Raw genomic sequence first — 181,355 nt, 5'->3', positions numbered from 1 at the left:
TGTGTCTGTTGTTTGAGAACTCAATAGTGTGCCAAGTTTGTTGATACCAATTTATTGTATTGAATTGGTTGAATTGACTGGATCCGCCACCCCGTGGTGTGGTCTGGTTTTTACAGCTGGTTTCAAATTTTGTGCAGCCATTTTATCCTGTTATTTCCGGGGTTGGTGGTTGTGTCTGTTTTACTTCAACGGAGAGTTTGATCCTGGCTCAGGATGAACGCTGGCGGCGTGCTTAACACATGCAAGTCGAACGATGAAGGGAGCTTGCTCCTGGATTAGTGGCGAACGGGTGAGTAACACGTGAGTAACCTGCCCTTAACTCTGGGATAAGCCTGGGAAACTGGGTCTAATACCGGATATGACTCCTCATCGCATGGTGGGGGGTGGAAAGCTTTATTGTGGTTTTGGATGGACTCGCGGCCTATCAGCTTGTTGGTGAGGTAATGGCTCACCAAGGCGACGACGGGTAGCCGGCCTGAGAGGGTGACCGGCCACACTGGGACTGAGACACGGCCCAGACTCCTACGGGAGGCAGCAGTGGGGAATATTGCACAATGGGCGAAAGCCTGATGCAGCGACGCCGCGTGAGGGATGACGGCCTTCGGGTTGTAAACCTCTTTCAGTAGGGAAGAAGCGAAAGTGACGGTACCTGCAGAAGAAGCGCCGGCTAACTACGTGCCAGCAGCCGCGGTAATACGTAGGGCGCAAGCGTTATCCGGAATTATTGGGCGTAAAGAGCTCGTAGGCGGTTTGTCGCGTCTGCCGTGAAAGTCCGGGGCTCAACTCCGGATCTGCGGTGGGTACGGGCAGACTAGAGTGATGTAGGGGAGACTGGAATTCCTGGTGTAGCGGTGAAATGCGCAGATATCAGGAGGAACACCGATGGCGAAGGCAGGTCTCTGGGCATTAACTGACGCTGAGGAGCGAAAGCATGGGGAGCGAACAGGATTAGATACCCTGGTAGTCCATGCCGTAAACGTTGGGCACTAGGTGTGGGGGACATTCCACGTTTTCCGCGCCGTAGCTAACGCATTAAGTGCCCCGCCTGGGGAGTACGGCCGCAAGGCTAAAACTCAAAGGAATTGACGGGGGCCCGCACAAGCGGCGGAGCATGCGGATTAATTCGATGCAACGCGAAGAACCTTACCAAGGCTTGACATGAACCGGAAATACCTGGAAACAGGTGCCCCGCTTGCGGTCGGTTTACAGGTGGTGCATGGTTGTCGTCAGCTCGTGTCGTGAGATGTTGGGTTAAGTCCCGCAACGAGCGCAACCCTCGTTCTATGTTGCCAGCGCGTTATGGCGGGGACTCATAGGAGACTGCCGGGGTCAACTCGGAGGAAGGTGGGGACGACGTCAAATCATCATGCCCCTTATGTCTTGGGCTTCACGCATGCTACAATGGCCGGTACAAAGGGTTGCGATACTGTGAGGTGGAGCTAATCCCAAAAAGCCGGTCTCAGTTCGGATTGRGGTCTGCAACTCGACCCCATGAAGTCGGAGTCGCTAGTAATCGCAGATCAGCAACGCTGCGGTGAATACGTTCCCGGGCCTTGTACACACCGCCCGTCAAGTCACGAAAGTTGGTAACACCCGAAGCCGGTGGCCTAACCCCTTGTGGGAGGGAGCTGTCGAAGGTGGGACTGGCGATTGGGACTAAGTCGTAACAAGGTAGCCGTACCGGAAGGTGCGGCTGGATCACCTCCTTTCTAAGGAGCACCTACAGACTGTTGTTCACTACGTATGTGGTGGGCGGGGTTTGTCAGGAGTATATGCCCGTTGCGCAGACGTTTGTTCTGCGGCGGGTGCTCAAGGGTGGAATATCAATGAATAGCGGCCGCTTGTTTTGCGCCTCGCCTAGTACGGTGGTTGGTTTTCCTTCGGGATTGCTGCTGCTTGGAATGGTGTGGGTGTGGGTATGGGTGGTTTAGTGTTTGGCACACTGTTGGGTCCTGAGGCAACAGGGCCGGGGTTTCCCGGTGCTTGTTTGTTTCTGGTTTCCTGGCTGCATCGATCATGCGCGTTTGGTTCTCCTTTGTGGGGGCTGGTGTGTGGGGTGTGTGGTTTGGGGTTGTTGTTTGAGAACTACATAGTGGACGCGAGCATCTTTTATAAGAAGCAATTTCCAAGAATTATGAACCTGGATCTGTCCGGGCGTCTGTTGCTGTGGCCTTTTGGGGTTGTGGTGGTGGTGTCCGGGTGGTTTCTGTGGTTCTCTCGAAAATTAGCGTTTTTGATCTTTTGTGGTCAAGTTTTTAAGAGCACACGGTGGATGCCTTGGCATTAGGAGCCGAAGAAGGACGTAGGAATCTGCGATAAGCCTGGGGGAGTCGATAACCGGACTTTGATCCCAGGGTCTCCGAATGGGGAAACCCCGCCAGGGGCGCGAGCTGCCTGGTGACCCGCATCTGAACACATAGGGTGCGTGGAGGGAACGCGGGGAAGTGAAACATCTCAGTACCCGCAGGAAGAGAAAACAATAGTGATTCCGTCAGTAGTGGCGAGCGAACGCGGATCAGGCTAAACCGTTCCATGTGTGATAGCCGGCGGGCGTTGCATGGTCGGGGTTGTGGGACTTTCCATACCAGTTCTGCCGGACTGGTGAGGTGTGATGTGCAGGCATAGGTGAACGGTCTTGAAAGGCCGGCCAGAGAGGGTGTGAGCCCCGTAACCGAAATGTTTTGTGCCGCCTGGAGAGTATCCCAAGTAGCACGGGGCCCGAGAAATCCCGTGTGAATCTGTCAGGACCACCTGATAAGCCTAAATACTCCCTAATGACCGATAGCGGACCAGTACCGTGAGGGAAAGGTGAAAAGTACCCCGGGAGGGGAGTGAAACAGTACCTGAAACCGTGTGCTTACAATCCGTCGGAGCAGCCTTGTAGTTGTGACGGCGTGCCTTTTGAAGAATGAGCCTGCGAGTTAGTGTTACGTCGCGAGGTTAACCCGTGTGGGGAAGCCGTAGCGAAAGCGAGTCTGAATAGGGCGTTGCAGTGGCGTGATCTAGACCCGAAGCGAAGTGATCTACCCATGGCCAGGTTGAAGCGACGGTAAGACGTCGTGGAGGACCGAACCCACTTCAGTTGAAAATGGAGGGGATGAGCTGTGGGTAGGGGTGAAAGGCCAATCAAACTTCGTGATAGCTGGTTCTCCCCGAAATGCATTTAGGTGCAGCGTTGCGTGTTTCTTGCTGGAGGTAGAGCTACTGGATGGCTAATGGGCCCTACAAGGTTACTGACGTCAGCCAAACTCCGAATGCCGGTAAGTGAGAGCGCAGCAGTGAGACTGTGGGGGATAAGCTTCATAGTCGAGAGGGAAACAGCCCAGACCACCAACTAAGGCCCCTAAGCGTGTGCTAAGTGGGAAAGGATGTGGAGTTGCGAAGACAACCAGGAGGTTGGCTTAGAAGCAGCCATCCTTAAAAGAGTGCGTAATAGCTCACTGGTCAAGTGATTCCGCGCCGACAATGTAGCGGGGCTCAAGTACACCGCCGAAGTTGTGGATTTCAGATATTAGCTAAGCCGCCCCTTGTGGGTTGGTTCAGGCGTCTGGAGTGGTAGGGGAGCGTCGTGTGGGCAGTGAAGTCGCGGTGTAAACCAGCGGTGGAGCCTACACGAGTGAGAATGCAGGCATGAGTAGCGAAAGACGGGTGAGAAACCCGTCCGCCGAATGATCAAGGGTTCCAGGGTCAAGCTAATCTGCCCTGGGTAAGTCGGGACCTAAGGCGAGGCCGACAGGCGTAGTCGATGGACAACGGGTTGATATTCCCGTACCGGCGAAAAACCGTCCATGTTGAACAGGGGATACTAACCGCCCGATACCTGCCCGCCCACCCTTCGGGGTGATGTGGGTTTTGGTGGAGCGCGGGACCTGATCCTGGGAGGCAAGCGTATTAACAGGTGTGACGCAGGAAGGTAGCCAAGCCGGGCGATGGTTGTCCCGGTCTAAGGATGTAGGGCGAACGGTAGGCAAATCCGCCGTTCATGATGCCTGAGATCTGATGGGACCCCCTCACGGGGGGATTTGGTGATCCTATGCTGCCGAGAAAAGCATCGACGCGAGGTTTTAGCCGCCCGTACCCCAAACCGACACAGGTGATCAGGTAGAGAATACTAAGGCGATCGAGAGAATTATGGTTAAGGAACTCGGCAAAATGCCCCCGTAACTTCGGGAGAAGGGGGGCCCCAACCTTGAACACYACTTGCTGGTGGGAGGGGATCGGGGCCGCAGAGACCAGGGGGAAGCGACTGTTTACTAAAAACACAGGTCCGTGCGAAGTCGCAAGACGATGTATACGGACTGACTCCTGCCCGGTGCTGGAAGGTTAAGAGGACCGGTTAGCCGTAAGGCGAAGCTGAGAATTCAAGCCCCAGTAAACGGCGGTGGTAACTATAACCATCCTAAGGTAGCGAAATTCCTTGTCGGGTAAGTTCCGACCTGCACGAATGGAGTAACGACTTCCCCGCTGTCTCAACCATAAACTCGGCGAAATTGCAGTACGAGTAAAGATGCTCGTTACGCGCAGCAGGACGGAAAGACCCCGAGACCTTTACTATAGTTTGGTATTGGTGTTCGGAGTGGCTTGTGTAGGATAGGTGGGAGACGTTGAAGCCCGGACGCCAGTTCGGGTGGAGTCATCGTTGAAATACCACTCTGGTCACTTTGGACATCTAACTTCGGCCCGTAATCCGGGTCAGGGACAGTGCCTGATGGGTAGTTTAACTGGGGCGGTTGCCTCCTAAAAAGTAACGGAGGCGCCCAAAGGTTCCCTCAGCCTGGTTGGCAATCAGGTGTCGAGTGTAAGTGCACAAGGGAGCTTGACTGTGAGAGAGACATCTCGAGCAGGGACGAAAGTCGGGACTAGTGATCCGGCGGTACATTGTGGAATGGCCGTCGCTCAACGGATAAAAGGTACCTCGGGGATAACAGGCTGATCTTGCCCAAGAGTCCATATCGACGGCATGGTTTGGCACCTCGATGTCGGCTCGTCGCATCCTGGGGCTGGAGTAGGTCCCAAGGGTTGGGCTGTTCGCCCATTAAAGCGGTACGCGAGCTGGGTTTAGAACGTCGTGAGACAGTTCGGTCCCTATCCGCTGCGCGCGCAGGAAATTTGAGAAGGGCTGTCCTTAGTACGAGAGGACCGGGACGGACGAACCTCTGGTGTGTCAGTTGTACTGCCAAGTGCACCGCTGATTAGCTACGTTCGGATGGGATAACCGCTGAAAGCATCTAAGCGGGAAGCTCGCTTCGAGATGAGATTTCCATACACCTTGTGTGTGAGAGGCCCCCAGCCAGACCACTGGGTTGATAGGCCGGATGTGGAAGCGAGGACTAACGACTCGTGAAGCTGACCGGTACTAATAGGCCGATAACTTACACCACACACCACCCCTGTAAACGGTTCAAAAGCGTTTACAACCAACGGGTGGTAAAAAGAAAACAAGACTGCTTGCGTCCACTATGTGGTTCCCAAACAACAAACCATTTGTTGCAGGGAACACCAACTAAATAAACAACACCACACCTGCAACCAAAAAATTGCAGGAAGCATGTTGTAACCAGATTTCCCACCCCCAGCCACACAGCCGGCGGGACGGGTAAAAGGGTTACGGCGGTCATAGCGTGGGGGAAACGCCCGGTCCCATTCCGAACCCGGAAGCTAAGACCCACAGCGCCGATGGTACTGCACCCGGGAGGGTGTGGGAGAGTAGGTCACCGCCGGAACATCATTACGGTCGAGAGCCCCCCAACCACCAGGTTGGGGGGCTCTCCCACTTTAACCACCACACCACAAACACCCCCNTGGGAGAGTAGGTCACCGCCGGAACATCATTACGGTCGAGAGCCCCCCAACCACCAGGTTGGGGGGCTCTCCCACTTTAACCACCACACCACAAACACCCCAGCCCGGCACAGACAACCAGGCCCGGCACCCAACCTAAGACGCAGCACCCAACACACCCGCCGCCGTCGCACCCACCACACGCTCCGCCGTCGTGCACCACACAACCCGGCACCCGAAGTGACAGAGCGTCCGGCTGAACGTCGCACGAACTGAGAGAGCATCCGGCGGAACACTGCAGGAACTGCGAGAGCGTCCGCTGAGGGCGCAATTCCCCCGCAATTCCCCGGAAAACCGGTGATTTTAGTCAAAAAACGGCGGAAACACGCGGAATTTGCGGACCTCGCGGGCCCAAGCTGGTAAGTTTTCGAAGAGTGGCTTGCACGCATGCCGCGTTCAGGCTCCAGAAATCGTGACCGTCCAGGAGGACATCAATGGCTAAGAACCGTAGTGAACTTGTTTCAGAGGTAGCAGGCAAGGCCGGCACCAGCCAGGCAGCCGTCAACTCCGTCCTCGATGCACTGTTCGAGGTATTCGAGACTTCCGTCGCCGCCGGCGAGAAGATCACCATCCCGGGCTGGCTCGCAGTTGAGCGCACCGACCGTGCAGCACGCACTGGCCGCAACCCGCAGACCGGCGAGACCATCCAGATCGCGGCAGGCCACAGCGTCAAGCTGACCGCCGGCTCCAAGCTGAAGGCTGCAGTCGCCAAGAAGAAGTAGTCTTCTTCAGCAACAGCAGCAAAGGAGCGGCAACCTCAGGGTTGCCGCTCCTTTGCTTTAAGCCGATTCTGCTTTAATCCGATTCGCCGCGCGGGCACCCGTAGCGGACAATGAATAGGTGCCTTCTGCAGCAAAATCCCGTCCCGCAGCACCCCAACCAGGCCCCGACAGGGGCGCCTCAGCCAGGGCTGGCGGCGTCGTGGGGATTTCCCGGCCGTGGCAGCTCGCGGGCCTTGCAGCCCTCGTCTTGGGACTGACAGCGGCACTCCTTTTCTCCGGTGCCGCCGCGGCCCGTGAGGTCTCTGACCCCGGAGCCCTGGTCCGCTGGGGGCTTCCCGTCAGCAAGGCCATCCACAACGTGGCATTGGCGACGGTGATCGGCGGACTGATCTTCGCCGTCGGCATCCTCCCCAGAACTGCGGGTCCCCGGGCACGGACCCACACCGGCGACGCTCGAGAACATCCGGCGTTCGCCCGGGCCCTGGCCATTGCTGCCGCTGCGGGTGCTGCCTGGACGTTGTCGGCGGTGGCCGTACTGGTCCTCACCTACTCAGACGTTGCGGGCCAGGCCGTTGGCGGGGACGCGGAGTTCACCCGCGCCCTGGTGTACTTCATGACGGACATCGAGACCGGCCGGGCATGGCTGAGCGTGACCATCATCGCGGCCGTGGTGACCACCGCACTGTTCGGCGTCAGATCCCTGGGCGGCCTTGCCCTCACGCTGATCCTGGCGCTGGCCGGACTGGTCCCCGCCGCGCTGATCGGCCACTCCTCAAGCTCGTCGGACCACGAAGGCGCCATCAACTCCCTGGGCCTGCACCTCGTGGGCGTCAGCGCCTGGGTTGGCGGGATCGTCGTCCTGGCGCTGCTGTCCGGAATCCTGACCGGCTCGAAGCCCGGGGCCGCCGCTGACATCACCGAACCGACGCTGCGGCGTTTCTCCTCCCTGGCCGGCTTTGCGTTTGTGCTCGTCTTTGCCTCCGGCGTCATCAATGCCAGCATCCGCATCACCAACTGGGGTGACCTTTTTGGTTCCCCCTACGGACAGCTGATCCTTGCGAAATCTGCTGCCACCCTGGTCCTGGGCGGCATCGGCCTGATGCACCGGCAATGGGTGATCCCCCAGCTCGGCCGCAAGGGCTCGGCAATGTCCTCACGCCGCGTGCTGTGGCAGCTGGTGCTCGTGGAACTCCTGGTTATGGGAGCCACCTCCGGCGTCGCCGTGGCCCTGAGCCGGTCGGCACCGCCGCAGCCCACCACGTTTGCACCGGACGCGTCGCCGGCCTTCATTCTCACGGGCTATGAGCTGCCGCCTGAACTGACGCCGGAACGCTGGCTGACGGAGTGGCGCTTTGACTGGCTCTGGGTGGCCGTGGTGCTCTTCGGGCTGGTGTCCTACTTCCTGGGCGTCGCCAAGGTGGTCCGACGCGGCGACAAGTGGCAGTGGTTCCGCGCCGTGAACTGGGTGATCGGCCTCCTGGTGCTGACGTACATCACGTCAGGGCCGCCGTCGGTCTATGGCAGGATCCTCTTCTCCGCGCACATGGTGGACCACATGGCGCTGACCATGGTGGCCCCCATCTTCCTGGTGCTCGGCGCCCCGGTGACGCTGGCCCTGCGGGCGTTGCCGGCCCGCGGCGACGGCACCCGGGGGGCGCGCGAGTGGCTGCTCGTGTTTATCCACTCCAAGTTCTCCCAACTGGTCACGCACCCCATCTTCGCGGCGGCCAACTTCGCGGGCTCCATCGTGCTGTTCTACTACTCGGACGCGTTCGGCTTCGCCATGCGGGACCACGTGGGCCACGAGCTCATGATCCTGCACTTCTCGCTCACGGGTTACATCTTCATCCTGAGCATGATCGGCACGGACCCGTTGCCCCGCCGCGCACCGTACCCCATGCGCCTGCTCCTGCTGCTGGCCACCATGGGCTTCCACGCGTTCTTCGGCGTCGCCATCATGGGCGGCACCAGCCTGCTGGCGGCCGACTACTTCGGCAACCTTGGCCGCGCCTGGGGGCCGTCCGCGCTCCTGGACCAGCAAATGGGCGGGGCCGTGGCCTGGGGCATCGGCGAAGTGCCCACGCTCCTGGTGGCCATCGGCGTCGCGATCATGTGGTCCCGCTCCGATGCCCGGGAGTCCAAGCGGACCGATCGGGCGGCGGACAGGAATAACGACGCCGATCTCACCGCTTACAACGATATGTTTGCCAAATTGGCTGAACGCGATGCCAGATTGGCTGAACGCAACTCAAAGCTGGAAGGACGCTGATGAGCGAAACCGTACGCACCCAACACCGGGTCCGCGCTTCCGAACTGGTGGGCCGCAACTGGCTCAACACCGGCGGCAAGTCGCTGGACCTCGAAGCCCTGCGCGGCAAGATCGTGCTGCTCGACTTCTGGACTTTCTGCTGCATCAACTGCCTGCACGTCCTCGATGAGCTGCGCCCGCTCGAGGAGCAGTACTCCGACGTCCTGGTCACCGTGGGTGTGCACTCGCCCAAGTTTGAGCACGAAGCAGATCCCGTGGCCCTGGCCGCCGCCGTGGAACGCTACGAGATCCACCACCCCGTCCTGGACGATCCCGAGCTGGAGACCTGGAAGGCCTACACGGCCCGCGCCTGGCCCACGCTGGTGGTCATCGACCCCGAGGGCTACATCGTGGCGCACCTGTCCGGTGAAGGCCACGCTGACGGCCTGGCCGTGCTGATCCCCGAACTGATCGCCGAGCACGAGGCCAAGGGCACGCTGCACCGCGGCTCCGGGCCCTACGTGGCGCCGGAGGCCACCTCGGGCACGCTGCGCTTCCCCGGCAAGGCGCTGTTCCTGCCGACCGGTCGCGGTTCCGCAGGGCCCGGTTCCGGCGTCCAGGGTTCAGTCGCGCAGGGAGCGTCCGACGGCGGTACATCGGCTGCCGCGGATACCGCCACCGGGGGTTCCTGGCTGGTAACCGATACGGGCCACCACCGTCTCGTGGAGCTGGGCAACGACTTCCAGACGGTGCTGCGCACGTACGGCTCCGGTACCAGGGGCCACGCTGACGGCCCGGCCGCCGCCGTCGACTCCGTGGAGCCCACCGCACGGTTCAACGAGCCGCAGGGCCTCGTGCTGCTTCCGCAAGAGGTGGCCGCGAAGGCGGGCTACGACGTCGTCATTGCAGACTCCGTCAACCACCGCCTCCGGGGACTCTCACTCACGGACGGAACAGCCACGACGATTGTTGGCAACGGCGTGCAGCGCCTGCTGGAAACCGGCCCCGCGCGCGTGGACGAAGACGCGGCCGGTTTCACGGGCCAGCTCAGCGAGCACCCGCTGGAGGTGTCCCTTAGCTCGCCGTGGGACGTCGTCTGGTCCGCCAAGCTCAACGCCGTGGTGATCGCCATGGCCGGCACGCACCAGATCTTCAGCTTCGAGCCCCTCACCGGCGCGGTGGCAATTATTGCCGGCAACGGACTGGAAGGCCTGCTGGACGGCCCCGCCCACGAAGCCTGGTTCGCGCAGCCCTCCGGCCTGGCCGAGGACGCCGACGGCAACATCTGGGTGGCGGACTCCGAAACCTCCGCCCTCCGCAAGCTGGTCATTGATGACGGCGGCACGGTCACCGTGGAGACTGCCGTGGGCAAGGGCCTGTTCGACTTCGGCTTCCGAGACGGCCCCGCATCCGAGGCGCGCCTCCAGCACCCCCTCGGCGTCACCGTCCTGCCCGACGGCTCCATTGCCATCGCCGACACCTACAACGGTGCCGTGCGGCGCTACGACCCCGCCGCGGGGACCGTATCCACGCTGGCCCGCGGACTTTCGGAACCCTCCGACGTGATTGTGGACCACACCCACGCCGCCGGCTCCGAACCGCTGCTGGTAGTGGTGGAGGCCAACAAGCACCAGCTGGTCTACGTGCCCATCCCCAAGGAAGCCCAGCAGGTGGACGAGGGCGCCTCGCAGACCCACCGGCCCAAGAGCCCGGTAGCCCCCGGGCTGCTCGAGCTGACCGTGCGCTTCACCGCACCCACCGGACAGAAGCTCGACGACCGCTGGGGCGATCCCACGCAGCTGAAGATCTCCTCCACCCCGCCGGAGCTGCTTGTTGCCGGAGGAGGAACCTCCGTGGGGCTGCTCCGCACGCTGGAGCTGTCTTCCGGCATCCCGGAGGGCATCCTGCACATCACCGCCCGCGCCGCGGCCTGCGACGGCCCGGAAGATGCGGACGGCGAGATCCCGGACCACGCCGCCTGCCACCTGTACCAGCAGGACTGGGGCATCCCTGTTCTCCTGACGGACGACGGCGACACGGAGTTGGTCCTGGACCTGCGCGGAATGGACTGATCACCGCCGCCGCTACGGCTTTGCGGCGCCGGCTTGCTGAGCCGCTGTGAAGAGGCCGCCTTCTGTGACTTGATGTCACGGGAGGCAGTCTTTTGCGCGCCGCGGGCGGGGGATAGCCGAGGCGCTAGTAGCTCAGGAGCGGGGTGACCCTGATGGTGTCGCCGGCAACGTCCAGGCGGGTGGTGAAGCTGAAGTCCACCTCTTCGTTGAGCGGGGACCAGGCGCCTGTGAAGGAACTCTGCTGGACCGCCTCCACCTTGGCCTTCCCGTCGAGGGGAGCAACCACCCAGCGGCCGTCAAAGGGCTCGATGGATATCTCCGGGTACTCCGTGATGGTCCACTTGATGGTGCCGTCGTCCACGTTGTTGGTGCTGGCGAAGTAGAAGGGGCAGTCCGGCTGCAGCTTTTGCTGCTTCACGGCTTCGGCGGCGCAGGTGTCCAGGAACTCCTGTACCTTCGCGCCCACATCCTTCCGCAGCTGGTCGGTGGCCTCGGTCAGCAGGTTCAACGGAGCCGCCGGGACATCGCGGGATGTCACCGTGGCGCGTGTGGCGGGCGCGGCGAAGTATTCACCGTTCAGGGAGGCTTCGTATTCACCCGGATAGAACACGGCGAACGAATTTCTACCTTGGGGCATGTTCACGGGGACGCCGTTGAGATTGGCTTCGCTGGCGTTCACCACTGTCAGGCCCACCGTGGGCAGCCGCGACGGCACAAACGCCCACGTGTTAAAGAACAGCCATTCGGTGCCGGTCTTCTCCAGCAGGAACTCGGTGCGAAGCCTGCTGCCGTCGATCGTGTACTGCACGGGCACCATGACCTGGTTGCCTGAGCGTTCCTCGGCATCGCCGATGCTGACGTTCGCCAGCCGGGAAGAGGCCGTCTGCAGCGCTGTGCCGTCGAGCATGGCGGCGTTGCTGGGCGGCACAGTGGCCCGCAACAGACCCAGCGCCTTGCCGCCGTCGCCCTCGTGGAGGGCGTCCAGATACTCCCGGACAGGCTGCTGTGGACTCGCCACCGTACTGTTCACCACGTTGACCCCAACGACGGCCGCGGCCACGGCCAGCATGAGGCCAAGCAGCCACCCTGCTGCCATCCTCACCAACGCCTGACTCATCTGCACTTCACTTACGTTACCTGCAAGCCCGCTGAACACAGGTGTTGCCGTCGCCCCGTGTAGCAGGGTGCGGCGGCTTTCCTGACGCCCGACGGCGGGAAGTCCAGGGTGGGACATCGTCCGGTTTTGCCTACCGGCGGCGCCGGGACGAGGTGCCGAAGACGCCGCGGAGCAGCTCCCGGCCAAGCTGGGTGCCCAGGGAACGGACCATACTCTTCAGCCCGCCGCCCAGTGCCCCGCCGAGTGCACCGGCGATGTCGCCCACCATCCCGCCGCCGGCCGGGGCCGCCGGCTCCGGTGCACGCCGCGCGGCCGCATCAGTGCCGGCACCACGATCCGGCGCGGGACGGCTGCTGGGCCGGCCCAGGATTTCCTCTTCGATCCTGCGGGCCTCGGCGTCGATGTCGGCTTGGTCCGAACCTGCCTGCCCCGGACCTGGCTGCCCGGAAGTCCCCGGAACCGGGGGCTCGCCGGGCGCGGCTCCGCCGGTGGGCGCAGCGCCCCTGCCGGTGAGCTTCTCGTAGGCGGAGACGTTGTCCACGGCGGTCCCGTACTTGGCGAGCAATGCGGACCCGCCCACCGTGCTCTTGATGAGCTCCTCGGTGCTGGGGCCCATGACGGATTCCGGGGCGCGCAGCCGAGTGTGCGCGACCGGCGTCGGGGCGCCCTTCTCATTCATGACGGTAATGACGGCCTCGCCGATCCCCGCGGACGTGAGGGTCTCCTCGAGGTCATAGTCGCTGACCGGGAACGTGGACACGGTGGCTTTCAGGGCCTTGGCGTCCTCCGGGGTGAAGGCGCGGAGGGCGTGCTGGATGCGGTTGGCCAGCTGGCCCAGGACGTCGGCGGGGACGTCTTTGGGTGTCTGGGTGACGAAGAAGATCCCCACACCCTTGGAACGGATCAGCCGGACTGTGGTGGTGATGGCGTTCAGGAATGCCTTGGATGCGCCGTTGAACAGCAGGTGGGCCTCGTCGAGGAAGAACACCAGCTTGGGCTTGTCCAGGTCGCCGGCTTCGGGGAGGTCCTCGAACAGGTCCGCCAGCAGCCACATCAGAAAGGTGGAGAACAGCATCGGCTTGGTCTGCAGCGTGGGCAGTTCCAGGCAGGTGATAACGCCGCGCCCGTCCGGGGCCGTCCGGAGCAGCTCGGCCGTGTCGAACTCAGGCTCGCCGAAGAACCGTTCCAGGCCCTGCGCTTCGAGGTTCACCAGTTCGCGGAGGATGACGCCGGCGGTGGCCTTGGACAGGCCGCCCAGTTCCTCCAGCTCGACCTTGCCCTCGTCCGAGGTGAGGAACTGGATGACCGCGCGGAGGTCCTTGAGGTCGATCAGCTCAAGGTTGTTTTTGTCCGCAAAGTGGAAGACCAGCTGCAGGCTGGATTCCTGGGTGTCGTTGAGCTCCATTACGCGCGAGAGCAGGATGGGGCCAAACGACGTGATGGTGGCACGGACGGGAATGCCGTTGCCGTCGCCGCCCAGGGCCAGGAACTCCACCGGGAACGTCTTGCCGGCCCAGACCTGGCCGATGCTGTCGGTGCGCGCCTTCAGCTTCTCGCTGCCGGCGGCCGCCGTGGCCAGACCGGACAGGTCGCCCTTGATGTCCGCGAGGAACACGGGAACTCCGGCCGCGGACAGCTGCTCGGCCATCATGTGCAGCGTGACGGTCTTGCCGGTGCCGGTGGCGCCGGCTACCAGGCCGTGCCTGTTCATCATGGCCAGCGGCAGGCGGACCTGGGCTTCCTTGTGGAGTTCGCCGTCCACAATGGCGGCACCCAACTCGATGGTGGCACCTTCCAGGGTGTAGCCCTTCCGGATGGTGGCGAGCTTTTCTGCAGTGGTTTTGTTGGCCATGCCGCTAGCTTAGCGGGGCCGCCGGGAGATCCTTGGTGAACGCGAGCGACCTGATAATCTCCGGATCCTGGTCCAGGTCGAACTGCGGCTCATAACCCGAAGTGAGGTACAGGTGCTTGGCTTCGGGCTGGCGCGGACCGGTGGTCAGGAAGACTCGACGGTAGCCCCGGCGGGCCGCCAGCGCCTCCAGCTCCGCCAGGACGAAACGGGCGAGCCCGCGGCGGCGGTGCGCCGAGTGCGTCCAGATCCGTTTGAACTCCGCCGTCTCGTTGTTGTACCGGCGGAAAGCCCCGCCCGGCTATGGACTCGCCGTTTTCCTGGACCATCAGCAGCGCACCGCCCGGTCCCGTGAATTCCGACGCCGGGTAGCGGTTGAGTTCCTCGGCCGCGGCTCCGCGGCCAAAGAGGTCGCCGTAGCGGGAGTCGTATTCCACGGCCAGCTCATCGAGGAGCGGGCGGACCCGCGGATCGTGCATGGGTAAGTTGTGGACGGTCAGTGCGGACCGGTTGAGCGCGGACCTGTTCAGGGCTGCCGGGTTCGGCGGCGCTTGGTTCAGTGGCGCCTGCTGGCGGGCGTCCGGCCTCAGTGCCGCCGGGCTGGCGGGGATGCTGGTTTGCACGTTCATTCTTCAGGACCTTCCGACGGCGGCGGGTTCGGCAGATGCGTTCTGGCCGGCGGCGCGGGAGGAAGCAAGTTCCGCCGCGACGCCCAGGACAGGCCTGGCCAGGGCATCGTTCTCGCGGAACGGGGCGGCGTTGGTGCCCGGCCTGGCAAAGGCGTCGGCACCCCGGCCGGATGTTCCCGGCCCCACGCCGAAGAGCCGGCCGGCTGCCCTGCCGTGCCCGTCCAGCAGCTCGTGCCGGTCCGAGACGAGCAGCTTTCCGGTGGAGTGGATGCCGTCCGCCGTGAGCAGCTGCTGTTCGCTTCCCAGCCCGGACAGGTGCGGCGACGCCAGTACCGGATTGAGCGACCGGGCCACCGATGTTGCCGGCAGGCGCGCCTCGATGAACGCTGCGGCCCGGACGGCGAAACCTGCCTGCGGGGACGTAGCCACAAACTCGCCGGTGGACTCGTCCGCCGCGACGCTAAGGCCCGGGCCAAGGAATCGCAGCAGCCCGGTCCGGTGCAGGGCCAGCATCTCCCGGAGCCTGCGGGGTGGCGGCCCGGAGTCTACAAAGCTGAAGAATCCGTGCCACCAGTTGTGGACGGTCTGCTGGGACCGGGCGTTGAGCATCACCGCGAAATCGCGCCGCCCGGTCGCGGTGCGCCGATCGCAGCCGGCCAGCAAGCGCCGCAGTTCGGCAGGCTCCAGCCCTTTCGGCAAGCCTGACAGCCGCCAACCCGCCACCGACGGCGCCGCGGCGGCTAACGACACCGGAACCTGACCGGTGACATGCAACCAGCCCAGCAGCGACCGCAACGCGCACACGATCAGCTTCGCCGACCCGATCGCCCGGCCAGGACAAGCAGACCGCACGAACCCGGTGACATCAGCTCAGTAACGGTCAAGCACCTGCCCGCTCAGATCGCCAAGACCGACGCCCGCACCCTGCATCCAACGGTCCAGATGCGCGATGAAACAGACGTGCTGCTCGGCCGAAGCCCGCGAATACCCTTGTCGACGCAATTGCTCGGCGAACCCCGCAACGTGCGGCTCCAACGGTCCCCGAACAAACGACCGCAACACCTTGACCATGACGCTCTCCTCTCCAGATCGGAAAGGCAAGCACGGGCCAGCTCACTGGATTATGCCGACCTCGCCAGCGCCAAACCCCTGTCCGGAAAAGGATCCCGCGACCACATCGGCATAATCCGAAGGTCGGCATAATGGATATTATGCCGACGTCGGCATCAGATCCACCTGATCCGGAACACCTTCCGGCTGGCCTCGAAGAAGGACTGGGACGCGCTCAAACGGGACGTGAAGCCCATCTGCACCGCCGTGAATGCTGCCGCGGCCAGAGCGGCGTTCGAGGAGCTCACGGAGCGTTGGGGCAGGAAATACGGGGCGATCGTGCGGCTCTGGGAGAACGCGTGGAAGGAGTTCATCCCGTTCCTGGACTACGACGTGGAAATCCGGCGGGTGATCTGCTCGACCAACGCGATCGAATCCCTCAACGCCAGGTACCGGCGCGCCGTCAAGGCCCGGGGTCATTTCCCCGCCGAGCAGGCTGCGCTAAAGTGCCTTTATCTGGTCATCCGATCCCTCGATCCGACCGGTGCCGGCAAGACCCGATGGGCCGTGCGTTGGAAGCCCGCTTTGAACGCATTCGCCATCACTTTCAGCGACCGATTCCCGGCAGCTGAAAGCTACTAAAAGAAAACGCCGGATACACCGTTAAAGAGATAGTCCCGCTTCAGACAATGAGCGGGGCGGTTGGGGGAGTCCAATTTGCTTTGGGACGTTGTCAGCTCAGCTTTGATTGACTGGTCGCCGGTACACACGTAATCCATCGCTGTGCAGGAACAGTGCGCGGCCTTTTCCGTCGTCCTGCTGAAGCCAGAGGACGCTGCCGTCCATGGCGAGCATGTCGATGCGGCCGGACGTTAGTACTTGTCCGTGATTGTGGATTTCCACCTCGTCGGTGCGGGAGAGTGTGGACCAGTTGGGAATGGGTTCAGGCCTCGGGGATCCGGTGTGGGACTTGGCTATGCGAGAGCGGGTGTTCATCTCGGTTGTCCTTGGTCTAGGGCGGTTCGGGCGGATAGTTCTTCTGGGGTACTTGTGGGAGGAGGCAGGGTGACCGTTTTGGTCACCCTGCCTCCGTTTGCATGCTGCGCTGTCCTCGCGCCCGTCCGTCGGGCTACCTGTTGCGATGGAGTGCGGGACCGGCAGCACACGCGCCGGACGGTGGGTCCGGCAGTCAGTGGCGCCGGGTCAGAGTTTGTCGGCCCGGACTGCGAGTACGGGGCAGGTGGCGTCGAGCAGGATGCGCTGAACGGTGCTTCCCAAGATGAGCTTGCCCACCATGGAACGGTGCCTCAGTCCAATGACAATCACTTCCACGCCACGGTCCTGTGCGATTTGGATGACCGCGTCCCCCGGATCGGCCAGGATCGAGGATTCGATGGTCAGGGCCAGACCGGCCTCGGTCAGTTGGCCTTCCAACTCCTGCAGTTCCTGCGCGTCCAGGTCGTGGTGGCCACGTCCGATGTTCACGATGAGCAGGTCTGACTTCCGCCGATGGGCTTCCTTGATCCCCTCAGTTAGCGCTTCCCTGCCTTCGGGAGCGGATGCGTAGGCTACCAGTACCGTCATTTTTTGATTCTCCAATGGCTTTGGGTGTGCAGGGTGTCGGATGCTAGACGAGGGTGTTGAGCCAGCCCTGCGGCAGGTCAATCGGCAGCAGTGAGGGCAGTGCCAGGAGCGCGACGTACAGGACGCCGGTGTAGATGATGGCGACCTTGAGCCGGGCCCTTGCGACTATCAGGAGGAAGGCCGGGATGAAGATCGTGACTGCAATCAGGTATCCGAAGGCGGCCGTGAGAGCCAGGAAGCCTGTCATCCATAGGAAGGTCTTCAACGCGAACTTTGCGTCAAGGGTCCAACCTGCCTTCGCAGGCTGTGTGCCACGGATCCCATCTGCCTCCTCAGCAAGGGTCTCACCTGCCTTCGGGGTTCTGTCGCGAAGCCTTCTCCGGATCTCAATGAAGAGCAGGAAACCGGAGAAGATAAGGCCTCCGGTGCTCACCAGCTGGGGGACCAGCCTGGCTTCCGGCGAGAATGAAGCGGACGAGATTAAGGCGGCGGCGAAGGCGACGAAAAAGATGCCTGATGCTGTGAGGGACCAGGTTGAATTCTTCAGCGGAGCTTCGTCGTCCTCGGGCTGTTCGTCCCGGTGACCATCGTCAAGGTTGGTCTTGCGGCGGGTACGGATGAACTTGATGAACGCCCAGATCATCGGCAAGATCAGGATTGCCAGGAAGACCAGTACGCCGGGGCGGGCCATCCAGTCAAATCCTTCGTAGAGGCTGTCGGTGAGGAAGTAGTAGCGTTCCAGCGGGATGGCCAGGACGAAGCCGATGAGGAAGGGTGCCCTGGGGAAGCCAGTTGACTTCAACAGCCAGCCGAAGACGCCCAGGATGATCATGATCCAGAGGTCGCCGAGCTGGCCGCCTTCCTGGAAGGAGCCCAGGAGCATGACGGCGACGAGGCCTGCTGCGAGTATGGCGAAGGGGACCTTTGTCAGCTTGGCGAGCTGCTTGACACTCAGGAAGCAAAGCAGTGCGCCGAGAACGGACGCGATGGCGAAGGACCAGACGATGAGATACATCAGGTCAAGGTGTTCGGTGATGATTGACGGGCCTGGCTGGATGCCATAGGTGAGGAGCATTCCGAGGAGCATCGCGGAGGGGACTCCGCCGGGGATGCCGAACAGGAGGGTGGGGATCAGGTCGCCGGCTTCCACGGAGTTGTTGGCGCTTTCGGGGCCAACGATTCCGCGGGGGTCGCCTTTGCCGAATTGGCGCTTGTCCTTTGCGGTTGCGACGGCCTGCCCGTAGGCCATCCAGGTTCCGGCGGTGGCGCCGACGCCTGGCAGCACGCCTGCCCAGATGCCGATGAGCGCTCCACGGATGACGTGGGTCCAGTGGGTGAGCCATTCCCGGATGCCTTGTCCCCAGCCGCCGCCGAGGGTGATGATTTGCTTCTGTCCGCGGCGTTGGCTGGCGCGGGATGCGATTTCAGCCAGTCCGAAGATGCCGAGGGCAACGGCCACGAGTGAAAGGCCGTCGCCGAGGAACAGGCTGCCGAAGGTGAAGCGTTCCTCTGCGGTGGTCGGAGAGGTTCCGACCATGCCGAGGATCAGGCCGAGGAGGCCTGCCGAGACTCCCTTTATGATGTTTCCCCGTGACAGGACTGCGGCCAGAGATACACCGAGGACGGTCAGCATGAACAGTTCGGGACTCGCGAAGGAAAGGACCAAGGGCCGGGCGAGTGGGATCGCGAGGGTCAGGCCGACCGCGCCGATGATGCCGCCGGCCATGGAGGAGAGGAAGGCCAGGGTCAGGGCGCGGGCTGCCTGCCCCTTCTTGGCCATGGAGTAGCCGTCGAGCATGGTGACGCTGGCCGATGCGGAGCCGGGGGCTCCGAGCAGTACCGCGGAGACGGTGTCTGAGGTGTGGACGACAGCGAGGGCGCCGATGAGGAGTGCCAAGGCCTGGGGCGGTTCCATTCCGAAGGTGATGGGCAGGAGGATCGCGACGGCGCCTGTGCCGCCCAGACCGGGGATGAGGCCCATGATCAGACCGGCGACGGTGCCGATCAGGAGCATGATGAGGAGGGAGGGGTCAGCGAGGGATGCCAGCGCTGCCATTGCGGAGTCAAGCATGATGGTCCTTATTCAACGTGGATGTTGTATTTGCTCGCGAGCAGCCCTGTGACATAGGACCGGACGGAGCCGCTGACTTTGTAGGCGTCCCGGACGCGGTCGGCCATGCCGGTATCCGCGACGAGGGGGTAGCCGCCGAGTACTTTGGAGGCCTTTTCCTGGAAACCTGTGTCGGTGCCGAGTTTTTCGCTGGACTGGCGCAGCAGCTCGTAGGCGTTCTCCGGTGTCTCTTGTGGAACCCAGAGTCCTTTTTGGTAGGTATAAGTCAGGCCGAGCAGGGTTTTGTAGGCCTCGTACTTTTCGCCGGAGGGTTTCTTGCCGTGGAGAGTTTCGTACGCTTCTGCGACCGTGGGCACGTCGGGGAAGTTGGGGTCACGGATGACGTCCCCGGCTTCGTTCAGCTGGCCGAAGGACATGAGGACGACGGCTTTGCCTTCCTTGACGATGCCGGCGACGGCGGATCCGTAGGCGGAGGTCGTCTGGTAGTCCAGGTCGATTTCGCCGCGCTGCAGGGCCAAGTTGACCGGTCCTCGGCCTTCAAAGCCGAACGTGCTTGTCACGTCGGCCTCGAGCAGGTCGAAGGCGACCAGCGTGGTGATGTCCAGGCCTGTGGCGCTGATTCCGCCGAACTCCAGCGGGGTGTCCCGGTTAATCAGGTCCTGCACACCGGCTACCCCGGCTTCGGCCCGGGCGTAAATGACTCCGCCGGTGCCGTTGACGACGACGGGCCTGAGGTCCTCGAAGGAGTATTTAACGGCTGAGCGTCCCAAGACCCAGGGAACGACTGTCGATGCTGTCCCGACGAGGATTTCGGTGCCGTCGGTCTTGGCTGAGCGGGCGAACCTGTTGGTGCCCAGGATGCCTTCACCGCCTGCTTCGTTTACTGGTGCAAAACCGGGACGGCCGGGGACGTAGTTAGTCAGTTCGGTGCCGATGAACCGGGCCCAGGTATCTGTTCCACCGCCGGAAGCCAGGGGGATGAGAAATTCGAGGGTTTCGCCGCTGAAATTGCCGTCTTCGGTGCTGGAGGGCGGGTTCAGTAAGCTGCCACCCAGGACAGTGGTTGCAGCTCCCAGCAGTGCGAAGGCGCCTACAGCTGTAAGGATGGTGCGCCGGGAGTGTTTGGGCGGATCGGGCTGCTCGCTTGGCTCGATCTGCGGGTCGGTGCCAGCCGGGGAGAATCCGGGCGGCTCCAAGGATGACTTGTTGCTCGTCATTGAGGAATCCTTTGCTTGGGGCCTACCTCAATGCAACACCATTCAGGCGTCAATAAGAGGACAGGCTGTTAACTTGTGTTCCGCTTACCAGGACTCTGGAAGCAGCAGTTCGGCGTCCGCGATGCGGCGGACGCTTCGAATGGTTCCGACGACGGGCACGCCGTCTCGGTTTTCCGCCCACGTCTGGACGAGGCCGGCGGGGGTGCGCATGATCAGCCCGGACGAAGGATCAGTTGTGAGGAGGTCGCGGACTACTGTGCCTTCGTGCTGGGCCGCCATGGTCAGCGCTACGCTTCCCGTAATAGCCAGGGCCGGATGGAGCCTGCCCATGGACAGCATCCAGACCTTGAGGTCGGCTTCATCGTCCGGGCCCGCTCTGCCGACCAGTGCCAGCTTCGGTATCGCCCGCGCAGCTTCAGCGCGTGTGGCCACAAGGCCCATGCGCACGGCGGCAACTCTGCGAATGTCTTCCAAATGCACAAGGAGTGAAGCCTTGCGGTCGATGTCCGCGGCTGTCTCGTTTCCGTGGAGGCCGATGGACTCGGCGTCCAGAATGATCAGGGGAGCACCGGCATCAATGAGCGTGGCCGAGACCTCACGCCCGTCGAAGCTCACTTTCTCCACCGGTTCGCCGGTGGGGAAAAGTTTCCCGGTGGTCCTCCCTGCGGGATCCAGGAATCCCATGCCGACTGACAGTCCGGGGAACGGGACGCCGGGAATCATCTGGGTGCCCGGATCCTGAAGTTTGCCGCCCGGGGTCGGAACCTTCTGCAGAATGAGCTGATCGGTGTTGGTGTTCAGGGTCCGGACGGACGTGTTCTCCTGTCCGGGTGCCACCCAACCCCGTTGGATTGCATACGGGGCGACCACGGCTGAGCAGTTGCCGCAGTTACTGCCCCAGTCCACCCTCTGCTCGTCGATGGCGACCTGTGCAAACGTGTAGTCAACATCGGCCTCGTCACTGAGGGCGCGGGACAGGATGACGGCCTTGCTCGTGGTGGATGTTCCGCCTCCGACCCCGTCGATCTGACGGTTGTCGGGGCTGCCGAAGAGACGCAGAAGAACTTCGTCCACGCTCTTTCCGGGGACCTGCAGGTTGTCCCACTCGAACACCCAGCATTTGCTGGTTCCGCCCCGCATCCACGCTGCTGGGATCTTAAACATGATTGCTTTCACACCTTCCTGGGCCCTTCATCGGGCCTGCAAGCCTTGTCGGCTGGTCCAAGTGTGATCCGAACCTCAGATGAATTACAAACGCCAAATACTGCACCACCATGCATTTCTACTTCAATCAGGTAGGCCTTGAATACACTTACGTAGGGTCGGGCACCGTGGCCGAGGACACCAGCAGTGACTTTGAGTGCCAAATTCCGCTCTAGATGAAGCGTTGGCATAGTATTGTGCGGGGGGCTTAAGAAATACTTCAAAGGAGGTGCAGCTGTGCTGAACATTCGGAGGCTTGAATTGCTGCTGGATGTGGTCGAGCTTGGATCGATTACCGCTGCTGCAGAAAAGCATGTGTACTCCCCGTCCGGAGTTTCGCAGCAGCTGCGGCGCCTGGAAGCCGAAATCGGGCAGCCGCTTCTTCAGCGACAGACCCGTGGCATGGTCCCCACGGATGCCGGGCATGTTCTGGCAGCGCACACGCGACGTATCCTGCGTCAAATGGCTGCCGCTGAGGCGGATCTGGCTGAAATCGCAGGACTCCACCGGGGCAGCCTCACCATGGGAACCTTCCCGACCCTGGGTGGATCCTTTCTCCCGCTCGTGATCAGCCGGTTCAAGAAGGAGTACCCGGCGATTGAGCTGCACGTCCGCAGCAGCCGTTTCGAGGACTTGGTTGAAATGCTGGAAAACGGGCAGGTTGGAATGTCACTCCTCTGGGACTACGAATGGAACCGGATCAATCCGGGGGACTTTGCCCTCACCACCGTCTTCGAAGACGCAACCGCGCTCATTGTCGGCAAGGACCACCGACTAGCGCGCCGGAAGCAGGTGGACATGGCAGACCTGGCCACAGAAGAATGGATCGTTCGCGGTGAGGCCCACCCCGTGGTTGAAGTACTGCAAAGAAGCGCACGCGCGGCAGGGTTCACGCCACGGATCGCATTCCAGGCCAACGACTACCAGGAGGCCCAAGCAATGGTAAGTGTTGGCCTGGGCATAGCGCTTGCTCCGCGAACCGCCGTCGTCAATAAGCATCCCGGTGTCAGCATCGTTTCACTGGGTTCGAGTGCCCCGTCCCGAAGGGTGCTCCTCGCTCACCGCCACGACAGAGTACGCGCTGCCGCTGAAATGGCCTTCCAGGCAACGCTCCTGGAGGTTGCCAAAGATACGACCGCGGACTTCCGGTGAAGGACCGCGTCCGAGAAGTTCCGTGCCGGCAGTGAGGCACTTCGCATCCGCATCGTTTCGCTTGGCATCGACTGACCTGACGGAGCCAAAGGGGGAGTGGTGAGCGAGAGGAAGTCGAAACGGTGGTTATGGATGCTGATCGCATCCGCGGTGCTTTGCCAAATCGCTCTCAATCTGGCAAGGCCACTCATCTCATATAAGGTGTTGGCCCTGGGTGGCGACTCGGTCTCAGTCGGCTTAACCTCTGCCTCCTTCGCCCTCCTTCCGGTGGCAATCGCCCTATGGCTGGGTCGAATGTCAGACCGCCGAACGTCGATGAAGGGCATCACCCTGGCAGGGACGCTCCTGCTCGCGGCCGGCCCGTTCCTGCTCTCGGCCGCCCCATCTCTTCTGCTCGTCGGCGTCGCCAGCGCGGTACTGGGTATCGGACACCTGTGCTTCACGATTGCCGGACAGTCTGCCATCGCACGATTTGTTCCGCTCAGCCGGATGGACGCAGCCTTCGGCTGGTTCACTGCGGCATTCTCCCTTGGCCAGCTCGTTGGTCCACTAGTTGCAGGTCTGGCCATGGGATCTGCAGGAAACGCGCCCGCCGCCGCCCGGCTCATGGACGCCAACGCTGCATTGATACTCGCCGGGGCAATATCGGTGCTGGCCATTCCGGTCGCTCTCGGGGCATCGTCGAAGGAACGCGCAAGTGCCCGGGAAACCACAAAGGCAGCTCCAGTGAAGGCGCCGATATCGAAGTCTGTGGCCCACCTTCTTGGTATCCCCACCGTGAAGACCAATATGCTCGCCAGCCTTGCATTACTGGCCACGACCGACATCATCGTTGCGTTCCTCCCTCTACTGGGAGAGGAAAACGGGATCGCCCCCGTCGGAATCGGCGTCCTTCTGGCCATCCGGGCGGCCGCCTCGATCACGTCCCGTCTGCTCCTACCCGTGATGCTGTCCCGATGGAGCAGAACCGGACTCATCACTGCCAGCCTGGCGGGGGCAGGCACCACCCTGGCGATCCTGCCGTGGCTGTTCGGAAATCCTGTGGTGGGGGCGGTCATCTTAGCCATCGTTGGATTCTTCCTCGGACTAGGACAACCGATCACGATGACACTCATCACCCAGGCGGTTCCTCCAGACGCGCGAGGCGCTGCACTGGCACTAAGGCTGCTCGGCAACCGCCTCGGACAGGTTGCCCTGCCGATCGGGGCAGGGCTGCTGGCAGCCCCAGCCGGACCGGGGGGAGCTCTATGGATGTCGTCAGCAGTTCTCTGCGCCGCTTCCATAAGATGGTCAAGAAGGCCCTGAAACCGATCCAGCATCCGGAACGAAGTGCCATGGACAGCTTGATTGCTTAGGGACCGGTGACATCCAGCAAGTTGCGCTGCCTGGCGGTACCTTTGGACGCTGCGGCTGGAACTTGGTGACCCCGCCGGTGCACAAAAGGCGTTCCAAACTGCCAGGGACAGCGGCCACCACGAGTACGCACCAAGAGGTGCGGTCCTTGTCGGGATAAGACTCATGGAGGCGGGCGACTGGGAAGGAGCCAGCCGCGCGTATGAGCAGGCCATTCTCAGCCGGCATCAAGAGCATGCGCCTTCCGCCTGGATCACGATGGGGATGCTCCTGGAAAGACAAGGAAATCCAGTTGCTGCGAACGGAGCATACCGGGCAGCCGTTGACAGTGAACACTCAGAATATGCACCCTTGGCCGCGGTCGGACTCGGGTTACTCCTCCAAGGACAGGGTGACGCTATCAGCGCCCAAGTGGCCTACCAAACAGCAATTGACAGTGGACACCCCGACCACGCACCCTTCGCGATGCTGCTGATAGGCGAGCACTTCACCGGCGGAGACCTGCGGTCCCGTGAGCACTTCCGCGATCAGGCCGCGCGTTACGGAAACCCCGACGTACTCCTGAGTCTCGCTGAGCTTTACATCGCCGAACGGGAAGTGCTGAGAGCCCGTCTGCTGCTACAGCAGGCGGCGGTCCTGGGCAACAGTGTCGCCGCCCATTCGCTTCAGATTTTTGGTCCGGACACCGCCGGGGTAACCAGCGACGACGCATCTAAAGCAGTCTTGAAACGTGCCCAGGCAGGCGACACCGACAGTATGAACATACTCGGTCTTCTTGCGGCCCTTCGCGGAGCCGTCATCGAAGCACGTTTATGGTGGACTAAGTCAGCCGGCGAGAGGGACGTGATAGCCCCGCTGTTGATTTCGCGCCACCTGCGTTAGTGGACTTCGCATTATGAGGATGCCGAAAGGGCGCTTGGGCGGACCATCGGCTGACGGCAATCGAGCAGTCCCATATCGCCGAAAGCAGCCCGCCAATCAGATCTTCGGCCCAGGCAGCACAGCCCAACCGGGCCGCTTTTTCGCAAGGTGCGGAGAAACTGACCGCGTAAAAGGAATGCTGCATAAGTTCATCGACCGCGAACCTCACGACGCCGGAGAGCAACCATCCCTTGGTTTTAAGGAGCCAGCGCCACGGGAACCAAATACGTGGAGATCTGAGAGGGTGCGCTTCGGCGAGTTATGCCTTCAAGCTGTAAAAGCGTGCCCCGTTGTCGTAAAGGGCGAGACTCGCGTCGTCGGCAAGAATGTCCGCCACGAGTTCCAAGTCCGCTGGTTGAAACGGCACCCGGGCCCTCGTGCTGGGAAGATCGGTTCCAAACATTAGAGCTTCCGGGTTCTCTTTGTGGATCTCCCGGATAGTGGAAGCGACGTCGAGTTGGACCCGACCAAACCCCGTGGCCTTCACCCGTACGCCGTGGGACACGAGGCGGAGCAGCACGTCGCGATGCACCGAAGTCATGCCCAAGTGATCGATGCTCACCTTCGGAAGTGCTGTAATGACCGGTTCCAACTCCACCAGGTCATTCGCGTCGAGATAGAACTCGACGTGCATTCCTGCAACATCCCATGCTCGTCGCCCAAGTGACGAAACACTTTCCATTTCGGCCGAGCCGCCCCGATATAGATTGAACCGAACGCCGCGGACTCCCGTTTCAGCGAGACGAAGAAGTTCGTCATCGCTTGTCGTCTCGGCAATATTGGCAACGCCCACGAACATCGGGCCGAGCGTAGCCAGCGCATCGGTCAGATAGCTCTGGTCGAAGGCCTGGAATGAACCTGAAACCACGACACCGCCCGTAACTCCCAGATCTGAAACGGCGCGCAGATAATCCGGCACCGTGAACTCAGGCGGCAGGTACCCGTTGTTTCGCACGAGCGGGAAGCGGGAATCGATGATGTGGAAATGGCTGTCGAAGATCTGTCGAGTCATTGCTGTTTCCCTGATGAAGTGGGTTCGTGCTGTCGCGGTTGCGTGGCAATTGTCGACAGCCGACGGTGAAGGGTCGACGGCGGCACGGTGAGTGCCGTCGTCGACCTTTCCCTGGGGAACGTGCAGCTGCAGCTGACGGTCTGGGAACAGCGGCTCTAGGGTACTTTGGCGTCCGCCACGCCGCTTTCAGCCGATGTTAACTGCAGGTCGGAGCCCGACGACGGATGTGCTGCGACGGCCGCGGCGTGCTCGGCCAGCACGCCCGTTTGGTGCCGGATCTTCAGGCGGTACAGCAGGGCCCCGCCCACGGTGACGGCGGCAACGAACAGCACGCCGCCCCACTGCAGGTACCACTCGAACGGCGGCACCGAGTTGTAGATCTCCGGGCGCGGCCAGATCAGGTTCACCGTCATGGCGCCGCCCCACAGGACCGCGAGGATGTTCACCGGAAGCCCCCATTTGCCCATGCTGAATCCGGCGTCGGAATCATCACCCGGCCACCTGCCCAGGAGCCGGTTGCGCAGCATCGGAACGGTGACCAGCAGGTAGGACAGGTAGATCAGGACGATGCTGATGCTGGACAGGATGGTGAAAATGGCCGGCTGCATCACGTTGACCAGCAGCGGGATGACGGCCAGGACTCCGACCACCATGGCAGCGACCGCTGGGGTCCTGCGGACCGGGTCCACTTTGCTGAGCTGGCGGCTGAAGGGCAGGTTGTTGTCCCGGGCCATGGCGAACATCATCCGGATGGCGGCGGCGTGGACCGCCAGGGTGCAGACCACCACGGCAACTACGATGCAGGCGAGGAATGCTTTGCCGAAGGGGCCTCCGAGGACGGAGAGCACCAGATACTGCAGGCCGCCGTCGGCCGCCCCGAGCTTGGGGTCGGCCAGGTCCGGGGCTGCCAGGATGCTAAAGAGCAGGATAAGGCCGCCCAGCACGAAGGATGCCGTGATGGCGCGCAGGATGGCCTTGGGTGCCGTGCGCTTGGGATCCTTCGTTTCCTCGCCAAGGGAGCTGGCGGTGTCGAAGCCGTACATGACGTAGCCGGAGGCCATGGCGCCGATCAGGAACACACCGAAGAACCCCAGGTCATGGCCTTCGCCGTAACCGGCGGTGTCGAAGAAGACCTCAGGCCCGCGCACCACATGCCAGCCCAGCGCGAGGATCAGCAGGACGGCCGCGATCAGCTCCACGAAAACGCCGACGCTGTTGACCCTGGTCATCAGCTTCACGCCGAAGGCATTGATCATGGTGGAAATGCCGATCATGATGCTCGCCAGCAGCACGCCGTTGAGGGCGAAGTCGTAGGTGCCCGTTCCGTCTCCGATGACCTGGAAGCCGGACCAGAGCTGCGGCAGGGTGAGCTGCAAGGCCAGGGCCACGGCGCCGAGCGCCACGATGGACGAGATGAGCAGCAGCCAGCCCGCCAGCCAGGACCAGGTCCCGGAGGTAAGCCGCTTGGCCCAGTTGTACACCGATCCTGCAACTGGATAGCGGCCCGCCAGCTCGGCGAAACACAACGCCACCATCAGCTGGCCGGCGAAAACGAGGGGCCAGGACCATGCGTACGCCGGGCCGGCCATGGAAAAACCAAAGTAGAACAGTTGAAAAACACCGGTGAGGATGGAGATGTAGCTGACGCCTGCCGCGAAGCTGGCAAACTTGCCGATGCTCCGGTCCAGGGTCTGGGTATAGCCGAATTCGTCCATGCCGCTTGAATCAATACTCTTGCTGGGTTCCATCATTTGGACTCCTCAATCAGAAAAGCACGATAGTGGTGTGGCCTGATCCTCAGGCGAAGGATGCGCTGAGCTGCACCTCTTCCTCCGTCACGCTGCCGGACCGGCTGGCACGGATCAGGTCGGCGCAGCGCTCGCCGATCATCATGACGGTGATGTTGGGGTTGACGGTGACGTGTTCAGGCATGACTGAGGCGTCCGCGACGCGCAATCCGGTGACGCCCTTGACCCGCAGCTCGGGATCCAAAGGTGACATCCCGTCGTCGGTCGGGCCCATCCGCACTGTCCCCACCGGGTGGTACACGGTGTTGTGGGTCTTGCGAATGTAGTCCCGCAACTCCTCGTCCGTCTGCGCCTCGACGCCCGGCGAGAGCTCGCGGCCGGTCCATTCGGCCATGGCGGGCTGGGCGGCGATTTCGCGTGCCTTGCGGATGCCGGCCACCATGACCCGCATGTCGTGGCCGTCCGGGTCCGTGAAGTAGCGCGGGTCCACCATGGGCTTGTCGCGGAAGTCGCGGCTGCGCAGCCGGACGGTGCCGCGGGAGCGGGCGTGCGTGACGTTCGGGGTGAGGCTGAAGCCGTTCTCCGTGGTGGGGTAGCCGTGCCGCAGGGTGTTCATGTCGAACGGGACGGAGCCGTAGTGCATCATCAGGTCCGGGCGGTCCAGGCCTTCCTCCGTGGGGGTGAAGATGCCGATCTCCCACCACTGCGTGGACGTCTGGACCATCGGTTGTTTGGCCTCGAACTGCACCACGCCCTCGGGGTGGTCCTGCAGGTGCTCGCCTACGCCGGGGGAGTCCACCAGGACCTCGATCCCGTGCTGGGCGAGGTGCGCTGCCGGGCCGATGCCGGAGAGCATGAGCAGCTTGGGTGAGTCGATGGCGCCGGTGGAAAGTATGACCTCACGGTGGGCGGTGAGCAAGTGGGTCCGGCCAAATGCCGAGTCCACCACGTCCACGCCCGTGCAGCGCTTGTCCGCGTCGAACACCAGCTGGCGGGCGCGGAGGCCGGTCAGCAGGGTGAAGTTTTCGCGCTCCATGATGGGGTGGATGTAGGAGACGGAGCTGGAGGAGCGGGTGCCGTCCGCGCGGCGGTTGATTTGGAAGAAGTTGGCGCCGTTGACCACCGTGGTTCCGGTGTTGAACTTTGCCCGGGGGATGCCGGTCTGTTCGCAGGCGTCCAGGAGCGCGACGCCGGCCGGATCCACCGGGGGAACGTTCATCAGGTGCACGGGGCCTGAGTCACCGTGGTGCGGCGCGGCGGGGCCGGCGTCCTCGTTGGTCTCCAGCCGCTGGTAGAGCGGCCAGGCGGTTTCAGCGTTCCAACCCGTTGCGCCGAACTTGGATTCCCACTCGTCCAGGTCTTCGCGCGGGGCCCAGAACGCGATGCAGGAGTTGTGGCTGGAGCAGCCGCCCATGACCTTGGCGCGGGCGTGGCGCATAAATGAGTTGCCGTTCTCCTGCGGTTCCACCGGGTAGTCCCAGTCGTAGCCGGATTCCAGCAGCTCCATCCAGCGGTCCAGCTGCAGGATCTCGGGCAGGCCGCGGTCATCCGGGCCGGCCTCCACCAGCGCAACGGACACGTCCGGATCCTCGCTCAGCCGCGCGGCCACTGCCGCCCCGGCGGATCCGCCGCCGATGACGACGTAGTCGAACCCGCGGTCGGTGACGTCGTCGATGTTGTCGTAATGCACCTAGTTCTCCTTGCCGTGGTCAGCAAACCAGCCGGTCACCTGGGGGCTGGTGTTCTGGTAGATGTGCTTGGCTTCCTGGTATTCCGCCAGGCCGGTCGGCCCGAGTTCGCGGCCAACGCCGGACTGGCCGAAGCCGCCCCACTCGGCCTGGGGCAGGTAGGGGTGGTAGTCGTTGATCCAGACCGTCCCGTGCCGCAGCCGGGATGCCACGCGCTGCGCCTTGCCGGCGTCCTGGGTCCAGACCGCGCCGGCCAGCCCGTAGATGGTGTCGTTGGCAGTTTCCACGGCCTCGTCCTCGGTGCGGAAGGTCTCAACAGTCACCACCGGGCCGAAGGCTTCATCCACCACCACGGACATGCCCGTTTGGACGTGGTCCAGGACGGTCGGCTGGTAGTAGAAGCCGCCGTCGTACTTTTCTCCCTCAGGCGCAGCGCCGCCGCACCGCAGCCGCGCGCCCTCGGCGATGCCGCGCTGGACGTAGGCGTTGACCTTCTCCCGGTGGGCCGCGGAAATCAGCGGCCCCGTTTCGGCAGCATCATCAAACGGGCCACCGAGCCGGATCTCCTGTGCGCGGCGGACCAGCTCATCGACGAAGCGTTCGGCGATTGATTCCTCCACCACCAGCCGCGCCCCGGCGGAGCAGACCTGCCCGGAGTGGACGAAGGCCCCGTTCAGGGCATTGTCGACGGCGGCGTCGAAGTCCGCGTCGGCGAACACCACGTTGGGGTTCTTGCCGCCGAGCTCCAGCGCCACCTTTTTCACAGTGCCGGCTGCGGCCGCGGCGATGCGCTTGCCGGTTTCCAGTCCGCCGGTGAAGGAGACGAGGTCGACGTCGGGGTGTTCGGAGAGCGGTGCCCCCGCCTCCGCGCCGGCTCCCGTCACCAGGTTGGCGACACCGTCCGGCAGACCGAGGTCCTGCAGCAGCTGCATGGCCAGGATGGCGGTGGACGGGGTGAGCTCGGAGGGCTTCAGGACGAAGGTGCAGCCTGCGGCCAGCGCGGGTGCGATCTTCCAGGCGGCCTGGAGCAGGGGGTAGTTCCACGGCGTGATGAGGCCGCAGACGCCCACAGGCTCATAGACGATTTTGCTGACGACGGCGGGGTTCCCGGCGTCGACCATGCGGCCCGCCTGCTGTCCGGCCAGCCGTCCGAAATATTCGAAGCAGGCGGCGATGTCGTCCATGTCGATGCGGCTTTCGGCTATCCGCTTCCCGGTGTCCAGTGATTCAGCGCGGGCGAACTTTTCCCGGCGTTGGAGCAGTTCGGCGGCGACCTTGAGCAGGAAAGTGCCGCGCTCGGGTGCCGGTACCGAAGCCCAGACGCCGGAGTCGAAGGCTGCCCGGGCTGCAGCGATGGCCCGCCCGGCATCTTCCCGGCCGGCCTCTGACACTGTGGCGGCCAGCTCGCCGTCGGCGGGATTGTGGATGTGGCGCACCGCGCCGGAGACGGCCGGCTCCCACGAGCCGTTGATGAAGAGGGTGGATGCTGTCGCGTCATGGGACGTTGTGGCGTAAGTCATACGGAGGACAGTAATTGAAGTTGAACGAGTGTTCAATGCTTTCTTGAACACTCGTTCAAATGTGACGCGCGCTACTGCACTGCCGTGCGGCGTGTGATTTAGAGTTCCCTGAGTGCTGCGTCCCCGCTGGAACTCCCGCGGCTCGGGAGGAAGGCGATCTCCTCCGTGCGGGCGATGCTGCGCTGGATGGAGGCGTTGTCCACGCCTAGAAGCGACGTCAGCCACATGCCGTTCTGTATAACGACGATGTCCGCTGCCCGCTCCCGGCATTCCTCCCAGGAGAGTTCGGGTTTGGCGTTGGATACGAGCGCGGCAACGCCGTCGAGGTACCGGTCGAAGGCTGCGGCGTTGATCTCGGCATAGCCCTCGTCGGCCTGGGCGAGCGCCCACAGGTGCAGGCGCAGGGACAGGTACCGGGTGGTCAGCAGCTCGGCGCCGGCAACCCGCCGCAGGGCCTTGCGGAGCTGTTCGTCCGGCGTCAACGAGGGGTCCCGGGCCACCAGCTGGAGGTCCTGCTCGTCCACCCGGTGCAGGGCCGCCCGGATCAGGCTCGTTTTATCGTCGTAGTAGTAGTTCACCAGGCCCAGTGCGACGCCGGCTTCGCGGGCCACGGCACGCATGCTCACACCTGAGATGCCGTGGCGCGACAGCAGATCGAGCGCCGCTTCGAGAATGCGCGACTGCCTGTCAATCTGTTCGCCGGAGTTCACTGTATTTGTCCCCATCTGGCCAGACTATTGCCAAACCCGCCAGGAGCGCACTTTGCGGAAGAGGTGGACGTCGTCAACCACTACACACCTGTCCGATCCGTGGCAGAGGGTCTTTGCCGTTTGCCTAACTTTTCGCCGCCATATAGACGTCCACAGCGTCTTCCGACTCCACCTCAAAGCCATGGCGCTCATACAGCCGCCGGGCCACACTTCCCTGGAGGACGTTCAGACGGAAGGGCCGGTGGTCCTGGGACCCGTCCATGGCCTGCCGGAGCACGGCGCCGCCGAGGCCCTTTCCCTGATGCTCCGGGGCCAGGTAAAAGTGTTCGATCCACTGCGCGTCGGGCTCCGGGCGGACAGCGATCACGCCCGCATTCTGCCCAGCCACCTCGACGACGAAGGTGTGCCCCGGCTCGAACCCGTTGAGGAAACGCTCGCGGACACGGACCGGGTCAAAGCGGCCCAGCCGCTCAAGGTCCGGACGCATCACGACGGCGCGGAGCTCGGCGATCCACGAGCCGTCAGAGGCCTGGCTGGGACGAAGGGAAAATTCGGCACTCACCCGACCATTTAACCCACAAATTTAACCCACAAATGCATCGAGTGCTCCTCCCCACCGGCACCCTCGCCTCGCAAGCTCGGCCAGGGAACCCTGCCGGCGTGGGCCCACCGCCGTTTTGGAGGTGCAAAAGGGCATTTGCGGAGCAATCGATGCATTGGCGGCGGGCCTACTTCTTGGGCAGGCCTGGCGGGTTGAGTTCGGACTTCTTAATGGCCTCCGACGACAGGCCCCAACGGTCCAGAACCTCGGCGTAGGCGCCACTCTCGATCAGCTGGTTGAGCGCAGCCTGGGCGGCGACTGCCAGGCCATTGCCCTTCTGCGTGGTGAAGGCAATTTCGGCGGTCAGCGGCCACCCGCCGTTGAGCGTGCCCAATTCCTTCGTCTTGCCGTCCTTCGCTGCCTTGTAGGCCGCGCCGGCGTTCGGGCCGAACGTCAGGTCCGCCCGGCCGGACTGGAGGGCCAGCGTGGAGGCGGAGTCGTCGTCGTAATACTGGAACTCAACCGGCGCCAGCCCCTTCGCCTTGTTCTCTTCGTCCCAGCGCACCAGGATCGCTTCCTGGTTGGTGCCCGAGCCGACGATGATGCGCTTGCCGGCAACATCCTTGGCTTCCTTGATCTCGCCGATGGTGGAATCGGTCTTGGCGTAGAAGCCCAGGAGGTCGTTGCGGTGGCTGGCGAAGTCGAACTTCTCCTTGCGGGCCTCCGTAACGGTCACATTGGAAAGGACTGCCTCGTACTTGCCCGATTCAACGCCCAGCGGCCAGTCGGCCCAGGCCACCGGAAGCACCTCAACCGTCAGCCCAAGGTCTCGCCGACCGCATAGGCGATGTCCACCTCGCTGCCGATGAGCGTCCTGTTGTCGGTAGCGAAAAGACTCAGCGGGGCCGTGCCGCCGGTGCTCACCACAGTGAGCTTGCCGTCCGCCTTGATGGCGTCGGGGACCAGGGCGGCAGCTTTCGCATCCACGGTCACCTTGACGCGGTTCTGCTCGGGTGCCAGGTTGAACGTCTTGCCTGCTGCGCTCGCCGTAGAGCCCGACGACGGTGCTGTCGCCGCCGTCGCGCCCGGGTCCGAGCAGGCGGCAAGCGCCAGGAGGGTGACTGCTGCGAGTGCTGCGGCTGCAGCCCGTTTTGTCTTGATTTTCGCCATGATTTCCCCTTGCAAGTTGCTGATTTTCGGAACGGAACGGTGTTCTTGGCAGCAACTATCCGGGAGTACGCGCGCGGGATCAAAGGCCGCCGAAACGGTGCGATACCGGGAGTAACGGCAGTTCACCGGGCGACCGCGGCGGTCACAAATGAGGCTGTGGGCCACGCCACCGCAGGCCGCAGAAATAACCCGGGCGCCGCCGTCGTTGTCCACAATGTGCCCGCCGCGACCCGGCCGGCCACCCTACGCAACGCATTGAAAGGCCGGCACCGACGTGACGCTTCCCCTCTCCATCCTTGATCTGGCAACCATCGGCAAAGGCCAGACGGCGGCGGAGAGTTTCGCGGGGAGCGTGGCCATGGCGCAGCGGGCCGAGGAGCTGGGCTACCGGCGGATCTGGTACGCCGAGCACCACAACATGTCCGCCATCGCCTCCTCTGCCACCAGCGTGCTGATCGCCCACGTGGCAGCGCACACCAAGACCATCAGGCTGGGCGCCGGCGGCGTTATGCTGCCCAACCACTCGCCGCTGACCATCGCCGAGCAGTTCGGCACCCTGGAAACGCTGCACCCGGGCCGGATCGACCTCGGCCTGGGCCGTGCCCCGGGGAGCGACCAGAACACCATGCGCGCGCTGCGCCGGGACCCCATGTCCGCGGACACTTTCCCGCAGGACGTCCTGGAATTGCAGGGCTACCTGACCGGTCCCACGCGGATCCAGGGCGTGGAGGCCACCCCGGGCAAGGGGACCAACGTTCCGCTGTACATCCTCGGATCGTCGCTGTTCGGCGCCCGGCTCGCGGCCCAGCTGGGCCTGCCGTACGCGTTCGCGTCGCACTTCGCGCCCAACGCCCTGCAGGATGCCGTGGCCGTGTACCGCCGGGAATTCAAGCCGTCCGCGCAGCTGGACGCACCCCATGTGATCGCCGGCGTCAACGTCATTGCCGCGGATACTGCCGCCGAGGCGCAGGCAACGTTCCAGGCCACCAAGCGTGCCCGCGTGTCCCTGTTTTTCGGCGGCGGGCGCGAGTTCACCGACGACGAGGCCGACATGATCCTGGACTCCCCGCAGGGCCAGCATGTGTCCCAGATGATGACGTACTCGGCCATCGGCACCCCGGACGCGGTGATCGACTACCTGGACGGGTTCGCCAAGCACTCCGACGCCGACGAACTCATCGTGGCGCACCAGAACACCGGCACAGAAGCCAGGATCCGTTCCGTGGAGCTGCTGGCGCAGGCCGCCGGACTCGCCCGGGTCTAGGTCCGGCGCCACCGGCAAGCGGGGACGCACTCGCGTCACGCAGCGCACCCTTTTAGAAGCCCGACGGCGGGGTCCCCGAAATCACCCGGTGGGCGCCGCCGTCGTACTCCAAAAGCAAGCCCTGCGTGACGGCGGGGGCCGGCCAGGACGGAACCAATGCGGCCGCTGGAAAACATCAATGTGGCGGCGGGCCCTTGACATCTACCAACTGAACCGGTTTAGTAGAGCCTACTGAACCGGTTCAGTGGCGTGAGTCACGGGACCCGAAACCCGAAGGGCCCCACATCATGGCAGTAACCATCAGCGACGTCGCCCACGCGGCCGGCGTCAGCAAAGGTGCTGTCTCGTATGCGCTGAACGGCCAGCCCGGCGTCAGCGACGCCACCCGGGGCCGGATCCTGCAGGTCGCGAAAGAGCTTGGCTGGAAGCCCAGCCTCCGCGCCAAGGGCCTGTCCTCCGCGAAGGCCTACGCCCTGGGCCTGGTGGTGGCCCGCGATCCCAAGCTCCTCGGCACGGACCCGTTCTTCCCAGCCTTTATTGCAGGCATCGAGATCACGCTGGCCGAGCACGATTACACGCTGGTCCTGAGCGTTGCCACCGCCCCCGGCGCCGAAGAGCGGGCATACCGCAAACTGGCCGACGGCGGCCGCGTGGACGGCGTGATCCTGACCGATGTGCGGCACAACGATTCCCGGATCGGCCTGCTGCGCGAGCTCAAGCTGCCGGCGGTGACGCTCAACAGGCCCGATGCCGACTCACCGTTCCCGGCGGTGTCCATGGATGACACGGACGGCATCACGGCCGCCGTCGAACATTTGATCGCCCTGGGACACGTCCGGATCGGCCATGTGGGCGGCGCCCAGGAATACATCCACGGCCGCAGCCGCCGCCGGGCCTGGGAGTCGGCCATGGCACGTGCCGGCCTGGCAGCGGACCTGTTCGCGGAGGCTGATTTCACGGCCCCCGGGGGAGTGGCAGCCACCGCGGAACTGCTCCGCCGGCCGGACCGCCCCACCGCGATTGTCTATGCGAACGACCTCATGGCGACGTCCGGCCAGTCCTTCGCCCAGTCCCAGGGCCTGAGCGTTCCGGGTGACCTGTCAGTCACCGGCTACGACAATGCAGAGTTCACCCAGTACCTCAACCCGCCCCTCACCACTATCGCCACTGACCCCATGCGTTGGGGCAGAGTTGCTGCGCAGGCCCTCCTGGACCAGCTCAACGGCACCCACTCCGGCGAGGATACGGACCTGCCGGCACCTACCCTGCTGGTCCGCGCCTCCACCGGTCCCGCCCCATCCAGAACCATCAAGCAAGCTACAAAGTAAGCCCAAAAGCACATCACCCAGCAAAAGATCCCCACCGGGACCAGTACCAAGGAGTCGCAATGAAGCGCTTTACCAAAGCCACGCGAATATTGTCAGTGGCCGCCCTGACCGTAATGGGGGCGGGCATGGCTGCCTGCGGCGGCAGCGGAGGGGGCGACGGCGGCTCCGGCTCCGCCACCACCGCCAAGGGCCCCATCAAGATCTGGTACTCCAACAACGAGTTCGAGGTTAAGTGGGGCAAGGCCATGGTGGAATCCTGGAACTCCGCACACCCGGAGGAGAAGGTCGAGGCGCAGGAGATCCCTGCCGGCAAGAGCTCCGAAGAGGTCATCGGCGCAGCCATCACCGCGGGCAACGCTCCCTGCCTGGTCTTCAACACCGCCCCTGTGGCCGTTCCGCAGTTCCAGAAGCAGGGCGGTTTGGTGGCCCTGGATGAATTCCCGGACGGGCTCCAGTACATCAAGGACCGCACCGGCGACCTGGCGGACCAGTACAAGTCCGCGGACGGCAAGATGTACCAGCTGCCCTGGAAGTCCAACCCCGTAGTCCTCTTCTACAACAAGGACATGTTCGCCAAGGCCGGGCTGGACCCGGAGAACCCGAAGCTGGGGACCCACCAGGAACTGCTGGACACCGCCCGGACCCTGGTGTCCTCAGGTGCTGCCACCAACGCCATGTGGCCATCACCGGCCAGTGACTTCTTCCAGGCCTGGTTCGACTTCTACTCCTTCTACGCCGCCAACTCCGACGGCACCCCGCTGGTGAAGGACGGCAAGGTCACGTTCGACAGCGAGGAGGGCAAGCAGGTCGCCACCATGTTCGAGACGCTCTACAAGGAGAACCTGGCCTCCAAGGAGGTCTACCAGGGTGACTCCTTCGCCGAAGGCAAGGCCGCCATGTCCATGGCCGGTCCGTGGGCCATCGCCGCCTACAAGGACAAGGTGAACTGGGGCGCAGTCCCGGTACCCGCGGCCGCGGCCAAGGCTGATACGTCAACCTTCTCCGACGCCAAGAACGTGGCCATGTACTCCGCCTGCGAGAACCAGGGCACCGCCTGGGAGGTCATGAAGTTCGCCACCAGCCAGGAGCAGGACGGCAAGCTGCTAAGTGACACTGGCCAGATGCCCATGCGCAAGGACCTTCCCACGGTCTACGCGGACTACTTCGCCAAGAACCCGGCGTACACCCAGTTCGCCGCTCAGGCTGCGCGGACCGTGGAGGTCCCCAACGTCTCCAACTCGGTTGAAGTCTGGCAGACCTTCCGCACCGCCTACGCGAAGGCCGTCATCTTCGGGAACGAAAGCATCGACACCTCGTTCAAGGCCGCGGCCGACAAGATCAACCAACTGGTAGCCCAGAAGTAGCGGTGACCCCCAATGTCACTCCGCTCCTCTAGTGGGAACCCCGTCACGGGGAAACCGGCTGGTGGACCGGCGGACCGGCGGCTGGTGCCCAGGAAGCGTAAGAACTTCCTGGGCCCCCAGCCGCTGGGCCTGCTGTTCAGCGCCCCCTACGTCATCTACGTGCTGGCTGTCCTGGCGTTCCCGCTCGGCTACGCCGTCTACATCTCCTTCCACGATTTCTTCTTCACGGCACCGCGGGTCAAGGTGGACCGGCCGTTTGTAGGGTTCGAAAACTACATCACCGTCCTGTCCGACCCCGCAGTCCAGCGCTCATTCCTGAACATCGGCGTTTTCATGATCATTAACGTCCCGTTAACGGTGGCCCTGTCCCTGCTGCTGGCCAACGCGCTGAACCGCGTGACCCGGCTCAAGACGTTCTTCCGCCTCAGCTACTACGTCCCGTACGTGACGGCGAGCGTCGCCGTCGTCGGGGTCTGGCTGTTCCTCTTCCAACAAAACGGGCTGCTGAACACGCTGCTGGGGCCGCTGGCGCCGGCCCCGTCCTGGCTGGTGAATTCGTGGCTGGCCATGCCCACCGTGGCCCTGTACGTGACGTGGAAGCAGCTGGGATTCTTCATCCTGCTCTACCTCGCGGCGCTGCAGAACATTCCCGATGAACTGTACGAATCAGCGTCCGTGGACGGCGCCAACAAGTGGGCCCAGTTCTGGAACATCACTGTTCCGGGCGTCCGGCCTGCCAGCGTCCTGGTCACGCTGCTGGCCACCATCACCGGCGCGAACCTCTTCACCGAGCCGTACCTGCTGACCGGCGGCGGCGGCCCGGACGGGGCCTCGGCCTCCCCGGTGTTCATCATGTACCAGCGTGGCCTCCTGCAGGGTAACCCCGACGTCGCGGCCGCACTGGGCGTGGTGCTGGTGATCGGCGTCCTGCTGATCGCCCTGATCCAGAAACGCCTCGTGGGCGGGAAGGAGGACTGACATGTCCGTCACCAACGCACAAAACGCCAAGAACGACGACGACGCCAGCCGGCTCCCGGAACCAGCGGAACCGGTCCTGCGTCCCGGCTCCGGCGTCGAAAAGCGCCGCAACCTGGGCGTGGGCAGCTTCATCCTGCTGGGTGTGGGCGCCTTTGTGTTCCTCTTCCCTTTCTATTACATGCTCATCGGGTCGCTGCAGACTGCCCCGGACACCTCGATATTCGGCGCGTTTCCCAACCCGGCCAACATCACCGGCGCGAACTATGTGCAGATCAACGAGTCCATCAACCTGTTCCGCGGCCTGCTCAACTCCGGCATCTTCACCGGCGGGGTCATCTTCTTCACGGTGATTTTCGGGCTGCTGGTGGGTTATGCCCTGGCGCAGATGAAGTTCCGTGGCCGCGGCGTGGTGTTCGGCATGATGCTGCTGGTGCAGATGATCCCGTTCCAGCTGCTGCTCATCCCGCTCTACGTCATGATCGTGCGCGATTACGGCCTGGCGGACAGCTTCCTGGGCATGATCCTGCCGTTCGCCATCAACTCCACTGCCGTGTTCGTGTTCCGCCAGTACTTCCTCCAGCTGCCCTCGACCCTGTTCGAGGCTGCAAGGATCGACGGCGCCTCAGAACTGCGGATCCTGTGGCAGATCGCCATCCCGCTGGTCCGGCCAGCGATCGTCACAGCCGTGCTGCTGACCTTCATCGGCCCGTGGAACGAGTTCCTGTGGCCGTTCCTGGTCACCAAGGAGCAGTCCCTGCAGCCGTTGGCCGTTTCACTGGCCAACTTCATCTCCAACATCGCCGGCCAGGCCGGCAACCCGTTCGGTGCCATCCTTGCCGGTGCCTGCGTCCTGGCGGCCCCCGCCGTCGCGCTGTTCATTTTCTTCCAGCGCCAGTTCATTTCCACCAATATCGGTTCCAGCGTAAAGGGCTAATCAATGACCTCCCCCCAGACTCCAGCACTGCCCACTGTCCCGTTCACCCTCACCCGCGCGGGCGTTATCATGACCCCCGAGCCCGGCAACGACTTCGAGGCCGAGGGCGTCCTCAACCCCGCCAGCGGCCGCGGCCCGGACGGCGAGCTGTACCTGCTGCCGCGGCTTGTGGCCACCGGTAACGTGTCCCGCGTGGGCCTCGCCAAGGTGGTCATCAACGACGACGGCGTGCCCACCGGCGTGGAACGTGAGGGCGTGGTCCTGGCTCCGGACGAGGGCTGGGAACGCGGCATGAACAACGCCGGCACCGAGGATCCGCGCACCACCTGGGTGCCCGCCCTCGGCAAGCACCTCATGACCTACGTGGCCTACGGCCCGCTGGGCCCCCGCCTCGCCTTCGCCCACTCCGAGGACCTCCGGAGCTGGGAGCGCCTTGGCCCGTGCTTCTTCGAGTACCAGGCGGATCTCTCCATGGACCTGAACCTGTTCCCGAACAAGGATGCGGTGTTCTTCCCGGAGCCGGTGAACGATCCCGACGGCGTGCCCTCCTACGCGATGCTGCACCGCCCCATGTGGGACCTGGGCTGGATCCGTCCCGGCGAAGGCGAGCACCTGCCCGCCGGCGTCACGGACAACCGCCCCGGCATCTGGATCTCCTACGTGGCCGTTGCCGACGTCGAACGCGACCTGCGCAACCTGGTCCACATGGGCAAGCACCGACTGGTGGCCCTCAGCGAGTTCCCCTTCGAGGACCTGAAGATCGGTGGCGGCCCGCCCCCCATCCGCGTGGACGAAGGCTGGCTCCTGATCCACCACGGCGTGGCCGGCAAGATGGCCGCCTCCGCCTTCGAGCAGCAGCAGAACGTCAACTACACCGCCGCGGCCATGATCCTGTCCGCGGAGGACCCGTCCAAGGTCATCGCCCGCAGCGACAAGCCGTTGTTGGCGCCGGAAACCGAGGACGAGATCTCCGGGATCGTGCCGAACGTGGTGTTCCCCACCGCGATCGAAAAAATCGGCGACCAGCTGTTTGTGTTTTACGGGATGGCGGACTCCAAAATCGGTGTGGCCAAACTGGACAGGGTCTGACGGTGACGGCTTCACCGAAGGCCACGCGGCCGGTGGTGGCGGCCGTGGCCGTCTCCCTGCTGGCTGTTTCGCTGCAGGCCGGTGCCGTCACGGCGGCCCCTGCCGCGCCGCCGTCGTCCGTCAGTGCGCACACTGCACCGGCGGCACCCGTCCTGGCGCCTGCACTGGCCGACGGCGGGAGCCTGACCAACCTGGACCACCTGGACTTCCTGCTGGACACGGTTCCGCTGGCTCCGGTGGCCGGGCACACCACCTACCAGCTGGAGCAGGACCCCGACGCTGAAGCGCCGTGGACCTACGCCGACAGGAACGACGACGGCAGTTATGACCGTGTGGGCGGCGGGAACCTCGACCCGGCCACCGGCGACTGGACCCAGGGCGCCTACAATGCGGACGATATTGCCCGCACCGCCGTGGTGTACCTGCGGCACTGGAAGCAGACAGGGGACCCGGCGAGCAAGGAGCACGCCTTCCAGAACCTTCGTGCGCTGACCTACCTGCAGACAGTGGACGGCCCGAACGCCGGCAACGTCGTCCTCTGGCAGCAGGCGGACGGCAGCCTGAACCCCAGCGCCATTCCCGTGGAGCTGCCCGACCCCTCCGACTCCGCGGAATCCTACTGGCTGGCCCGCACGGTCTGGGCCCTCGGCGAAGGCTTCGCCGGGTTTGCAGAGTCCGATCCGGAGTTTGCCGCGTTCCTGCAGGACAGGCTGCACCTTTCCCTGGGTGCCCTGAACCGCCAGTCCCTCGCCAAGTACGGCACGTTCGACACCGCCGACGGCGTCCAGGTTCCGGCCTGGCTCATCGCCGGCGGCGCGGATGCCTCCGCCGAGGCCGTGCTGGGCCTGGCCGCCTATGTGGAGACCGTTCCGTCCGACGCCATGGCCACCACCGCGCTGTCCCAGCTGAGCGAGGGCGTGGCCGCGATGTCTTCCGGCTCGGCCACGCAATGGCCGTTCGGCGCGATCATGCCGTGGAACAAGTCCCAGAGCCTCTGGCACGCGTGGGGCGGCATGGCTCCGGCCGCTGTGGCCACCGCGTCCACCGTCCTGGACCGGCCCGAAATGTTGACGGCAGCCGTGAAGGACACCGCCCAGTTCACCCCGCAGCTGCTCGCAGCGGGCGGACCGGACAACGCCTGGAGCCCCGCTCCCGGCGAGGCTCAGATCGCGTACGGCGTGGACTCCCGCGTCCAAAGCCTGGTGGCGACGGCGGAAGCCGCGGACGCTCCGGGCCTCCTGGACGTGGCCGCCATTGCTGCCGGCTGGTTCTTCGGCGCCAACCCCAACGGCGCCCCCGCGTACAACCCCGCCACCGGCACGGCCATCGACGGGATCGAAACGGACGGCCGGATCAACCCCAACTCCGGCGCCGAATCCACCATCCACGCACTGCTCACCATGCTGGCCCTCGACGCCGACCCGGAACTCCGGGCCAAGGCGTTGGGAATCAGCGTGACGGAAGGGACCAACGGACTCAACGTCGTTGAAGCCGAGGCCGGCACCATCACGGGCAACGGCACCGTGGTACGGCCGCCGTCGTCCTGGACCGGCGAAGCGAATATCTCCGGCGGGGCATATGTTGACCTGGGCGCTGGTGGCAGTCTTTCCATCCCGTTGCCCGCAGCAGACCAGCCCAGCAACATATTCCCCATCGTGAATCAGGGGATCGCGCCCTCGGGCACCACCACCTGGACATCGGCCAAGGGCCTGCTGGGCACCACGTCCAACGGCGGGGCAGGCGCGCAGGGCATCACCGACGCACCCGGCATCCTCATCCCGTTCACCCTCCGGCGGGCCCTGGGAGCTGGCCTGACCTCCGTCACCGCCAGCACCGACGGCCAGGCGGCACTGGACGCACTCCTGGTCCAGCCGCTGATCTCCACGGTGCGGGTCTCCGGCTCCGGCGGCGACACCACGCTGTACGTCAGCGCGGCGACAGCCGTTACCGTGCAGCAGGTGAGCGTGCCGGCAGGGTTTGTGCTGGTCCAGCGCCAGTACGACTCCGCCGGCCAGCCGGTGAAGGGCTCCACGGACAACGCCGGCAGCACGTCCGGGCGCGTCACCGTGGCCCCGGGCGGCTTCACCCTAGTAACTCTGACGGCCGGCTGAGGCTTCGGGCTGACTGCGGGACGCTGACCGCCGGCTGAGGCTCACCGCCGGCGGACCAGCGTCACGCACGGCACCCTTTTGGAAAGCACGACGGCGCCCTGCCGCGGATTCGCGCGGCGGGGCGCCGTCGTCGGGCGTTAAAGCCTGCCCTGCGTGACACGGCGTGACGTGAGGCCAGCGGCGGAGGGCGGACCCGCCGTCGGACTTTACAAGGTGGCAATAGCGGGGACATTCAGGCGAAACCGCCAGACGGAAAGATGGTGTGCGGCCCCTCCGGCCTTTCCGGGCCAGGCTCTGCTGAAGGAGTGCACGCATGGCTACGCCGTTGAACCAGAGTGTGGCGGATTCCGCCCTGCTGACCAGGTCGCTGCCGCTGGGCATGCTGCGGACCTTCATCCAGTCGGACCTGGCGGACGAAGGTTTCACGCCCACCCTCCTGGCAGAACTGAAGGTCCTGGCCCGCGTCCCCGGGCTGCTGGTGGCCTGCAACTACGGCGGAACATTGTGCGATGCGGAGGGAATCTCCACCGAGACCCTTCCCTTGGGGAGCGCTGCGATCGCGCTCCGCGCCCTGGCCGCCCTGCCCAACACCCATGCCGCCGTCATCTCAGGGCGCTCGCTGCGTGACCTCGCCGCAGTGTCACGGCTGCCCGCGGAGGTGCACCTTATCGGATCGCACGGGGCGGAGTCGGACATGGCCTTCGCCCACGTCCAGGACCTCGCCACCGAAGCCACCCTCCACAAGGTAGGCACCGCACTGACTGAGGCCGTGGGTTTCCAGGAGGGCATCTGGATCGAGCGGAAACCGGTGGCCGTGTCCGTGCACACCCGGCCGGCCTCGCCTGCGGTGGTGCAGGTGGTGACGGAAACGGCCCGGGAGATCGCCAAGGCCCATGGGCTGTTCTTCATCGTGGACGGTTCGGTACTGGACCTCTCGGTAATCGAACCCGCCAAGGCGGACGCCCTGGAAAATCTCCGGTCCCGGCTGGGCGCGAGTGCTGCGCTGTACGCCGGGGACGCCCACAGCGACGAACTGGCCATCGCCACGCTCCGCGGCCCGGACCTGGGGCTGCGCGTGGGGCAGGGGGAGACCCGGGCTTCGCACCGGCTGCGGGACCCGGAATCCTTCGCCCGGGTCCTTGCCCTCCTGTTCGAGCTGCGGCGGGCCTGGCTTTTCGGCGAGGACGCCGTAGGGCTGGAACGCCACACGATGATCGGCAACGGATCCTCCACCGCTTTGGTCACGCCGGATGCCAAGGTCTGCTGGATGAGCCACCCGCTCCCGGATTCAGGGTCGCTGTTCGCCCACATCCTGGGCGGGGACGCGGCCGGTCACTTCACCGTTGAGCCGGTCAAGGCCTCGCAGGTTCTGGGCCAGCGCTACGTGGACAGCACCATGATCGTGGAGACGCGCTGGGCGGACGTGACCGTCACGGACTACCTGGAGCCGGCCCCGGAAGGGATCACCAGCCTGGTCCGGGTACTCTCCGGCACCGGCGGCGCCAGGATCGTCTTCGCGCCCCGCCCGGACTACGCCAATGCGCCGTTCAGCATGGAAGCCCGCGGCGACGAACTCCACGTGGTGGGAACCTCCGATCCCATCTTCCTGTTTGCCCCGGGCGTCAGTTTCGCCATCACCTCGGACGGCCTCCACGCCACCGCCACCGCTTCGGTCAACCTCCAGGGCGGCCCGGTGGTCCTCAACCTGCGCTGCGGTGACACCGAACCTGCGCAGGCGCACCCCGGCGGGGAAGCCGACCGGCGGGCGGGGGTGGCGCTCCATTCCCGACGCTGGGTGCAGGAACTGGAGCTGCCCTCGGTCAAACCATCGCTGGTCCGCCGCTCAGCGCTGGTTCTCCGGGCCCTCGTGCACGAGCCCACGGGTGCCGTGCTGGCCGCGCCCACCACGTCCCTGCCCGAGGGAATCGGCGGCACACGGAACTGGGATTACCGCTATTGCTGGCTGCGGGACGGGTCCATGACGGTGAACGCGCTGGTGGACCTGGGTTCGACGGCGGAGGCGGCCGGGTTCCTGAGCTGGCTGGGCCGGATCCTTGAGCATGCGCCGGGCCCGGAATGGCTGCATCCGCTGTACTCGGTGACGGGGGCTCCGCTGTCCACGGAAGCCGTTATCGACAGCCTGCCCGGGTATGCGGGTTCCCGGCCGGTCCGGATCGGCAACGCCGCGGACCACCAGGTCCAGCTGGATGTCTTCGGGCCGGTGGCAGAACTGATCCACAGCGTCAGCTCACGGAACCGTGCCCTCGAGGATGAGCACTGGGACCTGCTGGTGCAGATGGCGGCCGCCGTCCTGGCCCGGTGGCACGAGCCGGACCACGGCATCTGGGAAGCCCGGCGCCCACCGCGGCACCACGTCTACACCAAGGTGATGTGCTGGGTGACCCTGGACCGCGCACTCCGCACCGCCGCCCGGCACGGCAGGGCGCCGGACCCGTCGTGGGAACCCACCGCCCGGACCATCAGGGAGGAAGTGCTGCACGAAGGCTGGGATGACTCGGCCGCGTCCTACACGGTGGCCTACGACAGCCCCGACCTGGATGCAGCCGTCCTGCACATCGGGCTCTCCGGCCTGCTGGATGTCACCGACCAGCGGTTCCTGGACACTGTCACCGCCGTGGAACGGGAACTGCGGGTGGGTCCCACCGTGTTCCGGTACAGGTACGACGACGGACTGCCGGGTTTGGAGGGCGGCTTCCACATCTGCACCACCTGGCTGATTGAGGCCTACGTTGCGGTGGGCAGGATCGAGGAGGCCTGGGACCTGTTCGACCAGCTGGTGAACCTCTTCGGCCCCACCGGCCTGCTGCCCGAAGAATACGATCCCAGTACGGAGACGCACCTGGGGAACCACCCGCAGGCCTACTCACACCTGGGATTCATCCGCTGCGCCCGGATCCTGGACCGGCACAAGCCGGAGGCAAAAAAGGACCTAAGGCATGTCTCCTAAGTGACGATAGGGTTGGCAGCACACAGCAGCACGACGTGCTGCAGGTCTTTGGGGGAAACATGAAGCAGCCATCAGCAAGCGGAATCAGCTTTCGGGAAGTGGACCAGGAGGGGAATCCTGAGGGCGGCGCGCCAGCGGCTGCGCAGGAGCCGTCCCGTGAAGGCCCTCACTTGCCCATCAATCCTTTCATCGCCGTGTTGTGGCTGCTGGCCGCCATGCTGGTCGGTGGCGGCATCTGGGTTCTGTCGAACGGGGCTTTCAATCCGGGCCCCATCAGCGGGCCGGCCGCCATTTCGTTCCTCATGATGACTTTTGCGCCCCACACGATTCTCATTGGACTTGCCTTCGTCTTTTGCCTGCTTTTCTGGCACGCGGTGCAATGGCAGCGGCGGCGCGGGTAGCAGCGAAGGCGTTAGTCTCACGAGGCCCGGCCGGGAGGGGCCCAACTGTTCGTTCGCGCTTTGCGCCGCGGCGTCAGCGCGACGCGGAGAAGATCTGCGGGGCGGGCCGGGTCCCGGTGGCCAGGTCCGCGAGGATCCGCCCCACCACGGGAGTGAACTTAAAGCCGTGCCCGGAGAAGCCGGCGCCGATGACCACCGGACCGACCCTGTCGAGAATGAAGTCCTCATCCGGCGTGGTGGTGTACGTGCAGCTGATGGCCTCGAATGACTCGGCGTCCACGCCGGGCAGCCAGGTCCGGGCGTAGTCCTGCAGGGCCGAGAGCTGCACCGGTTCGGGGACGAAGGACCGCCGGTCCGGATCCACCACGGGGCCGACGCCATGCCAGCCGGCCTTGATGCCTTCGCCCGGCGTGTGCATCCCATAGACGGGCGAATACCAGTCCTGGTAGGCCGGTCCAGGTCCCGGCGTGTGGTTAAAGCCGGGCCACACCGCTCCTTGGTCGGCAATGCGGAAGTGTGCCGGCTGCTCCTGGGTGACCGTGAGCCGGGGAATCCTGAGCTTCCCGCTTCCGGCCGCGCCGGACAGCAGCTTCTCCGTCCAGCCGCCGGCCGTCACCACGGCCTGCGCGGCAGTGACCACCTCTGTCCGCCACGAGGCGCCAGGGCTTCGGTCCGCCAAAGTGAGCCGGACGCCGTCGTCCATGATTTTCAGCCCCACCACCTGGGTGTGGTGCCGGATCTCGGCGCCGCGGGCTGCGGCCAGCCGCTGGAAGACGGGGAGCGCCGCCTCGGGATTCAGCTGGCCGCCGTCGGGCATGTAAAGGACCTGCTGGCCGAAGCGGATGCCGCGCCACCGCTCGGAGGCCTCCTCCGGCTTCAGGAACTCCGCCCGGAGGCCTGCCTCGATGAGCGCCGCCTGCACCAGCGCTAGCCGCGGATCCGGGCCATGGTTGACGATCCCCGTGCGCGTGAGCAGCAGCTCTCCGCTGTCCTGCTCAAGCTCCTCCCACAGCGCCAGCCCCTCGGCCAGCATCGCCACGTACTCCGGCCGGTGGTAGCCCGGGTTCAGGTTGCGGGTGCTGCCGTGCGATGCCCCGTTGTGGTGGCCGGGGCCGAACTGTTCCAGCAGCGTGACCTGGCGGCCACGGCGGGCCAACGCCCAGGCGGCCGCAGAGCCCATTGCTCCGCCGCCGATCACAACAGTATCCAGGATGGTTTCCATAGGGCTCCTCAGGTCTGGCGTCAGTTAAGCAGCAGGGCGACGCCGATCATGGCGGGTACCGCCACCACCGTAGTGATCAGGACGGTGTCCTTGGCTACGGTGATGCCGGTCTGGTAGCGGCTGGCCGCCACAAAGACGTTTTGCGCCGTGGGGAGGGATGCCACCACCACGGCCGCGAACAGGGCGGGGCCGTCCATACCAAGGGCAAAGCGGGCAAAAACGTAGGCGATGGCCGGCTGGACCACAAGTTTGAAGGCGCTGGCCAGGAGGGTGTCAGCACGCCTGCCGGTGGCGGCCTGCAATGGCCGGCTGCCGTTCAGGCTCATGCCGAAGGCGATCAGCATTGCCGGAATCGCGGCACCGCCAATGAGGTGGATCGGCTCCAGGAGCAGGGCCGGTACCTCCCAGCCCGTCCCTGCCACCAGTAGGCCCAGGCCGGAGCCAACAATCATCGGGTTCCGCAGGATCATCAGGATGAATCCCCAGGGCGTGGTGCGGTGTGAGCTGGTGCTGGCGTCCAGGATCATCAGGAAGATGGGCGTGAAGAACGCCAGCTGGAAGATCAGCAGGGGCGCCACGTAGCTGGCGTCGCCCAGGACGTAGACGGCGATGGGGATGCCAAGGTTCGCGGAGTTGGCGAGGGAGGCGGCCATCGAGGACATCAGGGCTTCCGGCAACGCGCGCTTCAGGACGAACTTCACGATGCTGAAGAAGACAAGGGCGGTGCAGACGGCGGAGACTGCCGTGACCAGCAGCGGTTCCGCGAAGACTTCCCTCAGTTGCGCCTTGCTGAGGGTCTCGAAGAGCAGGGCAGGGCTGGCTACGAAGAAGGTCAGGCCGCTGAGGACCTGGCGGGCATTGTCGCCAAGGATCCGCTGGCGGCCCACAAACCAGCCCACCATGATGATGAACCAGACAACAAAGAAGCCCTGCAACACGCCTACCAAGAAAAGTCTCCAAGGCTGCGGCGGCGGTGTCTGCCCGGGCTCACGCTCCGGCTACAGGGCGGCGTTGTTAAGGGCGAACGGCGGGCGCATCAGGCCCGGCGTGAGGCACTCGGCGGGGTCGTTGCCGATCTGGACAATCTTGTTGTCCTGATCCACATGGATAACCTTCGGGGCGTAGGCGTTGGCCTCTTCCGTGGTCATCTGGGCGTAAGTGATCAGGATGACGATGTCGTTCTCGTGCATCAGGTGCGCGGCCGCACCGTTGATGCCGATGACTCCCGAGCCGCGCTCGCCGGCGATGGTATAGGTCTCCAGGCGCGCACCGTTGGTCACGTCCACGATGGCCACGAGCTCGCCGGGAAGGATGTCGGCAGCATCCAGCAGGTCCAGGTCAACAGTGACCGATCCTACGTAGTGCAGGTCGGCGTGCGTGACGGTGGCCCGGTGGATTTTGGACTTGAACATTGTGCGATTCATAACCCGCCCAGTCTAGCGCCGGCACCCCGATCGCGCTGTGACGCACTGAACATGCCGGCGGAGACTGTTTCCCCGGCTTACCCGCAGGTGACCGGGCCATCCGGCACCTAACTGGATGCGCCGCCGTCGCCCGTCATTGCTACTGAGATGGCGGTGGCGGCCAGCGTCTCGCGGGCGGCGAGGATGGCGGGCCGCTGCGCGCTGGCGCGGCGCACCGACGTGAACACGGTCCTGCGCGGATGCCCCGGCAGATCCAGCAGCCGGGCGGTTGTGCCCCGCCCCGTCCAGACGAGGTCCGGCATCAGCCCCACGGCATTTCCGGACTCAATCAGCCTGATTTGCGCTTGCAGGTCCGCTGTTTCGAAGCGCACATCGGGCTCGAATCCGGCACTCCGGCAGGCCTGCTCCGCCCAGTGTCGGGAGGCCGCGCCGCGGGGCTCCATTACCCAGGGCAGCGCGGCAGTATCCTCCAGCGACGTGATGGGCGGCCGGCCGGGAGCCGCCGGCGGAACGGCCAGCCGGATCGCGTCAGTGGTCAGCTTGATGCGGTCCAGCTCCGGGTAACGCGGGGCGGCGTGGCCCGGATACTGTTCCGCGATGACCAGGTCAAAATCGCGCGCCCACGTCTCATGAAGTGCCGTTTCGGGTTCGCGCTGGATCATTTCGATCCGCACCTCCGGGTACTCCGCCGTCATCCGCGAGAGCGTGTCCGGCATCAGCGCCAGGGCCGCGGACTGGAACACCGCAATCCGGACCGTTCCCGTGACAGTGGTCAGCGACGCCGCCAGATCCGCTTCCGCCTGCTCCATGGTTTCGAGCAGCTGGGCGGTGTGGGCCACCAGGACTTCGGCCTGGGGCGTCAGCTGCACGCGCCGCCCCGTCTTCCGGAGCAGCTCCACGCCCACTTCCTTTTCCAGCAGGGCAAGCTGCTGGGAGACCGACGACGGGCTGTACTGCAGTGCCTCCGCCACCTCCGCCAGGGTGCCCCGGATCTTCAGTTCGCGGAGAAGCCGCAGGCGTCGGACATCGAGCATGGCCACATTCCTTGATGAATCTAATGAATATTGGTTAGAAGTAGTCACTTTATCTAACGCAATTGCACTTGCATACTGGTGTACCTGAGTTACCCCCGTCACAGTCCGTTCACAGGGCGCCGCGACGGGGTCGCACCCCAAGCAGGAGTTCCTGATGAGCACTAAAGACATGACCCAATCGATCATGAGGCGCAAGCCCATCGACGACATTGAAGTGGAGAACAAGCACAGCGGGCTTTTCAAGTCCCTCGGCCTCTGGCAGCTCACAGCCATCGGTGTCGGCGGCATTATCGGCGTCGGCATCTTCTCCCTGGCCGGGCTGGTGGCGGCAGGCAGCGAAGATGCACCGGGTGTGGGGCCCGCGGTGCTCTTCTCCTTCCTGATCGCCGGCCTCGCATCCGCCGCGGCTGCCCTGTCATACGCCGAGTTCGCCGGCATGATTCCGCGCGCAGGGTCCGCCTACACCTACGGCTACGTTGCCCTGGGTGAGGTGATTGGATGGTTCATCGGCTGGGACCTGCTGCTCGAATACATTGCCATTGTGGCCGTGGTGGCCATTGGCATTTCGGGGTACTTCGACGCCTTCCTGTCCGGAATCGGGATTCATATGCCCGCCTGGATGACTTCGACGGCGGATGAGGGCAAGGGTGGCATCATGAACCTTCCCGCCATCCTGGTCTGCCTCCTGGTGACCTGGATCCTGTCGCGCGGCACCAAGGCGTTCGGCCGGTTTGAACTCGTGGCCGTAGCCATCAAAGTCATCCTGATCCTGTTCATCATCGGCTTGGGCGTCTTTTACATCGACACCAACAACTACAACCCGTTCATGCCCAGTGGCTTCGGCCCCGTGCTTGCGGGCTCGGCCACTGTGTTCTTCGCAGTGTTCGGCTATGACGCCATGAGCACTGCGGCGGAGGAGGCCACCGACGGCAAGAAGCACATGCCGAAGGCCATCGTGCTCTCCCTCATTGTGGCCATGCTTCTCTACGTTGCCGCCACGCTGGTTCTTACCGGCATGCAGAACTACCGGGACATAGATCCCAAGGCCGGGTTTGCTTCCGCCTTCACCAGCGTGGGCCTGCCCGTCATCGCCACCATCATTTCTGTTTTCGCCGTCCTCTCCATCCTCACGGTGATGCTGACCTTCCTGCTGGGTGTCACCCGCGTCTGGTTCTCCATGAGCCGCGACGGGCTCCTGCCCGGCTGGTTCGCCAAGACAGACAGGCACGGCACTCCGCAGCGCGTCACCTGGATCGCCGGCGTCACATCTGCGTTCCTGGCGGGCGTGTTCCCGATCAAGGAAGTGGCTGACCTGACCAACATCGGCATCCTGGCCGCGTTCGTCGTCGTCTGCCTCGCTGTGATCGTCTTCCGTTACAAGAAGCCGGACGCTCCGCGTTCCTTCCGGCTGCCGCTGATGCCCCTGGTGCCCGCCTTCGGCATCCTGTCCTCCGGATTCCTCATGACCCAGCTGCCACTGGCAACCTGGGGACGGTTCGGCGTCTGGCTCGTCGTCGGACTGGCCATCTACTTCTTCTATGGCAGGAAGCACTCGCTGATGAACCCCAACAGCCCGCGCCACGAAGAAGCTGTGGAGATGCACCGCCCGGTTGGCTGACTCCCCCCGGATGCTCTCTCACCTTTGGGGCGCGAACGTCGAACCCTCTCTCACATCCTGTGGGGGAGGGTTCGTTCGTTCGTTTTCCAGGGACTGCGAGAGGGTTGGGCCAAAACGCGCAGGAAGTGAGAGAGGGTTGGGCCAAAACGCGCAGGAAGTGAGAGAGCGTTGCTCAAAAAGTGGGGATTTCCTGACTGTTCGGACGGGATTTTGAACCGTTGGTTTTCCTAACCTGTATCGCTTAGAAAACATCGCTTTATCTTATGTGACTGCAAGCTCATACTGATGGATAAGACCCCTTCCAGACCAAGGAAAGAACGAGCAACCATGACTCACACTGCAACGGAAACCGCCGGACAGACAGACGTCCCGCAGGCCCGTGCCCTCGCGGCGGACACTATTACCCTTGTGCGCCGCTGGCTGACCGAGGCTTCGAAAGTTCCCGTTGATGCCTCGGCCGAGCAGCTCGCCGGTGTGCTGAAGGACCCGAACGGCCTGGACTTCACCGTTGGCTTCGTGGACGGCGTGGTCCGCCCCGAAGACCTGCACGTGGCGGCCCGCAACCTTGCCGCCCTGGCGCCGAAGGTCCCGGCGTTCCTGCCCTGGTACATGCGCAGCGCCGTCCGCCTAGGCGGCACCATGGCCCCGGTCCTGCCGCAGGTGGTCATCCCGATCGCCCGCCGCGTGCTCCGCGAAATGGTGGGCCACCTGATCGTCGACGCCACCGATGCCAAGCTGGGCCCGGCCATCGCCAAGATCCGCAAGGACGGCATCAAGCTCAACGTGAACCTCCTCGGCGAGGCCGTCCTGGGCGAGCACGAGGCATCCCGCCGGCTCGCGGGAACCCACACACTCCTGGCCCGCCCGGACGTGGACTACGTTTCCATCAAGGTTTCCTCCACCGTCGCCCCGCACTCCGCCTGGGCCTTTGACGAGGCAGTGGAGCACGTCGTTGAGAAGCTCACTCCGCTCTTCACGAAAGCCGCGTCCTTCGCCGCTGCTGCTCCAGGCGCCGGCGCCGGGAAGACCGCCAAGTTCATCAACCTGGACATGGAGGAATACAAGGACCTGGACATGACCATCGCGGTCTTCACCCGGATCCTGGACAAGCCGGAGTTCAAGAACCTTGAGGCCGGCATTGTGCTGCAGGCCTACCTCCCGGATGCACTCGCCGCCATGATCCGCCTCCAGGACTGGGCCGCCGAACGCCGCGCCAACGGCGGCGCCGCCATCAAGGTCCGCGTGGTCAAGGGTGCCAACCTGCCCATGGAACAGGTGGAGGCCTCGCTGCACGACTGGCCGCTGGCCACCTGGCACACCAAGCAGGATTCGGACACCAACTACAAGCGCGTCATCAACTACTCGCTGCACCCGGACCGGATCAACAACATCCGCATCGGCGTGGCCGGCCACAACCTCTTCGACATCGCCTTCGCCTGGCTCCTGGCCAAGCAGCGCGGCGTCGAATCCGGCATCGAATTCGAGATGCTGCTGGGCATGGCGCAGGGCCAGGCCGAAGCGGTCAAGAAGGACGTCGGCTCGCTCCTGCTCTACACGCCGGTGGTGCACCCGGCCGAGTTCGACGTCGCCATCGCCTACCTGATCCGCCGCCTCGAAGAAGGCGCCAGCCAGGACAACTTCATGTCCGCCGTGTTTGAGCTGAGCGAAAACGAGGTGCTCTTCGAGCGGGAGAAGCAGCGCTTCCTCGCCTCCCTGGACAAGCTCGACGACGCCGTGCCCCCGGCCAACCGCCAGCAGAACCGCAGCCTGCCGCCGCAGCCCCTGCCGCACGATTCATTCAAGGACACCCCGGACACCGACCCGTCGCTGCCGGCCAACCGCGACTGGGGCCGCGCCATCCTGGGCCGTATCCCGTCCTCGACACTGGGGAACGCCGCCGTCGAGGCCGCCACCATCACGGACGCGGACACCCTCAACACCGTCATCGCCACCGCCGTCGAAAAGGGCAAGGCCTGGGGCGCACTCTCCGGCGACGAGCGCGCGGAGATCCTGCACCGCGCCGGCGACGTCCTCGAGGCCCGCCGCGCGGACCTCCTGGAGGTCATGGCCAGCGAGACCGGCAAGACCATCGATCAGGGTGACCCCGAGGTCAGTGAAGCGGTGGACTTTGCCCACTACTACGCCGAATCTGCCCGGAAGCTGGAAAAGGTCGACGGCGCCACGTTCGTCCCGGCCAAGCTCACCGTGGTGACCCCGCCATGGAACTTCCCGGTGGCCATCCCGGCAGGGTCCACCCTCGCGGCACTCGCCGCCGGCTCCGCCGTCGTGATCAAACCCGCCAAGCAGGCCCGCCGCAGCGGTGCCGTGATGATCGAGGCCCTGTGGGAGGCCGGCGTCCCCAAGGATGTGCTGACCATGGTCCAGCTCGGCGAACGTGAGCTCGGCCAGCAGCTGATTTCCCACCCCGCCGTGGACCGTGTGATCCTCACCGGCGGCTACGAGACCGCCGAGCTGTTCCGCTCCTTCCGCAAGGACCTGCCGCTCCTGGCCGAAACCAGCGGCAAGAACGCCATCATCGTCACCCCCAGCGCTGACCTGGACCTGGCCGCCAAGGACGTGGCGTACTCCGCGTTCGGCCACGCCGGCCAGAAGTGCTCCGCCGCGTCCCTGGTGATCCTGGTGGGCTCAGTGGCCAAGTCCAAGCGCTTCCACAACCAGCTCGTCGACGCCGTCACTTCCCTCAAGGTGGGCTACCCGCAGGACCCCACCAGCCAGATGGGCCCCGTCATCGAGCCCGCCAACGGCAAGCTCCTTAACGCCCTCACCACCCTCGGCGAAGGCGAAACCTGGGCCGTGGAACCCCGCAAGCTCGACGAAACCGGCCGCCTCTGGAGCCCGGGCGTGCGCTACGGTGTCCGCCGCGGGTCCTACTTCCACCTCACCGAATTCTTCGGCCCGGTCCTGGGCGTCATGACCGCTGACACGCTGGAAGAGGCCATCGCCATCCAAAACCAGGTCGATTACGGCCTCACCGCCGGCCTGCACTCCCTGAACCCGGACGAGCTCGGCACCTGGCTGGACTCCATCCAGGCCGGAAACCTCTACGTGAACCGCGGCATCACCGGCGCCATCGTGCAGCGCCAGCCTTTCGGCGGCTGGAAGAAGTCCGCCGTCGGCGCCGGCACCAAGGCCGGTGGACCCAACTACCTCGCCGGCCTCGGCGACTGGGAGAGCACCGAAGCGTCAGCCACGGCCACCGTCACCAATGCGGCCGTACGCCGCGTCCTCGACGCGGCCGCAGGCTCCCTGCAGCCGGCCGAACTGGAATCCCTGCAGCGGGCGCTGGGCTCCGACGCCGAGGCTTGGGCCCACGAGTTTGGCACCGCCAAGGACGTGTCCGGCCTGAGCGCGGAACGGAACATCTTCCGCTACCGTGCGCTGCCGGTCACCGTGCGGCTCTCCGAAGGTGCCCCGCTGGCCCACCTGGCCCGGACCGTGGCGGCCGGTGTCCTGGCCGGTTCGGCACTGACTGTTTCCACCGCCGTCGAACTTCCCGCCCAGCTGCGCGCCGTGCTCACCGGGCTGGACATCACGGTCACTGTGGAGTCCGACGCCGGCTGGCTGGCTTCGGCGGCACGCCTCGCCGCGGCGGGCAAACTCTCCGGCGCGCGGATCCGCCTGATCGGCGGCGACGCCACGGCACTCGCCGAGGCCACGGACGGGCGTCCGGACCTGGCGATCTACGCCCACGCGGTCACCGAAGCCGGACGGGTAGAGCTGCTGCCGTTCCTGCATGAGCAGGCCATCAGCATCACGGCCCACCGCTTCGGCACCCCGAACCACCTCTCCGATGAGCTGATCTAGGCGGACCGAAACCCCCAGCAAAACACAAAAAGGCCCGGTGGCCGCCATCGGGGCGGTTGCCGGGCCTTCGCTATTGAATAGTTGAGCAGTGATCAAGTGGCTGCGCTCGGCGAGCCTGGAGACCGTAGCTAATCAGCCCAGATACCAGCCTGGGGGAGTCCACGATGCCGGAACATTGTGGGCGGAGAAATCTTCGCAACGGGTGCAGGTGTAGGCGACTTCGCCCAGTGTCCTGACCGCCCCGTCACGCCGGTAAACCGGTGGAATGTAGGACTCGAGATAGATGAATTCATCCGTGCCACATTTGTCGCACGTGGGCTTGCCGATGTACTCGGCGGCTCGCGAAATACCGGCGTTGTGGCTGGAATGATGCGTGACCAGCGGCCGTACAGTGCTATGTCGCTGGGTATATACAGTGTGTAAATGGGTGTTCTCGGCTGTCGTCATTGGCTGCCTATCCCGAGTGCGGCCGCATCATGGGCTGCATGGCGCACTCGTAGTGTTGAACCGGCCACTGCTTGACCCATGGATATTCCAGCATAGGCGAGGCGGGCTTTTACTTCAATGGTTCGTTTCCAGCCCTGATTCCTGCGGCAAATTCGGTCAAACCGACTTCTTGAGCGTCCGTCCGACGATGGTCTGGGTCAGCGCATCGATCACTTCGGCGTTGGCCAGCGGGTTACGGATCAGGGTGAAATCCACGTCGCCCACTGGAGGCAGGTCGAACCGGCGGGTGATGATCTTTAGGTCTTCGGGAACCAGCGACGTCGGCATCACAGCCACGCCGATGCCTGCCCGCAGTGCCGCAAGGACGCCACTGATCTGCCGGGTAGTGCACGTGATCCGCCAGGTCCGGCCGCTTGATTCCAGTGCATCGATGGCCAGCTTCCGGCTGAGGCTGGGGGAGGGGTAGGAGATCAGCGGTACGGGATGCCCGGGCTCCAGGGACGTCTGCTCCAGCCCCACCCAGGAAAACGTGTCGTGCTGGACCACGGTGCCGTCCTTGACGCCCGCCACCCACTTCACAAACACCAGGTCCAGCTGGCCGGCATTGAGTTTCTTGTACAGCTGGTCGCTCTGGCCAACGGTGAGCTCAAGGTTGATCTGTGGATAGACCTGGCGGAACTCGCGAAGGATCCGGGGGAGGCCGGTGATGGCGAGGTCGTCCGCCGTGCCGAACCGCAGCCGGCCCCGCATGGCCGAGCCGGAGAAGTATCGGGTGGCGGCATCGTGGGCCGAAAGGATGGTGCGGGCGAAGCCGGCCATCGCGTCACCGTTGTCCGTGAGCCGGACATCGCGGGTGTCCCTGCTGATGAGGATGCGCTTCGCCGCCGTCTCCAGCTTGCGGACATGCTGGCTGACGGTCGGCTGTGCCAAGCCCAGGCGCTCTGCAGCCTTGGTGAAGCTGAGCGTCTCGGCCACGGCCAGGAAGGAACGGAGCTGGGTGGGTTCGTACACAGCGGACTCCTTTGGCTTGGGCTGACTGTCCACCCACGTCAGAGTGGGAGTTATTACGTTTTGCAATGGTAGTTATAGATGCGATAGGACTACATAATCACCTGGAACCAGCCTAGCGTGGGAAGCATCCCAGTCCGCCCGCTTCCCTGAGGACATCCCTGTGGCACCCCCACCGCCAACGTCGGCAACCGTCAGCCAGCCCGTCATCGACTCCGCCTCCGCTACCGCCGCCTCCACCCAGACCCAACCCATCGCCGTCGTCAGTGAACACCTTCCCTGGCGGCACACGTTTATCTCCCTCAGAGTCTCCAATTTCCGGATCTTCGCGATCGGGCACTTTGTCGCCGTGATCGCCCTCTGGATGCAGCGGATCGCCCAGGACTGGCTGGTGCTGGAACTGTCCGGTTCCGTTACCGCCGTGGGCATCACCGTGGCGCTGCAGTTCCTGCCGTCGCTGCTCTTGGGGCCGTGGGGCGGCATGATGGCGGACCGGTTCGCCAAGCGCCGGATCCTCATCCTGTGCCAGAGTCTCGCCGCGGTCCTCGCCGCGGCGCTCGCGGCGCTAGCCCTGACCGGTGGCATCGAAGTATGGCACGTGTACGTCATCGCGCTTCTGCTGGGCCTGGTCACCGTGCTGGATCAGCCCGCACGCCAGGTGTTCGTCAACGAGCTGGTGGGCCCCAAATATCTCCGGAACGCCATCAGCGTCAACTCCACTACGTTCCAGCTGGGCGGGCTGATCGGCCCGGCACTGGCGGGACTGCTGCTCACCGCCGTCGGCGCCGGCTGGGCCTTCGCCGCGAATGCGCTGGCCTGCTGCTCCACGGTGGCCATGCTGCTGCTCCTGCGTAAGGACCAGCTGTTCGTCAGCGCTCCCGCGCCCAAGAAGAAGGGCATGTTGCGCGAAGGACTGCAGTACGCGCTCAGCAAGCCCACCATCTACTGGCCATGGCTGATGGCCGGCTTCATCTCCGTATTCGCCATGAGCCTGCCCGTGCTGCTCGCCGCATTCGCGGACCACGTGTTCGACGTCGGCGCCGGCGGCTATGGCCTGCTGAACGCCCTGGTGGCCCTGGGGGCGTTGGCCGGTGCTGTCGCGTCCACACGGCGCCGCCAGCTGCGGCTCCGCTCCGTGGTGTTCTGTGCCGGAATGTATGGCCTAATGCTGTGTCTGGCCGCGGTGGCGCCGTCCATGCTCTGGTTCAGCGTGGTGATGGTCCTGTCCGGATTCTGGTGCCTGATGTTCCTCACCGGCTCCAACCAGCTCGTCCAGATCAGCTCCAACATGGGCATCCGGGGCCGAGTCATGAGCCTGTACATCATGGTGCTGATCGGCGGCCAGGCCATCGGCGGGCCCATGCTCGGCTGGATCGCCGAGCACGTGGACCCGCACGTGGCACTCATGGTGTCCGGCGGGGTGCCGGCGCTCGCCGCGGTGACCGTCGCCGTCGTCCTGGCCCGAAAAGGCGCGCTGGCGCTCAGGGTGGACCTCAAGGACCGCCGCCACCCGCTGCGGATCGTCCGCCGGAGGGCCACGGCGTAAAGGGCTGCAGACTAAGGGCCGCGGCGTCTACGCCGCGGCCCAAAGCGGCAGAGCCTAAGCCGGCAGGTGCGGGTACTCGGCCTCGCGCCGCTGGAACTCCAGCACGTCCTTGTTGAGGACCACGCCCTCGCGGATTTCGATGGCGCGGGAAATGGTTTCGTTCCCGTCCCACTCCGCGGGGCCGCCGATGACCGTCTCAAGGAACGGCAGCAGGGCCTGGCTGATCTCCCAGCTGGAGGAATTCCAGAGGTAGGACGGGCTGTGGTCCACCGCGTAATAGTTGATGTGGTCGCCGATGGTAAACATCGGTTCTGCGAACGTGGTGGACCGCGCCCAGCTGAAGCCCATTCCCTCGTCGCACGAAACGTCCACGATCAGGCTGCCCGGGCTGAACGCCGCGAGGTCCTCAGTCCGCAAATACGTCAGCGGATTGTTCGGATCCTGCAGCGTGCAGTTGACCACGATGTCGCTCTCGGCCAGGAACGGTGCCAGCGGAACCCGGCCCCGCTCGGTGATGACCTGGCTCAGGAAGGGGGCCTTGTCGTCGTGATCAAACTGGACGATGTTGACCGAGTGGATCGGGGCGCCAACCGCCGCAACTCCGCGGTTGGTCAGCACCTGCACGTCGTGGATGCCATGCGCGTTCAGCGCGGTCACGGCGCCGCGGGCGGTCGCGCCGAAGCCGATCACCACGGCACTGAGGCGGCGGCCGTAGTCACCCGTGGAGCCGGTGAGCGAGAGCGCATGAAGCACCGAGCAGTAGCCGGCCAGCTCGTTGTTTTTGTGGAACACGTGCAGCCCGAATCCGCCGTCGCTCGCCCAGTGGTTCATCGCTTCGAAGGCGATGAGTGTGAGCTTCTTGTCGATGGCCAGCTGGGTGATGGCGCGGTCCTGGACACAGTGCGGCCAGCCCCAGAGGATCTGGCCGTCGCGCAGTTCCGCGAGGTCCTCCGGCTGCGGCTTGGGCAGGAGTACGACGTCGGCCTCCGCCAGCAGCGCTTCCTTGGTGGCCATTTTGCCCACGAGGGTTGAGAGCTGGTCATCCGAGACGCCGAAGCGCTCGCCATAGCCCTGCTCCAGGATGATGCGCTGCCGGAGTTCCGGAGCGATCCGCTCGAAATGCAGGGGGTGGATGGGGAGGCGGCGTTCGTCCGGTTTTCGGGTGGATGCCAGGACGCCCAGGGTCAGGTGGCTCTGTTGGCCACTCACTTCTTTTTTGCGGCCTTGGACGTGATGTCCAGGGAGGTGGCCGGCGCTCCGGCGGCCCGCTTGTCGGCGCGCTTTTCCTTGATGGACTTGCCGGCTTTTTTGGATGCTGCTTGACGCGGGGACTTGTCAGCCATGATTGCTCCTGTAGCGGAACCGAAGAGGTTCCTGACTTCTGACGATACACGGCTGGGCCTAACGGCCACGGGGTGATGGCCGTATGGGGTGGGAGTTGCCGCGCCGGCGCGCCAGCTGCTGTGGTGCGAAAAACGGTGGTGAGAAATATTGGAGCGGCTGACGGGAATCGGACCCGCGTATCAAGCTTGGGAAGCTAGCGCTCTACCATTGAGCTACAGCCGCATCGCCCCGTTTTCAGCGGGGCAGAACTTAGCTTAGCGCAGATGCGATCACGCGCCAGCAACCGTGACCACGCACTGGACCCGTGTCCGCCGGGATGGCCGCTACCGGCCGCGTCATCCAGTAACTCTTCAATAACGGCGCCGTCGGTGGCTAGGCCCGGGGCGGGCCGAGTGGCTACTCTGAACCCGTTAGCTGCGGTGTCATGGGGGTGGGGCGGGCTACCACCTGACCAGCCGCTAACTAAGGACTCCCATGGCATTTGCAGAGCACGAGGTGCTTATCCGGTGCGACGCAATGACCGTGTATGCGTTCCTGGTGGACGGAATGAACCTTCCCCTATGGCGCAAGGGCATCCGCAGCATCGGCTTGATGTCCGGTGCCGCCGGAACCAAGGGCGCTGTGTACCGGCAGACAACCACGGGCCGGTCAGGACGGACAATCCCCGCCGACTTCGAAATAACGCAGGCCAGGCCGGGCGCCGAGATCCAGTTCCGTGTGATTTCCGGACCGTCGCAGCCCACCGGCGGGTACTACCTCAGCACCGAACCGGCCGGCACCCGGGTCAGGTTCGCCCTCGAATACCAGCCCAAAGGCCTCCTGGGCCTGATGAACACCGGCATCCAGCGCACCATCAGGGCCGAAGTGTCCCAGCTCGCACGGCTCAAAGATGTCCTGGAAGTACGGACGGCCGCCTGAGGGCTACTGCGCCAGCCGCTGGCCCGCCCAGCTTCCGGTGATGTTCGACGGCGACGCCAGGGTTCCAGTGCTCAGGTTCCAGTACTGCACCACGTCATTGGCCCGGCGCAGCGCCACCCCCGTGGAGTTCAGGGCTGTCACGTCGCGCAGCGGACGGATCCCGGTGACATCAGTCCAACCGGTGGTGACGGTGGGCCGGGCTTCGGCGCGTGGCGCCGGAGTGCCGGCTCCGCGGTAAAGCTGCACACCGCCGTCGGACGTAATGGCCAGGAGATCCTGGAATCCGTCGGCGTCATAATCCACCATGCTCAGCTTCCTGGCCGCCACGCCGGTCGCCATAAGGGTGCGCGAGGACATGTCGGCCAGGCCCACGTTCGGGTAAAGATAGAGGGTGGTGCCCTCCAGGGCGACGAGCTGGGGGAGCCGGTTGTTTGCGCACCAGCCGCCGACGGCCAGCGTCAAGGTCGCCCAGCCGGACTGACCCAGCGTGACGAGGCTCCCAAACCCTCCACTGGCAAGACCTGGGTGGAGCGTCAGCCGGCCGTCGTTCCACTGCGTCAGGAGGTCATAGGCGCCGTCGCGGTCCCAGTCCGTGGTGAACACGTCCTTGGCCGTTCCGAATCCGGAGCCGATGACCTTGGCAGCACCAAAGGTCCTGTTCCCTGTGGAGGGGCGGTTGATGAGCTGGCCTGAGGCGTTGATGGTCACCAGATCAGCGGCACTGTTGATCGCCGCGTTAGCCAGATTCAGGGTGGGCGGCATGTGTTTGACGGCCGGATCGCACACGGTTGGCGTTGGGGCCGGGAAAGCGCCGCCGCCGGTGGAGCTGCCTCCGGGAGAGGTGACGGTACCGGCGGGCAGGGTGGTGTAGCCGAAGAAGTTCACCACGCCCCAGATGGTGTACAGGCTGTTCGTGTAGGAGATCCCGGCGCCCATGACGTTAAACCGCGGATCGAGCAGCATGGCGTTGTGGCCGGGCGAGGTTTTCCACCACTCCACCAGCTGCGCCGCGTTGCGGTCCGTGCGGATGGCAATGACCTCACCGCCGCTGCTCGGGTTCAGGGCGCGGGGATCGGTCCAGAAGCTGGCGCGGTGTTCAATGACTTCCCGGGAAGCGATGCTGTCGGACCATTCCTGCGCCATGCCGGCCACCGTGGGGTGGTACTTGACCGGTGCCAGGCCCTTGGATGCCCGGTAATTGTTAATCTCGTTGAAAACCGTGAGGATGGCGGCCGTGTTGCTGTCCGGTACCAGGGCCTCGGTGCCAAGAGATTCGGTGGTGAGGGATTCCGTTGCGGGGGCCGGCGGGGCTGGCGCCGCAGTTTTGTTGTGGGCCAGTTCGGATTCGGGGGCCCAAAGGGGTGGCACGGAGGGTGGCTCGGGCGCGATTGGTTCGGAGGCGGTGGTGACGGGTGCAGCCTCCGCTGACGCCGGCGGCGCCGCTGCGGTCCCTGACGTGCCTTCTCCGGCGGGCGCCGCCGGTGTGATCACCGGTTCCACGGCTGGGGCGAGCGGCGAACCGGTGCCGGTGTCCGCGTCGGCTGCGCCGTCGTCGTCTGCTGCTCTCGCCGGGCCCAACGCGACCGTGCGGGGCCCCAAGGCGCCGGCCTGTGCTGACGGCTCATTAACCGGCGGACCGGAATACATGCCGGCGGCCGGGGACACGAGTGCCAGCGCGCACAACATCGCCACAACGGCGGGCGCCGCAAGTTTATTCAAAACCAACCCCAGATCAGTTCAGTTGTACCAACCGGGAGACCATCCGGCGGCTGACATGCTGAGGCAACATTAGCCCCAGTAGGCGACAGCAACAACGAAAATGTGTGAGCTGTGGACAACGCATAGTAATTTGGGACGGTGCTGATCTCTGACCGCGACATTCGTGCCGAACTAGACTCCCAACGGATCGTCCTCGAACCGTACGATCCTGCGATGGTCCAGCCATCCTCGGTGGACGTGCGGATCGACCGGTTTTTCCGCCTCTTCGACAACCATAAGTACGCGCATATCGACCCCGCCGAAGAGCAGCCCGAGCTGACGCGGCTTGTGGAGGTGGAGAGCGGTGAGCCGTTCATCCTGCACCCCGGCGAGTTTGTCCTCGGCTCTACCTACGAGGCCGTCACGCTGCCCGATGACATTGCCGCCCGGTTGGAAGGCAAATCCTCCCTGGGCCGTTTGGGCCTGCTGACGCACTCCACCGCCGGCTTTATTGATCCGGGATTCTCCGGCCACGTCACCTTGGAGCTGTCCAACATGGCCACGTTGCCCATCAAGCTGTGGCCCGGCATGAAGATCGGCCAGCTGTGCTTCTTCCGGCTGACCTCTGCTGCTGAGTTCCCTTACGGCTCCGGCGAATATGGAAACCGCTACCAGGGCCAGCGCGGGCCGACAGCCAGCCGCAGCCACCTGAACTTCCACCGCACCGAGGTCTGAGCCTTTTCCATCGAGGGGTGAGGTCTCGGCTCTAACCGTCCGTCTTGGCGCCGAGATCTAACCTTTCGGTGCGGCAGCTTGGGACCACTACTCCTCCACTCTGTGGATAACCGGGTTGGGGCAGCCCGGCTGTGCCAACAATGGGTCATGCGGCAGCCCTCACCTCTTCCGGACCACCTCGCTGGACGTTCCTTCACCCTTCATGAGCAGGTCCACGCCGGCGTCCCCGCTGCGCGTGCATGGCGGAGTGATCTCCGCGTGGCAAGCCGCGGAGTGCGGGTTCCCTGGGGTGCGTCGCAACCTCTCCACCACACGTGCGCATTGCTGGCGACACTTTCTCCCGGTCTCGTCTGCTGTCTGGCCACCGCGGCGCTGCTGTGGGGCTGCCCGCTGCCATTGGCACTTCAGAACGAACTGAAAATCCACTTGGCGAAGATCGGCGGAGGCGCCCGGCCGGTGCGCAAGGGGGTATCCGGTCACCGGCTGGGCCTCCGCAGCCAGGATGTGGGGGAACTCGACGGCGTCCCGGTCACCTGCCCTGCGCGGACGTGGCTGGACTTGGCCGCGGTCCTGGACTTGGAGGATTTGGTGGCGGCGGCGGACTACTTCATCTGCAGCCAATCGAGGAGCTTCGGGCCTCAGAAGGACGCGCTGTGTTCACTCGGGGACCTTCTCGAGCAGGTCCACTCCACCCCGGGCGCCCGCGGTATCCGGAAAGCCAGGCAGGCTCTGGAACTGTGCCGGGTCGGGGCCGATTCCGCGCCGGAGACCCGGCTGCGGCTGGCCATCGGAAGGCTCGGACTGCCGGAACCCGCGCTGAGGTACGTGGTGCAGGACGCTACTGGGTGGGAACTTGCCTGGCCAGACGTGGCGTTTCCGGACTTCAAGGTGGCCGTAAATTACGATGGCCGGCATCACTTGGAAGAACGCCAGCGTGAGTCAGACATCCGGCGGGACGAGTCCATCGCGGCCATCGGCTGGGCATCGGTGACCGTCACAGCCGGGCATGTACGCCAGTGGGGCTTCGATGGGTGCGCCCACCGCGTACTGGACTCCCTTGCTCGGGCGGGATGGCGGATCGAGGGGTGAGGTCTCGGCGCCAACGGTCCATTATAGCGCCGAGATCTCACGTCTCGGTGCGGGGAGCGTGGTGGCCTACGCCTTCGCGGCCAACCGGACAGGCCCGCCGAACGCCTTGAGTACCGGTTCCACATAGCGCGCGGCCAGCGGCCCGAGGACGGCCATGATCAGCACGTAGGCGGTTGCCAAGGCGGCGAGGTCGTCCGGGACCACGCCCGACGCCACGGCCAGGCCGGCGATCACGATGGAGAACTCGCCGCGGGCAATCAGGGCGGCGCCTGCACGGAAGCGGCCCCGGCGTGCAATTCCGGCCCGTTTGGCAGCCCAGATGCCCGTGAGCATCTTGGTAGTGGCAGTGATGGCCGCCAGGATCAGAGCCCAGCCGAGTACCGGCGGGATGGTCGACGGGTCTGTGTTGAGCCCGAATGCCACAAAGAAGATGGCGGCAAAAAGATCCCGCAGCGGTTCCAGGATCCGGGTGGCGCTGTGGGCGGTAGCCCCCGAGATCGCAATACCCAACATAAACGCGCCCACGGCGGCCGAAACCTGCAAGGCTGACGCGACGCCGGCCACCAGCAGTGCGGCGCCGAGCAGGTTGAGCAGGAAGACTTCGGAATTTTCGCTGTGCACCGCTTTTGATACACGGTGGCCGTGCCGCAGCGCCACCATTAACACGACGGTGACCACCGCCAGCGAGATTGCTACCGTGCTGAGCCCGCCCAGGAAGCTCACACCCGCGAGGGTGGCGGTGAGTATGGGCAGGTACACAGCCATGGCCAGGTCCTCGAACACCAGGATGGACAGCACCACGGGGGTCTCGCGGTTACCGATCCGGCCCAGGTCCGTGATGACCTTGGCGGCGATCCCTGAGGACGAGATATACGTGACGCCGCCCATAACCATGGCGCCCACCGTTCCCCATCCGAGCAGGAGCGCCAGTGCTGCGCCCGGGATGAAATTCAGCACCAGGTCAAGAACACCGGCCTGCCAGGACCTGCGCAGACCGGTGAAAAGCTCGGCAGCCGTATATTCCAAACCGAGCATCAGCAGCAGCAGGATCACGCCGATTTCGCCGGAGAGATGTGCGAATTCGTGCATACCTTCGAGTTTGACCACACCGCCTGCGCCGAAGGCGAGTCCGCCAACGAGGTAGAGCGGGATGGGTGACATTCCGATCCGTCCGGCCAGCCTGGCCAGGAGGCCGAGGCAGAACACAACGGCCCCCAGTTCAATGAGGGTCAGGGCCAGCGGGTCCATGACGCTCAGCCGTTGCGCAGGATATCGGCCGCCGAATCGAGGCCTTCTTGCGTTCCAACTGCAACGAGGAGGTCACCGGAGTGAAGTACGACGTCGGGTCCCGGCGACGGGAGCACTTCGCCTTCACGCATGATCGCCACGATCGAGACTCCGCACCGGGTGCGGATGCAGGCCTTCCCCATGGGCTGGTTCTGGAACGGGGATTCCGGCGCGATGGAGAACTGCCGGGTCACGATGCCCGGGATCTCCCGGTGCTCTTCAGTCAGCTTCATGGCAAGGTGCTGCCCGCCCAGGAGGTTACCCAGGGTGGCGGCCTCATCGCCGGTCAGGGGAATCGACGCCTGGCAGGTGTCGGGATCGTCCCAAGTGGAAACGATGAGTTCCATCGTGCCCTCGCGCAGCTCCACGACGCCAATGCGGCGGCCGGAAGTCGTCATGAAGTCCTTCCGCCGGCCCAGGCCGGGGAGGTCAGTCTCGTCCACGTTCATACCACCAGCCTAGTCTTTGCAGGCCGGTTTCGGGCGGGGGGTGCGGCTGAAGTGGCCGTTCGCGCTAGGAGGCTGGAACGACGGCGATGGCGGTCTTGTCCGGCGACTTCACCGGCAGCAGGACCAGCAGGCCGGCGAGCAGCACCACCATAATGCCCAGGATTCCCCAGCGCTGGGCCTCGCCGGGCGCAACCAGTGGAGTGGCCAGCGCGATGCACAGGGTGAACAGCGCCGGGGCCAGGAAACTGACGGCCCGGCCGGTGGTGGCGTAAAGGCCGAACAGCTCGCCGGACTCGCCGTGGGGTGCCAGCCGGGCCAGGTACGCCCGCGACGAGGACTGGGCAGGCCCCACAAACAGGCACAGGAACAGCCCGAAGACCCAGAAGGTGGTGCTGCCGGCCCACGGTGTGCCAAAGAAGATGTAGTTTTCGTTGCCGAGGACCAGGATCATGGTCCCGGCGACCAGCAGCCCCACCAAGGAACCCATGATCACGGCCTTGGGCCCCACCCGGTCGTCCAGGAACCCGCCGATGATGGCGCCCACGGCAGCCACCACATTGCCGAAGATGGCAAAGAAGATGACCTGGGACAACTCGAAACCGAACGTGCCGGCCGCGATGATCCCGCCGAAGGTGAACACGGCCGCGAGGCCGTCCCGGAACACTGCGCTGGCCAGGAGGAAGTAAATGGTGTGCGGGCTGGTGGCGTAGATTGCCTTGATCCGGCGGATCAGGAGGCCGTAGGAGGCCAGGAAACCCAGGGGTTGGGCCCGCCCCGGCCGCGGCAGTTCCGGGACGGCGAACAGTACCGGCAGGGCAAAGATGAAGAACCACAGGGCGGAGAACACGGCCACCAGCCGGATGTTCAGGCTGTCTTCGGTGGAGGCGCCGAACCAGTCGAAGCTCGGCTGCACAAACAGCTGCAGCACAATCAGCAGCGCCACAATGCCGCCCAGGTAGCCCATGCCCCAGCCGAATCCGCTGACCCTGCCGATGTTTTTCGGCGTGGAGATCTGGGCCAGCATGGCGTTGTAGTTGACGCCGGCGAACTCGAAGAACACATTCCCCAGCGCGATCAGGGAAACGCCCAGCAGCAGGAACTCCGGCCGCGGGAATACAAAGAAGCACAGGCCCGTCAGGATGGCGACGGCGGCCGTGTTGACCCCCAGCCACAGCTTACGGCGCCCGCCGGTGTCCGAGCGCTGCCCCGTCACCGGAGCGAGCAGCGCGATGGCTATCCCGGCAATGGCCAGCGCACCGCCAAGAACGGCCGACGCCTGATCTTTGCCGCCGAAGGCATTGGAGGTGAGGTAGACGGTGAAAACGAAGGTGGTCATGATCGCGTTGAAGGCCGCAGATCCCCAGTCCCAGGCGGCCCAGGCGAGGACCCGGGCCTTGCCGGTGGCCTGAGTTCCGGACGCGAGTTCCGATGACGGCTGCATGGCCTCAGGAGCGCTGGCGGTGTTCATAGGCTGAATCGTATCCGCCCCTGGCGAACATCGCGGTCATCATACGCCGGACACCCGGGAAATTCCAGGGACCCGCGATCTGGGCGGGAAAAGTGTCAGTGGTGCCTTGATAAACTGTGGCCACCGAACCTGACGAATGACCGCCTGCCCTGACTTTTGACAATCGAATCCCTGACGTTGCGGAGATACCAGTGATCACAGTCCTTGCCGTGCACTTTGCGGTGGCTGCCGTGGCGCCGTTTCTCTTCAGGGCATGGGGCCGCAACGCTTTCTATGCGCTGGCCGCTGTACCCGCTGCTTCGTTTGGCTGGCTGCTGTTCCAGCACGGCGCCGTGTACTCGGACGCCGGCGCGGTCTCGGAAGTCTTCCCGTGGATCCCCGGGCTTGACCTTGAATTCGCCTTCCGGCTCGATCCCCTTGCCTGGGTGATGTCGCTCCTTGTCCTGGGCATCGGCGCCTTGGTGCTCGTCTATTGCGCCCGGTACTTCAGCGTCAAGGACCAGGACCTCGGAGGCTTCGGCGCCCAGTTCCTTGCCTTCGCGGGAGTGATGTTCGGCCTGGTGATCGCTGACGATCTTCTTCTGATGTTCATCTTCTGGGAACTCACCACCATCCTGTCCTACCTGCTGATCGGCTTCGCCCGCACCCGGCTGGCGGCCCGGCGTTCGGCGCTGCAGGCATTGATGGTCACCACCGCGGGCGGGCTGGCCATGCTGGTGGGCCTGGTTATGCTGGGCCACAGTGCCGGCACGTACCGGATCTCGGCGATCCTGGCTCAGGCTCCCACGCTGATAAGTGGACCTTCCGGCGCAATCGTGGCCGCCGCCGTCGTACTTATCCTGGCGGGCGCCATCAGCAAGTCCGCGCTGGTTCCTTTCCACTTCTGGCTCCCGGGAGCCATGGCGGCCCCCACTCCGGTGAGCGCGTACCTCCACGCCGCGGCTATGGTGAAGGCCGGAATCTACCTGGTGGCGCGGCTCGCCCCGGGATTTTCCGACACCGCCAACTGGCAGTCCATTGTGCTGGGCCTGGGCCTGGCCACCATGCTGGTTGGCGGCTACCGGGCGCTCCGGCAGACCGACATCAAACTCATCCTGGCGTACGGCACCGTCAGCCAGCTGGGTTTCCTGACCATGGTGGTGGGGCTGGGCACTCCGGACGCGGCCCTCGCCGGCCTCGCGATGCTTCTCGCCCACGGACTGTTCAAGGCCACCCTGTTCCTGGTGGTGGGCATCATCGACCAACAGGCCGGTACCCGCGATGTGCGCCAGCTGTCCGGCGTTTTCCGGCAGTCCCGCGCGCTCGGAATTGTGGCCGGCATCGGTGCCGCCTCGATGGCCGGCGTCCCGCTGCTCGCCGGATTTGTGGCCAAGGAATCAGTCCTGGAAGCCTTTGTCCACCACGCTTCCGGCGGCGAGGCCTGGAGCATGGTGGTGCTCGCGGGTATCGTCCTCGGGTCCATTCTCACCTTCGCCTACAGTGCACGCTTTATGTGGGGAGCGTTCGCGGTGAAGCCTGGGATTGAGCGGACCACGTTCAAGGCCGTCAAGCCTTCCTTCCTGGCGGCCCCGGCCCTCCTCAGCCTCCTCAGCATCGTCTACGGCCTCTGGCCGGCGCCGGTGGACGCCTGGGTCCAGCCCTACGCCGCGCTGTTCGCCTCCACCGCGTCCGACGCCGGCACACCGGCCGAGCAGGCCGGCCACCTTGCGCTGTGGCACGGTTTCACCCCCGCCCTGGGACTGACCGCTCTCACGTTCGCCCTGGGCCTGGCGATGTACTTCGGACGGAACCTGGTGGCCCGCGCGCAGTCCCGCATTCCCGGCTGGATCGACGGCGACCGCATGTACCAGCTCACCATCGGCGCCCTGGACGACACCGCGGTCTGGATTACGGGCCGCACGCAGCGTGGTTCCCTGTACTTCTACCTCGCCGTGATCCTCACGATGGCGTTCGCGCTGCCGCTGACCGCCATGGTGCTGGCGGGCAAGCCGCTGCCGGACAACCTGTACTTCATCGATCCCTACTCGCCGCTGCAGCCCGTGGTCGGGGCGGGAATTGTGATCGGCGCGCTGGCCGCGGTCAAGGCCAACAAACGGTTCCTCGCCGTGCTGATGGTGTCCGTGACCGGATATGGGATCGCCCTGATGTTCGCGCTCCAGGGCGCGCCGGACCTGGCCCTCACACAGATGCTTGTGGAAACCATCATCCTGGTGGCCTTTGTCCTGGCCATGCGCAGCCTGCCCGCGGAACTCCGCGACCGCACCGGCGGCAAGTACCGGGTGATCCGCGTGATCATCGGGGCGGCGTTCGGCGTCACCATGGTCTTCGCCGCTATCCACGCCATGGGCGCCCGGGTGGCCGTCCCCGTGTCCCTGGAATTCCCGCGCCTTGCCTATGAAGGCGGCGGCGGGCTGAACATCGTCAACGTGACCCTGGTGGACATCCGCGCCTGGGACACTTTCGGTGAAATATCCGTCCTTGCCCTGGCCGCCACAGGTGTTGCCAGCCTCATCTTCGTCCGCGGCCGCGGCGACCGGACCAGGGTCTCTGAAACCATTGCCGAGGGCAGCGTCGGCCGCCAGGTCGCAGTGGATCCCGGATCGCGGGAAGCCGCGGCCCTGGCCATCAGCCGCAAATTCGCCGCCTCCGCCCGGGATGCCTGGATCGTGGCGGGGCGCACGCTGGCACCGGAACGGCGTTCCATTATCTTTGAAGTGGTCACGCGCCTGATCTTCCACTCCCTGATCATCTTCTCGCTTTACCTCCTCCTGGCCGGCCACAACCTGCCCGGCGGCGGCTTCGCCGGCGGCCTGACTGCCGGGCTTGCCCTGGCCATCCGCTACCTGGCCGGCGGCCGGTTCGAACTGCGCGAGGCCACGCCCGTAGGCGCCGGAACGCTGCTGGGGATCGGGCTCGCTACTGCGGCGGCGTCCGGTGTGGTTCCTCTGCTGCTGGGCGGCCAGGCGTTCCAGACCGCCATCATCGAACTCTGGCTTCCGGTGTTCGGGGACATCAAATTCGTCACGTCCACCATCTTCGACATCGGCGTCTACATTGTGGTGATCGGCCTGGTGCTGGACGTGCTGCGCAGCCTGGGATCCGAGATCGACGAACACTTCGAAGAGCAGAGAACTGCGCCCGCCGAGGACGCGCCAAGCGACGACGCTCCTGCCGCTGCAGGGGTGCACGCGGACGTGCACGCCAAGCAGCCCGCGGGCGTCCCCGCCGAAAGCACCGCGAAGGGCCAAGGATGAGCGTCAACCTGACCCTGCTGACCGTGATGGGTGCCCTGTATGCATGCGGCATCTACCTGATCCTGGAACGCAGCCTCACCCGGGTGCTGCTAGGGCTGATGCTGCTGGCCAATGCCACCAACCTGCTGATCCTGGCCACCGGCGGCTACGCAGGCCTGGCGCCGCTGTACAACAAGGACACCGGCGCCCAGGAGTACTCGGACCCGCTTCCGCAGGCCCTGATCCTCACGTCGATCGTGATCTCGTTCGCAGTGACGGCGTTTATGCTCGGCATCATTTACCGCACGTGGGTCCTGGCCCGCCAGGATGAGATCCAGGACGACATCGAGGACCTCCGTGTCGCCGAGACACCCCGCTTCGACGCCGAGGATGACGCCCCCATTCCGGCCGAAACTTCCGAGTTTCCCCTGACCATGCTGGGCGGCGACGGGCGCACGGTCTCGGATCACCCCACGGCGGCGGACGCCCCGGATGAGACCGGTTCCGTCACCGCCGGTGCCAAGAAGATTCCTGCCTCGGATGCCGCCGCTGAAGAGCAACCCGGCTCGCGGAACGTAACCCCTGGTCCCGAAGGAGGTGTGAAGTGAACATCGCAAGCTTTGCCCCGCTCGCCGTCGTACTTCCCATCCTCGGTGCCGCCCTGGCCTTCCTGCTGATCCGGCACTCCCGCGCCCAACGCGCGGTGAGCATCGGCGTGCTATCCCTGACACTCCTGCTGGAGTGCCTGCTGCTGGCCTCTGTATGGGACGGCGGAACCGCCGCAGTACACATCGGTGGCTGGCTGCCGCCGTGGGGCATCACCATGGTGGTGGACCAGTTCTCGTCCCTCATGCTCGTGGTGTCCTCCGCTATCAGCCTCGCGGTGCTGGTCTACGCCACCGGGCAGGGCATGGCCGACGGCGACCAGGACGCCCCGGTGTCGATCTTCCACCCCACCTACCTGATCCTGGTGGCAGGGGTCTCCAACGCGTTCCTGTCCGGGGACCTGTTCAACCTGTACGTCGGCTTCGAGATCCTGCTGACGGCAAGCTACGTACTGATGACACTTGGCGGAACCGGCCCGCGTATCCGCGCCGGCGTCACTTACGTGGTGGTTTCCGTGGTGTCCTCGGTGCTGTTCCTGATCTCCATCGCCATGGTCTACGGCGCCACCGGAACCGTGAACATGGCCGATCTCGCCATCAAGCTCGCGGACCTGGACGAGGGAACCCGGACCCTGCTGCACGTGATGCTGCTGGTGGCCTTCGGCATCAAGGCGGCCGTGTTCCCGCTCTCGTTCTGGCTGCCTGACTCCTACCCCACGGCGCCCGCGCCGGTCACCGCCGTGTTCGCCGGCCTGCTGACCAAAGTTGGTGTGTACGCGATGGTGCGCACGGAAACCCTGCTCTTCCCCGGCGACGGCCTGAACACTCCGCTGATGGTGGCGGCGCTGCTGACCATGGTGGTGGGAATCCTTGGCGCCTTGGCCCAGAGCGACATCAAACGTCTGTTGTCCTTCACCCTGGTGAGCCACATCGGCTACATGGTGTTTGGCCTGGCCATGTCCTCGGTGGCCGGGCTGGGCGCCGCCGTGTTCTATGTGGCCCACCACATCACCATCCAGACCAGCCTCTTCCTGGTCACGGGCCTGATCGAGCGCCGCGGCGGCAGCTCCTCCGTGGACCGGCTGGCAGGCCTCGCCAAGCTGTCACCCATCCTGGCCCTGCTGTTCTTTATCCCCGCCATGAACCTGGCCGGGATCCCGCCGTTCTCCGGTTTCCTGGGCAAGGTGGGGCTCATCCAGGCGGGCATCGAGCTGGGCACGCCCCTGGCCTACGCCCTGGTGATCGGCGGCGTGGTTACCAGCCTCCTGACCCTGCTGGCTGTCGCGAGGGTCTGGAACCGCGCATTCTGGCGCAAGCCCTCGGACGCCGAGCACCCGGACCCGGTCCTGCTGGCCGAGCCGGAGGATTCGGACACCGGCAGCCGGGCAGGCCGCAAAAACGTCACGTTGCTGCCCCGCACCATGGTGGGCTCAACCCTGGGCCTGGTGGTCCTGGGCGTCTCACTCACTGTTTTCGCGGGCCCGCTGTTCACGCTCTCGGACCAGGCCGCCCACGAAATGCTGGACCGGTCCGCCTACATCCAGGCCGTCCTGGGCGAGGATACACAAGTTCCCCCGCTGGCCCTGAAAGACGGAGGCGGCAAATGAGCCGACGGCGGATTTCCCTGCGCCAGGAACTGCCCCTCCTGGTATGGCTGGTGATTGTCTGGGGCGCCCTGTGGCAGGACTTCAGCCCCGGCAACCTGCTATTCGGCGCGTTGCTGGCCGTGCTTGTGGCCCGGATGTTCTACCTGCCGCCGGTGGAGCTCAGCGGCCGCTTCAACATTCTTCACGCCATTCCTTTCGCCCTGCATTTCCTGGGCAGGGTGGCGGCAGCCAGCGTCGAGGTCATGTATCTGGCGGCCGTCCGCGGTCCGCGGGTCATCAACGCCGTCGTCGCGGTGCCGTTGCGGAGCCACCAGGACCTGATGGTCACCGCCACCGGGCACGTGATTTCGCTGATCCCGGGCTCCCTGGTGGTGGAGGTCGACCGGTCAACGTCCACCCTCTACCTCCACGCGCTCAACGTCAGCAGCCCGGAAGAAGTGGAAAGCCTGCGCAAGGAAGTCCGTTCCATCGAAGCGGGCCTGATCAGGATCATGGGCACCCGCGAAGAACTCGAAGCAATCCGGCAGGAGGCCGCAGCATGATGCAGACCGTCCTGGCTGTCACGGCAGTCATTCTTTCGCTGGCAGCGGCAGGAGCCATCATCAGGATCTCCCGCGGCCCGTCGCTGCTGGACCGGGTGCTGGCCTCCGACGTCCTGCTCGCGATCCTCGGCGCTGCCCTGTGCATCGACATGGCCGTCAACCGGCACCTGAACAACCTGATGCTGCTGGTGGCGCTGTCCGTGGTTGGCTTCATCGGTTCGGTGACCGTGGCGCGCTTCGTGGCCGACCGGCGGGAGCAAGCCAATGAATCCTGAGGCCAGCGTGGTTGACAACGTCATCGACACCGTCTCGGCGGTGTTCCTGGTGGCGGGTGCCCTTATGTCGCTCGCCGCCGCTGTGGGCCTGCTCCGCTTCCCGGATCTGCTGAGCCGCATGCACGCGGCCACCAAGCCCCAGGTGCTGGGGCTGTTCCTGCTCCTGGCGGCGATCGGCCTGCAGCTGCGCAGCTGGTGGGTGTGGCCGGTGCTGCTGGTGGCCTGGATCTTCCAGCTGCTGACGGTGCCGGTTTCCGCCCACATGGTGGGCCGCGCCGGGTACCGCACCAAACACCTGCACCGTGAGCTCCTCAGCTCCGATGAACTCGAGGCCGTGGTTCAGAAAGCGGCCCAGTCGGCCCGGGATGAGTCTTCCCGGGATGACGAGTCCGACGGCGGCCGGCGGGACTGAGCGTCACGCGCAGCCCCAGCGTCCCGTGTGAGTTTTGTCCAGATAATCGGGTATCTCGGCCGGTTGAATTCGCCGTTTGGGCCGATTATCTGGACAAAACTCCGGGGGTGGTGATGCGGTTAGACGATGTCCTGGGACTTGGCGAAGCGGGTGATGGCCCGCTGCGTGCCACGGTTGGCGAGCACCTGGATGATAGTGCTGACCGAGGCCGAAATGAGCGCGAACGTCAGCGCCGAGCGAAGGCTCGTGGGGGTGTCTTCATCCCTGCCGGTCGGGGGCTTCCGGCCGGTGGACTTTTCCCATACGGTATTGACCATCTTGGTGCCGACGAATCCGGCGCCGAGGCTGATTGCAGTGCCGAGCAGCTTGATGAACAGGTTCATTCGTTGAACTCCTTGTGAGCGGATCCGGGACTGCCTTTAGCCTAACCCGGCCGCATCGACTCCAGAATCTCCCGCAGGGCCTCCACCACCAGATCGTGGTCCTGCTGCTGGGGCAGGCCCGAGACCGTCACTGTGGCCACTGCGCCCACGCCGGTGACGTAGACCGGGAAGGCGCCGCCATGCGGGGCGTAGGTGGACTCGTCGAACCAGCCGTGGTCCTCGATCCGGCCGCCGTGCAGCCGGCCGCGGAGGCCCACCAACAACGACGGGACCTCATACCTGGCGGCGGTGCGCTGCTTCGCCCGGATCCAGCGCCCGTTGTCCGGGGTGGCGCCGTCCAGGGCCACGTGGAACAGGACCTGGTCACCCTTGGTGATGTCGATCGCGATGGGCAGCTTCCGGCTCTTGCCCAACTCCACCAGGAGCAGCCCGAGGTTCAGGGAGTCGTCCTTGCTGAAATGCGGAAACTGCAGCTCGTTGATCTCGGCTTCGACCCGGGCTATCAGGGCCTCAAGCCGCCCCGCCGGCTGGGGCACTGTCGAATCGGGATTGAACGCAGTCACAGTCGGGTTGTTGGCAGTCATGGCCCACAATCTACCCCGCCCGCGGTGTAAACTGGAGCACGCCCATCAGGGCAGATTTATTACGACAGGGGAGCGCCGCCGTCGGACATCCTGGCATTGCCAGGGAACCGCAGGTGGGCGCTGAGAGTGCGGACAGCCGCAGACCCTCGAACCTGATCCGGTTAGTACCGGCGCAAGGGAGTCGAGTTCTCGAAGTGTCCGGAAACGGCGGCAGCGCCGCACGCCGGGGCACTTTCCCCTCCTGTTCCTCAGGAGGACCAAAATGACAACTGCAGCAATCAAAAAAAACGGCAACACCTGGCGCGTTGTGGACATCGTGGTGGCGGCACTCATCGCCATCACCGGCGGCGTGATCTTCTGGGCCTGGTCCCAGGGCGCCGGCATCGTCTCCGCACCCATGAACGCCGTTTACCCCCCGCTGACCGGCCTGATCGCCGGCGGCTGGATGATCCCGGCCGTGCTGGGCATGCTCATCATCCGCAAACCCGGCGCGGCGCTCTTCTGCGAAGCGGTGGCCGCAACCGGCGAACTCATCATGGGCTCGCAGTACGGCGCCACGGTGCTGATCTCCGGACTCCTCCAGGGCCTGGGCGCCGAACTGGTGTTCTTCCTGCTGGTGTACGGCAACTTCCGGTTCAAGTCCTTCCTGCACCAGAAGTACAACCTCATCGCCGCGCTGCTGGCCGGTGCCGGGGCAGGCCTGTTCTGCGGCCTCAATGACTCCTTCCTGCCGTGGGGCTGGAACATCGCCTACGAGCCCGGCGACAAGCTCGCGTACATCGTGTTCTGCACCATCTCCGGCGCGGTCATTGCGGGTGTGCTGTCCTGGATCGCCACCCGCGGCCTGGCCAAGACCGGCGTGCTGAGCTCGTTCGCGTCCCGGAAGGCAGCGTCGGAGCCCGTCTTCAACTGATGACCGCTTCCGACGCCGGCGCCTCCGCAGTGCGCCCCGCCGCGGTGTCCGCCCGCGGCTGGGGCTGGCGGCATGCCGGACGTTCCGCGCCCGCCGTCCACGGGCTCGACCTCGACATCGCTCCCGGCGAGCGGGTGCTGCTGCTGGGCCCCTCGGGCGCCGGCAAGTCAACGCTGCTGCACGCGCTCGCAGGGGTGCTGGGGGACGAAGGGGACGACGCCGACGAAACCGGTTCGCTGCTGATCGACGGCGTGGTGCCCCGCGGGCAGCGCGGCCGCTCCGGCCTGATGCAGCAGGACCCCGAAACGCAGGTGGTCCTCTCCCGCTTGGGTGACGACGTCGCCTTCGGCGCCGAGAACCTCGCCGTGCCGCGGGACGAGATCTGGCGGCGCGTCCACGAGGCGCTCGACGACGTCGGGCTGCGAAGTGCCGGCGGCGGTTTGAACGACGTCGGCGGGCCAGGTTTGGACGCCGGGGGCGGGCCAAGTGCCGGCGGGCTCCCGCTGGACCACCCGACGTCGGCCCTGTCCGGCGGGCAGAAGCAGCGCCTGGCGCTAGCCGGGATCCTCGCGATGCGGCCCGGGCTGATCCTGCTGGATGAGCCCACCGCGAACCTGGATCCCGCCGGTGTGCTGGAAGTCCGGGACGCCGTGGGCCGCTGCCTGGACAAAACCGGCGCCACACTCGTAGTGGTGGAACACCGTGTGTCCGTCTGGAAGGACCTGGTGGACCGGATTGTGGTGCTGCAGCCGGGCTCGGCAGCGGGCTCCGCTGGAAGTTCCGCCGCCACGTCCGCGGTCCTGCTGGACGGGCCGCCGGACCAGGTGCTCGCGGAGGCACGGGACATGCTGATCGGCGCGGGCGTCTGGGTGCCGGGCCATGTTCCGGCAACCCGCCGCCGCGTGTCCGCAGGCTCCGGTGACCTGCTGCTGGCTGCCGAGGACCTTGCCGTCTCCCGCGAGCGTCCGCGGCGCCGTGGCTTCCGGACCATCCCTCCCGTGCCGGTGCAGCAGGGCATCACAGCCCAGGTCCGTTCCGGCCAGGCACTCACCGTCACGGGGCCCAACGGCGCCGGAAAGTCAACGTTTGCGCTGACGCTCGCCGGACTTCTGGCGCCGGTGGCGGGGAACGTGTCCGCCGCCGTCGATCTTTCCGAGGGGGCCGGGATCGATCCCTTCAAATGGAAAGCCAACCAGCTGATTTCCCGCATCGGAACCGTGTTCCAGGAGCCCGAGCACCAGTTCGTTACCGGCCGCGTGCTGGACGAGCTGATGTTCGGCCCGCGGCACCTGGGCCATGGCGAGGAGCGGGTTGAAGAACTGCTGGAACGGCTGCGCCTGACGCACCTGGTGGACGCCAATCCGTACACGCTATCGGGAGGCGAAAAGCGGCGCCTGTCGGTTGCCACGGTTCTGGCCGCCCACCCACGTGTGCTGGTCCTCGACGAGCCGACCTTCGGCCAGGATGCCAACACCTGGGCCGAGCTCGCATCGTTCCTCTCAGAACTGCTCGACGCCGGGACCTCCGTGGTTTCCGTGACCCACGACCAGGAATTCAGCGCCGTCCTGGGCGGGGCCGAACTGCGGCTGGGCCCGGCCTCCCGCGGCGGCGCCCGCCAGGAAGCAGGTGCGGCATGAGGGATGCCCTGACCCTCCGTGGCAACCACGCGCTGTTGACGCGTGCCAACCCGCTGGCCAAGTTCGCCGTCGTTTTCCTCATCACCCTGGTGCTGGCGCTCTCCATCGACTGGGTGTCGGCCTCGGTGGCGCTTGCGGCGGAACTGGCGCTCTTTCCGTTGGCTGGCCTCACGCTGCGCCTCTTGTGGCAGCGCGGCTGGCCGCTCATCCTCGCGGCAGCCCTGGGCGGCTGGAGCACGGCGATCGTCGCGGCGGACAGCGGCGCTGTGCTGCTCGACGTCGGGATCTGGTCCATCAGCGAGGGTTCCCTGCAGCTGGGAATCGGTTTTATGCTGCGCGGACTCGCGATTGCCCTCCCGGCGATCCTTCTCATGACGTGTACAGACCCCACCGACCTCGCCGATGCGCTGGCCCAGAAGGCCCGGCTGCCGCACCGTTTTGTCCTTGGCACGCTGGCAGCGATGCGGCTCGTGGGACTTATGGCCGAGGAGTGGCAGACCATCGGCATGGCGCGGCGAGCCCGCGGCGTCGGCTCGCAGGGCAGTCCGCTGCAACGGCTGCGGGCCAGTCTCGGGCAGAGCTTTGGGCTGCTGGTCCAGGCCATCCGCCGCGCTTCCCGCCTGGCCATCACCATGGAAGCCCGCGGTTTCGGCACCGGGCAGCGGACGTGGGCCCGGGAATCCACGTATTCGCCGCTGGACGCCTGGGTACTGGTGGGCGGCGTGCTGATCGCGGCGGCTGCTGTGGTTGCCGCGGCCGGGATGGGGACCTGGAACTTCGTCTGGCGCTAGCCCGGGCGGGCCATGCTTCTGGATTCTGGCTACGCCGCGCTGTGCTTGCTAAATGCACGAGTGGTCGTAGTCGAAGCCCCTTGAGACGAACTGGGTCAGGGTGACTTTGCCGCCAGGCGTTAGCGGCGCATTCGAGCAGTTGGCCGTGGCTCCGAAGGCCGTGCGGGCGCCTGCCGGCCAGCTGGGCAGGGCATAAAGGTTGCTGGAGGTGCTGACGGTGCCCACGATCACGCTAAAGCACGGGATGCTGTAGCCGCATTCCCATACCTGGCAGGCCTCATGCAGGGCATTCCTCCGCTTGTCGGGCGAGCCCGATGCTTCAGTCTCCCGCCGAGCGGGTGGCAGGGTCAAGGACAAGCATCAAAGAGCGGCTATCTCATGAATCGGGTATTTGCTGGGAGTTCAGTCGCCACTCCGGTTTATATCGCATCGAATAGCTCATCTGTGATATTTTTTGTTTATGATTCAGGAAACTGCCGAGCACGTCGCCGCCACACTCAGGGACGCCCGGACCGAGAAGGGCTGGACCCAGGGCCAGCTCGCGTCAGCGCTGGGAACCAGCCAAAGCGCCGTCGCCCGGATGGAGCAGGGCAAGCAGAACCTGAGCCTGAAGATGATCCAGCGGCTCGAAGCCATTCTCGACCGCAGCATCGTCAAAGTGGGCAAACCGCAGATGACGCACCTGCGGATCGAAGGCGGCCGCACGCTTTCCGGGGCGGTGGATGTCAACAGCAGCAAGAACGCCGGTGTGGCGCTGCTGTGCGCCAGCCTGATCAACCGCGGCACCACTGTCCTGCGCCGCCTCGCCCGGATCGAAGAGGTCAACCGGATCGTGGAGGTCCTGACCAGCATCGGCGTCGAGTGCACGTGGCTTAACGACACCGATCTCCAGCTCCGGCGCCCCGCCGTCCTGGACCTCAATGCCATGGATGTGGACGCGGCGCGCCGCACCCGCAGCGTGATCATGCTCCTGGGCCCGCTTCTTGACGAATCCGCGGAGTACCGCCTGCCGTATGCCGGCGGTTGCGATCTGGGCACCCGCACCGTGGAGCCGCACATGCAGGCGTTGCGCCAGTTCGGGCTCTCCGTGGAGGCCACTGCCGGTTTCTACGCCGTGCAGGCTCCGCTGCCGGACACTCGCGACCGGTCCTTTGTGCTGACCGAGCGCGGGGACACTGTCACCGAGAACGCGATCATGGCAGCGGCGCACCGCCGCGGCACCACCGTCATCCGCAACGCCAGCCCCAACTACATGGTCCAGGACCTCTGCTTCTACCTCGAGATGCTGGGCGTGAAGATCGACGGCGTGGGCACCACCACACTGAAGATCACCGGGCAGCCGCTCATCGACGTCGACATTGAGTATTTCCCGTCCGAGGACCCCATCGAGGCCATGAGCCTTATCACCGCCGGGATCGTCACCAACTCAGAGGTGACCATCCGCCGCGTCCCCATCGAGTTCATGGAGATCGAGCTGGCCACACTGGAGCAGATGGGCCAGCAGCTGGAGATTTCCGGCGAGTACGTGGCGCGCAACGGCCGCACCCGGCTGGTGGATGTGACCACCAAACCGTCCGAGCTGCGGGCGCCCGAGGACAAGATCCACCCCATGCCGTTCCCGGGCCTGAACATCGACAACCTGCCCTTCTTCGCGGTCATCGCCGCCAACGCCCACGGCCAGACCATGATCCACGACTGGGTCTATGAGAACCGGGCCATCTACCTCACGGAACTCAACCGGCTCGGCGCCCAGGTGCAGCTGCTGGACCCGCACCGGATCTACGTCAACGGCCCCACGAAGTGGCGGGCCGCCGAGGTGGGCTGCCCGCCGGCACTTCGCCCCGCCGCCTGCCTGCTGCTTGCCATGCTTGCGGCGCGGGGTGTTTCGGAGCTGCGGAATATCTACGTGATCGAGCGCGGCTACGAAGACCTGGCCGAGCGGCTCAACACCATCGGAGCCAAGGTGGAGTACTTCCAGGACTAGGCTTCGTCGGATTCTGCACCATCATTCGCGCTGGCCCGGCATCAGGCCGTGGCATTCCGGCCTTTCCGTCTCTGCATACCCGATGATTGAGCAGAATCCGACGACCCGTGGGCTGCCGCCTCCTTGACCGTTGCAGCACAATATAAGAATGCGTACATTCGGCGTCGAGGAAGAGCTCCTGATCGTTGATCCGGACACGGGGGAGCCGCTTGCCCTCGCGGATGCGATGTTGTCCGGCCGGCGGATGGCAGCCGACGACGCCCCGGAACGTCCCTATGCGCTGGCAGCCAAGGAAAAAACCCCTCAGGACGACTGGACTGGCCTGACTGCCGAGCTGAAGCTTGAGCAGATCGAGACCCAGACCCGTCCCTGCCTCGAGTACGCAGAACTGCTGCAGCAGATCCGGGCCGGCCGGCTGCTGGCGGACCAGGCGGCCATCAAGAACGGTGCAAGGGTCGCCGCGCTGGCCACTTCTCCGTTTGGCCTTGCGAGCCACACCACTCCGGACGCCCGCTATGCCCGGATGCTGGAACGCTTCGGCCTGACCGCGCAGGAGCAGCTGACCTGCGGCTTCCACGTCCACACGTTCATCGAATCCAAGGACGAGGGCGTGGCCGTGCTGGACAGGATCCGGGACAAACTGGCAGTACTCACGGCAATGAGCGCAAATTCGCCGTTCTGGAACGGGATGCCCACAGGATTCGAGAGCTACCGAACCCAGGCCTGGAACCGCTGGCCTATGTCCGGCCCTTCGGCCATTTTCAGCACGTACTCCGCATATCGGAGGGTGGTCACGCGTCTGCTGGACAGTGGCGTGCTGCTGGATGAAGGCATGATCTATTTCGACGCCCGGCTGTCCCGGAACCACCCCACGGTTGAGGTCCGGGTGGCCGACGTCTGCCTCCGCGCCGAGGACGCTGCCCTGATCGCGGTGCTGGTGCGGGCCCTGGTCGAATCGGCCAGCCGTGAATGGCGCGACGGCGTGGAGCCGGCCCCGGTGCCCACGGTGCTGCTACGGATGGCGGCATGGCAGGCGAGCAGCAGTGGCCTGAATGGTGAGTTGCTGGATTTTGGCACGTTCAGGCCGGCGCCGGCCGTCGACGTGGTGCGATCCTTGGTGGACTATCTGGCTCCGGTCCTCGCCGAGCAGGACGAACTTTCCCTGGCCCGGCAGGGCGTCGAGGACATCATTGCCCGCGGCACCGGCTCCACCGAACAGCGCAGGGTGCGGGACGCGGTGATGGAAGAATCGGCGCCCGACGACGGCGGGCTGGGGGCCGTGGTTGCCCACGCCGTGCGTGTCACGATGCGCGGCACCTCCGGGTTGCGTGAGGCGGACGAAGTCCCGGAGCTGCTGCGCGTGCGCCTGTCCTGAGTCCTTCCTGAGGCTTTGCGCGAAACGGGCAGATACGGCCTGTTCTTCGCTGTGTGAGGGCCCCAAGTGTCCATTCGCGCCAAGAAACGACGACGTCATGCACCGACAGCCAGGCGCACACCCAGCGTGAGCATGACTGCTGCGACGAGCCCGTCCAGAATGCGCCAGGAGGAGGGCCGCGCAAAGAAGGGCCGCAAGGCCCTGGCGCCGAATCCCAGCGCACTGAACCAGGCGATGCTGGCGGTGATGGCGCCGCCCCCGAACCACCAACGCAGATCCTGCGCCTGCTGGTTGGCCACCGATCCGAGCAGCAGCACGGTGTCCAGGTAGACGTGCGGGTTGAGCCACGTCAGGGCCAGTACCGTACTGAGTGCGGCACCGAGGCCGACGGCGGGCTGCCGCCCCGACGCCGTTAATGCTCCCGGACGAATCGCCCGGCGCGCCGCCATAACGCCGTAGCCCACCAGGAAGGCGGCGCCGGCAAACCGGACCACGTCCACGATCACGGGACTCGACTGGAGCAGCGCCCCCACTCCGGCGATGCCCGCAGCGATGAGCAGCGCATCGGAGACGCTGCAGACCAGGACGACGGCGGCCACATGCTCGCCGCGGATGCCCTGCCGGAGGACAAAGGCGTTCTGGCTGCCGATGGCCACGATGAGGGCGAGGCCCGTGCCGAAGCCCAGCACGGTGGGGCCGATAAATGCAGTCAGATCCATATCCTCCAACGTACGGGCGGACGTATGATTACTCCAGCTAAATATTCTTAGCTCTATTAAGGAAAGCTAATGAAGATGTTCCAGTTCGAGCAGCTCCGTACCTTCGCGGCCGTCGTGGACGAGGGGACGCTCGAGGCGGCGGCCCGCAGCCTGTACGTCACTCCGTCGGCCATTTCCCAGCGTCTCAAGGCGATGGAGGACGCGGCCGGCCAGATCCTGTTGCAGCGCACCAACCCCGTCCGCCCCACAACAGCCGGAGAAGCCATCCTGCGGTTCGCCCGGCAGGTCCGGCAGCTCGAATGGGACGCCCAGCACGAGCTCGGCGGGAGCCGGGACCGCCCGACGGCGCCCATCCCCTTGGTGGTGAACGCGGACTCGCTCTCCACCTGGTTCATGCCTGCGCTGGCAAATCTTCCGCCGGACCTCGGCGCGTGCTTTGAACTCCGCAGGGAGGATGAGCAGCATTCCACCCAGCTTCTGCGGACCGGATCGGTGATGGCCGCAGTAACCGCAACGCCGGAACCGGTCCAGGGCTGCAGTGTGGAACCGCTGGGTTCCCTGCGGTACCGTGCGGTGGCAAGCCCCGGCTACCTCCGGCGCTGGTGGCCCGACGGGCCGGAACTTGCTGCAGGAAGCCAGGCTCCGGTGGTGGACTTTGACCGCAAGGATGACCTGCAGGACGGGTTCTTCCGCACGATGACCGGCGCGGAACTGACAGCGCCGCGGCACTATGTGCCGTCGTCGGCCGAGTTTGCCCAGGCCATCCGGCTGGGACTGGGATGGGGGCTGCTGCCGGAGCAACAGTGCCTGCCAGACCTCCGCGGCGGTGCCCTTGTGGAGCTGGCCCCCGCGAACCCCGTTGACGTGTCCTTGTACTGGCAACGCTGGAAGATCGACTCCCCGGTGCTCAACCAGCTGACCGCCGCCGTCCGGGAGACGGCCTCCCGGGAACTGCGCCAGCCGGGCGCCTGAGCCGCCGTTTCCCTCACCCGCCGTTCGCCTGACCCGGCCATGACAGGGGATGCGTCCGGCAACGCGGCATGCCATACTCAGGCCGTGACGTCGTCGTACTCGTTCCGCGCCGAATTGTGGCTCTACCCCGGAGAAGCCGGGTGGCACTTCCTGACCCTCCCGGCTGACGTTGCCGACGACCTCCGGGAGGAAGCAGCTGCATTCCGGAAGGGCTTCGGCTCGGTCAGAGTCACGGCGGAAATCTCCGGCTGCAGCTGGCAGACCTCGGTCTTTCCGGACAGCAAAAGCGGCTCCTACCTGTTGCCCGTCAAGAAAGCCGTCCGGGACGCGGCAGGCATCAGTGACGGGGATGATGTGGCAGTCCGGCTCGCGATCCACGGCGAAGGCGAGGCACGTACCGGGGAACGGACAAGCGGTACTGGCTGACCTCCACCGGGAACGACGCCGCCAGGATCTCTTCTTTTCCAAGCACCCCGCGTTGCACTGCGACGGAATCCGCCGGGAGGGCCGCCACCGTCCAGGCATCATCGCGCAGCAGCCCAATTCCCAGGTGCGCCAGGGCCCAGCCCACGTACATCGGGTTCCGCGCGAGCGAATTGTGACTAGATGTGCTTCAGGGCCTGCTCCAGGTCGCCGATGAGGTCGTCCACGTCCTCCAGGCCCACGGACAGCCGTACCACTCCATCGCTGAGCCCGATGGCGGCGCGGCCTTCGGGACCCATGGCGCGGTGCGTGGTGGTGGCCGGGTGGGTGATGAGGGACTTCGCGTCGCCCAGGTTGTTGGAGATGTCGATGATCCGCAAGGCGTCCAGCAGCGCAAAGGCGGCGTCCTTGCCCGAGCGGCCATCCGTCGTCGCAAGTTCCAACGTGAGGACGGTGCCACCGGCTTTCATCTGCTTGGCGGCGAGCTCGTACTGCGGGTGTGACTTGAGCAGCGGGTACTTGACCCAGCTGACGGCCGGCTGCTGTTCGAGCCATTCGGCCAGCCGCAGCGCGGACGTGGACGAGTGGTTCACGCGCAGCGCCATGGTCTCCAGGCCCTTGGTGAGCACCCAGGCGTTGAACGCGGAGAGCGCAGGGCCGGTGTGCCGCATGAGCTGCTTGACCGGGCCGTCGATGAATTCCTTGGTGCCCAGGATGGCGCCGCCCAGGACGCGTCCCTGGCCGTCGATGTGCTTGGTGCCGGAGTAGACAATCACGTCCGCGCCCAGCTGGCCGCAGCGCTGCAGCAGGGGAGTGGCAAAGACATTGTCGACGACGACGGTGGCCCCGGCGGCGTGCGCCAGCTCGCTGACCGCGGCGATGTCCACGATTTCCTGCATCGGGTTGGACGGCGATTCGAAGAACACTGCGGTGGTGGGCTCCGATAATGCAGCAGCCCACTGTTCGAGGTCCGGGCCGTCAACAAACACGGTTTCCACGCCCCAGCGCGGCAGGATCTCGTTCAGGATCACAAAGCAGGAGCCGAACAGTGAGCGCGCGGCAACCACCCGGTCACCGGCCGCCAGCAAGGCACCCAGTGCCGTGAACACGGCTGACATGCCCGACGCCGTCGCAAAGCACGCCTCGGTGCCCTCGAGCAGGCGGAGGCGCTCCTGGAAGGTGGCCACGGACGGGTTGCCGTACCGGGAGTAGACGAAGCGTTCGTCCTCGCCGGTGAAGGCGCGCTCGGCGGCGGCAGCGGACTCGTAGACGAAGCCCGAGTTCAGGAAGACGGGCTCGGTGGTTTCCTGGAAGTTGGTGCGGTCCAGCCCGCCGCGGACGGCCTGCGTCTCGGCGCTCCAGCCGGCGGCGTCTGGGTTGAAGGTCACTTGGCTATTCCCAGGTTGGTGGGCAGGCCGCGGTTCTTCCAGCCGTTGACGGTGCGCTCGCCATAGCGGTCCGGCTCGCCTTCGAAACCCTCCAGGACGTTGTAGGAGGTGAAACCGGCCTGCGTCGCGGCGACGGCGGCGGCGATGGAGCGCTGGCCCGAGCGGCAGAGGAACACGAGTTCAGTGCCGTCGTCCTGGGGTGCCTGCTGTGTCAGGTCGGTGATGAAATCCGGGTTGGGGATGCCGCCGGGGAACGTCCACGGAATGAACAGGGGATCGTTGTCCGTGGCTTTGGTGTCGGGGATGCCGATGTGGGCCCATTCGCCTTCGGTGCGGACATCCACCAGGATGGCGCCCTGCTCCAGCTTGGCCCAGGCTTCCTGCGGGGTGAGGTCTCCGGCGTAGCTCACGCGTGGCCCTCGCCGTCGAAATCGAGGTCATCCACGGCGGAGGCGACGGCGGCGTCGGCGGTGGCGATGGCCGACGGGAGGATGAGTGCCTGCGCAACAATCACAACGCCTCCGTTGGACGTCGCGGCGGGGCTGCCGTGCAGGACGTACCCTTCGGCCAGGGCGGTGGAAATCCGTTCACAGAACGACCTGTCATCGGGCCCGGTGACAAGCCGGTACGACAGTTTCTCTTCAGGGGCGGGGGCGTCAGACACGACGGAACTCCTTCTTTCACGCTTGCAGCTCGAATGGGTCGATATGCCGAGTATTCACCTGAGGCACCCCGCCGCGAAAGGGAGGGTTGCCGACCGGCCAGTCAGGGCTTGGCGCCGGTACTCATTACTCCCCAAAAACGTAACATCCGGCCCGCCCCGCCGCACCGCCGCCGTCGTCATGTTCCGTAACCAACGCGTGTTTCCGTGACCCCGCCGTGCTTCCGTAGCCCCGGCGCCGACGGGACAATCGGGGTCATGGGGAACATTCGGGGGCGTTCATGTTCACCGTCCCGGCTGGCGTGGCTCCCGGGAAGGCCGGGGTCACCGCTTACCCGTACAACCTGGACTGGTGCGACGACACAGGGGTGAACAACCGGGCGGCCGTCAAGAACCGGGCGGCGCGGGGGCAGGCGGAACTGGTCCGGGTTTCGTGCGCGGAACGCCTGGTGCCGCTGGTGATCCTTGGACCCGGAGCCCTTGAACCTGGCGTCAGGCTTTGAGGATCAGGGCGTCGCCCTGGCCACCGCCGCCGCACAAGGCAACCACGCCTGTCCCGCCGCCGCGCCGGTTCAGCGCGAGTGCCTGATGCAGGACCAGACGGGCCCCCGAGGCGCCCACCGGGTGGCCCAGGGCGATGGCGCCGCCGTCGGCGTTGATCCTGTCCGCGTCGATCCCCAGGTCCTTGGCGGACTGCAGCACCACCGAGGCGAAAGCTTCGTTGATCTCAATGAGGTCGACGTCGTCAATGGTCAGCCCTTCAAGTTTCAGGGCCCGCTCAATGGCGCGGGACGGCTGGGAATGCAGGGAACCGTCCGGTCCAGCGGTCTGGCCGTGGCTGCCGATTTCCGCGATCCAGCTGAGGCCGGCCGCTTCCGCGGCTGCCTTGCTGGCCACTACCACTGCGGCGGCGCCGTCCGACAGCGGGGAGGCAGAACCGGCGGTGATGGTGGCCGCCGGATCCTTGGAGAAGGCGGGCTTCAGTGCCGCCAGCGTCTCGATGGTGGTGCCGGCGCGGATGCCTTCGTCGGCATCAATCACGACGGCGGGTCCCCGGCGCTGCGGGACCTCCACAGGAGCGATCTCCTCAGCCAGGATGCCGGCCGCCCGGGCGGCCTCCGCCCGCTGGTGCGAAAGGGCGGCGACGGCGTCCTGGTCCTCGCGGCTGATGCCCAGGCGGGCGTTCCCGGCGTCAGTGGCGGAGCCCATCAGTTCACCTGAAACGGGGTCCTGCAGGCCGTCAAAGTTCAGCGAATCCAGCAGCGGCGCATCGCCGATGGCCACGCCGCCGCGAAGCCGGGGGAGCAGATGCGGGGCGTTGGTCATGGACTCCTGGCCCGCCGCCACAATAAAATCAGCCTCGCCGGCGCGGATCATCCGGGCGGCATCAATCACGGCAGTCAGGCCGGACAAGCACAGTTTGTTGATGGTCACGGTGGGCACATCCCAACCGATGCCGGCGGCGAGGCTGGCCTGCCGGGCGGGTCCCTGGCCAGCGCCCGCCTGGATAACCTGGCCCACGATGACGGCCTGGATCTGTTCCGGCGCCACCCCGGACCGTTGCAGTGCGTTCCGGATGGCGTGGGCACCCAGTTCGCTGGAGGTGAGCCCGGAGAGGCCGCCGCGGAACTTGCCGAAGGGGGTCCGTGCGCCGCCCAGGATGACGGGGATGTGAGCGTCGTTGCTCATGGTCTGCCTTTCGGTTGCGGATTCAAGAGTGCTTGGGGCCAGCTTAGGCGAACCTTGAGGGCCGGTGAGGTGGCGCGGGCGCTGTGGATTCGGCCGCGATCGCGTCAGCCGTGGAGGAGCAGTTGGTGGAGCAGGTGGTCCTGCCAGCGGCCGGCGATCTTCAAGTACTGCGGCGCCACGCCGATTTCCCGAAACCCCGTGCGTTTGAGGATCTTGCGTGAGGGCTCATTGTGGAGCAGCGTTGCCGCCTGGACCCGGTGGAGGCCCAGTTCTGTCCGGGCATGATCCGTGGCGAAGCGGACCGCGGCAGCTCCGATGCCCCGCCGGTTGAGGCTGGATTCAACCCAGTACCCGAGGTTGGCGTTGAGGAACGGCCCACGGACGATGCCAGTAAGGGTGACGGCGCCGACGATGTACGCGGGATCGTCGCGGTTCACCAGCACCCACGGAACTTCCTGGCCCACGGAATGCCGGGCGAGCTTGGCCCGGATGATGTCCAGCTGATGCCTGGGAGTGAAAAAAGCTTCGTCCCGCTCCGGTTCCCACGCAGCGAGGTGCTGTCGGTTACGGAGGTAGGCCCTGCTCAGGCCGGCTGCATCGCTCCGCCGCAGCAGCCGGATCCGGACCCCGGGGACGAGCGGAGCGGGGGCTTCGCTGTCCATAAGCTCTCCCGCGCTACTCGAAGGAAGCACGACGGCGGTCCGACAACCGGGTGTTCCAAACGTCCGGTTTGGCAACCTGGAAGCGGCGGCCAGTAAGTGCGAGCGGGTTTAGCCGGATGTAGTAGTCCTTGGGCCCGGGCTGCCAGGGCTCCAGCTGCAGGGCGTCGACGGCGTCCTTGTCAGCCTGGGCCTCGATCACTTCGGTGTCTCCGCGCACCACCACACTCCAGGCCACCTCCGTGCGGGGATCGTATCCATCGATCTCCAGCGCTGCGGGACGGTCCGCCTGGGCGCCCCACAGTTTGGAGCCACCGGCGCTGCGGAAGACGATGCTTCTGCGGTCCAGGACGTAGTTGACCGGAAAGATCTCCGGATGGCCGTCCACCACGAGGGCCAGGCGTCCCAGGATGTCGTCGGCCAGCAATTCCCAGCATTCGTCAAACGTCAATGTGTTGGTCGGCTGCTCGTGAGAGTTCATGCACCAAACCATACGGACCTGCGCGACGGACCAACAGGGCAGTGCCACGTGTGAACTCCCCGGCCCGGGCCCGGGCTGGTCGATTTAGGGCCATTGAACATGGTCCAGCAGGGCGTCCAGGAGGGGAAGCTGGCCCTTGACCAGCTTGCTGCGGGCCTCGGATTCCGTCACCCACCGGGCGTCGTCCACCTCGGGAAAGTCCTGGATGATGCCGGATCCTTTGGGCCACTCCAGCGGGAACGTGTTGCTCACAATCCGTTCCGGCTGGAAGTCAGACTCCGCGGCGAACACCGTGATGATCTTTCCCGACGGTTGCCTGAACGCGCCCAGCTCGAAGTAGGCAACAGCTGGCGGCGGCGTGCCGATTTCTTCGGCAAACTCGCGCAGCGCGGCCAGCAGGGGTTCCTCGTCGGGAAGGTACTCGCCCTTGGGAACGGACCACGACTGCGTCTGTTTGCGGGCCCAGAACGGTCCGCCCATGTGCGCTATCCACACTTCCAGCCCGTCTGCTCCCCGCCGGTACAGCAGGATCCCTGCACTGCGGACCGCCATGGCTTAAGGCCTCCCTGCTGAATCCCGGAACCTACTGGATCCCGGCAAACAATGCGTTGAGTTCGGCCGTCAGCTGCTTCTGCACGGCAGGGGTCCCGACTTCCTTGCCGTCGATGTGGTTCACCGGCGCGAGCAGCCTGATGCTGGAAATCAGCCACACGGCGTCGGCGTCCAGCAGGTCCCGAGGCTCCAGCGGCCCGTAGCCGAGCTCCCAGCCGGCTGCCTTGGCCGCCGCGAACAGGGCACCCTGGGAGGTCCCGGGGAGGATCCCGCTGTCCAGTTGCGGGGTGATGAGCCGGCGCACCGTGCGGGTGGCGCCGGCGCCGTCGTCGGAGGTTTCCAGATGTGCCAGCAGCACAGTGGACGTGGGGCCTTCCAGGACCCGGCCGTCGGAGGAGGTGAAGATGACGTCGTCGGCGCCCTGTTTGTGGGCGTACCGCAGGGCAGCCATGTTCGTGGCATAGGACAGCGTCTTGGCGCCGAGCAGCAGCCACGGGGCACGGTCAGCCACGTCGCTGTCGTAGCCGCGGTCCAGGAGGATGACGTCGATACCGGTTTCGCGCTGGCGGCGTCCCAGGGCGCCTACCGGGGAGACCTGAACCCAGCCTGTGGGGGACTCTGCGCCTTCCGGGCCGCGGGTGACCACGAGTTTCACCACGAGCTCGTCCTCGGCGGGCGACGGCGCGGGGTGCTGCGTGCGGTGCGCCGCGAGGCCCGTGGCGATCGCCGCCCGCCACGCATCCTGCGCCGGAATCACCAGGTCCAGGGCGTCCGCGGACCCGCCGAGCCGGTCAAGATGCGCCTGCAGCTTCCGGACCGCGCCGCCTGCCGCAAGCATCGATTCGAACACGCCGTCGCCGCGGGTGGCGCCCTGGTCCGTGGCCATCAGCTGGGGCCGCGAAGCGTCGGCCAGCCGGCCGTCCGGGAACGCGGAGTCAAGGAAAACGAGCACCACGGGCGCAGGAGAAGTCATGGCTCCAGCTTAGTAGGACCCGCCGCGGCTAAGCTGTGGTCATTGCCCCGCCGGAACCGGTCCGCGGGTGCGCGCAATCCGGGGGTATTCCAGTGCTGTGGCCAGTTTCGCTTGTCGGTACCGCGCCGATGTGGGTGGTAGTGGTGCTCAGCATTGCGGACCTGGTGATCCGGGTTCTGGCCATCGGCATCATCCCCGGCAACAGGCGCCCCACCACGGCCATGGCCTGGCTGCTGGGTATCTTCTTCATACCGTTCCTGGGTTTGGTCCTTTTCCTGCTGTTCGGAAACTTCAAGCTCTCCAGCCGCCGCCGCCAGCAGCAGGAAATCATCAACTCCCGGGTGCGGTCCGGCATCTCGGCGCTCGCCGACGTCGTCAGTGAGTACCCCGGGCCCGAATGGGTGAAGTCGGCTGGCGAATTGAACCAGCGTCTCGGCTCCCTCCCCATGGTGGACGGCAATTCCGTGGACCTCCTTCCCGGGTACCCGGACTCGATTCTGGCCATGACCCAGGCCGTGCGCAAAGCCAAGACGTTCGTCAACGCCGAGTTCTACATCATGAGCACGGACCACATCACCGATGACCTGCTGACCGCCCTGGAGGAGGCCGCCGAGCGGGGCGTGGAAGTGCGCGTGCTGTTTGACCACATCGGCACGCTCCGTGTCAGGGGTTACCGCGACCTGCTCAAACGGCTGCGGGCGGGAAAGATCCAGTGGAAGCGCATGCTCCCTGTGCTGCCCATCCACGGACAATGGCGCCGCCCGGACCTTCGGAACCACCGCAAAATCATGGTGGTCGACGGCGAACTCGCCTTCACGGGGTCTCAGAACCTGATCGAGCCCTCCTACAACAACCCCAAACACCGCAAGGCCGGCCGCGAATGGGTGGAGCTGATGGCCTGCCTGCGCGGACCGATCGTCACCACGCTGAACGTTGTGTTCGCCACGGACTGGCTGAGCGAAACCGACGAGTCCCTGGAACACCAGCTGCAGCTCCCTGCCAACCCCGAACCGGGCAACGTCACGGCCCAGGTGGTGCCCAGCGGTCCCGGGTTCATCACGGAAAACAACCTGCGTCTCTTCAACACCCTGATCTACTCGGCCCAGCACCGGATCTCCATCTGCAGCCCGTATTTCGTGCCCGATGACTCCCTGCTCTACGCCATCACCACAGCGGCCCAGCGGGGCGTGGACGTGGAGCTGTTCGTTTCCGAAAAGGGCGATCAGTTCCTGGTCCACCACGCCCAGCGTTCCTATTACGAGGCACTGCTGGAGGCCGGCGTCCGGATCTACCTCTACAAAGCGCCCTTTGTGCTCCACGCCAAGCACTTCACCATCGACGACGAAGTGGCCGTCCTGGGCTCCAGCAACATGGACATGCGCTCCTTCTCGCTGAACATGGAGGTCTCGGTGATGCTGCTCGGCGCGGAAATCGTGAACAACATGCGCGCGGTCGAAGACACCTACCGTGACATTTCCAACGAGCTCATACTCGAGGACTGGCTGCAGCGCCCCCTCGCTGCCCGCTATGTCGATAACGTCGCCAGGCTGACCGCCACGCTCCAGTAACTCCGGGCGGGGGCCGGGCCGGGGCGGGGTCAGTCGGTGGGAAAGTCCGCACCCAGCGCGGAAAGCACACCGTGCGCCTTCACGCGGATTTCGTCGTACTCCTCGTCAGGTACCGAGTCGGCAGTGATGGCACCGCCGACGCCGAGGGTGAGTTCCGCAGTCGACGGTTGTCCGCTGCCGTCCCCGGCCTCCGCCGTGGTTACCAGGGTGCGGATCGCCACCGCCAGGTCCGTGGCCCCGTTGAGCGAAAAGTAGCCGATCGCGCCGGAATACAGGCCGCGCGGGCCTTCCTCCAGCCGGTCCAGGATGGCCATAGTGCTGATTTTCGGGGCGCCGGTCATGGAGCCGGCCGGGAAACAGGCGGCCACCGCCTCGGCCCGCGGCGAGCCGGGCAGGAGCCGCGCGTCGATGGTGCTGACCATCTGGTGCACCGTGGCGTAGCTTTCGATCTCGCACAGCCTGCTGACCGTCACCGATCCGGGCTCCGCGAAGTGGCTGAGGTCGTTCCGCAGCAGGTCCACAATCATGATGTTTTCCGCGCGGTCCTTCAGCGAGGTCTCCAGGTCCTCCCGCAGCTGCCTGTCACGCTCCGGATCAGCACCCCGGCGGCGGGTGCCCTTGATCGGTTCGGCGCGCATGCCGCCGTCGGACGTAATCTTCAGGAACCGCTCCGGCGACGTGCTGGCCACCGTCAGCCCGCCGAACCGCAGGTAGCTGGCGAACGGCGCGGGATTCTTCCGCCGCAACGCGAGGTACGTGGGCCAGGGGGCCACAGCGGCGGCGGGCAGCCGGGCCGTGAGCGTGGTGGTCAGGCACACCTCGTAGGAGTTTCCTTCATGGATTTCGTGCTGGGCGGCCGCGATCTTGGCCAGGTAGGAGGGCTCCGTGTCTCTGCTGCTGAACGCGGCCCCAACGGGACGTACGACGCCGTTGCTGCCGCCGGCGTGCGCAGTTTGGGCGCCTGAATCCGGTGTGCTTGCGGCGACGGCGGCGCGGGCGGTGGCCAGCCAGCTGTCGGCGTCGGGCGCTTCCAGCGCCAGGAGCCAGGCCGATCCTTCGACATGGTCCAAAACGACGGCGCGGCCGGCGAAGATCAGGGCCGCGTCGGGAGTCGGCGCTGCCACGTCCGTTCCGCCGGTTTCGCGTTTGAGCTCATAACCCAGGCAGCCCAGCCAGCCCAGAGTGAAGTCGCCCGGGTAGCCGTCCGGCGTGCGGACCGCCCGGCGTCCCCAGACGGTGTCCAGCCAGCGGAAAAACGGTCCCGGCACGCGCGCCGTGGCGGAGCCTGCCGTGATGACGCTTTCGCCGGACCGGTGCGTGACCGCCTGGCCGTACGTCCCGCCGTCGTCCGCCAGGATGCTGAACCGGCTGCGCACGGTGGCGGGCGACGGCTGCGTCGCTGGCCACGACTCCGGGGGTGGCCCTGCGGGTGCGCCGGCGGACGGTTTGGGGGAGCCTGCGTTGGCCATGTCCGCGCCGCCGACGTCCGCGTTGGAGGAGTCCAGCCAGACGGCATTTGCCGAGCCGCCGTACAGGTTCTCGAAGAGCACCGCGGCGTCCGGCCTGGCGTCCAGCCGTTCTGCGCGCAGCCTGAGGCCGCGGCGGGCGGCAAGCTCGGGAACAAGCGCCGGTCCGAGTGCGGGCAGGTACGCGAGGGCCTGCATGACGTCGGCGGTGGCGGAACCGTCGGCATTGTTGAGGACGCGGATATCGGCTGCGTGAGGGACGTCGTCGGCGGCGAGCCAGGCTTCCTCCTGCTCAGCCCACTGGTCCCAAAAGGGCTCATACGTGCCGCCATCGCGGTCCAAGGCCCGCTTCCTGCGGATGTCGTCCGGCGAATCTGCCCAGATGACAGCGCTGAGCAGGGGCCGGGCGTCCGCAGCCGCCGCCCCCACTCCCTCAATGATCACGATCTCGGCGGGCAGCGTGACCCGCGTGTCGCCGTCGTAATGCCTTTCCCAGTCCCAGCTGGTCCAGGTGGCGGGCTCGGCGCGGCTCAACGGCGTGAGCACGGTGGAAACGTAGCGCTCGATGCCCGCGGTGAGGCCGTTCCAGCCCGGGTAGATGTCCTCCAGGTGGAAGAGCGCGACTTTGTGATGGTTCCGCAGCTGCGCGGCCAGTTCGATGGCCAGAGTGGTTTTCCCTGCGCCGGATCGCCCGTCAATGGCGATGATCACAGGTGCGGGGGTCATGAAATAGAGCGTACCTGCTGCTGCATCGGCTGCTGCCTTCCAGGATCGGCCTTGCTAGGCGTCACGCAGCGGTCGCCGGGCCAGCCATGCTGCCACAATCGCGCCGGAGATGTTGTGCCAGAGTGAAAAAACTGCGGAAGGCAGTGCGGCCAGCGGGGTGAAATGCGCGGTGGCCAGTGTGGCGGCCAAGCCGGAGTTCTGCATGCCCACTTCGAAGGCGAGGGCCCGGCGTGCTTTATCGTCCAGCCGGCCCAGCTTGCCGGCCAGGTAGCCCAGGCCCAGGCCGAAGCCGTTGTGGAGGACCACTGCGAGGAACACAATGCCGCCCGCGGCCACGATCTTGGAGGCGCTGCCCGCCACAACAATCGCGACAATGAAGGAAATTACGACGGCGGATGCCCAGGGGAGCGCCGGTAGCAGCTTGGCGATGAGGTTCTTGAAGAACAGCCGCGCCAGCAGCCCGGCGATGACGGGCAGGAGTACCGTCTTGACGATGTCCAGGACCATGCTCCCGGCGTTGATTTCCAGGAACGATCCGGCCAGGAACAGGACCAGCAGTGGCGTAACCACCGGTGCGATCAGGGTGGAGACGGAGGCGACGGCTACCGACAGGGCCACGTCCCCCTTGGCCAGGAATGCCATCACGTTCGAGGCAGTGCCGGATGGTGCGCAGCCCACCAGGATCAGGCCTACGGCAAGCTCCGGCGGAAGCTGGAGCGCCACGGCAATCAGCCAGCCCGCGCCGGGCATGATCACATAGTGCGCCACGATGCCCAGAACCACTGCCCACGGGCGCTTCACCACGGAGGCAAAATCCGGCGGCGTCAGGGTCAGGCCCATGCAGAACATGATGATGCCCAGCAGGTACGGGACGCTGGGTCCCAGCGGCTGGAAGGTTGCCGGCACAAGGAAGCCAGCGACGCCTGCCAGGACCACCAGCGCCGGGAAGATCGTGACGGCAAGCCGCGCGATTTTCGCTTCGGCGTCCAGCGCCGGGTTGGTGGGTACCGGGGCGTGATCAGTGCCGGATTCTGTCGATGTGGGGGATTTGGTTGCCTCAAGCATTTATCGATCGTGGCATTGATGTCCGGCAGGTGGCCACTCCATGACCACGCTCCGGGCAAAAATGTCAGACATCTGCGCGTTGGTGGATTAGTGGACTTCAGTGGATCAGCGCGAGGAGAATGCCTACGGCCACAAAGAGCACGCCAAAGATCCGGCTAAGGATCTTCTGGCCACGGGCGTTGTGCGTGAACCGCTGGAAGGATTTGGCGGCAAAGGCGAAGAAGAACCACATGACCAGGATGTCGATCACCACCACGGTGGCCGTGAGCACCAGGTACTGCGGCAGGAGCGGCTGTTCCGGACGGATGAACTGTGGCATAAACGCGAGGAAGAAAACGATGGCCTTCGGGTTGAGCAGATTGACCCAGAGGCCACGCCGAAACATTGACCAGGCGGGCTCGTTCCGGAGGGCGGCGGCCTGTTGCTGGTCCACTACCGGTTTGCTCAGGAACTGACGGATGCCCAGGTAGACCAGGTAGGCGGCTCCGGCGTAACGGATCACATTGAAGGCCACCGGGGAGCTCGCCACCAGCACGCCAACTCCCAACGCCACGATCACCACGTGGACAACCAGGGCTGCCTGCTGGCCCAGGATTCCCCAGATTGAGCGGCGGAATCCGGACGTGAGTGAGTTGCTCATGGTGTTGATGGCACCGGCGCCGGGCGTGAAACTGATCAGGGCGCCGGCGCCCGCGAGGGCGAGCCAAAGGGAGAATTGCACTTGGCAAGTTTAGTGCCGACCTCACCACAGCGTGGTCACGGGCTCAAAGGCGTGAAGATCCTCATCTGCTGTAACGAGCGTGAGTCCTTCCACCATGGCTTGCGCAGCCAGGATCCGGTCAAAGGGGTCCTTATGATCCCAGTCCAGCTGACCGGCGGCCAAAGTGTGCGGGGCGGAGACGCCCGATCATTCGGAGCCCGCGCTGAGCTGCAGATGTGATACGGCACCAATAATCCTGCAAACTCGTCACTGACGACCTTGATGCCGTCCAGCTGCATGTCGGCATCGAGGCCGATCACCACAAGTTTGGGGAGGACCCTTCCGTCCTGAACAATTAGCGGACGGACGAGAATCTGGAGGTCGAAGCCTGCTTGAATAATCATGGTTCGAGGCTCTTTGCGGCTTCCAGCCGCCGGAACAGGTCAACTGCCATATGTGGACAACGGCAGGCACGCATCACGCCCGGGCGATGACCTCGCCGTTCGGGATCAGGAACCAGCCGTCGTCGGTGGATCCCCAGCGGTGCCAGCCTGCCGAAATCCGGGCCAGGTCCGCTGGGTTTGCGAAGCCGTATTCAAGGGCCTGCTCCGCGAATGCCGAATGCAGCACCCGTTCGCCCCAGACCCGGGCCTGCCATCTCCGCTGTTGCCCGGTGGCATACAGCCAGTTGCTGCTGGTGGGCGCCACATCTCCGAAGCCCGCGGACTGGACCCAGGAAACGAGCCGGCGGCCGGCATCGGGCTCGGCCCCATTGCGTCGTGCGATCCGCTGGTACAGGTCCATCCATTCGTCCAGCTCAGGGATGGCGGGGTACCAGCTCATGCCGTGGAAGTCGGCGTCGCGCACTGCCACAATGCCGCCCGGCTTCGCCACCCGGCGCATCTCGCGCAACGCCTCCACCGGGTCCGTCAGGTGCTGGAGCACCTGGTGGGCATGGACGACGTCGAACGTTTCGTCTTCGAAGTCGAGGTCATAGATGTTGCCAGCCAGGAACTCCGCATTGGCCACACCGCGCTCGACGGCAAGCGCCGTCGCCTGGGCGATGATGTCCGGCGACCGGTCCAGGCCGGTGACCTTTCCGGGCGACACCAGCCCGGCGAAATCGCAGGTGATGCTCCCCGGGCCGCAGCCGACGTCGAGCACTGAAACCCCGGGCGTGAGGTGCGGAATGACAAAAGCCGCGGAGTTCTCCGCGGTCCTGGAGGCGTGGGCGCGGACCACCGACTCGTGGTGGCCGTGCGTGTACACATCGTCGTCGTCAGGCTGCTGCGTACTCATAATGAAACGCTACCTCTCCGCAGTGAAAAACAGGCGGATCGTTCCGCGCGGCTGCTTACTTGGGCGGGGCAGGGGAGGCAGGGCCGCCGTCGGATGCTTCCTGCCGGGCCGCGACGGTGGCATCCACCATGGCGGTCATGAACCGGCTGACGAGCTCCAGCTCTTCGGGTGAGAAGTCCGCCATGGCGGTGCCCATGTGGCGCGAAAGCGGCATGAACATGGCACTGCCGTCCCGGAACGCCTTGGGTGTCATGCGGAGCTGGACCTGCCGCCGGTCCGGACCGAGACGCTCCCTGACCACGTGCCCGGAACTGTCCAGCCGGTCGATGAGGGCGGTGGTGGCGGGCGAGCTGAGGTTGAGTTCCTTGCGCAGGATGCCCGGCGTGACCACTAGGCCCTTGGCACTGTGCCGCATGATCACCGCCAGCGCGTTGAGGTCCGTGCGGTGCATGTCGTTACGGCCGCCGGCAGTGTCCACGTAGCGGTTGGCCTCCAGCGTGAAGTCCTGAAGCAAGCGGACCAGGGCGAAGGGCGCGGAGTCCGGTGGGCGCTGGAACGCTTCGTCTGTCATGGTCGCCCCGCCTCCGCTCGCTTGCCTGTCCCCGTGATCTGATGCCCTGACGGATATTACTGCAGCGACGCCCGATGAGTAGTTTCAAGCAGGAAACCCAACCCATGGCATTTATCTCCATGGTAGATATACTCTAGGATGGAATCAATTGTACCGCGGCCACCCCGAGCGAAGCAGGAATCATGAAATCCCGTCCCCTACACAGTGCGAGGGTTCCGTTCTGGCTGCGCTGGCTCCTTCCCGTTCTGCTGGTTCTCACGTGGCTGACCATTGCCGGGGTGGGTGGACCCACGTTCGGCCGGCTCGACGAGGTCTCCTCGAACGACCAGGCCTCGTTCCTGCCGGCGAGCGCCGAGGCCACCGCGGCCCAGGACTGGCAGGCAAAGTTCCGCGATTCAGACGAAGTGCCGGCGGTCATCGTCATCGAAAACGACGCCGCCATCAGCCCCACGGAGCTTGGCGAACTGGCATCCCTGAAGGCTGGGCTGGAGGGCCTGGAGCTGGGCAGCGCGGTGGTCGGCCCCATCCCGTCCGAGGACCGGAAAGCGGTCCAGTTCATTGCCCCGATCGGGTCCTCCGACCAGCTGAAGGAATCCGTCCAGGAGTTGCGGGACTTCCTGGCGGATTCCGCCCCCGCCGGCATGCAGACCTTCGTCACCGGACCCGCGGGCCTGACCGCAGACCTGGTCAGCGCCTTCGCCGGCATTGACGGCATCCTGCTGCTGGTGGCACTCGGCGCGGTCTTCCTGATCCTATTGATCGTCTACCGTTCGCTCCTGCTGCCCATCGCTGTGCTGCTCACCTCGGTTTTTGCGCTCTGTGCCGCCATCCTGCTGGTGTTCGGCATGGCAAAGCTCGGCTGGATCCAGCTGAGCGGCCAAAGCCAGGGCATCCTGTCCATCCTGGTGATCGGCGCGGCCACGGACTATGCCCTGCTGTACGTGGCCCGCTTCCGCGAGGCCCTGGCCCACACGCGCAACCGGACCGAAGCCGTGCTCACAGCGTGGAAAGCTTCGTTCGAACCCATCCTGGCCTCCGGCGCCACCGTCATCATCGCCCTACTCTGCCTCCTGTTCTCCGACCTGAACTCCAACAAGGCGCTTGGTCCAGTGGCGGCCGCTGGCATCCTCTGCTCGCTCTTCGCCGCGCTGACGCTGTTGCCTGCGCTGATGGCGCTTTTGGGCCGGGCTGCGTTCTGGCCGTTCCGCCCCAAGCTGGTTCCGGCAGGCGAGCGTGAGCCCGAGCTGGTCACCGGCCTGGAAGGGCAGAAAGGCGTCTGGCGGGCCACGGGTTCGTTGGTCTCCCGCCGCCCGCGAACGGTCTGGGTCACGTCGGCCCTCCTTTTGCTGGTCGCTTCGGCCGGGGTGCTGCAGCTAAAGGCCAACGGCGTGCCGCAGACCGACGTCATCCTTACCGCGTCCAATGCGGTGGACGGCCAGGACGCGCTGGCGCGGCATTTCGACGCCGGCAGCGGCAGCCCCGCCGTCGTGATCGCGGACGAAAGTAAAGCCGATGAAGTGCTGGCAAAGGTCAAAGCGGCCGACGGCGTGGGGGACGCCTACCTCCTGGCTGAAGGCGGTGTGCCGATCACCGGCGCCCCCGGGACTCCCAGCGCGCCTGACATACGTGACGGGAAGGTGCTGATCAACGCCACGCTCAACTTTGCGGCCGATTCCGTTGAGGCGGAGGACGCCGTCAAGGCGCTGCGCGACGAGGTAAGAACGGTCGACGCCGGCGCGCTGGTTGGCGGCGTGACCGCCACTGCGCTGGACACCAACACCACCGCCCAGCGCGACCTGGTGATCATCATCCCCATCGTGCTGGCGGTCATCCTGCTCATCCTGATGCTGCTGCTGCGATCAGTCTTGGCGCCGGTCCTGTTGGTGCTGTCGGTGGTCCTGTCGTACGGGGCGGCCATGGGTGTCTCGGCGCTGGTCTTCAACAACCTCTTCGGATTCCCGGGCGCTGACGCCACCGTCCCGTTGTTCGGTTTTGTGTTCCTGGTGGCCCTGGGCGTGGACTACAACATCTTCCTGATGAGCCGTGTGCGGGAAGAGTCGCTGAAACACGGGACCCGGCCGGGTATCCTGCGCGGACTCGGAGTGACCGGCGGAGTGATCACTTCGGCCGGCGTGGTGCTGGCTGCCACGTTCGCCGCGCTGGGCGTCATCCCCATCATGTTCCTGGTTCAGCTCGCCTTCATTGTGGCGTTCGGCGTATTGCTGGACACCGTGCTGGTGCGCTCGCTGCTGGTCCCCGCGCTGGCGTACGACATCGGCCCGCGTATCTGGTGGCCCGGCAAGCTTGGCAGGCCGGAGCTGGATGTGACCGTGCGGCTGGATGCCGGCCGGGATGCTCGTGATCCCGAGCCCGATCTTCACCACGCGTCAGAGAGTGCCGGCCGCCGGTAGGGCGTCCTATGGCTGTGCGCGCCACCAGGCCACCGTGGCCGCGGCCGCCTCGGGCAGGGGTGTCGGCTGCAGGCCAAACACGGCCTCGCTGGCCGCGGAGTCCATCACAAACGGCTGCTCGAACTGGTAGAGCATTTCGGCAACTTCGCGGAAGTCTTTCGAGAACACACCCATAGTCCGGAGCGCCCAGCCCGGAATGGCTCCAAGCTTCGGCGCCTGCACTCCGCCAGCCTCGGTGAACGCTGTGGCCAGCTGCCGCTGCGTGACTGCCTGACCCGTGGGCGCGTGCCACACCTTGTTCCACAGCGCCGGCGTCGCCGCGGCATGGATCATCGCGGCGGCCAGGTCCGGGACGTACGTGAATGAATGGGGCTGATCGGCGCTCCCGATGACCCAGACTTTCTTGCGGCCCAGGACGGCGGGGACCACGCGTTCTCCGGCATGTGAGGTTCGCACCCGAGGGCCAAAGAAATCGCCGGCAACCACGCTGACGGTGCTGGTCGGAGAGGCGTCCCGCGCCTTGAGCAGCGCGGTCCGGACGCCGCGCTTGCCGCCGGTGGCAGTCCGCGGACCAGTCTCGACCATGGGGCGTTCGGGCTCGCTGTACGAGTAGAGGCTTTCGGGGAAGACGACGACGGCGCCCGCCTCGCCTGCCGCAGCCAGCACCTTTTGATCCGCCGCCGGCAGTTCCGCCTGCCAGGCATCCACGTTGTAGAAGGAGCCGTGGATGCAGTGAAAGACGGCTGTGGCGCCCGCGAAGGCGTCCCGCAGTTGGGCGGCCTCCTGGACGTCCGCTTTCACACGCTCCACCAGCGGATGCTCGGGGCCGTTGCCGGAGCGGGTGAGGATCCTGACGTTTTTCCCCTGCTCCGCGAGCTGCTCCGCGACCGTCCAGCCCACGGGGCCCGCGCCCGTAACTACGTATAGATCGTTCATGACTTCTCCTCAAGGAATTTCCGCTAGAGAGCACTGCTCTCAAGCAAGCGTGCGCCTTGCTCGGGAAGTCTGTCAAGAGCAGTGCTCTCAATTGTTGACACTGCTTTGCTTTATGCGATGCTGGACCAATGAATGACCCTGCCTCGGACGCGGAAACCACCCTTCGGACACCGCGGGAGCGCGCCCGGGCCCAGACTATTGCTGACATTGTCCGGCTGGGCAGGGAGCACCTGGCCACGCAGGGCGCCGCGGCCCTGTCCCTCCGCGCCGTGGCAAGGGACCTGGGTGTTGTTTCGTCCGCCGTCTACCGCTACGTGGCAAACCGTGACGAGCTCCTCACGCTGCTTCTGGTGGACGCGTACAACGAGCTCGGCGACGCCGTGGATACTGCCGTGAACGCCTTGCCTGAGCTCGACTTTGATGGCAGGTTCAAGGCGCTCGGCCGGGCTGTACGGACCTGGGCGCTGCGGGAGCCGGCGCGCTACGGACTCCTGTTTGGCAGTCCGGTGCCGGGTTACCAGGCCCCGGCGGTTCAGACCACACGCCCGGGAACGCGTGTGATCTACCGCCTGATCGGCATTCTCGATGGCGCCTACCAGGCAGGTGCGCTGACCGCGGCGGCGCGCACCGCCGTCGTGCCTTCTGCCCTCTCCGCCGACCTGGAGGCGATCCGCAGCGAACTCGGGCTGGCCATGCCGGACGAACTCCAGGCGAACGGCGCCCTCGTGTGGACGTCGCTCTTCGGGGCCGTGAGTTTCGAGGTTTTTGGCCAATACGGCCCGGACACGTTCCGTGCCCGGGACGAACTCTTTGACCACCACCTCGCCGTCCTCGCAGGGGTGGCCGGGCTCGGCGCCTGACACGAACCCGCGGAGCGGCTGGAGCCTGCCGCTACCCCTGTTTAGCCCGCCCTCTGCTGAGTAGACTCCAAATGCGCCCGGATGGACGCGGAAACTCAAAGGAGAGATCGCATCATGACTGAGAACACCGCACCTGAAGAAGATCGCCGCAAGGGCAGTACCGAACCCGGGCTGGAAGGTGAAGGCGGCCAGTATGAGGAAGGCGACTACGGCGAGGCCGGCGTCGTGGGTAGGGCGGAGAACGAGTCCGAGGAGGGCAGCTATCCGGAAGGCGACTACGGCGAGGCCGGCTCTGTTGACAGTGCGCGCGAAGTGGAAGTGGATGAGGATAAGAACCGGTAGCGGCCGTTCACGCACAGCGAACTACTGCCAGGGAAGCGGAATTCCCCGCCTGAAATCCCCGGGTTTCCGGGGGTCGCCTGAGGCTGCCGTGACCCAAGAAATCCAAAGTTGAGCGTACTTCGCTCAACTTTGGATTGACATCGTCTGCGCCTTGAGTAAAGTTGAGTGCAGAACGCTCAACACTCGAGCGCCAGCAAGTTTCCAAGGAAAGAAGGAAGCAACACATGTCACGTGCAGTAGGTATCGACCTCGGAACCACCAACTCCGTCGTCTCCGTTCTCGAAGGTGGCGAGCCCACCGTTATTGCCAACGCCGAGGGCGGCCGCACCACGCCGTCCGTCGTTGCATTCTCCAAGTCCGGCGAAGTCCTGGTTGGCGAGATCGCCAAGCGCCAGGCCGTCAACAACATCGATCGCACCATTCATTCCGTCAAGCGCCACATGGGCACTGACTGGAGCGTCTCCATCGATGACAAAAAGTACACGGCGCAGGAAATCTCCGCACGCATCCTGATGAAGCTGAAGAACGACGCCGAGTCCTACCTAGGCGAAAAGGTCACCGACGCCGTCGTCACCGTTCCCGCGTACTTCAACGACGCCCAGCGCCAGGCCACCAAGGAGGCCGGCGAAATCGCAGGCCTCAACGTCCTGCGCATCGTCAACGAGCCCACCGCGGCCGCCCTGGCGTACGGCCTGGACAAGGGCAAGGAAGACGAGCTCATCCTGGTCTTCGACCTCGGCGGCGGAACCTTCGATGTCTCCCTGCTGGAAGTCGGCAAGGACGAAGACAACTTCTCCACCATCCAGGTCCGCTCCACCGCCGGTGACAACCACCTTGGCGGCGACGACTGGGACCAGCGCGTTGTTGATTACCTGCTGAACCAGCTCAAGGTCAAGGGCATTGACCTGTCAAAGGACAAGATCGCCCTGCAGCGCCTGCGTGAAGCCTCGGAGCAGGCCAAGAAGGAACTCTCTTCTTCCAGCAGCACCAACGTTTCGCTCCAGTACCTCTCCGTCACCCCCGATGGCCCGGTCCACCTGGACGAGCAGTTGACCCGCGCCAAGTTCCAGGACCTCACCAAGGACCTGCTGGAGCGCACCAAGAAGCCGTTCCAGGACGTCATCAAGGAAGCGGGCATCAAGCTCTCCGAGATCGACCACATTGTCCTCGTGGGCGGTTCCACCCGTATGCCTGCTGTCTACGACCTGGTCAAGGAACTGGCTGGCGGCAAGGAGCCGAACAAGGGCGTCAACCCGGATGAAGTTGTGGCCGTTGGCGCAGCACTCCAGGCCGGCGTTCTGAAGGGCGAGCGCAAGGACGTCCTGCTGATCGACGTCACCCCGCTGTCCCTGGGCATCGAAACCAAGGGTGGTGTGATGACGCACCTGATCGAGCGCAACACCGCCATCCCCACCAAGCGGTCCGAGACCTTCACCACGGCTGATGACAACCAGCCGTCCGTGGCCATCCAGGTCTTCCAGGGCGAGCGCGAGTTCACCCGCGACAACAAGCCGCTGGGCACGTTCGAGCTGACCGGCATCGCGCCGGCTCCGCGCGGCGTCCCGCAGGTCGAGGTCACCTTCGACATCGACGCCAACGGCATCGTCCACGTCTCCGCGAAGGACAAGGGCACCGGCAAGGAACAGTCCATGACCATCACCGGCGGCACTGCGCTCTCCAAGGAGGACATCGACCGCATGGTCCGTGACGCCGAGGAGCACGCCGCCGAGGACAAAGCCCGCCGCGAGGCAACCGACACCCGCAACACGGCCGAGCAGCTCGCGTACTCCGTGGACAAGCTGATCGCCGACAACGCCGACAAGCTGCCCGAAGAGGTCAAGACCCAGGTCAAGGCCGACGTCGACGAGCTCAAGAAGGCCCTCGAGGGCACCGACGACGCAGCCGTGAAGAGCGCGTTTGAGAAGCTGCAGGCTTCCCAGTCGAAGCTCGGCGAAGCCATTTACGCCCAGGCCGGATCGCCGGACGGTGCCACCGGTGCCGCAGGTGCCGAAGGCGCCGCGGGCTCCACCGCCGGTGACAAGGCTGCCGATGAAGATATCGTCGACGCCGAGATCATCGACGAAGACGAAGCGAAGAAGTAGCCATGCCGCACCACGGTAGCGAGGAAGAGCACAACTCTTCATCAGACCAAGGCAGTGGCCACCAGGAGCCGGTCATTCGGGACAACCGCAAGGTTGATCCGGTGACCGGGCAGGCCCGGCACCCGGAGGGCGAGCAGCCCGCTGACGCGTCGAAGGGCGAGCCTGTGGACAGCGACGGCGATGCACTCGCCCAGGCCGAGGAAATCCTCAACGGCATCGAGGTGCCGGCCGAGGAATCGGTGGCACAGGGTGCAGGACAGGCGGAAGCCGCCGAGCTGAAGAACGATCTCCTCCGCCTCCAGGCTGAATACGTCAACTACCGCAAGCGCGTTGAGCGCGACCGGGCCGTGGCCGGGGAGATGGCCGTTATCGGCGTTCTGAACTCGCTGCTGCCGGTGCTGGACGACGTCGATGCTGCCCGCCAGCACGGTGACCTGACCGACGGCCCGTTCGCCGCGATCGCCACCAAGCTGGAGAACGCGTTGAAGACGTACGGCCTGGTCCGCATTGATGAGACCGGAGTGGAGTTCGATCCCACGATCCACGAGGCCCTCATCCAGCAGCCGGGCGAGGACATCGAGGTTGACACCGTCAGCCAGGTCCTCCGCTCCGGCTACCGGTCAGGCGAACGCGTCCTCCGCGCAGCACAGGTCATCGTCGCAGTTCCGGCCTAGCATTACCCCGGTGGTTGAGCTTGTCGAAACCCAGGTTTCGGCAAGCTCAACCACTGACCCATTAACTTTTTGAAAGGAAACGCCATTGGCTAGCCAGGATTGGGTGGACAAGGACTTTTACGCGATCCTTGGTATCGCCAAGGACGCTTCCGACGCCGACATCAAGAAGGCGTACCGGAAACTTGCCCGCCAGCACCACCCTGACACCAACTCTGGGGACGCTGCGTCGGAGAAGAAGTTCAAGGACATCTCCGAGGCCTATTCAGTGCTGTCTGATCCGGACGAGCGCCAGCAGTATGACGCCATCCGGGCAATGGGTGGCGGCGCGCGCTTTGCCCCCGGTGGTGCCGGTGCCGGTGCCGGTAACGGCGGCTTCGAGGACATGTTCGGCGGCCTGTTCACCGGCGGCCCGCGGCGTCAGCCCGGCGGGTTCAACACGTCAGGTGGCATCCCGCCCGAGTTTGCTGACCTGTTTGGCGGCGGCGGCTTCGGCGGCCAGACCGGCTTCCAGCGTCCGCCTTCGAAAGGTGCCGACCGTACGGCTACCACCAGCATTTCCTTCTCCGGGTCCATCCGCGGCACCACCATCGGCCTGCGCGAACCCAGCGGTGACGTCATTGACGTCCGGGTTCCCGCCGGCATCAAGGACGGCCAGAAAGTGCGCGTCCGCGGCAAAGGCCAGCCAGGGCCCGCCGGCAACGGCGACCTGATGGTGGCCGTGTCCGTCAAGCCGCACGAGTTTTACACGCGCGACGGCGACAACCTCCGCATCCATGTCCCGGTTACCTTCCCGGAAGCTGCCTTGGGCGCCGACATCCAGGTCCCCACCATCGACGGCGAGACCGTCAAGGTCCGTGTTCCGGCCGGCACGCCTTCGGGGCGTACGCTCCGGGTCAAAGGCCACGGCGTGAAGACGTCCAAGGTCACCGGCGATCTCCTGGTGACCATCGACGTCGCGGTTCCGAAGAACCTGAACAAGGAAGCCGAAGCAGCCGTGAAGGCCTTTGCCGAAGCCACCGCCGACGCCGATGTCCGTGAAGGCCTGGCCGCCAAGGCCCGGCTCTAAGCAACGGAGCAGACCGTGGACATCAGCGCTGACCAGCCGATCTTCGTGATCTCCGTCGCGGCTGAACTGGCGGAAATGCACCCGCAGACGCTCCGGCAGTATGACCGGCTGGGCATTGTGTCGCCCAGCCGGGCGCCGGGGAAGTCTCGCCGCTATTCGCAGCGGGACATCAACATGCTGCGCGAAGTCCAGCGGCTGTCCCACGAGGGCGTCTCGCTGGAAGGCATCAAACGGATCCTTGAGCTCGAGAACCAGGTGGCCGCGCTGCAGCTCAGGGTGGGCGAGCTGACCGAGGAGCTGGGCCGCCGTCGTGATCCCCTCGATTCGCGGATCTTCGCAGCCGGTGCCGCCGGCGATGTGATCAGCCTGGCCCGGGGCCAGCGCCCCCGTGCGCGCTCCCAAGCCGTGGTGGTCTGGCGGCCCAGGGCACTGGGCGAATAGTCGCCACTCAGGCACTCGGCCGACGCATAAATAGCCCTGCCCGCCGCTCGGGTGTTGCGCATAGCCGCAGGTGAGACCCGTTTCACGGCGCCCGGGCCGGATTGTGTCCGGCTACCGGGCCAAAGTTACGCCGCGGCAGGTTTCCCGCAGGTTAACTCTCCCAGGGCCCTCTTTCCCGCGGTTTTCTCCCGCACGCCTGCCGTGCACCTCAACTCCCGGCCGGCCCGGCGAGCGCCCCGAAACGGTCTCGAAACCAACCGGGCAGGCGCTGAAACAATTCGCTCCTACGTTCATCGCAAGGGGTCACTTCTGACGGACCTCGGAGGCGAGCCGCTGCCCAGCGCAACGGCGGAGTGAGAAGCAGGTACACATGAGGGTTTCGGTCACCAAACGCGCTTTCTATTCCTTGGCGGCAACCGCCATGGCCACTGTCCTGGCAGGCTGCGGCAGCCAGATCGCGGATCCGGCGTCCGCAGGCTCCACCGCCAGCAGCGGCACTTCCTGTGTGGACACCTCGGGCAGCAGCATCAAAGTCGGGTTCATCAACTCGCTGTCCGGCACCATGGCCATCAGCGAGAGCACCGTCTTCGACTCCCTGTCCCTGGCTGCCGAGGAAATCAACGCTTCCGGCGGTGTCCTGGGCAAGCACCTCGAGGTCATCAGCGAGGACGGCGCCAGCGAACCGACCAAGTTCGCGGAGCGTGCCGGGAAACTGATCCAGCAGGACTGCACGGCCGCGGTATTCGGCGGCTGGACCTCCTCGAGCCGCAAGGCCATGCTCCCTGTGTTTGAGGCCAACGACGCGCTGCTGTTCTACCCGGTGCAGTACGAGGGCCTGGAGTCGTCGAAGAACATCTTCTACACCGGCGCCACCACCAACCAGCAGATCATCCCGGCGTTGGACTACCTGGCCGAGCAGGGAACCAAGTCCCTGTTCCTGGTCGGCAGTGACTACGTCTTCCCGCGAACAGCCAACAAGATCATCCAGGCCTACGCCGCGGCCAAGGGCATCGAAGTCCTCGGCGAGGAGTACGCCCCGCTGGGCTCCACGGAATTCTCCACCATCGTCAACAAAGTCCGGGACTCCAAGGCCGACGCGGTCTTCAACACCCTCAACGGCGACAGCAATGTGGCCTTCTTCCGCCAGTACAAGAGCGTTGGCCTGACCGCCGACACCATGCCCGTGGTCTCCGTGTCCATCGCCGAGGAGGAAGTCCCCGGCGTCGGCCTGGACAACGTCGAAGGCCAGCTGACTGCCTGGGACTACTACCAGACCCTGGACACGCCGGCCAACAAGAAGTTCGTGGCGGCGTTCAAGTCGAAGTTCGGCACCGAGCGCGTAACGAGCGACCCCATGGAAGCCGCCTACACCTCCCTGTACCTCTGGAAGGCAATGGTGGAGAAGGCGGGATCCTTTGAGGTGGACAAGGTGCAGGCCGCCGCGGGCGGGGTGACCTTCGAGGCGCCTGAGGGCCTGGTCACGGTCAACGGGGAGAACAACCACATCACCAAGACCCCCCGCATCGGCAAGATCAACGCGGAGGGCCTGATCGACACGGTGTGGTCATCGCCCGCGGCGGTTGAACCGGATCCGTTCCTGGCCACTTACGACTGGGCCAAGGACCTGACCAAGTAGCGGCCGCGGAAACATCGAGGAAAGGCCTGCTGGAATGGAACTCCTGATAGGGCAGATGTTCGCCGGACTCAGCCTCGGCTCCGTGTTGCTCCTGGCGGCACTGGGACTGTCGTTGACCTTCGGCCAGATGGGGGTCATCAACATGGCCCACGGCGAGTTCATGATGGCCGGGGCCTACACGGCCTTTGTGGTCCAGCAGGCCATCTCCGACGCCGGCGTATCGCTGCTGGTGTCCATTCCCGCAGGCTTCCTGGTGGGAGGTGTCCTGGGGCTGGTGCTCGAAGCGGTGCTGTTGCGCCGCATGTACCACCGGCCCCTGGACACCCTTCTGGTCACTTTCGGGGTGGCCCTGATCCTGCAGCAGGCCGCCCGAGACATCTTCGGGGCACCCAGCGTCGATGTCCGCGCCCCGGGGTGGCTGCAGGGGAACATCGAGTTGCTGGGCGCTCCCATCCCGCTGACCCGGCTCTTTATCCTGGGGCTCTCGCTGCTGTGCCTCGCCGGCCTGGTCCTCCTCCTGAAGGCCACGCCGCTAGGGCGCCGTATCCGGGCCGTTGTGCTGAACCGGGACCTCGCGGAAACGAGCGGGGTGTCAACCCGGCGCAGCGACCAACTGACGTTCTTCATCGGTTCGGGCCTGGCCGGCATCGCCGGCGTCGCGGTCACCCTCATAGGTTCAACAAGCCCGTACCTCGGCACCAACTACATAGTGGATGCATTCCTGGTGGTGGTGGCCGGGGGTATCGGCCAGATCAAGGGGGCCGTCATCGCTGCCTTTGCCCTGGGAGTGCTGCAGTCCGTCTTCGAGTACTCGACGACGGCCAGCATCGGCAAGGTCCTGATCCTGATCGTGATTGTGGTGTTCCTCCAGCTTCGGCCGCAGGGCATCTTCAGCCTCAAAACAAGGAGCCTGGCATGAAAAGCCTGTTGCGCGGGCGGTTGGGAACCGTGGCCGGATTCACCCTTGGTGCGGTCCTGCTCCTGGGCGTTGCACCCGTGCTGCTTCCGGCGTTTAGCCTCGGCCTGCTAGGGAAGTTCCTCTGCTTTGCCATCGTGGCAGTCGGCATCGGCCTGGCGTGGGGACGCGGCGGCATGCTGACCCTGGGCCAGGGGGTGTTCTTCGGACTCGGGGCCTACATCATGGCCATGCACATGAAGCTGGCCGACGCATCGCTCTTCGGCGGCTCCGGGGTGCCGGACTTTATGTCCCTCTACGGCAGCGGCGAGGTTCCCGGCTGGTGGGAACCGTTCCGGAGTCCCGCAGTGACGCTCCTCGCCGTGGTCCTGGTTCCGGGGCTGGTGGCACTCGTCCTGGGCTTGGCGATCTTCAAACGCCGCGTCAAAGGGGCCTATTTCGCGATTCTCAGCCAAGCGCTGGCAGCGGCCTTCGCAGTGTTCCTGATTGGCCAGCAGGCTACAACCGGAGGGTCCAACGGACTGAACGGATTCCGGTCTTTCTTCGGTTTTGACCTGAAGGACCCGAACAACAAGCTCATGCTGTACATGATCGCGGCGGTGGTCCTACTGCTGTCGGTCGCCATTGCCCGGCAGCTGATGCACAGCCGTTTCGGCGAGCTGCTGGTGGCGGTCCGGGACCAGGAGGAGCGCGTCCGCTTCCTGGGCTACGATCCGGCGACCGTCAAAACCGTCATCTACGTGGCTGCCGCCGTCCTGGCAGGCGTCGCGGGGGCGTTGTTCGTCCCGATCGTCGGGATCATCTCGCCTGCGGACGTGGGCGTGATCCCGTCCATCGCATTCCTTATCGGCGTCGCAATCGGCGGCCGCGGCACCCTCCTGGGGCCGGTCCTCGGCGCCGTCTGCGTCGCCGCGGCCCAGTCCAGCCTGTCATCCACTTTCCCGTCCTTCTGGGTGTACTTCCAGGGCCTGCTGTTTGTCCTCGTCATCGGGTTTATGCCGGGCGGGCTTGCCTCATTGCCGGCGCTGCTGGGCAGGCGGAGCAGAACGCCGCCCGACGCGCCAGATCCCGTAGCGCCGCCCGACGCGCCAGATCCCGACGTTGAAGAGCGAGCCACCAAGCCTGAGGAGGTCAGCAGATGACGACGCCCACGCTGCTCCCTGACGGGGAGCCCCAGGCCGGGGGTTGGCGCCGCGGCCGGCCAAAATATCTCGAAGTCCGTAACCTCTCGGTTTCCTTTGACGGATTCCTGGCCGTGGACAACGTCAACCTTGATGTGATCCAGGGCGACCTGCGGTTCTTGATCGGACCCAATGGTGCCGGGAAAACGACGGTAATTGATGCCATCACCGGGCTGGTGTCGGCTACGGGATCGGTGAACCACACCGGCACAGAGATCCTCGGCCGCAAAGTGCACAAGATCGCCCGGCTGGGTGTGGGGCGCACGTTCCAGACCGCAAGCGTGTTTGAGAACCTCTCCGTGCTCCAGAACCTCGACATCGCTGCCGGCTCCGGCCGCAGCCCGCTGCAGATGCTCCGCCGCCGGAAGTCCGTGGAACCAGCCGTGGAAGAGGCCCTGGAAATCATCGGCCTGGCAGGCGCGGCGGACAAGAAGGCAGGCATCCTCGCCCACGGACAGAAGCAGTGGCTGGAAATCGGCATGCTCCTGGTGCAGAACTCGGACGTGCTCCTCCTGGACGAGCCAATCGCGGGGATGAGCCAGGACGAGCGCGGGGAAACCGGCGAGCTGCTGCGCCGCATCGCAGCCAACCGGATCACCCTGGTAATTGAGCACGATATGGACTTCGTCCGGGAGTTCGCCACATCGGTCTCTGTCCTTGCCGCGGGCAAGGTCCTCAGCGAGGGAAGCGTAGCGCAGGTGCAGGCCGACAAGAAGGTGCAGGACGTGTACCTGGGGACCTCGGCAACGGAAGGCCAATGATGCTCGAAATCGAAAATCTGCAGACCGGTTACGGCCGTACCCAGGTGATCTCCGGGGTGAGCGTGACCGTCCGGGAGGGAGCCGTCGTCTCGGTTCTGGGGCACAACGGCGCCGGCAAAACGACGCTGCTGCGCGCCGTCGTCGGGCTCCTCAAACCCATGGCCGGACGCATCACCCTGGACGGGGAGGACATCTCGGCCCTCCGCCCACACCAGCGGGTGGCGCGGGGCATGGCCTATGTACCGCAGGGCCAGCAGTCATTCGGGCAGCTGTCCGTTGTGGAGAATCTGCAGCTCATCGCGGACGGGCGCAGGAACGGCAATGAACGCGTGGCAGAGGCCCTCGATATGTTTCCCGCGCTCCGGCCGCTGCTGGCACGGCGGGCCGGGCTGTTGTCGGGTGGCCAGCGGCAGCAGCTTGCCATTGCCCGGGCGTTGATCACCGAGCCGCGCCTTCTGATCCTGGACGAACCAACCGAAGGCATCCAGCCCAACGTTGTGGCCGAGATCGAAGCGACCATCCTCAAGCTGTCCCAGCGCAACGGCATGAGCATCCTCCTGGTGGAGCAGCACATCGGTTTTGCTCTCCATGCCGCGGACAGCTACTACGTCCTTTCGGCCGGAAGGGTTTCCTCCTCGGGAGCCGGCGGCGCCGGATCAGCGGGCAATGTGCGGCAGGCGATGCTCATCTGAGGCGAGAACAATGCTTGTCTGATGCCGAAAAGCGAGTACTCACTACTCGTGACCGGACCACCCCCCACTGGCTTGAATGGAACTTCAGCTAGGTCTCACAGTGCAGGTTCGAGCCTTTGGGGGTTTTCGCGTGTTTGGTTCTTCAGTCGTTATGTTCGCAGGGTCCAGTGCCGGGCTGATCCTGCTTGCCATCGGTCAGACCGTCGTTGTGGTTTGCATGTGCTTTGACATGGTGCGGGCGCTGTCCGTGCCGCGGTCGCACCGGCGCTATGTGGCCAGCACGGTCTTCCGGACGCTGGCCGTTCCGTCCATCATCGCCGCCGGCATGAGCGTGCTGATTGACGCGCTGGCCTGGTCCTGGATGGACGTTGGCATGTCGATGTTCGTGATGGTGGCAATCATCTTCCGTCTGCACCACGACAAGGACGAGGACAACTGGTGGAAGGGCAAGGGCAAAAAACTCGCTCGCTGGGCCCGCCGCCAGTTCAGCTCCGGAACGTCGGTAGCGCCCGCGATGGGGTAGGACTCCGGCGACCCGGGCCCACGGTCGAAGGGGTCGGTTGTGGCTTGCATCACGGCCACGTAGAATGCCACTTCAGGGCAGGATTCATATATCGAACATTGAGTTCTATTATCGAACTCGATCTCTGCCAGCCACACAACGAAGTGAGGAAAGCCCGTGCAATTCCACCACCACGGTTATGTGTCCGGTGACCCGCGGGTCCAGCCAGCATCCGGCGTCGGTCTGGACCGGCCTACCGGGCTTCCCGACGAAGTGGACGTGCTCATCGTGGGCACTGGTCCTGCGGGCATGCTCGCTGCAGCCCAGCTCTCCCGGTTTCCCGGCGTCACCACGCGCATCGTGGAGCGCCGCCCCGGGCGGCTTGTCATCGGCCAGGCGGACGGCATCCAGGCCCGCAGCGTCGAAACCTTTCAGGCGTTCGGGTTCGCGGAGCGCATCATCGCCGAGGCGTACCGCATCACCGAAATGGCGTTCTGGAAGCCGGACCCCGCCGACCATTCCCGGATCGCCCGCGCCGCCCGCACGACGGACGACCCCACGGGTATCAGCGAGTTCCCGCACCTGATCGTCAACCAGGCCCGTGTGTTGGACTACTTCGCCGAGTACATGGCCAACGCGCCAGCGCGGATGTCGCCCGACTACGGCTACGAGTTCCGCAGCCTCGATATCGGTGACGGCGACTACCCCGTCACCGTGAGGCTCGCCCACACTTCAGGACCTGACGAGGGCAAGACCCGTGTTGTCCGCGCCAAGTACGTCGTCGGCGCGGACGGCGCACGCAGCAAGGTGCGCGAATCGATCGGCTGCACCATGGCCGGCGACCAGGCCCATCACGCGTGGGGAGTCATGGACGTTCTCGCCGTCACGGACTTCCCCGACATCCGCACAAAATGCGCCATCCAGTCCGGTGCGGGCGGCAGCATCCTGCTGATCCCGCGCGAAGGCGGGCACCTCTTCCGCATGTACGTTGACCTCGGTGAGGTCGCGCCGGAGGACCGCGGGGCCGTGCGCAGCACCACCATCGAGCAGATCATCAGCCACGCGAACACCATCCTTCACCCCTACACCCTGGACGTCCGCAACGTCGCCTGGCACAGCGTGTATGAGGTTGCCCACCGCCTCACGGACAGGTTCGACGACGTCCTTCCGGACCAGCGCGGGACGCGCACACCCCGCGTGTTCATCACCGGCGATGCCTGCCACACGCACAGCGCCAAGGCCGGCCAGGGCATGAACGTCTCGCTGCAGGACGGCTTCAACCTCGGCTGGAAGCTCGGGCATGTGCTCGAGGGCCGCAGCCCGGCAAGCCTGCTGGCCACGTACTCGGCCGAGCGCCAGGTGGTGGCGAAGAACCTGATCGACTTCGACAAAGAGTGGTCCACCATGATGGCGAAGAAGCCGGAGGAGTTTGCGAACCCCTCCGACCTTGAGGACTTTTACGTCAGCACCGCAGAGTTCCCCGCGGGCTTCATGACCCAGTACACGCCGTCCATGATTACCGCAGAACCGGTGCACCAGCACCTGGCCGCCGGCTTCCCCATCGGCAAACGGTTCAAGTCCGCGCCCGTGGTGCGGGTGTGCGACGGCAACCCGATGCACCTCGGCCACCACGCCACAGCGGACGGCCGGTGGCGCATCTACGTCTTCGCCGACGCGGCAGCACCTGATGCGGCGACACCCGCTTCTTCGACGCCGCCCACAGAACAGCCGACGGCTGGACAACAGGATGCCGGACAGCCGACGGCGGGACAGCACGCGCCGCCGTCGTCCGTCTCCGCCTTCGCCGAGTGGATCGCGAACTCGCCGGAATCGCCGCTGGCCGCGACGCCGTCGGGCGCTGACCGTGACGCGTGGTTCGACGTGAAGGTCATCTATCAGCAGGACCACACAAACGTTGATATCGGGGCCGTTCCGCCGGCGTTCAAGCCATCAGTCGGGCCGTTCCAGCTGACGGACTACGAGAAGGTCTACGCCACCGATCCCGCAGCTGACATCTTCGAGCTCCGCGGCCTGGACCGCGGCGGCGTGGTGGTGGTGGTGCGGCCGGACCAGTACGTGGCCAATGTCCTGCCCGTGGGCGCGACGGCGGAACTCGCCGCGTTTTTCGCTCCCCTCCAGCGGCCAGCGGTCAGGCAGTGACTGTCTGCGCGGTCCGGAACTCGGCAGCAGGATAGACGCCCAGGATGCGGACTTCCGTGGTGAAGAAATCCAGCTCCTCAAGGGCCAGGCGCAACGGCAGGTCCTCGGGGTGGCCTTCGACGTCCACCATGAACATTGTGGCCGCGAATTCGTCCCCCACCATGTAGCTCTCCAGCCGCGTCATGTTCACGCCGTTCGTGGCGAACCCGCCCAAGGCCTTGAACAGCGCCGACGGGACATTCCTGACCCGGAATACAAAGCTGGTCACCGCCGGTCCGGTCAGCTCTTCCCGGGTGGGCAGTTCCTTTTCCCGCGCCAGGACCACAAAACGGGTGGTGTTGGACGGGTCATCCTCGACCCTCGACGCCAGCACCTCAAGGCCGTAGATCTCGGCCGCGAGCGGGGGAGCGAGGGACAGTTTGGTGGGGTCGTTCCACTCGCGGACTTCCCGGGCGGAACCGGCGGTATCCCCGGCAATGACAGGACGCAGTCCGGCCTCCCGGATCAGGCGGCGGCATTGGCCCAGGGCGTGGATGTGGCTGTGGACCTCGGTGGCCGCCTCGATGGTGCTGCCCGGAATGCCGAGCAGGTCGAAGTGGATGGGCAGGAAGAACTCGCCCACGATCTGCAGGTGCGACTGGGGGAGGAGGATGTGGATGTCCGCCACCCTGCCGGCGATCGAGTTCTCAATCGGGATCATGGCCAGCTCCGCCTCGCCGCTGGAGACCAGCTCGAAGGCGTCCTCGAAGCTGGCACAGGGAACGCTTTTCAGCTGGGGGAACATCTGCATGCACGCGATATTGGAGTTGGCGCCGGGCTCACCCTGGTACGCAATCTTCTGGACCATGGTCCGTATGGTTTCACGGCAGGTGCCCACCCACCCAACTGAGTAGCGCTATCTGTCGTTATGAGGGTCCAAAACGACTGATAGCGCTACTCAGTTGGGAATCAGAGGCGGGATGACGCGGAGCCAGACGTATTGGTGCGACGCAGCAGCTTTGGCTTAGCCCGCGCCCAGCCGCATGGATACCTGGTACCGGTCGGAGCGGTACGTTGAGACGGCGTATTCGATGGGCGTGCCGGGGTCCTCCTGCCCGGTGAACGAACGGCGCCGGAAGAGCAGGACGGGTGCCCCCGGTTCGATGTCCAGCAGTGCGGCGGTCTCGTCAGGGGCGGCGGCGGCCTCGACGGTCTGTTCGGCATGCTGCACCGGGTGCCCTGCGGCGCCAAGGGCCCGGTAAAGGGACCCTGTCAGGTCTTCCGAGAGCAGCCCGGGGACCAGCGCGGGCGGCAGCCACGATTCGTCCACACTGACGGGAGCGCCGTTCGCGAGCCGCAGCCTGCGGACGCGAAAGGCAGTTTCCCCGGGCGCCAGCCCGAGGTGATCGGCGGCCGCCGCCGGCGGCAATGCCGTGGAGGCGTTGATGACCCGTGTGCTGGGTTCGAATCCGGCGGCCCGCATGTCCTCGTTGAACGAGGCCAGGTGCAGGGTGGAACGCACCAGCCCGTGGGAGACGAACGTGCCCTTCCCCTTGATCCGCACCAATGCGCCGTCCTGGACCAGGTCCGAAATGGCACGGCGCACCGTGATGCGCGAGACGCCGAACTGCTCCTCCAGCTGGCGCTCACCCAGCAGGGCATCGCCGGGCCGCATTGTGGTGGCCACCAGATGCTGGAGTTGCCTGCGGACCCAGACGTGTTTTAGTTCCCCTGCCGTATCCATGTCTCCTATTTTCCGGGAATTTTGAACAGGTGGCCGCCTGCTTCCACGCGGCCACCGGAGGCCGGAGGTTCGATGGCGTCCGCCGCGCTGTCCAGGATCACCACGGGACTGCACATGCTCAGGTCCTTTGAGCGGACCAGTGTGACGTCCACGGTGATCATGGGGTCGCCGGCGCGGACCTGGTCGCCCTTCTGCGCGAGCACGGTGAAGCCTTCGCCCTTCAGGCCGACGGTGTCGATGCCGACGTGGACCAGCACGGCAGGCCCGGACGCGTGCTGGACGATGTAGGCGTGCGGCATGACCTTGACGACCCGGCCGTCCAGCGGTGCGACGGCGGTGAGGACGCCGGCGTCGTCGTCCGGAATTACGGCGGCGCCGCCACCTACAAGCCCCTTGGCGAACACGGGGTCAGGGACCTCGCTCAGGGGAATGAGCCGGCCCGGCAGGGGGGAGACGACGCTGATGACCTGCGTCGGTGCTTCCGTACCCACATCGGGCGTGCTCACATCAGGTCCTGGATGTCTTCGGCGAGGCTTTCGGCTTCCGGACCCACAACCACCTGGACCACCGTGCCGGACATCATGACGCCGTGGGCACCCGCGGCCTTGAGGGCGGCCTCGTCAACCCGGGAGGAGTCCACCACCTCGGTGCGAAGGCGGGTGATGCACCCTTCAATTTCTTCGACGTTTTCGGCGCCGCCAAGGGCGGCGAGGATGATTTCTGCTTTGGACATGTCCACTCCTGAGTTCGTTTCGCGGTGAATGACGCCGGGCCCGGAAGCTTTTTTACGGCTTGAGGTTGACAACCGAGGTCGGCGCCCTTCACAGTGATGGTTGTCACTGGTTATAACCAGTTAGCTAGACTCTACTGAATCAAGCATCCACGCACAAGCACCACCCTCTTCGAGACGAGGAACATCATGACCACGGAAAACCCATCAGCTTCCGCCGGGGCCGGCCAGTTGGCCGCCCCGGCACCGGGCAAGGGCAAGGGCAGCGGAAAAGCGCTGCAGAACATGCAGCGCTTCGGCCGCAGCCTTATGCTCCCCATCGCCGCCCTGCCTGCCGCGGCGCTGCTTTTGCGCCTGGGCCAAGACGACCTGCTGGGCAGGTTCGAATCCCTGACCACCGTCGCCCAGGTCATCGGCGCCGCCGGCGGCGCCCTGTTCGAGAACCTGCCGCTGCTCTTCGCCGTCGGCATTTCCTTCGGTTTCGCCAAGAAGGGTGACGGTTCCACGGCCCTTGCCGCCGTCGTCGGATACCTGGTCCTGACCAACGTCTTCAAGGTCATGGCCCCGCTGGTGCTGGGAGCCGCCCCGGAGGGCGGCAAGGATCCCGTCATCAATTACGGCGTGCTGGCCGGCATTGTGATGGGCCTGACGACGGCGCTGCTGTGGCAGCGTTTCCACCGCACCACCCTGCCGGACTGGCTGGGCTTCTTCGCGGGCCGCCGCCTGGTGCCCATCCTGACGTCCTTCGCCGCGATCGTGATCGGCGTGGCCATGGCGTTGCTGTATCCGCTGTTCAATAACGGGCTGACGGCCGTGGGCAACACGGTTGCGGACAACACCGTGGTGGGCAGCGGAGTCTATGGCGTCCTCAACCGGCTGCTCATTCCGCTGGGCCTGCACCACATCCTGAACTCCATCGTCTGGTTCATCATCGGCGACTACGACGGTGCCCACGGCGACCTGAACCGGTTCTTCGCCGGGGACCCCACTGCAGGCGTCTTTATGACCGGATTCTTCCCCATCATGATGTTCGCCCTGCCCGCGGCCGCCCTCGCCATCTGGCAGGAAGCCAAGCCGTCGCAGCGCAAGATCGTGGGCGGCGTGATGCTCTCCACCGGCCTCACAGCCTTCCTCACGGGCATCACCGAACCGCTCGAGTTCTCGTTTATGTTCGTGGCCTGGCCGCTGTACGTCGTCCACGCCTTCCTCACCGGAACCTCCATGATGCTGGTCAACTTCCTGGGCATCCACCACGGGTTCGGATTCTCGGCTGGGGCCATCGACTACGTCCTCAACTTCGGCATCGCGCAGAACCCGCTATGGCTGATCCCCATCGGTCTGGCCTATGCCGCCATCTACTATGTGGTGTTCCGCTTTGTGATCCGTCGCTGGAACCTGCGCACCATGGGCCGCGAAGACGAAACCGACGAGAACGGCTCCATGGCCAAGGCCGATGCAAGCTGAGCCTTCGTCGGCCCGGGGCGGCGGGGCCGGCGGCGGGGTGGGGCTGCGGGGCCGCCTCGTCACCGGCCTCCCCGGCGATCCGGTAATCGACGACGCCACCGTGGTGATGGCCGGAGGGAACATCGTGTGGTGCGGCCCGACGTCGGACCTGCCGGACAGTTTCGACGCCGACCTCCGGCAGGTGCCGCTCATCCTGCCCGGACTCGTGGACGTGCACTGCCACGGTGCCGTGGGGCACACTTTCTCCGCGGATGCGGACGGCGCGCGCCTGGCTGCCGGCCACCACTCAGCGCAAGGCACGACGTCGGTCCTCGCCTCGCTCGTATCGGCGCCGTCGCAGGTACTGCTGGAACAGATCGAGGTGCTGCGGGACCTGGTGCAGGATGGCACGCTGGCCGGCCTGCACCTGGAAGGGCCGTTCATCACCACAAGCATGTGCGGGGCCCAGGACCCGGCAGCCATCATCGACGGAGACCCGGCGCTCCTGCAGCAGTGGCTTGAGGCGGGACGCGGGACCGTGCGGTCAATGACTCTTGCCCCCGAGACACCGCACTTTGCCGAGCTGGTGCAGCTCTGCCGGGATCACGGCGTTGTGCCTTCCCTTGGCCACACCGCCGCTACGGCTTCCCGCACCCGGGAAGTCCTGGGCGGCGTAACCGGTGGGGTTGGCGGCCCGTGGTCGGCCACGCACCTGTTCAACCGCATGCCCCCGCTGGGCCACCGCACGCCCGGACCCATCGCGGTTCTGCTGCAGGCGGCCGAGCAGTCACCCGGGCAGATGGTGCTGGAACTGATTGCCGACGGCGTGCACCTGGACCCGGAGATCGTCCGCATGGTCTTCGGGCTGGTGGGTCCCCGCTCCATTGCCCTCATCACGGATGCGATGGCAGCGGCGGGCATGTCCGATGGCCACTACACTCTCGGCAGTCTGGACGTGCTGGTCCAGGGCCGGGTGGCGCGGCTGGCCGGCACCGCAGACGCCGGTCCCGGGGCCGGTCCCGGGGCGATCGCCGGCGCGACGAGCCACCTGCTGGAGAACGTCCGCCGCTGCGTCGAGTGGGGCGTTCCCCTGGCCAATGCGGTCATGGCGGCTACCTCAACGCCGGCGCGGCTGATGGGCCTGGACCGGCCTGGCCCCAACCAGGTGGGCGCCATTGCCCAAGGGTTCCGGGCGGACGTGCTGGTGACCACCGAAGAACTTGAACTCGTGCAGGCATACCGCGCCGGCACACCACAAACCAAGGAAAGGAATGACCGTGCAGATAGTTCTGTGTGAGTCCGCCGATCACGTAGGAGCCCGCGCGGCGGACATCATCGAAGCCCGGGTCCGGCAAGGACCGGCAGTGCTGGGGCTGGCGACCGGCGGCTCCCCGCGATCCACCTACCAGGAGCTCATCCGGCGGCACCGCGAGGAGCAGCTCAGCTTCAGCCGGGTCACCGGCTTCACGCTGGACGAATACGCGGGTCTGCCGCCGGAGCACGGGCAGTCGTACTACTCCACCATCCGGCGGGAGTTCGTCGACCAGGTGGACCTGCCCCTGGAACGGCTCTTTACCCCTCAGGGGGACGCGTCGGACCTGGTGGCGGAAGCTGACCGTTATGACGCAGCCATTGCCGGCGGTGGGGGTGTGGACATTCAGATCCTGGGCATCGGGGCCAATGGCCACATCGGGTTCAACGAGCCGACGTCGTCACTTGCTTCCCGCACGAGGGTGAAGACCCTCGCCGGGGCCACGCGGGCTGACAACGCGCGGTTCTTTTCCGACGGCGATGTTCCGCGGCTGTGCCTGACGCAGGGCCTCGGGACCATCTGCGAAGCCAAACTGGCAGTGCTGGTGGCGATGGGGGAGAACAAGGCCGCCGCGGTCCGGGCCATGGTGGAAGGACCGGTCAGCGCCCACTGCCCCGCGTCGGTGCTGCAGCTGCACCGCCGGGCCGTGGTCATCCTGGACCCGGGAGCGGCTTCGCAGCTGAGCCTGCTGGACTACTACCGGGAAGCCCAGGAATTCAACGACAGGCTGGGCCAAACGCCAACAAGGCCCTGGCTCCGGCAGCCGGTCAGCCGTTGAAGTGTGTGACGCCCGTCGCATAATATTCCGCAAAATGAAATTTTGCTACCATTGTATGGAATATCTGTTGAACTAGAGGAGACGGCGTGGACGCTCGGCTTGAGGCCATCCGGAATACGGTACTGGCACGGAACCCAGGTGAAGCTGAATTCCACCAGGCAGTGACCGAGGTCTTTGAAAGCCTTGGCCCCGTCCACGACCGGCACCCCGAGTTGCTTGAAGCCGCCATCCTGGAGCGGCTCTGCGAGCCCGAACGCCAGATCATCTTCCGTGTTCCGTGGTCCGACGACTCCGGCCGCGTGCAAATCAACAGAGGCTTCCGGGTTGAATTCAACTCCGCCCTCGGCCCATACAAGGGCGGCCTGCGCTTCCACCCCTCCGTCTACCTGGGCATTGTGAAGTTCCTGGGCTTCGAACAGATCTTCAAGAACGCGCTCACCGGCATGCCCATCGGCGGCGGTAAGGGCGGCTCGGACTTCGATCCCCGCGGCCGCAGCGATGCCGAAGTGATGCGGTTCTGCCAGTCGTTCATGACCGAGCTTTACCGGCACATCGGTGAGTACACGGACGTGCCGGCAGGGGATATCGGCGTGGGCGGCCGTGAAATCGGGTATCTCTTCGGGCAGTACAAGCGCATCACCAACCGCTACGAATCCGGCGTCCTCACCGGCAAGGGCATGTCCTGGGGCGGCTCCCTGGTGCGGCCGGAGGCCACCGGCTACGGCACCGTCATCTTCACCCAGGAGATGCTGAAAACGCGCGGATCGTCCTTCGACGGGCAGCGCGTAGTGGTGTCAGGTTCCGGCAATGTGGCCATCAACGCCATTGCCAAAGCGCAGACGCTCGGTGCCAGCGTGGTGGCCTGCTCCGACTCCTCCGGCTACATCGTGGATGAGGCGGGCATCGACGTCGCGCTTCTTCGCGAGGTCAAGGAAGTAGAGCGCGGACGCCTGAAGGATTACGCAGTGCGCCGTCCCGGCGTTTCCTATGTGGAAGCCGGATCGGTGTGGGATGTCGACGCGACGGTGGCGCTGCCGTGCGCCACGCAGAACGAGCTCGACGGCGATGCTGCCGCGCGGTTGGTCCGTAACGGCCTGGTCGCTGTCGGCGAAGGCGCCAACATGCCCTCCACTCGGGACGCTGTCTCGGTGTTCCAGGATTCCGGTGTGCTGTTCGGGCCCGGCAAGGCCGCGAACGCAGGCGGCGTGGCGACATCGGCGCTGGAGATGCAGCAGAACGCCAGCCGCGACTCCTGGTCCTTCGAGCACACCGAACAGCGGCTCACCGAGATCATGGTGGGAATCCACCACCGCTGCGCCTCAACCGCGGACGAGTACGGCGACCCCGGCAACTACGTACTGGGCGCCAACATCAGCGGCTTCGTCAAGGTGGCTGACGCCATGCTCGCGCAGGGGCTCATCTAGCGCACGCTCAGCACGCGAATTCACCATGGAAACGGGCGACTCACTCCTGCTCGGCTGCGGTCCGGAATTCCCTGAATCCAAAGTTCGTTTGAGTGACCTGTGAAACTCGCGTGCCCGTGACTGAAACGTTGATTTAACCAGCCAGAAACCCATCGCGGAACTGCAGCCATACAGTTGGAACCAGACGGCAATAGCTGCCCTCCGATGAACGCGGTACTGACTCCGCGTCCCTCCTCCGGAGCGGCTCTGACGGGCAATTTCCGTTCTCTCTTCGCATCACGAAAGGGGTTTCCTATGGATTCGGGAAATGTCGCTTGGATTCTGGCCAGCTCAGCGCTGGTATGTATGATGATCCCCGCCCTGGCCCTGTTTTACGGGGGCATGGTGGGGTCTCGTCGCATTCTCAACATGATGATGATGTGCTTTGGCGGCGCGAGCCTGGTGGCAGTACTCTGGGCGCTCTTCGGTTATTCCATGGCCTTCGGAAACTCCGTGGGCGGCCTCGGACTCATCGGGGACATCACGGAATTCCCCGGCATGGGACAGTTGCTCGCCGCAGACGAGGCAGCCTCCATTCCGGTGATTCTCTTCGCGGCCTTCCAGCTGTTCTTCGCCTGCGTCACTACGGCCCTGGTTGCGGGAGCGGCAGCCGGACGTATGAAGTTCGGCGCCTGGATGCTGTTTGCCGGAATCTGGGCAACCATCGTCTACTTCCCCATCGCACACTGGGTGTTCGCTTTCTCCTCTGCTGACGGCAGCGTCACGGGCGGCTGGATCGCGAGCGGCATCAAGGCAATCGACTTCGCCGGTGGAACCGCCGTGCACATGAACGCCGGCGCTGCGGCGCTTGCACTGGCACTCGTGCTCGGCAAGAGCTCCGGCTGGCCCAAGATGGAGCACACCAAGCCGCACAGCCGGCCGCTTGTGCTCGTGGGCGCGGGACTGCTCTGGGTGGGCTGGTTCGGCTTCAACGCAGGCTCCGCACTCTCGGCCGGGCAGTCCGCCTCCGTCGTATTCCTGAACACCGCGGTGGCAGCGTCGGCCGGCCTCCTCGCCTGGGCGCTGGTTGAGCGCCTCCGCCACGGCGCAGCCACCAGCATGGGAGCGGCATCCGGCCTGATCTCGGCCCTGGTTGCCATTACGCCTGCTTGCGGCGCGGTCAGCCCGCTGGGTGCACTGGCCATCGGTGCCATCGCTGGTGCCGTCTGCTCCCTCGCCATCGAACTGAAGTTCCGCCTGGGCTACGACGATTCGCTCGACGTCGTGGGCGTTCACCTCGTGGGCGGCATCATCGGCACCCTGTTGATCGGCCTGTTTGCCACCGACGCTGCTCCGAACGCCGTCAACGGCCTGTTCTATGGCGGCGGCGTTGAATTGCTGGGTGTCCAGGCGCTGGCCACAGTCACGGTCCTGGCGTACTCGTTCGGCATCACGTGGATCCTGGCCAAGATCCTCGACCGCGTTGTCGGCCTGCGGATCAAGCCTGAGGACGAAATGCGCGGTATCGACATCGCCGCGCACTCGGAACTTGCTTACCTCACTGATGAAGACCCGGTGGAGCTCGGTTCGCCGCACCGGGCTGGATAACCAGTGGGACCTGAACTCAAATAGATATGCCCGGGCGGCGCCCATTGGCGCCGCCCGGCGCGAGCCCGGCTAAGGGCCGAACATCGGACCGGTGCCAGCAGCGGCTGGCTTATAGTTCCGCAGTTCGGCCTTTTGTCGTGCCGGCCTCGATACCCTGTTCTCGAGCCTGGCTTGGGATGCTTCGGCGTCAGATGTTTGTGCAGACGAGGGCACCGTTGTGAACTTCCAGGACGGCCCCCCGGACGTGGCTGAGGTGGGTCTTCGGGTCTGCCGCCATGGCGTCAATATCCTCGCCATTCCAGTGCGGATGTGTGAAGTAAATGATCAGGGCTCGTTCCTTGCCGTCCGCCGCTGCGTCCAGCGGCACAACGTCCGCATGCCTGCCCGCGACCGGACCGCCGTCGGCCGTTTCAGGAGCCGTCAGGATGAGGCCGTCAAGGTACTCCTGCCGGGTCCAGCCGCCAGAAGCGTCCTCGGACCGGTAGATTGCCTGGCCACGCCATTCGTCCACGATCATCCAGAACTGCCCGCCGAGTTTGAAGACTTTGGGTCCTTCGTGCGGACGCCCGGCGATGGTCAGGCCTTCGAAAACCCACGACGACGGATCGGCCGGCGTGCCGGTTACCGCGCTGTACGTGTTGGATCCGCGGGCCTCGTCCTTGTACCAGAGACGGTGCCGGCCATCACCGCAGAGGGCCACTGCCGCATCGATGACGCGGGGGGAGTCCAGATCGATAGGCCCCAGGTGTTCCCAGGTAACCAGGTCCCGGCTGGCGAACTGGACAACGGATGCGGTGCCGGTCCAGTCCGTACGGACGCCGCCGAGGACCGTCAGGTACATGATCCACTGGTCGCCGATCCGGACGACGTCGGGCGCCCACAAGGTGGCAGGCAGTTCGGTTCCCGGCGGAACCAGTCCGTCCAGGGTTCCTTGATACGCCCAAGTGAGTCCGCCGTCGGATGAGCGGGCCACTCCAATGGCCGTGCCGTGGACCCACTCGACGCCGGTCAGCCCGGTTTCCGTGGCCCGTCGCTGCGTGTAGAAAAGCACCCAGCCGCCGGTCAAGTGGTCGGGCACCAGGACGGGATCTGTGGGGCCGTCCCAGATGGGATCCCGGTAGGGAGTCCTGAAGGCATCAGCCCTGAGTGGCGAGACGCTGGATGCTGCAGGTTCACGGATTGAATCTGAAGCGGTGGCTTCGGTGCGCACGGGAATCTCCAGGTGGATGCGAAGTCAGAATTCCCTACAGCATATGCGGGAAAGTGCTTTCCCGCAGCTGCTTCCCGGCTGCGTGACAGGGCTCAGCCAGTGCCAGCGCAGGGGACTGGAGGTGCCGCACCGGCCCCAGGCTGTTGTGTCAGCCAAAGGAAGTCGGGTACGGATGGGTAAGGTGCCGGCTCTGCTTCTTGGAAGCGGCGCAGCCATTTCCGCTCCGGCTCTGGGTCTGCCGGCAGATAGCTTTCGGGCAGGGCGGGGCCAGGTTCCTTATGGGGGAGTTGGTTCACTATCTGGTTTGGCCAGATGGGTGGTTCCCAGTCGGGGTGTTCGCTGGCGTAGTGGCGGCCTGTGGGTGAAATCCAGCCGGGTGGTTCGGAGGAACTCGCCGTGGTGGGTTTCCAGGGTGTGGTGTGTTTGAGCCGGTGGTGCTTGGGGCAAGGCTGACCGAGATTGCTGATCCCGGTGGTTCCGCCCTGGTGCCAGGCGAGGAGGTGGTCGGCTTCGTTGTCCAGGGACTGGTTGTTGCAGCCGGGGAACGGGCACTTCCCGTCCCGCAATCTAAGCCATTGGCGCATCGTTTTGGGGATCCTGTAGCTGTCACGGCCGATTTCCAGCGCTGCTCCGTCGCTGGGGTCGGTCAGGACACGGTGGAACGAATCGGCGCCGTCGGCCACGAGGGCGCGGGCCATGGAGGGCGGGATGGGCCCGTACCCATCCAGCATCGCGGGTTCATCAGTCAGGCCCATCAGCGCAAACACCGGCACGGTCACGAGGACCTGGGCCTTGGGGGACGGGATCAGATTGGCATGCCCGCCCAGAAGCCAAGCGGCGGCGCTGTCGGCCCGGAGCTGAGTGAGGGTCCTGGACTCGGTGGGTCCCTGCAGGGCGCGGGCGGCGGTGGTGGCGCGATCCCCGATCCCGGAGGCCTGATCGGCCGGGAGGTAGGCGGAGAGCCAGGCCATGCCGTCACGGTCCGGGGAGTACTCAAGCCGCCGGTCCGCTGTGCTGCGGGTGTGGCGTTTTTCGATGCTGTCCGGGTGGTGGCGTTCGCGCCAGGTCCGGGCCTTGTGACGGAACCGGGACGGGACCATCTCCCCGACCGGGCCACCCCGCGCCGGGTTGAGTGCGTCGGGATCCAGGAAGTGCGCCTCCAACGCGTGCGCGGCGGCAGGATCCAGGTTGAGGGTTTCGTCGGCCATGATCCGGGCGTGCTGCCACGAAATGGTCCCTGCTTCCAGGGCGGCGAGGGTCAATGGCAGAGCGGTGGTCAGGCGGTGTGCTTCGCCCAGCAGCGCGTCACCCGTGCGTTCGCTGATGGTCAGGGCGCAGGCGACCTCGGCCACGATACCCATGTCCTGGGCGGTCTGCTCCTGAGGGGAAGTGATGGGCGCCGCGATGGTCTGGGCGGCCTCGTCGTAACCGCTGGCGGCATGGACCTTTACGGCAGCGAACATGGCTTCCATCCCCACGGTCCCCGACAGGACGGTCAGACAAAGCTCAGCCTGCCAGCGAGCCTGGTCCCCACCCGTCGCGGACGGACCAGTCGCTGAAGGGGCATCAGCCGGACCAGATGCAGCCGGGCTGGCGGCCGGGTCCGCGGCCAAGCCACCGGCCGGTTCCCCGGCCGTCCCGCGAAGCACGCCGGCCATCTGCAGAGCAGAGACCGCGATGGTCTCCAGAATCTCTGCCGCTGCCGTGTTGTCCATACCTCCATCATGTCGAGGGGGTACGACATTTAGGGTGACAGACTCCACACCCCGGCATGACAGGTGAGAACGTCCCGCGGCAGTAGCGTGTTCATCTCCGCCGCACTCCTGAAGGACCTAACCATCAACCGCTCCGCCGCCACCAAAGCACTGACGCTGTTCACCACTCTGCTTCTCGCTAGCGCCCTCACCGGTTGTGACGCCGCAGCGCACGCCGCAGCGCAGGCCGCAAACAAGGTGGCCGAAGCTGTCAGGGAAGGACCGCCGTCGGGCAACCCCGGCGAATCATCTGTGAGCCCAGCCGACGTGGCAACGGCCCTCGCCCAGCTGGAGACCATCCCGGTGAAGGGGCGTGCCCCCAAGACCGGCTACACCCGCGAGGAATTCGGCCCCGCCTGGGCCGACGTTAACCGAAACGGCTGCGACACGCGAAACGACATCCTCGCCAGGGACCTCGAAGGTGAGTCGTTCAAGCCCGGTACCCAGAACTGCGTTGTTGCCACCGGGACGCTGGCCGATAAGTACACCGGCACAACCATCAACTTCGTCCGCGGCAACACCACCAGCTCAGCCGTCCAGATCGACCACCTCATCGCCCTCAGCGACGCCTGGCAAAAGGGCGCCCAGCAGCTCAGCGCCGAACAGCGCAGGCAGCTGGCCAACGATCCCCTGAACCTCATGGCTGCCGACGGGCCCACCAACAGCGCCAAGGGCGACAAGGATGCGGCCACCTGGCTCCCGCCAAACAAGGCGTTCCGGTGCGAATACGTAGCCCGCCAGACCGCCGTGAAGGCCAACTACAGCCTGTGGGTCACCCAGGCCGAGCGGGACGCGATCGCAGGTATCCTGACAGCCTGCAGTTAGGCCTTGACCGCGCTCAGTCCTTGAACAGGCCCGCGAGGTCCTCGGCCGTGATCGACCCGCTGGACAGGGCGTCGCCCTCCATCACATCCGCGAACAGCTGCGACTTCCGGGCTTTCAGGGCCATGACCTTTTCCTCGATCGTGTCCTTGGCCACCAGCCGGTAGACCATCACATTCCGGGCCTGCCCGATCCGGTGCGTCCGGTCCACGGCCTGCGCCTCGGACGCGGGGTTCCACCAGGGATCCAGCAGGAACACGTAGTCGGCCTCGGTCAGGTTCAGGCCAAAGCCGCCGGCCTTCAGCGAAATCAGGAACACCGGCGCGCTGCCGTTCTTGAATTCGTTGACGACGTCGGTTCGGTTCCGGGTGCCGCCGTCGAGATAGCAGAACTCGATCTTCTCCTCCACAAGCCGCTCGCGGACCTTGCCCAGGAACCCGGTGAACTGGCTGAAGATCAGCGCCCGGTGGCCCTCCGCAACCAGATCCTCCAGCTGCTCGAACAGCACGTCCAGCTTCGAAGACCGGACGCCGGACAGCGACGGATCGACCAGCGACGCGTCCAGGCTGAGCTGACGCAGCAGGGTCAGGGACTGGAAGATGGTGAACCGGTTCTTGTTCACGTCCTCGATCAGGCCCAGGATCTTCTGCCGTTCACGCTGCAGGTGTGTCTGGTAGACCTTCTGGTGGCGCGGGTTCAGCACCACCTCCAGGATCTGCTCCTGCTTCGGCGGCAGGTCCTGGATGACCTGGTCCTTGGTGCGGCGCATCATCAGCGGACGGACCCGACGGCGGAGCTTGTCCAGCTGCCCCTTGTCGCCGTTCTTTTCCACCGGCTTCTGGTAGTACTCGGCGAACCGTTTGGGGCTGGAGAACAGGCCCGGCGCCACGATGGACGTCAGCGCCCAGAACTCCATGAGGTTGTTCTCCAGCGGGGTGCCGGTGATGGCCAGCTTGAACGCCGCGGGCAGCTTCCGGGCGCACTGGTAGGCCTTGGACTGGTGGTTCTTCACAAACTGGGCTTCATCCAGCACCAGCCCGGCCCAGGTCTTGGAGGCATAGGAGTCATAGTCGATCCGGAACAGCGCGTAGGACGTGATCACGATGTCCGCTCCGGCGAGTTCAACGGCCGCGTCCTGGCTGTTTTTGGCGAACGTTTCGCTCACGATACGAACCGTGAGGCCGGGAGCGAAGCGTGCGGCTTCCGCCGCCCAGTTGCCCACTACGCTGGTGGGAGCCACCACCAAAAAGGGAGTCACGCCGTCGGGCGCTGCTACTGGGGCCGGCGCTGGAACGTCGGACGCAGGTGTTTCAGCACCCTCAGACACAGACGCAGCCTGCTCCTTCGCGGCGCACATCAGGGCGAGTGCCTGCACGGTCTTGCCCAGGCCCATGTCGTCGGCGAGGATCCCGCCGAGGCTGTGCCGGTACAGGAAGCTGAGCCAGTTGTAGCCCTCGAGCTGGTACGGCCGCAGCTCCGCATTGAGCGAGGGGGGCAGGGGCAGCCCGTTGATCCCGCCTTCGAGGAGCCCGCCCACGGCCTCACGCCAGGCGGCGGCCTGTTCATCGACAATGCCAAGCTGCGCGAGCTCGTCCCAGAGCCCGGCCTGGAAACGGCTGATCTGCAGCGGGGCATCCTTGTTGTCCTGCAGCGAGCGCGCCTCCTCGATCAGGGCGCGCAGCTGGTGCAGTTCCGGCAAATCCAGCGAGAAGTAGGCGCCGCTGGGCAGGAGCATCTTGGTCTGGCCCGCGGCCAGCGCGGAGAATACGGCGGCAAAAGAAACCGGCTGCCCCTCCAAAGAAATCTGGATGCCAAGGTCGAACCAGTCGCGCTGTTCGGTGGCCTTGGTGGAGATGGAGACCACGGGCGCTTCCTCGGCCTCGCGGTAGTCGGCGATGTCCCCGGCAGTGTCCACTGAAACGTCCGGGGCGTTCCGGAGCTCGGGCAGGACGTCCTCGGTGAAGGCCAGGGTGTCCAGGCCGTTCAGTTCGGCGGACGCGGACAGGCGCGGCGTGCCCCAGCCGCCTGTGGCCGATTCGCCCAGGGCCGGAACAACGTTCCACGGCTGGCCAATGCCCTCCAGGATGCGGGCCTCGGCGGTGTCGTCGCGGTAGCCGTGGTCGCCGGGGTGCCGCCACAGCGGTTGGGCCGTGACCAGGTTTCCGGACTTGTAGTGCCATTCCCAATGCAGCCGGACCCGGTGGTCCGCGCCGTAATTGGCCAGCAGGGAAAGGGTCGGGAGGGCCAGGGCGGGCAGGGCCACCGACTCGTCCGTCGCCGTGACCCGGGCTGCCTGCTTGAGCTTCGGGTAGAAGCCGGTGAGGAAGCGCGTCTCGTCCTTCGCCGGAATATGCAGGGTGCTGCCGGCCGTGACGAAGGTCAGCAGTTCCTCGCTCAGCCCGCTCTCCAGCGGGGCCAGCGTGATCACATTCTCCGCGGAAACGCCGGGCAAAGCCTCCCCGCCCGTGGTCAGGAAAATGCCGTGCGCGGGGCGGCCAATGGTCCCCACCGACGCCGGATCAACGTCTTCCCCCTCAACGGTGATGGTGGGTGCGAGCTCCAGCCCGCCGTCGTCGGCCCCTGTGCCGGGAGCGACCTCCGGAGCCGCAGCGTCCCCACTCACCGGCGAGCCGTAACGGCTCAAATTAAGCCCGACGGCGGCGGGAGACTCAGCGAGCCGCACCGGCTCAGTGCCGCGGCTGTGAACCAGGGCGAGGCCGATCTTTTTGGCGTCGGTGAGCAGGCTCCACATGTTCTTGCCGGCGAACGTGTTCAGCCCCAGCCACAGCGCGGAGGAGTTGTGAACCCGGTTGGCGGCGGCAGTGTGCGCGGCCAGGAACGCCTGCATCCATTCGATGTGCGCCTCGTTGCATTCGCGGCGGAAGTTCAGGTAGCTCAGGGTGTTCCAGGAGACATCGCCGCGGATCCACTTGCCCTTGGCGCCCATGATCACGGGTCGGGCCTTAAGCTGGCGCACGCTGCGGAGCGGGTCGCGGCGGCCTGTGTAGGAGAAGTGCGGCGCCGGCTCCTCGATCTCGAACTGGAGGGCCAGCGGGATGCCGCTGATGGACTGCGTGATGCCGGGCTGCGAAATGAGCGGGCTCAGTGCCTGCTCCCAGTCGGCCAGGTCCAGGTTGGCGGGCTGGCGGGAAAGCCGGGAAACTTCAGCCGGGGCCAGGAGCTGGACGCGGATGGCAGGGTTGTCCTCGGCGGCGAACAGCAGCGCGGCCACATGCTTGCAGTCCTTGCGGACGGGGCAGCTGCAGACACCCACGGTGCAGCTCCAGCCGCCCGATTTCCGCACCAGCTTGGCCGTGGTGGAGTAAGGGACGTCGGCACCTCCCCGGACCTTGCCCAGCATCAGCCCGGTGGCGGCGTCGAACGACATTCCGGAAACCCGGCTTCCCATGGCATACGCCAACCCGGCCGCGAGGGAGCGGTCGTTAATGGCGGGGGTCTGTATTGCCAGTGCCGCACTCTCGTCCGGTTGGGATGGCATGGTGCGCGCTACTTTCAGCTGGCCACGGGGGTGCCGTGTCCGATCGGAGGTTATCTGCTTCATCTTAGTTCGCCCGGCGGGAGCCTGAAACTTCGCCTGACGTTCACTTCCGCCTCAACACGGCGCCGCCCCCGCCGAAGTAGCGTGAAAGTGTCCTGAGCAGCACCGAAGCATTCAGCAGTGAGGAATCCCATGACCATGAGCCAGAACCCTGTCGTCCTGACCAAGGCCAGCATCGATGCAGGCAGCGAGGAGGTCGTAGATGCCAACGTTCATGTGGTGAACGCCATGTACGGGAAACTGCTCGACGCCGGCGAGATCGCGCCCGCGGCCCTCGGCAGCTACTACGTTGACTTCTACGTCACGCAGTCCTTGGAGGGCGGCTTCGCCCAGTACGTGTTCACCGCGGACCGCGACGAAGTGGACCCGCTCATCCGCGAGGGCCTCGCAGGGATGGGCGCAACGGCCCACCTGGAACTCTTCAACCGGACCGTTGCGGCGTTTGATGCCCTGTCCGAAGAGGACGAAGAGCGCTACCTCGACGGCGACCTGGACACCGAGGAAGAGTCCACCGACGCCGTGCGCACCATCGAAGAGCTCGACGGCGAGTTCGAGGAGCTGTTCGAAACCGAAAACATCACCGCCCTCAACGCCGCCTGGCTCCTGTCCCAGGAGGGCCTGCTGGTACTCGACGACGAGGAGCTCGACGCCTACATTGAGCGTCAGGTGGCGCTCATCCCCAACCTGGAGGAGCGCCAGGCCGCGGCCGACGAGGAAGCGCTGGAGGACGCCCCGGATTTTGAGGTCATCATCCGCGAACTGTGCGACATCGCCGGCTACACGCTGCAGAAGATCACCATGGGTGACCCCAACTACATGCACGACGGCGAGAAGACGCTGGCCTGGCACTTCACCACGGACCACGGCGACTTCATCATGGTCGAGGACGACGAAGAGGCGTTCATGATCAACCCGGAGACCCAGGAAATCGTCGCCGCCGTTGAGTTCGAGGAAGCGGACGACGACGAGATGATCGACGCGTAGGACCCCTCACCACGGTCCCGGGCCGGGTTCGTCGGAAGTTTCCGGCGACCCGGCCCTCCGTCGTTCCAGCTGTTAGGTGTTCTGGTCCAGCGCTTTGGCGAGGATTTTCAGCAGTTCCTCATCCACCTGGTCCACAGAGGTGAGCCGGACGCGGCGGCCGAAGGGATCATCGGCCCGGGCCTTCAGGGCTTCCAAGCGCCCTCCAGCCGAACAGCTCCCAGGAGACGGCGTACTGCGCATAGCCTGTGACGCCGTGCTCGTCGCGCATCCAGTGGCGGAGCTCAGCGTCGTTCCTTAGGCCCGCGGTGCGTGCCTGCCCGGCCCAGTAGGCGACATCGTGCCCGGTCTTTCGCAGGAGCAGGGCTTTGTTGCTGTCCACCATGGTCTGCCAGGTCTTGGCCGTTTTCTGGTGTTCGGGAGTGATCGCCATGCTTCGATGCAAGTGCGGTCCATGGGCCGGGGGCCGGGCCCTGGAAAGAAAATTGGGAGGCGCCGTAACTTTCCCGGTCTGGCCAGCGATGAAGGGGGTGAAGGGTTCCTCACGGAGCCGGATCTGAATTGTTCCCTAGGTTTTGGAGTGTCACATGTCGTTGTTCACTGTTCTCGCCACCAGCAAAATCGCCGCCGGAGTTCTCGCCGCGGGCACCCTGGCCGTCGGTGGAACCGGCGTCGCAGCTGTTTCCGGCGCCCTCCCGGCCGACGCACAGCAGACCGCCCACGAACTGCTCGGCGCCCCGGCCCCGAAGCTGGCAGCTGACGCCACCGAGTCCGCCTCCGCAAACGCTTCCGGCGATGCAGCAGTGACCGGCGAAGCAGCAGTCTCCGGCGATAAGGTCGCAGCCGAGGCCAACGCCTCCGCCGCCGCCGGCACCGCAGTGGACGCCGCTGGTGCCGCAGCCTTTGGCCTCTGCACCGCTTTCACCAACGGTGGACTGAACGCGTCGTCCGAGGGCTTCTCGTCGCTGGTCATCGCAGCTGAGGGTGAAACCAACGTTGACGCCTTCTGCGCCGATGTTGTTGCTAAGGGTGCCGGTTCCGCTGACGCCGACGCTTCCGGCGAGGGTTCCGCCGCCGTAACGGCTGAGCGCCCCGAGCTGCCCGCTGTTCCCGCCGTGCCGGCAGTTCCGGGTGTCGACGGCGAGCCTGCCGTTCCCGCCGTTCCTGCTGTTCCCGCCGTGCCGGGCGACGTTGTAGACGTTCCCGCCGTTTCGGGCCGCTAGGACCTGCTCAGCTAGTGTGGACTGCGGGAACCGGCTCCGGACGGACCGGATTCCCGCAGTCCACATGGCAGCCAGATAGCTGACCGACCGCAGCTGACCGACAGCAGCGGAGCACGCCGCGCCGAATACCGGGATGAGCGACTACGCTGCCCGGGATGAAGGAGCCACTGGTGCTAGACACTTTGGCCGAAGAAGACATAGATACATTTGCAGACACAGCCGGTGCTGATCCGGCTGTGCTCTTCGGCGCTGTCTATCGAACCTTGTCCGGAGCGGTCCTGGGTTACCTCAAGGCCCGTGGCGTGGATGATCCCGAGGCTGTCACCCAGGATGTGTTCCTGGCGTTTTTTCCCAAGATTGGTGAGCTGACCGGCGGCCTCCAGGGCGCCAAGTCGTTGGTATTCTCCATCGCCCACGCCCGGATGGTGGATTACTACCGGCGGGTTGAACGCAGGCCGGACTTCACTCCGTACGACCCCCTGCAGGACGGGCGCAGCACGGCGTCCGCGGAGGACCACGCCTTGGGCCACGACGGCGGCGCGGCCCACTTGCTGGCAGGCCTGACCGATGAACACCGCCAGGTCCTGGCACTGCGGGTGGTGGCCGACCTCTCCATCGAACAGGTGGCCGGCATCATGGGCAAGTCCCAGGGTGCCATCAAGCAGCTCCAACGCAGGGCGCTGCAGAACCTCAAGGACCAGACTCTTAGAAGAAACCAGGCAGATCATGAGTGACACCGCAGGCTCACGCAACGGTTCCCGCGAGGACGCGTCTGTTGACCGGTTGCTGCTGGAGGCAGGGCTGCACGACGACGGCGGCCTCCGCCCCGTGCTGCTGGAGCTCCGGGCGCTCGCAGCCGAGCGGCCGGTACCTTCCGATGCGGTTGCCGCGCTTATGAGGCCTGCCGTGACACAGACTCCTACCGTGACACACACTGCTGTCCCGACGCCTGCGCCGAGCCGCACGGCAGCCACCCGTCACCTGGCGGTTGCGGCATCCCCTCAATCAGAGCCCACCGTAGCCCCCGCCGAGGCAACCGGCCAGCTCACGACCGCCACCGACGACCTCGCCGCCCGCCGTCGTGCCAAGCGCAGAATCACCCTCACTACATTGTCCGTGGCCGTCTCGCTGGCGGCCGGCGGCGCCGTTGCCGTGGCCTCCGACCAGGGGATCCGGGATTCCATCGGCCAGGTCAACCACGCAGTAACATCCTTCGTGTCCACCGTTGGCGGCGGGCCTGCCCCCGCGCCGGTGGAGACCCCGGCTCCGGGACCGGGCCAGCCCGCCGTCCCTGCCGTAGGACCCACCGGGACGGCTGACACTGTGCCGGTTCCGGCCGTACCGGGATCCGGTTCCAGCCAGGCCACGCAGCCCGCTCCGGCCCCATTAGGTTCAGCGCCGGCAGTGCCCCTGCCGGACCTTCCCCTCCCCGAAAATGTCACACCGGGTATGCCGGGTGGGCCGCTGAATGGCGAGGGACAGCCCCCCGCTCTGCCCCTGCCGGCCACGCCTCCAGTCCCGCTGCCCGGCCTCCATCCTTAGGCGGTCAATCCGTAGGCGCCTGAACTTTGACTAGCTGAACTGTCAGTAGCCTGAACTGTCAGTAGCCTGACGCCGCTGTCCGGATCATTTCCCCGGCCGGCGTGGCCAGGTACCAGACGTTGTTGACGCCCTGCCCCAGGACGTCGCCGGGATTCTTGTCCTGCGCGAAGTAGTACAGCGGCAGTCCATTCAGGGTCAATTGCTTGGCCCCGTCCGGCGTCGTGATTGTTCCGAGTGTGCCGGTGACGCCTTCGGCGGCAGGCTTGGCTGCGATGGTGAGGACCGGTGGCCACGCGGTCAGGCACGCTCCGGTGCAGGCGCTGGTGCCGGAATCCTTCACGTCCTTGGTGAAGAAATAGACGCTCATGCCCGCGGCATCCACCACGATGTTGCCGGCGCTGGAGGATGCTGTCTTGAGGTCGACGGCGGCCGCTGCGGTGGGGGAGCCGGCGGTCGGGGCGGCGGACGTGGCCGCCGGGCTGGTGGCCGCCGGAGTGGTTGTGGTGGTTCCGGGGCTGCCGCCGCAGCCGGAAAGTGCGGCTATGAGAGCCGCTGCGGCAAGACCTGTGCACAAATGCTGTTTCATGGGATGCTCCTCGGCTGGGGCCCGGCGTAGGTCACCGGACGCTAACCGGTACGACGCACCAAGGTGAAGAATGGTTCAAAGTGAACCGTTTGCCGTCCGCCGACGTTATATCGCATGAGTGCACGGACCCTCAGGGTCGTTGTAGTCGCGCATTTGTAACCGCAGACCGGATCAGGGACAGGAGGGCCGCATGCCGCTGGACGAGGACGTGGTGGCCGCGATCTACCGCGAACACGGCTCCGCCCTGCGCCGTTTTGTGCTCAGCGCGTCCCGGGACCCGCAGCTGGCCGAGGACGTGGTCCAAGAGACCGTGCTGCGCGTCTGGCAGCAGGCCCCGAACATCACCGGAAGCCTGCGCAGCTACCTGTTCCGTACAGCGCGGAACATCATGATCGACAACTACCGCAAAGCCCAAAGGCGCCCGGCCGAAGTGATGGAACGCGAACTCGCCGATCCCGCCGAAGCCGTGGAACGCGTGGATGAACTCCTGAACCGTGTGCTGATGGAGGAGGCGCTGCTGCGGCTCAGTACCGAACACCGCGATGTCCTCGTGGCCCTCCACTACCGCCGTTTCACCGTCAACGAGGCCGCCGTGCAGCTGAACATCCCCAGCGGAACCGTGAAGTCCCGGGCCTATTACGCCGTCAGGGCGTTGCGGACCATCCTCGATGAGATGGGGGTGGAGCGGTGAACGCCGCTGAGCTGCACCAGCTGCTGGGCGCCTACGTGCTCGGCGGGCTTGACCCCGCGGATTCGCAACGTTTCGAAGCCCACCTCGAGGACTGCGCGGACTGCCGGACCGAACTCGCCGAGCTTGAAAGCCTGCCGGCCCTGCTGGATGCGGTTCCCGTCCCGGACGCGGTGGCGCTCACCGGGAGCGCCCGCCCCGGGGTGGCCCCCGAGCCAGCCAGCTCCGTGCCGCGCAGGGTCCTCGATGAACTGGCCACCCGGCGTCGTAAATTACGACGGCGGTGGGCGGCCGTGGTGGGCGCCGTCGCCGCGGCGTCCCTCGCCTTGGGGGTGGCCGCGGCCCCGCTGCTGAGCCGGCCGCCGGAGCCGGACGCCAGCTACTCGGTGCAGTCCGGCAATGGCCTGCAGTTCAGCATCGACCTTGCCCGGAAAACCTGGGGCACCGAGCTGGCAGTGAACGGCAGCAAACTGCCGCTGGACGGAACCCTCTCGCTCTGGATCCGGGACCGCGACGGCGGCGAAGACCGGGCGTGCGCCTGGACCGCCACGCCCAGCGGGAGAGTGAAGGTCATGGGCGCCACGCCCCTACAGCTGGCCAGCATCGCCAGCCTGGAACTGCGGGACGAAACCCAGCGCGCCGTTGCTGTGATTACGGTGCCCTGATCCCATTGCCGGGGATCACGGTGCTGTGATCACGGGGTTTGATCACGTTGGTTTGATCACGGTGCTTGGCGGGCGCGGAACTCGGCCACCAGGGCCGGATCCTCGCAGGCCCGGGCAAACGCGTCGATCCTCGTAGTGATCTCACGGCCCAAAAGCCAGGCGCCCAACCGCTCCGCCGCCGGCCGCAACCAGGCCGGGCGGCACGAAAAGGTGTACTTCCAGACCGCGCGGGTGCCGCCGTCGTCTGCGGTGAAACGCCAGCCGCCACCGAACTTCCCGAAAAACCACGGTCCGGACACCATGGTCATACCCACGTTCCTGGGTGGCGAATAGGAAACGTATTCGCTCACCATCACCAGGCCCAGGCGGGACACGGTCCGTGTCCGGACGCCCTTTCCGGCGGACGTTGCGCCGTTCAGGAAACCTTGGGCCGAGATGAACGGGTCCCATTTGAGCCGGAACGCGCCGGTGGTCTGGGAGAGGGCAAAGACTGTCTCCGGATCGAGGCGGATGAGTCGTTCGGCGCGTACCTGGGGCATGGACCCACCCTAACCGGAGGCCGGTATTCCGGGTGGGCGGGTAGACCGGGCCCCGGAGATGGCGCCCCACCCTACATTTTGGCCAGGCGAGCCCGCACCACCATGAACACGCCGTAGCAGATGAGGCCGGCGCCCACTGCGGCCAGCAGGTACACGCCGAAGGGCTGTTCGCGCAGGGCCCTGAGTCCACCGTCCAGGCCCGTGGATTCATCCGGATGGGCCTGCAGGGTGGCAATGGTGATGAGCATCCCGGTCAGCAGCAGGACTATGCCCTTGGCGACGTAGCCGGCCACGCCCAAGGCTGAGACGGCCGTCCGGGCAGAGCTGGAAACGGGCATTGTGAGGTGTTTCTCGAAGGTCTTCTTGATTCCGCGGATGCCGTAGATGATCCCGGTGATGGCAACGCCCAGTCCCACGAGGACCAGCAGCGCTATGCCGCCGGGGGCTTTCATGACGGCGACGGTGAGGTCGCTCGCTGATTGCTGGTTGTCGCCTCCGGACCCTGTGCCCATGGCGAAGCTGGCCAGGGTCACGGCGAGCCCGGCAAACACCACGGTCTGCGCTGCCGCTTTGGCCTTCTTGCCGACTTTGTCCTTAGTGGGCAGCCGGTTGTAATCGAAGACGGCATCGCTGGCCTGCCAGATGGCCAGTGCCGCGCAGGCGGCAAAGCTTGCCCACAGGAGGAACGGGCCGGCTGGCTGGCTGGCCAGTTCCGAAACAGCCCCGCTGAAGTCAGCATTCCCCGAACCGCCCATGGCGAGGCGGATGGCTATGGCGCCCACCAGAAAGTGCAGTAGGCCGCTTACCGCGAAACCCACCCTCGCCAGCAACTCCAGTGCGCGTGAGTTGGTGACGTCCTCCGCCGCGTCTGCGGCGTCCCTGAGTTCTCTTTTGATGGCGCTTCCTTCGGGCCAGCGCCGCAGGGGCGCAGATTTGCGTGCCCCCCCAGCACAACCCCATCGTGCCACGCGAAGCCGGCCGCGAACAGTACCAATTCTTGTGCACCGCGGACCGACAATAACTGCGTGTGCGTTGGTGTGCCCGGCGATGGGGAGTGTTCCCCATCGCGGGAGAATTGCCACCATGCGACGATATGTCCAGCGATAGAACTAACTCTTAATACTCTCCGGGGGAGACACATGACTTTTTACGGCGCGGACGTCAGCCAGCTGCGGGAGCTGGCGAGGGCCGTTGACAAGGCGGCCGCGCTGCTCTCCAGCCGGGCCAGCTCCCTGCAGGGCCAGATCCAGTCCGCGCCATGGAAGGGTGCCGACGGCGAGCTGTTCCGGCAGGACTGGTCCGGCAACCACCGCCCCAGCCTGGAGCGGGTGGCATCCAGCCTCCGCCACAACTCCAAGCTGCTCCTGCAGCACGCAAACGAACAGGAACAGTCCTCTGCCGCGACCGGCGGCGGCGGCAGCAGTGGCGGTGGCGGGACCAGCGTCCTGGACAAAATCAAGGACCTGGGCAGCCGCGCCCAGAACTGGCTGGAGGAACAGGTAGCGAAGGCCGCAGCGGCTGATGCCCACCGCCAGGATCTGAAACAGGGTATGGATGACATGCTCAAGGCCAGCCCGGAAGAGCAAGCCAAGTGGTGGGCCAGCCTGTCCGAGGCGGACAGAAAATACCTGATCGAAGGCGAAGACGGGAACGGCCCGTTCGCCGAGGACCTCATGAGGATGGACGGCGGGATTCCCCAGTCCGCCCAGGATCAGGCGAGCGCCCACCTCCGGGAACTCGCCAAGACCGAAACTCCCGTATACACGGAGACCGGCAAGGCCTCCCTTGATGCCCGGGTTGCCTGGTTCCACGCCGGCACGGAGGTAGGCACCGTCGTCGTAGAGAATGCAGACGGTTCGGCCACCATGAAGGTCTACGGGAACGTGGGTGTAGGGGTGAACGACACCACCGGCACGGCCGGGGTCACGCTGAACGGAGAGGCCTCGCGCGAGTACAAATTCGGCAGCCTGGAGGAGGCCATGGCCGCCCGCAACCAGATTTATACGGATCTCCCGCCGGACAGCGTCGGTGAGATCAAGGAAGTGGCGGGCAACCCGCCCGGCTACATCCTGGACACCATCAACGATGCTGCGGACGGCAACGGCTCCACCGGCCACGACGACAAAGCCAAGGGAACGCTCTCCCTCGAAGCCAAAGGTGAATCCGGCCCGGCGTCGGGCTCGGCGAAGCTGGATCTTGCCTACGAGCGGAACCTGACGGACGGCACGGCCACCGCCAGCGCCGAGGTGTCGGCCCAGGGCAAGCTGGACCTTGACGGCAGGGTGTTCGAGGCCTCGGGCAAGGGCGGCCTGGAAGTGAACCTGGATAAGAACGGCAACATGGAATCGGTCGCCGTATCCATGGAGGGCACGGTTGCGGGGGGCGCCAGCGCGGGTGCCGACCTCCAGGGCGCAAAGGCTGAGTCCAGCGTGACCGCGGGCACTCAGGGCACCGTGAAGATCAATGTTGAGTACTCGCCGGAGAACGCGCCTGTGATCGATAGCTACCTGCGCAATATGGCGTTGGGAGACACGGTTGCGGCGGGCCACGACGCCGCCAGGCTCTACGCGGCAGGTTCCGCCACGGTCCAGGTGAACAGTGTGGTGACAGCATCCAACGAGTTCGGCGTTGACCTCAAGGCCGGCGAGGTGGAGGTCAAAACCGAGAACAAGGCAACCACCAACGTGTCCACGTACTATAAGGTCCCGAACGACACCAAGCTCGAGAAGCTCTGACGTCCCCGTGCCGGATCCGCACGTGCCAGCCAGCCCAGCCAAGACTTACCGCTAAGGAGCAACCATGTCAGTTCATATCGAGTCCCCGCTGGGATTCACGGCAGACTTCCCCGAGCACACCCAGGTTCTGGAGGACTCCGCCGCCGGGCCAAACACCGAGCAGTATGGCCTGCTGGGCGGTGTCCTGGTGACGGTCATCAAGGACGACACCTCCGTGACCGGCGCCGCGCAGGCTAACGGCTGGGCACACCTGATGTCAGGCTTCTACCTTGAAGACCGGGCCGGGAGCATCCTCACCGAAGGCGAACTGAACGTACCCGGTAAGTCCTCGTACGCCGTCGTGGTTGGATACACGGATCCGGCAGGCGAGGCGAGGGTCGCGGCCACTGTGGGTGTTTGGGAGAACAACCGCTTCATCGGTGTTGTGGTGATCTGGCCGTACGTGAACCCGGAGATCGAGCCGCGGCTGGGGATGCTCAAGGAGATCGTCGCCTCCATCAGCGTGAACTGACCCCAACTAAGTAGCCTTTATGGCCCTGGCGTCCCGCAAGGGCCATAAAGGCTACTTACATTTCAAGGCTCAGCGGCGGCGGTAGCAGAGGTCGAAGATCAGCCGGCCTGCTTCGTGCGCCTTCGCCTCGAAACTCGTGCGGATCCGGCCTTCGAAGCGTGGCGCCCAGCCGCCCGTTTCATCAACACCCTCGTTGGGGCCTGTATGCGCGGTGCTCACCGGCGCCCGGCCTTCGCGGACGGGGGCGCCGCCCACCAGGGTTTCGACGCCGGATTGCCACACCTGGGTGAGCGGACTTTCCGGGCCGTGGCGCTCGCCGGTGTGGAGGTTTTCGAAGTCCGGCGAGTCCGCCAGCACGTCTCGGACGTGGACAGCGTAGTTGGACCAGTCGGTGGCGACCCGCCACAGGCCGCCCTTGGTGAGCGCCCGTGCTGCCAGTTCGGCGAATTCCGGCTGGATGAGGCGGCGTTTGTGGTGCCGTGACTTGTGCCAGGGATCGGGGAAGAACACCCACAGCTCGCTGACAGATCCTGCCGGCAGCATGGTGGCGAGGACCTCGGGCGCGTTGGCTTCCACCACCCGGACGTTGTTCAGCCCGCGGCTGTTGATCTTGATGATGGTGTTGGCCAGCCCCGGGGTATAGACCTCGACCGCCAGGAAGTCCGTGTCCGGGTTTTCCTCGGCGGCGTGGCAGATGGCATCGCCCAGCCCCGAACCGATTTCCACGATCAGCGGTGCCTTGCGGCCGAACTCGGCCTCAGCGTCGAAGCTGTAGTCCGGGTGGACTGACGTGTTCGCAATGTGCCGGGGCACGTCCAGCGCCCACCGGTCCGAATGCTCTTCCCATGCCGTCTGGCGGCGCCCCTGGAGGCGGGTTCCGCGGCGCACAAAGCTCACCGGCCTGCCGCCGTAAGTGCCGAAAGACGCCTGGGTACCGGGCGTTACCGGGCGCGGGACATGCGGAGGCTGGGGGGATTCTGGGGATTCGCTCATCCCTTCCAGAATACCCGGGGCCCACGCCCACGGCTTGGGCACTCACCTGAGCCTCGAACGGGACGCGATGGTACGCGAAAATGGTCGCCCTGCGAGGTCGGAAAGGAAATGAAATCTCAGAAGAGGATCATAAAGTCCCCGTCCCTAAGCACGAGCACCATGCCCACGGCAACCTCGGCCGCCGATATCCACAACGCAGCCACACCAGCCCGCCAACCGTTTGACCGACGCACAAATACGCGGAGCGAAACAATGCCGAGCGTCACTGCGAGCAGGCCAAACAGCGCCGGATAGCTCCACAGCACCAACGGTGCGACCCAGTCCAGCCGGCCAGGCCCCTCCGAAGGCCTCGTAAAGAAGGCCGCCAATAGGCTGAAGGGCACAGTCAGAAACATGCTCGCCGGGGCGATGAGGCTGAAAGCGAGGCTGGCTGTGCCCTCGCCACTGCCATGGGCCTTCTGCGAGGCCGGTGCGGACGCAATGGACTGATCGTGCAATGGTGCAAGGCTCATGGCTTCTCCCGAATGTTATGGCTGGGTACCGCATGCTGATCCCACGGTAGGGTCGCTCCAGGTGGGCAACCAGCCCTTTTCTGGTCTATGTGGATAACTCCGCGTGGCAACGAAGCCTGACAGAATGGGTCCCGTGACCCGTGCTGACAACGTTGACGTGCCTGGACTGCTGATCGACGCCGAAATCGACGACATCCCCCCGGCGGCCCCGACGCGCCTTCCGGGCCAGTCGGGCGGCGGACCGGAGAGCCCGCAGGGCAGCCGGCGTTCGCTCGTGTACCTGGGCCTCTGCCTGGTGCTTATCGGGCTGAACCTCCGCACGGTTTTCTCCAGTTTCGCTGCGGTTCTTCCGGAGATCACGTCCGACGCCGGCCTGCCGGGCTGGGCCGTCGTGGTGCTCACCACCGTGCCCGTGACGCTCCTGGGTGTCTTCGCGCCGCTGGCCCCTGTCCTGGCCCGTCGGTTCGGCGCCGAACGCGTCCTGCTCGGTGCCATGGCCGTACTCACCGCGGGGCTGCTGCTGCGGCCCGCGGACATCGGCGGCCTGGTGCCCGGTGCCGGCCACCTCCCTGCCTTGCTGGCGGGAACTGCTGCCTGCGGTGCTGCCATCGCCCTGTGCAACGTGTTGCTGCCAGGGCTGGTGAAGCGCGATTTCCCGCACCGGCTGGGCCTCATGGGCGGCCTGTACACCACGGCCATCTGCGCCTCGGCCGCCCTCGGAGCCGGCTTCACCTACCCCGTCTTCACGGCGACGGGGGAGTGGACCTCGGCGCTGTGGTTCTGGGCCGTTCCTGCCGCCGTCGTACTTTTGCTGTTCCTTCCGGTGGCACTGCGCCAGCACCCCGTCCGGCACCAGGCCGCCAACCTTGGCGTCAATGTGTGGCGTTCGGCGGTGGCGTGGCAGGTGACCATCTTTATGGTGCTGCAGGCCATGATGTCCTTCAGCGTCTTTGCCTGGCTGGCACCGATCCTGCGCGAACGCGGCGTGGACGGCGCAACGGCAGGCCTGATGGTCTCTGTTTCGATCGTGCTCCAGATGATGGGCTCGTTGTTCGCCCCGGCGCTGGCGGCGAGGTTCCGTGACCAGCGGGCCATCAACGTGGTAGTGGCGCTCATGACCGGCGGCGGGTTCGCGTTGAGCATCTTCGGGCCCCTGGAACTCATCTGGGTGTGGACCGGGCTGCTGGGCCTGGGCCAGGGAAGCCTCACCGCGGTGGCCCTGACCATGATCATGCTGCGGACCCGGGACGGGCACACGGCGGCGCACCTGTCCGGGATGATGCAGGGCGTGGGCTACGGGCTGGGTTCCACCGGCACGCTGATGGTGGGCCAGCTGCACCAGGCCACGGGATCGTTCACGGCCGCCGGGGTGCTGTTCCTGGTGGTCGGGTCGCTGGCCGCGGTGTTCGGTTACCGCGCGGGCCGGAACCGCCACATCGGCGACTCCAGCCGATCGGGCCATTAGCGTGCAGGATCCCGCCCTGCCGGCCACGCATTCCGCCACCACAGCCGGGATCCTGCAGCGACCGTACCTGTGGGTGACCATCGGCGCATGTGCCCTGGTGTTCCTCGCGGCCTTCGAATCGCTCGCCGTGACCACCATCATGCCTGTCGTCAGCCGCGAGCTCGACGGCGCCAGCCTGTATGCGCTGGCCTTCGCCGGGCCGCTGGCCACCGGCGTGATCGGGATGGTGGCGGCCGGAAACTGGTCGGACCGCCGCGGCCCAACAGTCCCGCTGTACGCCTCCGTGGCGTTGTTCGTGCTGGGCCTGATCATCGCGGGAACGGCCGTGTCCATGCCCATGCTGGTTACCGGCCGCCTGGTGCAGGGGCTCGGCGGCGGAGCGCTGACGGTTGCGCTCTACGTGGTGGTGGCCCGCGTCTACCCGGCCGTCCTGCACCCCGGGATCTTCGCTGCCTTCTCCGCGGCGTGGGTGATCCCGTCGCTGGTGGGCCCGTTCGCGGCAGGCATTGTGGCGGAGGTCCTGAGCTGGCACTGGGTGTTCCTGGGTGTGGTGGGGCTGGTGGTACCGGCTGTGGTGATGATTTTTCCGGTGCTCCGCGGCATCGACCGGCCGTCCGAGCAGGCCGCAGTCCCGCCCTGGGCGCTGGGCCGCCTGGCCTGGGCGGCGCTCGCCGCGCTCGCTGTGCTGGGGCTGAACCTCTCCGCCGGAGTCAATATCGCGGGCGTTCCCGCAGCCCCGACACTCGTGGCCGCGGCCGCCGTCGTGATTGCCCTCGTGGCCGTGCGGCCCCTGGTTCCCCGTGGAACGCTGCTCGCGCGCCGCGGCCTGCCCAGCGTGATCCTGACCCGCGGCCTGGCGTCTGCAGCATTCTTCGGTGCCGAGGTCTACCTGCCGTACCTGCTGATCGAGGAGTACCAGTTCCCGCCGACGTTCGCCGGCCTGGCACTCACCGGAGGCGCGTTGTCGTGGGCAGCCGCGGCCGCCATTCAGGGCCGCCTCGGCACCCGGCTGCAGCACCGGGCGGCGGTGCGCATCGGCTCAGCGCTGGTGCTGGGCGCCATTCTCCTCACGTTGGCGACGTCGGCGCTCCACTGGCCGGCCGCCGTCGCGATTGCCGGCTGGCTCTTCGCCGGCGGCGGCATGGGGCTGCTGTATCCGCGGCTCAGCGTGATGACGCTCGCCATGTCCACCAAGGAAAACGAAGGCTTCAACAGCTCGGCGATGTCCATTTCGGACTCGCTGGGCGGGGCGCTGGCGCTCGCCGCCACGGGCATCGTGTTCGCGGCGTTTACGACGACGGCGGAATCGTTCGCGGGGGTCTTCGCACTGACAGCGGTGGTGGCCGTCGCCGCGGTTGCGGTGGCGCCGCGGGTTTCCCGCTGACCCCCGGCGTTTTTGTCCAGATAATCCGAGTTGCGCGCCCGGGAAGGCGCTTTATCTGGACAAAAACTCAAGCCAGCCGGGTGGCGCGGAGTACGGTGTCGCCGATGATGGCTTCCTCGCCGTCCGGACCCGAAGCCGTCCGCTCCCGCGTGGTGTTGACCTCCAGCTGCCAGTCCGGCGAGTCCAGGCGGAGCTCCGCCACGAGCTGCGCCGGGGTGTAGAACATCTCCGGTCTGGTGTCGTTTCCCCACGGCGGCAGGTGGTCCGGATGATGGCCCACGATCAGCAGCGTGCCACCCGGTTTGACCGCCGCAGCCGCTGTCCGCAGCGGACCCTGCCACGCCAGGTGCGGCGAATGCAAGAACTGGGAAGACACCAGATCGAAGGTGGCCGCAGGCTGCCACTCCTCCAGATCACACTTTTCCCAGTGGATGCGGCTGGGAATTTCACCGGCTCCCTGCGCGTGCACACTCTCGCGGTCCAGGGCCGACTTTTCGTGGGTTGCTGCCCGTTCCAGAGCGACGGCGGAAACGTCGACGGCGGTGACGGTCCAGCCCTGCTGGGCGAGCCAGATGGCGTCGGCACCTTCGCCGCAGCCCAGATCCAGAGCCTTCCCCGGCTTCAGTCCAGCGCCTTCGCGGACCAGTTGCGGGTTGGGTTTCCCGCTCCAGAATTTCGGCTTGCTCCGGTAGCTTTCGTCCCACGCCTCGGCGGCACTGCGCTGCGGTGCATCCCCCAGCCGGGTGTCGCCGTCGTCCGTTGTGTGGTGGTGGTCCGCACCCTGTTCAGTCATGCCTCAAGCCTGCGCCTGCCGGGCTTTGAAGGCAACGCCGCAGCCTCTGAGCGACGTACTTGAAAGAGGCCCAGGCGCGGGGATGGTATGCTTATGGGACTTGATGTGCAGTGATGCCCGCTCGTCCCTTGATTTGGGAAGCGGGTTTTTTCATGTGAGAGGCACATCCTGCGTCGATGAACGCGTTCCATTTGGTCCCAGCCGCCGCCCAGAATTGGGCAGCAGCACGGTTGATCACCTGACTTTTCTTCGGCGAAACCCTTGAGCCAACCGGCATCGGGGGCCGATATCCGTACGGATACCGCCTGAAAGACCATGAAATATATGACTACTTTTGCTGCCCTCGGCACGCCCAAAGAACTTGCCGACACCCTCACCGCACAGGGAATTGTTGAGCCGTTCCCCATCCAGGTCAAGACCCTCCCGGACACCCTGGCCGGACGCGACGTCCTGGGCCGCGGCCGCACCGGCTCCGGCAAGACCATCGCTTTCGCCATCCCGCTTGTAGCACGACTCGCTGAGCGGGAAGCCAAGCACTTCCGCAAGCCCGGCCGCCCCATGGGCCTGGTCCTCGCACCGACCCGTGAACTGGCCACCCAGATCAACGCCACCATCGAGCCGATGGCCAAGGCCATGGGCCTGACCACCACCGTGATCTACGGCGGCATCTCCCAGGCCCGCCAGGAAAAGGCACTGCGCGCCGGCGTCGACATCGTCATCGCCTGCCCGGGCCGCCTGGAGGACCTGATCCGCCAGCGCATCCTGACCCTCGAAGGCGTCGAGATCACCGTACTGGACGAGGCCGACCACATGGCCGACCTCGGCTTCCTCCCGGTGGTCAAGAAGCTCATGGACATGACCCCCAGCCAGGGCCAGCGCCTGCTGTTCTCCGCAACCCTGGACAACGGCGTGGACAAGATCGTCCAGCGCTACCTGTCCAACCCGCTCACGCACGCTGTGGACGAATCACAGGCCGCCGTGACCACCATGGAGCACCACGTGCTGGTGGTCAACGACCAGACCGTCAAGAAGCAGCTGATCGTGGAGCTCGCCTCCGGCGCCGGCCGCCGCGTGCTCTTCATGCGGACCAAGCACCACGCCCGCAAGCTGGCCAAGACCCTGACCGACGCCGGGATCCCCGCCGTCGATCTGCACGGCAACCTCTCGCAGAACGCCCGTGACCGCAACCTGGCCGAGTTTTCCTCCGGTGACGTCCGCGTCCTGGTGGCCACAGACGTCGCAGCCCGCGGCGTCCACGTGGACGACGTCGAACTGGTGATCCACGTGGATCCGCCCACAGAGCACAAGGCATACCTCCACCGCTCAGGCCGTACGGCCCGCGCAGGTTCGGACGGCACCGTTGTCACGCTGACCCTCCCGGAGCAGCAGTCCGACGTCAAGAAGCTGATGAAGGCTGCCGGCGTCGAGGTCAACTTCGAGCGCGTCACCGCCAACTCCCCGCTGGTTGCCGAACTCGTGGGCGAAATGGCCGACAAGATCGATCCGCGCACGCGCGCCGCTCTTCTCGCCAAGAAGTCCGCACAGCAGGGTGGCGGCACCTCCACGGGTGCCAACGCCGAGCGCAAGCGCGCACGCCGCAGCCAGGAAGGCCCCACCGCCGGTGGCCGTGGCGGCCGTGGTGGACGTGGACGCGTCTCCGCTGAGCCGACCCGCTCCGATCTTCCGCGCGCCGAGCGTCGCGCTGTTGCCTACGAAGGCCGCACGGAGGCACGGGCAGCATTTGACCGTGTAGCCGAGCAGAACGAGGACCGCGCCATTGCAGCAGCTGCTGCTCGCCGCAATTCCCGCGGCCACGGCGCCACAGGCTCCACGCACCGCAACGACGTCCCCGCAGCAGGTGGCCGTGCAGCGGCTGGCCGCGGTTCAGACGGCCGTTCTGCTGAAGGCCGCACGGATTCACGCGTTACCCGCAGCGATGCTCCCCGCGGCGGCACGGGCCGCCCGGCTACCTCCGGCGGACAGCGCGGCGGACGTCCGGCAACGGGCCAGCGCGCAGCCGGGGCCCGCACCGCAGGCGCCGGTGCAGGTGCCCGCACGGGTGGATCCGGCCAGCGCGCCGGAGCCTCCACAGGTAACTCGGGCAACGGCGGCAACGGCGGCAATGCCGGCAACAAGGCTGTTTGGTCCTCCAACACCGGCGGCACGTCCGGTGGCTCGTACGCCGGTAACGGTGGTGGCAGTGGCCGTCCGGCACGCAGCGGTCCCCGCCGCGCGTCGGCTCCGGCCTCGAACGAACGCCGCAGCCGCTAGCCAGCACGCTCCTTAACCGCCATCGAGTGCTCCGTAACCGCCGTTTAGAAGGTTCATAACGGCAGTTACGGAGCACTCGATTGGTTGTTAACCGGGTTCACCAGCCGCGGGCGCGCCACTCCTCAAGGTGCGGGCGTTCCGCACCCAGGGTGGTGGGGCTGCCATGGCCGGGGTGCACCACGGTGTCATCCGGGTAGGCCTCGAACAACCGCGCGGTGACGTCGTCCAGCAGCGACGTGAACCGCGCCGGATCATTCTGCGTGTTGCCCACGCCGCCCGGGAACAATGAATCCCCACTGAAAATGTGGGCAGGCCCTTCGGGGTCCTGGTACACAAACGCGATGGATCCCGGGGTGTGGCCGCGCAGGTGCACGGCGGTGAGCCCGAAGCCGTCCACGGCGCAGGTGTCCCCATGCTCCAGGGCTCGGTCCACGGGTACTGGCAGCGCCGCGGCGTCGTCCTTTCCGGCAACGGTTGGGGCGCCGGTCGCTTCCACCAACGCCGGCAGTGCGCGGACGTGGTCCCAATGCTGGTGCGTCGTTGCAATCTGCGCCAGTTTGGTTGTGGCCGCGGTATCCGCAGCGGCGTCCTGCAGCATCGCCTGGATGGCCGGAAGGTCGTCTGCGGCATCAATCAGCAGCTGTTCGCCGCTGGCCTTCGCGGTCAGCAGGTACACGTTGTTGTTCATCTCGCTGACGGAGATGCTGCGGATGGTGATGTCGCGTAGGTCTTGAATGAGCGTGTCCATGGGCTTCAGTCTATTCACGGCCCTGGGACACCCACTTGGGGTCCGCCGAGCGGGAGCCGACGACGGCGTCCGCAGCCTGGTCCAGCGACTCCAGTTGCGCCGGGGTCAGGTCCAGGGACAGTGCGCCCAGGTTTTCGTCGATCCGGTACGTCTTGCGCGTGCCGGGGATGGGGACCACGGCCAGTCCCCGCCGTTTGCCCTGCTCCAGCAGCCACGCGAGTGCAACCTGGGCGGGCGTAGCGGACAGCTCGGCCGCGACCGATCGCACGGCCGCCACGACTCCCTGGTTCGCGTCAAAGGCGTCCGCGGCGAACCGCGGGATCCGGCGTCGGAAGTCGTTGGCTCCCAGGCTGGAAGCGTCCACCGTGCCGGTGAGGAATCCCCGGCCCAGTGGCGAATACGGCACAAAGCCCACGCCCAGGCTGGCCGCGGCCGGAACTACGTTGCGTTCCACGTCGCGGCTCCAGATGGACCATTCGCTTTGGACCGCGGCGATGGGGTGCACGGAGTGGGCTTCGGCCAGCTCCTGCGCGGTCACCTCTGACAGGCCAAGGTGTTTGACCTTGCCCTGCTGCACCAGCCCCGCCATGGCCTCCACGGTTTCCACAATCGGAACGCGGAGGTCACGGCGGTGCATGTAGTAGAGGTCGATCACGTCCGTGCCAAGCCGCTTTAGGCTGGCGTCGACGGCCTGCCGGACGTAGGCGGCATCTCCCCGGACATCCGTGTAGCCATCAGCCGGCGAGCCCACCAGGGAAAACTTGGTGGCGAGCTGCACTTCACCCCGCCGGTCCTTGAGCAGCTGCGCGATGAGTTGCTCGTTGCTGCCTCCGCCGTAGATGTCCGCGGTGTCAATGAAGCTGACGCCGGCATCCACCGCATGGTGCAGGGTTTTGAGGGCCTCCTGCGGGTCAACTTCGCCGTAGACCGGGGTGAGGGCCATGCCGCCGAAGCCGAGGGGGCTGACGTTGAGGCCGTCGCCGAGGTGTACCAATGGTGCAATCATGAGTGCTCTCCAGTCGTTTGTGGGCTCTCGTCCCAGCCAAGAACCCCGGCCCTTGCCCGAGTATTCCTAGGAAGTGTCCTGGATTCCTGGCCGGTGTCCTGGCCCCACGGGATGATCCGGTCGGCGTCCTGGCGCGTGGCCTCGATCACCACGGCGTTGGCCTCATCCGGGCCCAACGCCCAGGCTTCCGCCGCTGTCCGCTCCATGCCGAATTCCACGTGCCGGTCCACCAGCCGTCCCAGCCGCAGCGCGGGCGGCGTGTCCATGAACCACACCTCGTCCAGCTGTGCCCGGACCTCTTTCCATTCGGGTGTCTCCGCCAGCAGATAATTTCCCTCGGTGATCACCAGCGGCACGGAGGCCGGGACCGCGATCGACGCAGCCACCGGTTCGTCCAAAGTCCGCCGGAACTCGGGCGCGTACACCACTGCCTCATCCCGACGCACGAGCCGCTGCAACAGCGAGAGGTACCCGCCGACGTCGAACGTGTCCATTGCGCCCTTGCGCTGCCGCAGCGGTGTGCCCTCGATGATCGCGTTGCCCAGGTGGAAGCCATCCATCGGCACCACCACGGCAAGGTCCGGGCCGAATTCCTGCTGCAGCCGGGCCGCAAAGGTGGACTTGCCGGAGCCGGGTGCGCCGGTGATGCCCAGGAGTGTGCGCCGGCCGCTATCGAGCCTGTGCCGCAGGGCGTCGAGTGCCTGCTGTACTTCGGGGGAGTCCATGGCAAAAGCCTAAACCGGAGGCCGGTTCTGCCCGGCGTCAAGTCACAAGAAGCACCTTTAATCAACCGTCTTTAGTGATACTTTCAACGGGGCCATAGGGGATGCGCCTGCGTGTACGGAAGGAACTGTCCATTGGGGTTAGCATCTGAGGCCGTTTCAGGGATTTCCTTCGCGGGGGTCACCAAGGCATACGCCGGGCGGAACGTGGTGGACTCCGTCAGCTTTGACTGCCCGCGGGGATCCATCACCGGATTCCTCGGGCCGAACGGAGCGGGCAAATCAACCACGCTGCGCGTTGCGGCCGGCCTGACCCGCGCTGACGCCGGCGAAGTCCTTTTCAACGGACACCGGCGCCAGGACCTGGAAAACCCGGGACGCACCATCGGCTTCGTCCTGGACCCCACGGCATTGCACCCGGGCCGCTCGCTGCAGGAGACCCTGAAGCTGAACGCAATGCTGCTGGGCGCGCCGCGCTCCGCCGTCGAAAATGCCCTCAGCGTTGCGGGCCTCGAGTCAGTGCGGAGAAAGCGGGTGGGCTCGCTGTCTCTGGGGATGCGACAGCGACTGGTCCTCGGCATGGCCCTGCTCACCGGACCCCAGTTCCTGGTCATGGATGAGCCCACCAACGGACTCGACGCCGATGGTGCGCTTTGGGTCCGGAACTTCCTGAAGCATTTCAGCGCCCAGGGCGGCACCGTTCTGCTCTCCAGCCACCTTCTCCGCGACATGCAGGCAGTGGCGGACCACATTGTCATGATCGACCGCGGGCGGATCGTCGCCACCGGCACCGCCGCAGAGTTCAGCGTCAGCTCCAGGACCAAGGCCGCCGTCGTCGAACCGGAGCGCCTCACGGAAGTCTGCAGGACGCGTGGGTGGGGCTTTGACCTTTCCGGGCGGGAATTTCTGGTTGACGCCACGCCCGAGGACATTGGCCGGGCATGCCTTGAGTACGGGGTGGTGCTGACGCATCTGTCCAACATCACGGAGTCAGCGCTCGAGGAGAAATTCCTTGCCTTGACGTCCGGGGAATTCAGCAGCCGCAACAACACTCTGGAGCAGATCCGATGAGCCAGCACACCCTCCAGCAAACGCCCGTCCGGAACGGGAGGGACCGGCAAGTCGGGTTTGCGCGCCTGGTTGCCTTCGAAGTCCGCAAGCTGGTCGACACCCGCAGTTCGCTGGCGATCTTCGCAGTGCTCGCTGTCATTGCCGTGGCGCTGGTGGTTGGGCTGGCAGTTGTCGGATCCGGGCAAGGCACCCCCGTCACCTTCGCCAGCCTGGCCGGGAGCATCGGGCTTTTCACGGCGCTGGCGATGCCGCTCATCGGCATCCTGGGGATGACGTCCGACACTGCGTACCGGACAACGCTGGTCTACTACCCGCTGCTGCGGGGCAGGACCGCGCAGTTCTGGGCCAAGGTCCTCGCGGCCGCCGTCCTGGCCCTTGCCCTCCAGGTTTTTGTGTTCCTGCTGTCCGCTGTTGTGGCTGCCGCCCTGGCCGGTGCCGTTGCCGGACCAGGTGCCGCTGGTGCATTCGACGGTGTAGGGCAGGAACTGGCAACCGGCCTGGCCTCCTGCGTGCTGAGCACCATGTTCGGCGTGGCCCTCGCCGCGGCGATCCGCCGGACCGCGCTGGCAATCGTCGCCGTCATCCTGGTCAGCCTTGTGGGCAACGGACTCATCCTCACCCTCCTGCCGGATGCCAGCGGCTACTTCAGCACCATTACGGCGCTGGGTGCGCTGATCGGTGGACCGGATGCACCCACGGCGCTGGAAGTGGCGTCGTCCCTAACCCTCTGGTACCTGATTCCCCTCGGCATCGGCTGGTGGATTACGGAGAAGAGCGAGGCGTAGCGTTCGCGGATTTCCCAGCCGGCAGGGATTTCAACCGCGCCGCGCAGCCCACCATCCCGGCGATGAACAGCACCTTCAGGACACTGAAGGGTTCGACGCCGGCGAGGTCCGGGCCGAATTCCTGCTGCAGCCGGGCCGCAAAGGTGGACTTGCCGGAGCCGGGCGCGCCCGTGATGCCCAGGAGTGGCCGCCGGCCGCCGTCGAGCCTGTGCTGCAGGGCGTCGAGTGCCTGCTGTACTTCGGGGGAGTCCATGGCAAAAGTCCAAACCGGCCGCTGGTCCTCCCCCGCTTCCACTAGCGGAACGCGGAGGTCACAGCGGTGTCGGTGCAGTCATCTTCGGACCGGACTGCAGCCATGAGAGACTTCGTGGACTCACGCTTTCACCGCTGGCTCCCTCTTTTCCGCTTGATCTGGCCCTGTGCACCCCTACGTCGGCTCCGTAGGTTTATGGCTACACCAGGAGGAGTGATCTGAATCACTCAGTGAGTGCAATACGGTCCGAACCTCCGGTGGACCTGGCTTCGCGCTTCGTGGCGCGGGCACCGAAGTGCACTTCAACGGGTTTCGTCAGAGCATCTTGGAGGAAACGTGTATCAAGCCGAACCCCGGCAGGCCGACAACGCCGGCCTTAGCAAGGGCCTCAAGAACAGACACATGAATTTGATCGCCATTGGGGGCGTCATCGGTGCCGGGTTGTTCGTCGGCAGTGGCGTTGTTATCAGCAGCACCGGCCCGGCGGCCATCGTCTCGTTTGCGATCGCAGGCGTCATCACCTTGCTCCTCATGCGGATGCTGGCCGAAATGGCCGTAGCGCGTCCGGTGGTGGGCTCTTTTTATGTCTACGCACGCCAGGCTCTGGGACAGCGGGCCGGGTTTGCCACCGGCTGGATGTACTGGTACTTCTTTGTGATTGTGGTGGCAGTCGAGGCGATTGCCGGTGGCCGGATCATCCAGCTGTGGTTCCCCATGGTTCCATTGTGGATGCTCAGCCTGGGCCTGATGGTGGTACTGAGCGCGACGAACATGGCTTCGGCCCGATCCTTCGGCGAGTTCGAGTACTGGTTCAGCTCCATCAAAGTTGTGGCCATCGGCCTGTTCCTGGGGCTGGGCGTACTCTGGATCACCGGCCTGTGGCCCGAGTCGACGCCGGGCATCGGCAACCTGTTTGACCACGGCGGGTTCACACCGCTGGGCTGGGGTGCCGTGCTGGCCGCCGTCGTTCCCTGTGTGGCCTTCTACACCGGCGCGGAAATCATCACCATTGCGGCCGCCGAGTCCGAAGACCCCGAGCGTTCCGTCAAGAAGGCCATGCGCTCCATCGTGGCCCGGGTGGTGACCTTCTACGTCGGCTCGATCTTCGTGGTGGTGGCGATCCAGCGGTGGGATGCCGAGAGCGTCGGCGTGAGCCCCTACGCGGCCGTACTGGACGTCCTGGGTATCCCGGCGGTATCCACCATCATGAACTTCATTGTCCTCACGGCAGTGCTCTCGTGCCTGAACTCGGCCCTGTACACCACCTCGCGCATGCTTTTTGCGCTCACCCGCAACGGCGATGCCCCCAAGTTCTTCACGAAGCTGTCACGCAGCGGCGTTCCGCGCCGTGCCATCCTGCTGGGCACCACCGTGGGCTACGTTTCGGTGGTCTGTGTCTACGTGTGGGGCGACGTCGTGTTCGCTTTCCTGGTGAACTCCTACGGCGCCGTGGCGCTCTTCGTCTACCTGGCGATCGCACTGTCACAGGTGGTGCTGCGCAAGAGACTGGACCGCGACGACCCCGGGGCGCTGAAGCTTAAGATGTGGCTTTTCCCGTGGCTCAGCTACGCAACCATTGCGCTCATGCTCTTGGTCATCGCCGCCATGGCCCTGCTGCCCAGCACCCAGACCCAGTTCGTGATGAGCGGCGTGACGCTCGTGATCATCCTCCTCAGCTACGAGCTACGCCGGCGCTACGGCAGGAAGCCCGGAGAAGAGGACGGCAACGACGCCGCCGACCTTCCAGCGGATCCGTCCTTGGACTCCTCGGCTGAAGGGCTCGAGGAGGAGCCCGACAAGCAACCGGTAGCGGCCCGCACCTGATCTTCAGGCCGGATGTCCGTCCGGTCCATAAAGCCCGCCGCGGGGAAGTGCCAATGGAGGCACGTCCCCGCGGCGGGCTTTTGCGTTGAGCGGCTTCGCCGCATGGGGGTAGCCTCAGCGGCGTCCGGCAAGCATGGCCAGGACCTGCCCGACGACGGCGGCACTGCTTCCGCGCGAGAGGTCCAGTGCGATGTTCCTGCGGTAATACGGCGAGAGATCCAGCCCCACGCCCAGTCCGAAGATCTCTGCGTTGCCGGCAGCTTCGTGCGCCGCCACGACATCCCGTAGATGCTGTTCCAGGTAGTGGCCGTCGTTGGCCAGGGCGGTGGCGCCGTCCATGGGGCTGCCGTCGGACACCACCAGCAGGATCCGCCGTTCGGAGCCGTTGCGCCCCGTGCCGCCGTTCTCTGTGCTGGCGTTACCAGGGCCGCCCCTGAGCCGAGCGCAGGCCCAGTCCACGGCCTCGCCGTCGACTCCTTCACGGAACAGGTCCTTCTTCATGAGCCCGGCAATGGCCGGGCGGGCCCGCCGCCACGGGGTGTCTGCGTCCTTGAAGACCAGGTGCCGCACCTCGTTGAGCCGCCCCGGATGCGGGGGCCTGCCGGTACGGATCCAGTCCTTCCCGGCGCGGCCGCCGTTCCAGGCAGCTGTGGTGAAGCCGAGGATTTCGCAGCGCGCCCCCGCCAGTTCCAGGGCGCGCGCGTATACGTCCACCAGCGCGGCCACGGCGGCGCTGTGCTCCTTCATGGAACCGGAGCAGTCCACCAGGAACGTCACCGCGGCGTCGGTCCGGGGTTCGATCCGTTCGGTCCGGAACACCCTGCGGTCCCCGGATGCCGTGACCAGCCGGGCGAGCCTGCTGCCGTCGAGCCGGCCCTCAATGGCGTCGCCGTCCCAGCCGTCGTGGACGGCCGTGGACAGGGCCGCGCCCAGGGCACGGCCCAGCCGGGGCACGTTGATGCCCTGCCTGGCAATGTCGTCATCCAGCTGCTGCCGATAACCGCGCAGCAGTTCGGCGCGGACCACGTCCGTGGCCTGGAGCTCGCGGTCATAGACCGTGGTGAACTTTCGGTAGCCGTCCCCTCCGGCCTCCAGCGCATGGCTGCGCCCATACGCGGCGGTGGGGACGGCGTCGTCGTTGCTGTCCTGATCGAAGAGCAGCTGGAACTGCGGCACCCGGCCGCCGGAACGGGAGGGCCGCGCTTCCCGGGCTTCCAGGTGCTCGCTGATGGCACCGACGGTCTCCGCGATGGCGAGGGCATGGCGGCCGAAGCCCGGCTGGGAGAACCGTTCCCGCCGCAGGGCGGCCAGATGCGTGCCGACGTGCGGGGCAAGCTCGGCCCGGGTGGATTCAATCCGGTCCTCGAAGTCCGGGGACATCGGCTCCGCGGTGATCCTCGCCCGGCAGACCTGGGCCACGGTAAAGAGAATGAGTCCCAGGTCCGTGTCCGCCAGCGTGGACGCCTCGAACTCCCGGGACCATTGCTGGAAGCGGTGGTTCAAGTTGGCCCGGACCCCCGGCATGGCGGCGTCGGCCAGCGACTCGGTACGGAACTGTTCGAGCATCTCAAACACCAGCATTCGTGCCGGCGTTGCGGGGCAGAACTCCGCATGCAGAGCGGCATCGCTGTGCTGCAGCCGCAGCGCCATGCCGTCCGCCGCGCCGCGGAAGGCGTCCAACGTAACGGCGTCCGTTCCCGGGTGGAGATGGGGCGCGGGCATGGCCACCGGGGTGCTCTCCCGGTACAGCGCGGGGCCGCGGAAGTGCAGGCCGCCCTGCCCGCTGAGCCCGCGCATGGCTGCGGCGCAGAGTTCAAGGGTCTGCTTGCGGCGGCGCAGCGATGTGGCTGCGAGCTGCCGGGAGGCGGTCTCCGCCCGTTCCCTCTCCGCCTGCTCCGTCTGTTCCGCCAGGGAGGCCATGCGCGGCCCTTAGCTGGCCGCGGCGGCAGCGAAGGCGCGGGTCGGCGGCAGGTCGGCGGGCAGGTACCCCGAGGTCCGTGGCGCTTCCAGCTCCCGGTCAAAGCATCGCTGGAAGAATTCGGCAATGAGCGGCTGCTCGGCTTCATCGCACTTGTTGACGAAGGACAGCTGGAACGCCTTGCCGGGGTCGCCGAAGATCCCGATGTTCTCGGCCCAGGTGATGACGGTGCGCGGGGACATCAGCGTGGACAGATCGCCCACCCGGAAACCGTCCCGCGTCAGCTTGGCCACGGCCACCATGGACGCCACCAGTTTCCGGCCGGCCGCGTCGTCCAGCTCAGGGACCCGCGCCAGCACGATCCCGATCTCGTCCTCCGCCGGGGGATGGTTCAGGGCGGCGACGATGTTCCAGCGGTCGATCTGCGCATGGTTGAGCCGCTGGACTCCGTGGTACATGCCGTTGAGGTTTCCCAGTCCCACGGTGTTGGCCGTGGCAAAGAGCCGGAACCCGGGGTGCACGTCCAGGACCCGGTTCTGGTCCAGCAGGGTCAGCTTGCCGTCGCGTTCCAAGAGCCGCTGGATCACGAACATCACGTCCGGGCGGCCGGCGTCGTACTCGTCCAGGATCAGGGCAACCGGCCGTTGGATGGCCCAGGGGACAATCCCTTCCTGGAACTCGGTAACCTGCTTGCCGTCCTTCAGCACCACGGTGTCGCGGCCCACCAGGTCAAGGCGGCTGATGTGGCCGTCAAGGTTTACCCGCACACAGGGCCAGTTCAGCCGCGCGGCCACCTGCTCGATGTGCGTGGACTTGCCTGTGCCGTGCAGGCCCTGGAGCAGCATCCGCCGGTTCCGGGTGAAGGCGGCCAGGATGGCCAGGGTGACGTCGTGGTTGAAACGGTAGGCGGGGTCCACCTCGGGGACGTGCTCGTCGGCTTCACGGAAGGCCGCCACCTTGAGGTCAGAATCGAGATTGAACACCTCGCGGACTGAAACCAACTCGTCCGGCATCAGGCGGTTCAGCTGGTCCACAGCTCCTCCTCCACGCCGTCAGTGCGGCCCGCGTCGATGCCGGCCGCTCCGGCCTTGCTGCCCCCGGTGGTGCTGCCGTCGTCCGCGCTTCCGTCTGCGGTGCCGGAACCGGCCTCGGCCTCGATCAGACCGATCGCCGCTGCGGCACGCTGCAGGGCCGGGAGCAGCTTCAGCCCCTTCTCGGGGGTGAGCCGCATGACCGGCGCCTGGACCGCGACGCAAAGGTTGGACACGGCGTTTGCGGTGGGAACCAGCACGGCCACGCACACCATGCCTGGGAGGAATTCCTCGTCGTCGATCGCGTAGCCGTCCCGGCGGACGCGCTGGAGTTCTTCCTCGATCAGCTCGGGGTCCGTCACGGTCTTGTTCGTGTAGCGCTCCAGCGGCGCGGCGGCAATGAGGCGCCTGCGCTGTGCGGGGCTGAGCTGGGAGAGGATCATCTTCCCGCTGGCCGAGCAGTGCACGGGCACGCGGGAGCCGGGCTGGAGGGTGATCCGCAGCGGTTCGGACGTTTCGATGCGGTCCAGGTAGACCACTTCGCTGCCGGACACCGCCGTCACGTTGCAGCTCTCGCCCAGTTCCGCGACCAGGTTCCGCAGCACAGCGTGGCGTGCGCCGTGGTGCATGTCGTTGATCAGCAGGTTCTCCGCCATGCGCCGCAGCCGTACGCCGGTGCCGTAGTGCCGGCCGTTGTTCTCCCGGATCAGAAGGCCGGAGCTCTCCAGTTGCTGCAGCATGCGGTGCAGCGTGGGCTTGGGTGTGCCGGTTTCCTCCACCAGGCCCTGGAGCGTGAAGAGCTGGTCCTTGGTGGCGATGAGTTCCAGCAGGGAGAACAGCCGCATGGTGGGGGTGTCCCCGGCCAGCTCCGTCGGCGCCTGCAGGGCGGGCTCGCCCAGCCTGTGAATCTCAGCCATTTTTTGTCCTCCACGTGATCAAGCCGCACCATAATTGGCATCTGGTTCAAGAATATCGTACGCAGCGTTCCGAATAATTGAAATATCCGTTGACGTTGTTGGCCTTTTGCCATAATCTCGGCATCAGCACCAAAACAGGAACGCTACGTTCCATATTTTATAGTCAAACGTATCTAGGCGAAATCCTGGAGGAGGAGCAATCATCATGAGCCAAGACACCGTCGAACTCTCATCCGTTGCCAACGACGGCACGGCAGAAGCGCTCGTCACCGACTCATCCGCGGGTCAGGGCAAAGGCGCCCCGGCCCAGGCAGCACCAGCCAAGGCCGCCCGCGAAGTCGCCAAGGGCGTGCAGAAAATGACACCGTCGGAGGCCTTCGTGGAGACGATGGTCGCCAACGACGTCACCGACATTTTCGGCATCATGGGTTCAGCCTTCATGGACGCCATGGACATCTTCGCCCCCGCAGGCATCCGCCTGGTTCCGGTGGTCCACGAGCAGGGGGCAGCCCACATGGCTGACGGCTATGCCCGTGCCAGCGGCCGCCACGGCGTGGTCATCGGCCAGAACGGCCCGGGCATCAGCAACTGCGTCACCGGCATCGCCGCGGCATTCTGGGCGCACAGCCCGGTGGTCATCGTGACGCCGGAAGCCGGCACCACGGGCATCGGCCTCGGCGGCTTCCAGGAGGCCAAGCAGCTGCCCATGTTCCAGGAATTCACCAAATACCAGGGCCACGTGACCCACCCGGCCCGCATGGCCGAATTCACCGGCCGCTGCTTCGACCGCGCCATGTCTGAAAACGGACCCACCCAGCTGAACATCCCGCGTGACTACTTCTACGGCGAGATCACTGTGGAGATCCCGCAGCCGCGCCGCGTGGATCGCGGTGCCGGCGGTACCAAGAGCCTGGACGAGGCAGCGGCCCTGCTCGCCACGGCCAAGTTCCCCGTGATCGTCTCCGGCGGCGGCGTGGTCATGGCCGACGGCGTGGAGGAATGCAAGGCCTTGGCCGAACGCCTGGGCGCCCCGGTGGTCAACAGCTACCAGCACAACGACTCTTTCCCTGCCAGCCACCCCCTCTGGGCCGGACCGCTGGGCTACCAGGGATCCAAGGCGGGAATGAAGCTCATCTCCCAGGCCGACGTCGTGATCGCCCTCGGGACCCGCCTGGGCCCGTTCGGCACCCTGCCGCAGTACGGCCAGGCGTACTGGCCCACCGAAGCGAAGATCATCCAGATCGACGCCGACCACACCATGCTGGGCCTGGTCAAGAAGATCAGCGTGGGCATCTGTGGCGATGCCAAGGCCGTGGCACTTGAACTGGGCAAGCGCCTGGACCAGCTCACCCTCGCCTGCGACGCCACGAAGGCCGAGCGTGCCGCCACCATCAAGGCTGAGAAGGAAAGCTGGGAAGAGGAACTCACCGCGTGGACGCACGAAAAGGATGAGTACAGCCTCGACATGCTCGAGGAGCACAAGAACGAGGACGGTAACTGGCTGTCCCCGCGCCAGGTGCTCCGCGAGCTGGAGAAGGCCATGCCGGAGAACGTCATGATCTCCACGGACATCGGCAATATCAACTCCGTGGCCCACAGCTACCTGCGCTTCGAGAAACCGCGCAGCTTCTTCGCCCCGATGAGCTTCGGCAACTGCGGCTACGCCCTGCCGACCATGATAGGCGCCAAGGCGGCATCCATGGACCGTCCCGCCGTGGCCTACGCCGGCGACGGCGCCTGGGCCATGAGCATGGGGGAGGTCCTCACCGCAGTGCGGCACGACATCCCGGTTACCGCCGTCGTCTTCCGCAACCGGCAGTGGGGTGCGGAGAAGAAGAACCAGGTGGAGTTCTACAACCGCCGCTTCATTGCTGGCGAACTGGACAACGGCGAGAGCTTCGCCGCCATGGCCCGGACCATGGGAGCCGAAGGCATCGTGGTCGACCGGCTCGACGAGGTGGGCCCCGCGCTCAAGCGGGCGCTCGCCGCCCAGATGGAAGAGGGCAAGACCACGGTCATCGAGATTATGTGCACCCGCGAACTGGGAGACCCCTTCCGCCGCGATGCCCTCGCGAAGCCGGTCCGGACGCTCGAGAAGTACAAGGACTACGTGTAAACCGGACAGCCAGTCGTAGCTGACACAAAGACTCCCCGGACCGAAAGGTCCGGGGAGTCTTTGGCTTTGCCGGTGCTGAGCGGACGGACCGTTGCCGGCGCCGGGCCCAGCGCCGCGGCATCGGACTACCCCTCGGCGAGCAGCTTCGTGGCCACCTCGCCCACGCGGGCCAGGCCTTCCGGGATCGAACGCGTGGGAATGGCGCCGAAGCCGATCCGGAAGAAGTTCCGCGGCGCATTTTCCTGGCTGAAGAAGACGTCCCCGCGCTCGATCAGCACGCCGCGCTTTTCGGCACGGCGCACGAGCTCCACGGCATCGAGCCGGGCCGGGCCCTCCATCCAGAGGCTGACGCCACCGGGCGGGTACGGGCCCTGCTCCCAGGGCAGGCACAGTGCGGAGATCTCGGTGACCGTCTCCCAGCGCGTCTTCAGCTGCCGCCGGTGACGGCGCAGGGCGCGGTGGTAATCGCCGCTGTCGATCATCAGGGCGAGGGCGCGCTGCGTGTGCCCCGGAGGGTGGCGCACCTGGTACCGCCGCACGCGCCGCAGTTCCGTGATCAGCTCTGCGGGCCCTACCAGGAACCCGAGCCTCAGCCCGGGGGAGAGGAACTTGGAGAACGTGCCCAGGTACAGCACGTCGCCGGTGGAATCCAGGGCCTTCAGCGCGGGGCTGGGGCTGCCTTCGTAGCGGAACTCGCTGTCGTAGTCGTCTTCGATGAGGACCGTTCCGGACGCGGCGGCGAGCTTGAGCAGACGACGGCGGCGCTCCATGCTCAGCGTGACGTTGGTGGGGTGGTGGTGGCTGGGGGTGACGTAGAGCAGGGCGGTGCCGCTGAGGGTCCCGGGGAGGCAAAGCCCGTCCTGGTCGACGTCGATCCCGTAGACCTGGGCGCCGGTGCGCAGGAAGATGTGGCGGGCGTCCAGATAGCCGGGGTTCTCGATGCCGACGCGCTGGTGGGGGCCCAGCAGCGTCCTGGCCAGCAGGTCCAGTCCCTGCTGGGATCCGACCGTGATCAGGATTTCGTCCGCACCGGCCTCGATGCCGCGTGCCGGCAGGATCTGGCGGCGGATCATCTCGATCAGCATCGGGTCGTCGGCGCCCACGCTGTCCTGGAGGCTGGCGAAGCGGTGGGGCTGGTACAGGGCTTCGCGCAGGCTCCGTATCCAGGCCGTGGCGGGGAAGCTGTGGACGTCCACCTGGCCGGCGACGAACGGGTACGGATATGTGTGCCAGTCCGCGTTCTTTTCCACTTCAGGGACGCCCTCGTCCGCGTAGCGGCGCATCCGGGAGGACCAGTCGATCATCGAATCCGTGGCCGGTACGTCAGCTTCCGCCGCGGCCAGCATCTCCGGGTTCACGAAGATACCGCTGCGTTCGTGGCTGAGCACCAGGCCCTCGGTGAGCAGTTCCTGGTACGCCAGGTTGATGGTGTTGCGGGCAACCTTGAGCTCGGCGGCCAGCTCCCGGGAGCTGGGCAGCCTGCGGCGCGAATCGAAGATGCCCACGGCGATGCCGTGCTCAATGACGCGGCGGACCTGCCGGTATAGGGGTTCGCTGGAGCTGCGGTCAATCTCTATGAGTGTCCGTGGCACGTTTCGCCTCCCAAGCAGCGCGATGAAGTATCAGGACCGAAAGAAGCGGGGGAGTTCAGTATGAACTCCCCCGCCAAGAATTACTCCTTGTACTTTAGCTACGGGCCAAAGATTCGAGTGCATCAGCGACGTCGATGCCGTGGGCTGCGCCGACGGCCGCGTTGGTCAGGCGCCCGCCCAGGGTGCTCAGGCCTGCGCGCAGTGCCGCGTTCTCGGCCACGGCCCGCTCCACGCCCTTGTCAGCGATCTGCAGCACGTACGGCAGTGTGACGTTGGTCAGCGCGTAGGTGGAGGTGTGGGGAACGGCGCCCGGCATGTTGGCCACGCAGTAGAAGACCGAGCCGTGGACGCGGAAGGTGGGTTCCTGGTGCGTGGTGGGGTGCGAGTCCTCGAAGCAGCCGCCCTGGTCGATGGCGATGTCCACCAGGACGCTGCCGGCCTTCATGCGGGAGACCAGTTCGTTGGAGATGATCTTTGGCGCCTTGGCCCCGGGGACCAGCACGGCGCCGATGACGAGGTCGGCCTGGATGACCTCCTGCTCGATGGCGAGCTGGTTGGCGGCGAGCGTGCGGACCCGGCCCTGGTACATGCGGTCCGCTGCGCGCAGCTTGTCCACGTTCTTGTCGAAGAGGACCACGTCCGCCCACATGCCGGCAGCCACGGCAACGGCGTTCATGCCGGACACACCGGCGCCGATGATGACCACGCGGGCCGGTGCCACACCGGAGACGCCGCCGATCAGCACGCCGCGGCCACCCTCGGGGCGGGTCAGGCACTGTGCGCCCACCAGGGGAGCCAACCGGCCGGCCACTTCACTCATGGGGAACAGCAGCGGCAGCGAGCCGTCTTCGAGCTGGACCGTCTCGTAGGCAATTGAGGTGCTGCCGGCGTCGAGCAGGGCCCGGGTGCAGGCCTCGTCGGCGGCCAGGTGCAAGTAGGTGAAGATCGTCAGGTCGGGCCGCATGCGGTGGTATTCCGCCGCGATCGGCTCCTTGACCTTGAGCAGGAGATCGGCGGTGGCCCAGACCTCGTCGGCCGTCTGAAGGATGGCGGCTCCCGCTACCGTGTACGCGTCATCGGAGATGGACGAGCCCTCTCCGGCGCCGGCTTCAATAAACACATCGTGCCCGTGGGCAACGAGCTCGTGGACGCCGGCAGGCGTGACGGCTACTCGGTATTCGTGGGACTTGATTTCCTTCGGGATGCCGATCTTCATTGTGACCTCCGTGTTGTTGATGGGTGCTCTGCAATAAGTCCGCCGTGCGGGCTGCGCAGCGTTATCGAAGTATGGTCCGGTCCAGGATGGGACCAGAAGCACCAGATACACGGCAACCGAAGGGACCAAACTGGACCCATCAGCCAGGCTCCATGTGGCCCTGATGCCCGGTGTGGCCCCCGGCCTAGGCTTCGATCATCGCTACTCACCTCGACAAGAAGGAGATAGTTTTGGACGCCACCACACTCCGGGCCCAGGCCCGGCGCCACCTCGGACCCCACTTCACCCGCAAGGACACCTGGGACAGCGAGTTCCCGATTTTTGTCCGGGGCGAAGGCAGCTACCTCATCGACACCGAAGGGGACCGCTATCTGGACGGCCTCGCCGGGCTTTTCTGCGTAAACATGGGCCACGGCCGCCAGGACATCGCCAAGGCCGCCAGCGAGCAGATCAGCACGCTGGCCTACGCGTCCAACTGGGGCTCGGCACACCCGCCGGCCATTGAGGCCGCCGCCCTCATCGCGGACCTGGCCCCCGGCGACCTGGGCACCACATTCTTCGTCAACTCAGGCTCCGAGGCCGTGGAGACGGCCCTGAAGTTTGCCCGCCAGTACTTCCGCAGCCAGGGCCAGCCGCAGCGCACCAAAGTCATCAGCCGCGACATGGCGTACCACGGCACCACCATGGGTGCCCTGTCCATCACGCAGCTGCCCAAGATCAAGGAGCCGTTCGGCGAGCTCCTGCCGGGAATCCGCAGCGTCCCGAACACCCTCGGTTTCACCGGCGACTGCGGCCCGGTCACGGAACTCGACTGCTTCCGTGCCATTGAGCGGGTGGTCCTCGAAGAGGGTCCGGAAACCGTTGCGGCCATCTTTGTCGAGCCGGTCCAGAACGGCCGTGGAGCCCTCGTGGCACCTGATGGCTACTGGCCGGCCCTGCGCGCACTGTGCGACAAGTACGGGATCCTCTTGGTCTCCGACGAAGTCATCTGCTCCTTCGGCCGGCTTGGCCACTTCTTCGGCTACGGCGTCACCGGCGTGGTCCCGGACCTGGTCACCTTCGCCAAAGGCTCCACTTCCGGCTACGCACCCCTGGGCGGCCTGATCGTCCGCGAGCAGCTGGTCCAGGAGCTGTTCGACTCCTCCACGGGCGGCGTCTTCACGCACGGCGCCACATGGGGCGGGCACCCGGTCTCCACCGCCGTCGCGGTCGCCAACATCACCGCCATGCGCGACGAAAACGTCCTGGGCAATGTCCAGGAACAGGGCCCGAAGCTCATGGAGGCCCTGGAATCCCTGAAGAACTCGCACCGCTGCGTCAAGGCAGTCCGGGGCATGGGCTTCTTCTACGCGATCGAACTCATGGCGGACAGCTTCAGCGGCCGCGAACTGACCCAGGCCGAGTCGCTGAAGGTCCTGCGCGAAGTCCTTCCCGAGTCCTTCAAGCGGACCAAGGTGATCCTTCGCGGGGACGACCGCGGTGCCACCATGATCATGATCTCCCCGCCGCTCGTGGCCGACGCAGAGGTTCTGTCCGCGCTGCTGCATGGTGTGGACGGCATGCTCACCGACATCGAGAAGGCCATCCAGCCCTAACCACCGCATCCGGTTCTTCGCCTGCGGAGGCGCCCCCTCGTGGACGCCTCCGCAGGATTCGATGTGACCTCCGCAGGTTCGAGATAAGAGGTACAACCATGGCGACGGCGATTGTTGAGAAGCGCATTCCGCAGGCAGCGCCGCCCGCGGGAAGCGCGCTGTTTGAGCGCTGGCGCCAGGAGCTGTCCGGCCGGGGCCGGGTGGTCGGATTCGCCGACGGCGAGGACGAGCGTGCCGTCCGCGCTGCCAGTGCGCTGGCCGCGGAAGGAATCATCAGCCCCAGGCTCATTGGCCGGAGCCGTGAAATCCGGCGGGTGGCGGCCGAACTGGACTGTGTGCTGCCCGGCGACGCCATCCTCGACGTCGGCGGGCTGGCCGGCGACAGCAGCATCGCCGCTCTGATCGGGGAGGCTTACTCCCGCAAACCCGAGCAGTTGACCCACGCCAGTCAGGAACCGGTCCATGTTGCCGCGGCCGCGTTACGGGCCGGGTATCTGGACGCCTGTGTTGCCGGTGCCGGGACGCCCACGGCGCTGGTGCTCCGGGCCGCGCTGCGCGTGGTGGGCCTGGACCCCGGCTGCACCACCCTGAGCAGCTCGTTCCTGATGCTGCTGCCCGACGGAAGGGAACTGACGTTCGGCGATTGCGCCGTCGTTCCCGATCCTTCCGCCGAACAGCTGGCGGACATCGCCGCCTCGGCAGCCGCCATGCACCAGGCACTGACGGGGCAGTCGCCGAAGGTGGCCATGCTGTCCTTCAGCACCCGGGGCAGCGCTATCCACTCGCACGTGGACAAGGTCAGGGCCGCGATGGAAATCCTGCGGACCCGCCACCCGCTGCTGCACGTGGATGGCGAACTGCAGTTTGATGCCGCGCTGGTCCCCGCCATCGGGGCGGCGAAAGCGCCTGGCTCGGATGTGGCGGGTCAGGCAAATGTGCTGGTGTTCCCCAGCCTGGACGCCGGAAACATCGGCTACAAGATCACCGAACGGCTCGGGGGAGCCGTGGCCGTGGGCCCGATCCTGCAGGGGCTGGCGGCGCCCCTGAACGATCTGTCCCGTGGTTGCAGCGCCGGGGACATCGCGTCCGTTGGCCTGTTGAGCGCCATGCAGTCGCTCTCCGTACTCGAAAGAAAGGAGATCCGGCCTGAGCACGGCGCAAGCCCGCTCCGGGAGGATCGCAGACGACCATGACACAAGACGTTGCCACGCCCGTAGGACGCTACAAGCCGGAAGGAAGCGGCAAACAGCGTGGATTTCTCCCGCGAGGCCTGCGGGACAGGCGGTTGCCCGGGCTCGCACTGGCGGCCGCTGCCGTGGCCGTCGCGTGGCTTGTCCACGCGGCCGTCCCGGTCCTCCCCTTCCTCACGGTGGCCGTCATCCTGGGCATCCTTTCCGCCAACCTGCCCGGGATCGGCCCGGCAGTCGAAGGAGTCATGCAGCCCGGGCTGGTGCTGGCCGCCAAGAGGTTCATGAGGCTCGGAATCGTGCTGCTCGGACTGAAGCTGAGCCTCATAGACGTCGCGGCCCTCGGCTGGGCGACGCTGGGGATCGTAGTGGGCATCGTGCTGCTGACCTTCGTGGGCACCTTGCTGCTGGGCAAGGCATTCAGGCTTCCGGGGGACCAGCCTTTGCTCCTGGCCGCAGGCTTTTCCATCTGCGGCGCCTCCGCCATCGGCGCCATGAGCGGAGTGACCAGGACGGATCACCGCGGCACCGTGGTGCCCATCGCGCTTGTGACCCTGTGCGGGACGCTTGCCATCGCCGTGCTACCGGCCCTCAAGGGTCCTCTCGGCCTGGACGAGGTGCAGTTCGGGCATTGGGTGGGGGCCAGTGTCCATGACGTGGGGCAGGTTGTCGCGACGGCACAGACGGCAGGTACCGCGGCCCTGGCCGGGGCCCTGGTCATCAAGCTCACCCGTGTACTGATGCTCGCCCCGATGGTCACCGCTGCCGCTTTGGTGCAGCGCTGCCGCAATCGTTCCCGGCGCAAGCGTTCCCAGCACAGCAAGGCGGCCGCCGGCATCGAAGGAGGCAAGCTCAAATTCCCACCCTTGATCCCGCTGTTCGTGGCCGGGTTCATGGCGATGATCGTGTTGCGGACGCTGGGAATCCTGCCGCATGCGGTCCTGGAAGGTGCTGCGCTCGCCCAGGACCTTTTGCTCGCTGCGGCGCTGTTCGGGCTGGGAGCGTCCGTGCAAATACGGTCAATTCTTCACACCAGCGGCAGGGCGATCGTCGTCGCCATGCTCTCCTGGGGCCTCATCGGAGTACTCGCCTACGTGGGAGTGCAATTCATCTAGGAACGGACATCATGACCACCACGGAACTCACCATCGCGGCTCTCATAGTTGCCGTCGCCGTGGTGGCCCAGGCCGGCACCGGGTCCGGATTCGGCATCGTCTCCTCGCCGCTGCTGCTGATGATCAGCCCGCAGCTGGTGCCCGGCCCACTGCTTCTCGTTTCGGTGGTGGTCATGATGTTCGTGAGCTGGCAGAACCGGAGGGGCCTAAGGCACGTGGATCTCAAGGTGGCCATTGCCGGGTGCCTGCCCGGTGCCGTTGCCGGACTATGTGTATTGCCCCTGCTGAACGGCAAATGGACCGGAATGATCGTCGGCGGGCTCGTGGTGGCCAGCGTTCTCACCGGACTCAAGGGATTCCGCATCCCGCAAAACCGCTTTTCCCTGTTCGCGGCCGGCCTGCTCGGCGGAGTGCTGGGTACGGTTGCCTCCACCTCAGGGCCGCCGCTTGTGGTGGTTTACCGGAGCGAGGACGCGGCCCGCTACCGCGCCAACCTCTCCCTGTTTTTTCTGGTGTCGTCGTTGGTCTCGCTGCTCGCCCTGGCGGGCGCCGGTTCCTTCGGCACGGAGGAGCTGCTGCTCACCAGCTGGCTGCTGCCGGGCGTTGCCCTCGGGGCGCTGGCATCGCGGCCGGTGGTGAAGCGGATTTCCGCCGCCACCATCCGTCCCGCGGCTCTCAGCCTGTGTCTGGTTGCCGGGGTGAGCCTGCTGATCAAAGGCGCTCTGGCCTGATTGCCACGGTTCCCGACGCCGGCGTGTCATCGGTGGCTGGCTCAGTTTTCTTCCCAGCCGGCAGCGCCTTCAGCCCTGCCGCGCAGGCCACTATCCCCCCGATGAACAGCACCTTCAGGACACTGAAGGGTTCGACGCCGGCGGCCATCGCCCAGCCCACCGTAAGGGCAGCCCCGATCCCCACCCAGACGGCGTAGGCGGTGCCGAGCGGGATGCTGCGAATGGCCAGGCCGAGGCCGATCATGCTCAGGGTGGCCGTCACGCCGAAAACAAGAGTGGGCAGGGGGCGGGTGAAGCCGTCGGACTGGCCCAGGGCGGTGGCCCAGACGGCTTCCAGCACGGCGGAGGCCAGCAGCATCAGCCACGCAGCGGAACGCTTATTCATTACGCCACCACCTTCAGGCCAGCCACGCACGCGGCGATGCCGGTGAGCAGCAGCAGGCGCGCCGTCGTCGGACGTTCCGCCCTGGTGATGATCGCGTAGGCGGACGTCAGCACCACGCCCACGCCCACCCACACGGCGTAGGCGGTGCCGGTCGGGATGGACTGCATGGCGATGGCGAGGCCGGCCATGCTGGCGAGGACGGAGACCAGGAAGAGGAGGGCGGGCGCGAGCCGGCGCCGGCCGGAGGCCTGGAATGTCCGGTGCAGAGCTGCGGCCCAGACGGCCTCCAGCGCCCCGGAAAGAATGAGAATTAACCACGACATGACAGATCCTTTGGCCAGTCTTGTCGCGTGCCGGGTACTGAACCGTCGTCCGGAGGGTCCTGTGCGGAGCCTTGTTTCCAGCATAGCAACGCCAGACGGCGGGTGGCCGGGTTGGTGGCCAACCTCACCGCCGGGCGGGGCAAGGACCTTTAGAGCGCGCCGCCGGCGGTTTCCGGAGCGGAGGAGTCGCGGCCGCCGTTGCCCACGGTTTCGCGGGCGATGAAGTTCTCGATGTCGAACAGGTTGTCCGCGCGCTCGGCGATGTTAAAGAGGGTGGTCATGGCGGCGACCTCCTCCACCTGCTCCTTGAGGAACCAGAGCATAAACTGCTCGCCCAGGGCGTCGTCCTCGGAACGGGCGGCGCGGAACAGTGCCTCGATCGAGGCCGTCACTTCCTTCTCCTGATCCAGCGCCAGGGCCAGCGGCTCGGTCACGGAGGAGAAGTCGTTGCGCACGGTGGGGACGCCCGGGATGGTGAATTCAATGTCGCGGTCCAGCATGTACTGCACCATCATCATGGCGTGGTTCCGCTCCTCCACCGACTGCCGGTAGAAGTAGCGGGCCAGCTGCGGGAGGTCCTGGTTGGCGAACCAGGTGGCCACAGCAATGTACTGCTGCGAGGCCGCGAATTCGTTGCCGATCTGGGTGGACAGGAGCGCATTAAAGGGTGTGGAAGTCATAGCCAGAGTCTAGGAGCGCCGCGTGCCACTGACCAGTGTGGAAAGGCTCAGATAACGAAGGGGAGGCTAGCCTGCAGCGCTTGATCAGGCAGTCACGCGGTCGATTGACACCACGGCCAGGAAGCCGCGGCCCAGGATTTCGGGGGTCCCGGTATCGGAGCCGACGACGGCGTCATACCTGTTGAGTGCCTCGGGTTCCGTGGGGCTGGGGGCAGCTTCCTCGGCGTCGGCTTCTGCGGCGGCAGCGGCTCCCGCGGCGTCCGCGCTGACGCTGAGGTTGCCCGCGCTGACGGTGGCCTGGCCCTGCAGCAGCACAGCAAGCTGGCCCTCAAAAACCGGGTGCGCGCGCTTCTTGGAAAGCTCGATGATGGACGTGAAGCCCTTGAAGGACCCCGTCCGGGTGATGACATTCAGGTCGCGGATGTCCCCGGTGGGCAGGGCGCCGTGCGCGGCAGCTTCGCCGGAGAACCTGAACGGCCGGTACTTTTCCAGCGGGTGCTCGGCGCCGTCCACGGTGAGAAGGAGCAGTTCGCCGTCGATCACCGTCAGTACGCGTTCCATGCCCGGGAACGCCGAGAAATCCCCGGCCTTGCTGACGTCGGCGATGCTGACCCGCCAGTCCCAGGCGCCGTCCTGCGCCGAGGCGGCTTTCGGGTGGCTGGCAAGCTCACGGGTCACCCCGCCGCCGTTGCGCCACGGTTCGGACCTGAGTTCTGCGAAGCGGATGATCTCCATCGGACCAGCCTAGTTTGTTTGGGCGTCCCCGCCACGCGTGGCATGCTGGGCAAATGCGCCAGGGGATCACCGACGGGCAGAGCCGCCTGCTGACATCCTGGCTCGGGGAAGTCAGCGTGGTGCAGGACTACTCGTGGCCCCTGCAGGACACGAACGTCCTCCACGTTGTAACGCCGTCGGGCGAAGGGTTCATCGTCAAGGCGAGCACCACAAGCCACCATATTCGCCGCGAGATCGCCGCCCATGCCGGCCGGTTCGACGGGCTTCGCGGCCGGGTTCCGGCGTTACGGCATGCCTCAGCGGAGGCCGGGATCCTGGTGACGGAGTTCCTGCCGGGGTCTCGTCCACCTAAGCAAAAGCCCTCACAGCAAAGACCCGGGCATGGATGGACCGTGCCGACGGGCCGCGCCATGGTGGAGCGTGTGCTGTCCGGCGTCTGAAATGGAACAGGCCAACATCGGCGCCGCGGGTACTTGCCTGTTAGTCTCCTCCGGGGGGACTATGCGAAGACAGCCTGAAGGAGCCGGAAAATGTTCGTCAAAGTCTGTGGTCTCAGTACGCCCGAATCAATCCGTGCAGCCGTGGAGGCCGGGGCGGACGCCGTCGGGTTTGTCCTCACCGCGAGCCCTCGGGTGGTCTCGCCGTCGCAGGTCTCCACTCTTCTGGCCGATGTGCCGGAAGGCGTGGTTGCCGTCGGCGTTTTCCGGCATGAACCTGTCGCCGATGCCATTGCCATCGCCCGTTCCGCCGGACTCGAATGGATCCAACTCCACGCGGACCTGACACCGGAAGACGTCACAACAGTGCACCACGCCGGCATGAAGCTGATCAGGGCGGTCACTATGGCCGCCACTGCAGACGCGTTCGCTAACTGGGGGGAAGAACTCCTGTTGATTGATGCCGCCGTGCCAGGGTCCGGAGAGGCCTGGGACTACGCCTCCATGGTGGACGTGACGGCGCTCCAGGACCGCAAATGGCTGCTTGCCGGCGGGCTGGATCCGGACACCGTAGCCCACGCCACTGCAGCCTCAGGCGCCTGGGGCGTGGATGTCTCCTCCGGCGTCGAGGTTTCCCGGGGCGTGAAGGACCTGGACAAGATCCGGGCCTTCGTGAAGGCCGCCAAGGGCTGAGGCCCGGTCCAGGTTTAGGGTCCAAGTTCCAGGGCCGAAGATCAGGGGCCAATCAGGGCAGACCCCTACGTTTTTGTCAGACGCCGCGGGGCACAATGGACAGATGAAGACACTGCTCAACATCATCTGGCTGGTATTCGGCGGACTCTGGCTTGCCCTCGGCTATTTCCTGGCGGGCATCATCTGCTGCCTGTTGATCATCACTATTCCGTGGGGCATCGCGTCGTTCCGCATTGCGGCGTACACTCTCTGGCCGTTCGGGCGGATGGTGGTGGACAAGCCGGGCGGAACGGGCGTGTTCCCGCTGCTGGGGAATGTCATCTGGCTGGTAGTGGCGGGCATCTGGATCGCGATCGGCCACGTGGTCACAGCTTTTGCCATGGCGGTCACCATCATCGGCATCCCGCTGGCCATCGCCAACCTCAAGCTCATCCCGGTCAGCCTGATGCCGCTGGGCAAGCAGATCGTTCCCACCAACAGCCCGTTCGTTACCGCATACCGTTAGCCGGCGGCATTCCCCGCGGCTTCGCTTAACCCGGGGACGAGTCCCTGGGCTTCGAGCTCCTCTGACCGGAGCGCCCGCAGCACACAGAACTCGTTCCCGTCCGGGTCGGCCATGACCACCCAGGTCACCTCCGGCCCCTGCCCGATAGAAATGCGCGACGCGCCAAGGGCTTCCAGCCGCTGCACCTCCTCGGCCTGGTCATCCGGACGCAGGTCCAGGTGCAGCCTGTTCTTGATCTCCTTCTGCTCCGGCACCTTCACGAACAGCAGGTCCGGGCTGACGCCGTCGGCCGGGCTGCCTGCGGGCGGCTCCAGCACGATTTCGTCCTCCACCTCGTAGGTGCGGCGCCAGCCCAGGGCCTTCTCCCAGAAATCGGCGGGCACTTTGGGGTCGGTGGAGTCGACGCTGACAGATTGGATGCGCAGGTTCATCCGAGCAGTCTTGCACCGGCCGGGGCGCCCGTAAAGGCTTCCGGCGGTTGCGGGGAAGAGTCAGGCCAGCTCGCCCCGCAGGTTCCGGCGGGCGGCCTCGAGCCACAGTTCCCTTGCGCGGTCGCTGTGGAAGAGGGGGTCCAGTTCCAGCAGATGACGGACGACGGCGGCGCGGCCGGCCGCGAAGTCGGCGTCGCCGATGTGCGCGTAATCTTCCCGGACGGCGGCCACATACCGGGCGTACGGCTCAGGTTCGCCGCCGAGGACTGACAGGTCCGCGTCGCAGAGGAGGGCGCCGTCGTCGTCCCCTGGTTCCGGGCGGTGGTCCGAGGTCAGACGCACCAGGCGTGCCACCTCCTCGACTTCGGCGGCCGGAAGCCCCGCGTCCGCGAGGCGGTCTTCGGCGAGCCGGGCCGATTCCTCCTCGTCCTGGCCGGCGATCCCGCGGTACACGGCATCGTGGAACCAGGCTGCGAGCAGCACGGTCCGCGGCGGATCGGCAGGGTCGGCGAGCAGGTCCAAAGCCTCCAAGACTGCCAGCAGGTGAGTGCAGCCGTGATACCGGCGGTGCTCCTCGCTCCAGCGGTCCAGCAGGTCCAGGAAGAGGGCGTCGTGTCCGGGCATGATGGTTTCCCAGCGGTTCAGCAACGGGATCTTGAGTGACTTGTTGCGCTGTCGGGCCGGGATGCGCAGCCCGCTGGCGATGAGCTTGCGCACCAGGATCCGGCCTTCCACCGGAATGGCGCCCGCGGCGACGAGGTCGTCGAACCGGCGCTCGGCGACGTCGTAATGGTCGCCGTCGAACGCCCGGTCCGGGATGCCGGCCGCTGCGGCGAAGGCGTGCAGTTCCGCGAGCGACGTGTCCGAGATGAGGTGCGAGAAGTGCGTGCCGTGGGCGGGCCACAGCGGCGGATCCAGGTAAATCGCCATGGGGGAAGTCTAGTGCGGCGGCTCTTCGCGGGGCGGGTCAGGAGCCTGCCGGCAGGATGTTCTGGTTGCCCTGGAAGACGTTCCGCGGGTCGAAGTCCCGCTTGACCCTGGCCAGCCGGGCGTAGTTCCCGTTGCCGAACGCGGCCTTGATGCGCTCCTGTCCTTCGTTGCCGATGAAATTGAGCCACACCCCGCCCGTGGCATACGGGGCGATCTTGCCGCGGAAGTCTTTCACCCAGGCCTTGGCCAGCTGGCCTTCCTCGGGTGTTGGCGAGATGCCGTACGGGTGGCTCACCCAGGCCGCGTTCCGGTTGTTCAAGGGCGTGGCCGCCCCCGCGTTCCCGCCGACGGCGCCACCCCACCGGGCGATGAGCTGCTGGGACGTGGCATCGGGCAGGTTCCGGGCCGACTCCACAAACAGGTCCAGGGCGGCGTCGGGAAGTTCGTCGTGATAGTCCGCGCTCCAGTAGTTGTAGTGGTCCGGCGGGTCATCCAGGGAGCCGTTGAACTCTGCATAGGGAGTGTCGCCCACCAGGTCAACGGCCGGCCCGAGCTCGCGGAACGGCCTGGCATGTTCGGAGCCCTCCTCGGGTTCACCCGCGTAGAGGTACGCGATGAGAGTGGCCATCTTCCCCACCAGGTGCTCCGGAACAAACGGCTCCGGCGGCGCCGTGAAGTACAGCAGCCCCAGGCCCACTCCATCAGGGGCGGCCAGAGCCAGGTCCCGGAACGCCCGGGAGATGTCGGTGGCCGCCTCCCCGGGCCACAGCCACATCCCCGCGTGGACCACCGGACCGAGCCGGTGCGCCTGGAACGTGAAGGACGTGGCTACGCCGAAATTGCCGCCGCCGCCGTGGAGAGCCCAGAAGAGTTCCGGGTTTTCCCGGGCGCTCGCGGTGACGCGCTCGCCGTCGGCCGTCACCAGGTCCACCGAGACGAGACTGTCGCACGCGAACCCGAAGGACCGCTCCAGCCACCCGGATCCGCCGCCCAGGGTGAATCCGGCGACTCCGGTGGTGGAGGCCCGCCCGCCCGTGACCGCCAGGGCATGCTCCTGGGTGGCGCGGTCGAACTCGCCCCACGTCACGCCGGCCCCCGCGGTGACGATGCCGGATTCGGGGTCCACGTCGATCGATTTCATGGGCCGCACATCGATCACCAGGCCGTCGTTGTTCATGGACATTCCGGCCACCGAGTGGCCGCCGGCGCGGACGGCAATGGCGAGGGAATTCTGCCGTCCGTAGCGCAGGGCTTCGGCTACGTCGGCATCGTTTGAACACTGGGCAATCACCGCCGGACGCCGGTCAATCATGGCGTTGAAGACCTTCCGGGCGGGGTCATAGTCGGGGCTGTCGGGCCTGATCCACTTCATTACAACGCTCCTCAGCGACTGCGGCCCCTCCCCTTCCACATAGCGTAGGACTTCGGCCCACCACCTTCCATAGGCAGTTGATCGAAGCCTCACGCGGAGGCGAAACCAGCGTTCACGTCCTCTTCTGATCCGCGGAGAAAACTACTAAGAAAACCCGCAAATGCGGACTAGGATCATAAAATGCCCACTATTCGCGTATCCGAAGCCGCCCGGTTCCTCGGCGTCAGTGATGACACCGTCCGGCGCTGGACTGAGAACGGCAGCCTCACCCCCGTGAAAGACGACGCCGGCAGGCTGGCAGTCGACGGCCTGGAACTGGCCCGGCACGCCCAGAAGCTCGCCCAGCTTCCCGAGGACCCGCACCGTTCAGGGAGTTCGGCGCGCAACAGGTTCGTTGGCCTGGTCACAGGCATCACTGCGGACAAGGTCATGGCCCAGGTGGAACTTCAGTGCGGGCCGTTCCGGGTGGTGTCACTGATGAGCAGTGAAGCCGTCCGCGACCTGGGCCTGGAACTCGGCTCCGTGGCCACAGCGGTGGTCAAAGCAACCACGGTCATCATCGAAACCCCGCACGGAAAGAGCATCATTTGAGCACCCGCACACACGCCAGAACCGTCGTCATCACGGCCGTCCTTATGCTGGGCCTGGCCGCGTGCGCACCGGCTTCCACGACGCCTTCGGCCTCGCAGTCCGCAGGCTCGGAGTCCCCCGCGTCGCAGTCGCCGGGCGCCACCGGTCAGGTGTCCGGGACGATCACGGTGTTCGCAGCCGCGTCGCTCAAGGCGACGTTCACCCAGCTGGCGAGTGACTTCGAGGCGAAGAACCCTGGAACCAGGATCGTACTGAGCTTTGCCGGGTCCTCGGACCTGGTCACCCAGATCACGCAGGGAGCGCCGGCGGACGTCTTTGCCTCCGCCGACACCAAGAACATGACCAAGCTGGCCGATGCCAAGCTCCTGGACGGGACCGCGAAGGACTTCGCCACCAACGTCCTGGAGATCGCCGTCCCGCCGTCCAATCCGGCGTCGATCGCGTCCTTCGCCGAGCTGGCCAAAGCCGGTGTCAAGGTGGTTGTCTGTGCCAGCCAGGTTCCGTGCGGGGCGGCCGCGGACACCGTGGAAAAGGCCGCGGGCGTGACCCTCGCGCCGGTCAGTGAGGAATCATCCGTGACGGACGTCCTGGGCAAGGTCACCTCGGGCGAGGCCGACGCCGGCCTGGTCTACGTCACAGACGTCAAAGGCGCAGGAGGCAAGGTCAGGGGAATCCCGTTCGACGAATCCGGCAGGGCGGTCAACACCTATCCCATCGCCACAGTAGGCTCGAGCCGGAACAAGGAACTGGCGGAAGCCTTCATCGCCATGGTGACCGGCGCCGACGGGAAGAAAACCCTGAGCGAGGCCGGCTTCGGGGCCCCGTAGGCACCACGCCCCGTAGCCACCCGCCCCGTAAGTAACCCGCACACAAGGAGATCATGAGACAGACCAGGAACGGCGGGTACGGCGGCGTCCCACGCTGGATTTACGTCCTTGCGGCTGCCGGTGGACTGTTCGTGGTGCTGCCGCTGGCGGCCATGGTGGCCAAGGTCAACTGGACCCAGTTCATCCCGCTGGTCACATCGGAAGCGTCGCTGCAGGCCCTTGGCCTGAGCCTGCGCACATCCGCGGCCAGCACCGTCCTGTGCATCGTCCTGGGTGTGCCGCTCGCCCTGGTCCTGGCCCGCGGCAGCTTCCCCGGCCAGCGCTTCCTCCGCTCGCTGGTCCTGCTCCCGCTGGTCCTTCCGCCGGTGGTGGGCGGCATCGCCCTGCTGTACACCTTCGGGCGGCAGGGGCTCCTGGGCCGGACCCTGGAGGTGGCAGGCCTGCAGATAGCTTTTTCGACGACGGCGGTAGTCCTGGCCCAGACGTTTGTGGCCCTTCCGTTCCTGGTGGTCAGCCTCGAGGGCGCCTTGCGGACCGCCGGGAACCGGTACGAGGCGGTGGCGGCGACGCTTGGCGCCGGGCCCACCACGGTGCTCCGCAGGGTCACGCTTCCGCTCGTGCTGCCGGGGCTCGCGTCCGGCGCCGTGCTGTCCTTCGCCCGCAGCCTGGGCGAATTCGGCGCCACCCTCACGTTCGCGGGCAGCCTGCAGGGGGTGACGCGGACTTTGCCGCTGGAAATCTACCTGCAGCGGGAAACGGACGCCGATGCCGCCGTCGCGCTTTCCCTTGTCCTCGTGGCGGTGGCCGTGGCTGTGGTGGCACTCGCGTACCGCAGTCCCCGCGCCGCTGAACGGGCCCCGTCTGGCAACGGGGAACGTACGACGCCGGCGCGCGCCCCGGGCGGTGCGGCCCGGTGACGTTCTCGGTTCAGGCCGCCGTGGCAGGCCGAGGGTTCGACGTCTCCCTCGCGCTGGGCCCTGCCGAAACGGTGGCCGTTATGGGAGCCAACGGCGCGGGCAAATCCACCCTGCTGAACGTTATCGCTGGCCTGCTGCAGCCGGACTCGGGCACGGCCGAACTGGACGGCAGAACCCTGTTTGACCTCACCGAAGGCCGCGGCGAATGGACGGCTCCGCACCGGCGCGGCACCGCGCTCCTGGCTCAGGAACCGCTGCTGTTCCCGCACCTGAGCGTGCTGGAGAACGTGGCCTTCGGTCCCCGGAGTGCAGGCGTGTCAAAGCAGGCTGCCCGGGAGTCCGCCCTGAAATGGCTCGGTGAAGTCGAGGCAACCGAGCTACAGTCCCGCCGCCCGGCCGAGCTCTCCGGCGGCCAGGCGCAGCGCGTTGCCGTGGCGCGGGCGCTCGCCGCCGACCCCGGACTGCTCCTCCTGGACGAACCGATGGCCGCGCTGGACATCCATGCCGCGCCGCTGCTCCGGCGCCTGCTCAAGCGCGTGCTGGCCGGCCGGCGCGCCATCATCATCACGCACGACGTCCTCGATGCCCTGATGCTGGCCGACCGTGTGGTCATCTTCGAAAACGGGCGGATCAGCGAGGAAGGTCCAACCCGCGACGTCCTCCAGCGCCCGCGCAGCCGTTTCGCGGCCGGGCTCGCCGGGCTCAACTTTGTGGCCGGCCATATCACCGAACACGGTCTGCAGGCCGGCGCCCTCAACCTCTTTGGACACCACGACGCAGCCGCCCCGCTCCCCACCGGACAGCCGGGCGTGGCTGTCTTCCCGCCGTCGGCCGTTTCCGTATTCCTCACCGAGGCGCACGGCAGCCCGCGGAACTCCTTCGCCGTGACCATCACCGACCTGGAACCGCACGGGGACGGGATCCGCGTCCGCGCCGGGGTGGGCGGGCAGTTGAGCGCGGACATCACCCCGGCGGCATCTGTTGATCTCGGTTTGGCGCCGGGCATGCAGGTGTACTTCGTGATCAAGGCTGGCGCGGTCGCCATCTACCCCAGCTGAAGGGGCGGGGATCCGCGGGTAGGCTGGTCGGCGTCGCCCGGACGCGGCGGCGGTATTGGGGGAGAACCATGAGAAGAATTACGACGGCGGCTGCCGTCCTTGCGCTCCTGGCGGGCATGTCCGGGTGCAGCCTGTTCCCGTCGCCGACGCCGCTGCCGGACATCGCCCCGGCAACGCCCGTGTCCGTGCTGCCGCCGGAGTGCCCGTTTGTGGGCCGGGACGACGTGTCGCCGGTCCGGATCCCCAAGGGCTCGCCGCGCGAAACCATCGGCAGCGTCCTGAACGCCTACAGCGGCTGGCTCAACGCTGGCTCCGAGCTGGTCACGGCGTGGAGCCCGGGCAAGGCCGTCCCGGAAAACTGCGTCCCGGACCTCGCGGCGAAAAACGCGGAGGCCTATTCGAGCACCCTGTTCACCACCCACGGTGACGTCGCGTGGCAGGAATACTTCGCGGCGGTGAAGGTGATGAACCAGCAGAACCTGGCGGCGGTCCGCATTGCCGAGGCAGGTACGGGCGGGCGGGGCACGTTTGAGCTGCTGCAGGAGATCGATTCGAGCGCCACAGACGCCGGCACGTTCCTGAAGTTCGACGCCGTCTACCGCCCCGTGACTGCCGGGCAGGGCAGCTGGGAGGACCTGGACAAACCGACCCGCTGGTATGTGGAGCTCGTCCCGGCGGGGGAGTTCCTGGTCATCAACTACATCGAAACCAAACCGGCTGCCGGCTATCCGTGATCCGCTTGGCCCGCGCGAAAATGTAGTTGACTGATTTTGTCATTTAACGTGACATGCTTCACATCTGGCAGTAATGTCGCCTGTGGATCGCCCGCACCGATGGCCGGTCCGATCTCCGCAAGCCGGGTCATCACGGCCAAGCACTGCAACTCAACATCGCTGAAGTCCGTCCGCCTGGGCATCACGTACCTGGAAACCGGCGGAACGGTGAAAACGGTGGCCGCCCGCTATCCGTCCAGCGCTGGCGATGTCCTGCTCCTGATCCGGCTGGCCTAACAGACCACCGGGCGGGTGGCTCATTGGGGGAGCCGCCTGCCCGGCATGTTTTCATGCCGGCCTCGGCCGCTTCGGGACTCGCTTCGGTCAGGGCCTTGCCGGCCGTGGCGGCAGGGGTGCCGGGAGCGGATTTCCGCTCGGCAGCGGACGGCTCTGGACAGGCAGTTCGCCGTCGGCAAACATGGGGCGTAGAGGGCACATCCTCAAAGTTGAGCGTAGTAGACTCAACTTAACGAAAAATGCGTATCCCGGAAGGAGCTCTCTTTGGACGTCAAATTCACAACCAAGAGCCAGGAGGCTCTTTCGGCAGCAGCCATGAACGCCTCGACGGCGGGGAATCCCCAGGTGGAACCCGCCCACCTGCTCAAGGCGCTGATGGATCAGAGGGAGGGCGTCGCCGTCGCGCTTCTCCGGGCTACGGGCGCAGACCCGGATGCTGTCAGCGTGCAGGCGAGCGGCGCCATCAAGGCGCTGCCGGCAACGTCGGGCGGCTCCACGCAGCAGGCCCAGCTGTCCCGGCCCGCGCTGCAGGCCATCCAGAACGCCAAAAACGAGGCCGACAGGCTCGGCGATACCTATGTCTCCACCGAGGTCCTGCTGCTGGGGCTTTCCGCCGGGAGTGACGCCGTCGGGCGGTTAATGCGCGACGCCGGTGCCTCCCATGAAGCGCTGCTCGCCGCCCTGCCGGGTGTCCGCGGCGACCGCAAGGTCACCACGCCGGACCCGGAAAACACGTTCCAGTCGCTGGAGAGGTTTGGCACTGACCTCACCGCAATGGCGCGTGCGGGCAAGCTGGACCCTGTGATCGGGCGCGATACCGAGATTCGGCGCATCATCCAGGTGCTGAGCCGCCGCACCAAGAACAACCCCGTCATCATCGGCGAACCGGGGGTGGGCAAGACAGCCGTCGTCGAAGGGCTCGCCCAGCGGATCGTGGCCCGCGATGTCCCGGAAAGCTTGCGGGGCAAGACGCTGATCGCCCTGGACCTCGCATCCATGGTGGCCGGTGCGAAGTACCGTGGCGAGTTCGAAGAGCGCCTCAAGGCCGTGCTGGAGGAGATCAAGAACTCGGACGGCCAGATCGTCACGTTTATTGACGAGATCCACACGGTGGTGGGTGCCGGTGCCACGGGGGAGTCCTCGATGGATGCCGGCAACATGCTTAAGCCCATGTTGGCCCGCGGTGAGCTGCGGCTGATCGGTGCCACCACCTTGGATGAGTACCGCGAGAACATCGAGAAGGACCCCGCGCTGGAGCGCAGGTTCCAGCAGGTGTATGTGGGCGAGCCCAGTGTGGAGGACACCATCGGTATTCTCCGCGGACTCAAGGAGCGCTACGAGGCGCACCACAAGGTCACCATCGCCGACTCCGCGCTGGTGGCCGCCGCAACCCTGTCCAACCGCTACATTTCCGGCCGCCAGCTGCCGGACAAGGCCATTGACCTGGTGGATGAGGCAGCTTCGCGGCTGCGGATGGAGATCGACTCCGCGCCGGAGGAGATCGACCAGCTGCAGAGGGCCGTGGGCCGGCTCACCATGGAGGAGCTGGCTCTTGCCGCTGAGAAGGATCCCGCGTCCGTGGAACGCCTCGCCGCGATCCAAGCGGACAAAGCCGACAAGACTGAAGAGCTGGACGCATTGAACGCCCGCTGGGCTGCCGAGAAGGCCGGGTTGAACCGGGTGGGTGACCTGAAGGCGAAGCTGGACGAACTTCGCTCCCAGCAGGAAAAGGCCGAACGGGAAGGCGATCTGGAAACAGCCTCGCGCATCATGTACGGCGAGATCCCGGCCTTGGAACGCGAACTCAACGCCGCAGCGGCCGCTGAGGAAGCGAACACGGACAAGTCGGGCCAGATGGTGGCCGAACAGGTCACCGCGGACGACATCGCAGAAGTCATCTCCGCCTGGACCGGGATCCCGGCCGGGCGCATGCTGCAGGGCGAAAGCCAGAAGCTGCTGCACATGGAAGAAGAGCTCGGCAAGCGGCTCATCGGCCAGGCGAAGGCTGTCACGGCGGTTGCCGACGCCGTCCGTCGTGCGCGGGCCGGCATCAGCGACCCCAACCGGCCCACCGGTTCGTTCCTGTTCCTGGGCCCCACCGGCGTGGGCAAAACGGAGCTTGCTAAGGCCTTGGCGGACTTCCTGTTCGACGACGAACGCGCCATGGTGCGGATCGACATGTCCGAATACGGCGAGAAGCACTCGGTGGCTCGGTTGGTAGGTGCCCCTCCGGGGTACGTCGGTTATGAGGAGGGCGGCCAACTGACGGAGGCCGTCCGCCGTCGGCCGTACTCGGTGATCCTGCTGGACGAGGTGGAGAAAGCCCACCCGGAGGTCTTTGACATCCTCCTGCAGGTGCTCGACGACGGCCGCCTCACCGATGGGCAGGGCCGCACCGTGGACTTCCGCAACGCCATCCTGGTTCTCACGTCCAACCTGGGCAGCCAGTTCCTGGTGGACCAGTCGCTCGACGCGCAGGCCAAGCGGAGCGCTGTTATGGCCACGGTGAATGCCTCCTTCAAGCCGGAGTTCCTGAACAGGCTGGACGAAGTGGTGCTGTTCGACGCCCTGTCCGTGGACGAACTGGCCAAGATCGTTGAACTGCAGGTGGCTGAGCTGGGCAGGCGGCTGCATGAGCGCCGGCTCACCCTTGAGGTGAGCGAGGGTGCCCGCGCCTGGCTGGCCATGTCCGGCTTCGATTCCGCGTACGGTGCCCGGCCGCTGCGCCGACTCGTGCAGAAGGAGATCGGCGACCGCCTGGCCAAGGCTATCCTGTCCGGTGGGATCGCGGACGGCGACACGGTGCTTGTGGACACCGCGGCCGACGTCGACGAACTCACCATCGAAGGACTCGAGGCGCTGGCAGCGCCCGACGGCGGTGCTCCCGCCGGCACGGGGCTGGTGGTGCGCCGGAAGGAATAGCGGTTCTGCAAGGCTCGGGCGAACCCTATTTCAGGGCAGCAGATTCCCGTATTTCATAGCTGAGGTTTTGGTGGTCCGCATCCATTTCGTTGACTTGGATGCGGTATCCGTCGGGGTCATTGACCGTGAAGAAACGGCCGAACGTTTCGTCCGTGATGTCCGACGGGGCATATCCGGCAGCTCGTAGTCGCTCTGCGGTGAGCACCAGGGCGAGCGTGCTGGGGCGCCTGTAGGCTTCGTAAGTGATTCCCGGAAAGACGTCCCGGCTTCGGTTCCGGCCGATGGCGTCAGCAGACCTGGACAACATGACTGCGCTTCTGGGTGATCCTGCTGTCATGGCTTATTACCCTGCGCCCAAGACGCGGGAAGAAGCCGCGCAGTGGATCGCCTGGAATGAAGCGAACTACGCCACGCATGGTTACGGCCTTTGGATTGTGGAAACTCTCGATGGCGAGTTTCTGGGTGACTGCGGACTTACCTGGCAGCAGGTCAATGGTCGCAGCGAGTTGGAGGTCGGATTTCACATCCGCGCGGAGGCGTGGGGCCGGGGATATGCGACCGAAGCGGCCGCGGCCTGCTTGG

The 181,355-nt window shown here is 65.8% G+C and carries 160 protein-coding genes, 1 tRNA gene, 3 rRNA genes, 6 pseudogenes and 3 riboswitches (1 of these 173 running past the window's edge); of the genes and pseudogenes, 90 read left to right on the top strand and 80 right to left on the bottom strand.

Annotated features, from left to right (window positions below; translation table 11 throughout):
• Window positions 1-185 precede the first annotated feature (185 nt).
• The 6 genes from ASG77_RS04555 to ASG77_RS04530 all read left to right on the top strand — a co-directional run bounded on the left by ASG77_RS04555 (window position 186) and on the right by ASG77_RS04530 (window position 10,883).
• Window positions 186-1,709, top strand: a 16S ribosomal RNA gene (locus tag ASG77_RS04555).
• Window positions 1,710-2,245: 536 nt separating this feature from the next.
• Window positions 2,246-5,381, top strand: a 23S ribosomal RNA gene (locus ASG77_RS04550).
• Between the two features lie 225 nt (window positions 5,382-5,606).
• Window positions 5,607-5,723 (top strand): 5S ribosomal RNA (rrf, locus tag ASG77_RS04545).
• Together the 16S, 23S and 5S rRNA genes form the textbook arrangement of a ribosomal RNA operon.
• Window positions 5,724-6,275: 552 nt before the next feature.
• Entirely contained in the window at window positions 6,276-6,563 is a 288-nt protein-coding gene (locus ASG77_RS04540) for an HU family DNA-binding protein (protein ID WP_056341443.1), read from the top strand.
• Between the two features lie 118 nt (window positions 6,564-6,681).
• Window positions 6,682-8,832, top strand: coding sequence for a cytochrome c oxidase assembly protein (locus tag ASG77_RS04535; RefSeq protein ID WP_056341440.1), 2,151 nt, complete (start codon window positions 6,682-6,684; stop codon window positions 8,830-8,832).
• On the top strand, window positions 8,832-10,883 hold the full coding sequence (locus tag ASG77_RS04530) for an NHL domain-containing thioredoxin family protein (RefSeq protein ID WP_056341438.1): 2,052 nt from the start codon (window positions 8,832-8,834) through the stop codon (window positions 10,881-10,883). Before ASG77_RS04535 ends, ASG77_RS04530 begins: the two co-directional genes overlap by 1 nt.
• Before the next feature lie 124 nt (window positions 10,884-11,007).
• Here the strand turns inward: ASG77_RS04530 and ASG77_RS04525 are convergent, their stop codons facing one another.
• The 5 genes and pseudogenes from ASG77_RS04525 to ASG77_RS04505 all read right to left on the bottom strand — a co-directional run bounded on the left by ASG77_RS04525 (window position 11,008) and on the right by ASG77_RS04505 (window position 15,549).
• Entirely contained in the window at window positions 11,008-12,000 is a 993-nt protein-coding gene (locus ASG77_RS04525; protein WP_200950654.1) for a hypothetical protein, read from the bottom strand.
• A 130-nt stretch (window positions 12,001-12,130) separates the two neighbouring features.
• Window positions 12,131-13,852 (bottom strand): helicase HerA-like domain-containing protein, encoded by a 1,722-nt coding sequence (locus tag ASG77_RS04520; RefSeq protein WP_056341436.1) that lies wholly within the window; start codon window positions 13,850-13,852, stop codon window positions 12,131-12,133.
• A 4-nt stretch (window positions 13,853-13,856) separates the two neighbouring features.
• A pseudogene (locus ASG77_RS21090) lies at window positions 13,857-14,328 on the bottom strand (GNAT family N-acetyltransferase).
• Window positions 14,329-14,481: 153 nt separating this feature from the next.
• A pseudogene (locus tag ASG77_RS04510) lies at window positions 14,482-15,084 on the bottom strand (hypothetical protein); the annotation flags it as partial.
• A gap of 264 nt (window positions 15,085-15,348) precedes the next feature.
• Window positions 15,349-15,549, bottom strand: coding sequence for a hypothetical protein (locus ASG77_RS04505; RefSeq protein ID WP_056341430.1), 201 nt, complete (start codon window positions 15,547-15,549; stop codon window positions 15,349-15,351).
• A gap of 159 nt (window positions 15,550-15,708) precedes the next feature.
• Between ASG77_RS04505 and ASG77_RS04500 the strand changes: the two are divergent.
• Window positions 15,709-16,170 (top strand): annotated as a pseudogene (locus ASG77_RS04500) (transposase); the annotation flags it as partial.
• Between the two features lie 96 nt (window positions 16,171-16,266).
• Here the strand turns inward: ASG77_RS04500 and ASG77_RS04495 are convergent.
• The 5 genes from ASG77_RS04495 to ASG77_RS04475 form a co-directional block, all read right to left on the bottom strand.
• Window positions 16,267-16,524 carry a hypothetical protein gene (locus ASG77_RS04495; RefSeq protein ID WP_056341428.1) on the bottom strand — a complete coding sequence of 86 codons (258 nt, stop codon included), beginning with the start codon at window positions 16,522-16,524 and terminating at the stop codon, window positions 16,267-16,269.
• Between the two features lie 207 nt (window positions 16,525-16,731).
• Complete coding sequence (locus ASG77_RS04490; protein ID WP_056341426.1) at window positions 16,732-17,112, bottom strand: universal stress protein; 381 nt, start codon at window positions 17,110-17,112, stop codon at window positions 16,732-16,734.
• A 43-nt stretch (window positions 17,113-17,155) separates the two neighbouring features.
• Entirely contained in the window at window positions 17,156-19,183 is a 2,028-nt protein-coding gene (locus ASG77_RS04485) for a tripartite tricarboxylate transporter permease (protein WP_056341424.1), read from the bottom strand.
• Between the two features lie 8 nt (window positions 19,184-19,191).
• Window positions 19,192-20,400 (bottom strand): Bug family tripartite tricarboxylate transporter substrate binding protein, encoded by a 1,209-nt coding sequence (locus ASG77_RS04480; protein WP_056341420.1) that lies wholly within the window; start codon window positions 20,398-20,400, stop codon window positions 19,192-19,194.
• Window positions 20,401-20,484: 84 nt separating this feature from the next.
• Complete coding sequence (locus ASG77_RS04475; RefSeq protein WP_056341676.1) at window positions 20,485-21,564, bottom strand: PrpF domain-containing protein; 1,080 nt, start codon at window positions 21,562-21,564, stop codon at window positions 20,485-20,487.
• Between the two features lie 276 nt (window positions 21,565-21,840).
• On the opposite strand from ASG77_RS04475, the gene ASG77_RS04470 reads away from it, so the two are divergent.
• The 3 genes from ASG77_RS04470 (at window position 21,841) to ASG77_RS04460 (ending at window position 24,990) form a co-directional block, all read left to right on the top strand.
• Window positions 21,841-22,755, top strand: a complete 915-nt coding sequence (locus ASG77_RS04470) for a LysR family transcriptional regulator (protein ID WP_056341418.1) — start codon at window positions 21,841-21,843, stop codon at window positions 22,753-22,755.
• A gap of 132 nt (window positions 22,756-22,887) precedes the next feature.
• The gene (locus tag ASG77_RS04465) at window positions 22,888-24,060 is read left to right on the top strand and encodes an MFS transporter (RefSeq protein WP_056341416.1); all 1,173 of its coding nucleotides are present in this window, start codon (window positions 22,888-22,890) and stop codon (window positions 24,058-24,060) included.
• Window positions 24,061-24,273: 213 nt separating this feature from the next.
• Window positions 24,274-24,990: a hypothetical protein gene (locus ASG77_RS04460; RefSeq protein ID WP_056341414.1), complete on the top strand. Its 717-nt coding sequence runs from the start codon at window positions 24,274-24,276 to the stop codon at window positions 24,988-24,990.
• 298 nt (window positions 24,991-25,288) lie between these two features.
• On the opposite strand, the gene ASG77_RS04455 is transcribed toward ASG77_RS04460, so the two are convergent.
• The 7 genes and pseudogenes from ASG77_RS04455 to ASG77_RS04425 form a co-directional block, all read right to left on the bottom strand.
• Window positions 25,289-26,041 (bottom strand): amidohydrolase family protein, encoded by a 753-nt coding sequence (locus tag ASG77_RS04455; protein ID WP_056341412.1) that lies wholly within the window; start codon window positions 26,039-26,041, stop codon window positions 25,289-25,291.
• Between the two features lie 155 nt (window positions 26,042-26,196).
• Entirely contained in the window at window positions 26,197-27,792 is a 1,596-nt protein-coding gene (locus ASG77_RS04450) for an APC family permease (protein ID WP_056341409.1), read from the bottom strand.
• Window positions 27,793-27,838: 46 nt separating this feature from the next.
• On the bottom strand, window positions 27,839-29,479 hold the full coding sequence (locus ASG77_RS04445; RefSeq protein WP_056341407.1) for a GMC family oxidoreductase: 1,641 nt from the start codon (window positions 29,477-29,479) through the stop codon (window positions 27,839-27,841).
• A complete protein-coding gene (locus ASG77_RS04440; RefSeq protein WP_056341406.1) occupies window positions 29,480-30,997 on the bottom strand; it encodes an aldehyde dehydrogenase family protein in 1,518 nt (505 codons plus the stop codon).
• A gap of 98 nt (window positions 30,998-31,095) precedes the next feature.
• On the bottom strand, window positions 31,096-31,722 hold the full coding sequence (locus ASG77_RS04435; RefSeq protein WP_056341404.1) for a TetR/AcrR family transcriptional regulator: 627 nt from the start codon (window positions 31,720-31,722) through the stop codon (window positions 31,096-31,098).
• A 109-nt stretch (window positions 31,723-31,831) separates the two neighbouring features.
• A complete protein-coding gene (locus ASG77_RS04430; RefSeq protein ID WP_056341402.1) occupies window positions 31,832-32,269 on the bottom strand; it encodes a GNAT family N-acetyltransferase in 438 nt (145 codons plus the stop codon).
• Window positions 32,270-32,435: 166 nt separating this feature from the next.
• A pseudogene (locus ASG77_RS04425) lies at window positions 32,436-33,418 on the bottom strand (ABC transporter substrate-binding protein).
• Between the two features lie 274 nt (window positions 33,419-33,692).
• Between ASG77_RS04425 and ASG77_RS04420 the strand changes: the two are divergent.
• From ASG77_RS04420 to ASG77_RS21680, 9 genes are all read left to right on the top strand, one after another.
• Window positions 33,693-34,682: an LLM class flavin-dependent oxidoreductase gene (locus ASG77_RS04420; RefSeq protein WP_056341401.1), complete on the top strand. Its 990-nt coding sequence runs from the start codon at window positions 33,693-33,695 to the stop codon at window positions 34,680-34,682.
• Between the two features lie 287 nt (window positions 34,683-34,969).
• Complete coding sequence (locus tag ASG77_RS04415) at window positions 34,970-36,010, top strand: LacI family DNA-binding transcriptional regulator (protein ID WP_056341399.1); 1,041 nt, start codon at window positions 34,970-34,972, stop codon at window positions 36,008-36,010.
• Between the two features lie 59 nt (window positions 36,011-36,069).
• Window positions 36,070-37,374: an extracellular solute-binding protein gene (locus ASG77_RS04410; protein WP_082575822.1), complete on the top strand. Its 1,305-nt coding sequence runs from the start codon at window positions 36,070-36,072 to the stop codon at window positions 37,372-37,374.
• Between the two features lie 12 nt (window positions 37,375-37,386).
• Window positions 37,387-38,352: a carbohydrate ABC transporter permease gene (locus tag ASG77_RS04405; RefSeq protein ID WP_056341398.1), complete on the top strand. Its 966-nt coding sequence runs from the start codon at window positions 37,387-37,389 to the stop codon at window positions 38,350-38,352.
• A gap of 1 nt (window position 38,353) precedes the next feature.
• A complete protein-coding gene (locus tag ASG77_RS04400) occupies window positions 38,354-39,286 on the top strand; it encodes a carbohydrate ABC transporter permease (protein WP_082575821.1) in 933 nt (310 codons plus the stop codon).
• A gap of 3 nt (window positions 39,287-39,289) precedes the next feature.
• A complete protein-coding gene (locus ASG77_RS04395) occupies window positions 39,290-40,375 on the top strand; it encodes a glycoside hydrolase family 130 protein (RefSeq protein WP_056341396.1) in 1,086 nt (361 codons plus the stop codon).
• 2 nt (window positions 40,376-40,377) lie between these two features.
• Window positions 40,378-42,486, top strand: coding sequence for a hypothetical protein (locus ASG77_RS04390; RefSeq protein ID WP_235564296.1), 2,109 nt, complete (start codon window positions 40,378-40,380; stop codon window positions 42,484-42,486).
• 313 nt (window positions 42,487-42,799) lie between these two features.
• Window positions 42,800-45,454, top strand: coding sequence for a trehalase-like domain-containing protein (locus ASG77_RS04385; protein WP_056341394.1), 2,655 nt, complete (start codon window positions 42,800-42,802; stop codon window positions 45,452-45,454).
• Window positions 45,455-45,489: 35 nt separating this feature from the next.
• Window positions 45,490-45,855 (top strand): hypothetical protein, encoded by a 366-nt coding sequence (locus ASG77_RS21680; RefSeq protein WP_156380167.1) that lies wholly within the window; start codon window positions 45,490-45,492, stop codon window positions 45,853-45,855.
• 73 nt (window positions 45,856-45,928) lie between these two features.
• Here ASG77_RS21680 and ASG77_RS04375 read toward each other — a convergent pair whose 3' ends face one another.
• From ASG77_RS04375 to ASG77_RS04360, 4 genes are all read right to left on the bottom strand, one after another.
• A complete protein-coding gene (locus tag ASG77_RS04375) occupies window positions 45,929-47,077 on the bottom strand; it encodes an FAD-dependent oxidoreductase (protein WP_056341389.1) in 1,149 nt (382 codons plus the stop codon).
• Window positions 47,078-47,097: 20 nt separating this feature from the next.
• Window positions 47,098-48,024, bottom strand: coding sequence for an AEC family transporter (locus tag ASG77_RS04370; protein WP_056341388.1), 927 nt, complete (start codon window positions 48,022-48,024; stop codon window positions 47,098-47,100).
• 51 nt (window positions 48,025-48,075) lie between these two features.
• On the bottom strand, window positions 48,076-48,501 hold the full coding sequence (gene panD / locus ASG77_RS04365) for an aspartate 1-decarboxylase (protein WP_200950623.1): 426 nt from the start codon (window positions 48,499-48,501) through the stop codon (window positions 48,076-48,078).
• A 107-nt stretch (window positions 48,502-48,608) separates the two neighbouring features.
• Window positions 48,609-49,535: a LysR substrate-binding domain-containing protein gene (locus tag ASG77_RS04360; RefSeq protein ID WP_056341383.1), complete on the bottom strand. Its 927-nt coding sequence runs from the start codon at window positions 49,533-49,535 to the stop codon at window positions 48,609-48,611.
• Between the two features lie 154 nt (window positions 49,536-49,689).
• Here ASG77_RS04360 and ASG77_RS04355 point away from each other — a divergent pair, with 154 nt between their 5' ends.
• A complete protein-coding gene (locus ASG77_RS04355) occupies window positions 49,690-51,153 on the top strand; it encodes an amino acid permease (RefSeq protein WP_056341381.1) in 1,464 nt (487 codons plus the stop codon).
• A 327-nt stretch (window positions 51,154-51,480) separates the two neighbouring features.
• Window positions 51,481-54,978, top strand: coding sequence for a bifunctional proline dehydrogenase/L-glutamate gamma-semialdehyde dehydrogenase (locus tag ASG77_RS04350; protein WP_056341379.1), 3,498 nt, complete (start codon window positions 51,481-51,483; stop codon window positions 54,976-54,978).
• A 603-nt stretch (window positions 54,979-55,581) separates the two neighbouring features.
• Here ASG77_RS04350 and ASG77_RS04345 read toward each other — a convergent pair.
• Window positions 55,582-56,436: a LysR family transcriptional regulator gene (locus tag ASG77_RS04345; RefSeq protein ID WP_056341377.1), complete on the bottom strand. Its 855-nt coding sequence runs from the start codon at window positions 56,434-56,436 to the stop codon at window positions 55,582-55,584.
• A gap of 160 nt (window positions 56,437-56,596) precedes the next feature.
• Between ASG77_RS04345 and ASG77_RS04340 the strand changes: the two genes are divergently transcribed.
• Complete coding sequence (locus ASG77_RS04340) at window positions 56,597-57,979, top strand: MFS transporter (RefSeq protein ID WP_056341375.1); 1,383 nt, start codon at window positions 56,597-56,599, stop codon at window positions 57,977-57,979.
• A 54-nt stretch (window positions 57,980-58,033) separates the two neighbouring features.
• Here the strand turns inward: ASG77_RS04340 and ASG77_RS04335 are convergent, their stop codons facing one another.
• The 3 genes from ASG77_RS04335 to ASG77_RS04330 all read right to left on the bottom strand — a co-directional run bounded on the left by ASG77_RS04335 (window position 58,034) and on the right by ASG77_RS04330 (window position 59,545).
• The gene (locus ASG77_RS04335; RefSeq protein WP_056341373.1) at window positions 58,034-59,188 is read right to left on the bottom strand and encodes a N(5)-(carboxyethyl)ornithine synthase; all 1,155 of its coding nucleotides are present in this window, start codon (window positions 59,186-59,188) and stop codon (window positions 58,034-58,036) included.
• Window positions 59,185-59,322, bottom strand: coding sequence for a hypothetical protein (locus ASG77_RS22175; RefSeq protein WP_167349828.1), 138 nt, complete (start codon window positions 59,320-59,322; stop codon window positions 59,185-59,187). The genes ASG77_RS04335 and ASG77_RS22175 overlap by 4 nt, the downstream gene beginning before the upstream one ends.
• A gap of 149 nt (window positions 59,323-59,471) precedes the next feature.
• Window positions 59,472-59,545 (bottom strand) — tRNA-Gly (locus ASG77_RS04330).
• A 252-nt stretch (window positions 59,546-59,797) separates the two neighbouring features.
• Here ASG77_RS04330 and ASG77_RS04325 point away from each other — a divergent pair.
• A complete protein-coding gene (locus tag ASG77_RS04325; RefSeq protein ID WP_056341371.1) occupies window positions 59,798-60,241 on the top strand; it encodes an SRPBCC family protein in 444 nt (147 codons plus the stop codon).
• Window positions 60,242-60,244: 3 nt separating this feature from the next.
• Here the strand turns inward: ASG77_RS04325 and ASG77_RS04320 are convergent, their stop codons facing one another.
• Window positions 60,245-61,960, bottom strand: a complete 1,716-nt coding sequence (locus tag ASG77_RS04320; RefSeq protein ID WP_327019604.1) for a CAP domain-containing protein — start codon at window positions 61,958-61,960, stop codon at window positions 60,245-60,247.
• Window positions 61,961-62,098: 138 nt separating this feature from the next.
• On the opposite strand from ASG77_RS04320, the gene dcd reads away from it, so the two are divergent.
• Together dcd and ASG77_RS04310 are read left to right on the top strand one after the other, a co-directional pair.
• A complete protein-coding gene (dcd, locus tag ASG77_RS04315) occupies window positions 62,099-62,674 on the top strand; it encodes a dCTP deaminase (protein WP_056341369.1) in 576 nt (191 codons plus the stop codon).
• Window positions 62,675-62,995: 321 nt separating this feature from the next.
• On the top strand, window positions 62,996-63,763 hold the full coding sequence (locus tag ASG77_RS04310) for a hypothetical protein (protein ID WP_235564294.1): 768 nt from the start codon (window positions 62,996-62,998) through the stop codon (window positions 63,761-63,763).
• Window positions 63,764-63,829: 66 nt separating this feature from the next.
• On the opposite strand, the gene ASG77_RS04305 is transcribed toward ASG77_RS04310, so the two are convergent.
• The 3 genes from ASG77_RS04305 to ASG77_RS04295 all read right to left on the bottom strand — a co-directional run bounded on the left by ASG77_RS04305 (window position 63,830) and on the right by ASG77_RS04295 (window position 66,967).
• Window positions 63,830-65,011, bottom strand: coding sequence for a cation:proton antiporter (locus tag ASG77_RS04305; protein ID WP_056341366.1), 1,182 nt, complete (start codon window positions 65,009-65,011; stop codon window positions 63,830-63,832).
• A 5-nt stretch (window positions 65,012-65,016) separates the two neighbouring features.
• Complete coding sequence (locus tag ASG77_RS04300; protein WP_056341364.1) at window positions 65,017-65,499, bottom strand: cation:proton antiporter regulatory subunit; 483 nt, start codon at window positions 65,497-65,499, stop codon at window positions 65,017-65,019.
• Between the two features lie 64 nt (window positions 65,500-65,563).
• Complete coding sequence (locus ASG77_RS04295; RefSeq protein ID WP_056341362.1) at window positions 65,564-66,967, bottom strand: MFS transporter; 1,404 nt, start codon at window positions 66,965-66,967, stop codon at window positions 65,564-65,566.
• Window positions 66,968-67,158: 191 nt separating this feature from the next.
• On the opposite strand from ASG77_RS04295, the gene ASG77_RS04290 reads away from it, so the two are divergent.
• The 6 genes from ASG77_RS04290 to mnhG are packed head-to-tail and all read left to right on the top strand — an operon-like array spanning window position 67,159 to window position 73,641.
• Window positions 67,159-70,221: a Na+/H+ antiporter subunit A gene (locus ASG77_RS04290; protein WP_056341360.1), complete on the top strand. Its 3,063-nt coding sequence runs from the start codon at window positions 67,159-67,161 to the stop codon at window positions 70,219-70,221.
• On the top strand, window positions 70,218-70,808 hold the full coding sequence (locus ASG77_RS04285; protein ID WP_056341358.1) for a Na(+)/H(+) antiporter subunit C: 591 nt from the start codon (window positions 70,218-70,220) through the stop codon (window positions 70,806-70,808). Before ASG77_RS04290 ends, ASG77_RS04285 begins: the two co-directional genes overlap by 4 nt.
• On the top strand, window positions 70,805-72,412 hold the full coding sequence (locus ASG77_RS04280) for a Na+/H+ antiporter subunit D (protein WP_056341356.1): 1,608 nt from the start codon (window positions 70,805-70,807) through the stop codon (window positions 72,410-72,412). The genes ASG77_RS04285 and ASG77_RS04280 overlap by 4 nt, the downstream gene beginning before the upstream one ends.
• Window positions 72,409-72,954: a Na+/H+ antiporter subunit E gene (locus ASG77_RS04275; RefSeq protein ID WP_056341354.1), complete on the top strand. Its 546-nt coding sequence runs from the start codon at window positions 72,409-72,411 to the stop codon at window positions 72,952-72,954. The genes ASG77_RS04280 and ASG77_RS04275 overlap by 4 nt, the downstream gene beginning before the upstream one ends.
• A complete protein-coding gene (locus ASG77_RS04270; RefSeq protein ID WP_056341351.1) occupies window positions 72,951-73,229 on the top strand; it encodes a monovalent cation/H+ antiporter complex subunit F in 279 nt (92 codons plus the stop codon). Before ASG77_RS04275 ends, ASG77_RS04270 begins: the two co-directional genes overlap by 4 nt.
• Window positions 73,219-73,641, top strand: a complete 423-nt coding sequence (gene mnhG, locus ASG77_RS04265) for a monovalent cation/H(+) antiporter subunit G (RefSeq protein WP_056341349.1) — start codon at window positions 73,219-73,221, stop codon at window positions 73,639-73,641. The genes ASG77_RS04270 and mnhG overlap by 11 nt, the downstream gene beginning before the upstream one ends.
• 119 nt (window positions 73,642-73,760) lie before the next feature.
• Here the strand turns inward: mnhG and ASG77_RS04260 are convergent, their stop codons facing one another.
• Together ASG77_RS04260 and ASG77_RS04255 are read right to left on the bottom strand one after the other, a co-directional pair.
• Window positions 73,761-74,024, bottom strand: a complete 264-nt coding sequence (locus ASG77_RS04260; RefSeq protein WP_056341347.1) for a DUF4235 domain-containing protein — start codon at window positions 74,022-74,024, stop codon at window positions 73,761-73,763.
• 41 nt (window positions 74,025-74,065) lie between these two features.
• On the bottom strand, window positions 74,066-74,608 hold the full coding sequence (locus tag ASG77_RS04255) for a heme-degrading domain-containing protein (RefSeq protein WP_056341345.1): 543 nt from the start codon (window positions 74,606-74,608) through the stop codon (window positions 74,066-74,068).
• A 56-nt stretch (window positions 74,609-74,664) separates the two neighbouring features.
• Window positions 74,665-74,805, top strand: a riboswitch (TPP riboswitch).
• Between the two features lie 65 nt (window positions 74,806-74,870).
• Between ASG77_RS04255 and ASG77_RS04250 the strand changes: the two genes are divergently transcribed.
• Genes ASG77_RS04250 through ASG77_RS04240 form a run of 3 tightly spaced genes read left to right on the top strand, consistent with a single transcriptional unit; the run spans window position 74,871 to window position 77,949 of the window.
• Complete coding sequence (locus ASG77_RS04250; protein WP_056341343.1) at window positions 74,871-75,521, top strand: ECF transporter S component; 651 nt, start codon at window positions 74,871-74,873, stop codon at window positions 75,519-75,521.
• A complete protein-coding gene (locus ASG77_RS04245; protein WP_056341341.1) occupies window positions 75,521-77,158 on the top strand; it encodes an ABC transporter ATP-binding protein in 1,638 nt (545 codons plus the stop codon). The genes ASG77_RS04250 and ASG77_RS04245 overlap by 1 nt, the downstream gene beginning before the upstream one ends.
• Window positions 77,155-77,949 carry an energy-coupling factor transporter transmembrane component T family protein gene (locus ASG77_RS04240; RefSeq protein ID WP_056341339.1) on the top strand — a complete coding sequence of 265 codons (795 nt, stop codon included), beginning with the start codon at window positions 77,155-77,157 and terminating at the stop codon, window positions 77,947-77,949. The genes ASG77_RS04245 and ASG77_RS04240 overlap by 4 nt, the downstream gene beginning before the upstream one ends.
• A 48-nt stretch (window positions 77,950-77,997) precedes the next feature.
• On the opposite strand, the gene ASG77_RS04235 is transcribed toward ASG77_RS04240, so the two are convergent.
• Window positions 77,998-78,174 carry a hypothetical protein gene (locus ASG77_RS04235; RefSeq protein ID WP_156380166.1) on the bottom strand — a complete coding sequence of 59 codons (177 nt, stop codon included), beginning with the start codon at window positions 78,172-78,174 and terminating at the stop codon, window positions 77,998-78,000.
• 235 nt (window positions 78,175-78,409) lie between these two features.
• Here ASG77_RS04235 and ASG77_RS04230 point away from each other — a divergent pair, with 235 nt between their 5' ends.
• A complete protein-coding gene (locus tag ASG77_RS04230) occupies window positions 78,410-79,933 on the top strand; it encodes a UDP-N-acetylglucosamine 1-carboxyvinyltransferase (protein ID WP_056341336.1) in 1,524 nt (507 codons plus the stop codon).
• 148 nt (window positions 79,934-80,081) lie between these two features.
• Entirely contained in the window at window positions 80,082-81,308 is a 1,227-nt protein-coding gene (locus ASG77_RS04225) for a glutamate--cysteine ligase 2 (RefSeq protein ID WP_056341333.1), read from the top strand.
• 95 nt (window positions 81,309-81,403) lie between these two features.
• On the opposite strand, the gene ASG77_RS04220 is transcribed toward ASG77_RS04225, so the two are convergent.
• Window positions 81,404-82,027, bottom strand: coding sequence for a LysE/ArgO family amino acid transporter (locus ASG77_RS04220; protein ID WP_056341331.1), 624 nt, complete (start codon window positions 82,025-82,027; stop codon window positions 81,404-81,406).
• Between the two features lie 69 nt (window positions 82,028-82,096).
• Between ASG77_RS04220 and ASG77_RS04215 the strand changes: the two genes are divergently transcribed.
• Both ASG77_RS04215 and ASG77_RS04210 read left to right on the top strand, forming a co-directional pair.
• Window positions 82,097-82,999, top strand: a complete 903-nt coding sequence (locus ASG77_RS04215) for a LysR family transcriptional regulator ArgP (RefSeq protein ID WP_056341329.1) — start codon at window positions 82,097-82,099, stop codon at window positions 82,997-82,999.
• Between the two features lie 84 nt (window positions 83,000-83,083).
• Window positions 83,084-83,425: a DUF1905 domain-containing protein gene (locus ASG77_RS04210; protein ID WP_235564292.1), complete on the top strand. Its 342-nt coding sequence runs from the start codon at window positions 83,084-83,086 to the stop codon at window positions 83,423-83,425.
• A 176-nt stretch (window positions 83,426-83,601) separates the two neighbouring features.
• Here the strand turns inward: ASG77_RS04210 and ASG77_RS04205 are convergent, their stop codons facing one another.
• From ASG77_RS04205 to ASG77_RS04195, 3 genes are read right to left on the bottom strand one after another with little or no spacing between them, the layout of a single operon-like run.
• Window positions 83,602-84,810 carry an O-succinylhomoserine sulfhydrylase gene (locus ASG77_RS04205; RefSeq protein WP_056341326.1) on the bottom strand — a complete coding sequence of 403 codons (1,209 nt, stop codon included), beginning with the start codon at window positions 84,808-84,810 and terminating at the stop codon, window positions 83,602-83,604.
• The gene (locus ASG77_RS04200) at window positions 84,807-85,220 is read right to left on the bottom strand and encodes a rhodanese-like domain-containing protein (protein ID WP_056341325.1); all 414 of its coding nucleotides are present in this window, start codon (window positions 85,218-85,220) and stop codon (window positions 84,807-84,809) included. The genes ASG77_RS04205 and ASG77_RS04200 overlap by 4 nt, the downstream gene beginning before the upstream one ends.
• Window positions 85,217-85,474, bottom strand: coding sequence for a DUF1737 domain-containing protein (locus ASG77_RS04195; RefSeq protein ID WP_056341324.1), 258 nt, complete (start codon window positions 85,472-85,474; stop codon window positions 85,217-85,219). Before ASG77_RS04195 ends, ASG77_RS04200 begins: the two co-directional genes overlap by 4 nt.
• A 13-nt stretch (window positions 85,475-85,487) precedes the next feature.
• Window positions 85,488-85,603, bottom strand: a riboswitch (SAM riboswitch).
• Window positions 85,604-85,752: 149 nt separating this feature from the next.
• Between ASG77_RS04195 and ASG77_RS04190 the strand changes: the two genes are divergently transcribed.
• Window positions 85,753-85,974, top strand: a complete 222-nt coding sequence (locus tag ASG77_RS04190) for a hypothetical protein (RefSeq protein WP_056341322.1) — start codon at window positions 85,753-85,755, stop codon at window positions 85,972-85,974.
• Here ASG77_RS04190 and ASG77_RS04185 read toward each other — a convergent pair.
• From ASG77_RS04185 to ASG77_RS04165, 5 genes are all read right to left on the bottom strand, one after another.
• Window positions 85,964-87,160, bottom strand: coding sequence for an acetyl-CoA C-acetyltransferase (locus tag ASG77_RS04185; RefSeq protein WP_056341320.1), 1,197 nt, complete (start codon window positions 87,158-87,160; stop codon window positions 85,964-85,966). The two genes, ASG77_RS04190 and ASG77_RS04185, sit on opposite strands and share 11 nt — an antisense overlap.
• 104 nt (window positions 87,161-87,264) lie before the next feature.
• Window positions 87,265-87,822, bottom strand: a complete 558-nt coding sequence (locus ASG77_RS04180; protein WP_056341319.1) for a GNAT family N-acetyltransferase — start codon at window positions 87,820-87,822, stop codon at window positions 87,265-87,267.
• A gap of 13 nt (window positions 87,823-87,835) precedes the next feature.
• Window positions 87,836-88,300, bottom strand: coding sequence for a pyridoxamine 5'-phosphate oxidase family protein (locus tag ASG77_RS04175; protein ID WP_056341317.1), 465 nt, complete (start codon window positions 88,298-88,300; stop codon window positions 87,836-87,838).
• A gap of 84 nt (window positions 88,301-88,384) precedes the next feature.
• Complete coding sequence (locus ASG77_RS04170) at window positions 88,385-88,852, bottom strand: NUDIX domain-containing protein (RefSeq protein WP_056341316.1); 468 nt, start codon at window positions 88,850-88,852, stop codon at window positions 88,385-88,387.
• A 31-nt stretch (window positions 88,853-88,883) separates the two neighbouring features.
• A complete protein-coding gene (locus ASG77_RS04165) occupies window positions 88,884-89,825 on the bottom strand; it encodes an aminodeoxychorismate lyase (RefSeq protein WP_056341315.1) in 942 nt (313 codons plus the stop codon).
• Between the two features lie 128 nt (window positions 89,826-89,953).
• On the opposite strand from ASG77_RS04165, the gene cls reads away from it, so the two are divergent.
• Window positions 89,954-91,393 (top strand): cardiolipin synthase, encoded by a 1,440-nt coding sequence (gene cls, locus ASG77_RS04160; RefSeq protein ID WP_056341314.1) that lies wholly within the window; start codon window positions 89,954-89,956, stop codon window positions 91,391-91,393.
• A gap of 29 nt (window positions 91,394-91,422) precedes the next feature.
• Here the strand turns inward: cls and ASG77_RS04155 are convergent, their stop codons facing one another.
• The 6 genes from ASG77_RS04155 to ASG77_RS04130 all read right to left on the bottom strand — a co-directional run bounded on the left by ASG77_RS04155 (window position 91,423) and on the right by ASG77_RS04130 (window position 97,220).
• Window positions 91,423-93,585, bottom strand: a complete 2,163-nt coding sequence (locus ASG77_RS04155; protein ID WP_056341309.1) for a chorismate-binding protein — start codon at window positions 93,583-93,585, stop codon at window positions 91,423-91,425.
• Between the two features lie 54 nt (window positions 93,586-93,639).
• Window positions 93,640-94,650 (bottom strand): bile acid:sodium symporter family protein, encoded by a 1,011-nt coding sequence (locus ASG77_RS04150; RefSeq protein ID WP_056341307.1) that lies wholly within the window; start codon window positions 94,648-94,650, stop codon window positions 93,640-93,642.
• A 97-nt stretch (window positions 94,651-94,747) separates the two neighbouring features.
• Window positions 94,748-95,371: a LysE family transporter gene (locus ASG77_RS04145; RefSeq protein ID WP_056341306.1), complete on the bottom strand. Its 624-nt coding sequence runs from the start codon at window positions 95,369-95,371 to the stop codon at window positions 94,748-94,750.
• A 21-nt stretch (window positions 95,372-95,392) separates the two neighbouring features.
• Window positions 95,393-95,533 (bottom strand): PIN domain-containing protein, encoded by a 141-nt coding sequence (locus tag ASG77_RS21080; protein WP_235564291.1) that lies wholly within the window; start codon window positions 95,531-95,533, stop codon window positions 95,393-95,395.
• A 294-nt stretch (window positions 95,534-95,827) separates the two neighbouring features.
• Window positions 95,828-96,649, bottom strand: coding sequence for a methyltransferase domain-containing protein (locus ASG77_RS04135; RefSeq protein ID WP_056341303.1), 822 nt, complete (start codon window positions 96,647-96,649; stop codon window positions 95,828-95,830).
• A 55-nt stretch (window positions 96,650-96,704) separates the two neighbouring features.
• A complete protein-coding gene (locus ASG77_RS04130) occupies window positions 96,705-97,220 on the bottom strand; it encodes a MarR family winged helix-turn-helix transcriptional regulator (RefSeq protein WP_056341302.1) in 516 nt (171 codons plus the stop codon).
• Between the two features lie 182 nt (window positions 97,221-97,402).
• On the opposite strand from ASG77_RS04130, the gene ASG77_RS04125 reads away from it, so the two are divergent.
• Entirely contained in the window at window positions 97,403-99,631 is a 2,229-nt protein-coding gene (locus tag ASG77_RS04125) for an MMPL family transporter (protein WP_082575818.1), read from the top strand.
• Window positions 99,632-99,637: 6 nt separating this feature from the next.
• Here ASG77_RS04125 and ASG77_RS04120 read toward each other — a convergent pair whose 3' ends face one another.
• Window positions 99,638-100,567: an NAD-dependent epimerase/dehydratase family protein gene (locus ASG77_RS04120; RefSeq protein WP_056341301.1), complete on the bottom strand. Its 930-nt coding sequence runs from the start codon at window positions 100,565-100,567 to the stop codon at window positions 99,638-99,640.
• A gap of 128 nt (window positions 100,568-100,695) precedes the next feature.
• Here ASG77_RS04120 and ASG77_RS04115 point away from each other — a divergent pair, with 128 nt between their 5' ends.
• The 13 genes from ASG77_RS04115 (at window position 100,696) to ASG77_RS04055 (ending at window position 113,900) form a co-directional block, all read left to right on the top strand.
• A complete protein-coding gene (locus ASG77_RS04115; RefSeq protein ID WP_056341298.1) occupies window positions 100,696-101,427 on the top strand; it encodes a TetR/AcrR family transcriptional regulator in 732 nt (243 codons plus the stop codon).
• A 114-nt stretch (window positions 101,428-101,541) separates the two neighbouring features.
• Window positions 101,542-101,769: a hypothetical protein gene (locus ASG77_RS04110; protein ID WP_056341297.1), complete on the top strand. Its 228-nt coding sequence runs from the start codon at window positions 101,542-101,544 to the stop codon at window positions 101,767-101,769.
• Between the two features lie 224 nt (window positions 101,770-101,993).
• Window positions 101,994-103,871 (top strand): molecular chaperone DnaK, encoded by a 1,878-nt coding sequence (gene dnaK, locus ASG77_RS04105; RefSeq protein WP_056341296.1) that lies wholly within the window; start codon window positions 101,994-101,996, stop codon window positions 103,869-103,871.
• Window positions 103,872-103,873: 2 nt separating this feature from the next.
• A complete protein-coding gene (locus ASG77_RS04100) occupies window positions 103,874-104,545 on the top strand; it encodes a nucleotide exchange factor GrpE (protein ID WP_056341294.1) in 672 nt (223 codons plus the stop codon).
• 85 nt (window positions 104,546-104,630) lie between these two features.
• Window positions 104,631-105,611, top strand: coding sequence for a DnaJ C-terminal domain-containing protein (locus ASG77_RS04095; protein WP_200950622.1), 981 nt, complete (start codon window positions 104,631-104,633; stop codon window positions 105,609-105,611).
• A 15-nt stretch (window positions 105,612-105,626) separates the two neighbouring features.
• The gene (locus ASG77_RS04090) at window positions 105,627-106,052 is read left to right on the top strand and encodes a heat shock protein transcriptional repressor HspR (protein ID WP_056341287.1); all 426 of its coding nucleotides are present in this window, start codon (window positions 105,627-105,629) and stop codon (window positions 106,050-106,052) included.
• A 370-nt stretch (window positions 106,053-106,422) separates the two neighbouring features.
• Entirely contained in the window at window positions 106,423-107,688 is a 1,266-nt protein-coding gene (gene urtA, locus ASG77_RS04085; RefSeq protein WP_056341285.1) for an urea ABC transporter substrate-binding protein, read from the top strand.
• A 34-nt stretch (window positions 107,689-107,722) separates the two neighbouring features.
• Entirely contained in the window at window positions 107,723-108,607 is an 885-nt protein-coding gene (urtB, locus tag ASG77_RS04080; protein WP_056341284.1) for an urea ABC transporter permease subunit UrtB, read from the top strand.
• Window positions 108,604-109,746 (top strand): urea ABC transporter permease subunit UrtC, encoded by a 1,143-nt coding sequence (gene urtC / locus ASG77_RS04075; protein WP_056341282.1) that lies wholly within the window; start codon window positions 108,604-108,606, stop codon window positions 109,744-109,746. The genes urtB and urtC overlap by 4 nt, the downstream gene beginning before the upstream one ends.
• Window positions 109,743-110,546 (top strand): urea ABC transporter ATP-binding protein UrtD, encoded by an 804-nt coding sequence (gene urtD, locus ASG77_RS04070; protein ID WP_056341281.1) that lies wholly within the window; start codon window positions 109,743-109,745, stop codon window positions 110,544-110,546. Before urtC ends, urtD begins: the two co-directional genes overlap by 4 nt.
• Window positions 110,543-111,238: an urea ABC transporter ATP-binding subunit UrtE gene (gene urtE, locus ASG77_RS04065; protein ID WP_235564288.1), complete on the top strand. Its 696-nt coding sequence runs from the start codon at window positions 110,543-110,545 to the stop codon at window positions 111,236-111,238. Before urtD ends, urtE begins: the two co-directional genes overlap by 4 nt.
• A gap of 151 nt (window positions 111,239-111,389) precedes the next feature.
• Window positions 111,390-111,761: a hypothetical protein gene (locus ASG77_RS04060; RefSeq protein ID WP_056341280.1), complete on the top strand. Its 372-nt coding sequence runs from the start codon at window positions 111,390-111,392 to the stop codon at window positions 111,759-111,761.
• Window positions 111,762-111,917: 156 nt separating this feature from the next.
• Complete coding sequence (locus ASG77_RS04055) at window positions 111,918-113,900, top strand: FAD-binding monooxygenase (RefSeq protein WP_056341279.1); 1,983 nt, start codon at window positions 111,918-111,920, stop codon at window positions 113,898-113,900.
• On the opposite strand, the gene ASG77_RS04050 is transcribed toward ASG77_RS04055, so the two are convergent.
• The 4 genes from ASG77_RS04050 to ASG77_RS04035 form a co-directional block, all read right to left on the bottom strand.
• Window positions 113,890-114,747: a prephenate dehydratase gene (locus ASG77_RS04050; RefSeq protein WP_056341277.1), complete on the bottom strand. Its 858-nt coding sequence runs from the start codon at window positions 114,745-114,747 to the stop codon at window positions 113,890-113,892. The two genes, ASG77_RS04055 and ASG77_RS04050, sit on opposite strands and share 11 nt — an antisense overlap.
• A gap of 156 nt (window positions 114,748-114,903) precedes the next feature.
• The gene (locus ASG77_RS04045; protein ID WP_056341276.1) at window positions 114,904-115,623 is read right to left on the bottom strand and encodes a GntR family transcriptional regulator; all 720 of its coding nucleotides are present in this window, start codon (window positions 115,621-115,623) and stop codon (window positions 114,904-114,906) included.
• A gap of 5 nt (window positions 115,624-115,628) precedes the next feature.
• Window positions 115,629-116,129 (bottom strand): PTS sugar transporter subunit IIA, encoded by a 501-nt coding sequence (locus ASG77_RS04040; protein ID WP_235564286.1) that lies wholly within the window; start codon window positions 116,127-116,129, stop codon window positions 115,629-115,631.
• Window positions 116,126-116,428: a glucose PTS transporter subunit EIIB gene (locus ASG77_RS04035; RefSeq protein WP_082575817.1), complete on the bottom strand. Its 303-nt coding sequence runs from the start codon at window positions 116,426-116,428 to the stop codon at window positions 116,126-116,128. Before ASG77_RS04035 ends, ASG77_RS04040 begins: the two co-directional genes overlap by 4 nt.
• A 114-nt stretch (window positions 116,429-116,542) precedes the next feature.
• On the opposite strand from ASG77_RS04035, the gene ASG77_RS04030 reads away from it, so the two are divergent.
• The 5 genes from ASG77_RS04030 to ASG77_RS04010 all read left to right on the top strand — a co-directional run bounded on the left by ASG77_RS04030 (window position 116,543) and on the right by ASG77_RS04010 (window position 122,897).
• Window positions 116,543-117,817, top strand: a complete 1,275-nt coding sequence (locus ASG77_RS04030) for a PTS transporter subunit EIIC (protein ID WP_200950621.1) — start codon at window positions 116,543-116,545, stop codon at window positions 117,815-117,817.
• The gene (locus tag ASG77_RS04025) at window positions 117,807-119,093 is read left to right on the top strand and encodes an N-acetylglucosamine-6-phosphate deacetylase (RefSeq protein ID WP_056341273.1); all 1,287 of its coding nucleotides are present in this window, start codon (window positions 117,807-117,809) and stop codon (window positions 119,091-119,093) included. Before ASG77_RS04030 ends, ASG77_RS04025 begins: the two co-directional genes overlap by 11 nt.
• The gene (nagB, locus tag ASG77_RS04020; protein WP_056341655.1) at window positions 119,074-119,886 is read left to right on the top strand and encodes a glucosamine-6-phosphate deaminase; all 813 of its coding nucleotides are present in this window, start codon (window positions 119,074-119,076) and stop codon (window positions 119,884-119,886) included. The genes ASG77_RS04025 and nagB overlap by 20 nt, the downstream gene beginning before the upstream one ends.
• An 86-nt stretch (window positions 119,887-119,972) precedes the next feature.
• On the top strand, window positions 119,973-121,310 hold the full coding sequence (gene gdhA, locus ASG77_RS04015) for an NADP-specific glutamate dehydrogenase (RefSeq protein WP_056341272.1): 1,338 nt from the start codon (window positions 119,973-119,975) through the stop codon (window positions 121,308-121,310).
• A gap of 294 nt (window positions 121,311-121,604) precedes the next feature.
• A complete protein-coding gene (locus ASG77_RS04010; RefSeq protein WP_056341271.1) occupies window positions 121,605-122,897 on the top strand; it encodes an ammonium transporter in 1,293 nt (430 codons plus the stop codon).
• 187 nt (window positions 122,898-123,084) lie between these two features.
• On the opposite strand, the gene ASG77_RS04005 is transcribed toward ASG77_RS04010, so the two are convergent.
• Together ASG77_RS04005 and ASG77_RS04000 are read right to left on the bottom strand one after the other, a co-directional pair.
• Window positions 123,085-124,107 carry a glycoside hydrolase gene (locus ASG77_RS04005; protein WP_056341270.1) on the bottom strand — a complete coding sequence of 341 codons (1,023 nt, stop codon included), beginning with the start codon at window positions 124,105-124,107 and terminating at the stop codon, window positions 123,085-123,087.
• Window positions 124,108-124,199: 92 nt separating this feature from the next.
• On the bottom strand, window positions 124,200-125,822 hold the full coding sequence (locus tag ASG77_RS04000) for an HNH endonuclease signature motif containing protein (RefSeq protein ID WP_056341268.1): 1,623 nt from the start codon (window positions 125,820-125,822) through the stop codon (window positions 124,200-124,202).
• Between the two features lie 87 nt (window positions 125,823-125,909).
• Here ASG77_RS04000 and ASG77_RS03995 point away from each other — a divergent pair, with 87 nt between their 5' ends.
• Window positions 125,910-126,686 (top strand): HNH endonuclease family protein, encoded by a 777-nt coding sequence (locus tag ASG77_RS03995; protein WP_235564284.1) that lies wholly within the window; start codon window positions 125,910-125,912, stop codon window positions 126,684-126,686.
• A gap of 13 nt (window positions 126,687-126,699) precedes the next feature.
• Here ASG77_RS03995 and ASG77_RS03990 read toward each other — a convergent pair whose 3' ends face one another.
• A complete protein-coding gene (locus tag ASG77_RS03990; RefSeq protein ID WP_056341266.1) occupies window positions 126,700-130,182 on the bottom strand; it encodes a DEAD/DEAH box helicase in 3,483 nt (1,160 codons plus the stop codon).
• A 192-nt stretch (window positions 130,183-130,374) separates the two neighbouring features.
• Here ASG77_RS03990 and ASG77_RS03985 point away from each other — a divergent pair, with 192 nt between their 5' ends.
• Window positions 130,375-131,226 carry a DMP19 family protein gene (locus ASG77_RS03985; RefSeq protein WP_056341263.1) on the top strand — a complete coding sequence of 284 codons (852 nt, stop codon included), beginning with the start codon at window positions 130,375-130,377 and terminating at the stop codon, window positions 131,224-131,226.
• Between the two features lie 72 nt (window positions 131,227-131,298).
• On the opposite strand, the gene ASG77_RS22820 is transcribed toward ASG77_RS03985, so the two are convergent.
• Both ASG77_RS22820 and ASG77_RS03980 read right to left on the bottom strand, forming a co-directional pair.
• Window positions 131,299-131,421 (bottom strand): hypothetical protein, encoded by a 123-nt coding sequence (locus tag ASG77_RS22820; protein ID WP_268760641.1) that lies wholly within the window; start codon window positions 131,419-131,421, stop codon window positions 131,299-131,301.
• The gene (locus ASG77_RS03980) at window positions 131,393-131,656 is read right to left on the bottom strand and encodes a hypothetical protein (protein ID WP_056341261.1); all 264 of its coding nucleotides are present in this window, start codon (window positions 131,654-131,656) and stop codon (window positions 131,393-131,395) included. Before ASG77_RS03980 ends, ASG77_RS22820 begins: the two co-directional genes overlap by 29 nt.
• 154 nt (window positions 131,657-131,810) lie before the next feature.
• Between ASG77_RS03980 and ASG77_RS03975 the strand changes: the two genes are divergently transcribed.
• The 3 genes from ASG77_RS03975 to ASG77_RS03965 all read left to right on the top strand — a co-directional run bounded on the left by ASG77_RS03975 (window position 131,811) and on the right by ASG77_RS03965 (window position 133,988).
• On the top strand, window positions 131,811-132,446 hold the full coding sequence (locus tag ASG77_RS03975) for a hypothetical protein (protein ID WP_056341259.1): 636 nt from the start codon (window positions 131,811-131,813) through the stop codon (window positions 132,444-132,446).
• Between the two features lie 155 nt (window positions 132,447-132,601).
• Window positions 132,602-133,180 carry an RNA polymerase sigma factor gene (locus ASG77_RS03970; protein ID WP_056341258.1) on the top strand — a complete coding sequence of 193 codons (579 nt, stop codon included), beginning with the start codon at window positions 132,602-132,604 and terminating at the stop codon, window positions 133,178-133,180.
• Complete coding sequence (locus tag ASG77_RS03965) at window positions 133,173-133,988, top strand: hypothetical protein (protein ID WP_056341257.1); 816 nt, start codon at window positions 133,173-133,175, stop codon at window positions 133,986-133,988. Before ASG77_RS03970 ends, ASG77_RS03965 begins: the two co-directional genes overlap by 8 nt.
• Window positions 133,989-134,046: 58 nt before the next feature.
• On the opposite strand, the gene ASG77_RS03960 is transcribed toward ASG77_RS03965, so the two are convergent.
• Window positions 134,047-134,574, bottom strand: a complete 528-nt coding sequence (locus ASG77_RS03960) for a COG4315 family predicted lipoprotein (protein WP_056341256.1) — start codon at window positions 134,572-134,574, stop codon at window positions 134,047-134,049.
• A 190-nt stretch (window positions 134,575-134,764) separates the two neighbouring features.
• Here ASG77_RS03960 and ASG77_RS03955 point away from each other — a divergent pair, with 190 nt between their 5' ends.
• Together ASG77_RS03955 and ASG77_RS03950 are read left to right on the top strand one after the other, a co-directional pair.
• Window positions 134,765-135,265, top strand: coding sequence for a sigma-70 family RNA polymerase sigma factor (locus ASG77_RS03955; RefSeq protein ID WP_056341255.1), 501 nt, complete (start codon window positions 134,765-134,767; stop codon window positions 135,263-135,265).
• Window positions 135,262-135,927, top strand: coding sequence for an anti-sigma factor family protein (locus ASG77_RS03950; RefSeq protein ID WP_056341254.1), 666 nt, complete (start codon window positions 135,262-135,264; stop codon window positions 135,925-135,927). Before ASG77_RS03955 ends, ASG77_RS03950 begins: the two co-directional genes overlap by 4 nt.
• A gap of 56 nt (window positions 135,928-135,983) precedes the next feature.
• On the opposite strand, the gene ASG77_RS03945 is transcribed toward ASG77_RS03950, so the two are convergent.
• Both ASG77_RS03945 and ASG77_RS03940 read right to left on the bottom strand, forming a co-directional pair.
• Entirely contained in the window at window positions 135,984-136,466 is a 483-nt protein-coding gene (locus ASG77_RS03945; RefSeq protein ID WP_056341253.1) for a type II toxin-antitoxin system RatA family toxin, read from the bottom strand.
• A gap of 71 nt (window positions 136,467-136,537) precedes the next feature.
• Window positions 136,538-137,389 (bottom strand): DUF1206 domain-containing protein, encoded by an 852-nt coding sequence (locus ASG77_RS03940; protein WP_056341649.1) that lies wholly within the window; start codon window positions 137,387-137,389, stop codon window positions 136,538-136,540.
• A 216-nt stretch (window positions 137,390-137,605) separates the two neighbouring features.
• Here ASG77_RS03940 and ASG77_RS03935 point away from each other — a divergent pair, with 216 nt between their 5' ends.
• Window positions 137,606-139,201, top strand: coding sequence for a hypothetical protein (locus tag ASG77_RS03935; RefSeq protein ID WP_056341252.1), 1,596 nt, complete (start codon window positions 137,606-137,608; stop codon window positions 139,199-139,201).
• Window positions 139,202-139,265: 64 nt separating this feature from the next.
• Complete coding sequence (locus ASG77_RS03930; RefSeq protein WP_056341251.1) at window positions 139,266-139,712, top strand: hypothetical protein; 447 nt, start codon at window positions 139,266-139,268, stop codon at window positions 139,710-139,712.
• Between the two features lie 69 nt (window positions 139,713-139,781).
• On the opposite strand, the gene trmB is transcribed toward ASG77_RS03930, so the two are convergent.
• Both trmB and ASG77_RS03920 read right to left on the bottom strand, forming a co-directional pair.
• Window positions 139,782-140,705 carry a tRNA (guanosine(46)-N7)-methyltransferase TrmB gene (gene trmB, locus ASG77_RS03925; protein WP_056341244.1) on the bottom strand — a complete coding sequence of 308 codons (924 nt, stop codon included), beginning with the start codon at window positions 140,703-140,705 and terminating at the stop codon, window positions 139,782-139,784.
• Window positions 140,706-140,821: 116 nt separating this feature from the next.
• The gene (locus ASG77_RS03920) at window positions 140,822-141,217 is read right to left on the bottom strand and encodes a hypothetical protein (RefSeq protein ID WP_056341240.1); all 396 of its coding nucleotides are present in this window, start codon (window positions 141,215-141,217) and stop codon (window positions 140,822-140,824) included.
• 124 nt (window positions 141,218-141,341) lie between these two features.
• On the opposite strand from ASG77_RS03920, the gene ASG77_RS03915 reads away from it, so the two are divergent.
• Entirely contained in the window at window positions 141,342-142,682 is a 1,341-nt protein-coding gene (locus ASG77_RS03915) for an MFS transporter (RefSeq protein ID WP_056341238.1), read from the top strand.
• 1 nt (window position 142,683) lies between these two features.
• On the top strand, window positions 142,684-144,066 hold the full coding sequence (locus ASG77_RS03910; RefSeq protein ID WP_056341237.1) for an MFS transporter: 1,383 nt from the start codon (window positions 142,684-142,686) through the stop codon (window positions 144,064-144,066).
• Window positions 144,067-144,133: 67 nt separating this feature from the next.
• Here the strand turns inward: ASG77_RS03910 and ASG77_RS03905 are convergent, their stop codons facing one another.
• Complete coding sequence (locus ASG77_RS03905; protein ID WP_056341235.1) at window positions 144,134-144,859, bottom strand: SAM-dependent methyltransferase; 726 nt, start codon at window positions 144,857-144,859, stop codon at window positions 144,134-144,136.
• Window positions 144,860-145,183: 324 nt separating this feature from the next.
• On the opposite strand from ASG77_RS03905, the gene ASG77_RS03900 reads away from it, so the two are divergent.
• The gene (locus ASG77_RS03900) at window positions 145,184-147,130 is read left to right on the top strand and encodes a DEAD/DEAH box helicase (protein WP_056341233.1); all 1,947 of its coding nucleotides are present in this window, start codon (window positions 145,184-145,186) and stop codon (window positions 147,128-147,130) included.
• Between the two features lie 97 nt (window positions 147,131-147,227).
• On the opposite strand, the gene ASG77_RS03895 is transcribed toward ASG77_RS03900, so the two are convergent.
• From ASG77_RS03895 to ASG77_RS03885, 3 genes and pseudogenes are all read right to left on the bottom strand, one after another.
• The gene (locus tag ASG77_RS03895; RefSeq protein ID WP_056341231.1) at window positions 147,228-147,878 is read right to left on the bottom strand and encodes an MBL fold metallo-hydrolase; all 651 of its coding nucleotides are present in this window, start codon (window positions 147,876-147,878) and stop codon (window positions 147,228-147,230) included.
• A gap of 10 nt (window positions 147,879-147,888) precedes the next feature.
• Window positions 147,889-148,884, bottom strand: a complete 996-nt coding sequence (locus ASG77_RS03890) for an aldo/keto reductase (RefSeq protein ID WP_056341229.1) — start codon at window positions 148,882-148,884, stop codon at window positions 147,889-147,891.
• Window positions 148,885-148,988: 104 nt separating this feature from the next.
• Window positions 148,989-149,609, bottom strand: a pseudogene (locus ASG77_RS03885) (nucleoside/nucleotide kinase family protein); the annotation flags it as partial.
• A gap of 132 nt (window positions 149,610-149,741) precedes the next feature.
• On the opposite strand from ASG77_RS03885, the gene ASG77_RS03880 reads away from it, so the two are divergent.
• Both ASG77_RS03880 and ASG77_RS03875 read left to right on the top strand, forming a co-directional pair.
• Window positions 149,742-150,677, top strand: coding sequence for an ABC transporter ATP-binding protein (locus ASG77_RS03880; RefSeq protein ID WP_056341227.1), 936 nt, complete (start codon window positions 149,742-149,744; stop codon window positions 150,675-150,677).
• Window positions 150,674-151,462, top strand: coding sequence for an ABC transporter permease (locus ASG77_RS03875; protein WP_056341225.1), 789 nt, complete (start codon window positions 150,674-150,676; stop codon window positions 151,460-151,462). Before ASG77_RS03880 ends, ASG77_RS03875 begins: the two co-directional genes overlap by 4 nt.
• Here ASG77_RS03875 and ASG77_RS22425 read toward each other — a convergent pair.
• A pseudogene (locus tag ASG77_RS22425) lies at window positions 151,440-151,562 on the bottom strand (QacE family quaternary ammonium compound efflux SMR transporter); the annotation flags it as partial. The gene ASG77_RS03875 and the pseudogene ASG77_RS22425 sit on opposite strands and share 23 nt — an antisense overlap.
• 555 nt (window positions 151,563-152,117) lie before the next feature.
• Here ASG77_RS22425 and ASG77_RS03865 point away from each other — a divergent pair.
• Complete coding sequence (locus ASG77_RS03865) at window positions 152,118-153,539, top strand: amino acid permease (RefSeq protein WP_082575840.1); 1,422 nt, start codon at window positions 152,118-152,120, stop codon at window positions 153,537-153,539.
• Window positions 153,540-153,653: 114 nt separating this feature from the next.
• Here ASG77_RS03865 and ASG77_RS03860 read toward each other — a convergent pair whose 3' ends face one another.
• From ASG77_RS03860 to ASG77_RS03850, 3 genes are read right to left on the bottom strand one after another with little or no spacing between them, the layout of a single operon-like run.
• On the bottom strand, window positions 153,654-155,459 hold the full coding sequence (locus tag ASG77_RS03860; protein WP_082575813.1) for a cobaltochelatase CobT-related protein: 1,806 nt from the start codon (window positions 155,457-155,459) through the stop codon (window positions 153,654-153,656).
• A gap of 9 nt (window positions 155,460-155,468) precedes the next feature.
• Window positions 155,469-156,491, bottom strand: a complete 1,023-nt coding sequence (locus ASG77_RS03855; RefSeq protein WP_235564278.1) for an AAA family ATPase — start codon at window positions 156,489-156,491, stop codon at window positions 155,469-155,471.
• Complete coding sequence (locus ASG77_RS03850) at window positions 156,479-157,405, bottom strand: IclR family transcriptional regulator (RefSeq protein WP_082575812.1); 927 nt, start codon at window positions 157,403-157,405, stop codon at window positions 156,479-156,481. Before ASG77_RS03850 ends, ASG77_RS03855 begins: the two co-directional genes overlap by 13 nt.
• 205 nt (window positions 157,406-157,610) lie before the next feature.
• Between ASG77_RS03850 and xsc the strand changes: the two genes are divergently transcribed.
• Window positions 157,611-159,521, top strand: a complete 1,911-nt coding sequence (gene xsc / locus ASG77_RS03845; RefSeq protein ID WP_235564273.1) for a sulfoacetaldehyde acetyltransferase — start codon at window positions 157,611-157,613, stop codon at window positions 159,519-159,521.
• Between the two features lie 125 nt (window positions 159,522-159,646).
• Here xsc and pdxR read toward each other — a convergent pair whose 3' ends face one another.
• Together pdxR and ald are read right to left on the bottom strand one after the other, a co-directional pair.
• A complete protein-coding gene (gene pdxR / locus ASG77_RS03840) occupies window positions 159,647-161,113 on the bottom strand; it encodes a MocR-like pyridoxine biosynthesis transcription factor PdxR (RefSeq protein ID WP_056341218.1) in 1,467 nt (488 codons plus the stop codon).
• A 94-nt stretch (window positions 161,114-161,207) separates the two neighbouring features.
• On the bottom strand, window positions 161,208-162,329 hold the full coding sequence (gene ald, locus ASG77_RS03835; RefSeq protein ID WP_056341216.1) for an alanine dehydrogenase: 1,122 nt from the start codon (window positions 162,327-162,329) through the stop codon (window positions 161,208-161,210).
• A 230-nt stretch (window positions 162,330-162,559) separates the two neighbouring features.
• On the opposite strand from ald, the gene ASG77_RS03830 reads away from it, so the two are divergent.
• The 4 genes from ASG77_RS03830 to ASG77_RS03815 all read left to right on the top strand — a co-directional run bounded on the left by ASG77_RS03830 (window position 162,560) and on the right by ASG77_RS03815 (window position 166,957).
• On the top strand, window positions 162,560-163,924 hold the full coding sequence (locus tag ASG77_RS03830) for an aspartate aminotransferase family protein (RefSeq protein WP_056341214.1): 1,365 nt from the start codon (window positions 162,560-162,562) through the stop codon (window positions 163,922-163,924).
• A 98-nt stretch (window positions 163,925-164,022) separates the two neighbouring features.
• Window positions 164,023-165,117, top strand: coding sequence for a phosphotransacetylase (locus ASG77_RS03825; protein WP_056341211.1), 1,095 nt, complete (start codon window positions 164,023-164,025; stop codon window positions 165,115-165,117).
• On the top strand, window positions 165,114-166,226 hold the full coding sequence (locus tag ASG77_RS03820; RefSeq protein WP_082575811.1) for a YeiH family protein: 1,113 nt from the start codon (window positions 165,114-165,116) through the stop codon (window positions 166,224-166,226). Before ASG77_RS03825 ends, ASG77_RS03820 begins: the two co-directional genes overlap by 4 nt.
• 11 nt (window positions 166,227-166,237) lie before the next feature.
• The gene (locus ASG77_RS03815; protein WP_056341209.1) at window positions 166,238-166,957 is read left to right on the top strand and encodes a sulfite exporter TauE/SafE family protein; all 720 of its coding nucleotides are present in this window, start codon (window positions 166,238-166,240) and stop codon (window positions 166,955-166,957) included.
• On the opposite strand, the gene ASG77_RS03810 is transcribed toward ASG77_RS03815, so the two are convergent.
• From ASG77_RS03810 to ASG77_RS03795, 4 genes are all read right to left on the bottom strand, one after another.
• Window positions 166,938-167,342 (bottom strand): DMT family transporter, encoded by a 405-nt coding sequence (locus tag ASG77_RS03810; protein WP_056341206.1) that lies wholly within the window; start codon window positions 167,340-167,342, stop codon window positions 166,938-166,940. The two genes, ASG77_RS03815 and ASG77_RS03810, sit on opposite strands and share 20 nt — an antisense overlap.
• Window positions 167,342-167,665 carry a DMT family transporter gene (locus ASG77_RS03805; protein ID WP_056341205.1) on the bottom strand — a complete coding sequence of 108 codons (324 nt, stop codon included), beginning with the start codon at window positions 167,663-167,665 and terminating at the stop codon, window positions 167,342-167,344. The genes ASG77_RS03810 and ASG77_RS03805 overlap by 1 nt, the downstream gene beginning before the upstream one ends.
• A gap of 9 nt (window positions 167,666-167,674) precedes the next feature.
• Window positions 167,675-167,740: riboswitch (guanidine-III (ykkC-III) riboswitch) on the bottom strand.
• A 74-nt stretch (window positions 167,741-167,814) separates the two neighbouring features.
• Window positions 167,815-168,345 carry a ferritin gene (locus tag ASG77_RS03800; protein WP_056341203.1) on the bottom strand — a complete coding sequence of 177 codons (531 nt, stop codon included), beginning with the start codon at window positions 168,343-168,345 and terminating at the stop codon, window positions 167,815-167,817.
• Window positions 168,346-168,429: 84 nt separating this feature from the next.
• Window positions 168,430-169,080, bottom strand: a complete 651-nt coding sequence (locus ASG77_RS03795; protein ID WP_056341201.1) for a HutD/Ves family protein — start codon at window positions 169,078-169,080, stop codon at window positions 168,430-168,432.
• Window positions 169,081-169,133: 53 nt separating this feature from the next.
• Between ASG77_RS03795 and ASG77_RS03790 the strand changes: the two genes are divergently transcribed.
• The 3 genes from ASG77_RS03790 to ASG77_RS03780 all read left to right on the top strand — a co-directional run bounded on the left by ASG77_RS03790 (window position 169,134) and on the right by ASG77_RS03780 (window position 170,715).
• Window positions 169,134-169,520 carry a hypothetical protein gene (locus ASG77_RS03790; RefSeq protein ID WP_056341199.1) on the top strand — a complete coding sequence of 129 codons (387 nt, stop codon included), beginning with the start codon at window positions 169,134-169,136 and terminating at the stop codon, window positions 169,518-169,520.
• A 90-nt stretch (window positions 169,521-169,610) separates the two neighbouring features.
• Window positions 169,611-170,210 carry a phosphoribosylanthranilate isomerase gene (locus tag ASG77_RS03785; protein WP_056341196.1) on the top strand — a complete coding sequence of 200 codons (600 nt, stop codon included), beginning with the start codon at window positions 169,611-169,613 and terminating at the stop codon, window positions 170,208-170,210.
• A 103-nt stretch (window positions 170,211-170,313) separates the two neighbouring features.
• Window positions 170,314-170,715, top strand: coding sequence for a YccF domain-containing protein (locus ASG77_RS03780; RefSeq protein ID WP_056341194.1), 402 nt, complete (start codon window positions 170,314-170,316; stop codon window positions 170,713-170,715).
• Here the strand turns inward: ASG77_RS03780 and ASG77_RS03775 are convergent.
• The 3 genes from ASG77_RS03775 to ASG77_RS03765 are packed head-to-tail and all read right to left on the bottom strand — an operon-like array spanning window position 170,712 to window position 173,448.
• The gene (locus ASG77_RS03775; RefSeq protein WP_056341193.1) at window positions 170,712-171,146 is read right to left on the bottom strand and encodes a VOC family protein; all 435 of its coding nucleotides are present in this window, start codon (window positions 171,144-171,146) and stop codon (window positions 170,712-170,714) included. The two genes, ASG77_RS03780 and ASG77_RS03775, sit on opposite strands and share 4 nt — an antisense overlap.
• Window positions 171,147-171,206: 60 nt before the next feature.
• Window positions 171,207-172,076 (bottom strand): DUF4031 domain-containing protein, encoded by an 870-nt coding sequence (locus tag ASG77_RS03770; RefSeq protein ID WP_056341190.1) that lies wholly within the window; start codon window positions 172,074-172,076, stop codon window positions 171,207-171,209.
• A 37-nt stretch (window positions 172,077-172,113) separates the two neighbouring features.
• Complete coding sequence (locus ASG77_RS03765; protein ID WP_056341187.1) at window positions 172,114-173,448, bottom strand: FAD-binding oxidoreductase; 1,335 nt, start codon at window positions 173,446-173,448, stop codon at window positions 172,114-172,116.
• Between the two features lie 180 nt (window positions 173,449-173,628).
• Between ASG77_RS03765 and ASG77_RS03760 the strand changes: the two genes are divergently transcribed.
• The 7 genes from ASG77_RS03760 to clpB all read left to right on the top strand — a co-directional run bounded on the left by ASG77_RS03760 (window position 173,629) and on the right by clpB (window position 180,773).
• Window positions 173,629-174,039, top strand: a complete 411-nt coding sequence (locus ASG77_RS03760) for a TOBE domain-containing protein (RefSeq protein WP_056341185.1) — start codon at window positions 173,629-173,631, stop codon at window positions 174,037-174,039.
• A gap of 44 nt (window positions 174,040-174,083) precedes the next feature.
• Window positions 174,084-174,866: a molybdate ABC transporter substrate-binding protein gene (gene modA / locus ASG77_RS03755; protein WP_082575838.1), complete on the top strand. Its 783-nt coding sequence runs from the start codon at window positions 174,084-174,086 to the stop codon at window positions 174,864-174,866.
• Between the two features lie 53 nt (window positions 174,867-174,919).
• Entirely contained in the window at window positions 174,920-175,783 is an 864-nt protein-coding gene (locus tag ASG77_RS03750; RefSeq protein WP_056341180.1) for an ABC transporter permease, read from the top strand.
• A complete protein-coding gene (locus ASG77_RS03745; protein ID WP_056341178.1) occupies window positions 175,780-176,841 on the top strand; it encodes a sulfate/molybdate ABC transporter ATP-binding protein in 1,062 nt (353 codons plus the stop codon). The genes ASG77_RS03750 and ASG77_RS03745 overlap by 4 nt, the downstream gene beginning before the upstream one ends.
• A 68-nt stretch (window positions 176,842-176,909) precedes the next feature.
• Complete coding sequence (locus ASG77_RS03740; protein ID WP_156380165.1) at window positions 176,910-177,575, top strand: hypothetical protein; 666 nt, start codon at window positions 176,910-176,912, stop codon at window positions 177,573-177,575.
• Window positions 177,576-177,674: 99 nt separating this feature from the next.
• Window positions 177,675-177,851, top strand: a complete 177-nt coding sequence (locus tag ASG77_RS21675; protein ID WP_235564271.1) for a hypothetical protein — start codon at window positions 177,675-177,677, stop codon at window positions 177,849-177,851.
• Between the two features lie 264 nt (window positions 177,852-178,115).
• Window positions 178,116-180,773, top strand: a complete 2,658-nt coding sequence (gene clpB, locus ASG77_RS03735; RefSeq protein ID WP_056341173.1) for an ATP-dependent chaperone ClpB — start codon at window positions 178,116-178,118, stop codon at window positions 180,771-180,773.
• A 25-nt stretch (window positions 180,774-180,798) separates the two neighbouring features.
• Here the strand turns inward: clpB and ASG77_RS22105 are convergent, their stop codons facing one another.
• On the bottom strand, window positions 180,799-181,080 hold the full coding sequence (locus ASG77_RS22105) for a VOC family protein (RefSeq protein ID WP_162254908.1): 282 nt from the start codon (window positions 181,078-181,080) through the stop codon (window positions 180,799-180,801).
• On the opposite strand from ASG77_RS22105, the gene ASG77_RS03725 reads away from it, so the two are divergent.
• Window positions 181,055-181,355: the 5' portion of a GNAT family N-acetyltransferase gene (locus ASG77_RS03725; RefSeq protein WP_442854230.1), read on the top strand. The gene runs 182 nt beyond the window's last position; 301 of the gene's 483 nt are visible here — the first part of the coding sequence; it begins with the start codon at window positions 181,055-181,057; its stop codon lies off the right edge, out of view. The two genes, ASG77_RS22105 and ASG77_RS03725, sit on opposite strands and share 26 nt — an antisense overlap.

The organism is Arthrobacter sp. Soil762 (assembly GCF_001428335.1).
Classification (GTDB): domain Bacteria; phylum Actinomycetota; class Actinomycetes; order Actinomycetales; family Micrococcaceae; genus Arthrobacter.
The sequence above is the reverse complement of the archived record's forward strand: the minus strand, read 5'-3'. Positions and strand labels throughout refer to the sequence as shown.

What these genes read in the sequence shown, in the direction of transcription:
- ASG77_RS04465 (WP_056341416.1), top strand. Translation starts at nt 22,888, where the DNA reads ATGCTGATCGCATCCGCGGTGCTTTGCCAAATCGCTCTCAATCTGGCA.
- ASG77_RS03895 (WP_056341231.1), bottom strand. Translation starts at nt 147,878, where the DNA reads ATGGACACGCTCATTCAAGACCTACGCGACATCACCATCCGCAGCATC.
- ASG77_RS03935 (WP_056341252.1), top strand. Translation starts at nt 137,606, where the DNA reads ATGACTTTTTACGGCGCGGACGTCAGCCAGCTGCGGGAGCTGGCGAGG.
- ASG77_RS03815 (WP_056341209.1), top strand. Translation starts at nt 166,238, where the DNA reads ATGACCACCACGGAACTCACCATCGCGGCTCTCATAGTTGCCGTCGCC.
- ASG77_RS04180 (WP_056341319.1), bottom strand. Translation starts at nt 87,822, where the DNA reads ATGGACAGCGAAGCCCCCGCTCCGCTCGTCCCCGGGGTCCGGATCCGG.
- ASG77_RS03990 (WP_056341266.1), bottom strand. Translation starts at nt 130,182, where the DNA reads ATGCCATCCCAACCGGACGAGAGTGCGGCACTGGCAATACAGACCCCC.
- ASG77_RS04225 (WP_056341333.1), top strand. Translation starts at nt 80,082, where the DNA reads ATGCGTACATTCGGCGTCGAGGAAGAGCTCCTGATCGTTGATCCGGAC.
- ASG77_RS03860 (WP_082575813.1), bottom strand. Translation starts at nt 155,459, where the DNA reads ATGGCCTCCCTGGCGGAACAGACGGAGCAGGCGGAGAGGGAACGGGCG.
- ASG77_RS22105 (WP_162254908.1), bottom strand. Translation starts at nt 181,080, where the DNA reads ATGTTGTCCAGGTCTGCTGACGCCATCGGCCGGAACCGAAGCCGGGAC.
- ASG77_RS04000 (WP_056341268.1), bottom strand. Translation starts at nt 125,822, where the DNA reads ATGGACAACACGGCAGCGGCAGAGATTCTGGAGACCATCGCGGTCTCT.
- ASG77_RS04305 (WP_056341366.1), bottom strand. Translation starts at nt 65,011, where the DNA reads ATGGACCCGCTGGCCCTGACCCTCATTGAACTGGGGGCCGTTGTGTTC.
- ASG77_RS04325 (WP_056341371.1), top strand. Translation starts at nt 59,798, where the DNA reads ATGGCATTTGCAGAGCACGAGGTGCTTATCCGGTGCGACGCAATGACC.
- ASG77_RS04100 (WP_056341294.1), top strand. Translation starts at nt 103,874, where the DNA reads ATGCCGCACCACGGTAGCGAGGAAGAGCACAACTCTTCATCAGACCAA.
- ASG77_RS03765 (WP_056341187.1), bottom strand. Translation starts at nt 173,448, where the DNA reads ATGAAGTGGATCAGGCCCGACAGCCCCGACTATGACCCCGCCCGGAAG.
- ASG77_RS22175 (WP_167349828.1), bottom strand. Translation starts at nt 59,322, where the DNA reads ATGGCTGACAAGTCCCCGCGTCAAGCAGCATCCAAAAAAGCCGGCAAG.
- ASG77_RS21675 (WP_235564271.1), top strand. Translation starts at nt 177,675, where the DNA reads ATGGCCGGTCCGATCTCCGCAAGCCGGGTCATCACGGCCAAGCACTGC.
- ASG77_RS04185 (WP_056341320.1), bottom strand. Translation starts at nt 87,160, where the DNA reads ATGAGCAACGACGCTCACATCCCCGTCATCCTGGGCGGCGCACGGACC.
- ASG77_RS04295 (WP_056341362.1), bottom strand. Translation starts at nt 66,967, where the DNA reads ATGAACACCGCCAGCGCTCCTGAGGCCATGCAGCCGTCATCGGAACTC.
- ASG77_RS04010 (WP_056341271.1), top strand. Translation starts at nt 121,605, where the DNA reads ATGGATTCGGGAAATGTCGCTTGGATTCTGGCCAGCTCAGCGCTGGTA.
- ASG77_RS04135 (WP_056341303.1), bottom strand. Translation starts at nt 96,649, where the DNA reads ATGAGTACGCAGCAGCCTGACGACGACGATGTGTACACGCACGGCCAC.
- ASG77_RS03770 (WP_056341190.1), bottom strand. Translation starts at nt 172,076, where the DNA reads ATGGCGATTTACCTGGATCCGCCGCTGTGGCCCGCCCACGGCACGCAC.
- ASG77_RS04030 (WP_200950621.1), top strand. Translation starts at nt 116,543, where the DNA reads ATGACCACGGAAAACCCATCAGCTTCCGCCGGGGCCGGCCAGTTGGCC.
- ASG77_RS04475 (WP_056341676.1), bottom strand. Translation starts at nt 21,564, where the DNA reads ATGTTTAAGATCCCAGCAGCGTGGATGCGGGGCGGAACCAGCAAATGC.
- ASG77_RS03805 (WP_056341205.1), bottom strand. Translation starts at nt 167,665, where the DNA reads ATGTCGTGGTTAATTCTCATTCTTTCCGGGGCGCTGGAGGCCGTCTGG.
- ASG77_RS03985 (WP_056341263.1), top strand. Translation starts at nt 130,375, where the DNA reads ATGACCATGAGCCAGAACCCTGTCGTCCTGACCAAGGCCAGCATCGAT.
- ASG77_RS04260 (WP_056341347.1), bottom strand. Translation starts at nt 74,024, where the DNA reads ATGAACCTGTTCATCAAGCTGCTCGGCACTGCAATCAGCCTCGGCGCC.
- ASG77_RS03920 (WP_056341240.1), bottom strand. Translation starts at nt 141,217, where the DNA reads ATGAGCCTTGCACCATTGCACGATCAGTCCATTGCGTCCGCACCGGCC.
- ASG77_RS04110 (WP_056341297.1), top strand. Translation starts at nt 101,542, where the DNA reads ATGACTGAGAACACCGCACCTGAAGAAGATCGCCGCAAGGGCAGTACC.
- ASG77_RS03905 (WP_056341235.1), bottom strand. Translation starts at nt 144,859, where the DNA reads ATGACTGAACAGGGTGCGGACCACCACCACACAACGGACGACGGCGAC.
- ASG77_RS04480 (WP_056341420.1), bottom strand. Translation starts at nt 20,400, where the DNA reads ATGACGAGCAACAAGTCATCCTTGGAGCCGCCCGGATTCTCCCCGGCT.
- panD (WP_200950623.1), bottom strand. Translation starts at nt 48,501, where the DNA reads ATGAATCGCACAATGTTCAAGTCCAAAATCCACCGGGCCACCGTCACG.
- ASG77_RS03795 (WP_056341201.1), bottom strand. Translation starts at nt 169,080, where the DNA reads ATGGAGATCATCCGCTTCGCAGAACTCAGGTCCGAACCGTGGCGCAAC.
- ASG77_RS04060 (WP_056341280.1), top strand. Translation starts at nt 111,390, where the DNA reads ATGTTCGCAGGGTCCAGTGCCGGGCTGATCCTGCTTGCCATCGGTCAG.
- urtE (WP_235564288.1), top strand. Translation starts at nt 110,543, where the DNA reads ATGATGCTCGAAATCGAAAATCTGCAGACCGGTTACGGCCGTACCCAG.
- ASG77_RS04495 (WP_056341428.1), bottom strand. Translation starts at nt 16,524, where the DNA reads ATGAACACCCGCTCTCGCATAGCCAAGTCCCACACCGGATCCCCGAGG.
- urtC (WP_056341282.1), top strand. Translation starts at nt 108,604, where the DNA reads ATGAAAAGCCTGTTGCGCGGGCGGTTGGGAACCGTGGCCGGATTCACC.
- ASG77_RS04050 (WP_056341277.1), bottom strand. Translation starts at nt 114,747, where the DNA reads ATGGTCCAGAAGATTGCGTACCAGGGTGAGCCCGGCGCCAACTCCAAT.
- ASG77_RS03820 (WP_082575811.1), top strand. Translation starts at nt 165,114, where the DNA reads ATGACACAAGACGTTGCCACGCCCGTAGGACGCTACAAGCCGGAAGGA.
- ASG77_RS04400 (WP_082575821.1), top strand. Translation starts at nt 38,354, where the DNA reads ATGTCCGTCACCAACGCACAAAACGCCAAGAACGACGACGACGCCAGC.
- ASG77_RS03750 (WP_056341180.1), top strand. Translation starts at nt 174,920, where the DNA reads ATGAGACAGACCAGGAACGGCGGGTACGGCGGCGTCCCACGCTGGATT.
- ASG77_RS04150 (WP_056341307.1), bottom strand. Translation starts at nt 94,650, where the DNA reads ATGCTTGAGGCAACCAAATCCCCCACATCGACAGAATCCGGCACTGAT.
- dnaK (WP_056341296.1), top strand. Translation starts at nt 101,994, where the DNA reads ATGTCACGTGCAGTAGGTATCGACCTCGGAACCACCAACTCCGTCGTC.
- ASG77_RS04125 (WP_082575818.1), top strand. Translation starts at nt 97,403, where the DNA reads ATGAAATCCCGTCCCCTACACAGTGCGAGGGTTCCGTTCTGGCTGCGC.
- ASG77_RS03875 (WP_056341225.1), top strand. Translation starts at nt 150,674, where the DNA reads ATGAGCCAGCACACCCTCCAGCAAACGCCCGTCCGGAACGGGAGGGAC.
- ASG77_RS04435 (WP_056341404.1), bottom strand. Translation starts at nt 31,722, where the DNA reads ATGGGGACAAATACAGTGAACTCCGGCGAACAGATTGACAGGCAGTCG.
- ASG77_RS04385 (WP_056341394.1), top strand. Translation starts at nt 42,800, where the DNA reads ATGGCTACGCCGTTGAACCAGAGTGTGGCGGATTCCGCCCTGCTGACC.
- ASG77_RS04240 (WP_056341339.1), top strand. Translation starts at nt 77,155, where the DNA reads ATGAGGGATGCCCTGACCCTCCGTGGCAACCACGCGCTGTTGACGCGT.
- ASG77_RS04505 (WP_056341430.1), bottom strand. Translation starts at nt 15,549, where the DNA reads ATGGTCAAGGTGTTGCGGTCGTTTGTTCGGGGACCGTTGGAGCCGCAC.
- ASG77_RS04245 (WP_056341341.1), top strand. Translation starts at nt 75,521, where the DNA reads ATGACCGCTTCCGACGCCGGCGCCTCCGCAGTGCGCCCCGCCGCGGTG.
- xsc (WP_235564273.1), top strand. Translation starts at nt 157,611, where the DNA reads ATGAGCCAAGACACCGTCGAACTCTCATCCGTTGCCAACGACGGCACG.
- cls (WP_056341314.1), top strand. Translation starts at nt 89,954, where the DNA reads ATGTGGGTGGTAGTGGTGCTCAGCATTGCGGACCTGGTGATCCGGGTT.
- ASG77_RS04270 (WP_056341351.1), top strand. Translation starts at nt 72,951, where the DNA reads ATGATGCAGACCGTCCTGGCTGTCACGGCAGTCATTCTTTCGCTGGCA.
- ASG77_RS03915 (WP_056341238.1), top strand. Translation starts at nt 141,342, where the DNA reads ATGGGTCCCGTGACCCGTGCTGACAACGTTGACGTGCCTGGACTGCTG.
- ASG77_RS04360 (WP_056341383.1), bottom strand. Translation starts at nt 49,535, where the DNA reads ATGCTCGATGTCCGACGCCTGCGGCTTCTCCGCGAACTGAAGATCCGG.
- ASG77_RS04250 (WP_056341343.1), top strand. Translation starts at nt 74,871, where the DNA reads ATGACAACTGCAGCAATCAAAAAAAACGGCAACACCTGGCGCGTTGTG.
- ASG77_RS03775 (WP_056341193.1), bottom strand. Translation starts at nt 171,146, where the DNA reads ATGAACCTGCGCATCCAATCTGTCAGCGTCGACTCCACCGACCCCAAA.
- ASG77_RS03900 (WP_056341233.1), top strand. Translation starts at nt 145,184, where the DNA reads ATGACTACTTTTGCTGCCCTCGGCACGCCCAAAGAACTTGCCGACACC.
- ASG77_RS04285 (WP_056341358.1), top strand. Translation starts at nt 70,218, where the DNA reads ATGAGCGTCAACCTGACCCTGCTGACCGTGATGGGTGCCCTGTATGCA.
- ASG77_RS04455 (WP_056341412.1), bottom strand. Translation starts at nt 26,041, where the DNA reads ATGACTCGACAGATCTTCGACAGCCATTTCCACATCATCGATTCCCGC.
- ASG77_RS03760 (WP_056341185.1), top strand. Translation starts at nt 173,629, where the DNA reads ATGCCCACTATTCGCGTATCCGAAGCCGCCCGGTTCCTCGGCGTCAGT.
- ASG77_RS04190 (WP_056341322.1), top strand. Translation starts at nt 85,753, where the DNA reads ATGTTCACCGTCCCGGCTGGCGTGGCTCCCGGGAAGGCCGGGGTCACC.
- ASG77_RS04355 (WP_056341381.1), top strand. Translation starts at nt 49,690, where the DNA reads ATGAGCACTAAAGACATGACCCAATCGATCATGAGGCGCAAGCCCATC.
- ASG77_RS03890 (WP_056341229.1), bottom strand. Translation starts at nt 148,884, where the DNA reads ATGATTGCACCATTGGTACACCTCGGCGACGGCCTCAACGTCAGCCCC.
- ASG77_RS04520 (WP_056341436.1), bottom strand. Translation starts at nt 13,852, where the DNA reads ATGGCCAACAAAACCACTGCAGAAAAGCTCGCCACCATCCGGAAGGGC.
- urtB (WP_056341284.1), top strand. Translation starts at nt 107,723, where the DNA reads ATGGAACTCCTGATAGGGCAGATGTTCGCCGGACTCAGCCTCGGCTCC.
- ASG77_RS03780 (WP_056341194.1), top strand. Translation starts at nt 170,314, where the DNA reads ATGAAGACACTGCTCAACATCATCTGGCTGGTATTCGGCGGACTCTGG.
- ASG77_RS03740 (WP_156380165.1), top strand. Translation starts at nt 176,910, where the DNA reads ATGAGAAGAATTACGACGGCGGCTGCCGTCCTTGCGCTCCTGGCGGGC.
- ASG77_RS03825 (WP_056341211.1), top strand. Translation starts at nt 164,023, where the DNA reads ATGGCGACGGCGATTGTTGAGAAGCGCATTCCGCAGGCAGCGCCGCCC.
- ASG77_RS04045 (WP_056341276.1), bottom strand. Translation starts at nt 115,623, where the DNA reads ATGGATACGGCAGGGGAACTAAAACACGTCTGGGTCCGCAGGCAACTC.
- ASG77_RS04525 (WP_200950654.1), bottom strand. Translation starts at nt 12,000, where the DNA reads ATGAGTCAGGCGTTGGTGAGGATGGCAGCAGGGTGGCTGCTTGGCCTC.
- ASG77_RS04115 (WP_056341298.1), top strand. Translation starts at nt 100,696, where the DNA reads ATGAATGACCCTGCCTCGGACGCGGAAACCACCCTTCGGACACCGCGG.
- ASG77_RS04165 (WP_056341315.1), bottom strand. Translation starts at nt 89,825, where the DNA reads ATGACTTCTCCTGCGCCCGTGGTGCTCGTTTTCCTTGACTCCGCGTTC.
- ASG77_RS03810 (WP_056341206.1), bottom strand. Translation starts at nt 167,342, where the DNA reads ATGAATAAGCGTTCCGCTGCGTGGCTGATGCTGCTGGCCTCCGCCGTG.
- ASG77_RS03975 (WP_056341259.1), top strand. Translation starts at nt 131,811, where the DNA reads ATGTCGTTGTTCACTGTTCTCGCCACCAGCAAAATCGCCGCCGGAGTT.
- ASG77_RS04485 (WP_056341424.1), bottom strand. Translation starts at nt 19,183, where the DNA reads ATGCTTGACTCCGCAATGGCAGCGCTGGCATCCCTCGCTGACCCCTCC.
- ASG77_RS03785 (WP_056341196.1), top strand. Translation starts at nt 169,611, where the DNA reads ATGTTCGTCAAAGTCTGTGGTCTCAGTACGCCCGAATCAATCCGTGCA.
- ASG77_RS04215 (WP_056341329.1), top strand. Translation starts at nt 82,097, where the DNA reads ATGAAGATGTTCCAGTTCGAGCAGCTCCGTACCTTCGCGGCCGTCGTG.
- ASG77_RS03945 (WP_056341253.1), bottom strand. Translation starts at nt 136,466, where the DNA reads ATGCCCCAGGTACGCGCCGAACGACTCATCCGCCTCGATCCGGAGACA.
- ASG77_RS04120 (WP_056341301.1), bottom strand. Translation starts at nt 100,567, where the DNA reads ATGAACGATCTATACGTAGTTACGGGCGCGGGCCCCGTGGGCTGGACG.
- ASG77_RS04415 (WP_056341399.1), top strand. Translation starts at nt 34,970, where the DNA reads ATGGCAGTAACCATCAGCGACGTCGCCCACGCGGCCGGCGTCAGCAAA.
- modA (WP_082575838.1), top strand. Translation starts at nt 174,084, where the DNA reads ATGCTGGGCCTGGCCGCGTGCGCACCGGCTTCCACGACGCCTTCGGCC.
- ald (WP_056341216.1), bottom strand. Translation starts at nt 162,329, where the DNA reads ATGAAGATCGGCATCCCGAAGGAAATCAAGTCCCACGAATACCGAGTA.
- ASG77_RS04410 (WP_082575822.1), top strand. Translation starts at nt 36,070, where the DNA reads ATGAAGCGCTTTACCAAAGCCACGCGAATATTGTCAGTGGCCGCCCTG.
- trmB (WP_056341244.1), bottom strand. Translation starts at nt 140,705, where the DNA reads ATGAGCGAATCCCCAGAATCCCCCCAGCCTCCGCATGTCCCGCGCCCG.
- ASG77_RS03960 (WP_056341256.1), bottom strand. Translation starts at nt 134,574, where the DNA reads ATGAAACAGCATTTGTGCACAGGTCTTGCCGCAGCGGCTCTCATAGCC.
- ASG77_RS04350 (WP_056341379.1), top strand. Translation starts at nt 51,481, where the DNA reads ATGACTCACACTGCAACGGAAACCGCCGGACAGACAGACGTCCCGCAG.
- mnhG (WP_056341349.1), top strand. Translation starts at nt 73,219, where the DNA reads ATGAATCCTGAGGCCAGCGTGGTTGACAACGTCATCGACACCGTCTCG.
- ASG77_RS04540 (WP_056341443.1), top strand. Translation starts at nt 6,276, where the DNA reads ATGGCTAAGAACCGTAGTGAACTTGTTTCAGAGGTAGCAGGCAAGGCC.
- ASG77_RS04490 (WP_056341426.1), bottom strand. Translation starts at nt 17,112, where the DNA reads ATGACGGTACTGGTAGCCTACGCATCCGCTCCCGAAGGCAGGGAAGCG.
- ASG77_RS03850 (WP_082575812.1), bottom strand. Translation starts at nt 157,405, where the DNA reads ATGGCTGAGATTCACAGGCTGGGCGAGCCCGCCCTGCAGGCGCCGACG.
- ASG77_RS04405 (WP_056341398.1), top strand. Translation starts at nt 37,387, where the DNA reads ATGTCACTCCGCTCCTCTAGTGGGAACCCCGTCACGGGGAAACCGGCT.
- ASG77_RS03865 (WP_082575840.1), top strand. Translation starts at nt 152,118, where the DNA reads ATGAATTTGATCGCCATTGGGGGCGTCATCGGTGCCGGGTTGTTCGTC.
- ASG77_RS04025 (WP_056341273.1), top strand. Translation starts at nt 117,807, where the DNA reads ATGCAAGCTGAGCCTTCGTCGGCCCGGGGCGGCGGGGCCGGCGGCGGG.
- ASG77_RS03790 (WP_056341199.1), top strand. Translation starts at nt 169,134, where the DNA reads ATGCGCCAGGGGATCACCGACGGGCAGAGCCGCCTGCTGACATCCTGG.
- ASG77_RS04450 (WP_056341409.1), bottom strand. Translation starts at nt 27,792, where the DNA reads ATGATGGAACCCAGCAAGAGTATTGATTCAAGCGGCATGGACGAATTC.
- ASG77_RS04155 (WP_056341309.1), bottom strand. Translation starts at nt 93,585, where the DNA reads ATGACCCCCGCACCTGTGATCATCGCCATTGACGGGCGATCCGGCGCA.
- ASG77_RS04395 (WP_056341396.1), top strand. Translation starts at nt 39,290, where the DNA reads ATGACCTCCCCCCAGACTCCAGCACTGCCCACTGTCCCGTTCACCCTC.
- ASG77_RS03980 (WP_056341261.1), bottom strand. Translation starts at nt 131,656, where the DNA reads ATGGCGATCACTCCCGAACACCAGAAAACGGCCAAGACCTGGCAGACC.
- ASG77_RS03800 (WP_056341203.1), bottom strand. Translation starts at nt 168,345, where the DNA reads ATGACTTCCACACCCTTTAATGCGCTCCTGTCCACCCAGATCGGCAAC.
- ASG77_RS04375 (WP_056341389.1), bottom strand. Translation starts at nt 47,077, where the DNA reads ATGGAAACCATCCTGGATACTGTTGTGATCGGCGGCGGAGCAATGGGC.
- ASG77_RS04130 (WP_056341302.1), bottom strand. Translation starts at nt 97,220, where the DNA reads ATGACAGACGAAGCGTTCCAGCGCCCACCGGACTCCGCGCCCTTCGCC.
- ASG77_RS04170 (WP_056341316.1), bottom strand. Translation starts at nt 88,852, where the DNA reads ATGGCGGTCCGCAGTGCAGGGATCCTGCTGTACCGGCGGGGAGCAGAC.
- ASG77_RS04230 (WP_056341336.1), top strand. Translation starts at nt 78,410, where the DNA reads ATGATTCAGGAAACTGCCGAGCACGTCGCCGCCACACTCAGGGACGCC.
- ASG77_RS04460 (WP_056341414.1), top strand. Translation starts at nt 24,274, where the DNA reads ATGGAGGCGGGCGACTGGGAAGGAGCCAGCCGCGCGTATGAGCAGGCC.
- urtD (WP_056341281.1), top strand. Translation starts at nt 109,743, where the DNA reads ATGACGACGCCCACGCTGCTCCCTGACGGGGAGCCCCAGGCCGGGGGT.
- ASG77_RS04255 (WP_056341345.1), bottom strand. Translation starts at nt 74,608, where the DNA reads ATGACTGCCAACAACCCGACTGTGACTGCGTTCAATCCCGATTCGACA.
- ASG77_RS04220 (WP_056341331.1), bottom strand. Translation starts at nt 82,027, where the DNA reads ATGGATCTGACTGCATTTATCGGCCCCACCGTGCTGGGCTTCGGCACG.
- ASG77_RS04175 (WP_056341317.1), bottom strand. Translation starts at nt 88,300, where the DNA reads ATGAACTCTCACGAGCAGCCGACCAACACATTGACGTTTGACGAATGC.
- ASG77_RS04530 (WP_056341438.1), top strand. Translation starts at nt 8,832, where the DNA reads ATGAGCGAAACCGTACGCACCCAACACCGGGTCCGCGCTTCCGAACTG.
- ASG77_RS03930 (WP_056341251.1), top strand. Translation starts at nt 139,266, where the DNA reads ATGTCAGTTCATATCGAGTCCCCGCTGGGATTCACGGCAGACTTCCCC.
- urtA (WP_056341285.1), top strand. Translation starts at nt 106,423, where the DNA reads ATGAGGGTTTCGGTCACCAAACGCGCTTTCTATTCCTTGGCGGCAACC.
- ASG77_RS04440 (WP_056341406.1), bottom strand. Translation starts at nt 30,997, where the DNA reads ATGACTTACGCCACAACGTCCCATGACGCGACAGCATCCACCCTCTTC.
- ASG77_RS04300 (WP_056341364.1), bottom strand. Translation starts at nt 65,499, where the DNA reads ATGAACGTGGACGAGACTGACCTCCCCGGCCTGGGCCGGCGGAAGGAC.
- ASG77_RS03970 (WP_056341258.1), top strand. Translation starts at nt 132,602, where the DNA reads ATGAAGGAGCCACTGGTGCTAGACACTTTGGCCGAAGAAGACATAGAT.
- ASG77_RS04275 (WP_056341354.1), top strand. Translation starts at nt 72,409, where the DNA reads ATGAGCCGACGGCGGATTTCCCTGCGCCAGGAACTGCCCCTCCTGGTA.
- ASG77_RS03955 (WP_056341255.1), top strand. Translation starts at nt 134,765, where the DNA reads ATGCCGCTGGACGAGGACGTGGTGGCCGCGATCTACCGCGAACACGGC.
- ASG77_RS03965 (WP_056341257.1), top strand. Translation starts at nt 133,173, where the DNA reads ATGAGTGACACCGCAGGCTCACGCAACGGTTCCCGCGAGGACGCGTCT.